This window comes from Bosea sp. PAMC 26642, assembly GCF_001562255.1.
Classification (GTDB): domain Bacteria; phylum Pseudomonadota; class Alphaproteobacteria; order Rhizobiales; family Beijerinckiaceae; genus Allobosea.
In genome coordinates this window covers 3,592,448-3,814,458 of record NZ_CP014301.1, presented here as the reverse complement: position 1 = coordinate 3,814,458, position 222,011 = coordinate 3,592,448, and the positions used below count along the sequence as shown (strand labels likewise).

Annotated in this window: 224 protein-coding genes, 3 tRNA genes and 2 pseudogenes (1 of these 229 cut by a window edge); 110 read left to right on the top strand and 119 right to left on the bottom strand. The window is 64.9% G+C overall.

Annotated features, from left to right (window positions below):
* Positions 1 to 632, top strand: the 3' portion of a protein-coding gene (locus AXW83_RS18380; RefSeq protein WP_066615752.1) for a hypothetical protein. The gene continues 547 nt to the left of window position 1, outside the view; only the last 632 of its 1,179 coding nucleotides appear in the window; its start codon lies beyond the left edge, outside the window; the stop codon is at positions 630 to 632.
* Complete coding sequence (locus tag AXW83_RS18375) at positions 629 to 1,321, top strand: hypothetical protein (RefSeq protein ID WP_066615749.1); 693 nt, start codon at positions 629 to 631, stop codon at positions 1,319 to 1,321. Before AXW83_RS18380 ends, AXW83_RS18375 begins: the two co-directional genes overlap by 4 nt.
* 483 nt (positions 1,322 to 1,804) lie before the next feature.
* Here the strand turns inward: AXW83_RS18375 and AXW83_RS18370 are convergent, their stop codons facing one another.
* Entirely contained in the window at positions 1,805 to 2,476 is a 672-nt protein-coding gene (locus AXW83_RS18370) for a TetR/AcrR family transcriptional regulator (RefSeq protein ID WP_210179613.1), read from the bottom strand.
* Between the two features lie 110 nt (positions 2,477 to 2,586).
* On the opposite strand from AXW83_RS18370, the gene AXW83_RS18365 reads away from it, so the two are divergent.
* Positions 2,587 to 3,630 (top strand): aldo/keto reductase, encoded by a 1,044-nt coding sequence (locus AXW83_RS18365; RefSeq protein WP_236841708.1) that lies wholly within the window; start codon positions 2,587 to 2,589, stop codon positions 3,628 to 3,630.
* A 52-nt stretch (positions 3,631 to 3,682) separates the two neighbouring features.
* Here AXW83_RS18365 and AXW83_RS18360 read toward each other — a convergent pair whose 3' ends face one another.
* Genes AXW83_RS18360 through AXW83_RS18350 form a run of 3 tightly spaced genes read right to left on the bottom strand, consistent with a single transcriptional unit; the run spans position 3,683 to position 8,744 of the window.
* Positions 3,683 to 6,844 (bottom strand): efflux RND transporter permease subunit, encoded by a 3,162-nt coding sequence (locus AXW83_RS18360; RefSeq protein ID WP_066615743.1) that lies wholly within the window; start codon positions 6,842 to 6,844, stop codon positions 3,683 to 3,685.
* Positions 6,845 to 6,858: 14 nt separating this feature from the next.
* Complete coding sequence (locus AXW83_RS18355; RefSeq protein WP_066615742.1) at positions 6,859 to 8,106, bottom strand: efflux RND transporter periplasmic adaptor subunit; 1,248 nt, start codon at positions 8,104 to 8,106, stop codon at positions 6,859 to 6,861.
* A complete protein-coding gene (locus AXW83_RS18350) occupies positions 8,103 to 8,744 on the bottom strand; it encodes a TetR/AcrR family transcriptional regulator (RefSeq protein ID WP_168166119.1) in 642 nt (213 codons plus the stop codon). The genes AXW83_RS18355 and AXW83_RS18350 overlap by 4 nt, the downstream gene beginning before the upstream one ends.
* 251 nt (positions 8,745 to 8,995) lie before the next feature.
* On the opposite strand from AXW83_RS18350, the gene AXW83_RS18345 reads away from it, so the two are divergent.
* A complete protein-coding gene (locus tag AXW83_RS18345; protein WP_066615740.1) occupies positions 8,996 to 9,817 on the top strand; it encodes a glutamine amidotransferase in 822 nt (273 codons plus the stop codon).
* Positions 9,814 to 11,052 (top strand): NAD(P)/FAD-dependent oxidoreductase, encoded by a 1,239-nt coding sequence (locus tag AXW83_RS18340; RefSeq protein ID WP_082767225.1) that lies wholly within the window; start codon positions 9,814 to 9,816, stop codon positions 11,050 to 11,052. The genes AXW83_RS18345 and AXW83_RS18340 overlap by 4 nt, the downstream gene beginning before the upstream one ends.
* A gap of 30 nt (positions 11,053 to 11,082) precedes the next feature.
* On the opposite strand, the gene AXW83_RS18335 is transcribed toward AXW83_RS18340, so the two are convergent.
* The 4 genes from AXW83_RS18335 to AXW83_RS18320 all read right to left on the bottom strand — a co-directional run bounded on the left by AXW83_RS18335 (position 11,083) and on the right by AXW83_RS18320 (position 14,866).
* The gene (locus tag AXW83_RS18335) at positions 11,083 to 12,474 is read right to left on the bottom strand and encodes an MFS transporter (protein ID WP_066620762.1); all 1,392 of its coding nucleotides are present in this window, start codon (positions 12,472 to 12,474) and stop codon (positions 11,083 to 11,085) included.
* Between the two features lie 193 nt (positions 12,475 to 12,667).
* Positions 12,668 to 13,339, bottom strand: coding sequence for an LON peptidase substrate-binding domain-containing protein (locus AXW83_RS18330; RefSeq protein WP_066615739.1), 672 nt, complete (start codon positions 13,337 to 13,339; stop codon positions 12,668 to 12,670).
* A 19-nt stretch (positions 13,340 to 13,358) separates the two neighbouring features.
* Complete coding sequence (gene trxA, locus AXW83_RS18325; RefSeq protein ID WP_066615737.1) at positions 13,359 to 14,258, bottom strand: thioredoxin; 900 nt, start codon at positions 14,256 to 14,258, stop codon at positions 13,359 to 13,361.
* 83 nt (positions 14,259 to 14,341) lie between these two features.
* Positions 14,342 to 14,866: a prolyl-tRNA synthetase associated domain-containing protein gene (locus tag AXW83_RS18320; protein WP_066615735.1), complete on the bottom strand. Its 525-nt coding sequence runs from the start codon at positions 14,864 to 14,866 to the stop codon at positions 14,342 to 14,344.
* 190 nt (positions 14,867 to 15,056) lie between these two features.
* Here AXW83_RS18320 and AXW83_RS18315 point away from each other — a divergent pair.
* Both AXW83_RS18315 and AXW83_RS18310 read left to right on the top strand, forming a co-directional pair.
* Positions 15,057 to 15,131 (top strand) — tRNA-Gly (locus AXW83_RS18315).
* Positions 15,132 to 15,489: 358 nt separating this feature from the next.
* A complete protein-coding gene (locus AXW83_RS18310) occupies positions 15,490 to 16,152 on the top strand; it encodes a hypothetical protein (protein ID WP_156640167.1) in 663 nt (220 codons plus the stop codon).
* A gap of 485 nt (positions 16,153 to 16,637) precedes the next feature.
* Here the strand turns inward: AXW83_RS18310 and AXW83_RS18305 are convergent, their stop codons facing one another.
* From AXW83_RS18305 to AXW83_RS18280, 6 genes are read right to left on the bottom strand one after another with little or no spacing between them, the layout of a single operon-like run.
* Positions 16,638 to 16,823 (bottom strand): hypothetical protein, encoded by a 186-nt coding sequence (locus tag AXW83_RS18305; RefSeq protein WP_066615731.1) that lies wholly within the window; start codon positions 16,821 to 16,823, stop codon positions 16,638 to 16,640.
* Positions 16,820 to 17,509 (bottom strand): hypothetical protein, encoded by a 690-nt coding sequence (locus AXW83_RS18300; protein WP_066615729.1) that lies wholly within the window; start codon positions 17,507 to 17,509, stop codon positions 16,820 to 16,822. The genes AXW83_RS18305 and AXW83_RS18300 overlap by 4 nt, the downstream gene beginning before the upstream one ends.
* 50 nt (positions 17,510 to 17,559) lie before the next feature.
* Positions 17,560 to 18,345 carry a hypothetical protein gene (locus tag AXW83_RS18295; protein WP_066615728.1) on the bottom strand — a complete coding sequence of 262 codons (786 nt, stop codon included), beginning with the start codon at positions 18,343 to 18,345 and terminating at the stop codon, positions 17,560 to 17,562.
* A gap of 37 nt (positions 18,346 to 18,382) precedes the next feature.
* Entirely contained in the window at positions 18,383 to 18,742 is a 360-nt protein-coding gene (locus AXW83_RS18290; protein ID WP_066615727.1) for a S24 family peptidase, read from the bottom strand.
* 14 nt (positions 18,743 to 18,756) lie between these two features.
* Complete coding sequence (locus AXW83_RS18285; RefSeq protein ID WP_066615726.1) at positions 18,757 to 19,005, bottom strand: hypothetical protein; 249 nt, start codon at positions 19,003 to 19,005, stop codon at positions 18,757 to 18,759.
* A gap of 3 nt (positions 19,006 to 19,008) precedes the next feature.
* Positions 19,009 to 19,401: a hypothetical protein gene (locus tag AXW83_RS18280; RefSeq protein WP_066615724.1), complete on the bottom strand. Its 393-nt coding sequence runs from the start codon at positions 19,399 to 19,401 to the stop codon at positions 19,009 to 19,011.
* A gap of 73 nt (positions 19,402 to 19,474) precedes the next feature.
* Between AXW83_RS18280 and AXW83_RS26670 the strand changes: the two genes are divergently transcribed.
* Together AXW83_RS26670 and AXW83_RS18275 are read left to right on the top strand one after the other, a co-directional pair.
* Positions 19,475 to 19,729, top strand: a complete 255-nt coding sequence (locus tag AXW83_RS26670) for a helix-turn-helix domain-containing protein (protein WP_335339324.1) — start codon at positions 19,475 to 19,477, stop codon at positions 19,727 to 19,729.
* A gap of 49 nt (positions 19,730 to 19,778) precedes the next feature.
* Entirely contained in the window at positions 19,779 to 20,120 is a 342-nt protein-coding gene (locus tag AXW83_RS18275; RefSeq protein ID WP_066615722.1) for a hypothetical protein, read from the top strand.
* A 49-nt stretch (positions 20,121 to 20,169) separates the two neighbouring features.
* On the opposite strand, the gene AXW83_RS18270 is transcribed toward AXW83_RS18275, so the two are convergent.
* Positions 20,170 to 20,814, bottom strand: a complete 645-nt coding sequence (locus tag AXW83_RS18270; RefSeq protein WP_156640165.1) for a hypothetical protein — start codon at positions 20,812 to 20,814, stop codon at positions 20,170 to 20,172.
* Between the two features lie 177 nt (positions 20,815 to 20,991).
* On the opposite strand from AXW83_RS18270, the gene AXW83_RS27200 reads away from it, so the two are divergent.
* The 10 genes from AXW83_RS27200 (at position 20,992) to AXW83_RS18225 (ending at position 28,189) form a co-directional block, all read left to right on the top strand.
* Complete coding sequence (locus AXW83_RS27200; protein ID WP_156640163.1) at positions 20,992 to 21,165, top strand: hypothetical protein; 174 nt, start codon at positions 20,992 to 20,994, stop codon at positions 21,163 to 21,165.
* Complete coding sequence (locus tag AXW83_RS18265) at positions 21,165 to 21,656, top strand: GNAT family N-acetyltransferase (protein WP_066615720.1); 492 nt, start codon at positions 21,165 to 21,167, stop codon at positions 21,654 to 21,656. The genes AXW83_RS27200 and AXW83_RS18265 overlap by 1 nt, the downstream gene beginning before the upstream one ends.
* A gap of 4 nt (positions 21,657 to 21,660) precedes the next feature.
* Entirely contained in the window at positions 21,661 to 24,246 is a 2,586-nt protein-coding gene (locus AXW83_RS18260; RefSeq protein WP_066615719.1) for a hypothetical protein, read from the top strand.
* A gap of 5 nt (positions 24,247 to 24,251) precedes the next feature.
* Complete coding sequence (locus AXW83_RS18255; protein WP_066615718.1) at positions 24,252 to 26,366, top strand: hypothetical protein; 2,115 nt, start codon at positions 24,252 to 24,254, stop codon at positions 26,364 to 26,366.
* A 244-nt stretch (positions 26,367 to 26,610) separates the two neighbouring features.
* Complete coding sequence (locus tag AXW83_RS18250) at positions 26,611 to 27,042, top strand: DUF5681 domain-containing protein (protein ID WP_066615717.1); 432 nt, start codon at positions 26,611 to 26,613, stop codon at positions 27,040 to 27,042.
* Positions 27,039 to 27,230 (top strand): hypothetical protein, encoded by a 192-nt coding sequence (locus tag AXW83_RS18245; protein WP_066615716.1) that lies wholly within the window; start codon positions 27,039 to 27,041, stop codon positions 27,228 to 27,230. The genes AXW83_RS18250 and AXW83_RS18245 overlap by 4 nt, the downstream gene beginning before the upstream one ends.
* Complete coding sequence (locus tag AXW83_RS18240; protein ID WP_156640161.1) at positions 27,227 to 27,589, top strand: hypothetical protein; 363 nt, start codon at positions 27,227 to 27,229, stop codon at positions 27,587 to 27,589. Before AXW83_RS18245 ends, AXW83_RS18240 begins: the two co-directional genes overlap by 4 nt.
* Positions 27,586 to 27,774, top strand: a complete 189-nt coding sequence (locus tag AXW83_RS18235; protein ID WP_066615712.1) for a hypothetical protein — start codon at positions 27,586 to 27,588, stop codon at positions 27,772 to 27,774. The genes AXW83_RS18240 and AXW83_RS18235 overlap by 4 nt, the downstream gene beginning before the upstream one ends.
* On the top strand, positions 27,771 to 27,974 hold the full coding sequence (locus tag AXW83_RS18230; protein WP_066615710.1) for a hypothetical protein: 204 nt from the start codon (positions 27,771 to 27,773) through the stop codon (positions 27,972 to 27,974). Before AXW83_RS18235 ends, AXW83_RS18230 begins: the two co-directional genes overlap by 4 nt.
* Positions 27,971 to 28,189: a hypothetical protein gene (locus AXW83_RS18225; RefSeq protein ID WP_066615709.1), complete on the top strand. Its 219-nt coding sequence runs from the start codon at positions 27,971 to 27,973 to the stop codon at positions 28,187 to 28,189. Before AXW83_RS18230 ends, AXW83_RS18225 begins: the two co-directional genes overlap by 4 nt.
* A gap of 6 nt (positions 28,190 to 28,195) precedes the next feature.
* Here the strand turns inward: AXW83_RS18225 and AXW83_RS18220 are convergent, their stop codons facing one another.
* The 12 genes from AXW83_RS18220 to AXW83_RS18165 all read right to left on the bottom strand — a co-directional run bounded on the left by AXW83_RS18220 (position 28,196) and on the right by AXW83_RS18165 (position 37,116).
* Positions 28,196 to 29,146, bottom strand: coding sequence for a hypothetical protein (locus AXW83_RS18220; protein WP_066615708.1), 951 nt, complete (start codon positions 29,144 to 29,146; stop codon positions 28,196 to 28,198).
* Positions 29,146 to 29,841 carry a DUF6932 family protein gene (locus AXW83_RS18215; RefSeq protein ID WP_442855197.1) on the bottom strand — a complete coding sequence of 232 codons (696 nt, stop codon included), beginning with the start codon at positions 29,839 to 29,841 and terminating at the stop codon, positions 29,146 to 29,148. The genes AXW83_RS18220 and AXW83_RS18215 overlap by 1 nt, the downstream gene beginning before the upstream one ends.
* A gap of 100 nt (positions 29,842 to 29,941) precedes the next feature.
* A complete protein-coding gene (locus tag AXW83_RS27565; RefSeq protein WP_066615706.1) occupies positions 29,942 to 32,185 on the bottom strand; it encodes a phage/plasmid primase, P4 family in 2,244 nt (747 codons plus the stop codon).
* A gap of 98 nt (positions 32,186 to 32,283) precedes the next feature.
* Positions 32,284 to 32,517: a hypothetical protein gene (locus AXW83_RS27560; protein WP_066615705.1), complete on the bottom strand. Its 234-nt coding sequence runs from the start codon at positions 32,515 to 32,517 to the stop codon at positions 32,284 to 32,286.
* On the bottom strand, positions 32,510 to 32,776 hold the full coding sequence (locus AXW83_RS18200) for a transcriptional coactivator p15/PC4 family protein (protein WP_066615704.1): 267 nt from the start codon (positions 32,774 to 32,776) through the stop codon (positions 32,510 to 32,512). Before AXW83_RS18200 ends, AXW83_RS27560 begins: the two co-directional genes overlap by 8 nt.
* Positions 32,773 to 33,096: a hypothetical protein gene (locus AXW83_RS18195; protein WP_066615703.1), complete on the bottom strand. Its 324-nt coding sequence runs from the start codon at positions 33,094 to 33,096 to the stop codon at positions 32,773 to 32,775. Before AXW83_RS18195 ends, AXW83_RS18200 begins: the two co-directional genes overlap by 4 nt.
* The gene (locus tag AXW83_RS18190; RefSeq protein WP_066615702.1) at positions 33,093 to 33,404 is read right to left on the bottom strand and encodes a winged helix domain-containing protein; all 312 of its coding nucleotides are present in this window, start codon (positions 33,402 to 33,404) and stop codon (positions 33,093 to 33,095) included. The genes AXW83_RS18195 and AXW83_RS18190 overlap by 4 nt, the downstream gene beginning before the upstream one ends.
* A complete protein-coding gene (locus AXW83_RS18185; protein WP_066615700.1) occupies positions 33,397 to 33,606 on the bottom strand; it encodes a hypothetical protein in 210 nt (69 codons plus the stop codon). Before AXW83_RS18185 ends, AXW83_RS18190 begins: the two co-directional genes overlap by 8 nt.
* Positions 33,607 to 33,610: 4 nt before the next feature.
* Positions 33,611 to 33,844, bottom strand: a complete 234-nt coding sequence (locus AXW83_RS18180) for a helix-turn-helix transcriptional regulator (protein ID WP_066615699.1) — start codon at positions 33,842 to 33,844, stop codon at positions 33,611 to 33,613.
* Between the two features lie 108 nt (positions 33,845 to 33,952).
* Positions 33,953 to 34,729, bottom strand: a complete 777-nt coding sequence (locus tag AXW83_RS18175; RefSeq protein ID WP_066615698.1) for a hypothetical protein — start codon at positions 34,727 to 34,729, stop codon at positions 33,953 to 33,955.
* Positions 34,726 to 36,024 (bottom strand): tyrosine-type recombinase/integrase, encoded by a 1,299-nt coding sequence (locus AXW83_RS18170; RefSeq protein ID WP_066615697.1) that lies wholly within the window; start codon positions 36,022 to 36,024, stop codon positions 34,726 to 34,728. Before AXW83_RS18170 ends, AXW83_RS18175 begins: the two co-directional genes overlap by 4 nt.
* Before the next feature lie 501 nt (positions 36,025 to 36,525).
* Positions 36,526 to 37,116: a TetR/AcrR family transcriptional regulator gene (locus AXW83_RS18165; RefSeq protein ID WP_066615696.1), complete on the bottom strand. Its 591-nt coding sequence runs from the start codon at positions 37,114 to 37,116 to the stop codon at positions 36,526 to 36,528.
* Positions 37,117 to 37,191: 75 nt separating this feature from the next.
* On the opposite strand from AXW83_RS18165, the gene bdcA reads away from it, so the two are divergent.
* Complete coding sequence (gene bdcA / locus AXW83_RS18160; protein WP_066615695.1) at positions 37,192 to 37,905, top strand: SDR family oxidoreductase; 714 nt, start codon at positions 37,192 to 37,194, stop codon at positions 37,903 to 37,905.
* Between the two features lie 117 nt (positions 37,906 to 38,022).
* Here the strand turns inward: bdcA and AXW83_RS18155 are convergent, their stop codons facing one another.
* Positions 38,023 to 38,871 (bottom strand): EAL domain-containing protein, encoded by an 849-nt coding sequence (locus AXW83_RS18155; RefSeq protein ID WP_082767223.1) that lies wholly within the window; start codon positions 38,869 to 38,871, stop codon positions 38,023 to 38,025.
* Positions 38,872 to 39,258: 387 nt separating this feature from the next.
* On the opposite strand from AXW83_RS18155, the gene AXW83_RS18150 reads away from it, so the two are divergent.
* The 3 genes and pseudogenes from AXW83_RS18150 to AXW83_RS27195 all read left to right on the top strand — a co-directional run.
* The gene (locus AXW83_RS18150; protein WP_066615693.1) at positions 39,259 to 42,027 is read left to right on the top strand and encodes an autotransporter outer membrane beta-barrel domain-containing protein; all 2,769 of its coding nucleotides are present in this window, start codon (positions 39,259 to 39,261) and stop codon (positions 42,025 to 42,027) included.
* Between the two features lie 340 nt (positions 42,028 to 42,367).
* Entirely contained in the window at positions 42,368 to 43,078 is a 711-nt protein-coding gene (locus AXW83_RS18145) for a L,D-transpeptidase (protein ID WP_066615692.1), read from the top strand.
* Positions 43,079 to 43,133: 55 nt separating this feature from the next.
* A pseudogene (locus AXW83_RS27195) lies at positions 43,134 to 43,339 on the top strand (transposase); the annotation flags it as partial.
* Between the two features lie 67 nt (positions 43,340 to 43,406).
* On the opposite strand, the pseudogene AXW83_RS28270 reads toward AXW83_RS27195, so the two are convergent.
* The 7 genes and pseudogenes from AXW83_RS28270 to AXW83_RS18110 all read right to left on the bottom strand — a co-directional run.
* Positions 43,407 to 43,523 (bottom strand): annotated as a pseudogene (locus tag AXW83_RS28270) (PaaI family thioesterase); the annotation flags it as partial.
* Between the two features lie 244 nt (positions 43,524 to 43,767).
* A complete protein-coding gene (locus tag AXW83_RS18135; RefSeq protein ID WP_066615690.1) occupies positions 43,768 to 44,478 on the bottom strand; it encodes a glutathione S-transferase N-terminal domain-containing protein in 711 nt (236 codons plus the stop codon).
* A 3-nt stretch (positions 44,479 to 44,481) separates the two neighbouring features.
* Positions 44,482 to 45,267, bottom strand: a complete 786-nt coding sequence (locus AXW83_RS18130) for an IclR family transcriptional regulator (RefSeq protein ID WP_168166117.1) — start codon at positions 45,265 to 45,267, stop codon at positions 44,482 to 44,484.
* 89 nt (positions 45,268 to 45,356) lie between these two features.
* Positions 45,357 to 46,424: an extracellular solute-binding protein gene (locus tag AXW83_RS18125; RefSeq protein ID WP_082767221.1), complete on the bottom strand. Its 1,068-nt coding sequence runs from the start codon at positions 46,422 to 46,424 to the stop codon at positions 45,357 to 45,359.
* A 24-nt stretch (positions 46,425 to 46,448) separates the two neighbouring features.
* The gene (locus AXW83_RS18120; RefSeq protein WP_066615686.1) at positions 46,449 to 48,212 is read right to left on the bottom strand and encodes an ABC transporter permease subunit; all 1,764 of its coding nucleotides are present in this window, start codon (positions 48,210 to 48,212) and stop codon (positions 46,449 to 46,451) included.
* Positions 48,213 to 48,219: 7 nt separating this feature from the next.
* Positions 48,220 to 49,320 carry an ABC transporter ATP-binding protein gene (locus tag AXW83_RS18115; protein WP_066615684.1) on the bottom strand — a complete coding sequence of 367 codons (1,101 nt, stop codon included), beginning with the start codon at positions 49,318 to 49,320 and terminating at the stop codon, positions 48,220 to 48,222.
* Between the two features lie 55 nt (positions 49,321 to 49,375).
* The gene (locus tag AXW83_RS18110) at positions 49,376 to 50,317 is read right to left on the bottom strand and encodes a hydroxymethylglutaryl-CoA lyase (RefSeq protein WP_066615682.1); all 942 of its coding nucleotides are present in this window, start codon (positions 50,315 to 50,317) and stop codon (positions 49,376 to 49,378) included.
* On the opposite strand from AXW83_RS18110, the gene AXW83_RS18105 reads away from it, so the two are divergent.
* Both AXW83_RS18105 and AXW83_RS18100 read left to right on the top strand, forming a co-directional pair.
* Positions 50,316 to 51,689 (top strand): CaiB/BaiF CoA transferase family protein, encoded by a 1,374-nt coding sequence (locus tag AXW83_RS18105; RefSeq protein WP_210179611.1) that lies wholly within the window; start codon positions 50,316 to 50,318, stop codon positions 51,687 to 51,689. The genes AXW83_RS18110 and AXW83_RS18105 overlap by 2 nt on opposite strands.
* 38 nt (positions 51,690 to 51,727) lie before the next feature.
* Positions 51,728 to 52,963, top strand: a complete 1,236-nt coding sequence (locus AXW83_RS18100; protein ID WP_066615681.1) for an aminotransferase-like domain-containing protein — start codon at positions 51,728 to 51,730, stop codon at positions 52,961 to 52,963.
* 217 nt (positions 52,964 to 53,180) lie between these two features.
* On the opposite strand, the gene AXW83_RS18095 is transcribed toward AXW83_RS18100, so the two are convergent.
* Positions 53,181 to 53,618 carry an Lrp/AsnC family transcriptional regulator gene (locus AXW83_RS18095; RefSeq protein WP_066615680.1) on the bottom strand — a complete coding sequence of 146 codons (438 nt, stop codon included), beginning with the start codon at positions 53,616 to 53,618 and terminating at the stop codon, positions 53,181 to 53,183.
* 125 nt (positions 53,619 to 53,743) lie between these two features.
* Here AXW83_RS18095 and rocF point away from each other — a divergent pair, with 125 nt between their 5' ends.
* The 4 genes from rocF to AXW83_RS18075 all read left to right on the top strand — a co-directional run bounded on the left by rocF (position 53,744) and on the right by AXW83_RS18075 (position 58,096).
* A complete protein-coding gene (gene rocF, locus AXW83_RS18090) occupies positions 53,744 to 54,670 on the top strand; it encodes an arginase (protein ID WP_066615679.1) in 927 nt (308 codons plus the stop codon).
* 2 nt (positions 54,671 to 54,672) lie between these two features.
* The gene (locus tag AXW83_RS18085) at positions 54,673 to 55,710 is read left to right on the top strand and encodes an ornithine cyclodeaminase (RefSeq protein ID WP_066615677.1); all 1,038 of its coding nucleotides are present in this window, start codon (positions 54,673 to 54,675) and stop codon (positions 55,708 to 55,710) included.
* Positions 55,711 to 56,002: 292 nt separating this feature from the next.
* Entirely contained in the window at positions 56,003 to 56,992 is a 990-nt protein-coding gene (locus AXW83_RS18080; RefSeq protein WP_066615673.1) for a beta-1,6-N-acetylglucosaminyltransferase, read from the top strand.
* 120 nt (positions 56,993 to 57,112) lie between these two features.
* Positions 57,113 to 58,096 (top strand): UDP-glucuronic acid decarboxylase family protein, encoded by a 984-nt coding sequence (locus tag AXW83_RS18075; RefSeq protein ID WP_236841707.1) that lies wholly within the window; start codon positions 57,113 to 57,115, stop codon positions 58,094 to 58,096.
* A gap of 92 nt (positions 58,097 to 58,188) precedes the next feature.
* Here the strand turns inward: AXW83_RS18075 and AXW83_RS18070 are convergent, their stop codons facing one another.
* From AXW83_RS18070 to AXW83_RS18060, 4 genes are all read right to left on the bottom strand, one after another.
* Positions 58,189 to 59,988 (bottom strand): putative bifunctional diguanylate cyclase/phosphodiesterase, encoded by a 1,800-nt coding sequence (locus tag AXW83_RS18070; protein ID WP_066620752.1) that lies wholly within the window; start codon positions 59,986 to 59,988, stop codon positions 58,189 to 58,191.
* Positions 59,989 to 60,252: 264 nt separating this feature from the next.
* Positions 60,253 to 60,435, bottom strand: coding sequence for a hypothetical protein (locus AXW83_RS18065; protein WP_066615670.1), 183 nt, complete (start codon positions 60,433 to 60,435; stop codon positions 60,253 to 60,255).
* Positions 60,436 to 60,652: 217 nt separating this feature from the next.
* Entirely contained in the window at positions 60,653 to 60,916 is a 264-nt protein-coding gene (locus AXW83_RS26665) for a DksA/TraR family C4-type zinc finger protein (protein WP_082767220.1), read from the bottom strand.
* Between the two features lie 104 nt (positions 60,917 to 61,020).
* The gene (locus AXW83_RS18060; protein ID WP_066620749.1) at positions 61,021 to 61,473 is read right to left on the bottom strand and encodes a DUF1810 domain-containing protein; all 453 of its coding nucleotides are present in this window, start codon (positions 61,471 to 61,473) and stop codon (positions 61,021 to 61,023) included.
* Positions 61,474 to 61,706: 233 nt separating this feature from the next.
* Here AXW83_RS18060 and AXW83_RS18055 point away from each other — a divergent pair, with 233 nt between their 5' ends.
* The 3 genes from AXW83_RS18055 to AXW83_RS18045 are packed head-to-tail and all read left to right on the top strand — an operon-like array spanning position 61,707 to position 62,752.
* The gene (locus AXW83_RS18055) at positions 61,707 to 61,973 is read left to right on the top strand and encodes a hypothetical protein (protein ID WP_066615666.1); all 267 of its coding nucleotides are present in this window, start codon (positions 61,707 to 61,709) and stop codon (positions 61,971 to 61,973) included.
* A gap of 2 nt (positions 61,974 to 61,975) precedes the next feature.
* The gene (locus tag AXW83_RS18050) at positions 61,976 to 62,398 is read left to right on the top strand and encodes a TspO/MBR family protein (protein ID WP_066615665.1); all 423 of its coding nucleotides are present in this window, start codon (positions 61,976 to 61,978) and stop codon (positions 62,396 to 62,398) included.
* Positions 62,399 to 62,443: 45 nt separating this feature from the next.
* The gene (locus AXW83_RS18045; protein WP_066615663.1) at positions 62,444 to 62,752 is read left to right on the top strand and encodes a hypothetical protein; all 309 of its coding nucleotides are present in this window, start codon (positions 62,444 to 62,446) and stop codon (positions 62,750 to 62,752) included.
* Positions 62,753 to 62,765: 13 nt separating this feature from the next.
* On the opposite strand, the gene AXW83_RS18040 is transcribed toward AXW83_RS18045, so the two are convergent.
* The 4 genes from AXW83_RS18040 to AXW83_RS18025 all read right to left on the bottom strand — a co-directional run bounded on the left by AXW83_RS18040 (position 62,766) and on the right by AXW83_RS18025 (position 67,257).
* Positions 62,766 to 63,644 (bottom strand): metallophosphoesterase family protein, encoded by an 879-nt coding sequence (locus tag AXW83_RS18040; protein WP_066615662.1) that lies wholly within the window; start codon positions 63,642 to 63,644, stop codon positions 62,766 to 62,768.
* A 142-nt stretch (positions 63,645 to 63,786) separates the two neighbouring features.
* Positions 63,787 to 65,355, bottom strand: a complete 1,569-nt coding sequence (locus AXW83_RS18035) for an ABC transporter substrate-binding protein (RefSeq protein ID WP_066615661.1) — start codon at positions 65,353 to 65,355, stop codon at positions 63,787 to 63,789.
* 56 nt (positions 65,356 to 65,411) lie between these two features.
* Positions 65,412 to 66,329, bottom strand: coding sequence for an ABC transporter permease (locus AXW83_RS18030; protein ID WP_066615660.1), 918 nt, complete (start codon positions 66,327 to 66,329; stop codon positions 65,412 to 65,414).
* Between the two features lie 4 nt (positions 66,330 to 66,333).
* Positions 66,334 to 67,257 carry an ABC transporter permease gene (locus AXW83_RS18025; protein ID WP_066615658.1) on the bottom strand — a complete coding sequence of 308 codons (924 nt, stop codon included), beginning with the start codon at positions 67,255 to 67,257 and terminating at the stop codon, positions 66,334 to 66,336.
* Positions 67,258 to 67,452: 195 nt separating this feature from the next.
* On the opposite strand from AXW83_RS18025, the gene AXW83_RS27865 reads away from it, so the two are divergent.
* From AXW83_RS27865 to AXW83_RS18010, 3 genes are all read left to right on the top strand, one after another.
* Positions 67,453 to 68,211 carry an HAD-IIA family hydrolase gene (locus AXW83_RS27865; protein ID WP_066615655.1) on the top strand — a complete coding sequence of 253 codons (759 nt, stop codon included), beginning with the start codon at positions 67,453 to 67,455 and terminating at the stop codon, positions 68,209 to 68,211.
* Positions 68,208 to 69,140: a MurR/RpiR family transcriptional regulator gene (locus AXW83_RS18015; protein WP_082767219.1), complete on the top strand. Its 933-nt coding sequence runs from the start codon at positions 68,208 to 68,210 to the stop codon at positions 69,138 to 69,140. The genes AXW83_RS27865 and AXW83_RS18015 overlap by 4 nt, the downstream gene beginning before the upstream one ends.
* Before the next feature lie 98 nt (positions 69,141 to 69,238).
* Complete coding sequence (locus AXW83_RS18010) at positions 69,239 to 69,757, top strand: response regulator (protein WP_335339356.1); 519 nt, start codon at positions 69,239 to 69,241, stop codon at positions 69,755 to 69,757.
* Here AXW83_RS18010 and AXW83_RS18005 read toward each other — a convergent pair.
* A complete protein-coding gene (locus AXW83_RS18005; protein ID WP_066615651.1) occupies positions 69,754 to 70,749 on the bottom strand; it encodes a sensor histidine kinase in 996 nt (331 codons plus the stop codon). The two genes, AXW83_RS18010 and AXW83_RS18005, sit on opposite strands and share 4 nt — an antisense overlap.
* Before the next feature lie 197 nt (positions 70,750 to 70,946).
* Positions 70,947 to 72,005: a class I SAM-dependent methyltransferase gene (locus AXW83_RS18000; RefSeq protein ID WP_066615649.1), complete on the bottom strand. Its 1,059-nt coding sequence runs from the start codon at positions 72,003 to 72,005 to the stop codon at positions 70,947 to 70,949.
* 126 nt (positions 72,006 to 72,131) lie between these two features.
* On the opposite strand from AXW83_RS18000, the gene AXW83_RS17995 reads away from it, so the two are divergent.
* Positions 72,132 to 73,160 (top strand): GlxA family transcriptional regulator, encoded by a 1,029-nt coding sequence (locus AXW83_RS17995; protein WP_066615647.1) that lies wholly within the window; start codon positions 72,132 to 72,134, stop codon positions 73,158 to 73,160.
* A gap of 65 nt (positions 73,161 to 73,225) precedes the next feature.
* On the opposite strand, the gene aroB is transcribed toward AXW83_RS17995, so the two are convergent.
* Positions 73,226 to 74,380, bottom strand: a complete 1,155-nt coding sequence (aroB, locus tag AXW83_RS17990) for a 3-dehydroquinate synthase (protein WP_236841706.1) — start codon at positions 74,378 to 74,380, stop codon at positions 73,226 to 73,228.
* Positions 74,377 to 74,982 (bottom strand): shikimate kinase, encoded by a 606-nt coding sequence (locus AXW83_RS17985; protein ID WP_066615645.1) that lies wholly within the window; start codon positions 74,980 to 74,982, stop codon positions 74,377 to 74,379. Before AXW83_RS17985 ends, aroB begins: the two co-directional genes overlap by 4 nt.
* A gap of 183 nt (positions 74,983 to 75,165) precedes the next feature.
* Here AXW83_RS17985 and AXW83_RS17980 point away from each other — a divergent pair, with 183 nt between their 5' ends.
* Entirely contained in the window at positions 75,166 to 75,312 is a 147-nt protein-coding gene (locus AXW83_RS17980; RefSeq protein ID WP_066615643.1) for a histidine kinase, read from the top strand.
* Positions 75,309 to 76,238, top strand: a complete 930-nt coding sequence (locus AXW83_RS17975) for a site-specific tyrosine recombinase XerD (protein WP_066615641.1) — start codon at positions 75,309 to 75,311, stop codon at positions 76,236 to 76,238. Before AXW83_RS17980 ends, AXW83_RS17975 begins: the two co-directional genes overlap by 4 nt.
* A gap of 53 nt (positions 76,239 to 76,291) precedes the next feature.
* On the opposite strand, the gene AXW83_RS17970 is transcribed toward AXW83_RS17975, so the two are convergent.
* Complete coding sequence (locus AXW83_RS17970; protein ID WP_066615640.1) at positions 76,292 to 76,612, bottom strand: polyhydroxyalkanoic acid system family protein; 321 nt, start codon at positions 76,610 to 76,612, stop codon at positions 76,292 to 76,294.
* A 101-nt stretch (positions 76,613 to 76,713) separates the two neighbouring features.
* The gene (locus AXW83_RS17965; protein WP_066615639.1) at positions 76,714 to 76,926 is read right to left on the bottom strand and encodes a hypothetical protein; all 213 of its coding nucleotides are present in this window, start codon (positions 76,924 to 76,926) and stop codon (positions 76,714 to 76,716) included.
* Between the two features lie 225 nt (positions 76,927 to 77,151).
* Here AXW83_RS17965 and AXW83_RS17960 point away from each other — a divergent pair, with 225 nt between their 5' ends.
* Complete coding sequence (locus tag AXW83_RS17960) at positions 77,152 to 77,763, top strand: hypothetical protein (protein ID WP_066615638.1); 612 nt, start codon at positions 77,152 to 77,154, stop codon at positions 77,761 to 77,763.
* Positions 77,764 to 77,859: 96 nt separating this feature from the next.
* Here the strand turns inward: AXW83_RS17960 and AXW83_RS17955 are convergent, their stop codons facing one another.
* Both AXW83_RS17955 and AXW83_RS17950 read right to left on the bottom strand, forming a co-directional pair.
* Positions 77,860 to 78,168, bottom strand: coding sequence for a hypothetical protein (locus tag AXW83_RS17955; protein WP_066615637.1), 309 nt, complete (start codon positions 78,166 to 78,168; stop codon positions 77,860 to 77,862).
* Between the two features lie 112 nt (positions 78,169 to 78,280).
* Positions 78,281 to 78,538 (bottom strand): hypothetical protein, encoded by a 258-nt coding sequence (locus tag AXW83_RS17950; protein WP_066615636.1) that lies wholly within the window; start codon positions 78,536 to 78,538, stop codon positions 78,281 to 78,283.
* A gap of 217 nt (positions 78,539 to 78,755) precedes the next feature.
* On the opposite strand from AXW83_RS17950, the gene AXW83_RS17945 reads away from it, so the two are divergent.
* The 8 genes from AXW83_RS17945 (at position 78,756) to AXW83_RS17910 (ending at position 88,056) form a co-directional block, all read left to right on the top strand.
* Positions 78,756 to 79,745, top strand: coding sequence for an NAD-dependent epimerase/dehydratase family protein (locus AXW83_RS17945; RefSeq protein WP_066620740.1), 990 nt, complete (start codon positions 78,756 to 78,758; stop codon positions 79,743 to 79,745).
* Positions 79,742 to 80,503: an SDR family oxidoreductase gene (locus AXW83_RS17940; RefSeq protein ID WP_066620738.1), complete on the top strand. Its 762-nt coding sequence runs from the start codon at positions 79,742 to 79,744 to the stop codon at positions 80,501 to 80,503. The genes AXW83_RS17945 and AXW83_RS17940 overlap by 4 nt, the downstream gene beginning before the upstream one ends.
* A gap of 34 nt (positions 80,504 to 80,537) precedes the next feature.
* On the top strand, positions 80,538 to 81,968 hold the full coding sequence (locus AXW83_RS17935; RefSeq protein WP_066615631.1) for an NAD(P)-binding domain-containing protein: 1,431 nt from the start codon (positions 80,538 to 80,540) through the stop codon (positions 81,966 to 81,968).
* An 80-nt stretch (positions 81,969 to 82,048) separates the two neighbouring features.
* Positions 82,049 to 83,656, top strand: a complete 1,608-nt coding sequence (locus AXW83_RS17930) for an ABC transporter substrate-binding protein (RefSeq protein WP_442855196.1) — start codon at positions 82,049 to 82,051, stop codon at positions 83,654 to 83,656.
* Positions 83,657 to 83,818: 162 nt separating this feature from the next.
* Entirely contained in the window at positions 83,819 to 84,850 is a 1,032-nt protein-coding gene (locus AXW83_RS17925) for an ABC transporter permease (protein WP_066615627.1), read from the top strand.
* Positions 84,851 to 85,004: 154 nt separating this feature from the next.
* Positions 85,005 to 85,853, top strand: coding sequence for an ABC transporter permease (locus AXW83_RS17920; RefSeq protein ID WP_066615625.1), 849 nt, complete (start codon positions 85,005 to 85,007; stop codon positions 85,851 to 85,853).
* 5 nt (positions 85,854 to 85,858) lie between these two features.
* Positions 85,859 to 87,643, top strand: a complete 1,785-nt coding sequence (nikE, locus tag AXW83_RS17915) for a nickel ABC transporter ATP-binding protein NikE (RefSeq protein ID WP_066615623.1) — start codon at positions 85,859 to 85,861, stop codon at positions 87,641 to 87,643.
* A gap of 83 nt (positions 87,644 to 87,726) precedes the next feature.
* Positions 87,727 to 88,056: a hypothetical protein gene (locus AXW83_RS17910; RefSeq protein WP_066615621.1), complete on the top strand. Its 330-nt coding sequence runs from the start codon at positions 87,727 to 87,729 to the stop codon at positions 88,054 to 88,056.
* 49 nt (positions 88,057 to 88,105) lie between these two features.
* Here the strand turns inward: AXW83_RS17910 and AXW83_RS17905 are convergent, their stop codons facing one another.
* The 5 genes from AXW83_RS17905 to AXW83_RS17885 form a co-directional block, all read right to left on the bottom strand.
* Positions 88,106 to 88,339, bottom strand: coding sequence for a PilZ domain-containing protein (locus tag AXW83_RS17905; RefSeq protein WP_168166116.1), 234 nt, complete (start codon positions 88,337 to 88,339; stop codon positions 88,106 to 88,108).
* 141 nt (positions 88,340 to 88,480) lie between these two features.
* Complete coding sequence (locus AXW83_RS17900) at positions 88,481 to 88,882, bottom strand: DUF4431 domain-containing protein (protein ID WP_066615617.1); 402 nt, start codon at positions 88,880 to 88,882, stop codon at positions 88,481 to 88,483.
* Between the two features lie 201 nt (positions 88,883 to 89,083).
* Positions 89,084 to 91,636, bottom strand: a complete 2,553-nt coding sequence (gene ligD / locus AXW83_RS17895) for a DNA ligase D (RefSeq protein ID WP_066615616.1) — start codon at positions 91,634 to 91,636, stop codon at positions 89,084 to 89,086.
* A gap of 15 nt (positions 91,637 to 91,651) precedes the next feature.
* Positions 91,652 to 92,560, bottom strand: a complete 909-nt coding sequence (gene ku, locus AXW83_RS17890; protein WP_066615614.1) for a non-homologous end joining protein Ku — start codon at positions 92,558 to 92,560, stop codon at positions 91,652 to 91,654.
* Positions 92,560 to 92,787: a hypothetical protein gene (locus AXW83_RS17885; protein WP_066615609.1), complete on the bottom strand. Its 228-nt coding sequence runs from the start codon at positions 92,785 to 92,787 to the stop codon at positions 92,560 to 92,562. The genes ku and AXW83_RS17885 overlap by 1 nt, the downstream gene beginning before the upstream one ends.
* Before the next feature lie 424 nt (positions 92,788 to 93,211).
* Here AXW83_RS17885 and AXW83_RS17880 point away from each other — a divergent pair, with 424 nt between their 5' ends.
* The 3 genes from AXW83_RS17880 to AXW83_RS17870 all read left to right on the top strand — a co-directional run bounded on the left by AXW83_RS17880 (position 93,212) and on the right by AXW83_RS17870 (position 95,082).
* Positions 93,212 to 93,904, top strand: coding sequence for a 50S ribosomal protein L21 (locus AXW83_RS17880; RefSeq protein WP_066615608.1), 693 nt, complete (start codon positions 93,212 to 93,214; stop codon positions 93,902 to 93,904).
* 100 nt (positions 93,905 to 94,004) lie between these two features.
* Positions 94,005 to 94,271, top strand: coding sequence for a 50S ribosomal protein L27 (rpmA, locus tag AXW83_RS17875; protein WP_066615606.1), 267 nt, complete (start codon positions 94,005 to 94,007; stop codon positions 94,269 to 94,271).
* Positions 94,272 to 94,431: 160 nt separating this feature from the next.
* A complete protein-coding gene (locus AXW83_RS17870; protein ID WP_082767217.1) occupies positions 94,432 to 95,082 on the top strand; it encodes a GNAT family N-acetyltransferase in 651 nt (216 codons plus the stop codon).
* A 163-nt stretch (positions 95,083 to 95,245) separates the two neighbouring features.
* Here AXW83_RS17870 and AXW83_RS17865 read toward each other — a convergent pair whose 3' ends face one another.
* Both AXW83_RS17865 and AXW83_RS17860 read right to left on the bottom strand, forming a co-directional pair.
* The gene (locus AXW83_RS17865) at positions 95,246 to 95,590 is read right to left on the bottom strand and encodes a DMT family transporter (protein WP_066615605.1); all 345 of its coding nucleotides are present in this window, start codon (positions 95,588 to 95,590) and stop codon (positions 95,246 to 95,248) included.
* Positions 95,587 to 96,771 (bottom strand): pyridoxal phosphate-dependent aminotransferase, encoded by a 1,185-nt coding sequence (locus AXW83_RS17860; protein ID WP_066615604.1) that lies wholly within the window; start codon positions 96,769 to 96,771, stop codon positions 95,587 to 95,589. Before AXW83_RS17860 ends, AXW83_RS17865 begins: the two co-directional genes overlap by 4 nt.
* A 281-nt stretch (positions 96,772 to 97,052) precedes the next feature.
* Here AXW83_RS17860 and AXW83_RS17855 point away from each other — a divergent pair, with 281 nt between their 5' ends.
* The 7 genes from AXW83_RS17855 to denD (AXW83_RS17825) all read left to right on the top strand — a co-directional run bounded on the left by AXW83_RS17855 (position 97,053) and on the right by denD (AXW83_RS17825) (position 104,350).
* Complete coding sequence (locus tag AXW83_RS17855) at positions 97,053 to 98,915, top strand: IlvD/Edd family dehydratase (RefSeq protein ID WP_082767216.1); 1,863 nt, start codon at positions 97,053 to 97,055, stop codon at positions 98,913 to 98,915.
* 257 nt (positions 98,916 to 99,172) lie between these two features.
* On the top strand, positions 99,173 to 100,012 hold the full coding sequence (locus AXW83_RS17850) for an isocitrate lyase/PEP mutase family protein (protein WP_066615603.1): 840 nt from the start codon (positions 99,173 to 99,175) through the stop codon (positions 100,010 to 100,012).
* Positions 100,009 to 100,335, top strand: coding sequence for a hypothetical protein (locus AXW83_RS17845; protein WP_066615598.1), 327 nt, complete (start codon positions 100,009 to 100,011; stop codon positions 100,333 to 100,335). Before AXW83_RS17850 ends, AXW83_RS17845 begins: the two co-directional genes overlap by 4 nt.
* 24 nt (positions 100,336 to 100,359) lie before the next feature.
* Entirely contained in the window at positions 100,360 to 101,496 is a 1,137-nt protein-coding gene (locus tag AXW83_RS26660) for a GNAT family N-acetyltransferase (RefSeq protein WP_082767215.1), read from the top strand.
* A 15-nt stretch (positions 101,497 to 101,511) separates the two neighbouring features.
* Entirely contained in the window at positions 101,512 to 102,258 is a 747-nt protein-coding gene (locus AXW83_RS17835) for an SDR family oxidoreductase (protein ID WP_066615597.1), read from the top strand.
* Positions 102,259 to 102,351: 93 nt separating this feature from the next.
* Positions 102,352 to 103,338 carry a D-erythronate dehydrogenase gene (gene denD / locus AXW83_RS17830; RefSeq protein ID WP_066615595.1) on the top strand — a complete coding sequence of 329 codons (987 nt, stop codon included), beginning with the start codon at positions 102,352 to 102,354 and terminating at the stop codon, positions 103,336 to 103,338.
* Between the two features lie 28 nt (positions 103,339 to 103,366).
* A complete protein-coding gene (denD, locus tag AXW83_RS17825) occupies positions 103,367 to 104,350 on the top strand; it encodes a D-erythronate dehydrogenase (RefSeq protein ID WP_066615593.1) in 984 nt (327 codons plus the stop codon).
* 18 nt (positions 104,351 to 104,368) lie between these two features.
* Here denD (AXW83_RS17825) and AXW83_RS17820 read toward each other — a convergent pair whose 3' ends face one another.
* On the bottom strand, positions 104,369 to 105,271 hold the full coding sequence (locus AXW83_RS17820; RefSeq protein WP_066615590.1) for a tellurite resistance TerB family protein: 903 nt from the start codon (positions 105,269 to 105,271) through the stop codon (positions 104,369 to 104,371).
* 230 nt (positions 105,272 to 105,501) lie between these two features.
* On the opposite strand from AXW83_RS17820, the gene AXW83_RS17815 reads away from it, so the two are divergent.
* The gene (locus tag AXW83_RS17815; protein ID WP_066615588.1) at positions 105,502 to 106,830 is read left to right on the top strand and encodes a dicarboxylate/amino acid:cation symporter; all 1,329 of its coding nucleotides are present in this window, start codon (positions 105,502 to 105,504) and stop codon (positions 106,828 to 106,830) included.
* Between the two features lie 52 nt (positions 106,831 to 106,882).
* On the opposite strand, the gene AXW83_RS17810 is transcribed toward AXW83_RS17815, so the two are convergent.
* The 3 genes from AXW83_RS17810 to AXW83_RS17800 form a co-directional block, all read right to left on the bottom strand.
* Positions 106,883 to 107,734 (bottom strand): AprI/Inh family metalloprotease inhibitor, encoded by an 852-nt coding sequence (locus tag AXW83_RS17810; protein ID WP_066615586.1) that lies wholly within the window; start codon positions 107,732 to 107,734, stop codon positions 106,883 to 106,885.
* Positions 107,731 to 108,702 carry a 2-hydroxyacid dehydrogenase gene (locus AXW83_RS17805; protein WP_066615585.1) on the bottom strand — a complete coding sequence of 324 codons (972 nt, stop codon included), beginning with the start codon at positions 108,700 to 108,702 and terminating at the stop codon, positions 107,731 to 107,733. The genes AXW83_RS17810 and AXW83_RS17805 overlap by 4 nt, the downstream gene beginning before the upstream one ends.
* A 185-nt stretch (positions 108,703 to 108,887) precedes the next feature.
* Positions 108,888 to 109,649, bottom strand: a complete 762-nt coding sequence (locus AXW83_RS17800) for a FadR/GntR family transcriptional regulator (RefSeq protein ID WP_066615584.1) — start codon at positions 109,647 to 109,649, stop codon at positions 108,888 to 108,890.
* Positions 109,650 to 109,902: 253 nt separating this feature from the next.
* Between AXW83_RS17800 and AXW83_RS17795 the strand changes: the two genes are divergently transcribed.
* From AXW83_RS17795 to AXW83_RS17775, 5 genes are all read left to right on the top strand, one after another.
* Positions 109,903 to 110,958 carry an ABC transporter ATP-binding protein gene (locus tag AXW83_RS17795; RefSeq protein WP_066615583.1) on the top strand — a complete coding sequence of 352 codons (1,056 nt, stop codon included), beginning with the start codon at positions 109,903 to 109,905 and terminating at the stop codon, positions 110,956 to 110,958.
* Between the two features lie 169 nt (positions 110,959 to 111,127).
* Positions 111,128 to 112,426 carry an ABC transporter substrate-binding protein gene (locus AXW83_RS17790; RefSeq protein ID WP_066615582.1) on the top strand — a complete coding sequence of 433 codons (1,299 nt, stop codon included), beginning with the start codon at positions 111,128 to 111,130 and terminating at the stop codon, positions 112,424 to 112,426.
* Between the two features lie 115 nt (positions 112,427 to 112,541).
* Positions 112,542 to 113,504 (top strand): carbohydrate ABC transporter permease, encoded by a 963-nt coding sequence (locus tag AXW83_RS17785; RefSeq protein WP_066615580.1) that lies wholly within the window; start codon positions 112,542 to 112,544, stop codon positions 113,502 to 113,504.
* Entirely contained in the window at positions 113,497 to 114,408 is a 912-nt protein-coding gene (locus AXW83_RS17780) for a carbohydrate ABC transporter permease (protein ID WP_066615578.1), read from the top strand. The genes AXW83_RS17785 and AXW83_RS17780 overlap by 8 nt, the downstream gene beginning before the upstream one ends.
* A 170-nt stretch (positions 114,409 to 114,578) precedes the next feature.
* Positions 114,579 to 115,472, top strand: coding sequence for an NAD(P)-dependent oxidoreductase (locus tag AXW83_RS17775; protein ID WP_156640159.1), 894 nt, complete (start codon positions 114,579 to 114,581; stop codon positions 115,470 to 115,472).
* A 140-nt stretch (positions 115,473 to 115,612) separates the two neighbouring features.
* Here AXW83_RS17775 and AXW83_RS17770 read toward each other — a convergent pair whose 3' ends face one another.
* A complete protein-coding gene (locus tag AXW83_RS17770) occupies positions 115,613 to 116,641 on the bottom strand; it encodes a LacI family DNA-binding transcriptional regulator (protein WP_236841705.1) in 1,029 nt (342 codons plus the stop codon).
* 161 nt (positions 116,642 to 116,802) lie between these two features.
* Between AXW83_RS17770 and AXW83_RS17765 the strand changes: the two genes are divergently transcribed.
* Positions 116,803 to 117,714, top strand: coding sequence for an NAD(P)-dependent oxidoreductase (locus tag AXW83_RS17765; protein ID WP_066615575.1), 912 nt, complete (start codon positions 116,803 to 116,805; stop codon positions 117,712 to 117,714).
* A 159-nt stretch (positions 117,715 to 117,873) separates the two neighbouring features.
* Here AXW83_RS17765 and AXW83_RS17760 read toward each other — a convergent pair whose 3' ends face one another.
* Positions 117,874 to 118,617 (bottom strand): aspartate/glutamate racemase family protein, encoded by a 744-nt coding sequence (locus tag AXW83_RS17760; RefSeq protein ID WP_066615574.1) that lies wholly within the window; start codon positions 118,615 to 118,617, stop codon positions 117,874 to 117,876.
* A gap of 27 nt (positions 118,618 to 118,644) precedes the next feature.
* A tRNA-Leu gene (locus AXW83_RS17755) sits at positions 118,645 to 118,729 on the bottom strand.
* Between the two features lie 135 nt (positions 118,730 to 118,864).
* Here AXW83_RS17755 and AXW83_RS17750 point away from each other — a divergent pair.
* Together AXW83_RS17750 and AXW83_RS17745 are read left to right on the top strand one after the other, a co-directional pair.
* Positions 118,865 to 119,482, top strand: a complete 618-nt coding sequence (locus AXW83_RS17750; protein ID WP_066620730.1) for a YqaA family protein — start codon at positions 118,865 to 118,867, stop codon at positions 119,480 to 119,482.
* Positions 119,483 to 119,491: 9 nt separating this feature from the next.
* Positions 119,492 to 120,019, top strand: coding sequence for a disulfide bond formation protein B (locus AXW83_RS17745; RefSeq protein ID WP_082767214.1), 528 nt, complete (start codon positions 119,492 to 119,494; stop codon positions 120,017 to 120,019).
* A 12-nt stretch (positions 120,020 to 120,031) separates the two neighbouring features.
* On the opposite strand, the gene AXW83_RS17740 is transcribed toward AXW83_RS17745, so the two are convergent.
* The 22 genes from AXW83_RS17740 to AXW83_RS17635 all read right to left on the bottom strand — a co-directional run bounded on the left by AXW83_RS17740 (position 120,032) and on the right by AXW83_RS17635 (position 143,335).
* Positions 120,032 to 121,243, bottom strand: a complete 1,212-nt coding sequence (locus AXW83_RS17740; RefSeq protein ID WP_066615573.1) for an amidohydrolase — start codon at positions 121,241 to 121,243, stop codon at positions 120,032 to 120,034.
* Positions 121,244 to 121,322: 79 nt separating this feature from the next.
* Positions 121,323 to 121,880 carry an HNH endonuclease gene (locus AXW83_RS17735; RefSeq protein ID WP_066620724.1) on the bottom strand — a complete coding sequence of 186 codons (558 nt, stop codon included), beginning with the start codon at positions 121,878 to 121,880 and terminating at the stop codon, positions 121,323 to 121,325.
* Positions 121,881 to 122,179: 299 nt separating this feature from the next.
* Complete coding sequence (locus tag AXW83_RS17730) at positions 122,180 to 123,064, bottom strand: 3-hydroxybutyryl-CoA dehydrogenase (RefSeq protein ID WP_066615572.1); 885 nt, start codon at positions 123,062 to 123,064, stop codon at positions 122,180 to 122,182.
* A 97-nt stretch (positions 123,065 to 123,161) separates the two neighbouring features.
* Positions 123,162 to 124,106 carry an electron transfer flavoprotein subunit alpha/FixB family protein gene (locus AXW83_RS17725; RefSeq protein ID WP_066615569.1) on the bottom strand — a complete coding sequence of 315 codons (945 nt, stop codon included), beginning with the start codon at positions 124,104 to 124,106 and terminating at the stop codon, positions 123,162 to 123,164.
* The gene (locus AXW83_RS17720; RefSeq protein ID WP_066615567.1) at positions 124,106 to 124,855 is read right to left on the bottom strand and encodes an electron transfer flavoprotein subunit beta/FixA family protein; all 750 of its coding nucleotides are present in this window, start codon (positions 124,853 to 124,855) and stop codon (positions 124,106 to 124,108) included. Before AXW83_RS17720 ends, AXW83_RS17725 begins: the two co-directional genes overlap by 1 nt.
* A gap of 164 nt (positions 124,856 to 125,019) precedes the next feature.
* Entirely contained in the window at positions 125,020 to 125,715 is a 696-nt protein-coding gene (locus AXW83_RS17715) for a rhomboid family intramembrane serine protease (RefSeq protein WP_066615565.1), read from the bottom strand.
* Between the two features lie 8 nt (positions 125,716 to 125,723).
* Positions 125,724 to 126,305, bottom strand: a complete 582-nt coding sequence (locus AXW83_RS17710; protein WP_066615563.1) for a cob(I)yrinic acid a,c-diamide adenosyltransferase — start codon at positions 126,303 to 126,305, stop codon at positions 125,724 to 125,726.
* 53 nt (positions 126,306 to 126,358) lie between these two features.
* Positions 126,359 to 126,949 carry an acyloxyacyl hydrolase gene (locus AXW83_RS17705; protein WP_066615562.1) on the bottom strand — a complete coding sequence of 197 codons (591 nt, stop codon included), beginning with the start codon at positions 126,947 to 126,949 and terminating at the stop codon, positions 126,359 to 126,361.
* A 162-nt stretch (positions 126,950 to 127,111) separates the two neighbouring features.
* On the bottom strand, positions 127,112 to 127,300 hold the full coding sequence (locus AXW83_RS17700) for a twin transmembrane helix small protein (RefSeq protein ID WP_066615561.1): 189 nt from the start codon (positions 127,298 to 127,300) through the stop codon (positions 127,112 to 127,114).
* 44 nt (positions 127,301 to 127,344) lie between these two features.
* Positions 127,345 to 128,217 carry an ABC transporter permease gene (locus AXW83_RS17695; protein WP_066615560.1) on the bottom strand — a complete coding sequence of 291 codons (873 nt, stop codon included), beginning with the start codon at positions 128,215 to 128,217 and terminating at the stop codon, positions 127,345 to 127,347.
* A gap of 150 nt (positions 128,218 to 128,367) precedes the next feature.
* Complete coding sequence (locus tag AXW83_RS17690; protein WP_066615559.1) at positions 128,368 to 129,414, bottom strand: ABC transporter substrate-binding protein; 1,047 nt, start codon at positions 129,412 to 129,414, stop codon at positions 128,368 to 128,370.
* Between the two features lie 35 nt (positions 129,415 to 129,449).
* Complete coding sequence (locus tag AXW83_RS17685; RefSeq protein ID WP_066615554.1) at positions 129,450 to 130,508, bottom strand: ABC transporter ATP-binding protein; 1,059 nt, start codon at positions 130,506 to 130,508, stop codon at positions 129,450 to 129,452.
* Positions 130,509 to 130,529: 21 nt separating this feature from the next.
* Positions 130,530 to 131,348: an ABC transporter permease gene (locus tag AXW83_RS17680; protein WP_210179610.1), complete on the bottom strand. Its 819-nt coding sequence runs from the start codon at positions 131,346 to 131,348 to the stop codon at positions 130,530 to 130,532.
* Between the two features lie 169 nt (positions 131,349 to 131,517).
* A complete protein-coding gene (locus tag AXW83_RS17675) occupies positions 131,518 to 132,756 on the bottom strand; it encodes a metal-dependent hydrolase family protein (RefSeq protein ID WP_210179609.1) in 1,239 nt (412 codons plus the stop codon).
* A gap of 114 nt (positions 132,757 to 132,870) precedes the next feature.
* Complete coding sequence (locus AXW83_RS17670; RefSeq protein ID WP_066615550.1) at positions 132,871 to 134,151, bottom strand: glycosyltransferase family protein; 1,281 nt, start codon at positions 134,149 to 134,151, stop codon at positions 132,871 to 132,873.
* A 136-nt stretch (positions 134,152 to 134,287) separates the two neighbouring features.
* On the bottom strand, positions 134,288 to 135,070 hold the full coding sequence (locus tag AXW83_RS17665; protein ID WP_066615548.1) for a polysaccharide deacetylase family protein: 783 nt from the start codon (positions 135,068 to 135,070) through the stop codon (positions 134,288 to 134,290).
* Positions 135,067 to 136,176 (bottom strand): glycosyltransferase family 4 protein, encoded by a 1,110-nt coding sequence (locus tag AXW83_RS17660; RefSeq protein WP_066615546.1) that lies wholly within the window; start codon positions 136,174 to 136,176, stop codon positions 135,067 to 135,069. Before AXW83_RS17660 ends, AXW83_RS17665 begins: the two co-directional genes overlap by 4 nt.
* A 31-nt stretch (positions 136,177 to 136,207) precedes the next feature.
* Entirely contained in the window at positions 136,208 to 137,395 is a 1,188-nt protein-coding gene (locus AXW83_RS17655; RefSeq protein ID WP_066615544.1) for an ABC transporter permease, read from the bottom strand.
* The gene (locus tag AXW83_RS17650) at positions 137,392 to 138,390 is read right to left on the bottom strand and encodes an ABC transporter permease (protein ID WP_066620718.1); all 999 of its coding nucleotides are present in this window, start codon (positions 138,388 to 138,390) and stop codon (positions 137,392 to 137,394) included. The genes AXW83_RS17655 and AXW83_RS17650 overlap by 4 nt, the downstream gene beginning before the upstream one ends.
* A 21-nt stretch (positions 138,391 to 138,411) precedes the next feature.
* Positions 138,412 to 140,379, bottom strand: coding sequence for an ABC transporter substrate-binding protein (locus AXW83_RS17645; protein ID WP_066615542.1), 1,968 nt, complete (start codon positions 140,377 to 140,379; stop codon positions 138,412 to 138,414).
* Complete coding sequence (locus AXW83_RS17640) at positions 140,379 to 142,253, bottom strand: ABC transporter ATP-binding protein (RefSeq protein WP_066615540.1); 1,875 nt, start codon at positions 142,251 to 142,253, stop codon at positions 140,379 to 140,381. Before AXW83_RS17640 ends, AXW83_RS17645 begins: the two co-directional genes overlap by 1 nt.
* 95 nt (positions 142,254 to 142,348) lie before the next feature.
* On the bottom strand, positions 142,349 to 143,335 hold the full coding sequence (locus tag AXW83_RS17635; RefSeq protein ID WP_066615538.1) for a polysaccharide lyase family 20 protein: 987 nt from the start codon (positions 143,333 to 143,335) through the stop codon (positions 142,349 to 142,351).
* Positions 143,336 to 143,528: 193 nt separating this feature from the next.
* Between AXW83_RS17635 and AXW83_RS17630 the strand changes: the two genes are divergently transcribed.
* The 11 genes from AXW83_RS17630 (at position 143,529) to AXW83_RS17580 (ending at position 157,275) form a co-directional block, all read left to right on the top strand.
* Positions 143,529 to 146,264, top strand: coding sequence for an ABC transporter transmembrane domain-containing protein (locus AXW83_RS17630; RefSeq protein ID WP_066615536.1), 2,736 nt, complete (start codon positions 143,529 to 143,531; stop codon positions 146,262 to 146,264).
* Positions 146,261 to 146,710: a cyclic nucleotide-binding domain-containing protein gene (locus AXW83_RS17625; RefSeq protein WP_066615533.1), complete on the top strand. Its 450-nt coding sequence runs from the start codon at positions 146,261 to 146,263 to the stop codon at positions 146,708 to 146,710. The genes AXW83_RS17630 and AXW83_RS17625 overlap by 4 nt, the downstream gene beginning before the upstream one ends.
* Before the next feature lie 73 nt (positions 146,711 to 146,783).
* Positions 146,784 to 148,604, top strand: coding sequence for an adenylate/guanylate cyclase domain-containing protein (locus AXW83_RS17620; protein WP_066615531.1), 1,821 nt, complete (start codon positions 146,784 to 146,786; stop codon positions 148,602 to 148,604).
* A gap of 73 nt (positions 148,605 to 148,677) precedes the next feature.
* Complete coding sequence (locus AXW83_RS17615; protein ID WP_066615529.1) at positions 148,678 to 149,340, top strand: hypothetical protein; 663 nt, start codon at positions 148,678 to 148,680, stop codon at positions 149,338 to 149,340.
* The gene (locus AXW83_RS17610) at positions 149,337 to 150,593 is read left to right on the top strand and encodes a glycosyltransferase (RefSeq protein ID WP_066615523.1); all 1,257 of its coding nucleotides are present in this window, start codon (positions 149,337 to 149,339) and stop codon (positions 150,591 to 150,593) included. The genes AXW83_RS17615 and AXW83_RS17610 overlap by 4 nt, the downstream gene beginning before the upstream one ends.
* The gene (locus AXW83_RS17605; protein ID WP_066615521.1) at positions 150,590 to 151,816 is read left to right on the top strand and encodes a glycosyltransferase family protein; all 1,227 of its coding nucleotides are present in this window, start codon (positions 150,590 to 150,592) and stop codon (positions 151,814 to 151,816) included. The genes AXW83_RS17610 and AXW83_RS17605 overlap by 4 nt, the downstream gene beginning before the upstream one ends.
* A 193-nt stretch (positions 151,817 to 152,009) precedes the next feature.
* Positions 152,010 to 152,993, top strand: coding sequence for a cobaltochelatase subunit CobS (gene cobS / locus AXW83_RS17600; RefSeq protein ID WP_066615520.1), 984 nt, complete (start codon positions 152,010 to 152,012; stop codon positions 152,991 to 152,993).
* A gap of 6 nt (positions 152,994 to 152,999) precedes the next feature.
* Positions 153,000 to 153,767 carry a hypothetical protein gene (locus AXW83_RS17595; protein WP_156640157.1) on the top strand — a complete coding sequence of 256 codons (768 nt, stop codon included), beginning with the start codon at positions 153,000 to 153,002 and terminating at the stop codon, positions 153,765 to 153,767.
* Entirely contained in the window at positions 153,764 to 154,186 is a 423-nt protein-coding gene (locus AXW83_RS17590; protein ID WP_066615517.1) for a GNAT family N-acetyltransferase, read from the top strand. Before AXW83_RS17595 ends, AXW83_RS17590 begins: the two co-directional genes overlap by 4 nt.
* Positions 154,183 to 156,081 carry a cobaltochelatase subunit CobT gene (gene cobT / locus AXW83_RS17585; protein WP_066615516.1) on the top strand — a complete coding sequence of 633 codons (1,899 nt, stop codon included), beginning with the start codon at positions 154,183 to 154,185 and terminating at the stop codon, positions 156,079 to 156,081. Before AXW83_RS17590 ends, cobT begins: the two co-directional genes overlap by 4 nt.
* Before the next feature lie 189 nt (positions 156,082 to 156,270).
* Positions 156,271 to 157,275, top strand: a complete 1,005-nt coding sequence (locus AXW83_RS17580; protein ID WP_066615515.1) for an esterase-like activity of phytase family protein — start codon at positions 156,271 to 156,273, stop codon at positions 157,273 to 157,275.
* Between the two features lie 218 nt (positions 157,276 to 157,493).
* Here AXW83_RS17580 and rpmB read toward each other — a convergent pair whose 3' ends face one another.
* The gene (gene rpmB / locus AXW83_RS17575; protein ID WP_066615509.1) at positions 157,494 to 157,781 is read right to left on the bottom strand and encodes a 50S ribosomal protein L28; all 288 of its coding nucleotides are present in this window, start codon (positions 157,779 to 157,781) and stop codon (positions 157,494 to 157,496) included.
* Between the two features lie 271 nt (positions 157,782 to 158,052).
* Between rpmB and AXW83_RS17570 the strand changes: the two genes are divergently transcribed.
* The 6 genes from AXW83_RS17570 (at position 158,053) to AXW83_RS17545 (ending at position 165,757) form a co-directional block, all read left to right on the top strand.
* Entirely contained in the window at positions 158,053 to 158,883 is an 831-nt protein-coding gene (locus tag AXW83_RS17570; protein ID WP_082767209.1) for a DUF3108 domain-containing protein, read from the top strand.
* A gap of 216 nt (positions 158,884 to 159,099) precedes the next feature.
* Complete coding sequence (locus AXW83_RS17565; protein WP_082767208.1) at positions 159,100 to 159,996, top strand: alpha/beta fold hydrolase; 897 nt, start codon at positions 159,100 to 159,102, stop codon at positions 159,994 to 159,996.
* 526 nt (positions 159,997 to 160,522) lie between these two features.
* On the top strand, positions 160,523 to 163,915 hold the full coding sequence (locus tag AXW83_RS17560; RefSeq protein WP_066620708.1) for a helicase-related protein: 3,393 nt from the start codon (positions 160,523 to 160,525) through the stop codon (positions 163,913 to 163,915).
* Positions 163,916 to 163,962: 47 nt separating this feature from the next.
* Complete coding sequence (locus AXW83_RS17555; RefSeq protein WP_066615505.1) at positions 163,963 to 164,277, top strand: RNA-binding S4 domain-containing protein; 315 nt, start codon at positions 163,963 to 163,965, stop codon at positions 164,275 to 164,277.
* A gap of 159 nt (positions 164,278 to 164,436) precedes the next feature.
* Positions 164,437 to 164,775: a ferredoxin FdxA gene (gene fdxA, locus AXW83_RS17550; protein WP_066615504.1), complete on the top strand. Its 339-nt coding sequence runs from the start codon at positions 164,437 to 164,439 to the stop codon at positions 164,773 to 164,775.
* A gap of 376 nt (positions 164,776 to 165,151) precedes the next feature.
* A complete protein-coding gene (locus tag AXW83_RS17545; protein ID WP_066615502.1) occupies positions 165,152 to 165,757 on the top strand; it encodes a CarD family transcriptional regulator in 606 nt (201 codons plus the stop codon).
* A gap of 146 nt (positions 165,758 to 165,903) precedes the next feature.
* Here the strand turns inward: AXW83_RS17545 and AXW83_RS17540 are convergent, their stop codons facing one another.
* Positions 165,904 to 166,773 (bottom strand): dienelactone hydrolase family protein, encoded by an 870-nt coding sequence (locus AXW83_RS17540; RefSeq protein ID WP_066615501.1) that lies wholly within the window; start codon positions 166,771 to 166,773, stop codon positions 165,904 to 165,906.
* Between the two features lie 147 nt (positions 166,774 to 166,920).
* Here AXW83_RS17540 and AXW83_RS17535 point away from each other — a divergent pair, with 147 nt between their 5' ends.
* Positions 166,921 to 167,784, top strand: coding sequence for an RNA polymerase factor sigma-32 (locus AXW83_RS17535; RefSeq protein ID WP_066615497.1), 864 nt, complete (start codon positions 166,921 to 166,923; stop codon positions 167,782 to 167,784).
* 13 nt (positions 167,785 to 167,797) lie between these two features.
* On the opposite strand, the gene AXW83_RS17530 is transcribed toward AXW83_RS17535, so the two are convergent.
* The gene (locus tag AXW83_RS17530; protein WP_066615495.1) at positions 167,798 to 169,282 is read right to left on the bottom strand and encodes a M48 family metalloprotease; all 1,485 of its coding nucleotides are present in this window, start codon (positions 169,280 to 169,282) and stop codon (positions 167,798 to 167,800) included.
* 5 nt (positions 169,283 to 169,287) lie between these two features.
* A complete protein-coding gene (locus AXW83_RS17525) occupies positions 169,288 to 170,055 on the bottom strand; it encodes a hypothetical protein (protein WP_066615494.1) in 768 nt (255 codons plus the stop codon).
* Between the two features lie 34 nt (positions 170,056 to 170,089).
* Between AXW83_RS17525 and AXW83_RS17520 the strand changes: the two genes are divergently transcribed.
* The 4 genes from AXW83_RS17520 (at position 170,090) to AXW83_RS17505 (ending at position 173,464) form a co-directional block, all read left to right on the top strand.
* Positions 170,090 to 170,166 (top strand) — tRNA-Arg (locus AXW83_RS17520).
* Between the two features lie 108 nt (positions 170,167 to 170,274).
* Entirely contained in the window at positions 170,275 to 170,643 is a 369-nt protein-coding gene (locus AXW83_RS17515) for a hypothetical protein (RefSeq protein WP_066615493.1), read from the top strand.
* Between the two features lie 620 nt (positions 170,644 to 171,263).
* Entirely contained in the window at positions 171,264 to 172,154 is an 891-nt protein-coding gene (locus AXW83_RS17510; protein WP_082767207.1) for a UbiA family prenyltransferase, read from the top strand.
* A gap of 2 nt (positions 172,155 to 172,156) precedes the next feature.
* Positions 172,157 to 173,464, top strand: coding sequence for an FAD-binding oxidoreductase (locus tag AXW83_RS17505; RefSeq protein ID WP_066615490.1), 1,308 nt, complete (start codon positions 172,157 to 172,159; stop codon positions 173,462 to 173,464).
* 8 nt (positions 173,465 to 173,472) lie between these two features.
* Here the strand turns inward: AXW83_RS17505 and AXW83_RS17500 are convergent, their stop codons facing one another.
* From AXW83_RS17500 to AXW83_RS17485, 4 genes are all read right to left on the bottom strand, one after another.
* Positions 173,473 to 175,602, bottom strand: a complete 2,130-nt coding sequence (locus tag AXW83_RS17500) for an alpha/beta hydrolase domain-containing protein (protein ID WP_066615488.1) — start codon at positions 175,600 to 175,602, stop codon at positions 173,473 to 173,475.
* A 196-nt stretch (positions 175,603 to 175,798) separates the two neighbouring features.
* Positions 175,799 to 177,238, bottom strand: coding sequence for an aspartate aminotransferase family protein (locus AXW83_RS17495; RefSeq protein WP_066615487.1), 1,440 nt, complete (start codon positions 177,236 to 177,238; stop codon positions 175,799 to 175,801).
* Positions 177,235 to 178,239, bottom strand: coding sequence for an NAD-dependent epimerase/dehydratase family protein (locus tag AXW83_RS17490; protein WP_066615485.1), 1,005 nt, complete (start codon positions 178,237 to 178,239; stop codon positions 177,235 to 177,237). The genes AXW83_RS17495 and AXW83_RS17490 overlap by 4 nt, the downstream gene beginning before the upstream one ends.
* A 161-nt stretch (positions 178,240 to 178,400) precedes the next feature.
* The gene (locus AXW83_RS17485) at positions 178,401 to 178,769 is read right to left on the bottom strand and encodes a DMT family transporter (protein ID WP_066615483.1); all 369 of its coding nucleotides are present in this window, start codon (positions 178,767 to 178,769) and stop codon (positions 178,401 to 178,403) included.
* A 290-nt stretch (positions 178,770 to 179,059) separates the two neighbouring features.
* On the opposite strand from AXW83_RS17485, the gene cynS reads away from it, so the two are divergent.
* The 5 genes from cynS (at position 179,060) to AXW83_RS17460 (ending at position 183,206) form a co-directional block, all read left to right on the top strand.
* Entirely contained in the window at positions 179,060 to 179,548 is a 489-nt protein-coding gene (gene cynS, locus AXW83_RS17480) for a cyanase (protein WP_066615481.1), read from the top strand.
* 159 nt (positions 179,549 to 179,707) lie between these two features.
* On the top strand, positions 179,708 to 180,559 hold the full coding sequence (locus tag AXW83_RS17475) for a hypothetical protein (protein WP_156640155.1): 852 nt from the start codon (positions 179,708 to 179,710) through the stop codon (positions 180,557 to 180,559).
* Between the two features lie 7 nt (positions 180,560 to 180,566).
* Entirely contained in the window at positions 180,567 to 181,223 is a 657-nt protein-coding gene (locus tag AXW83_RS17470) for a hypothetical protein (protein WP_066615476.1), read from the top strand.
* Between the two features lie 283 nt (positions 181,224 to 181,506).
* On the top strand, positions 181,507 to 182,433 hold the full coding sequence (locus AXW83_RS17465) for an ABC transporter ATP-binding protein (protein ID WP_066620704.1): 927 nt from the start codon (positions 181,507 to 181,509) through the stop codon (positions 182,431 to 182,433).
* Between the two features lie 11 nt (positions 182,434 to 182,444).
* Complete coding sequence (locus AXW83_RS17460; RefSeq protein WP_066620702.1) at positions 182,445 to 183,206, top strand: ABC transporter permease; 762 nt, start codon at positions 182,445 to 182,447, stop codon at positions 183,204 to 183,206.
* A 6-nt stretch (positions 183,207 to 183,212) separates the two neighbouring features.
* Here AXW83_RS17460 and AXW83_RS28115 read toward each other — a convergent pair whose 3' ends face one another.
* A complete protein-coding gene (locus AXW83_RS28115; protein ID WP_066615475.1) occupies positions 183,213 to 184,892 on the bottom strand; it encodes a methyl-accepting chemotaxis protein in 1,680 nt (559 codons plus the stop codon).
* Positions 184,893 to 185,047: 155 nt separating this feature from the next.
* On the opposite strand from AXW83_RS28115, the gene AXW83_RS17450 reads away from it, so the two are divergent.
* From AXW83_RS17450 to AXW83_RS17440, 3 genes are all read left to right on the top strand, one after another.
* Positions 185,048 to 186,670, top strand: a complete 1,623-nt coding sequence (locus AXW83_RS17450) for a peptide chain release factor 3 (protein ID WP_066615473.1) — start codon at positions 185,048 to 185,050, stop codon at positions 186,668 to 186,670.
* Positions 186,671 to 186,742: 72 nt separating this feature from the next.
* Positions 186,743 to 186,940, top strand: coding sequence for a type II toxin-antitoxin system VapB family antitoxin (locus AXW83_RS17445; RefSeq protein WP_066615471.1), 198 nt, complete (start codon positions 186,743 to 186,745; stop codon positions 186,938 to 186,940).
* The gene (locus AXW83_RS17440; RefSeq protein ID WP_066615469.1) at positions 186,937 to 187,311 is read left to right on the top strand and encodes a type II toxin-antitoxin system VapC family toxin; all 375 of its coding nucleotides are present in this window, start codon (positions 186,937 to 186,939) and stop codon (positions 187,309 to 187,311) included. Before AXW83_RS17445 ends, AXW83_RS17440 begins: the two co-directional genes overlap by 4 nt.
* A gap of 8 nt (positions 187,312 to 187,319) precedes the next feature.
* Here the strand turns inward: AXW83_RS17440 and AXW83_RS17435 are convergent, their stop codons facing one another.
* Positions 187,320 to 188,615 carry an aminotransferase class V-fold PLP-dependent enzyme gene (locus AXW83_RS17435; protein ID WP_066615467.1) on the bottom strand — a complete coding sequence of 432 codons (1,296 nt, stop codon included), beginning with the start codon at positions 188,613 to 188,615 and terminating at the stop codon, positions 187,320 to 187,322.
* Positions 188,616 to 188,712: 97 nt separating this feature from the next.
* The gene (locus AXW83_RS17430; protein WP_066620695.1) at positions 188,713 to 189,192 is read right to left on the bottom strand and encodes an Lrp/AsnC family transcriptional regulator; all 480 of its coding nucleotides are present in this window, start codon (positions 189,190 to 189,192) and stop codon (positions 188,713 to 188,715) included.
* Between the two features lie 184 nt (positions 189,193 to 189,376).
* Here AXW83_RS17430 and AXW83_RS17425 point away from each other — a divergent pair, with 184 nt between their 5' ends.
* Both AXW83_RS17425 and AXW83_RS17420 read left to right on the top strand, forming a co-directional pair.
* Positions 189,377 to 189,898 carry a cysteine dioxygenase gene (locus AXW83_RS17425; protein ID WP_066615465.1) on the top strand — a complete coding sequence of 174 codons (522 nt, stop codon included), beginning with the start codon at positions 189,377 to 189,379 and terminating at the stop codon, positions 189,896 to 189,898.
* Between the two features lie 92 nt (positions 189,899 to 189,990).
* Entirely contained in the window at positions 189,991 to 190,581 is a 591-nt protein-coding gene (locus AXW83_RS17420) for a glycoside hydrolase family 19 protein (protein WP_082767204.1), read from the top strand.
* Positions 190,582 to 190,688: 107 nt separating this feature from the next.
* Here the strand turns inward: AXW83_RS17420 and AXW83_RS17415 are convergent, their stop codons facing one another.
* Positions 190,689 to 191,843: a trans-sulfuration enzyme family protein gene (locus tag AXW83_RS17415; RefSeq protein WP_066615463.1), complete on the bottom strand. Its 1,155-nt coding sequence runs from the start codon at positions 191,841 to 191,843 to the stop codon at positions 190,689 to 190,691.
* A gap of 113 nt (positions 191,844 to 191,956) precedes the next feature.
* Here AXW83_RS17415 and AXW83_RS17410 point away from each other — a divergent pair, with 113 nt between their 5' ends.
* Positions 191,957 to 192,466 (top strand): TspO/MBR family protein, encoded by a 510-nt coding sequence (locus AXW83_RS17410; RefSeq protein WP_066615461.1) that lies wholly within the window; start codon positions 191,957 to 191,959, stop codon positions 192,464 to 192,466.
* Positions 192,467 to 192,620: 154 nt separating this feature from the next.
* Here the strand turns inward: AXW83_RS17410 and AXW83_RS17405 are convergent, their stop codons facing one another.
* The 4 genes from AXW83_RS17405 to AXW83_RS17390 all read right to left on the bottom strand — a co-directional run bounded on the left by AXW83_RS17405 (position 192,621) and on the right by AXW83_RS17390 (position 195,969).
* Positions 192,621 to 193,967, bottom strand: a complete 1,347-nt coding sequence (locus tag AXW83_RS17405; protein WP_066615460.1) for an Nramp family divalent metal transporter — start codon at positions 193,965 to 193,967, stop codon at positions 192,621 to 192,623.
* 153 nt (positions 193,968 to 194,120) lie between these two features.
* Positions 194,121 to 194,495 carry a response regulator gene (locus tag AXW83_RS17400; RefSeq protein ID WP_066615459.1) on the bottom strand — a complete coding sequence of 125 codons (375 nt, stop codon included), beginning with the start codon at positions 194,493 to 194,495 and terminating at the stop codon, positions 194,121 to 194,123.
* Positions 194,496 to 194,498: 3 nt separating this feature from the next.
* Positions 194,499 to 195,059: a hypoxanthine phosphoribosyltransferase gene (gene hpt, locus AXW83_RS17395; RefSeq protein WP_066615457.1), complete on the bottom strand. Its 561-nt coding sequence runs from the start codon at positions 195,057 to 195,059 to the stop codon at positions 194,499 to 194,501.
* A 124-nt stretch (positions 195,060 to 195,183) separates the two neighbouring features.
* Positions 195,184 to 195,969: a DUF3426 domain-containing protein gene (locus AXW83_RS17390; protein WP_066615455.1), complete on the bottom strand. Its 786-nt coding sequence runs from the start codon at positions 195,967 to 195,969 to the stop codon at positions 195,184 to 195,186.
* Between the two features lie 274 nt (positions 195,970 to 196,243).
* Here AXW83_RS17390 and AXW83_RS17385 point away from each other — a divergent pair, with 274 nt between their 5' ends.
* The 5 genes from AXW83_RS17385 (at position 196,244) to AXW83_RS17365 (ending at position 200,032) form a co-directional block, all read left to right on the top strand.
* A complete protein-coding gene (locus tag AXW83_RS17385; RefSeq protein ID WP_236841967.1) occupies positions 196,244 to 196,867 on the top strand; it encodes a cell division ATP-binding protein FtsE in 624 nt (207 codons plus the stop codon).
* Positions 196,854 to 197,828 (top strand): cell division protein FtsX, encoded by a 975-nt coding sequence (locus tag AXW83_RS17380; RefSeq protein WP_335339323.1) that lies wholly within the window; start codon positions 196,854 to 196,856, stop codon positions 197,826 to 197,828. Before AXW83_RS17385 ends, AXW83_RS17380 begins: the two co-directional genes overlap by 14 nt.
* Before the next feature lie 74 nt (positions 197,829 to 197,902).
* On the top strand, positions 197,903 to 198,706 hold the full coding sequence (locus tag AXW83_RS17375) for a YdcF family protein (protein WP_082767518.1): 804 nt from the start codon (positions 197,903 to 197,905) through the stop codon (positions 198,704 to 198,706).
* A 12-nt stretch (positions 198,707 to 198,718) separates the two neighbouring features.
* Positions 198,719 to 199,558, top strand: coding sequence for a lysophospholipid acyltransferase family protein (locus tag AXW83_RS17370; RefSeq protein ID WP_335339322.1), 840 nt, complete (start codon positions 198,719 to 198,721; stop codon positions 199,556 to 199,558).
* Between the two features lie 66 nt (positions 199,559 to 199,624).
* Entirely contained in the window at positions 199,625 to 200,032 is a 408-nt protein-coding gene (locus tag AXW83_RS17365; protein WP_082767202.1) for a hypothetical protein, read from the top strand.
* A gap of 174 nt (positions 200,033 to 200,206) precedes the next feature.
* Here AXW83_RS17365 and AXW83_RS17360 read toward each other — a convergent pair whose 3' ends face one another.
* Positions 200,207 to 200,770, bottom strand: coding sequence for a gamma-glutamylcyclotransferase (locus AXW83_RS17360; protein WP_066620676.1), 564 nt, complete (start codon positions 200,768 to 200,770; stop codon positions 200,207 to 200,209).
* A 116-nt stretch (positions 200,771 to 200,886) separates the two neighbouring features.
* Between AXW83_RS17360 and AXW83_RS17355 the strand changes: the two genes are divergently transcribed.
* Positions 200,887 to 201,939 carry a DUF2125 domain-containing protein gene (locus AXW83_RS17355; protein WP_066615451.1) on the top strand — a complete coding sequence of 351 codons (1,053 nt, stop codon included), beginning with the start codon at positions 200,887 to 200,889 and terminating at the stop codon, positions 201,937 to 201,939.
* 215 nt (positions 201,940 to 202,154) lie between these two features.
* Here AXW83_RS17355 and rpoH read toward each other — a convergent pair whose 3' ends face one another.
* From rpoH to hemC, 5 genes are all read right to left on the bottom strand, one after another.
* Positions 202,155 to 203,051, bottom strand: a complete 897-nt coding sequence (rpoH, locus tag AXW83_RS17350; protein ID WP_066615450.1) for an RNA polymerase sigma factor RpoH — start codon at positions 203,049 to 203,051, stop codon at positions 202,155 to 202,157.
* Positions 203,052 to 203,264: 213 nt separating this feature from the next.
* Positions 203,265 to 204,308, bottom strand: a complete 1,044-nt coding sequence (locus tag AXW83_RS17345) for an RluA family pseudouridine synthase (RefSeq protein ID WP_066615449.1) — start codon at positions 204,306 to 204,308, stop codon at positions 203,265 to 203,267.
* A gap of 66 nt (positions 204,309 to 204,374) precedes the next feature.
* Entirely contained in the window at positions 204,375 to 206,063 is a 1,689-nt protein-coding gene (locus AXW83_RS17340; protein WP_156640154.1) for a heme biosynthesis protein HemY, read from the bottom strand.
* Between the two features lie 17 nt (positions 206,064 to 206,080).
* Positions 206,081 to 208,075 carry a uroporphyrinogen-III synthase gene (locus AXW83_RS17335; protein ID WP_168166114.1) on the bottom strand — a complete coding sequence of 665 codons (1,995 nt, stop codon included), beginning with the start codon at positions 208,073 to 208,075 and terminating at the stop codon, positions 206,081 to 206,083.
* Between the two features lie 52 nt (positions 208,076 to 208,127).
* Positions 208,128 to 209,078, bottom strand: a complete 951-nt coding sequence (gene hemC, locus AXW83_RS17330) for a hydroxymethylbilane synthase (protein ID WP_066615445.1) — start codon at positions 209,076 to 209,078, stop codon at positions 208,128 to 208,130.
* Between the two features lie 172 nt (positions 209,079 to 209,250).
* On the opposite strand from hemC, the gene tsaD reads away from it, so the two are divergent.
* Genes tsaD through AXW83_RS17310 form a run of 4 tightly spaced genes read left to right on the top strand, consistent with a single transcriptional unit; the run spans position 209,251 to position 212,058 of the window.
* Positions 209,251 to 210,294 (top strand): tRNA (adenosine(37)-N6)-threonylcarbamoyltransferase complex transferase subunit TsaD, encoded by a 1,044-nt coding sequence (tsaD, locus tag AXW83_RS17325; protein WP_066615443.1) that lies wholly within the window; start codon positions 209,251 to 209,253, stop codon positions 210,292 to 210,294.
* Positions 210,291 to 211,289, top strand: coding sequence for an NAD(P)H-dependent glycerol-3-phosphate dehydrogenase (locus tag AXW83_RS17320; RefSeq protein WP_066615442.1), 999 nt, complete (start codon positions 210,291 to 210,293; stop codon positions 211,287 to 211,289). Before tsaD ends, AXW83_RS17320 begins: the two co-directional genes overlap by 4 nt.
* Before the next feature lie 12 nt (positions 211,290 to 211,301).
* The gene (locus AXW83_RS17315) at positions 211,302 to 211,640 is read left to right on the top strand and encodes a hypothetical protein (RefSeq protein WP_066615441.1); all 339 of its coding nucleotides are present in this window, start codon (positions 211,302 to 211,304) and stop codon (positions 211,638 to 211,640) included.
* Positions 211,641 to 211,650: 10 nt separating this feature from the next.
* Positions 211,651 to 212,058 carry an EVE domain-containing protein gene (locus AXW83_RS17310; protein WP_066615440.1) on the top strand — a complete coding sequence of 136 codons (408 nt, stop codon included), beginning with the start codon at positions 211,651 to 211,653 and terminating at the stop codon, positions 212,056 to 212,058.
* A 10-nt stretch (positions 212,059 to 212,068) separates the two neighbouring features.
* Here the strand turns inward: AXW83_RS17310 and AXW83_RS17305 are convergent, their stop codons facing one another.
* Positions 212,069 to 213,196: a DUF2235 domain-containing protein gene (locus AXW83_RS17305; protein WP_082767517.1), complete on the bottom strand. Its 1,128-nt coding sequence runs from the start codon at positions 213,194 to 213,196 to the stop codon at positions 212,069 to 212,071.
* Between the two features lie 252 nt (positions 213,197 to 213,448).
* On the opposite strand from AXW83_RS17305, the gene acs reads away from it, so the two are divergent.
* On the top strand, positions 213,449 to 215,401 hold the full coding sequence (gene acs / locus AXW83_RS17300; protein WP_066615436.1) for an acetate--CoA ligase: 1,953 nt from the start codon (positions 213,449 to 213,451) through the stop codon (positions 215,399 to 215,401).
* 42 nt (positions 215,402 to 215,443) lie between these two features.
* Here the strand turns inward: acs and AXW83_RS17295 are convergent, their stop codons facing one another.
* The 8 genes from AXW83_RS17295 to AXW83_RS17260 form a co-directional block, all read right to left on the bottom strand.
* Positions 215,444 to 215,740 carry a HigA family addiction module antitoxin gene (locus AXW83_RS17295; RefSeq protein WP_066615434.1) on the bottom strand — a complete coding sequence of 99 codons (297 nt, stop codon included), beginning with the start codon at positions 215,738 to 215,740 and terminating at the stop codon, positions 215,444 to 215,446.
* Between the two features lie 10 nt (positions 215,741 to 215,750).
* Positions 215,751 to 216,035, bottom strand: coding sequence for a type II toxin-antitoxin system RelE/ParE family toxin (locus AXW83_RS17290; protein ID WP_066615432.1), 285 nt, complete (start codon positions 216,033 to 216,035; stop codon positions 215,751 to 215,753).
* Between the two features lie 83 nt (positions 216,036 to 216,118).
* Positions 216,119 to 217,372, bottom strand: a complete 1,254-nt coding sequence (locus AXW83_RS17285; protein WP_066615430.1) for an MFS transporter — start codon at positions 217,370 to 217,372, stop codon at positions 216,119 to 216,121.
* Between the two features lie 32 nt (positions 217,373 to 217,404).
* Positions 217,405 to 218,652 (bottom strand): aminopeptidase, encoded by a 1,248-nt coding sequence (locus tag AXW83_RS17280; RefSeq protein ID WP_066615428.1) that lies wholly within the window; start codon positions 218,650 to 218,652, stop codon positions 217,405 to 217,407.
* Between the two features lie 78 nt (positions 218,653 to 218,730).
* Positions 218,731 to 219,180 (bottom strand): Fur family transcriptional regulator, encoded by a 450-nt coding sequence (locus AXW83_RS17275; protein ID WP_066615427.1) that lies wholly within the window; start codon positions 219,178 to 219,180, stop codon positions 218,731 to 218,733.
* A gap of 107 nt (positions 219,181 to 219,287) precedes the next feature.
* Complete coding sequence (locus tag AXW83_RS17270) at positions 219,288 to 220,091, bottom strand: transglutaminase-like domain-containing protein (protein WP_066620674.1); 804 nt, start codon at positions 220,089 to 220,091, stop codon at positions 219,288 to 219,290.
* 76 nt (positions 220,092 to 220,167) lie between these two features.
* Positions 220,168 to 221,175, bottom strand: a complete 1,008-nt coding sequence (locus AXW83_RS17265) for an LLM class flavin-dependent oxidoreductase (RefSeq protein ID WP_066615424.1) — start codon at positions 221,173 to 221,175, stop codon at positions 220,168 to 220,170.
* 112 nt (positions 221,176 to 221,287) lie between these two features.
* Positions 221,288 to 221,638, bottom strand: coding sequence for a hypothetical protein (locus tag AXW83_RS17260; protein ID WP_066615422.1), 351 nt, complete (start codon positions 221,636 to 221,638; stop codon positions 221,288 to 221,290).
* Positions 221,639 to 222,011 lie beyond the last annotated feature (373 nt).

The window sequence follows — 222,011 nt, the reverse complement described above, 5'->3', positions numbered from 1 at the left end:
ACGGGCCCGAAGCCGATGCGACGATCCAACCTGCCTTCGCCCCGATGGTCGTCGCCCCCGCCATCATCATCGGCGGCGCGATCCTGTTCAACTGGCAATCGCCCTCCAACGGGATCGACGGCCAGCAGGCCGTCATGGGCTTCAACGCGCGGGAGTACCAGCCGAGTGCGCCGGGAGCGCTCGACCTCAGCTTGAGCGGGCGGGTGACGGATGAGGAAGCGACGGCCGCCTGCAAATACTTGCCGGATATGCAAACGTTGCTGGACGAGGAAGTCGGGAAGGCAGGTTCGATCAAGGACTACCCCTCGGAGGCCGCCTATGGCACCTATATTCACAAGCAGCTGGAGCAGCGGATCAAGGAAAACAGATTTCATGACCTTTATCCCGAGAGATCCTTTCTCAAGCAAGTTGAGGAAGGGCGCCTTTCCGGTGCCGAGTATGGTCAATCGGGAACGGTCCGGATCGACGCGATCGAGTATCGGCTGGACGGAACGGTCTGCGTATACGACTTCAAGACGGGCGCTGCCGGTCTGGGGACGTCCCGCTCCTACATTCTCGGGCGGGCCGCCTATTTCAGCAGGTTTAGCCGTAGCCGAGCGATCGTAATGGAAGTGCGCCCGACCAAGCGATGACGACGAAGCGCCAGATCAAGCGATTGCTGCGCCCGCTCCTGGAACGGCATCCGGAGCTTTTTGCCATCGAGTCGAAGTTCGAGGGGGTCGATCTCATCCTGACCCCCATCACCCATATGGTTCGGGGCGTTGCGATCCGTCGATCCGGCATCGGCGATATTCCGGATTACCAGTGGTTCTTTTCCTATAGCTTCAGGGCGAGGGCCCCCCTGACGCAGTTCGGCGGAGTACCTTTCCTAACATCTGTGTTCGATGAGATGAGATGGTCCCATCCTCGCCAGCAGGATGCTTTCGTCGAGGTCATCGAGGAGACGATTCTTCCGCTGCTCCACTCGATCGACACCGTCGAGCGGATGTTGGCGCTCAAGCACCCGGCCTCCGTGCTCTGGGACCGCGGTCTTCAGGAGGTCATGAACCGGATTTACATCAACGCCGCGCTCGGACGCTTCGATCTGGTCGATGAGGCGGCACGCGAGCTTTTGGCGCTGGGCTATCGCGAGACCTATTTCTGGAGCGAAACGACCTACCAGGAGGCGATGGAGGAACTCTGGCCCCTGACGCAGGCCGGCGACAAGGCCGGCGTCGCTGCGCTGCTCCACGATTGGGAACGACAATTCGTCGAACTGCACGGCCTGCAGACGATCTACGAGAAGACGCCCTTTCCCTTCGAGCAGCGGCCCAGGACCTGATCCTGCTTCGACGTCTGGCGCTCCGGATCATGACGTTATCCCCGGTACCCGCGACACCGCCTAACATCCCCCCGTTCCGCCCGACCGAGGGGGCTGTCGCGAGGTGTCGTGCGGCCGGGTGGAATGCGGTGTTCATGGCATGGGCCGTCGCGGATTCGTGCCATGGAGGGGCTGCTCGTCGCCGGGGCCTTCAGCAATCCTGGTCATGCCCGACCTTAATGGGCGGCGAGCGCAATCATAGAGAACCGCGCGCGGAGTCCGGTGGCGGCCGTTTCAGGCCGCATCGACCTCGACATCGACACTCGACATCGGCACGCGGTCAGGCCCGCGCCGCCACCGGCTCCGCGCATCCCCTTCGGGTTGCAGACGATGCGAAACCCCGCGGTGCGAGCCGGTCGGGGGTTTGGGTGTGGGTGCTGCGCGAGGCCTCTCTTCGCCACCAGATAGGGAGGGTTCGCCCGAAACCAGACGCCCGTCACTGCCCTAGACTCTTTGAGCATGTGGATCAGGCGGCCAGGCCAACATGGCTGCCCGGGCCACGCCGGAAAGCTTGTCCCGTGAGGCTCCGTCCCGAGCCAGCGTCGACAGTCCCTGGATGACGGCCATAACAAGTCCAGCCAAGGCGTCTGGATCCGTCTGACGCGACATCTCACCGCTTTCAACCGCCCGCACGATCTTTCCGCGCAAGCTGTCTTCGATAGCCCCCCGCATCCGAGCCAATTCCAACTGGACATCTTGCGCGCCGGCCGAACACGTGATCGCGCCCGTCGCGAGCAGGCAGCCGGGCGGCGTCGTGTCGCCCGTAAACGCGATCGCTGACTGTTCCAGCAGAGTCCAGGCGGCGCCACGAGCCGTGTCGGCTGAATCGATCATCTCTTGTGCCGTCACAGGGCCGGCAAGGTATCGGCGGACCGATTCCAGAAAAAGCTGCTTCTTGTCGCCGAACGCCGCGTAGATGCTGGGAGGCGTCACGCCCATGGCCGCCGTCAAATCGGCGAGCGAGGTCGATTCATACCCATGCCGCCAGAAAAGCAGCATCGCCTGTTCGAGGGCTGCCTCCCGATCGAAGGACAGCGGACGCCCAGTCTTGCGGCGCGTTGATGGCGACAGGTCTTTCATAGCGACCAATATGAAACAATTGACACCGATCGGCAATCAGGCTATCAATTTCATAGTGATCCATACGAAAGAGCCTCATGCCCTTGACCGATTACCGCACCCTCGGCCGCTCAGGCCTTGCCGTCAGTCCTCTGACATTGGGAACCATGACATTTGGAACCGCTCGCTGGGGGCTTGACGAAGCCGGAAGCAGAGCCGTCTTCGACGCGTATGTCGAGGCTGGCGGCAATGCGGTCGACACCGCCGACGTCTATGCAAGCGGTCGCAGCGAGGAGATGCTCGGCGGCTTCATCAGGGAGCGTGGCCTGCGTGACCAAATCGTACTTGCGACGAAGTCGGGCTTTGCCGCCGGCCAGGGCCCCCACGCGGGAGGCAACGGGGCCAAGCATGTTCTTGCGGCGCTCGATCGCTCCTTGGCGCGGCTGCGCACCGACTATGTCGATCTTTACTGGCTCCATGTCTGGGACAGCGTGACGCCGGCCGAGGAGCTCCTGGAAACGATGGCGGGCCTCGTCCGGACCGGCAAGATCCGCTACTGGGGCATCTCGAATTCGCCTGCATGGTTCGTCTCGAAAATCGCGACGCTGGCTGCGCTGCGCGGGCTGCCGGGACCAATCGCGCTGCAGTATTTCTATTCGCTCGTGAACCGCGACATCGAGGACGAGCATGTTCCGCTCGCGGCTGAATTCGGTCTGGGCGTCGTGCCTTGGAGCCCGCTCGCCTATGGCCTGCTCACAGGCAAGTATCGGCGTGACGCGGTGGAGGCGTCGGGCCCTCGGGCAGCGGGACTGCCGAAGTATGCCGGGTCGCATGACGCCGAGCGCCCGGCCGACGACAAGCGTCTCGATGGAGCCAATCCGTTCGGCGACAGCCTCTTCACAGAACGCAACTGGGCGATCGTCGACGCCGTGCGCCTCGTGGCGAAGGACATCGGGCAATCCCCGGCCCGCGTCGCGCTCGCGTGGGTGATCGGACGACCGGGCGTGTCTTCGACACTGATGGGCGTCAGTCGACCTGATCAGATCGCAGATAATGCCGCAGCTCTCGATGTCGACTTGTCGCCGGAACACCGCGCGACGCTGGATGCCGCCAGCGCGTCAGCCGAGCCAAGGATGCTCTACAGCCTTTTCACGCCTGCGCTACGCCGGCAGGTCGTCTTCGGCGGCAGCTCGGTCCAGCGAACTGGCTGATGCCCGGCACTGGCTTTTGCAGTGCCGGCTAGGTCGCAGAAGCGATCCCCTCTCACTCCGCCGCCAACCGCGGCGGCGGCAGGGGCAGCTTCATCTGCATCGCCCCCGCCCCGGCCGGCCCGTGCCCATGCTCGTCGATCGGCTCCCACAGGCTCTCATCCTCCGGCTTGCTGAGGAAGCGCCCGAAGGCCCAGGCGACCAGCTTCTGGAGGTCGTCCATCACCGCGTAGAAGCTCGGCACGAAGACCAGCGAGAGCACGGTCGAGACGATCAGCCCGCCGATCACCGCGATCGCCATCGGCGCACGGAACTCGCCGCCGTCGCCGACGCCATAGGCAGACGGCATCATGCCCGCCGCCATCGCGATCGTGGTCATCACGATCGGGCGGGCGCGCTTGCGACCGGCTTCGAGCAGCGCGGTCAGGCGGTCCTTGCCGCGCGCGACCTCCTCGACCGCGAAATCGACCAGCATGATCGCGTTCTTGGTGACGATGCCCATCAGCATGAGCAGGCCGATATAGACCGGCATCGAGACGGGGTTTCCGGTCGCCAGCAAGGCGATCACGACGCCGCCGAAGGAGAGCGGCAGCGAGAGCAGGATCGTGATCGGCTGGAAGACCGAGCCGAACAGCAGGATCAGTACCGCCAGCACCAGCATCAGCCCGGTCGCCATGGCGGTGATGAAGCCCTGCACGACCTCGCCCTGGATCTCGGCGTCGCCGGTGGCGGCGATGGAAACGCCGTCGGGCAGCCCGACCTCCTTGACGATCTGGTTGAACGTGTCCTGCGCCGTGCCGAGTTCGAAGCCGCGCTTCAGGTCGGCGCCGATGGTGGCGCGGCGGACGCGGTCGTAGCGGTCGATCGAGCTCGGGCCCTCGCCGAAGCCGATATCGGCCACCGCCGTCAGCGGCACCGAGACGCCGCTCGTATTGGTGACGCGCAGCGCCGCGATGTTGCGGATGTCGGTGCGGGCCGCCTCGTCGAGCTGGACGCGGATCGGCACCAGCCGGTCGCCGGCATTGAACTTGGCGAGATTGGCGCCGACATCGCCGATGGTCGCGACGCGCACGGCCTCGGAGATCGCCTCGGGCGTGACGCCGAGATTGGCGGCCTGTTCGAGCTTCGGCGTGACGCGCAATTCCGGCCGCGACAGCGAGCCCGAGGACGCGACGTTGAGATAGCCTTCGACCTTGCGCATCCGGCTCTCGATCCGCGCCACCGCATCGTCGAGCGCAGCGCCGTCCTTCGACAGGATCGAGAACGCCATCTCGCGCTCGCCGCGCTCGTTGACATACCAGGCCCGGGTGTCTGGAACGCTGGCGAGCTTTTCCGCGATGACGACCTTGAGGTCCTTCTGGCGCGCGGTGCGCTCGGCCTTGGGCTTGAGCAGGATCGTCACGGCGGCGCGCCGGATCTCACGCTGGCCGGTCGGAGAGGCGCCGCCGAGCACGAAGACGTTGGTGACTTCCGGGATCTCGCGCAGGCGGTCGACGATCAGGTCGGTTGCGACGCGGGTGTCCTCCAGCGTCGAGCCCGGCGGCAATTCGACCGAGGCCACCACGCGCGAGGTGTCCTCGTCGGGGATGAAGCCGGTCGGCAGCAGCGCCGTCGCCTGGATCGAGCCCCAGAGGAAGGCGAAGCCGATGATCAGCGTGAGATAGCGCACCTTGAGCGTGCCGCGCAGGAGCCCGACATAGCCCCGCATGACGAGGCCGTCCTTGGCGTCGGCATGTTTGACCGGTCGCATCAGATAGGCCGCCATCATCGGCGTGATCAGCCGCGCGACGAGCAGCGAGAACAGCACCGCCACCGCGACCGTCAGGCCGAACTGGCGGAAATACTGGCCGGCGACACCGCCCATGAACGAGACCGGCGCGAAGATCGCCACGATCGTCAGCGTAATCGCGATGACCGCCAGACCGATCTCGTCGGCGGCCTCCATCGCGGCGCGATAGGGCGACTTGCCCATCTTCATGTGCCGGACGATGTTCTCGATCTCGACGATGGCGTCGTCGACCAGGATACCCGTGACGAGCGTGATGCCGAGCAGGCTGACGAGGTTGAGCGAGAAGCCCATCAGCTCCATCGCCCAGAAGGTCGGGATCGCCGAGAGCGGCAGCGCGATCGCGGTGATCAGCGTGGCCCGCCAGTTGCGCAGGAACAGGAAGACGACGAGCACGGCGAGCGCCGCGCCCTCCAGCAGCGTCTCCATCGCGGCCTTGTAGTTGCCGTGGGTATAGGCGACCGCGTCGTCGATCGGCTTGAGCGCAATGTCGGGGAAGCGTTTGTTGAGCTCGTCGATCCGGGCGGCGACGACATCCTTGACCGATAACTCGCTCGATCCCTTCGAGCGGAACACCGCGAAGGAGACGACCGGCAGCTTGTCGAGCCGGCCGAAGGCGCGCGGCTCGGAATTTGAATCCTCGACGCGGCCGAGTTCCTTCAGCCGGACCTCGCGCCCGCCGGTCAGGGTGATCTTGGTCTCGGCCAGTTCGGCGACGGTGCGGGCGCCGGCCAGCGTCCGGATCGCCTGTTCCTGTCCGCCGACCTCGCCACGCCCGCCGGCGAGATCGACATTGGTGGCGCGGATCTGGCGGTTGACTTCGCCCGCCGTGGTGCCGAGCGCAAGCAGGCGGTCGGGATCGAGCGAGATCCGGATCTCGCGATCGACGCCGCCATAGCGCTCGACCCGCCCGACGCCCTTCAGCCCCTGCAATTCGCGCGCGACGACATCGTCGACATGCCAGGAGAGCTGCTCCAGCGTCATCCCCTTGGAGGTCGCGCCATAGGACAGGATCGACTGGCCCTCGACATCGATGCGCTGGATGATCGGCTCGTCGATGGTGCGCGGCAGGTCGGCCCTGACCTTGGCGATCGCGTCCTTGACGTCGTTGACGGCGCGGTCGGTGTTGGTTTCGAGCCGGAATTCGATCACCGTCGCCGAGGAGCCGTCGGTCAGCGTCGACATCACATGCTTGACGCCGGTGATGTTGGCGACCGAATCCTCGACGCGCTTGGAGACCTGGCTTTCGAGTTCGGCCGGAGCCGCGCCCGACTGCGTGATCGTGACCGAGACCAGCGGCACGTCGATATTGGGGAAGCGTGTCACCGGCAGCTTCGAGAAAGACAGCAGGCCGAGCACGCACAGCACGACGAAGAGCAGGATCGCGGGAACCGGCTTCCTGATAGACCAGGCGGAGAAGTTGATGTTCATCGGATCGGATTCCGTCAGTTCGTCGCGACCGGCGTGATGACGTCGCCATCGCGCACGAAGGTGCCGGCCCGCGCCACCACGGTCTCGCCGTCGGCGATGCCCGAGGCGATCTCGGCGCGGCCGTCGCCGGCCAGTCCGATCTCGACCTTCTTGGAGGTGACCTTGCCGTCGCTGACGCTCTGCACCACCGGCCCGCTGCGCGCATAGGTGATCGCCGACAGCGGCAGGGTCACCGCCGTCTTGCGGCCGGTCTCGATGATGCCGCGCGCAAACGAGCCGATCGCGACCGGCGGATTGCCCTTCAGCGCCACCCGCACCTTGCCGAGCCGCGAGGCCTTGTCGACCTCCGGCGCGATCAGGCGGATAGTGCCGGCGAGCGGCACGGTCGCGCCGGCCGACAGCACGGCGACGGGCTGGCCGAGCTTCAGGCCCGGCAGCTCGACCTCGGCGACTTCGGCCTCGAGCTCGATCGCCCCGTCCTCGATCAACCGGAATAGCGGCTCGGTGCCGGCCATCGCCACGGTGGCGCCGATGCGCGCATTGCGGCGGTTGATGATGCCGGCGGTCGGCGCCTTGATCTCGGTGCGGCCGAGCCGGACCTCGATCTCGCGCCCCTGCGCTTTTGCGAGCGCGAGATCGGCGCTGGCGATCGCCAAGGCCTGCCGCGAGGAATTCAGCCTGGCATCGGCGGAGCGCGCCGCCGCATCGCGCTGGTCGAATGTCTCGATGCTGGCATTGCCGTTGTTGCGCAGCGCCTTGGTCCGGTCGAAGGCGTTGGTCGCCTGGACGAGATTGGCCTGCGCCTCGACGATCTGTGCGTTGGCCTGGGCGATCGCCGCCTCGGCGCGGCCGATCTGCGCATCGTTCTGGGCCTTCTGCACATCGAGCGTGATGCGCGACAGCCGCGCCAGCACTTGCCCGGCAGCGACCTTGTCGCCCTGCTCCGCCAGGATCTCGACGATGGCGAGACCGTCGATCTCAGGCGAGACCAGAACCTCGTCCCGCGCGATCATCGAGCCGGAGACGACGACGCTCTGGACGATCTCGCTGACCTTGGCGGTGGTGACGGTGACGGAGGGGCCGGCGACGGGCGCGGCCTGCGCCGACGCGGCGGCCGGCGTCTGCGCCTGGAGCGGCGAGACCAAGGCGCCGGCCAGTGCCAGCAGGGAAACGCCGGCGAGGCGCGAAACGGCCGGGAGACGGGACATCGAACGGACCTTCGTGACGGAAACGGGAAAGGCGGAGTCGAGGGGGAGGGTCATGGCGTGGCGGTCTCCGCGGCCGGCAGCCGCAGCACCTGCGCCAGGCCGCGCATGGCCATGAACAGCGTTTCCGCCGCCATGGCGGCGTCGAAGTCAGGATCGGTGGCGCGGCGGCAGAAGAAGCCGTCCGCCATCATGAAGACCGCCTGCAGGAAGCGCGCATCGTCGAGATCGGGCGGCAGTTCGCCGCTCGCCTTGGCGCCGGCGATGGCGAGCGCCAGTCCGCCGATCACGGTGCCGTCGATCTCGGCGCACATCTGCGCCATCTTTGGATTACGTGACGCCTCGGCCCATATCTGCATGCAAATGACGGCTTTCTCGCGCGGTTCCTCGACCAGATGTTTACGTCCGAGCGTTTCGAGCTGATCGAGCACGCTGCCCCGGCTGGGATCGAGCCCAGCGAAATCGGCCGCGATCATAGTCCGGTCGCGCTCGGTCATACCGGCGATGATCGCGTCCTTGGAGGCGAAGTAGCGGTAGAGGTTGCCCGGGCTCATGCCCGCTTCGGTGGCGACATCCTGCATCGTCGCCGCATGGAAGCCGGCGCGCGCGAAGACGCGCTCGGCAGCGTCGAGGATGCGCGTCTGGCGCTGCGAAGGCGCGCTGTCCTGCATGATGGCGACTTGATGTGGCGGCACGAGACGATCCAAAGATGAGAATGAACGTTCATTCTCATGGCGGAACCGCGCGGCCGAGTCAATTGAATCAACGTTTCCGGTTGTCTCCGCTCGCGCGGCCGTTGCGGGAACATGTAGCGCCACCATTGCGCCATCGGCATGGCCTACGACTTGCTTGCGCCGTTCCTGATGGAACTGCATTGTCGTATCGTGAGCCGGCAGCGTGTCCTCATGACGCGCCGCCGCTCCGGAGATCGGTCCTGACGTCTGCGATGAACGACCAGTCATTCCGCTTCCCTGCCGGCCGCCGGCCTTCGGCTGACATCAAGCCCCGCACCCCCCTTGCAAGCCGATGCCGGCAGCCGCCGCCCAAACCTGTCCTCATCGTCCTGCATCAGGAGCATTCGACGCCGGGACGCGTCGGCCGCCTGCTTCAGGCGCGCGGCCATGTCCTCGATATCCGCAAGCCCCGCTTCGGCGACCCGCTTCCCGCGACGATGCGCGATCATGCGGGCGCCGTGATCTTCGGCGGCCCGATGGGTGCCAATGATCCCGACGATTTCATCAAGGTCGAGACCGACTGGATCGGCACCTGCCTGAAGGAGGATGTGCCTTTCCTCGGCATCTGCCTCGGGGCGCAGATGATGGCGAAACATCTCGGCGCGCGGGTCTACACCCATGGCGAGGGGCGGGCGGAGGTCGGCTATTACCGGCTCGACCAGACCGAGGCGGGGCGCAGCCATGCCGCCGAGGCCGGCTTTATCTGGCCCTCGACCGTCTATCAATGGCATCGCGACGGCTTTGATTGCCCCAGCGGCGCGGAATGCCTGGCGACGGGCGGCGATTTCCCGGTCCAGGCCATCCGCGCCGGATCGCGTGTCTACGGCATCCAGTTCCATCCCGAAGTCACACCCGCGATGATGTGCCGCTGGTCGATCCGGGGCCATGAGCGCACGCTGATGCCGGGCGCGCAGCTGCGCCACATGCATCTCGATGGCTGGTATCAATACGACCCCGCGATCAGGCTCTGGCTCGATGGTTTTCTCGACCATTGGCTGAAAGTGCCGGCCGACAGCGAAATGGCTCAGGCGTGAGCCGCAGCGTCATCGTCCTCGGCGCCGGCATGGTCGGTGTCTGCTGCGCACTCGCGTTGCAGAAGCGCGGCTTCTCCGTCACGCTGATCGACCGCCGCGAGCCGGGTTCCGAAACCTCCTACGGCAATGCCGGAGTATTGGCGCGCTCGTCGATCGTGCCGCTCAACAATCCCGGCCTGTTCTCCAAGCTTGCAGGCTATCTCGGCAACCACCACCCGGCGCTAAACCTGAACTGGAAGCGCGCGCTGACCCGCCCGGGCTGGCTGCTGCGCTTCCTCTGGGAGGCGCGCCCATCGCAGGCCGCCGCGCGCACCGCCGCGCTCGACTCCCTGACGGCGAGCACGCTCGATCGCCACCGCGCCCTGATGGTGGAGGCGGGCGTGTCGCATCGCCTGCGCGAGAACGGGACGCTCAAGGTCTGGCGGACGGAGGCTGGACACGCAGCAGCGAAAGCAGAACGCGACTTCCTCGCGGCGCATGGCATCGCCTCCGAAATCCTCGACCGGCAGGGCATCTCGGCGGCGGAGCCCTCGCTTAAGCCGATCTTTCCTGCGGGACTTCTGACGCCGGCTAACGGTTCGGTCGATTCGCCGGGCGCCGTCACGGCCGCCTATGCGGCGCTGTTCGCCTCGCGGGGTGGGCAAATCGAACAGGCGGACATCGTAGCACTGTCGCCGACCGAATCCGGATGGCGGGCGCGATCGGCCAGCCGAACGTTCGAGGCCGATCTCGCCATCGTGGCGCTCGGACCGTGGAGCGGCGATCTCCTGAAGCCGCTCGGACTCGATCCCAAACTCGATGTCGAACGCGGCTATCATCGCCATCTCAGGCCGGAGCCCGGCGCCAGCCTGTCGCGCCCCGTTTACGACGTCGATGCGGCTTATTTCATGGCGCCGATGGAGCAGGGCTACCGCATCACCAGCGGCGTCGATCTGAGCCTGCGCGACGCGCCCGACGAGCATCGCCAGATCGATCAGGCGACGGCGAGCGCGCGCGAGGCCTTTCCGCTTTTGGAAACGGTCGGCGAGACCTGGCGCGGCGCACGTCCGACGCTGCCGGACTCCCTTCCGATGATCGGCGAAGCCCCGCAGAATCCCGGCCTCTGGCTCGCCTTCGGCAACCAGCATATCGGCTTCTCGACCGGGCCGATCACGGGCGAGATCCTCGCTGCGCTGATCTGTGGCGAGACGCCGCCCGCCGATCCCCAGCCCTTCGCACCAGAGCGGTATCTTTAACGCGCCCTGTTCTGCAACAATGCGGGGCGTTCAGGACCCGACCGGCCTAACCTTCACCCCGGCCAGCAGCGCCCCGCCGATCAGGAAGAACGCCACCAGCACGGCAAGACCGGCCCGCTGGCTGGCGAAGACAGTCGTCGCCAGCGCCACGAGCGTCGGCCCCAGAAATGAGGTCACCTTCCCCGACAGAGCGAACAAGCCGAAGAACTCGCCGACGCGGCCTTCGGGCGCAAGCCGCGCCATCAGGCTGCGCGACGAGGCCTGCAGCGGGCCGGCGACGAGGCCGATCAGCAGGCCGAGCCCCAGATAGACCCGCTCGGGCAACGAAGCGAAAAGCCCGTCGCCCGGCGTCGCGGGCGCGGCCTGGATGACGAAGAAGACGGTCTCGCGGCCGAGCGAGAGGATGCCGATACAGGCCAGAAGCAGGCAGGCGATCGCGCCGAGCACCACCCGCTTGCCGCCGATCGCATCGTCGAGCTTGCCGCCGAGCCAGGCGCCGAGCGTGCCGGTGATCGTCAGCATGATGCCGAAGATGCCGAGTTCGATCGTCTGCCAGCCGAAGACGCCGGCGGCATAGATGCCCCCGAATGCAAACAGCGCCACGAGCGCGTCCTGATAGATCATGTTGGCGAGAAGGAAACGCCCGAGCGAGGGCAGGCGGGGCAGCTCCGCTATCGTCGCCTTCAGGCGCCCGACGCCGCCCTTGGCCGCCTCGCCGAGCTTCATGCCGGTCTTCGCCGAGTCGGACGTCAGCAGGAACATCGGCGTGACGAAGATGACGAACCAGAGCGCGGTCAGCGGTCCCGAGAAGCGGTCGCCCTCGCGTGCGGCGGCTTCCAGTCCGAGGATGGGCACGAGGCCCGCCAGCGTCCGGCCGGTCTGCGGATCGGCGGCGAGCAGGGCAAGCGTGATGGCGAGCGACAGCAGGCCGCCGAGATAGCCGATCGCCCAGCCGGTGCCCGAGAGCCAGCCGAGCCGCTCGGGCGGCACCAGCCGCGTCATCATGGCATTGTTGAAGGTGGTGGCGAATTCCGCGCCGATAGTGGCGATGACGAAGCCGGCGAGCGCGATCGGCACGGCCCAGGGCGAACCCGGCACCGCGAACCAGAGCAGGCCGGAGCCCGCGACCAGCAAGGCGCCGAACACGGCGATCCACGGCTTTCGCGGCCCCGTGCGGTCGGCGATGCCGCCGAGCAGCGGCGACAGCAGAGCGATGCAGAGGCCCGCGAAGCCGGTGGCATAGCCCCAGAGCGCCTGGCCCGATGCCGGGTCGGAGGCCAGCGCCGAGGCGAAGAAGGGCGCGAAGACGAAGGTGGTGATCAGCGTGAAGAAGGGCTGCGCCGCCCAGTCGAAGAACAGCCAGGCGGTGACCGCGCGGCGCGGCGGATAGACGATCGACGGACTCCCTACGAAACCGCTCATCGAAATCGCCGGGACGTTGGTGATCCGAGTATCAGAATAAAACACGTTGTCATCCCGGGCGACCGGAGGGAGACCCGGGATCCATGCCTGAGCCTCTTCGAAGCTGCGTTCCGGCATGGATCCCGGATCTCCGCTTCGCTGCGTCCGGGATGACGGCGCGGATGCGAGCTATGAAAAGCGGACTGAACGACGCTCACTGCAGCGTCGTCTCGGGATCGCCGCCGCCGCGCGCCAGTTCGATCTCGGTGATCGCGACCAGGACCTCGGATCGGCTCCTGAGATCTGGAGCCTCCAGCAGCGCCTGTTTTTCGCGCGGACCGAAGGGGCACATCATCGAGAGCGCATTGACCAGCGCCTCGTTGGGGGCCTCGTTGACGCCCTTCCAGTCGATCTTGAGCTCGTTGGCCTTGGCGAAGGAGCGCAGCGCCTTGAGCAAGCCGGTGCGGTCGACCTCGTCCTCGCCGGCGCGGGCGGTGAAGTCGATGGCGAAATCGTCATAGGAGATCCGGGCCTGCCGGTAGGGGGTGGTGACTGAAAGCTCGTCAATGAGGCGGAAGCGGCTGATGCCGGTCAGCGTCAGTACGTAGCGGTCGTCGCCGGTCTCGGCGAACTGGGTGATCCGGCCGAGGCAGCCGACCTGCAGCAGGGCCGGCTCGCTCGCCTGCCGGCTGCTTTCGGCTTCGGGCTGGATCATGCCGATGACGCGGTGGGTCCGGATCGCGTCGTCGATCATGGCGAGATAGCGGGGCTCGAAGATGTTGAGCGGCATCTGCCCGCGCGGCAGGAGCAGCGCGCCGGCCAGCGGGAAGACCGGGACGACCAGCGGGCAGTCCTCGGCTCCGTTGTAGACGGCGTTCATGCCCATGGGAGCCTCGTCCTTCGCATCAGGAAAACAGCAGGGTGGAGAGCTTGCGGCGGCCCGCCATGCTGTGTTCGTCCATCGGTCCCCAGGCCTCGAAGAATTGGAGCAGCTGCTTCCGCGCGCCGTCGTCGTTCCATTTGCGGTCGGCCCTGATGATGGCGACGAGGTGATCGACCGCCTCCTCGCGCCGGTCCCGGCCATTCAGGGCGAGCGCTAGGTCGAAGCGCGCCTGATGGTCCTTGGGGTCGGCTGCGACTTTCGCCTCCAGCTCGGCGGTGTCGCCGAGCGCCGCAGCCTGCTCGGCCAGTTCGATCGCGGCGCGCATGGCCGCGATCGCCGGATCGGCGGCCTTGGCCTCGGGCGCCATCGTCAGGATGCCCTTGGCGCCGTCGAGATCGCCCATGTCGAGATGCAGGCGGGCCAGGCCCGCGATGGCGGCGAGGTTCTCCGGTTCCAGCTCAAGCACGCCGGCATAGAGTTCGCTCGCACCAGCCGCGTCGCCCGCCTCGGCGGCGGCCTGGGCTGCGGCGACGAGCTCCTCGGTCTCGCCGGGACCCATCGGGCCGACGAGCTTTTCGATGAAGGCCTTGATCTGGCTCTCGGGCTGCGCGCCCATGAAGCCGTCGATCGGCTGGCCCTGCTTGAAGGCGATGACGGCGGGAATCGACTGGATGCCGAGCTGCCCGGAAATCTGCGGGTGCTCGTCGATGTTCATCTTGACGAGCCGGACCTTGCCCTTGGCCTCCTTGACGACCTTCTCGATGATCGGGGTCAGCTGCTTGCACGGGCCGCACCAGGGCGCCCAGAAATCGACGAGCACGGGCTGGTTCATCGATTCCGCAATGACATCCTCCCGGAAGCTTTGCGTCGTCGTATCTTTGATCAAAGCGGGCTGTTCGGCCACCGGGTCGTTGAGCAGCATGGGTCGTCCTTCGTCGCGCTATCGTCGTTGGTCAATGTCGGTCGGTCGGGCTGCCCCCGCGACCCCGCCATAGATGGGGAGGCTCAGGCGTTCTGTCCATCGCGGGGCGCAGGCAAATCGACGACGAGCGGCTCATGGCCGGTGCTGCGCAGAAAGGCCAGCATGTCGTCGCGGCCGATCGCGAGGGTCGCGGTGTTGATCAGCGGGTGAAAATGCAGGGTCTCGCCGGTCATCAGGCCGGAATCGAGCACCAGCGTCACCTCGCCGGCGGGGTCGTTGATCACGGCAAAGGCGGTGACGGAGCCCGGCGTGACGCCGAGCTTCTCCAGCAGCAGCTCGGCCGAACCGAAGGAGAGCCGGCCGCTCGCGCCGACGACCTCGTGCAGGCGCTTGAGGTCGATGGCCGCGGTCTGGCGGGCGCTGACCAGGAAGAGCCGGCCCTTCTTGTCCTTCAGGAACAGGTTCCTGGAATGAAGGCCTGGCATCGTGGCGCGCAGGTCCTGCGATTCCGCCACGGTGAAGACGGCCTCGTGCTCGATCCGGCGGATGTTCAGTCCCATCTCCTCGATATGGCGACAGAGCTGATCGGGCGTGAACGGGCGGGACATGGCGGCTCTAGCGGCAGGACGAGACGAGGTGGCGGCGATGCCTAGCTGCGGCGCAGCCGGGCGACAAGCCTGCCGCGCTTCGGGCGCACGCCGATCGTGGCGAAACGCGCGCAACAAGGCGCTTGCACTGCGCGTCGGATTAAGGCAATAAGCCGGCCTCGTGCCCGCAACGGCGCGGCCATGTCCTGATGCGGGAGTAGCTCAGGGGTAGAGCACAACCTTGCCAAGGTTGGGGTCGAGGGTTCGAATCCCTTCTCCCGCTCCAGGACATCATAAGCAATATCAATGACTTGGCACCAAGCGCCGCCGCCCCTCTCCGGGCGGCGTTTTGCTTTGGGGTCCACATGGGGTCCACCGCAGCTTAAATTAGCATGCCCGCTATAGTGCGGCTGCTCTTGAAGCGCATAGCATGGTCCGACGCCCGAGGCAGTTACAACTACCGGCTCTTGTGAGAAGCGCGGCTTCATGTTTTGTTAACCGGACGTCAAGAGCGCACAAACGCGCCGGGCGTTTGGGGGGCTGCCATGTTGAGTAGAGTTGTTGTGGGCGCGCTTGCGCTCGCCCTGTCGGGCTGCATGGCAGCGGACCGCGTCCGTTTCACTGCGAGGACAGGACAGACGGCCTTGAACCGTGACGGCCGTCCGGCGGTATCGTCGATAGGCAAAGATTCCATCGTTTTGCTGAGCGCCGGTCGCGAAATCCGATCCGGTCAGCGGGTTGGCTTCGTGGTCGCTATCCAGAGCCGGTCCAAAGCGCCTGTGAACTTTAACGTCTCTGAGATTGAAGTCATGCAGTCCTTCGGCGAAGGCACGAACAGCCAGCCGCTCGAAGTCCTGACATACGAAAAGCTGCAGCAGGAAGAACGGACTCGCCAAGTTGTCAGCGCGCTGCTTGTCGGCGTCGCGGCTGGGGCGAACGCCGCCGCTGCATCACGGGCTGGGTACTATCAAAGCTCGACAACGATCCATACGCCGCGCGGCACCCTCCAGGCGACGACCTCGGGATATAGCCCAGGCCTAGCCGCCATCGCATCATCGAACGCTGCGGCTCAGAACGCACAGATGATTGATAGTGCAGTCGCCCAGGGTCAGGCCAACATGGCGCGTTTGGAAGCCGAGTATGTGAAGGACCACACCCTGCTGCCGAGCGAATGGTACGGCGGGTCAGTGGCAATCGCTCCGCCTGCAGGCGACGCCGCCGCAAAGCCGAAAAGCTATCAGATCCTGATCAAGGTCGGCACTGATGTTCACACGTTTGATGCGGTGCAAGAGCAAACGAAGACTTAGCACGTAAGCCAATCAGATGAGGCTAGCTTGCCTCGGGCGTACGCGCCTCTGTCTCGCTCTTTTCTCACATTGAGCTGCATGAGGTGCTTCGGAGGCAAGGCGAGAGCAAATATAGTTACTTGTGATGGAGACAGATTAGCAATGAACCTATGGGTAGCGCAGACAAATACAGGCGATGTAAGAACAGGCGGACGATTTTATGTTCACGAGAGGACACACGTGGCAGGATACCCGCGTCCCTCATATACGACCGGCGACGAAATTACAGTCATGGCGCGCCCGGCGCTTTCCGGGAAGATTGTTGGAGTGACCGAAACCACTTTTGATGTCGTTTTGGCGGGCGATATTAAACTTCGGTTTCGACCTACACCTTCTAGCGCTCCTCCCCCGTCTGTGACGATGGGTATGCCTTTCGATGATCGAACGGCCGAACCTATCGAATAGCAGATTGCTCAGAATCGCTCAGCGAACGCACTTGTGCGCCTCTACCGCAGGCGCATACGGCGCTCCAGCGGAATGACGCGCCGGCCGATGACCAACTCGCCATCGGCATAGACGACGGGCAGATGGCCGTAGAAGCCGAAGGTGGGGAGCGTCACCGGCTTGACGCGGTAGGTCGTGCGGGCTGGCCGACCCTTGCCCTGGCGAGCCGTGATGCGAACCGGGCTCATGACGTTGCACCGAGGACGCGTTCGGCGGAGGCGGCAAGCTTGGGGCCGAAGACGTGCGGAACCCAATTGCGGCCGTTCTCCATCGTGGCTGCGGTTGTGAATGCGCGGGCCTGAATCAGCAGCCCGGCCGGCGATGACGCCTCGATCGCGAAGATGGCTTTCGCGGCATCCTCGACCTCGCGCATGATCCAATGTCGGACCGTGCAAGCGTCGGTGTAGCCGCTGGCCTGCCTCGCGGCGTCCATCCCGGCAACGTAGGCCGCGCGGTCTGCCAGCAGCTTGCGCGTCGCCTCCTCGTTACGACGCGCGACCTTACCGACCAGGCCGGCATAGATCTCGGCTTCGTCCATCAGGTGGCGCTCGGTGAGAAGCCAACGGCAGTCCTGCATGACCTCGTGGTCAATGCCGCGCTCGCGTTCGGTGTGCCCCTGATACTGATAGCGGCTATCGACGATCAGGCCTTTGGGAACCTCGGGCGCCATCTGCTGGGCACGGGCCAGCGCGGATCGGTAGGCATCATCGGCTTCTACAAAGCTAGCCTCGGCACGCTCCATCTTTTTGCCAAGCGCGACGAGTTGAGCGTCATCGGGAATGACGGTGCAAGCAGCCGGCGGAAGGGTGACGGCAGCGGCGGCGGCCGTGGTCGCGCCGATGCGGTTGAGAAACAGACGGCGTGTCAGCGACATGAAAGAGCACTCCTCTATGAAGGGATGGGTCGGAGGGTCAGGGGTCGGGATCAGGCGGCGGCGCCGGCAATCCTCAAGAGGGAAGCCGCAAGGATCTGGCCCCAGTTCATGCCGTCCATATGCTGGCGCGCTGCCTGACTGAGCATCTCAAGATGGGCGGCGGCTTTGAGCGCCTCGGCCTGAACGAAGATGCCCGCCATCGTGATGGGCTCCTCCCCCATGATCAGAGCAATCTGATCGAGCAGGGCATCGCGAGCCGCATTCAAACGAGCGTCAGCGTGAGGGAAGCCAGACAGGTCGCGGATGCGCTCACACTCGGCCTCGTACGGCTCGGCTAGCGCGAGAGGGATGGCGTATTCATCCAGCCGCTCCTGGGCGTAGGCGCGGCTCTTCGGAGAGCGGTAGCGTCGTAGGGTCTTGCTCCACAATTCGGCGCCGGAACGGAGGGTGCTTGCCTTGCGGATGCAGCGGAAGTTGTCACCAGCACGGCCGCCAGGAGGCTTGACGTAGTTGAAGCCCGCGCCCGTGAGCGACCGCTCACAGTCTCCCGAGAAGGGGCCAGCCCAATAGACGATGCCCTCGGGCGCCCGGGGCCATTTTGGACCCCATGCGTCGATGATGGCGGCGCGGCACGCCTCGGCCTCCAGATACTCGCCCACGACGGCGGGCAGAGCGTCGCCGAGGCCCAACAGGGCCTCATTCTCGCCCCGGCTGGCGACCGCCGCTGACACAGGTGCGGCGGCGGCGGAGGAAGCAGCGGCTAGGCCAAGTAGCATTCGGCGGCGGTTGAGAGCGGGCAAGCCTTCGGCGGCTGCCGCAACGTGAACGTTGAGCATGATGGTCTCCACTGATGAGGGTTTGGTTTTGGAGGGGCTAAGCCGCGAGCGCGCGCAGCTCGTGGTCGTCGCGGACCTTCACATCGGCCAGCACCTTGGCCAGCACGCGAGCTTCGAACTTCGCTCGGCTGAAGGTGTGGCGGCTGTAGAGCTTGTTGTCGCTGAGCAGCCAGATATCGCCTTGGCCATTGCACTGACAGCGGTAGACTTGGCAGTCGCCCTCGGCGTGCTGGATCAGGTAGAGGCCTTCACCGGCATAGGTATGGACCGGAGCGACCAGCACATAATCCCAGCGGCTGCGCAGCGTCGGCTCCATGTTGTCGCTCTCGACGCGATGCAGTCGAACGCGGGCGGATTGGAAGGCGTCGGGGCGAAGCGGGGTCGGAAACAGATCCATGATAACGGCTCCTGTCAGGCTGCGAGGGCAATGGGGTTGCATCGGATCAGATCGGCGCGAAGCCAGTTCAGGATGCGCAGGCAGAGCGCCTTGCGGTCAGCGCAGGCCATGGCGTTGGCGGCGCGAAGCGCGAGCCGAACGAAGGACTGCGTCATCCTGAGGAAATCGGCCCGAACGACTGGCGCGCTGTAGAGCGCGGCGCGGGCGAGCTGATCGCGAGCGGCCTCGATCCAGTAGTTGAAGGTGAGCAGGCGGAGGTCCATCGGTCAGGCTCCCATGCTGGACAGGGCGGCTCGCAGGGCATCAGCGCGGGCCGGATTGAAATGCTGACGATAGTTCTCCCGCTCGATCTCCCAGCGGATGGCGTCAGGGTCGTTTCCGAACGACGCGGCGAGCGAGACGGCCTCGGCGGCTCGGGCAGCGAGATGGGCCCGAACGGCGATGTCCTGCTCGGCGCAGCGGCGCAGTTCTAAGGCCCCGCGCTTGGCCTCGGTCCATGCCTTCTTCAGGAAGTGGGACATGATGGCGTGGCGGGCGCTGGCAGGCTCGCGGCGGACGCGGCTCAGTTGGAGCGCGAAGCGGGCCTCGTTATGGGCGCGGCGCATGATGGCGGCGAAGTCGAAGGTGATGCGGCCGGTGATGGCAAGAGCTAGCGTCATATGATTGCTGCGCCTCATTTCGTTATGTGCTAGGCATAACTGATGATGCGGGGCGCGTCAAGCTTCAAACATAATGGATTATGTTTTAGACATGAAAACGGCTACGATGGTAAAAGCAGGACGCGAGCTTGCGGGATGGTCGCAGGCGGAACTGGCGAGCCGATCCGGGCTGTCGCTGCCTACGATCCAACGGATGGAAAACCCGCAATTTGGCCCACTCCGCAGTTCTGGGGCGAACCTCGAAAAGCTTAGGAGCGCCTTTGCATTAGGCGGGGTTTCGTTCGTTTCGTCAGACGGGAAGGACTGCGTCTGTATCGACCGCCCTTAATGGCGAGGTAGTCCGCGTGCAGCACGCAGCAATCGGAGATTTGTTCGACATGCGCCTCGCCGTCGTCGCGTTCGCACTTCTCGCCACCCCCATCGCGGCGGCGACCGCCGCAGTGCCAAACATGACCTGTAGAGCAGAGAGGGAGGTAGCAAGCCCCCAGGGAAGGCCGCAGCAGGCGACCGATATCTTCCGGGTGTCCGATGGCCGGCTTTTTCACCGGTGGGGCGACCGATCCGAGTATTTCTACAATCATATCGTAGAAGTCGATTTCAGGCGTTACGCGTCGGGCCATATGGTGTTCGTGATGGCCTATGACACGAGCCGTGGCTATGTCGTGATTGCCGCACCGACTGATTGGCGGGTCGTCTACATCGACTGCAAGCCTGCCTAGGCCCAGCGGCTTTCGTCCTCCGGTCCCGCATCGGTGTGATTTGCAACGCTCATCGAACAGACTTGAACAGATCCGAGATGCATCCAAACATCTCCTCGATCGGCTTATCCGACCTGACGCGATTTCCGCTATCCTGCGTTTCGACAACCCGCAAGTCGATCCGCAGAGGGGCATCGATACCGGACGCCGACTTGCCATATCGGATTGAAAGGGTGCCGGAGCCGAGTGCGTCGGCGTACATCTTTACCGTGGGCTCAAGCTGAAAAACTGAGAATAGCGCGCCAGGGGTATCCGAATTGTAGCTGGAGACCAGCTTGTCGAAATTGCTCCGATTTCCGGAAATCACATATGCTTTCTTGGGCGGGACGGGCTTCAGGGAGAAGTCGCCGCGGTCCAGTTCATGGACAACGACTTTTAGGACGGGCGCAATATTCTGGTTGGCAGTCATGATTCCGAAGGAGCCTGACACCTTGTCGTATTCACCTTTCCGGAAGGCCCAGTCCCTGACAACCGCATTGAATTCGATCCCGCACCCGATGATTTTGCCGTTCGAGAATGTCGGTGAATAGCTGACCGAGGTTGTTCCCTCCATTCGCGCTAGAGCGATATCGATGGGGTTGGGCTGCTGGGCTAGCGTCGCGCCTGACAATACGGCGCACGCGAGCGTAGTCGTCGTTGCAATCCCAATTTTCATCTCTGCCCCCGCTGCCCATTTGCTGGATCTAGCTGCGCCATCTTGCCGCATCAATTGTAGCCTGTCGATGGCCGGCGGTTGTCACTGATTGCACACGGTTGTCTACGGTTATCTACCTGATTTTGTTGCACATTTAGTATTTGCTGCCATACTGGCCTCATGAAATGGGAGCCAGCCATGAAGCAGCAAAAAACGGTCAAGGCCGCACGTGTTGCCGCCCGCGTCGAGCCTGATTTGCGCTCGGCGATCGAGGCCATTGCCTGCCGCCAGAAGAAGAGCACCGGTCATATCATCCGCGAACTTCTGCGTAGGCAGATCGCGGGCTCTTTCGTCACAGCGGAAGCGCGTTGATGGAAACCAGCCTGGATCACTACGCTGACGGCGGACCCGATATCGCCACCGTCAATGCCGGCCGCGTCATTCTCTCGCGGCAAGACCTGGTCAAACAGCGGCCCGACCTTCCGGCCTTCCTGCGGGAGATGACCGGGCTCCCCATCGCCTCAGCCGCATCCTGTCAGATCCTCGGCCTCGCCAACTGCAAGCGCATGGCCTGCTTTGCGCTTCACAACGTCACCCCGACCGGTGAAGCCGAGCTGGTCGCTGCGGTCGATCGCGGGCTGCTTCAGCGCTCGTCACTGCGCTTTCTGGCGCACTGGATCTTCGGCGAGTTCGGCGTGCGCCGTCTGGTCTGCCGCATCCCCGCCGACAACCAGCCGGCGCAGGACTACGCCCGTCGGCTGGGGTTCAAGTTTGAAGGCAAGGCGAAGAGCTATTTCGCCGACGATACCGACGCGAGCGTGTGGGTGATGTTCGCCCATACCTGCCCGTGGCTGAGGGGATGAACTGATGGCCGATGTGAGCGAACCCTTCGTCTGGGGCCGGGGCGGCCAGCGCCTGACGCCGCAGCAGATCGACCGCCAGCGCAAGGTCGCGGAAGCGATGATGGCGAAGGGTAGTGATTACAGCCCGATCGGCCATTGGACGCAGGGCCTGGCGCGGGTTTCCAGCTCGATCGTCGGCGCGCTTCAGCAGCGGGACCTCGATGCCCAAGAAAGGGCCGGGCTTTCGGAGCAGGCGGGTCGGAATGCCATTCTTGCCGGCGCCGAGCCTACCAGCTTCGGAGACGCTCCGGCCGCGATGGTCCCCTCAGCACCTTCCATGGCGGGCGATGGCGCTGCGCGCACCATGGCGATGCCCAACGTATCGCCTGAGATCAAGGACGGCTTGGCCGCGAGCGCAGACGCCTTAGGTGTAACTCCGGTCGATCTGGCGACCGCTGTGAGCTACGAGACGGCCGGCACGTTCGATCCGACGAAGGCCGGTCCCACGACCAAATGGGGGCAACATCGCGGTCTTATCCAGTTCGGCGAGCCCCAAGCCAAGCAGCACGGTGTAGACTGGAGCAACCCGGTCGGCTCGCAGCTTGGCGCGAACGGCGCAATCGTGTCCTATCTCAAAACTGCTGGCGTCAAGCCTGGGATGGGCTTGCTCGACATCTACAGCGCCATCAATGCCGGCGCTCCCGGTCTTTATGACCGTTCGGACGCCAAGGCCGGTGGCGCACCTGGCACCGTTCGCGACAAGGTCGAACAGCAGATGCAGGGTCACCGCGCCAAAGCGCAGGCGCTGTTCCGCGCGGCTGAGGCCGACATGCCGGCGCCAGGCGCCGTGCCGGCCGAACTTCCTGGAGACGCCGCCGGCTTTGCCCTCCCGCAGGGCGGCGGCGACACGCCAATGCCCATCATGCAAGAAGGTGGCGCGCTCCCGAACTTCGATCCGGCGTCAGGTCGCTGGCTCGGGCCTACGTCACAGGCGCCAACGTTCGCAGAACAAGGCGCGCCTCAGGGCGGGCCGGCGACGCCGTCTTATGTCGAGCAGGGTGGCCCCGGAGCCGCGCTTGCTGCTCAGGTCCAGCCGCCCGCCTTCGCAACGCAAGGCACTTCCCAGCCCTGGATGGGCAGCGCCATCGATCCGACTTCGCAGGCTTCGCCTCAGGTCGTCAGGATAGCAAAGGCGCTCGTGCCGCCATCGCGCCCCTATGACCTCGCGGCCGATCTTCCTGCATCAGGCGCCTCGCAGGCCATCGGCCAGTTGCCCGCTTCGCAGCCGCAGCCCGCGATGCTCCCCGACCTGTCGAATGCCAACGATGCCGGCGCACGTCAGCTTCAAGTTGTGAGCGAAGAGCAGCGGCGCGGTCAGGCTGCAGCACCGCAGGATGTTGCGTCGCCACTTGCCGGCGTCGTGCAGGCGCTCATGGGTCATCAGCAGCCACAGGCCGCCTACTCGTCGGCAAGCCCTGCCGTGAGCAAGGTCGCGCAGGCTATCGACCAACGCCCAATGTCTGCGTCCCCATCCTCGGCGGCGGCCCCGTCCTCGCCAACCGAACGTGTCGCCAGCGCCATGGTCAGCCCGGCCGGCCAGCAATCGACCCGCGTGCGCGCCGCCATCGCTACGTTGAATTCGCCCTACGCCCAGCCCGGCGACAAGGCCATTGCCCAGAGCGTTCTCCAGCAGTCGTTCAAGTCGGCGGAGTTCGAAACCATCACCCGTCCCGATGGCTCGGTCTTCCGCGTGCCCAAGGTCGGCGGCCAGCCCGTCCAGGTCTTCGGCCCTCAGTCGAAGCCGGAAGGTCCGACCGGCGACATGCGCGAATACGATTTGCATGTCGCGCAGGAGAAGGCAGCGGGCCGCCAGCCCGAGAGCTTCACGGATTGGGCTCGCGGCAACAAGGCTTCTGGTCGTACGGCGATCAACATCGACACGAAGGGTGCCGGAAAATTCGCGGAGAAGGCCAACGAGCTTCAGGCCAAGAGATATTCGGACATGGTGGATGGCTCGGATTCGGCCCGCCAGATGCAGGGCGACCTCGACATGCTGGAGGGCATGTCCAAGGGTCTCGCCACCGGGCGCGGTGCAGAAACCCGGCTTGCCATGGCGCAGTTCGCCAAGGCTTGGGGCTTCGACGATATCGCGAGCGGCCTGACCGGCGGCAAGCTTCCCGAGATGGAAGCGTTCACCTCGCTGATCGACAAGCTCACCCCGCAGATGCGTCAGGGCATGCCGGGCGCTGCGTCCGATCGTGATGTCTCGATCTTCCGCAATGCTCTGCCCTCGATGCTGAAGACGCCGGAGGGCAACCAGATCGTGATGCAGACCTTGCGGGCGATGAACGCCTACAAGATGCAGGCTGGCGACTTTGCCGGCCAGGCCCTTCGCGGGGAGATCAGCCAGGCCGATGCCGACAAGGGCATGAAGGGGCTGGAGAGACCGTTCGCCAAGTTCAAGGAGTATCGGACGGCGCAAGACAAGGCCGAGGCCCAGACGGGCGCCAAGGCGCCCCCATCAGCCTCGCCGCCACCAGCGCCGGAGGCCCGCAAATCGCTCGGCGGCAAGAGCTACGTCAAGCGTGGCGCCGAATGGTTTGAGGAGTGACGGGCATGGCTGGCAAGGTCACGGACCCCGCGCTCCTGCGGCTTCTGGAATCCAGCGATACGCCGCCGGCAGCGTCGGGCGGGCGAAAGGTCATGGACCCGGCTCTGCTCGCCCAGCTCGAAGCGCCGGAGCAGCCCGTTGCGATGACCATGGAATACGACGCCATGGGCAATCCGACCGGCAGCATGGTCGCGGCACCCCAGCAGCCGACGATGGGCTATGGCGAGCAAATGTCCAATGTCGGCCGCGTGGTCGATAACAGCGTGAGGGTACTAGCCAACGGCGCGACATTCGGCATCGCGGATCGCATTGCAGGCGGCATGGATGCTGTCACCGGGCAGGCGCCTGGCTATGGCGCCGGCGTGGACGCGCAGCACGCGCGGACGCAAGGCATCAAGGATGCGAACCCCATTCTGGCCGGCGTCGGCGAAGCTGCGGGCGGTCTTCTGACAGGCGCCGGGTTGATCAAGAATGGTGTCACGCTCGCCGGCCGCGTCGGCCCAGGCCTCTTGCCCCGAGTGCTGGGATACGGCGCGGAGGGTGCGGCCTATGGTGCTGCCCAGGGCGCCGGAAACACCTACACGGGCCAAGCCTCCGACTATTTGTCGGGCGCATTCGAAGGCGGTAAATTTGGCTTGGGCATAGGAGCAGGGATGCCCGTCATCGGCTCGCTTGCCGGGGGTGCATACCGCATAGCCGCCGCCATGGCTGCCCCCAAGGTAGAGGGCGTGAACCGCGCCGGCTCGGCGGCTCTCCGCGCTGCTGCGCAGGCTGACGAGGCCGGTCTTAGGGCGCTCCCCACCATGGGGCCGGAGGCAATGCTTCCTGACGCCGGGCCTTCCATGCTGGGCTTGGCTCAGGGAGCCGCGACAGGCAACGGAGCCGGCAAGACCGCGTTGGTCAACGCGCTGCGCGAGCGCGATGCAGGAACCGGCCAGCGCCTTGGCAATGTCGTGGACGACGCAATCGGCCCGGCGCCAATCCCCTCACAGGTGGAAGCCGGCCTCGCGACCAATCGAAAGGCCCTCGGGCCGGAATATGAATCGGCTCTTGATGGTGCCCGCAGCGTCGCGCCGACTCCCCCGAGCAACACGCCATATTGGGGCTTTGCATCGGAGACGCCGCGTGCGCCGGGACCAGCAGCGCAGGCCAGCACGGCGACCGTAGCCGACGCGATAGACACACGCATCGTTGATGCTCGCGGCCCGGTTCGCACGGCGCTGGAAAAAGCCCGCGAGATGCTGAACGTCTACGGGACACGGCAGCTCGACCCGTCGCCGCGTGCCCTTCTGGAAACCCGCCATGCCCTGGACGGCATGATCGGTGAGGCCGAGCGCGGCGGGAATTCCACCGTCGTCAGGGCGCTCTCCGATGTGCGCAAGCAGGTCGATGGCGTGCTGAAAGACGCGGTCCCCGGCATCAAAGCGACCGATGCAAAATATGCCGAACTCGCCAGGCAGTCCGAGGGACTGGAGCGCGGCCAGACCATCTTCGACACAAGCCGTGCATCGGTCATTCGCCCTGCCGAGCTTGCGGACGAGATTTCGGCTGGCGCCATTCCTCGCGGCGAGGCAGTCGGTCCATCGGCTGTCCCGGTTCGCATTCGCCAAGGCGCCCGCGCCGAGATCGACCGCGTCGTCGGCACGCAGGTCAATGATCTGAACGCTATGGAGCGCACCCTCGGCACCCCGCAGGACTGGAACCAGCAGAAGGCTGCCATCGTCTTCGGTCAGGACAAGATCGATCGCATCGTTGAGGCTCTGCGCACCAACCGCACCTTTCGCGACACCTTTCAGAAGGTTGCCCAGGGCTCACAGACCGCACCACGGGCCGAGGCTGCCAGGGCGCTCGATGCGGCAGACGGGCCAAAGGGCGACACCACCCTGACCGGGCTCGGCGTGACGGCGGTTCGATCGGTCGCGAAAGCACTGATGGGCGCCAACTCGCAGGCGACGAAGGATCAGGTCGCAACGCTCATGGCGAGCCCGAACATGGCGCGGATCGCGGCGGCTCTGCTGGAGACGGCAGGTAGGACACGTGAGACGGCGCGGTCGATCAGTCAGGCTGTGACGAATCCGGCCTATCTCGCCGGAGCCTCACCTGCCGCCGGTCGTAAATGAATGCGTATGCCAGACAAAGAGCGACCCAGAACGCAATCGCGGTGGTCGAACTATCGAAAATGCTCATCCAGTGGCGGAGCAGCCAGGCCGTGAATAGCCCCAGCGCCGTGACAGCGACGAATTGCAGAAAGGTGGTCATGCCCCCGTACGATGGGGCTGCATCCGTTCGCCGTCAATTCTCAACAGCGCTCATGCTGGCAAGCTTTGGTGTGCTTGCGTCGGTCGTACTCGGCAGAGTGGGACGATGACGGCTCCGCGTAAATACGCGGGCAATACGCGGGGGAAGCCCTTTGCACCGGGCAACACCGGCAAGCCGAAAGGCGCTCGGCACAAGACGACGCTCGCCATCGAGAAGCTGCTCGACGACGAGGCGGAGACCCTGACGCGCAAGGCGATCGAGTTGGCGAAGGCAGGCGACATGCAAGCGCTGCGGCTTTGCATGGACCGTCTGGCGCCTGCTCGGAAGGACCGGCCGGTGTCGTTCGAGCTGCCGCCCATCGATAGTGTCGACGACCTTCCGAAGGCCACGCAGGCGCTCATGACGGCTGTTGCGTGCGGCGACCTCACCCCATCGGAAGCGGCCGAACTCGGCAAGCTCGTGGATGCCCATGTGAAGGCGATCGAGGTGACGGACCTGTCCCGCCGGCTCGATGCCCTGGAAGGAGCTAAGGCATGACCAGTCAGATCCATCAGCGCATCGTGAGGTTGGAAACCCGCCGCCGGCCAGTCGTCGCCTATGTCGCCAAGCTGGCGCGCGATGCAGCGTACTGGGAGGCCAGCGCCACAGGCTGGGGCAACGCGCCTCTACCGACCGAGCCCAACCGTCTCGCTGCCGTCCTGGCCGGCATGAGGGCGGACACATGACCGCTGCCTTTCAGAAGCGGGTTGCGGCTCTCGAACGCACCTCATCACGGGGGAAGCGACCGATGACGGCCTTTATGATTTGGGAGCGGACGAAGTGCGACGCGGAAGCAGCTCTCGATCGTGCGCTTGCTACAGGGACGGTGAAGAGAGGCGACCCGGTCATTCTCGGCGTCGTGACCGGCCATGCGCCATTGCCCGCAGCGCGATGGACGGACGCGCTGAGCATGGCAGATGACGAGTTGGAAGCCCTCGCCGATCTACCGCCGACGACGACGGTGGTCATTGGCGACGTTCGCAGGATGAAGGATGCCGACCTGTCGTCTGCGCTCATAGCCAGCGTCGCGAGGCCAGTGGCATGAACCGGCTTTCCGACCGCGTCGCCAAGCTGGAGCAGCGCCGCTCAATCGGTCGCAGTCATGTCCTGTTCGGCAAAAGCCATGACGACGTTGAAATTCAGCGGCTCGCCATGATCCGCGCGGGGCAAGCGGGTGAGCACGACCACTTCATCAAGTTCGTCACGATCTACGAGGAGCGCCCGCAATGAGCATCGTCGGCATCAGGCAGCGCGTCTCCAAGCTCGAAACGTCTCAGGACAGCAAGGGTAGGCGCCAGCACGTCCTGGAGGCTTTCACTGAAGAGGAGGCCGACCGGAAACAGGCCGAGCTGATTGCCAGCGGCGTCGCACGACCGAACGACCTGTTCGTCATCATCAGGCGGTTTGCGCTGAAGGATCTAGCGGCATGAGCGCCGCCGTCTCCCTTGCCAAGCGCGTGTCGAAGCTGGAGGCATCCCGCCGCCCGACAAGGTGCGGTATCGTGCGCGTCCACACTCTCGATTGCGCTCCTGAAGAGAGGGAGGCGCGCTTGGCCGCGATCGATGAAGCAGAGCCCGACGCCGTCCATATCGTTCACGTCATCGTGGAGGCTGGGCGACTGCCCATGGCCCCTAAGCGTGGTTGAGCGCACCTAGTCGAGAGCTAGGTTGGCGTTGGCGCTGTTGACCGACAGGAGGGTAAAGCTCTTCTTGGAATCGAGCCCATGCTTCTGAATTTCGCGTGCACGTAGCCTTACAGTTCGGATAACGCCGAGAATGCCAGGCAGTATCTCACTGCCGCCCGCCGTCAGCGTATTTAGGCAGTCGGGCGCGATTGGCCCCTTTATCGCGTCGCCACCGCCGATCGGGTGAAGCTCGAACCTTCGACTCTGAGGCAAAACGTAGATAGTGCCGGTTTGCTCAATCTCTTTTTCATCGAGCGTGACACCTTCGGTTCTTTCCCGAGCAAGTTCGATTTCGCTGCGCTGAAGCGTGAATTCTCTCCGGTCCTCCACCAAGCGCATCGTTGCCCCGGCGTCGTCCAGCAGCCGAAAAAACGAGCTGAGCGACGCAAACACTCTAGCGTCAACGCTTTCAGCGACGTTCTCAAATGCTTCTTGGTCGGGTGACGCGATGCGGACGATCAGGTCGGACGCCCTGCTAAGAACGTCCTTCATCGGGCTGTCTACCAGCTGCGTTTCCTCTGCCTGCTGGAGGATGAAACCAAATGATCCACGAGCTACGTCGGTTAGCATGAGCTGGGTGCGGTCCCGTTGAGGCACCGGGCCACGCGCACCGAGCGTGCCCTCTGCCGCCGCAAACGTGCTCGACACCAGTGTCTGAAACTCGGCTATGACCTTCGCGCCGAATTCAGCCTGAATGCCATACGAACCGGCCACGGGCCGTCCGCCGAAGAACAAGCCCACCTCGCCAGAAGTCGCGGGCGAGCCCTCAAGTTCTTGTAGGCGCCTGTTTAGGTCTTCTGCCCGGCGTGCAAATTGAAGATGGCCTACAGGGTCCTCGTCGTGAGTGCGAGCATCGAGAAGCGCTTCGACCGCAGCCAAATCCGCTTTTGTCGCGTCGCGCTCCAGCCGGCGTAGCATCACTTCGTTCCCGCTATCATCTGGGCCGCCACAGCATCATCCGACTGCAGCTTGACGACCAGCATTCCCTTCCACTGAGCAGTGTCCCGCTGGTGTGAAAACAAGCTATTAAAATAGGCTGTATCCAGGACCGTAAGATGCGGGGCCTTGTTCAAGTCGATGTAGTAAGCATCACAACTTAGATCGGCCTTCGTCTTTACCGGGTTAAAAAGGTCATCGTTTGCTGCGACGAAAGTGGCCCAGTCCTGTGGCGCCGATACGGCGATAGGACGGTAGGCAAAGGTCACAATGTCGATATCTTTGGGGCCTCTTCCTCGGTGCGTCTCGCAATCCTCGATGAAGCTCCCGTCCAGCCACTGAAACCCCTGGACGATACCGGCATTGGCAAGCGCGGCTCGATACGCAACCAGCCCTCGCAATATCTGCAAGCGCTCCTTCGATGTCCCGAACCGGCTGACCAGCTCGGTCAATGTGACTTCGTAGGGCGATACCTTCGCACGATCGACCGGGCTAGGACCTATGAAAGGAGGCAGTATCCCTGATGGCCCGAACGCCGGTATCAACGCCTTTATCCCCCTGGCCGCCAGCGCAACCCTATTTGAACGCGGGCGCCTATCACAAGCATGAAATCTGAGGCCACCAGGCTCGCCGCCGGGAGTGAGGCAAGCCGCCTGCCATGACACATGACGCTTCATGACGGATATTGCGGTATACCCCTTACATGTACGCGCACGCGCACACGTGAACGGTATGGGGGAAAAGGCGTCATGAAGTGTCATGTGTCATATCTCGCGGTCACGCTGCCTCGCCATAAGCGCGCTTCGGTTTGATCTGGATCCCCCGGAAGCCCCGGCCGTTCATGTTGCGGAACGCCTCGATATCGCGCCGCAGAAGCATGTCGCGGAAGCTGCGCATGCCGCCGGCAGTTTCGCCCGCTGCCTTCGCGTAGTCGGCCCACGAAACGAACAGCTCGGTTGTCGTCGCCCACTTGTGCGGGTTGCCGGGCTCCAGGTCGCATTCCTCCTCCAGCCACTGCCCGAACATATCCTGGTCGGAGAAGTAGCTGTCGGTCGCTGCTCTTACGCTCTCGGGCCGGACGAGACCGTTCGCCTGCCAGTCGAGGCAACCTTCGATCAGCCAGCGGAAGATGCCCGGCCATTCAGCGCGAAGCTTCCCTTCCAGCTGCCGATCGGGCGTAGCCGGCCGGCGCGTGAAGGGTACGATGTTGAACCGGCGCCGGGCAGCTTCGTCTACATTGTGAAGCACCGGCTTGTGGTTGCCGACGATGAGCAGCTTAAAGGTCGGCATGAAGGTGAAAAAGTCCTGCCGCATAAAGCGGGCTGAGACGGCGTCGCCGCCCGTGATGGACTTGATCCTAGCCTCGGCCCACGACTTGCCCTCCTCGGTCTCGCTGGCGGTCGCAAGGCGGGCTCCACGCAGCATGGCAAGCTCGGTCGGGTGCTTGTCGCCGCGCGAGGCCGTGAACGTGTCCATCGCCGCCGTGACGGCGTAGTCCGCGAGGATGCCCGTGAAGACGTTCACGAGGACGCTCTTGCCGTTGCCGCCCGGCCCGTAGCCGAAGAACAGGGCGTGCTCCCTCGTATCGCCAGTGAGGCAATATCCGCCCCATTGCTGGAGGAAGCGGATCAGGCCCTGGTCCTTGCCGGTGGCCTCGTCGAGGAACTGGAGCCAGCGCGGGCAGTCAGCTTGGTCGGCCGGCGCCACGCTGGTGAGCTTCGTGATGCCGTCGCGCGGATCTGCCTGGCGCAGCTTTCCGGTGCGAAGATCAACCGTCCCGCCAGGCGTGCCGAGCAGGAAGGTGTCGCGGTCCCAATCGCCCATTGAGACAGCGAAGGCCTGATCGCCTTGGGCGAAACGCTCCACGCCTGCCGCGAACGTCACCTTGCGAACCTCGCGGATCTCACGCGGTGTGCTTCCTTCCGTCATCTCACGGCCGAGGCAGCGAACGAAGTTGAAGGCGCGGGCCTTGGTGTCTTGCTCCCAATGCGAGCCCGACCATTCGAACCATGAGCCACTTGAGTGGCAATATCGCAGACGATCGACATATCGGTTGGCGAAGATGCGAGCGAGCGCGTCCTGGGAGATGGTGCCCGTCTCGATCGTCTCGGCCTCGGCGATGACCTCCGCGATGGACGACCCCCCTTTTGGCTCGGTCTCGTACTCGACCACGTCGAGTACGTCCTCGCCATTGCTGCGCTTTTGCAGGGCATCGTTCACATCTTTGCCGAAGCCCGCTTTAGGCGTCGCGACCAAGACCTCGCGGCCCCCTTCCGACCATGCCATGCCAACCTGTCCGATAGCCTTTGCACTGGCGCCACCGTCGATCTCGCCGAGGATGGTGAGGCTGTCCACACCACGCAGAACCGGAAGCTTTGCGATGGCGTCGGCCGAACCCATCGCCCATGCCGGCGCGAAGCCCATAGCGAGGCCGGACAGGGCGCTCTCGATGCCCTCCCCAACTGTGAGGCATCCACGCTCTGCATCCAGCTCACCGAGCATGATGGCGGCGCCTGCGACCGGCCCCAGCATCTTACGGTCGAGCTTGCGCCCGTCCGCAGTCAGAGCGGTGCGATGGATCGCCACCACGGCGCCAGTCTCGATGGAACGGAAGGCCGCGACCATGCAGGGGTGGCGCATGCCAGGTCCGAATGGGCAGGATGGATGAAACCGGATCACAGACATTGCGACGCCGTCCGGCAGATCGAGCCGGCGGGACCGGAGGTAGGTTTCAACCAGTGTCCCGCGAGGGTCGATCGCTTCCGACCAGAGGCGGATTGCGAAAGCCTGCCGGTCGTCAACGGGCTGAGAGCCCGGCGCGTTGCCATTGGCATGACCGTTGACGCGGATGGCTCGCTTTTCCATCCGGTCGATGGCTTTGGCTGCGCCGTTCGCTTCCGCGGCGTCCGGCTGCCAGACGACGCCGAGCTTCTGCTCGACATAGGTCAGGCAGCGCATCGGATCGTCTCCCGCGAAGCTGCTGACGAGCAACTTGCCGGATTCGCCAACCTTGACCGCCATCGAGCGGTCGTGCGGCTTGTGCCCAGGTCCGGGACACAGAACCTGGCCCGAGCTGACGTTGCCGCCGAGCACGCGGGCGATGTGTTGGAGAGAGTGCGTCAAAGCGGCGCCCTCTCGATCTGGCCGCGAAGGCACAGCCCCTGTCGTGAAGCCATGTCCTTCATCAGTTCGACGGCAGCCTCGAACGCGTTCGGGCGCGCTGGGAACCGTTTGAGCAGCTGCGTCCCGGCGTAGGTCGCTGCGCTCCATCTTCCCCGGTAGTGGACGACGCAAACGCCGTCTGCCTTGGCGGTGCGAGCAGATGTTTTTGGGAATTGCAGAACGTCACCCATCAGCGCGCTCCTGCTCGACGATATCCCCGCGCTCGGTCGCCACGCCGAGAGCGCCATTGATTGCAGCCGCCAGCGCCGGAAGGTGCTGGACGGACATCGCGATACCGCTCTTGCCGGGGCGCAGATCGTCGCCGCCCTCGGGCCGATACCAGGTCCGGATGTTGACGATCGGCTTGCCGTTGAATTCCTCCAGCGCGACGCGGACGACCTCGCGCTGGTTTTTGGCCCACTGGCTCAGGATCAGGACGGGGGCGCTCATGCTTCGCCTCCCTCATGCCTGAGCACCCGATCGCCATGGACGAAACCGAGCAGCCAAGGGCCGAGCACCAGCTCCATGTTCGCCGAGTAGCGGATTTCTCCCGCCTCGCGGACAAAGCCGTTGGAAAGAAGGGTGTTCGCGAAAATCAGGCACGACGTGGCGTCCTTGATCTCCTCGCCAATCTCTTCCTCGGGCAGCTTGGTTGCGGCGAGCGCGCGCCGGAACACTGCATCATAGCTGACGGTCGCGGGCGTCTCAGCGACATGCTGCAAGATGCCGGCGATGATTTGAGCACGCAGCTCGGGAGTGGCGTTCGTCATGCCGCCTCTCCCGTTTTTGCGCCGTGATCGACCGCGATGATCTGGACCTCGGTGGTGAGGTGATATCGGCCATGGCTGCCAATTCCGTGGCTCTCGGATTCAGTCCGGATGCCGACGCCCATGCCGCGCAGATCGAAAATATATGCGCCCAGGCGATAGGCAGGACCGCCAGGGAAATCGAGCCCCGACACGCCCTTGCTGCCGCGCTCGACGAGCGTCAGGAGCGTCAGCGCCTCGCGGCCGGTGCAGTTGATGACCGTCTCGCCAGCGACGCGAGCGAGCACCTTGGGGAAGGAACGTTTAGCCATGGTGGCGGCCCTCCGGGAGAAAGCCGGCATGGGCGGCGATGACGAGCGCGACGCTCTGGGAGACGGTGACGCGGGCGAGAATGCGCTTGAGCGCGAGGACCGTCGTGATATTGTCCGAGTTGATCGCTGGTGAGCTGATCGATACCCCGGACCCCTTGGCCGCCCTGCACGGCGCCTTGGGGTTCAGCTTTTTGTGGGTCATGACTTCACGCGGCCTCTTTCGCAGAGGCGACGTCAGATGTGCTTGAGCGCTTTTTGCCCGCGCACCATGCGTCCAGATCGCGGGGGTCGTAGACTACCCGAGTTCCGATCGAGATGAACTTCGGGCCTCCGCCGAAGATTCGCAGCTTGTTCAGCGTCGAAGCGCCGATGCCAAGATAGGTTGCCGCCTCGCGGGTCGGAAGCTTCCGGGCATGCTGTGCCTGGTCAGAGAGATCCATTGTGTAACCTTGTGTTGGCCGCTCAGGAAGGCGGCGACAACACAAGGTAAACACGGGGAAGCATGGGGTTGCAGAAGCAGACCCTAAGAAAATTTAGAAGGGGGTCTACTACCCTTTAGGGTTAGTCGCGCGGTATGCGTCGGCGCCAAGCAAAAATCGGACGTTGAACCAACTCGGTGCCAACGGGTTCCCAGAGCCATCGTGTCGGACAACCCGACGCTTCCGCCTAATAAGCGTCGCTGTGGCGGAACTGAAATCTGGAACGTTGTCGCCGCCCTTCCAGTCTCGCCATGCTTCGCCAACGAAGCGCAGGAAAGGGTTCGAGTCTGGATCGTTGCTCTTCCCCGGCGCATGACCGGTCGCGAACCACCAAGCGTCGATCATGATCGAAACAAAGGCCTGCTTATCCTGGTCGCCCCAATTTTGAGGTTGCACGAATGTGTCCCGCCGCCGCCGACAGTCGGCCTCGATCTCGGCTATCAAAGTTGTGCAAGCGACCAGAGCTGCCCAGTCTCTCTCAGCGCCAGCGTGGTCCGCTGCTCTGATCATTCCGTCATCTCTGGGGCGCCCATAGCGAAACCAAACGAGCGCTTCAGAAGCCGGTCGAATTTTCTCCATCGCAGACACCAATTGCGCCAGCGCATTTTGCGCCAATCGCGCCTTGTCTCGAACATTCTCCATCAGCGTCAGATCTTCCGCAGGCATATCGCACGAAGCCGATTTGATCGCTGTTTCTAAGGTCCTTCCCGCCAACAATGGCAGGAACGTCTCCAATTCGGGCCTGACGCTCGGACGACGCGAGCCCAAGCGTGATTTCAGAAATTGGTAGCAAAGCGTCTCAGTGGGGTTGTCGATGATGCGTTCGATGAAATCCGGGTCGATCATGGCCGCGCCTTTCGTGAGGGCCTAGTCGATTTCCCAAGGAGTGCGTCGCCGATTGTGCGGCCAACACGATTAGCGACCCGAAGCGATGGGTCCGCCTGCAAATGCGCGTAGACCTGGGTCGAACGCATATTTGCGTGTCCTAGAAGCGCACCCGTCATTTCTAGGGTTTCGCCGGAAGACACGGATGTCGAGCCGAGGGTATGTCGCAACGTGTGGGGCGTAACCCCAGGGAGCGCTGCAAGTTTGATTGCCTCTGGCCAGACCCGCTTGGTCCCTTGGTAGAAGCCTTCGCCTCGCTCGGCCGGAAATACGTACGGGCAGCCGTCGTCGCGAGGCAGGGCGGCCAGCAAGGCCATAGCGGCCGAATTCAAAGGGCGCATTGAGAAGCCCGTCTTGCTATCGCCGAATATCAACGCAGCTCGCTCAAAGTCGATCTCTGACCATCGCAGGCCCGCTATCTCGTTTCGGCGACAGCCCGTGAGCGCCCAGAGCCTCGCAATGTTGGTGGCCTTCACGTTGACGCCTATCGTCTCAAGTTTTGCTAAGGCGGCGCCCAGCATTTTCACCTGATCGAGCGTCAGGAAGCCTTTCCGCTGGTTGTCCGTCTTGTTGACGGCGGCATGTTCGCAAGGATTGTCGCTGACGATTTCCGAACGCTGTGCGAATGTGAAAACCGCCGACAAGTCGCGGACAACCTTGCGCGCAGCGCCTTCTCCACCCCGGACGATGACGCGCGTACCATTCTCGTTCTTCCCGTCGCTTGCGGTCTTGCCGGCTGCCACGTCGGCAACGAAACGGACGATGTCGCTGGACCGCACATCGGAGATGCGGCGCTTGCCCAGCAGCGGAAGGACGTGATGGTTGAGCCGAGCCATCGTGTAGGCTTTCGTCAGCGGCTTCATGGCAATGCCCTGCCGCTTGCCGCGCTGGACGACGCAGCCGCGCTTGTCATAGTCCAACAGCAGTTCGGCGATGGTCATTTCCCGACGCTTCGCGGTTCGCCCTGCAGCGGGGTCATCGCCGTTCGCGACGCTGCCGAGCAATTGCCTGGCCTTCTTTCGGGCTTCTTCCGGCGTGAACTTGCCGTACTGCCCAACGACCATGCTGCGCCGCGTCGCCTTACGTCCTCCGCCGTCAGTCCGGTATCGGATCAGAAACGTCTTGCGCCCGCTCGTTTCAATCCTGAGACCAAAGCCCGATAGATCAGCATCCCACAATTCGTAGCGCGCGGCTCGCGGCTCGGCGGCGTCGATCGTTCGTTTGCTGAGTTTCGTCTTGGTGTCTATCGAAGCCATACTGCGCCCGTGAGGTCCACATGGGGTCCACCATCCGGCACGCTCAGGACAACCGGAGGAAAGCGCCGGATACGAAAGGTGCGCTAACGCAATGAGTTATGACACGGTAGGAAACGGCAGGAAAGCCGAGAATACGTTGTCCACAACCTTGCCAAGGTTGGGGTCGAGGGTTCGAATCCCTTCTCCCGCTCCAGGACATCACAAGGCCAGAGAGGCACGCAAGCGTCGGGTTTCCCGGCGCTTTTTGCGTTTTTGACTTGGCGCTTTTGGCGGCATTTCTAAGAAGCCCTGAAATGCCTCGGTTACCTGGTGGTTACAAGTTCGTTTCAGCGAGGCGGCCTTCTCTTGGCTCGCTCCCGTCATGCTCGACCTGTATTGCGGCTGAAGCTGCGCAGTAGGGCAGGGCGGCACATCGTGCTTTCGCGTCGCACAGATGCGGCGAAGGCCGAGCGGGTGACGCGCTCGATCGCGTCAAACAGCCAAGTATGACAGGCGCTGTCCTCAAGCAGGAAGAGCCTGCGTCAGGGCCAGACCTGCAAGGCGGGCAGTGGCGAGGAGCTGATCCAGGCCGTGCCCGTTCCGAGCCTTGGCGGAGAGCCCGGACATAGTCGTGCTGACGAAATCTGTCAGCCGATGCGCTTCCTCGGGATAGCGAGCAGCGATGTAATCGCGGATCACCCCTTCAGCGGCGAGGTTGAAAGCTCGGGCGGCTCCTCGCGCCTCCAGATCGTTGGAACGGGTGCCTTCCAGCACAAGACAGCCGGCAGCGTCAGGATCGGCGGCGTAGTATCGGGCGGCCTCCTCTAGCAAGACAGCGAGACAAGCGGCCACGGGCCGATCAGGGTTTAGCAGGCTGGCGAGAGGGATGGCATCGGCGCAGTTATAGCGGGCAAGGATGCGGGCGTAGAGACCGGCCTTGCTGCCGAAGGCAGCGTAAAAGCTCGGCGGGTTGATCCCGAGCGCCTGGGTAAGGTCGGCGACGCTGACAGCGTCGTAGCCACGGGCATGGAAGAGATGTTGGGCCGTGGCGACCGCCTCATCGGGGTCGAAGCGCCGGGGACGACCACGCGGGCGACCAATATTTGTAGTCACTGATACAAAACCCCTTGACGGTGATCTCCGGAGCTTTATGTAGCGCTTCCTACATTAAACCTCAAGGAGGGCCTGATGGCCGCGTTTCAAGGAAAATCCGTTTTGGTTCTCGGTGGCAGCCGGGGAATCGGGGCAGCGATCGTGCGGCGCTTCGCGGGCGACGGTGCGAAGGTCACCTTCACCTATGCCGGTTCGCGCGAGGCAGCGGAGCGGCTGGCGGCCGAGACCGGAAGCACGGCGGTTTTGACCGATAGTGCCGACCGCGACGCAGTGATTGCGCGGGTGCGCGACAGCGGACCGCTCGACGTACTGGTGGTCAATTCCGGCTTCGCCATCTTCGGCGATGCGCTGGAGCAGGACCCCGACGAAATCGACCGGCTGTTGCGGGTCAACGTCCATGCTCCCTATCACGCGTCGGTGGAAGCGGCGCGACATATGCCGGAAGGCGGGCGGATCATCGTGATCGGTTCCGTGAACGGAGATCGGATGCCCGTACCTGGCATGGCATCCTACGCGCTGAGCAAGTCAGCGCTGCAGGGAATGGCGCGCGGGCTCGCGCGGGACTTTGGGCCGCGGGGAATAACCATCAACATCGTGCAGCCTGGGCCGATCGATACCGATGCAAATCCGGAGGATGGGCCGATGAAAGATCTGATGCACAGCTTCATGGCCATCAAGCGCCACGGACGGCCCGAGGAGGTTGCGGGAATGGTGGCGTGGCTTGCGGGTTCGGAGGCGAGCTTCGTGACCGGAGCAATGCACACGATCGACGGCGCCTTCGGCGCGTGAGCCTCGTATAAAGATCACTGGGTCGGCATCATTGGCGCGGGCGAGATTGGCTACCAAATTGCCCGCGCCGCGACCGCGAGCGGCTAAACGGTCAGATCAACTCGTGCGTCCCAGATGTTATCGGGGCTCATAGGTTTCTTTAAATTGGGTAGCAAGGACGAAGCAGCATTTCGTCCGACATTGGTTTTGATTGCCGAAGGCATTGGTAGCAGCCAGTCGATATGTGAGTAAAACGCGAGGAAGCTTCGCTACCTCCGGCTTGGCGAAGAGGTAGCCTTGGAAAAGGTCAATGCCGGCTCCGCGCAATGCGAGTAGCTCATCGTCGGTTTCGACTCCCTCCGCGATCACCATCACCCCAAGCTGACGAGCCATCATCGCAACGCAGGCGATGATGGTCTGGCGTGCGGGTGAGTTTCCGATGCCCCGAATCAAGTTCATATCGAGCTTGATCAGATCCGGCTGAAAACTCGCGAGCAGGTTCAAGCCGGCATATCCGGCACCGAAATCGTCAAGTGCGGTTATGAAACCTTGTTTTCGATACTCGGCAATTATTTTCTGGAGGTGAGCAACGTCTTCTATTCGCTCGTTCTCAGTGAACTCGAACATGAGCTGGTTCTGAGCGAAGCCGACGCGACGGGCTGCCTCTAGTGTCGCACGGATGCAGGCGGAAGGCTCATAGACAGCGTTCGGCATAAAATTGATCGAGAGCTTCAATCCGCTTTCGGGAAAAAGCCGGCCGGCAAGTTCGATGGCCTTGACGCGGCAGGACTGGTCAAACTTGTAGCGGTTGGCCTCGTTGACCTGCGCTAAAATATGACCTGCTCCTTGGCCTTCTATGCCTCGAACCAACGCCTCGTATCCCCAGACGCGTTTGCGCTCGACATCCACAATTGGCTGGAACGCCATCGTGAAGTCGAATGGGAGCGGTTCTCCGTCTCGGCAGCCTTGGCACGCAATCTTGTTCATCAAGCTCTCATCCGATCTTTGACGATCGTTGGCTGGGAGAGCTGAATCAACCGTGAAGAGATCGGCGCGGCCCGATGTCATCGCACCTATAGGCGATATTCGCTGCCGGGATCCCTTGTTTCGTTCAGGGGACCTGGATCGGTTCGGCGCTCCGGAAACACGTTGATCGTGCCGCCATCGTGGCGGTCTCCTCCGTTGCGGACCCCCGAACCCCACCGGCCGTCACCGCTTTGTTGCATATCCGCGTCCTTCGTAATCTTCCGTTCTGTCTGTTGCCCATTCTCCATTGTCGCGACGCGACGAATCCCCGATTGTTGCAACCTGGAATGGCCTACTTCTCTCAAGGGGAATCTTTATGCGCGCGGCTATGGCGGGGATGTTGCGGGCATGAGATATACTGGAAAGGCAAGATTTCTGGCGGGCACCTCCTGCGCCGCGCTCGCCATCGCCTGCTGGCTGGCAGCGCCAGTCTCGGCTGCGACCTATCTCGTCAGCAACGAGACCGATTTACGCAACGCGATCGCCGCGGCGAATGCGAGCCCGGACGCCAGCTCGACGATTGTGCTGACGCAGAGTTTCACGGTCACCACCGCGCCCAACCTGACGACGCCAACCAAGACGCTGACGATCGACACGCAAGGGTTCACTCTTTCGGGAGCCGGAGCCAGCAGCATCACCGTCAACGGCAATTTTCCGAGCGGCTCGCTGACCCTTTCCGGGACCCTCGTCGGCGGGACCGGGGGGGTCGGCCTGGTCGTCAACAGCGGCATCACGACGGTCGGCGCCAGCACCGGACAAGTCGTCAACAATGGCTCGATCACAGGTGGTGCAGCCGCTTCCGGAGGTCTCGGCGTCTCGCTCATCAATGTCGTGACCTTCCTCAACAACGGCGCGATCAGTGGCGGAACCGGGACGGGCGCGGGCGTCGGCAACAACGGCGCCGGCGTCAATATCCTCAACAGCGGTGCGACGCTGATCAACAATGCCAGCGGCACCATCCAGGGCAGCAACAGCCAGGCGGCCGGACATGTCGGCGCGGGCGTTTATGTGTCCACGCTCGCAAAGGCCGCGACGATCACCAATTACGGCACGATCCGTGGCGGCCGGGATATCAGCGGCGTCGGCGCCGGCGAGGCCGCGATCCTTGGCCGCGGCAGCCAGCTTACGACGATCGTCAATGCCGGCACCCTGGAAGGCGGAAACGGCGCGGCGGCGATTGCCGCCGACGCTACCACGTGGAATGTCGCCGTCATCAACAGCGGCACGATCCGGGCCGGAATCGGCCAGAATGAAGCGATACGATTCGGCCAGACGACTGCGAGCAGATCCGCGCTGGAACTCCAGGCCGGCTCTGTGATCCAAGGCAACGTCATTGCGAACGCCTCGGTGGGCCTCTTCGACACGCTCCGTCTCGGCGGCACGGCCAACGCCAGCTTCGATGTCTCGGCCATCGGCCCGGCCGCGCAATACCAGAACTTCGATGTCTTCGAGAAGACTGGCACCAGCGCCTGGACGCTGACCGGCATCGGCGATTTCGCGGGCCCGACAAACATCGCCGGCGGCACGCTTCTCGTGAACGGCTCGCTCGCCGGCTCGGCGGTGACGGTCCAGTCCGGCGCGACGCTGGGCGGCAGCGGTACGGTGGGGGCGACCACGCTCCTGAGCGGAAGCCGGATTACGCCCGGCAACTCGAGCGGCACGCTGACCGTCAACGGCGCCTATGCGCAGGCAGCGGGATCCACCTATCAGGTCGAGCTGGACCCTGCGACGACGACCTCCGACCTCATCCGGGTGAACGGCACGGCCACATTGGCGAGCGGCGCCGGGCTCTCCGTCGTCAACTACACCGGCGTGCCCTACGTCGTCGGCCAGCGTTTCACCATCCTGACCTCGACCGGGCTGACCGGGACTTATGGCTTCGGCGACCAGGTTCTGACGCCCTTCCTCAGCCTGAGCGATGTCTACGACGCCAACAATGCCTACCTGACCGTGGTCCAGACCCGGACGGTAGGAGACATCGGCACCACGCCCAACGAAACAGAGGTGGCCCAGTGGGTCGATAGCCTGCCCACCAACAATCCCGTCCAGAGCGACGTGCTCAATCAGGAGAGCATCGATGCAGCGCGGCGAGCACTGAACCAGATCTCCGGTGAAATCCATGCTTCGGCCAAGACGGCCCTGATCGACGAGAGCTGGGTTCTGCGTGCCGCCGTCAACGACCGCCTTCGTACGGCGCTGGGCGGGGTCGGCGCCCAGCCGATGGCGACGCTGAACTACGGCTTCACCGCCGACCTCGCCCCGGCCGTCAGGGGGGCGATGCCGGCGCTGAAGTCGGATAGCTTCGCGGTCTGGGGCCAGGGCTATGGCTCCTGGGGTCGCACCGACAGTGACGGCAACGCCGCCAGGCTGACGCGCTCCACCGGCGGCTTCCTGTTGGGGGCTGACGCGGCCGTGTTCGACAATCTGCGTTTCGGCATCATCGCCGGCTACAGCCGCAGCGAATTCGACGTGAACAACCGGCTCTCCTCGGGCGAGAGCGACAACTACCATCTCGGCCTCTATGGCGGCGGGCAATGGGGCGCGCTGAGCCTGCGCGCCGGCGCGAGCTACACTTGGCACGACGTCGAGACCACCCGCTCCGTCACCTTCTCGGCTCTTGGCAGCAATCTGCGCTCCGATTACGACGCCGGCACGGCTCAGGTCTTCGGCGAACTCGGCTACCGGATCGACCTCGGCCGCGTCGCGCTCGAATCCTTCGCCGGCTTGGCCTATGTCAACCTGCGCACCGACGGGTTCAGCGAGACCGGCGGAGCAGCAGCACTGACCTCTCGCAGCGACGACACCAGCCTCGGCTACTCGACGCTGGGCCTGCGCGCCTCGACCTCCTTCGCGCTGCAGAGCGTGGATCTGACGCTGCGCGGCGGGCTGGCCTGGCGCCACGCCTTCGGCGATATCGATCCGACCGCGACGCTCGCCTTCTCCGGTTCCAGTGCCACGATCGCCGGCCTGCCGATCGCCCGCGATGCAGCCATGGTCGAAGCCGGGCTGGATGTCGCGGTCGGCCGGAGCACCACGCTGGGCGTGGCCTACACCGGACAGCTCGCCAAGGACACACAGGACCACGCCTTCAAGGGCGTGCTGGCGGTGAGGTTCTGAGGCGGGCTCAACGTGGCTGCCGGGCTGCCGCCGGGGCAGCGATGATCATATCGGGCAGGCCTGAGCCGGGCGTGGGCCATTTCCTCTGCGACTGCTCAATTTGCTCTTTCGACCGTCGCGCGCTGATGCTGCGACCTGCATGTTTTGCCGAAGCCAGCGCAAGTGGGATGGGAGACAGCGTGGACGTTGCCGGCTTTGGTGCACGGCCACCACCGCGCAGCGAAAGCCCGCGCTTGCCAGTCGAGCCGTGGGCCGGCTATCTCAGCTGAGCCAAGATGCTCAGCGGGTGTATGCCGGAGTCATATCTCGTCGGGCAGCAGGATATGGGAAGTGCAAAATCATGATCGTGGACGGTAGGAATGCCGATGCCGGCAAGATGGATGTGATGGCTCTACCCGGGCGTCGGGCGGAGCTTCTCAGCCGCCGGTCGTTTCTGGTCGGCTCGACTATGGGTCTCGGCGCGCTCGGGCTCGGCGGTTGCGCGACATCCGACGGCATGAGCCTCGCCGAGGCACAGAAGCTCTATGGGCCGGTGCCCGAGGAGAAATTCCCGATCCCGGCAGCCGATGTCAGCAAGGTCGATCCGAAATATTTCCGTCGGACCGTGCGATACGATACCAAGGAAGCGCCCGGTACGATCATCGTCGATCCCAGCAATTACTACGTCTACCGCATCGAGGGCGACGGGTCCGCCACCCGCTACGGTGCCAATGTCGGCCGAGACGGGTTCCGGTGGAACGGAGATGCCTATGTCGGGCGCAAGTCCGAATGGGCGACCTGGACACCGCCCAAGGAGATGATCAAGCGCCAGCCCGAGGCAGCCAAATACGCCCGCGGCATGCCTGGCGGTCTCGACAACCCGCTCGGCGCCCGCACGCTCCATCTCTATCAGAACGGCGCCTATACGCTCTACACGATCTACGCCTCTAGCGATCCCGAGACGATCGGCTCCGGCATCACCAGCGGCTGCGTCGGCCTGCTCAGCCAGGACATGATCCACCTGTACTCACAAACCCCGGTCAAGACGAAGGTGGTCGTCCTGCCGGCATAGCAATGGTCAGCACCCGATCCAAAGCGACCGGGGCGGCAGCCCAAGGCAGGGGCGGATGGCCGGGATCGCCCGAAAGACGAAGCGCCATCCGTCGGATCTGACGGATGGGGAATGGGAGCGGATCGCGGCTGGCGGATGCTGCCGTTTCCTTTTGGGGGCTGCGCACGGTCCATGGCTGGTTCCGCGCGTTGGCACGCCGCTTCCTGTTCCAGCCCGTTCACAGATCGGGAACTGACAGTATCTTCCAGACGCCTTGGGCGGAACCTACGATCCTGTCACCGATAAAGAACTCGCCATCAACGAATATAAGGGATTTGGTTCGCCTCAAGACCCTGCATCTAGCGGTCACGAACTCACCGATGCGTACACCATCGATAAATTGATAGCTGAGTTGGACCGTGGCTTGCGGCAGTTGATTTGTTGCAGAACGAGCCGTCGCGCCCATGGCTCGATCAGCAAACGTCATCAACATACCGCCTTGGGTCATCCCGCGACGGTTCTTATGCTTTGCCTGGCTCAGGAACGCGAAGTGAGCCTCGCCTTCGATGCTTTTCTCCCAAACGGGGCCGACTAAACCGATAAATCCGTTATCTTCCGTAGCGGTCCAACCGTCACCCCAGGATCGAAAGTTTCCGGCGTCATGCTATGCGAGGACATGGTATATGGATCCGTTCATGCGCCGCCCGGTGTCACCCGGCCGGCTTGCTTCCGAAGAGAATGGCGTGCGCCTTAGGATCCTTGAACGCACTGTCCTTACGGTTCTCGCGGGCCAAAGCCAGGCCGCGCTGCACCGCCGGCCGCGACAATAACTTATCGAGCCAACGCTTGACGTTCGGAAAATGCGTAATGTCCTGCTTCTGTCGCTCGTAGAGACTTGCCCAGCCCACACAAGCGATGTCTGCGACCGAGTAATCTCCAGCCAAATACTCCGATTGCGCCAAACGCTTGTCCATTACACCGTACAGGCGTGCAGCTTCTCTCGTAAATCTATCAATGGCATAGGGGACGCTCTCCTTGGCATAGACGAGGAAATGGTGCGTCTGGCCCAGCATGGGTCCAAATCCGCCAACCTGCCAGTACAACCACTCTTCCACGACGCCCCGGACAACAGGATCCTCCGGATAAAGCTTGCCCGTTTTTCGGCCGAGGTATTGGAGAATTGCACCTGACTCGAAAACCGACACCGTTCGACCTCCAGGGCCGTCCCTGTCGACGATCGCCGGAATTTTGTTGTTGGGCGAGATTTTCAAGAAGTCGTCCGAAAATTGCTCGCCTGCACCGATGTCGATCAGTTTGAGGTTGTAGGGCAGGCCGCATTCCTCAAGCATGATGGAAATCTTCCAGCCATTCGGAGTCGGCCAGTAATACAAATCCAGCGAGGCATCGGTATCCGACGGCATTACTCACTCCGCGCTTCTGTTGTCAGAAAAATGCGCCGATGCGCGGTTTAAAAACGATATGCAATCAGGGGTCGCGCCCAGTTGGAGGGACAGCTTCCTCACCATCGCGACAAGCTTGGCGGAGTATTCGTTGGCCGATTCATCATTGAATCTGTTGACGGGCCCCGAGACCGTCAATACGCCGACAAGCTTGTCCTCGAGGCCGAAAACGGGAGCCGCCACGGCTGCCAGGTCCGGATCGCGTTCGCCGTGAGAGCGTGACACAAGCGCTGCGACGGCCGCCGTTCGCCATCCCGCTTCAAAAGCAAGAAATGCCCGGCTGGCCGCGCCCCCCTGCTCGAGTGGCAGGAGCTGACCGATTTCCACCTGATGACGCACCTGGCGGTGAGAATTCGAGAATGCGATCCCCAAGCGGGCCGAGCCGGTGCGAACGAAGAAGCCTGAGCTCTCGCCTGTCGTTTCAGACATCTCAGCTACGGCAGTCTGGACTACCTCTCCGAAACCGAAGGCTTTACGAGCAACCGTGCCCAGGTAAATCGAGCTCGTCCCAAGCCTGTAACGCCCATCAGGTCTCCGCTCCAACATTTCGTTTCGTTCGAGTGACGAAATAATTCTAAGCAGAGTACTCTTGTACAAGCCCGTGATATCCGACAACTGCGCGAGCGACAGCACATTATTGTCCACGGTAAAAGCAAGCAAAATGGCCATCGCTCGCTCTACCGATGCGACGCCGTCTTTCGTTTCACTTTCATCCGTCACGTCCCGGCTTACTTTAAGATTGCTTTTCATCATAACCTCGCTGGCATGGCGCGTGCGTAAGCGCGCTATGCGTCGTTGTCGAGCCCGTCAGCGGCCGAGGAAGAATTTGCTCCTGACTATCAGGCCAACAGCCAGCTGTTGAATCTCTGTTGAGCTTTATCCTGGTTCACAGCCCAAAATTCGTCGGAAATTTTGGCCATTTTTTTGAAGTTCGGCTCATAAGTCGTCAAATTGACCCGGCGCGATTCTTCGATCAGGCCGACGGTTTCCGGGTTTGCAGGGCCGCTGCCCGAGGCTGCGCACGCTTCAGCCTGCCGCTTCGGTTCGAGAGCGAACTCGATAAACTTTCGAACGAGCTCGACTTTCGCGCTGCCTTTCGGAATGACCCAGCCATTGACGAGGTAGAAGCCCTCTTCCCAGGCGATCCTCACAGGGAGCTTGGCGTCGATCAGCTCCTGGGCACGGTTGGAGTACGTCGGCAGGATGTCTACCTCCCCAGTCTGCAGCAAGCGCGCGCTTTCGGCAGCTGCCGACCACCACGTGCGGATCCTAGGCTTGATCTGATCGAGCTTCGCAAAAGCCCGGTCCCAGCCGGCAGGTGAATTGAGGATTTTGTAGATATCGTCGCCGCCCTTGACGCCGTCGGCTCGCAGCGCGACCTCGATGGTATCGCGGGCGGTACGGCGCAGTGACCGGACTCCCTTGATCGAAGGGTCCCAGATATCCGCCATAGAGCTCAGCGGCTTCTTGATGGTGTCCGTGCGATAGCAGTTAACGAAGGCCGGGATGATCTCCGGCACATAGAATTTATTTTTCAGGTCCGCTGGAATGGCCGAGTAGTTCGCACCGGTTACCCCGTGCTCTTCGAGATAACCGTCGTCCATCAGCGCCACAACGACATCGCCCGAGATGCTTCCGCAGAAATCCCAGAGATTATTCTTCGTCTCGACCTGAAGTTTAATGTCGGACGCGGGGCTACCGCGGCGCGTAACGGGAACGACTTCAATTCCAGTCGCTTTCTGGAAGGGGTCGTAATAGAATTGCTTGTTTCGCTCGGTCACGGCACCGCCGGCATCGGCGATCGTAATCTTCTGACTGGCCCGAGCGGATGTCCATACCGCCGGCGCCACGATCAGCGCTGATGTCGTTCCAACGAGCAAATTACGCCGGTTCATTCGAATTGACATTGTAACCCCTCTTTGTTGATTTCATTATCCCTTCGCTTTTCCAAGCCATTTGGAAAGCAGAAGTGCGGCGCTGACAGCAACCAGAAGCAAGCTGGAGACAGCAGCAAGAGCTGGAGTCACCAGATACAGAGACTCGGCCCAGATTTGCTTGGGAAGCGTCGCGTAGGTACCACCAGTAATAAAGAGTGCAATGGTGAGCTCATCAAACGACTTCACAAAGGCGAACAGGAATGCCGTAACGATCCCCGGTAGGATCATCGGCGCTGTGACCAATCTGAATGTCGTGAAGCGACCGGCCCCCAGCGTCCACGCAGCCTGATCCAGCCTCGTGTCGTAGCTCTTGAAGACGGCCATGGTGGAGATCACGGCATATGGCAACGTGATGACCACGTGCCCGAGGATCACGCCCAGGGACGTGCCGACCAGCCCGATTTTCGCGTAGGCGTAGAACAGCGCCAGCGCGACGATGATGTTGGGGATCACCAGGGGCATGGTCAGGCAGAGCATGTAGAGCGGCTTCAGACGGCTTTCCGTCTTGACCAGGTAGATCGCCGCGGGAACGCCGAGCAGCACGGCCAGCGTCGCGCTGGCGAGGCCGATATACAGGGACCGCAAAGTCGCGGACTGCCAGAGCCCTGAATTCAGGACGGACTGGTACCAGCGCAGCGAGAACCCGCGGGGCGGCCATTCCAGGAAATTGCTTTCCGTGAACGAGATCGGGATCAGGAACAGGGTGGGGACGAAGAGGAAGGCAAGCAGCGCCACGACGACGAGCATCCTGCCGCTTCCGCCGAGCTTCGGCACGACGGCGCTGCCAAAGATCCGTTCCAGGGCGGCGGCCACCATCGCCAAGGCGGAACTCAGGACTTCGACGAGATACATGCCGAGCTTTCTGAGCGCCATCGCCTTTTTGCCGATGGGCTGGCCACCGCCGTGGCGCTGACCTGTCAGGGCCTGCATACCGATCAGCTGGTCGAACACCCAAAACAGCAGCCCGGTCACCAGGAGAAGCAGGACCGCCACCGCGGCTGCAAACGACCAGTTCAGCATCTCCTCCACCTCGAGGATGATCAGCTGCGCAATCATCATCTCGCTGCGACCGCCCATCAGCTGCGGCGTGATGAAGAAGCCGAGCGACGAGACGAAGACGAGCAGGCTGGCCGCCGCGACCCCCGGGAACGACAACGGGAAATAGATGCGCCAGAAGGAATGCACGCCCCTCGCGCCAAGCGTCGAGGCCGCGCGCGGGAGGTTCTCATTGATCCCGCGCATTGTCGCGTACATCGTGAGGACGGCCAGCGGCAATTTCGCGTGGAGAAGGCCGACGAGAACCGCGTTGAAATTGTACAGGAGCTCCAGGGGCTCCTCGGCCAATCCGGCATCGACGAGCACCCTGTTGATGAGGCCCCGACGCCCAAGCAGGACGAGCCATGCGAGCGTGCGGACAAGGAAGCTCGTCCAGAACGGCACGACGACGGCCAGGATCATCAGGTTGCGAACGTTATTGCCTGCGCGAGCGAGGGTGTAGGCAATGGGGTAGCCCAGGACCAGAGAGAGCAACGTCGTCCAGCCGGCGGTCGAGACGGTGTTCAGCAACACCCGGGAATACGTGCCGCCGGCGAATAGACGGTCGTAATGTTCGGTCGTCAGTCCGCCGGCTTTGTTGAAGATGCTGAGGCCCAACAGGCTGAAGACGGGCGTGAAGAACAGGATCAACAGCACGACGGCGGCGGGTAGGAAGAGCAGGCCCGCGTTATTGTGCCAGTTCCGAAGTGTGAAGCTCGACATGTCGGCCTCACTCGCTCTCGGCGGAAGCGGGCAGCAGCTGGGCGGTCGAGGGGTTCCACGACAGCCAGACGGATTGCCCTTGCTCCACCGAAGAGGCAATCGCCCCGTTGAGCGCCGCCGACACGAACGTGGTGCCGTTGGCAAGCTTGAAGAACTTCTTCTGGACCGCGCCCGTGCTGATTCCGCCCTCGACCACCGCCTGGACCTGGGGGCGGCCGTCTTGGCACTGAGGCGACACCGTGATGTGTTCGGGCCGCACCGACAACGCCGCCTCGTCCCCGACCGCGAACCTCTGGCCCGGGCGCGCCGTCGCCGCGACGGTCACTCCATGGCCGACAACCAACGAGATGTCCTCGCCGGCGGCCGCCGAGATCCTGCCGCGCAGGATGTTGGACGTCCCGATGAAGTCGGCTGCGAAGACGGTGCTCGGCCGATCGTAGATCTCGTCGGGCGTGCCGAGCTGTTCGATGGAGCCATTGTTCATGAGGCAGATACGATCGGACATGACCATGGCTTCCTCCTGGTCATGGGTCACGTAGACGATGGTGGTCTCGAGCTGCTTGTGAATACGAACGATTTCGATCTGCATCTGCTCGCGCAGCTTCTTGTCCAGCGCACCCAAGGGTTCATCCATCAGCACAACGGAGGGCCTGAAAACGGTCGCCCGCGAAAACGCAATCCGCTGCTGCTGGCCGCCAGACAGTTCGTGCGGAAATCGATCTGCCACCTGCGGCAAACTGACGACGCTCAGAATCTCTTCGACCCGCCGCGATATCTCGGCAGCAGGGACTTTTCGCATTTTAAGCGGGAACGCGATGTTGTCGGCCACCGTAAGATGGGGGAAGAGGGCGTAGTTCTGGAAAACCATGCCGATATCGCGCTGGTAGGGGGGCGCCGACGTAACGTCCCTGCCATCCACGAGAATCTGGCCCGCCGCGGGCGTAGTGAGGCCGGCCAGAATTTGCAGCAAGGTCGTCTTGCCCGACCCCGACGGCCCGAGCAGCGTGAGGAACTCGCCTTTGCGCACGCTGAGGGACGTGGGGTGAAGCGCGATGACGGGACCGTAAGCTTTACTAATCCCAACCAAATCCAGCTTGATCTCTTGCATGTATATCCCCTCGCCAAGCCTGACGGCCTGATCGTTATTTTGTCATTCCGACTGTTTATCCGCAGGCGACCTTGGTCTTCAGCAGGCCTCCATGCATGATGCCGCCAGGCAATGGGTGCCCGACAATCTCCTCAGCGAGCAACGCGGCTTCGATCAGCGCATCCAAATTCACGCCGGTCTCGTATCCGAGATCGCCGCACATGAACGCCAAATCTTCGGTGCAAACATTGCCGGCGGCACCCTGGTGCCCAGCGAACGGACAGCCCCCCAATCCAGCCACGCTGGAGTCGAACTTTCTGACTCCCATCTGAAGTCCGGCGAGAGCATTGGCGATGCCCATCCCGCGCGTATCGTGCAGATGCAGGGCGACCGGAATGTCCGGCCAACGATCCTGGACTGCGCCCACATATGTCTTGATCGTCGCAGGCGTGGCCCAAGCCATGGTGTCGTAAAGCATGATTTCGGAGTAGCGGACGCCTTCCTGCTCAGCGATGGCCATCAGGCGCTGCACGGAGGCGATCAGGTCATCAACCGTGATGGGTCCAGCGAAATTGCAGCCGAATGCAGCCATGACGCCCGCATGAAATTCGGTCACGCCGCATTGCCGATACAAGGCGATCTTGGTGACGAGATCCGCCTTGTTCTTTTCGAAATCCTGATTCTGATTGCGGATCAGGAACGGCTCGGAGGCTGAGGTCGTTACCCCGCCGTCGATGGTAATCCGGCCCGTGTCGAGAGCGCGTTGAACGCCGCGGGCGTTGAGGCAGGTCGCCGTGAACTCGACCCCGTCACGCTCTGCGATGCCCGCCACGACCGCTTCGGCATCCGCCCAGCCGGGAACGCGCTGCGGGTTCACGAACGCTGCGACTTGAATCCGCTTCAGACCGGAAGCGGAAAGCGCGTCGATAAGAGCGATCTTCCGGGACGTCTCGATGGCCCGCTTTTCGAACTGGAAGCCCTCGCGCGGCCCCTTCTCGTGAATTTCAACGTGGCCCATGTCGTCAATCCATTTTTTGAATTCAGAACGTCGTTCTCTTACTATCAAGGTGGCACATGCCGTTTTGGATGGGAAGCACAATTTTCGCCTTGCAATTATGGCGTTCAGTGAACAGAATATCGTTCTGTTTTATCCGGAGATCGATATGTCATTGCTCGCAGCTTCTGTCTCTCAAGCCCCGGCTCTACCGCTTGCGGGCATCAGAGTGATTGAGTTCACCCACACCATCATGGGGCCATATTGCGGGATGGTTCTGGCGGACCTGGGCGCCGACGTGATCAAGATCGAAGCCGTGGAAGGGGACCGCACGCGCAAGCTCGAAGGCTTTGCCCAGGGGTTCTTCCCGACATTCAACCGGAACAAGCGCGCGTTTGCCGTGAACCTGAAGTCTGAGCGCGGCCAGTCGATCGTAAAGGAACTCATTGCGACGGCCGACGTCGTCATCGAGAATTTCGCCCCCGGCACGATGGAGCGACTAGGCCTCGGCTTCGAGCAGCTTGCGGCGGATAATCCGGCGTTGATCTACTGCGCACTCAAGGGCTTCTTGACAGGCCCCTACGAGCATCGGCTGGCGCTGGATGAAGTCGTTCAGCATATGTCGGGTCTTGCGTACATGACCGGGTTGCCGGGCAAGCCCATGCGCACGGGGGCCTCAGTAGTCGATATATTCGGCGGCTTGCTCGGAGCCTTCGGCATCCTGACCGCATTGCGCGAGCGCGATAAGACTGGACAAGGTCAATTCGTTCGCAGCGCGCTGTTTGAGGCAGCCTGCTGTTTCATGGCTCAGCATCTGGCTGGCGAGGCAATCACCGGCATCAAGCGGGAACCGCTGGGCGCGAAGCGCGGCACCTGGGCCGTGTACCGGACATTTCAGACCAGCGACGACAAATCGATCTTTCTGGCGATCACAAGCGACCAGCATTGGCGCCGATTCTGCGCGGAGTTCCGCCTAGATGACTTGCTGACCGACCCATCGATCCAGACTAACGAGGATCGGGTCAACGAAAATGCGCGGCTTATGCCGATTATCGAAAAATTGTTTGCTTCCTACGACCTGGACACGATCTGCAAGCGCTTGGATGCCGCGACACTTCCATTTTCCGAAAGCTCTCGGCCTGGGGATCTTTTCGACAATCCGCAGCTCAATCATGAAGACCGCATGTTGTCCGTGCGGATGCCGAACGGAAAAATGGCTAAACTTCCGCGGATGCCGCTCGAAATCGGCAACCACGATTTCTCGCTCCGGAACCATCCGCCGGAGCTCGGCGAGCACACCGAGGAGATCATGCGAGAGCTCGGGCTGGGCGAGGAATTGTCCGAATTATCCGCTCTGAATGTGGTTCGCGCACCGTCGAAGGCGGCCGCAGCCTGAAGATCCGTCACTCGGGCACAATTGGAAGGACAACTACAATGCCGAATTTCGACCTGACTTCGCTCTTCGCAGAGGCGACTCCTCCAGCAGCGATCAAATTTGCCGGACTCCCGAAATACAATTTTATCGGGGGCCACAATGCTCCGGAAGCCATCCCCGTTGAAGCATTGATCGAAGCCGCCACGACCGCGTTGAAGAGGGATGGTTCCCTTCTCTCCATGTACAATATGTCTCATGGCCCCCAGGGATACAGGCCGCTCCGAAAGCTCGTCTGTGACAAGCTGGCACGTCACCGGGGCGTGAACTGTTCGGAGGACGACGTTCTTATCACGTCGGGATCGACGCAGGGCCTTGAGCTGATCTTCTCGCTATTCCTCAACCCCGGTGACGGCGTGATCGTTGAGGAGTTCACATATGCGAGCGTCCTGACCAAGCTGCGCAAGCTCGAGGCCGATATCGTCGGTGCCAAGCTCAATGACGATGGTCTCGACATCCGTGCCCTGCGAGAGCTTCTTGCGGAACGCAAGAAAGCCGGCAAGCCCATCCGCATGATCTATACGATCCCGACCATTCAAAATCCGACCGGGAGCATCATGCCGCTCGAGAAGCGCAAGCAGCTGATCGCTGTCGCCCGAGAGTTCGGATGCGTCATCTTCGAGGACGAATGCTACGCGGACCTGATCTGGCACGAGGGCACGGCGCCCGTTGCGATTTATGCGCTGGCTCCGGATATCACCGTTCATATCGGGTCGTTTTCAAAGACATTGGCGCCGGCGGTCCGTGTTGCTTACGCGGTCGCGGAATGGCCTGTGTTGAGCCGCCTCGTCGCGATGAAAGCCGATGGCGGAACGGGCGCGATCGACCAGATGGTGGTCTGCGAATATTTCACGAGCCATTTCGACCAGCACGTAAAGGGCCTGAATCAGTCGCTGAACCGACGGCTCCAGATCCTGACCGAAGCCGTCGATGCCGCCTTTGGAACCGGAGTAACCTATCATGCTCCTCCGGGAGGTATTTTCTTGTGGGTGAAGTTCCCGGATCATGTCGATGTGAGGAAGCTCGTGGCTCCGGCCGCCGAGCTTGGAATCTCCTTCAATCCGGGCCCCGAATGGGCGGCTGACGGCGACGCCGCATCGTCCTGGATGCGCCTGTGCTTTGCCCTGCCGTCGGAAGAGATCATGCGTACGGGCGTTGCAAAGCTGGCGGATGTTTGTTTTGCGGAAACCGGCTTCCCCACCCGATCGGCGAACACCGCCCGCGTCGCCTCCGCTTAACGAGAACCTACCGGGGGCCCGCGGACCGCGCGCCCCCGGTCGGGTCCGACATAATTTAGCTCGACAGTGCCCTTCGAATTCATCTGCAAATGCTGCAGATCAGAACCTGAACGATTCAGATTCGGCTTAATCCACCAATGCCAGGGCTGATACCTGGATCGCTGCATCCGGCCCGCGGCACCTCGTGCCAATGCCAGCTTCTGACCGGGTGCCATCCTCACAGCCTGGCCCTGGAACTGCGCGGCGTCGCAAGCAGGAGGTTGGTCTCCGATGCGGTGATGCCCGGCACCATCCTCAAGCGCCGCAGGATGGCGTCGAGGTCGGTCAAGCTCTGGGCCGCGACTTCAAGGATCAGGTCCCATTTGCCGTTCGTCGTGTGAACCGCTCCGATCTCCGGAAAGCCGACGAGCGCATCGACAACGCGGTCGAGCAGGCGTCCTTCCACCTCGATCATGGTCAGGCCACGTACCGGCATCGCGACGGCGTCGGCCCTGAGCACCACCGTGTAGCCGATGATGTCGCCGCGCGCTTCGAGCCGCTCGATGCGGGCGCGCACGGTCGCCCGCGAAAGACCCATCTCGCCCGCGATGTCCGAAATGGCGCGCCTGCCATCATGCCTCAGAATGGACAGCAGCTGCTGGTCGAGATGGTCCATATCTGCCGTTTTGCTCAGCCAAGCTGATCATAACGATAAGCCAGTATCACCAATCTGCCAATATGGTTCGTTCACTTCGCCGCAAGTGGCCGCTAGATTGCGGCATTGGAACAAACGGAGCTGGCATGACGACGGAACGCTGCATCCTGATCGGAGCGCCAACGCAAGAGGGCGCCGGGCGCCTGGGCTGCGACATGGGGCCGAGCGCCTATCGCACCGCGGGCATCCGGGAGGCGCTGGCCGATCTCGGCTTCGTCGTCGAAGATCGCGGCAATGTCGCGCCGGCTCCGTTGCGAGACCTCGCGCATACGAATGCGGCGATCCGCAACCTGGCGGCTTATGATGCATGGATCCGGACTCTGACGGAGGCGGCCGAGCAGGCGAGCCGCGAGGGTCTGCCGATCTTCCTGGGCGGAGATCACTCGCTGTCGGCCGGCACCATTGCGGGCGTGGCCCGCAATGCAAAAAGCAACGGTCGCGAACTCTTCGTCCTGTGGCTCGACGCTCATGCCGATTTCCACACCCTGGTGACGACTACAAGCGGCAACCTGCACGGCACGCCGCTGGCCTATGTCACGGGTCGCGCAGGCTTCGATGCGCTCTCGCCCGTCGAAGCCGCGGTCAAGCCGGGGAATGTCTGCCTGATCGGCCTGCGCAGCGTCGATCCCGCCGAACGTGCCGCGATGAGCGATGCTGGCGTCGTCGCCCACGACATGCGGGCCGTCGACGAGCATGGCCTCGCGCCACTCCTGCGGCGGTTCCTGGATCGGGTCGAGGCGGCCGACGGAATTCTCCACGTCTCGCTCGACGTCGACTTCCTCGACCCCGAGATCGCGCCCGCCGTCGGCACGACGGTGCCGGGCGGGGCGACCTTCCGCGAGGCGCATCTCGCCATGGAGATGCTGCATGACTGCGGCCGGGTCTGCTCGCTGGACCTCGTCGAGCTGAACCCCTTCCTCGACGAGCGCGGCCGCACCGCGCTTCTCATGGTCGATCTTGCCGCAAGCCTGATGGGCCGCACGATCCTCGACCGCCCGACACGGAGCTTCTGACCATGCCCCCCAGACTGAACATCGTGCCCTTCGTCAGCGTCGACAACATGATGAAGCTGGTCCTCTCGATCGGCGTCGAGCGGTTCCTGTCGGAGCTGGCGGGCTATATCGAGGATGATTTCCGCCGCTGGCACCTCTTCGACAAGACGCCGCGCATCGCGTCCCACTCGGCTGACGGCGTGATCGAGCTGATGCCGACCTCGGACGGCGCGATCTACGGCTTCAAATATGTCAACGGCCACCCCAAGAACACCCGGGACGGCCGCCAGACTGTCACCGCCTTCGGCGTGCTTGCCGATGTCGGCAACGGCTACCCGATGCTCCTGACGGAGATGACGATCCTGACCGCGCTGCGCACAGCCGCGACATCCGCGCTGGCTGCGAAGTATCTGGCGCCGGCCGGCGCGCGGACCATGGCGATCATCGGCAATGGGGCGCAAGCCGAGTTCCAGGCCCTCGCTTTCAAGGCGCTCCTCGGGATCGACCGGCTGCGGCTCTACGACATCGACGACGCAGCGACGCGGAAATGCCTGCGCAACCTCGCCCATCTCGGCTTCGAGATCGTGGAGTGCCCGAGCATCGAAAGGGCGGTCGAGGGGGCCGATATCATTACGACGGTCACGGCCGACAAGCAGAACGCGACGATCCTCACCGACAACCTCGTCGGCGGCGGCATCCATATCAACGGCGTCGGCGGCGACTGCCCCGGCAAGACCGAGCTCCATGTCGACATCCTGCGTCGGGCCGACATCTTCGTCGAATACGCGCCTCAAACCCGGATCGAGGGCGAGATCCAGCAGCTGCCGCACGATCACGCGGTGACGGAACTGTCCGAGGTGATTGCCGGGCGCGCCGCGGGACGCGTGAGCCCGACGCAAATCACCCTGTTCGACTCGGTCGGCTTCGCCGTGGAGGATTTTTCCGCTCTCCGCTATGTGCGCGCAAAGCTCGCAGACACGGCGTTCTTCGAAGAGCTCGATCTTCTCGCCGATCCCGACGAGCCGCGAGATCTCTTCGGGATGCTGCTCAGGGCCGCATGACGCTCAACCGACCGGATGACGCGCCTGCGCCGGATCGTGAACGAAGCGATCTCCTCCTCGCCGGGAACGGTGGCGGCATCCGAAGCGGAATCTGCCTGTTGGATCCATTTCGCCACGCGCCCATAGGCTAATTTCACTCCGTATGCCGCTTGCCGGCAAGTCGACGTTCGACACGGGCCGCCCCGCCGCTTGCGGCAATTTACTATCCGCGACGAAGGTCTCCATCTGGGCGTTGCGCTGGCAGCGGTAATCGCTAGCTTCGTGAACTAGACATTTCGAGGCGCGACCTGCAATGCGGATAGCCTTTTTTCTGCAGACCCATAAATGCCTCGACCAGATCGAGCGTCTCGTCCGAATTCTCCAGAGCACATCCAACGATCATATCATTGTCATTGCCCATGATGGCCCAGCGGCCGCGATCGAGAGATTATCGAAGATCGAAGGGGTTACTCGGGTTACCGCCGCCATTGGCGGGCGAGGACGGTTCGGATTGATCGATGACCTACTGGCCAATCTGGGCTGGATCCGCGGCAATGGGCTTGATTACGACTGGCTCGTCATGATGAGCGGCCAGGATTATCTCGTGCGGCCCCTGGCCGAACTCGAGCAAAAACTGGCGACGTCCAAATTCGACGGGTATTACCATCATTTCAGGGCCGACATTCCAGATGAAGCGACCTCTGGTGCAATGCAGTGGCCAGTCAGAGAAAGCCAAGACCGATACTACTACGCATACAAGGTCATCAGCTCCAATATCAGTCGTCTTGGACAAATTCTGCTTAAACTGCCCAAAGACGTGATCAATCTCTCCAGGACGTTCAGGCTGAGCAGCAGCTACGGGCTCATGCTCGGACGACGTGTCGCGCACGCCCCATTCAGCGAGCAGTTCAAGCTTGTCGGAGGCAGCAACTGGCTAACGATCAGGCGTTCATGTGCGGAATACCTGGTAGATTTTGCGTCGAAAAATCCCGATATCGAGCGTCATTATCGGCGCACGCTTGTCCCTGAAGAATCCTTCATGCAGTCGATATTATATAATAGCGGACAGTTTAACATCACTGGCGAAGAGCTGCGATACTACGATTTTTCCCATAGCAAGCACGGCCGACCTAAAATTATTCAGCCTGACGATATCCCCGATCTATTACGCTCGAAATATTTCATTGCCCGTAAGTTCGACATGGATCTGTGCCCTGACATTCTCGATCGGGTGGATCAGGCCATGGAGAACGGCCTGGCGCCTGATCCACCCGCCGGGGCGCGGGATTTCTCTCGCGTATGAGCCAACAAGCTAGTCGTTGCGTGCGACTATTGGCACACGCTCATCGAGGTCAAGCCATCTGCAAGCCTGGATCAAGATCTACCGAGTAGCGCACGTCCAAACATCGAGGAGTCCATTGAATTGTCGGCAAAAAAGGAAAGGCTGTTTGGTCGGCGCATTCTCGTGACCGGCGGGGCCGGTTTCGTTGGCTCACATCTTTGCGAAAGGCTTTTGAGCCACGGCGAGGAAATCCTTTGCGTCGACAATTTCTTCACAGGCCGTCGAGGCAATATCAATCATCTCTTTGGCAATGAAAATTTCGAGCTCGTCCGCCACGACGTAACCTTTCCCTTATATGTAGAAGTGGACCAGATCTACAATCTGGCCTGTCCGGCCTCTCCGGTTCACTACCAATTCGATCCTGTTCAGACGACAAAGACGAGCGTTGTCGGCGCGATCAACATGCTTGGTCTGGCCAAGCGTCTCAAAATTCCTATTCTTCAAGCCTCCACATCCGAGGTTTATGGTGACCCAAGCGTTCACCCTCAGCCGGAGAGCTATTGGGGCAACGTGAATCCTATCGGAATTCGCTCTTGTTATGACGAGGGCAAGCGATGTGCCGAAACGCTCTTTTTCGACTATCACAGGCAGCACAAGCTCAACATAAAAGTTGCCAGAATATTCAATACATACGGTCCTCGAATGCATCCGGCAGATGGCCGGGTTGTCTCGAATTTTATCATGCAGGCGCTGCGGGACGAGGACATCACCTTGTATGGCGATGGCGAGCAGACCCGGTCGTTCTGTTACGTCGACGACCTGGTCGATGGCTTGATCGCAATGATGGGTACCCCCAGTCGTATCGTGGGCCCGATAAATCTCGGAAACCCGGGTGAATTCACCATGCGCCAGTTGGCAGAAGTTATCAGGGAGCTGGCTGGCTCAAAGTCGCGACTTGTGCATCGCTCTTTGCCAGAGGATGATCCTAAACAGAGGCGCCCCGATATCGAACAGGCAAAGAGCACTCTGAATTGGGAGCCTAAGATAGACTTGAAAGAAGGGTTGACGCGAACGATTGCGTATTTCGATCAGCTTCTGAAAGCTGGAGCAGTTGATCACGGGTAATATCATGCGGCTGTGCAGTTCGCCTGGACGACCATCGAGCGGCGGCGGACCAGATACGCTCTCGATCGATGCTCGAGGCGTATCGGACAGACCTAACTTGCAACGCGAACGATCTTTCGATCCTGCTGGGGTAGTCGCTGGGAAAACCGCCTCAGCAGGCCCGTCGCGACATCGCGTGGTACGGCGGGCGAGAACAAATAACCCTGACCGAGCACGCAGCCGATATCCGTCAAAAGGGCGGCCTGATCTTCGTTCTCGATGCCCTCGGCAATGACGCGGATGTCGAGCTTGCGCGCGATATCGACGAGACCTTGGACGATCGCCAGGCTGGGATCGCCCTCGTCGAGACGATCGATAAAGGATTTGTCGATCTTGATGATGTCGATCGGTACCGTGAGCAGATGGGTGAGCGAAGCGAATCCAGTGCCGAAATCGTCGAGCGCGACGCGCAGTCCATGCGCGCGCAACGCCTTGATCTCGCGAGCTACGATCGGGTCGCGCTGACCGAGATAGACGGACTCCGTCACCTCCAGAATGATGTGCTTCAACGGCACGTTTTGTCGGCCGAAGGCAGCTTCGAGGCGAGAAAAAAGCGTTCCGCTATGAAAATCGGCGGAGGCGATGTTGATGCCCACATGCTGAAGTGGAATGCCCTGATCCAGCCAGAAGCGAATGTCTGCTGCAACGGCAGCCATCATGCGTTCGGTCAGATGCGAGGCGACGCTGACATCCAAAGTTGCCTGATGAAATGCGGCAGCCGAGACGATCTCGCCACTCGGCTTGCGAAGTCGGCAGAGAGCCTCCAGCCCGACGATCGCGCGCGTGTCGAGCCGCAAGATGGGCTGATAGAACGCGTCGATCCTGCCTTCGCGCAAGGCCGCATCAACGTCGCGGATCACCTCAATGCGGGTCGTGATCGCGTTGCCCATGCCCGGCCAATACAGCACAAACCCGCCGCGGCCCGTTTCCTTGGCATGGTATAATGCGAGGTCTGCGTGCTCGCGTACTGTTGTCGCATCGTCATCATCGGCCGACAGCAACGCGCCGCCGATGGTTGCGCGTGGCTGAATGACATGCCCGCCACACTGGGCGGACGGTGCTAGCGCCTGGAAAATTCGCCGCGTCGTGCCCTTGATGTCCGCAAGCGCATCTTCGCCCTGGAGGATCACGGCGAACTCGTCGCCGCCCATGCGGAACACCCGATCCGGCAAGACGCTCTCGCCGATCCTGCTCGCCACGGTCTGCAAGAGGGCATCGCCGGCAGCGTGCCCGAACGTATCGTTGATGGTCTTCAAGTTATCGAGATCGATGAGCAGTAGCGCCCAGGCGCCTGCTTCCGCGCAGGACAGGCGCTCCAGCGAAACGTCGAAACTCGCCCGGTTCGGTAGATTGGTCAGCGCATCGATGAAGGCGCGGCGCTCGCGGTCCGTTACACGCTGATCGCGCTCCATGGCGATGGCGCACAGAGAGCTACACGATGTAACAATTTTTTCCTCTCTCGCGGTTGGTCCGCGTTGTTCCTTGAAATAAAGGGCAAATGTGCCGAGCACGCTCCCGCTCGCATCCAGAATTGGTGTGGACCAACACGCCCGTAACCCCAAGGACAAGGCATGCTGCCTGTAGTCCGCCCAGCGCGGATCGGTCGCGATATCTGCAACCACGATTGCAGTTCGAAGATAGGCGGCGGTACCGCATGAACCTACCTGCGGCCCGATCATCAGACCTTCGAACCCGGCGGAATACTCATCAGGAAAGGTCGGCCCCGCCAGAGGGTGCAGCAATCCCCCGCGATCCACGCGCAAGACCGAACACCGGACGTTCGGCAGTAACAACTCGATTTCACGACAGAGGCGATCGGTCGTCGCTTCCAGGGTCTCCCCTTTTGCGATCATTTCCAGGATATTATTTTGCAGCTTCAGCACGGTTGCTCGACGATCTCAATCGTTGTCCCCGCCTCCGTTATGCACCCTCGCCGTAAACCAGCCGTGATGAGGTACGGGTTACGCCCCCCTAACAAAAAGGCGCCCTTTTTATGCATGGGCGATCTTCGCTGCGACGAGACGCGCGAGAGGCCTCTGGTTGGTCTCGGTCTCATGTGCTGCTTGAATTCGACGCCCATGAGTCACTGTCGCCGCAGGCGCAAGCGCGGTTCGGGTTCAGCGCCCGCGGCGGCCCGAAAGCGCTGCGATCAGCCCCCATAGTCCCATCAGCCTGCTTGCTCCGCCCATTCGGGTCGCGATGACCGCGAGCACGGCCGATACGAGGCGGGGATGGCGGCCGCTGGCGGCCACCTTGGTCAAGTATGCGCCGATGACCTGGCCCAAAATCAGTCGCAGCATGGTAATTCCTTCTCTCGTAGCCAGTGACCTGGCAGTCCCGAGCCCGTGTAGGCAAACTGGGAGAACACGCTTTGAGGCGGGTGCCACTGGCTGACCCAACCGCTAGAAGCGACCCAGGTTCCTTACGGCGCTGACGCGTAGCCCGTCCCCAAACGTCTGCGCCCAGATCAGCGCCAGCAGCGAGCGCTGCTCGCCCGCGATCTGTGAAACTTCCAGGTTATTTTAGCTGGCTATCTTTGCTGCCGCGGCGATTATAGCCGCTCGATTCCGGACGCCGATCGTGTGCGGACTGGCAGGCGACGCAGGTTCGCGCTCCTGGCATGGCCTGGCGTCGCGCTTCGGGGATCTCGTTACCGCAGTCCTGGCAATGGGTCTCACCGGGACCGTCCGGCAGGCGGGCTCTGGCCAGCCGTACTGCGTCGGTTATGTTGTCGTCGATCTGATCCTGAACGGCTCCGTCTGGAGCCCAGCCGCTTGCCATGATGGTCGCCCGCCACTTTGCTTCGGAATTTCGAGATGGGCATCGCCGACACGCATTCAATGAGTGCCAGATGACAATCGCGGCCGCCGAACGGTACCGGAAGGCTAAGGCGCGTCGGGCCGCGCCATGTGCCGCTGCTCCAGAAGCCTGATCGTGCGAGCGTCTGTCTTTCCGTCGCAATAGCGATCGATCGCCTGACGGAAGACGGTCGCGGGCTCCCCCGCCGCCGCGAACAGCGTCATGCTGGAGCCGAACTTCATATCGTCGGGCGATCCAAAAATCTGGTGAAGCGTTCTCTCCTGTGTACCAAGAACGGCCTCTGTGCACGTAATCAGCCGGCGACCGAGTAGCGGGTGAGCAAGGTAGGCCTTCGCTTCAGCTAGATTCGCGATTCCGAAGTGTTGTGCGGTCGGAGAGATGCCAAGCCCGCGAAGCTGGGGGAAGATGAACCACATCCAATGGCTGCGCTTTTGGCCGGCCTCCAACTCGGCGAGCGCACCAGCGAAGACGTCGTTCTGGGCGATGACGAAGCGATCAAGGTCGAACATGTCAGCCATCCACCGAATGCTCGCGGACAATACCAGGTCCTGCAAGATGGCGTTTGCCCGTTCGATAAATTGGGGGGTGAAGCTAGCTTCGGCGGCAGAGGCTGCCAAATCGATTGTTGCCATGTTCCCCAAGACGTCCGGAAGGGGTGCGCGGCGACCAAGTCACAGCCGGCAGGAACCCGATCAACGCTCGCAGGTTAGGCCCACATTCGCCTCGTATCGGTAGGCGCAGGAGGTCAGCCATGGAAAACGGCTTCAAGGCCATGTCTCAGACAGCTGACATGGACAACGGTGGCGGAGGCGAGAATGACGGTGGTCATGCTGGTGGCGGCAGCACAGCGGATTTGAAGTCCGTTGGCGTCGATGCCAACCACATCACCGAAGCGGCAAACGAGCGCGCCAGCGAACTGCAGCAGCTTATCGTCGAGGAAATCCGCGCTCGGCCGATGCGAGCGTTGGGGTGGGCCGCTGCAGCAGGTGTCGTTCTCGGCTTCTGGGCGGCAAAGTAGCTATGGGCGGCCTGCTGGCATATCTGGCGGCCCAGGCGATTGCCGCCATCAAGCGCAAGACGCTGGTCTATGGTCTCATGTCAGCAGGCGGACTGATCACGATCTTTGCCGCCGGCTATGCGCTGAATGCCGCCTATACGATGCTGATGTTTCGCTATGGAGCAACAGCATCCAGTCTGATTGTTACGGGAGCGCTTCTGACGGTGGCAATCGGCTGTATCGTGGCCGCGCGCATCATCGCCCGGCGACCTCATGTTCCGGCGGCGGCGCGGACCGCTCCCAATCGTGCTCCCTTTCCCAGGCCGTATTCCAGGCAGCGCTTGATTGCACTTGCCGCAGGGTTGGCGGGCGCCGCCAGCACGGGGGTCGCACTCGTTAAATTCCCCAGCTTGCGAACCTTGCTTCGAGGACGGAAACCCAGGTAGGGCCGCGGCGGCTTCCTCGCGTGCGTTTAAAACTGGAGCAGCAAATTGGCCGACGGCAAGCAGGCGTTGCGGCAGGCATTCCGGCGCTTCGAACAGGAAGTGCCGTTATGGCTGGGCTCGGCGCTGCGGTGGCTGCGGCACCCGGCTTCTCGCTGGCTCCGCATACCCGTCGGCGTACTGCTCATGGTGGGCGGGGTATTCGCGATCCTGCCGGGGCTGGGCATCTGGATGTTGCCGCTTGGGCTTCTGCTGCTTGCCGCCGACATTCCGTTTCTTCGAAAACCGATCGCGCGATTAACCTTGTCAGGCGCTGATCATTGGTCGCGCTTCCGAAAGTGGATTAGCGGAACATAGGCATAGGCGGGCTTCATTCGGCGGCCAGCGCCGGCAGCCGCTGGCGCAATCCCGGAAGCTCGCGGAAAGGCTGCAGCGGCGTCATCCAGCGCCGCAGTGTCTGCGCCGCATCGATCCGCGCCGAGAACGGATCCTTGCCATGCACCGTCCAGAAGATGGTCTCGTCGAGTTCGAGCAGGCCCCAGGCGCCCGCTGGTTCCGGCAATGTGGTGAAGCTCTCGGTCAGGGATTGCAGCGTCAGATGCGGAATGCCGTCGACCGTCGTCAGCGTGTTCCAGTGGACATGGCCCGACAGGCAGACGACCGGCACCTTGGCCTGGCGCAGAACGGCGCGCGCTCGCTCCGCGCCGGGATAGGTGGAGAGTTCGGGATTGCGCTCGAAATAGTAGTTTCCGGTCTGGGCATGCCCCGAAATCGGGACATGGCTCATGATCGCGAGAGGCCGGTCGGCTGCGTTGACGGTGGCGGCGAGCCAGAGCAGGTCTTCTTCCCTCAGCACGAAGCCGTCCGGCCGGTGGATCTTGGCATCCGCCGCCCAGAGCACGAGCCGCCAGTCGCCGAGATCGACGACGCGATGGCCAAGCGCCTGACCCAGGATCGCCTCGTTCTCGGCGACGCTCAGATGGTCGCGGTCATGATTGCCGCAGAGATGGAAGCGCGGTGCGGCGATGGCTGCGAAGGCCTCCGCGACCTCGTGCTCGAGGCGCAGATCCGTCGCATGATCGCGGTCGGAAATGCGGTCTCCGAGGTCGATCACGGCGTCGGGCTTCGCCTCCGCGACGAAGCGGCGGAACTCCGCCATCAGCGGCAGGGCGTGTTCGCCCATCTTGGTGAAGCTGTTCTGGCCGTGATGGATGTCGGCGACGAAGGCGAGGCGAAGGGCTTTGCTCATGGCAGGGCTCGGACGGGTTTGAAAGGACGGGGACAGGGGCGCCGTCATTGCGAGCGCGGCGAAGCAATCCAGGGTCGTGGGGCTCTATGCCCTCCTGGTTGCTTCGTCGGCTTTGCCTCCCCGCAATGACGGCGTGAGGCGGTCAGCGGGCGGCCAGCGTCACGCGGCCGGCACGGAAATCGAGCACATAGGGGATGTGCCCGGGCAGCGGCCGCCAGGCGAGCGTGCGCTTCATGCCGTAGGATTCGTAGGGCTGGTAGAGCGGCAGCACCGGCGGATCGTTCTTGATCATCTCCATCAGCCCGGCATAGGCCGTCTTGCGCTCGGCGATGTCCGTCGAGAAGCGGAACTTCTCCCACAGGGCGATATAGGCGGCGTCCGGCTTGAAGCGGCCTTCGCTGGCCGAGTTGCCGGTCGGAGCCCACATGATGCCGAACGCGCCGGCAGGATCGGGGAAATACATCGGGTTAGACCACCCGCGCGCCATCATCGTCGGGTCCGAGCCGGTCCATTGCTCGGTGACGTTGAGCTGCGTCTTGATGCCGACGGCGCCCCACATCTCCTGGATCGCCTGGGCGGCCAGCAGACCGTTGGTGTAGTAGGCGGCCTGGATGTCGTAGCGGATCGGCGAGCCGTCATAGCCGGCTTCCTTGAGCAGCGCCTTCGCCTTGGCCGGGTCGTACTCGAAGGTGTTCAGTTCCGGCATGTAGAGCGGGCCGAACTGGGCGAATGTATGCGAGGTCGGCACCTTCGCCTTGCCGTACCAGAGCGCCTCGTTCAGCGTCTTGCGGTCGATGGCGTAAGACAGGGCCTGGCGCAGCTTGGGATTGGCCATCTTCGGGTTCTGCGTGTTGAAGATGACGACGTGGAAGAGCGGCGTCTGCATGCCCTCGACCTTGAGCTTGGCGTCCGACGCAATCGGATCGAGCTGGTCGGGCGGTACATTGGTGATGAGATCGACTTCGGCATTCTTCAGCGCGGTCAGCCGGCCCGACAGTTCGGGGATGCGCTGGACCGTGACCTTCTGGAACGGTGCCTTCTCGCCCCAGAAGCCGTCATGGCGTTCGTAGACCAGACGCTGGTTCGGCACGAATTCGCTGATCTTGTAGGGGCCGGTGCCGACGGGCCTGAGCGCGAAGGCCTCGAAATCGGCGGGCTCGGCCACATTGGGATCGCCGGTCAGGGCCATGATGTACTTCTTCGGCACAATCATGCCCTGCTGGACATTGAGCAGGGTCTCGAACAGCGGTTCGGGTCTGGTCGCGGTGATCCGGATCGTCTCCGCGTCGACAGCCTCGACCTTGGCCATGTTCGGCAGCGTGTCGCGCTTGCGCACGGTGTAGGGTGGGAAGGTCGAATTGACGATGCGGTCGAAGGAGAAGACCACGTCCTCGGCGGTCATCGGGTCGCCGTTGTGGAAGCTCACCCCCTGGCGGATCTTCAGCTCGATCTCCGTCGGGGAGATCTGCTTCCAGCTCGTGGCAATGCCAGGCTGCCAGACGCTCTCGGCCCGGCTGGCATCCTTGCCGATCAGCGGATCGAAAGCATTGAAGTAAAACTGCGAGCCGACATTGGAAAAGTCGCGGCCGGGGTCAAGCCAGGGCGCCATGTTCTGCACGCCGACCTTGAGCTCCTGGGCGGAGGAGAGCCCGGTCATCGCGGTCGTGGCGAGCGCTGCGGCGAGCGCGGTCTTCAGCAAGGTCTTCAACATGGGTTCAGCCCTTTCGGTTTGAGCATTCAGGTCGGAAGGCTTCAGGCAAAGGCACGTCAGCGTTCGCGAAGGCGCACGTCGAGATGGTCGCGCAGGGCGTCGCCGAGCAGCATCGCGGCCAGGCTGACGAGGACGATCAGCAGCGCCGGCACGGCGACGATCCAGGGCGCCGAGGCCATGTAGTCGCGGCCCTGTCCGACCATGGAGCCCAGCGTCGCGGTCGGCGGCTGGACGCCGAGGCCGAGGAAGGAGAGAGCGGATTCGAGCAGGATCAGATTGGAGAAGTTCAGGCTCGCCATCACTACGACCGGCGAGACGATGTTGGGGATCATGTGCACGGTGGCGATGTGCCAGCGCGTGGCGCCGCAGGCGCGAGCCGCCTCGACGAAGGGCAGTTCGCGTAAGCCGAGAACCTGGGCGCGCACCAGCCGGGCGAAATGTGCCCAATAGGCGATGCCGAGCACGCAGATCAGCACGGCGACGTCGGTACCGGCCAAAGCGATGACGAGCAGCGCGACGAGCGTGAAGGGCAGCGACAGCTTGATGTCGACGAGCCCCATGATCAGCGCATCGGCCCAGCCGCCGAACAGGCCTGCGACGAGACCGAGCGAGACGCCGAGCGCCAGTCCGATCAGCGTGCCGAACAAGGCGAGCGCCAGCGTCAATCTCAGACCATGCAGACAGCGCGAGAGCAGGTCGCGGCCGAGCTGGTCGGTGCCAAACCAGTGCGCGGGATTGGCGCGCTCGAAACCGATGGGCGGCCGCAGCCGTGCCAGCAGTTTCTGCTGGTCGGGCTCGAAGGGCGCGATGGCGGGCGCGAAGATCGCCAGCAGGACGAGCATCAGAGCCAGCACAGCGGCGATCGCGACGAGCAGGGTCACGCCCTGAGGCCAGGCCAGAACGCGGCGCGGCCTGATTGCCGGCGCTGGGATGAACTTGGCGTCCAGAATCTTGGCGTCCAGGATGTCGGTCATCGGCTCACGCTCCCGCAAGACGCACGCGTGGATCGACCAGCGCATAGGCGAGATCGACCAGCAGGTTGACGATGATCACGGCCGAGGCGACGACGAGGACGCCGAACTGCAGCACGGGGTAGTCGCGCCGGATCGTGGCGCCGACGAGCAGATCTCCGATCCCGTTCCAGGCGAAGACGGTCTCGACGACGACCGCGCCCGAAACCAGCGTGGTGATCTGCAAGCCGAGCACGGTGATCACCGGGATCAGCGCGTTGCGCAGGCCGTGTTCAAGGATGATCGTATGCTCGGCCAGCCCCTTGGCGCGGGCGGTGCGCATATAGTCCTGCGACAGGACGTCGAGCATGGCGTTGCGGGTGTAGCGCACCAGCGACGCGACGAAATAGGCCGAGAGTGCCACCGTCGGCATGATGTAGTGCAACAAGGTGCCCGAGCCCGCGCTGGGCAGCCAGTGCAGCGTGTAGGAGAAGATCAGCAGCAGCAGGATGGCGAGCACGAAATTCGGGATGGCATAGCCGAGGAAGGCGGCGAACAGCACGCCGCCGCCGCGCGCCTGCCCGCGCCAGACGGCAGCGAGAATTCCGGCGGGAACGCCGACGCCGATCGTCAGCGCCAGTGTCGCCGCGAGAAGCGAGGCGCTCTGCCAGAGCCGCTCGCTGAAGATGGCCGCGACCGGCCGCCGCTCCATCAACCCGAGACCGAAATCGCCCGAGAGCAGCGAGCGCCAGAACAGCACGTATTGTTCGATGACCGGCCGATCGAGCCCCCAATAGGCGATCATCTCGCGGCGCGAGGCCGCATCCAGGCCTTCGGGCATGAGAAAGTCGATCGGGTTGCCGGTCAGGCGCGTGGCAAGGAACACCACGGAGACGATCGCCCAGAGCGTGATCGCCATGCGCAACAGGCGGCCGCCGAGGAATTCGAGCATGGTCTCTCCCTCCTGCCTCTGTTGCCACGGAGCCCTGTTCCGTCAGCCCCCGACGGATCGATGGCTGCGCAAAAGGGAGTTGAGCAGCGCTTCGTGACAGGACGATGAATTTAGATCAGCCGTATCTCATTTGACACTGAGATAATCTCAGTTCATGGCTTTGTGCTCTTCCCGGTACGATTTCGGATTCGCGCGATGGGCTGGCTTCAGGATGTTGGCGGTTGTCTTGTCGATCTCGACGGCACCCTGGTGCGCGGCCGGCAGGCGCTGCCGGGTGCGAGCGCTTTTCTCGAGATGCTGGAGGGCCGCTTCGTCGTCGTCTCCAACGACGCCGAGCATACGCCACTGGAATTGTCGCGCGGCCTCAAGCGGATGGGGCTGATCGTCGGTCCCCGCAAGATCGTGCTGGCGGGCACGACGGCGCTCGACGAGATCGCGCGCCGTCGGCCGCGCGCCCGCATCCTCATGCTGGCGGGCAAGAGCCTGATGGCCCATGCTCGTGACCTGGGGCTTCTTCCGGTCCAGGCGCGGGCCGACATCGTCTTCCTCGGTCGTGACCGGCATTTCTCCTATGAACGCCTGATGGTCGCGGCCAATGCGGTGCGGGACGGCGCCGAACTCGTCGCCGCCAATCCCGACCTCGTCCATCCCGGACCCGATGACACGGTGGTGCCGGAGACCGGCGCCTTGCTGGCAGCACTATTGGCCTGCACCGGCCCGGTGCCGCATCGCATCGTCGGCAAGCCGGAGCCTGCGCTGTTCGAGGCCGGGCTCAAGCTTCTCGGCCTGCCCAAGCGCGCCGTGATGATGGTCGGCGACAACCCGGCGACCGATGGCGAAGGCGCGCGCCGCTACGGCCTGCGCTATTTCCAGCTTCGTGACGGCGTGTTTCCAGGGACAACGGATCGGCAGCCGGTGCGCGAAGCCGCCGGTATGTTAGCCTCTCAGGCATGACCTCGCCGAATAGCAACTCTACGTCGATCCAGCCCAGCCCAGGCGAGAACGCGGCCGAGAAACGGAAAGGCACCGGGGCGCCTGGGCTCGGGAGTGCGCTCGACCGCCTGCAGGCGTTGCGTGGCAACCTGCCGCCGACCGCAGCGCGTATCGCAGATTTCATGATCGGGCACGCCGCCGATGTGGTGCACATGTCGGTTACCGAGGTGGCCGAGCGCGCCGGCGCCAGCGAAGGCAGCGTTATCTCGCTGTGCCAGCAGCTCGGTGCGAAGGGCTTCCAGCAGGTCAAGATCGCGCTTGCCCGCGATCTGGTGCAGCCGGTTCAGTTCATCCACGAAGATCTTGCGCGCACAGACGACACCGGGACGGTGATCGAGAAGATCTTCCGCAGCGATCTCCAGGCCCTCCACGATACCATGAAGGTGCTCGACACCGGTGCGATGGAAGCCGCGGTCGCCGCGATCCTGAAAGCGCGACGTGTCGAGCTCTACGGCATCGGCAGCGCCGCCCCGATCGCCGAAGACGCCCATTATCGACTGCTGCGCATCGGCGTCGAGGCAAAAGTGGTGGTCGATTCCCATATCCAGGCGATCAGCGCCTCGCTGACCGGGCCGGATGTCACCGTGATCACGATCTCCCATTCCGGCAGCACCCATGAGACGGTCTCGGCCACGAAGCTCGCCAAGGAAGCCGGCGCTACGACGATCTGCATCACCAATTTCGGCAAGTCGCCACTGCTCGCCTTTGCCGATATCGTGCTGCACACGATGGCGCGCGAGACCCATTTCCGCACCGAGGCGATGACGAGCCGCATTGCCCAGCTGGCGATCATCGATGCGCTGATCGCCTGCTTGTCGCTCGCAGATTACGACAAGGCGCTGGCGACGATCGGCAAGACCTTCGACGTTCTGTCCGCCAAGCGCTTCTAAAGCGACCGGCAACGAGTGAGTCAGCAGGACGTCGTCGGCCCCGGCCCGTGACCTGTTACTGCGTTTTTCCTCCACAGTCGGATAAGCATTTGTCCCGCGTGGGAAGCAGCTGCGGTGTCCGGCTTGCACGTCAGAAGCCAGCCGGGCGCATGGCAACCTGTCGGTCAATGGCGGTGGATAGGACGAGCCTGTTTCTTTACACGCGCGTGCAACTATCCTTTTCGGGCAACGTTGACCCATCTGTCAGCGAGTTTTTGTGCATGTCGAGCCTGGTCGTCCTAGTCGTCGAAGATGATGCCATGATCCGGATGGACGTCGTGTCCATGATCGAGGACGCCGGCATCGAGGTCGTCGAGGCGAGCAATGCGGACGAAGCGATCCTGCTGCTGGAGTCCCGCCCCGAGATCACCGTCGTCTTCACCGACATCGAGATGCCGGGTTCGATGAACGGACTGAAGCTCGCCTTCGCCGTGCGTGACCGCTGGCCGCCGGTGACCATCATCATCGCAAGTGGCCGGATCCGGCCCCAGCCGGACGAGATGCCCACGGATGTCACGTTCCTTCGGAAGCCGTATTCGGAGGCGTCCGTCATGGAAGCCGTGCGGCGCGCCGCCTAGTCGGCCAGTTTCGCGGCCTTGAGCCGCAGCGTCACGATGACCCCCTCGGGCGACCAGTTGTAGTCGATCGAACCGCCCAATTGGCCCGAAATACTGCGCACGACGAGGCGGCTGCCATAGCCGCCGGCGCCGTTGGGCGGTTCGACTGTGGGACCGCCCCGCTCCGTCCAGACGATCTTGATCTCGTCGTCTTCCGAGAACCCGGAGACGTCGAGGGAGCCTTCTTCCGCCGACAGCGCTCCGTATTTCAGCGAATTCGTCGCAAGCTCATGGATGACGAGCGCCAGCGTCGTCGCCGCGTTTTCGCCGACGCCCATGCGCGGGACGGCAACCCGGATGCGCCCGCTGAAGGCGCCCATGTCCTCATAGGGAGAGAGCAGAATCGACAGCAGGTCTCCAAGCAGAGCCGCCTGACCCTGATGGCCAGGGAGCGGTCGTACCAGGTCATGAGCGCGGCCGAGCGCTGCCAGCCGGCCTGTCAGTTCGGTCGCCATCTCCTTGGCCGTCGTGGTCGCTCGCGACGAGATCTGGGTCAGGCCCGAGGCGATGGCGAGGAGGTTCTTGACGCGGTGGCTCATCTCTCCGGCAAGCAACTCATGGCCTTCCTCAGCCTGCTTGCGTCCGGTCACGTCGAGAAAGACCCCGTATGCCAGCCCTTTGTGCAGATGGGAATCGTTGCCGATGCCGCGCGCTGAAATCCAGCGGATTTCCTCATCGATGATGATGCGGAAATCGATCTCATAGGCCCCGACGATGGCCCGCGTCGCCGTGAAAGCAGCCCGGACCCGATCCCGGTCGGCGGGGTGGATGCGGGCCGACAGATCCTCGAATTTGATCGGCTCTTCGTGCGGCACGGCCCACAAGGCGTATCCCCGTTCGTCCATTGCGAACCCGTCGGTCTCGACGTTCCACGACCACAGGGCGACCCCGGCGGCGCTGATCGCGCGGCGCAGGTTATCGGCGTTCCACGACTGTGGGTTGTCGGTCGGCATGATGACACTCGGTGAACAGTAACGGCGGAATTTCGGTATAGTAGCAGTAGAGGCCGGCGTTCCCTATGTCTTTAGATGATGCTGGAAAAGCAGATTATGGTCGTTTTTCGGCCCTCCGGATTGCGTAGTTGATGCCAGCTTCCGATCGTCCTTCGGATGTTCAGGGCGCCACGGCTCCCTGAACATCCGGAATCGCGTTACCGGCGCGCCTCGATGATCAGATTGAACGGTGTCTCGACCGCCCTGCGCACCGTGCCGAACCCGGCCGTGTTCAGGATTGCCTCGAGCTGACTCGGGCCCGCCTGGGCGCCGAGAACGTGAGTGCCGTTCTCCGATATCGCGTGGGCGCAGCACATGGTCGTCGATCCGGCATAATAGAGCCGTCCGACCGGGTTGATGTTGTCCTCGACGCGATCCCCGGCGAACGGCTCGATCAGCATGAGCGTGCCGTCCTCGGCCATGGCGGTCGCCGCATAGCGCACTGCTTCCACAGGCCGGCCCATGTCGTGCAGGCAGTCGAAGAAGCAGAGCAGATCGTAGCCACGCCTGGCATAGGTATCCGCCTTCTCGACCTCGAAACGGACGCGATCCTCGACACCGGCCGCACGGGCCACCTGGCGGGCGACGTCGATCGATTCCTCGTGCATGTCGAAGCCCCAGAACCGGCTCTCGGGAAAAGCCTTCGCCATCAGCACCGTGGAGTGACCATGTCCGCAGCCGATATCGGCGACCGTGGCGCCCTTCTCGAGCTTGGCCGTCACGCCGGAGAGCATGGGAAGCCACTCGTTGACGAGGTTCGCGCTGTAGGCGTTCCGGTAGAATGCGCCGATGCCGCAGAACAGCCGCTCGTCATGCTCGCCCCAACTCACGCCCTTGCCCGTTTTGAACGCGGCGAGCGTCTTCGGTTCGTCGGCCCACATCGACGAGACGATCTCCCAGGCATGGGGCAGAAAGACCGGGCTCAGCCCGTCGGCAAGGACCATGGCCTGCTCTGGCGTCAGCTCGTAGGTCCTGGATGTCGCGTGGTAGTCGATGTAGCCGCCGGCGACCTGGGAGTTGAGCCATTCGCGGACGTATCGCTCGGCGCAGCCGCTACGTCTTGCAACCTCCTGTGAGCTCAAGGGTCCGGCGCCCGCCATGGCCTTGTAGAGGCCGAGCTTATCGCCCAAACTCACCATGACGCCGCCATATCCGGCGGAGATTTCTCCGATCAATCGCTCGACGAGGCTGCCGAGCTTCTGCTGATTCACGGTCATTGTTCACTCCATTCTTGCGTCTCGCGCCCTCTGCGCCGAGGCTCGACAGCAGGATGGCGATCGGCCGTGTGGTGCGGGAGTGCGAGACGAGCCAACGGCGGTTCGTTGGTGCCAGGAGATCTTCGAATGTCAGCGACGACACGACCGCTGCATGTCAGCCTGGTTGCCATCCCGGATGCGGTCATATCGACCCTCAGCGGGATCTATGACGTGCTCGGCGCATTCCGGATGCTCGGACGTACCGAGCCGTCGCTGCCTGAGGAGCCGCCGTTCACGGTCGAGATCGTAGCGGCGGAACGCGGCAGCGTCGCGCTTGCGAGCGGTCTCGCTGTGGAGGCTCACATGGCGGTCTCGGAGGTTGCCGCGACGGATATCATCATCGTGCCGTCGGTCCTGCTGCGGCCCGGCGGCTGGGTGCCCGGCCGCTATCCCGAAATCGTCGAGTGGGCCCGGCACATGCATGGCAAGGGCGCACTGCTGTGCTCGGCCTGCTCAGGCGTGTTCCTGCTTGCCGAGACCGGCCTGTTCGATGGCCAGGAAACCACCGTGCACTGGGCTTATGCCGAGCCGTTTTCCCGTGCGTTCCCGCATGTGCCGCTGCGGCCCGATCGCGTGCTGGTGGTTTCGGGGGCGCGCGAGGAACTCGTCAGTTCCGGGGCCTCGATGACCTGGCACGACCTCGTGCTCTATTTGATCGCTCGCTATGTCGGCGCGACGGCAGCGCAGACCGTGGCACGTTCCTTTGCGCTGCAATGGCACCACGACGGGCTCGCCCCCTACATCGTCTTTCAGGGCCGGACGGATCATGGCGACGCAATTATCGCGGACACGCAATCCTGGCTTGCGGCGCACTTCTCCGTTGCGAGCCCGGTCGAGGAGATCGTGCGGCGTTCGGGGTTGGCCGAGCGCACATTCAAGCGGCGTTTCACCGAGGCGACGGGCTTCGCGCCGATCGACTACGTTCAGCGCCTCCGCATCGAAGACGCCAAACGTCGGCTCGAACGGACCGATGCGCCGGCCGACGAGATCAGCTGGAAGGTCGGCTACGAGGATGCCGCCTTCTTCCGCAGGTTGTTCAAGCGGGTTACCGGGATGACACCGGGGGCTTACCGCCGGCGCTTCCAGGTGCCGGCCTTCGCCCGCGCCACAACCTAAAGCTCCACAACCGCGCTCGTGCGTCGGCCGTCTCCACCAGAGCGGCCGTCACGAAGCGTCGTCGGTCAGTCCGCCGCCCCTTTCATCACAAGCTCGTCTTCCACGAAGGCCCTGACCTCGTCGGCCGCGACGCCCGGCGCGATGAAGCTCTTGCCGATGCCGCGGGCGAGGATGAAGGTCAGCGCGCCGCGCTTGACCTTCTTGTCCTGGCCCATGGCGGCGACGATCTCGTCGGCGCTGCCGGCTCCCCCGGGCACCTGCTGAAGAGTGCTCGGCAGGCCGACGGCATCGAGATGGCGGCCGACGCGCACGGCGTCCTGACCGGGACAGAGGCCCAGGCGCTGCGAAAAGCGGAAGGCGAGCGCCAGACCGATGGCGACCGCCTCGCCATGGACCAGCCGCGTGGAATCGTATTTCGTCAGACGTTCGAGCGCGTGCGCGAAGGTGTGGCCGAGGTTGAGCAAGGCGCGGTCGCCGTCCTCGCGCTCGTCGCGGGCGACGATCGCCGCCTTGGCGCGGCAGGAAACGGCGACGGCATGGTCGCGCTCCGGACCGCCGGCGATGATGCGGCTCCAGTTGGCCTCGCACCAGTCGAAGAAATCGGGATCGCCGATCAGGCCGTATTTGACCACCTCGGCATAGCCGGCCTTGAATTCGCGCTCGCTCAGCGTGTCGAGCAAAGCGGTGTCGGCGATGACCAGCGCCGGCTGGTGAAAGGCGCCGATCAGGTTCTTGCCGTGACTGGAATTGATGCCGGTCTTGCCGCCGACGGAGGAATCGACCTGGGCCAGCAAGGTCGTGGGAATCTGGACAAAGCGCACGCCGCGCCGGAGTACGGCCGCGGCAAAGCCGGTGAGATCGCCCACCACGCCGCCGCCAAAGGCGACGACGAGATCGTCGCGCTCGATCTTCGCCGCCAGCAGCGCGTCGCAAAGCGACACGAGTTGCGCATAGGACTTGGTGGCCTCGCCGGGCGGGACCACGATCCGCGTCACGGCGATGCCCTCCTGATGGAAGCAAGCCTCCAACGCTGGCGCATGAAGCGTTGCGACGGTCTCGTCGGTGACGAGCGCGACCTTTGCGCCCGGCGCCAGCGCGCCGATCAGGGCCGCAGCCTCGCAGAGCTGATGGCGGCCGATCTGGATATCGTAGGCGCGGCCTTCGAGTGCGACCGGCACGACGATGCGCCCGCCCGGCGTTTCCGTCCTGGTGATATTCACGAAACGGTCCGTTCCGGCTGCGGCGACCGAAGATACCGGTCGAGCGCGAGGATGGCATCCTCGACGACGACCTCATGGGGGACGTCGCGGGAGGTCAGGGTCAGGTCGGCCAGCGCGTAGACCGGCTCGCGCTCGAGCAGCATACGCCGCAAGGTGGCGTCGGGGTCGGCGGTCTGCAGCAAAGGCCGGTTCGAGCGCTTGCGCACGCGGCGCATCAGCACGTCGGGCTCGGCTCTGAGCCAGATCGAGATGCCGAGCTCAGCGATACGGCCGCGCGTCTCGGCGTTCATATAGGCACCGCCGCCGGTCGCGAGAACGAGCGGTGCGCGCGTCGTGAGGATGCGGCTGATGACGCGACGCTCGCCGTCGCGGAACTCGGTCTCGCCGCGCTGGGAAAAGATCTCCGGGATCGTCATGCCGGCGGCGGTCTCGATTTCGGTATCGGCATCGACGAAGGACAGGCCGAGTCGGGCGCCCAGCCGGCGACCGACCGAGCTCTTGCCCGAGCCCATCATGCCGACGAGCACGATGGCGCGCTGCCCGAGCGCGGCGCGCAATTCCGTCCGGTCGATCGTTTCGATCGTGTCTGCGTTCATGCTCATGACGGCGTTTCCCGAAGCCGCTTTAGCATGAGCAATCCGGCGGCGTCATGCCCCTGTCACGGGGAAACCGGCGTCGGTTTCGGGCTCGCGCGCGACCATGCCCTTGCGTCCCGCCATCCGCATCGGGAATAACCGTCAGGTCCCGACTCAAGGGGCTCGCATTTTGCCGAGGATCGTCGCGCCGTGCCGACGCTGTTCAGATTCGTCGCCTTCCTCGTCATCCTGGCCGGGCTCGTCTTCGGCGGCATGATCGCGCTGGTCACCTTCGTGACGCCGGAGCCGCGCGAGATGATCGAGGTGGTGCCGCCCGCAAAGCTGCAGCCGCGATGAGCCGGCAGGCGCGGGCGCGGCTCAAGGCCTTTCTCGACATGATGGCGGCCGAGCGCGGCGCGGCCCGCAATACGCTCGACGCCTATGAGCGCGATATCGAGGACTATCTCGAATTTTTGGGCGGGCGCGAGCTGACCGAGGTCGTCGCCGACGATATCCGGGGATGGCTCGGCGATCTGGCGGGGCGTGGGCTTAAGGCATCATCGAGCGCGCGGCGGCTGTCGGCGGTGCGGCAGTTCCACCGCTTCCTCTATACCGAGGGCCTGTCTCCCAAGGACCCCTCCGCCGCGATCGAGGGGCCGCGCCAGGGCCGGCCGCTGCCCAAGGTGGTCTCGGTCGGCGATGTCGACGCGCTGATCGAGGCCGCCAGGTGTGCGGCCGAGCGGGAGGGACTGACGCCCGCCGCACGGGTCAGGGCGCTGCGCATGCGCTGCCTGATCGAGATGCTCTATGCGACGGGCCTGCGCGTTTCGGAGCTGATCGCGCTGCCGCTCTCGGCCGCGACGACGCGCGAGCGCTTCCTGGTTGTGCGCGGCAAAGGCGACAAGGACAGGCTGGTGCCGCTGAACGAGGCGGCGCGGCTGTCCGCTCAAACCTATCTTGGGGCGGCGCGGGAGGCCGGGGCTGCGGAAGGGCGCTGGCTGTTTCCCTCCGATGGCGAGAGCGGGCACCTGACGCGGCAGGCCTTCGCGCGCGATCTCAAGAGTCTCGGCGCAGCGGCGGGGTTGTCACCCTCGGTCCTAAGCCCCCATGTGCTGCGGCACGCCTTTGCCAGCCATCTGCTGCAGAACGGCGCCGATCTCCGGGTGGTGCAGGAGCTGCTCGGCCATGCCGACATCGCGACGACGCAGATCTACACCCATGTCCTCGACGACCGGCTGAAGAGCATGGTGCGCGACCTCCACCCGCTGGCCGACGAGGGCTGATCGGTTCAGATGGTCGCGGCGGCCGAATGTTCCGTGCGAAGCGGGGCTATAGGTCAGGCCTTGGGTTTTTCGAGCAGAATCCGGCCCTGCCGTTCGACACCCAACTTCAGTTTTTCGGCGAATACGGCGAGGATCCAGGGCAACATGACCTCGACCCGCACCAGGGTTTCCTCGACCGCAAGCGAGCCCCGGACAGTTTGGCCCAGCGCCGCGACGCCGAACTGAAGCGTGTCGCCGGTCCAGGTCTCCTCGACGAGCTGCATCCTGACGAGGCCGAGCTTGTCGCGAACGCGGTCGATGCCGCCGCGCAGGCGCGCGACTGCGGCTTCGCGGCCGAGATCATGGGAAACGGTGATGCTGACGGGCTTGGCCATGGCGTCCTGCGATCGATGCCGGGGCCATTATCAATGGGGATCGTTCGGCAAGGTTTCCAGAGCCGGTGCGAACGGCGCGTGTCGGACCGGCTTCCGGCTCGTCAAGCTTTGCGGGTGCTCAGCGCGTCCCGCCCGTTGCGGGTGACACGCCAGCGATCGCCCAGCGGTTCGACGAGCCCCCGCTCGCTCAAGCCGAGAAGCATCTCATCGTCGAAGATGAAGTGGCTCGTCTCATCGCCAACACTTTCAAGCGCGATCCATTCGGGATCCGACAGGATATCCGAATGCGCGGTCTGGAGGTGCTGCAGATCCATGAGCGTCTCCTCTCGATTGAATCAAGTCGAAAGCCTCACATCCAATGGTGGCTGCGCGATGGCCGCAGCCGGGCCATAACAAGCCGCTGTCTTCAAGGAGCCGATGAGGGGAGCGGGGTGCCTGCGGAAAGCTTGAGAGCAGCGGCTGTTTTCTGACGGCTAACGGGAACTCTCGCGGCGATGCACCGTTCTGAGGGACACAGCTACCTGAAATGGAGGTCCGCGATGGCGACCATGAGCAAGTTCCCGCCCGATGTCCCGAAGGATTGGGACGAGGCCAGCGACGAGATCGAGAACGCCACCACCGGCCTGCGTGCCAAGGCTGCCGACATGGCCGACAAGGCGACCGAGACGGTGAAGGACGGCTACTCCCGCGCCAAGGATGCGATCGTGGAGATGGACCCGGTCGAGACTGCGCGCGAAGGCGGCGAGGCCGCGATGCGGGCGGTCGAGCGCCATCCGGTAATCGCCTTCGGGCTGGGCGCGCTGAGCGTCGGCCTGATCGCATGGTCGGCGCTAAGAACGCCGCCGGCAACGAGTTGGGAGCGTTACGAGCCCGAGTTCAACCGGCTGCGGCGCCTGTTCGGCGATTACGGCAACGAGGCCGCCAAGTCGAGCGACAGCGCCCTGAAGACCGGCCAGCAGTGGCTGAGTTCATATGGTGGTGATGCCCGCGACTATGCCGAACATGGCAGCCGCCTGATCGCGAACCGGGCCCAGAAAGAGCCGATCGCGGCGCTGCTGGGCGTGGGTATCGCGGTTTATGTGATCGGCTCGCTGCTGACGTCGTCGAGCGAAGCCGCGCCGGCCCGCAGGCGCGCCCCAGCCAAGCGCTGACACGACCCGGTCGTACGAAAAAGGCCCTGCGGCGCATTACGCGCCGCAGGGCCTTTTCATGACCGGCCTGCCGAAGATCGGCGCCGGTTGCGGCGATCAGTAGTAGTAGCCGCCGTAGTAGCCCCGGCCGTAGTAGCCGCGGCCGTAGTAGGGCCGCGAGGCTGCCCCGACGATCGCCCCGCCGACGACGCCGGCTGCGACACCGGCCGCGACCGCGTTGCTGGCGTCGGCATTGGCGCGGCGGTTCTCGGTGTAGTTTGCCGAGCGGCACTGCTGGTAGGCGCGGGTGCCGGGACGGAAGCCCTGGGACTCGCAGGTGATCTCGGCGTCGACGAGGGACTCCGTCCGGGTCTGGCAACCCGCCAGCACGGCTGCTACGGCCCCAACGATCAAAATTGTACGCATGTGACTTCCTCTTTTGCCTCCCAATCGCGGCCGCGACTAAAATCCACGCGTCAGGTCAGGTCAAGGACAAGTATGGTCTTAGGTTAAGCCTCGGCGATCCGATTTGCGCGGATCAGACGGCCTTTCGCGCGGGCTTCTCGGCGGCCTTGCCGGAGCGTTCGAGACTTTCGATCTCAAGCGGCGGCATGCCGGATTTCTCGGCGATGAGGCGATCCTGCTCCATGATGGCGTCGCGGGCCGGATCGTCGCCGTCGAGGCCGCCGAGCAGCGCGGTCGGGACGCGACGGTTGGAACGGCGCGAGCCATCGACATAGACGACGTCGAACATCACGAACTCCGCTTCGAGCGGTTTCGATTTCTTGCGGGCCATGGTCGATCCTCTTGCATGTTGGCAAGACCGGCTCGAGGCTGCGGTCTCGCGGGGGCCGGGCACTGTTCAGACACGAGGGCCGGCCCGGCACGTCGCGGGCACGCCTAGACCATGGATCGCGTCAACGCAATGCGGCGCGACGGCGCTTGTCGGGCGCGGCGCGAGCGGGCAGTTTCGTCTGATGCCGGCGCTTCTGCCGCCTTCGCGAGGTGGGTTTGTGAGAGTCCTGATTTTCGGCGGCGTCGGCTTCGTCGGTCTCAACATCGCCGAACGCTTCCTGCGCGCCGGGGACGAGGTCGTGCTGTTCGACCGCGCGCCGCTGCCCGAGACTGCGCGCGCCGCCTTCTCCGGTCTGTCCGGGGCCCTGACGGCGATCGTCGCCGACGTCACCGACGCCGCGGCTGTAACCGAGGCAATCGTGCCGGGCGTGGACGTCGTGGTGATGGGAGCGGCGATCACGGCGGGCTCGGCCCGCGACGCCGCCGATCCCGAGGCGATTCTGCGGGTCAACCTGCTGGCGCAGGTGCCGATCCTGCGTGCGGCCGCGGCATCCGGGGTTCGCCGCGTGATCAATCTGAGTTCGGCTGCCGCCTATGGCGCGGCCGGGGAGCGCGAGCCCGAGCTGACCGAAGAGACGCCGGGCGATCCCGCCGGGCTCTATGCGATCACGAAATGGGCGAGCGAACGGGTCGGCAATCGGCTCGGCGGGCTCTGGGGCCTCGATGTCGTGAGCCTGCGGCTCAGCGGCGTGTTCGGGCCGTGGGAGCGGGCGACCGGCGTGCGCGACACGCTGAGCCCGCATTGCCAGATCCTCGCCGCCGCGGTCGCCGGCGAAGCCGCGATCCTGCCCCGTCCCGGTTTGCGCGACTGGATCTACGCGCCCGATGTTGCAGATGCCGTACATGTCATCGCCGGCGCCCCGACGCTGCGCGAGCGGCTCTACAACATTTCGACCGGCCTACGCTTTTCGGCGCTCGACTGGGGGATCGCGCTGGCGAAAGAGTTTCCCGGCTTCCTCTGCCGGCTGGCGGAGGCCGGCGAGGAAGCGACGATCGACCTCCATGGGCCGGGCGACCGGGCGCCGCTCGCAGTGACGCGGATGGCGGACGAGTTCGGCTGGCAGGCGGCGACGAGTGGCGCGGAATCGGCGGCGCATCTGGCGGCGTGGTGGCGGGCGCATGGCGTTCGATCGGAGGCGTCGCGATGAGGTTGCCGGGCAAGGTCGCGCTGATCACGGGGGCAGGTTCGGGCATCGGCCGGGCGACCGCGCTGCTGTTTGCCATGGAGGGCGCGCGAGTCGCGCTCGTCGATCGCGATGCGGAGGGGGCAGCGGAGACCGTTGCCGCCGTCGCGGCGGCCGGCGGGGAGGCGATCTCCTGCGTCGGCGATGTCGGCGAGCCCGATTTTGCCGAGATGGCGGCGGAGGGCGCGCTGACGCGCTGGGGGCAAATCGACGTGCTGATGACGGCGGCCGGATTTTCTTGCGGCGGTACCGTCACCACGACGAAGCCCGAGGACTGGGACGCGGTGTTCCGTGCGAATGTCGGCGGCACCTGGCTGTTCGGCCGTGCGGCGATCCCGGCAATGCAGCGGCAGGGCGGCGGCTCGATCATCACGCTCGCCTCGCAACTGGCGCTGGCGGGCGGGCGCGGCAACAGCGCCTACATCGCCGCCAAGGGCGCGATCCTGAGCCTGACGCGGACGATGGCGCTGGACTATGCCGCCGACCGCATCCGCGTGAACGCGATCGCGCCCGGCGCCATCGACACGCCGATGCTGCGGCGAAGCTTCGCCCGCCATTCTGATCCGGAGCCGATCCGCGAGGCCTCGCGCAACCGCCATGCACTGAAGCGCTTCGGGACCGCCGAGGAGATTGCGCAGGGCGCGCTTTATCTCGCCAGCGACGAGGCCTCCTTCACCACCGGCACGACGCTCGTCGTCGATGGCGGCTGGCTTGCCGCTTGAGAAGCCGGCATGATCGCTGCATGGGCGCGCTGCCATGAAGCATGACGGATTATCTGTCTTGGAAAGCCGGATCGCGAGCGACCTCGCGCGGATCGCGCATCCGCGCACGCCGTGGCTCGAACCGGTGATCGGCCCCGACGGCAAGCCGGCCCATGACGTGATCGTCATCGGCGGCGGCCAGTCCGGGCTTGCGACGGCATTTGGCCTGCTGCGCTCGCAGGTCACCAATATCCTCGTCCTCGACAAGGCTCCGGCCGGTCGAGAGGGACCATGGCGTTCCTATGCGCGGATGCAGACGCTGCGCAGCCCGAAGGATTTTACCGGCCCCGACCTCGACGTACCCAGCCTGACCTACCAATCCTGGCACGAGGCGAAGTTCGGGGTCGAGAGCTGGGACGAACTCGCGCTGATCCCGACGGGCCATTGGGCCGACTACCTCGACTGGTTCCGGCATGTCGTCGGTATCCCCGCGCGCAACAATGCGGAGGTGGTCGATATCGCGCCCGCCGGTTCGCTGCTGGCGGTCACGGTGTCGAGCGACGGCGGAACGGAGGTGCTGCACGCCCGCAAGATCGTGCTCGCTACCGGGCAGGAGGGCATGGGCCACTGGTCGCTGCCGCAGGCGCTGGCAGCGCTGCCTTCGTCGCGACGGGCGCATTGCGCGGAGTCGATCGATTTCGCAGCGCTGGCCGGCAAGCGCGTGGCCGTGATCGGGGCCGGCGCCTCGGCCTTCGACAATGCCGCCACCGCGCTGGAGGTGGGCGCGGCGCAAGTGCATCTGCTGTGCCGGCGGCCGCAGGCGCAGGTGATCCAGCCCTATCGCTGGCTGACGTTCAGGGGGTTCCTGCGCCATCTCGGAGATCTCGACGATGCCTGGCGCTGGCGCTTCATGAGCACGGTGCTGGCGATGCGCGAAGGGTTTCCGCAGGCGACTTATGATCGCTGTGCCCGGCACAAGGCTTTCGCGCTGCATTTTGGCGCGCCGGTGCATAGCGTGATCGACGGTCCGCACGGCGTCGAGATCGCCACGCCGCAGGGGCCGGTCACTGTCGATTTCATCATCGCCGCGACGGGCATCGACATCGACGCGTCGGTCAGGCCGGAACTGGCGCGCTGCGCCGGGAACATCGCGTCATGGGGCGACCGTTACACGCCGCCCGAAAGCGAGCGCGACGAACGACTGGCACGCTTTCCCTATCTCGGGGACGATTATGCGCTGATCGAGCGCGAGCCCGGGCAGACGCCCTGGATTGCCGACATCCACCTCTTCACCATCGCTTCGACGATGAGCTTCGGCGCTTCGGGTTCCTCGATCAACGCGATGACGACGGCTGTGCCAAAACTGGTGTCCGGCATTACGCGCGGGCTGTTCCGCGCCGACGTCGAAAAGCACTGGGCATCGTTCCAGGCCTATGATGTGCCGCAGGCGATTCTGGCTGAATCGACAGCAAAACTCTTCACCTGAGGAAAGCCGGTGGCACCACGCTTGCATCCGGTCCCGTTCGGAACCAACCTGTCGATTGCGACGCGCTAGAGGACATGAGCATGACCATCGTGAAGACGACCTGGCTGGCTGCCGCGCTTCTTGCCTCCACTGCGCTGCCGGTGCTGGCACAGACCCGCGCGGAAACGTTGCGCCACGTCACGGGCGCGGCGATCAACACCCTCGACCCCAACATCCCCGGCTCGACGCGCGAGGCCTTCGGCCTTTCGCTGCTGACCTATGACCGGCTGCTCTCCTTCGGGAAGAAGCAGCTCGACGGGAAATGGGTGTTCGATCTCGACAGCTTCAAGCCCGAGCTCGCCGAGAGCTACACCGTCAGCCCCGACGGCTTGAAGATCACCTTCGCCTTGCGCAAAGACGCCAAGTTCCATGACGGGACGCCGGTGACTGCCGAGGATGTGAAGTGGTCGCTCGACCGCGCCGTGACCGCCAATGTACTCGGCAAGGGCCAGCTCCTGACGGGATCGCTGACCAGTGCCGACCAGTTCAAGATCGTCGATGCGCACACCTTCGAAGTGACACTGCCCAAACCCGACAAGCTGGCGCTCGCCAATCTCGCCGTGGTCTATCCGGTGATCTTCAACTCCAAGCTCGCCAAATCGAAGGCGACGGCCGAAGACCCCTGGGCGCTGGCCTGGCTGAAGGAAAACACCGCGGGCTCGGGCGCCTATATCATCGAGAGCTTCAAGCCGGGCGAGACCACGATCCTGCGCCGCAACCCGGACTGGAACCGCGGCTCGGCCGAAAAGCCGGCGAGCTTCAAGCGCATCATCACCCAGACCATCCCCGAGGCCGCGACGCGGGCCAACCTCGTCGAGAAGGGCGACGCCGACATCGCCATCGACCTGCAAGCGACCGACGCCGCCGATCTCGAGAAGAAGGGCAAGCTCAAGGTCATCTCGACGCCCCAGTACAATTCGATCACCTTCGTCTCGTTCAACAACCAGATGCCGCCCTTCGACAAACTCGAGGTGCGCAAGGCGATCGCAGCCGCGCTGCCCTATGACGACATGTTCAAGGCGGCGCTGTTCGGGCGCGGGGCGCCGCTCTATGGCGCGACCTGGGCGGACGGCAAGGCCCCGACGGGCGCGACCTTCCCGATCCCGCAGCCGCTGAAGACTGATCTGGCAGACGCCAAGAAGCTCCTGACCGCGGCGGGCTTTCCTGACGGCTTCTCGACGACGTTCTCGTTCAATGTCGGCCAGGCTGGCACGGCCGAGCCGATGGCGGCGCTGCTGAAGGAATCGCTCGCCAAGGTCGGCATCAAGGTCGAGATCCAGAAGCTGCCGGACGCGCAGATGTCGACGCTGATCAACGAGAAGAAGGTGCCGTTCTTCACCGAGGGCATCGTCGCCTGGCTGCCCTCGATGGATTACTTCTACCGGAATTTCTATATCGGCCCGATCCGCTGGAACTACGCCTCGCTCGACGATGCGAAGATCACCGAATGGGCGCAGGCGGCGCGCTTCGAGCCGGATGCGGCGAAGTATGCGGCGCTCGGCAAGGAACTGAACACGCGGCATTTCGAGCTGATGCCGCAAATCCCGCTCTGGCAGCCCTCGCAGGACGCGGTGATGGCGTCGTCCATCGACGGTTATGTCTACCAGTTCCACCGCCAGATCGATTTTCGCGATCTGAGCCGGAAGTGAGATCATTGGCCATCCGAACCTCCGCCGTCCTTCCGGACAAGCCGCGAAGCGGCGCCGATCCGGAATCCATCATCGAGCAAGAAGGTGCCTTGCGATGGATTCCGGGTCTCCGCTTCGCTGCGCCCGGAATGACGGCGGTGGGTCGATACGACGGCCGCTGACATGTCCCAACTCTCCATCACCGCCAAACGCGCGGGCTGGCGCTTCGCGTCGTCGCTTCCGGCGCTGTTTGGGGTGCTCGTCTTCACCTTCCTGCTGATGCGGGTGCTGCCGGGCGATCCGGCAGTTTTCTTCGCGTCGGGGCCGAGCGCCGGCAAGGAGGAAATCGAGATGATCCGCAAGCAGATGGGCCTCGACAAGCCCGTGCCGGAGCAACTCGTGCGCTATCTCGGCGATATCGGCTCGGGCAATCTCGGGCGTTCGCTGACGACCGGGCAGCCGGTATTGGCCGATCTGAAATCGCGGCTACCGGCTTCGCTGGAGCTGACCTTTTCGGCGCTGCTGATCGCGCTCGTCACGGCGATCCCGCTCGGCGTGGCTGCGGCGCTGCGGCAGGGGTCGGGGATCGACCATCTGGTGCGCTTCATCTGCGCGCTCGGCGTCTGCGTGCCGACCTTCGTCTCCGGGCTGCTGCTGATCTACGCCTTCTACTACCTGCTGGGCATTGCGCCGGACCCGACGGGGCGGGTGGACATCTTCACCTCGCAGCCTCCCTTGGTGACGGGCTTCCTCATGATCGATTTCGCGCTGGCCCGCGACTGGGAAGGCTGGCGGGCGGCGGCCTCGCAGCTCGTGCTGCCGGCCTTCACCATGGCGCTGTTCGTGGTCGCGCCGCTGGCGCGGATCACGCGGGCTGCGATGCTGGCCTCGCTCGGCAGCGATTTCGTGCGCACCGCGCGCTCGCTCGGCCTGCCGCCGCGAAAGGTCATCGTGACCTATGCGCTGCGCAACGCGATCCTGCCGGTGCTGACCATCGCAGGCATCGTGTTTTCGACCATGCTGGGTGCGAATGTGCTGGTCGAGAAGGTGTTCTCCTGGCCGGGCGTCGCCTCCTATGCGCTCGATGCGCTGCTGGCGTCGGATTATGCGCCGGTGCAGGGCTTCGTGCTGCTGATGGCCTCGATCTTCGTGATCGTGAACCTGACCGTGGACGTGCTCTACGGCATCGCTGATCCCAGGGTGTCGGTGGAATGAGCGCCTGTTCCCACGCCTGTCATTCCGGGGCATCGCGAAGCGATGAACCCGGAACCCACGACCGGGTGAATCATCGGGGTTGCGACCGCTCACCCAGCCGTGGGTTCCGGGTTCGAGCCGGCGGCTCGCCCCGGAATGACAAGGGGGGGTGCTCATGAGCTCCGCCACGCTGCGCCACACCGTCTGGATACTGCGCGGAAACCCGGTCACGGCTGTTGCCGCGGCAGGGGCGTTCATCCTGTGCCTGCTCGCGATCATCGGCCCCTCGATCGTGCCGTTCGATCCGATCGCCTCGGATGTGCCCAATGCGCTGCGGCCGCCGAGCGCGACCTATTGGGCGGGCACCGACCAGCTCGGCCGCGACGTGTTCAGCCGGCTCGTCGTCGCGGCGCGGCTCGATCTCGCGATCGCCGCGTCGGCCGTGACGCTGTCCTTCGTCGTGGGCGCGGTGATCGGTGCGCTCTGCGGTTACAACGGCGGCCGGCTCGACCGCTATGTCGGGCGCTTCATCGATGTGCTGATGGCGTTTCCGCTGTTCGTGCTGGCGATGGCGATGGTGGCGGCGCTGGGCAACCGGGTTGAGAACATCGTCATCGCCACCGCGATCATCAACCTGCCGTTCTATATCCGCTTCGCGCGGGCCGAGGTGAATGTCCGGCGCAATGCCGGCTGGGTGGAAGCCGCTCGCGCTTGCGGCGACAGCCATGTCTCGGTGGTGCTGCGCTTCCTCCTGCCGAACGTGCTGCCGGCGATGGCGGTGCAGGTCTCGCTCAATCTCGGCTGGGCGATCCTGAATGCAGCGGGCCTCTCCTTCATCGGGCTCGGAGTCTCGGCGCCGACGCCGGAATGGGGCATCATGGTCGCCGAGGGCGCCCGCTTCATCTCGACGGGGAAATGGTGGCTGGTCGCCTTTCCGGGGCTGGCGCTGATGCTGACGGTGCTGTGCTTCAACCTGCTCGGCGACGGATTGCGCGACATCCTCGACCCGCGCATGCGGACGTGAGCGCGATGGCGGCCGTTCCGGGCGAGCCCCTGCTCGCGATCGACGATCTGCATGTTTCGTTCTCGACGCGGCGCGGGCTGGTCGAGGCCGTGCGGGGCGTGTCGCTGAACGTCGCGACGGGCGAGACACTCGGCATCGTCGGCGAAAGCGGCTCGGGCAAGTCGGTGACGGCCTTCGTGGTGACGCGGCTGCTCGATGCGTCGGGCCGGATCGACCGGGGCAGCATCCGCTTCAAGGGCCAGGACATCACGAAGGCCTCGTCGAAGCAGCTGCGCTCCCTGCATGGCGCCGCCGTCTCGATGATCTTCCAGAACCCGCGCGGCGCGCTGAATCCGATCCGCAGCGTCGGCCGGCAGATCGCCGATGCGATCATGGCCCATGAGCGCATCTCGGCGGGCGAGGGCCGGGCGCGTGCGCTCGATCTCCTCAAGGCCGTGCTGATCCGCGATCCCGAGAAGCGGCTCGACGCCTATCCGCACGAGCTGTCGGGCGGGATGTGCCAGCGCGTCATGATCGCGATGGCGATCGCCTGCGAGCCGGCGCTGCTGATCGCAGACGAGCCGACCACCGGGCTCGACGTCACCACGCAGAAGACGGTGATGGACCTCGTCGCACGACTCACCGCCGAGCGTGGCATGGCGATGATCCTGATCACGCATGATCTCGGTCTAGCCTCGCGCTACTGCCAGCGCGTGGTGGTGATGGAACAGGGCAGGGTGGTCGAGGAGGCTCAGCCCCTCGACCTGTTCAGCGCGCCGCAGCACCCCTACACGAAGCGCCTCGTCGCGGCCTCGCCGACTGCGACCTCGACGATCGCTGATCTGGCGCCATCCCATAGCCCTCATCCTGAGGAGGCCGGCTTAGCGGCCGTCTCGAAGGATGCTCCAGCGCGCTCTGGAGCATCCTTCGAGACGAAGCCTGCGGCTTCTCCTCAGGATGAGGGCTGGGGAGGCGACAAAAGACAGCGCCCACCCGGCACGCCGCTGCTGCTCGAAGTCCAGAAGCTCGTGAAGCGCTATGATGGCGGGGTCGTTGCGGTCGATGACGTGTCGTTCTCGATCAGGGCCGGCGAGAGCCTTGGCCTTGTCGGCGAATCCGGCTCGGGGAAGAGCACGATTTCGCGCATGGTCTGCCGGCTGATCGATGCCAGCGAGGGCGAGATCCTGTTCGACGGGCGCGCCATCGGCTCGCTGCCGGCGCGCGACTTCCACCGGTCCGAATTCCGCAAGGATATCCAGATCGTCTTCCAGGACCCGACCGACAGCCTCAATCCGCGTTTCAACGCGTTCGACTGCATCGCCCATCCGCTGCGGCGGTTGCTCGGCATGAAGGATGGCGCTGCACTGACGGGCCGTGTGCGCGAATGTGCGCAGCGCGCCGGGCTGCCGAGCGACCTGCTGGAGCGCTTTCCACATCAGCTGTCGGGCGGGCAGAAGGCTCGCGTCGGCATTGCGCGCGCCATCGCCTGCCGGCCGCGCCTGCTGATCCTCGACGAGCCGACGGCGGCGCTCGACGTCTCGGTGCAGGCGGTGATCCTGCAACTGCTCGACCGCCTGCGCCGCGAGGACGATCTGGCGCTGCTCTTCGTCAGCCATGATCTCAACGTCGTGCGGATGATGTGCGAGCGCACGGTGGTGCTGCAGAACGGCCGTATCGTCGAGCAGGGGGAGAGTGCCCGGCTGTTCAGCGCGCCGCAGACGGCCTATGCACGCGAACTGCTGGATGCTGTGCTGCATCTGGGCGGGCCGACCGCAAGGCGCGACACGCGCGCTCCCGTCGAACAGGCGTGACCGCGCGGGGGGCTTGAAATCGCGGCATTGCGGCCGATCATGCGTCACGGCGCGGTTTGCGCCGCCGTTCGAGGACACGTCTTATGCTGCGACCGTTCCTGCTGATTCCGTTGTGCGCTTTGGCCGCCTGCGCCATTCCGACGTCGAAATCCAATGTCGTGGTGCTGACCGACAGCAAGATCGTGGTCGAGGACTGCAAGAAGCTCGGCGATATCGACGGTAGTTCGACGGTCGGCCAGGTGCTGCTGCTCGACAAGGCGCGCGACGCGGCGCTGGCGAGGCTGAAGATCCGCGGCGCGGAGCTCGGCGGGACGCATGTGCTCACCCCTGTGGCCGACATCAAATGGAAGGGGCCGGGAACCGAGGGGCAGGTCTATCTCTGCTCGCCTTCGCGGGCGCCGAAGCAAACCTGACAGGCAACCATACTCGATCGATAGCGCGATGAGGCGCGGCCTGGCCGCATCACTCGTCTGCGAAATGTACGCCGATCAAATTGTCGTGGTGCCAGACCACGCGCGCCGTCCGGTCGAGACGCAGGGCAGGCACGTTCAAGCGCAATTCCGCCGGCGGCTTGAAGTCGAGCGGAATGCGCAGGCGCGCTCCGGATGCCGAGACGTCGCGTACGGTACAAGCATAGCTTCGCCCGCTCTGAGTCCGGATATTGCCGGCCTCGACCACGCGCTGGCGCGGATGCATCCGCTTGCCCAAATCGCACCCCTTTTCGATCGGTTGTCGTGACAACCAGCGCATAGGTGCCAACCCTGAAGGATTCATCAATTCGATAGGCCGGATTTCGACGGTTCCTGTCCGATCACGACATGCGGCTCGAAATTGTCACTACCATCGCCGAGGCTTCGGCCCCGGCGGGATCTCGATGACCTCCATGACGATCGGAGCGTGATGATACGCCGTGTCGGCGGCAAAGAACCGCCCGCGAAGCTGCAGGCTCTTTCCGACCGACTGTTTCAGACGTTGCAGGAGCTCGTCGTCGGTCGCGTAGACCTGGATGGTCGTGGCGGCCTCGATGCTATCGGCGTCCAGCGTCGACAGGCAGACCGGCTTCTGCAAGGTCAGGATATAGGGCCGCTCGACCTGGCCTGCCTCGTCGTGGGTTCGGACGACCGATAACCGGCCCGAGATCGACTCCCGCACGCCCTGGTCGCTCAGACATTCCGCGGCCGCCTGTGCGGAGCCGCCGCAGACGAGGACACACAGGCCCACAAGAGATAGCGAACGCATCTGGCACCTCGTGGCTGCTGACTCGGAACACGCCCTGAGGCTCAGCCAGACTTCCTATCCCGAACATGAAGGCGAGATGAAGGCTACGCTCCGGACGATGCGCGAGCGGGGGCGCAGAGCTTGCCTGGGATGCCGTCGCAGATCACGCGTTTGGCGGTATCGGCTTTTCCGCGCATCGCAATCCGATTCTCGGATCCACATCTAGCCTGCGCCCGTGAGTGCCTTTGCCATCGCGAAGAAATCGTTCCAGACAGGCTCGGGCGCGCCTGCTTTGAGGAGATCCTGCGCCTTGAATGCGTCGGGGACCGCCTCGTCGAGATCGCTCCAGGGCAGCGGCATCGAGACGGCGCCACCCTTGCGGGCGCGGGTCGAGTAGGGCGCGATCGCGGTCGCCCCGCGGCCATTGCGGAGATAGTCGATGAAGATGCGGCCGCGCCGCGCTTTTTTCGACAGGGTCGCAGTGTAACGCTTCGGCTCGGCCTGCTCCATCGCCTTGGCGAAGGTGTTGGCGAAACCTTTGACCCGGGCCCAGTCGGCTTTGGGCTTCAAGGGCACGACAACGTGAAAACCCTTACCGCCCGACAGCTTGAGCAAGCTCTCGAAGCCGAGTTCGCGCAGGCGCTCGCGGATGCTGCGGGCTGCGTCGCGCACTGCCTCGACCGAGACGCCGGTGTCGGGATCGAGATCGAAGATGATCTGGTCGGGCGTCTCAATGGCGTCCATCGTCGCGCCCCAGACATGGACTTCCACCGTTCCGAGCTGGACCAGCGCGGCAAGACCGTCGAAATCACGGATGAAGAGCAGATCCTCGCCGTCACGGTCTTTTCGGGTGGAGATTGCCTTGTGCATCCCCGGCGAGCCATGCTTCTGGAAGAAGCTGTGGCCCTCGATGCCGTTGGGCGCACGCAGCAGGCTCAGCGGCCGGTCGACGACGAAGGGCTGCATCAGCGGCCAGACGGTGGCGTAGTAGTCGAGCAGGTCCTGCTTGCTGAGGCCGATATCGGGCCAGAGCGGTTTATCGGGGTTGGACAGGACCACCGTCGTCTCGGCGTGCAATGTCCGGCGTGGTTTCACAGCGGGCTTTTTCGGCTCGGGAGTTTCGCCTACAGGCTCGGCCGGTGTTTCCGGAACAACCTCATCTGCCGGCTTATCCTCTCTCAGGCCGATGAAGGAGGCGTGGCGCAAGGTCTTCGAGGCGGTCCAGGCGCCGAACTCGACCTCGGCCACGAGTTCCGGCTCGACCCAGACGATGCCCTTTTCCCGGCCGGCAGCGCCCTCGAAGGAAGAGCTCACCGTTTTCAGCGCGTCGAGCTTGCCCTTGAGCACAGCCGCGGATTTGCGGGTGAAGCCGGTGCCGACGCGGCCGGCGGGTCGCAGGATGCCGTCCTCATGGTAAGCGGCGAGGATTGAACCAAGTTCGCGGCCCGAGCCTTTCGAGGGGACGTAGCCGGCAATGACGAACTCCTGCCGCTGGCTGCATTTCGACTTGACCCAGTCGCGGCCGCGGCCGCTGCGATAGGGCGCATCGGCGCGCTTGGAGATGACGCCTTCCAGCCCCATACGGCAGGCATGGCGCAGCATGGTCTGACCGGGCTCGCGAAAATGTTCGCTGTAGCGCAGGGGGGCTTTGGCCGGAATAGCGCTCAGCAGCGCCTCAAGCCGTTCCTTGCGTGCGAGCAGAGGCTCGCCGCGAAGATCCTCGCCGTCGAGATGAAGCAGATCGAAGGCGAAGTAGACGAGGTATTCGGTGCGGGCTTCGGAGAGGGCATCCTGCAGCGCCGAAAAGGACGAAACGCTGTTTTCGCCGAGCGCCACGACCTCTCCGTCGATTATCGCGCTATCGCATGGCAGGCGGGACAGGGCCTGTTCGAGGGTGGCGCCGAAACGATCTGTCCAGTCGAGCCCGCTGCGCGTCAGCAGGCGGGTCTTGCCGTCAGAGACACGGGCCTGCATTCGATAGCCGTCGAACTTGACCTCGTGCAGCCAGGCTTCGCCCGCAGGCGCCTTCTCCTGAAGCGTCGCGAGGCAGGGCGGGACGAAGCTCGGCAAAAGCTCGCCTTCGGGGGCTTTATGGCTGGCCTTCCTGGAGTTCGCGGCCTTGACGGGCGGAGCGGGGTCGAGAGCCGGTCGCTTTTGGCCTGGGCGCTTCGTCTTCGCCCAGACCTTGGCATCGGGGGCCTCGCCGCGTCCGACGGCCTCGACGCTCGAACCGGATTTGACCGAGTCGGGGGCGGTTTCGAGGATGTCCTCGTCGCTGCGGGCTGCGGCGTCGTCGACCTTGATCAGCAGCCAGTTGTCGCGCTTCTCGCCGCGACGTGGCTTGAGCCGGACGAGGTGCCATTGGCCGGCAAGCTTGTGGCCCTGAAGGATGAAGGAGAGATGGCCCTTTTCGAGGCCGAAGGCGGGGTCGCCCTCCGGCACCCAGCGACCCTCGTCCCAGATGATTACGGAGCCCGCGCCATACTCGCCCTCGGGGATCGTGCCTTCGAAGGCGCCGTATTCCAGCGGGTGATCCTCGACATGGACGGCAAGACGCTTTTCGTCGGGGTCGAGGCTTGGGCCGCGCGTCACGGCCCAGGACCAGAGCACGCCGTCATGCTCCAGCCTGAGGTCGTAATGCAGGCGGCGCGCGGCGTGCTTATGAATGATGAAAACGCCGCCCGCCTCGGCAGCCGTCTTGCGGCCCTTGCCGCCCTTGGGTTCCTTCGTCCGTGAGAAGTCCCGCTTGGCGCGATAGAGATCGAGCGTCGCCATCGACTATCCCTGAGGTTAGGCGCGCTTGCGCGGGCCGGTGGTTCGCTTCGTTGCGGTCTTGGCCGCCGTTTCCTTGGCCGCCGTTTCCTTGGCCGTCGTCTCCTTGGCCATTGTGGCCTTCGCCTTCGTGGCGGGCTTGCCGCCGCCGTCTTCGGCCAGGCTCTTCTTCAGCGCATCGAACAGGTTGACGATATTTGCGGGCCGTTCGGCCGCCTGCACGACCGGCGGCTTGCGACCCTTACGCTTGGCCTCGATCAGATCGAGCAGGGCGGTCTCGTAGCGGTCCTCGAAGCCGCTTGGATCGAAGGCGGCCTGCTTCTTGTCGATGATGTGGGTAGCGAGATCGATCAATTCGGTGTCGAGCTTGACCTTGCGCAGCCCCTCGAAAATCTCGTCAGGCTTTCGCACAGTCTTGTCGTAACGCAGGGTCGTAAGCAGCAATCCCGACTCGAAGGGCTCGATCATGACGGGGCGTTCGCGCCGGTAGAGCACGATGCGGGCGATGCCGGCCTTCTTCTGCCGCGCCATCGCCTCGCGGATCACTGCGAAGGCTTCCTCCGAGACGTCGTCGGAGGGCGTTACATAGTAGGGCGTATCGAAATAGATCTGCGGGATGTCGGCCCGATCGACGAAATGCTCGATCGACAGCGTATGCGAGGACTCAATCTGGACTTTCTCGATCTCGTCCTCCTCGACGAGGAGGTATTCGTCGTCGCCGATCTCGTAGCCCTTGACCTCGTCGTCGTCATCGACGGGCTTGCCCGAGACACTGTCGATGTATTGGCGCCGGACCGTGTTGCCGGTCTTGCGGTTGATGACGCGGAACGAGACCTTCTCGCTGTGGTCTGTCGTGCCGGTCAGTTCGACGGCGCAGGAGACCAGCGAGAGCTTGAGATAGCCCTTCCATGCGGGGCGGGGCGCCATCAGGCGGCCCTCGCCTGATTGAAGTGGGCGACGGATGCAAGAGCGTCGGCGCGGTTCAGATCCTCCTGCGACAGAGCGGGGATCGGATCCTGCAACAAAGCAAGCAGGACGTCGCGGTCGAGCTGTCCATTGGTGATGACGTTCGCGAGCGCCGCGCGGGTCTCGCGTTCGGCTCCGAGCTGCGCGGCAAGCGCCCTGATGAGGCGGTCCCTGGGATCGATACGCATGACTGTTCTCCCTGTGCCGGGAAGCAACGGGGTAACGCCCGACTCGGTTCCACGACGGGCGTCCAAACAGAGAACCTGAATTTTGTGTTCAGGCGTTACCGTGTCAGCGAACGGCATGCCGTCCGGGCTGCCGCAGCATCGTTCACAGGTCGCCTTCGGGCGATCGGCGTCAGAGGCGCGCTGCCGGTCAATGCCGGGAGCCGTGTCGGGCGCCTCTGTTTCGCTTGACCTCGCGCCGCCTTGCGACTATCGAGGCGCATCCGGCGTGGGGAAACCCGCGCCCGATCTCTTTTGGCGTTCCGGTTCCGCGTTTGCGGCCGCCGCCGGAAAGAGCAACCAAACCACGCAACCGACTGCCAAAAAGCCGTCCCGCGTGTGCCCTTGCGGCGCAACGACAGGGCGGGGCTGAACATGGAGAACAAGGATGTTCGCAGTCATCAAAACCGGCGGCAAGCAGTTTCGCGTCGCCGCGAACGATGAAATCACCATCGCCAAGCTCGTTGGAGAGCCTGGCGACACCGTCGCCTTCGGCGAGGTGCTGATGCTGACCGATGGCGAGAAGTCGACCGTCGGCGCGCCCTTCCTCGGCGACATCACCGTTGCCGGCGAGATCGTCAAGCAGGCTCGCGGCGAGAAGGTTATCGCCTTCAAGAAGCGCCGTCGCCAGAATTCCAAGCGCAAGCGCGGCTTCCGTGCCGAGCTGACAATCGTGCGCATCACCGACATCCTCACCGGCGGCAAGAAGCCGGAGATGAAGAAGGGCGATGCCTCGTCGGTCGCGCTCACGGCCGCCTCGACGGAAACCAAGGGCAAGGCTGCTCCGAAGGCCGCCAAGGCCGATGCGGACAAGGCCGACGCGCTCGATGCTTCGAACCTCTCGCTGATCTCGGGCGTCGGCCCGACCATCGAGAAGAAGCTGCGCGCTGCCGGCATCACCTCCTGGAACGACATCGCCGCCTGGAGCGACGAGGACGTCGCCAAGTGGGACGAGGAACTGAAGCTGCGCGGCCGTGCCACCCGCGAGGAGTGGGTCGAGCAGGCCAAGGAGCTTCTGGCCGGCAAGCCCCCGCGGGCGAAGGCCGACCAGGCCGAACTGGCGTCGGGCGAGGATTACTGACACCTCCTGTCAGCCATTAAAGCAGTTTCATCCCCGGGTCGGCTGGCTTTCGCCGCCGATTCGGGTTACGCAGATGCAAGAGTTTTCGAGGTAGGGCGTTATGGCTCACAAAAAAGCAGGCGGCTCGTCCCGCAACGGTCGCGACTCCGCAGGGCGTCGTCTCGGCGTGAAGAAGTTCGGCGACCAGGCCGTGATTACCGGCAACATCATCATCCGCCAGCGTGGGACCAAGTGGCATCCCGGCGCGAATGTCGGCATGGGCAAAGATCACACGCTTTTCGCGCTGACGGACGGCCGCGTCCGATTCATCACGAAACTCGGCCGAGCTTTCGTAAACGTAGTCCCGGCCCAACAGGCCGCAGAATAAACGGCGGATAGGGAATTTCTCCTCGATCCGCCGGTTCCATCGAACCGGACGATCGAGAAGGGATCAAAACCCGACAAGGGTTTCCCGAAGGTCAGCAAACCGGGGGAGATGGGACCAGACCCAACTCCCCTTTCTCGTTTGCGCCGACGGAGAGACCAAGATGTTCCCTGAACTGACAAGAGACGATGTCTTCCGGCTCGAGACCCGGCGCCTGTGGCTGCGCTGGACCAGGATGGCCGATGCTTCGGCAATCCTGCGGCTGGCCGGCGAGAAGCCGGTGGCGGAAATGACGGCCTCGATCCCGCATCCCTATCCGGTGGATGCGGTCGAGCCTTTCATTTTCGCCATGCGCAAGGGCAATGCGCTGGGCGAGCACCTTGTGCTGACGATCACGCCGCGCTCCCGGCCGAACGAACTGATCGGCATGATCGGCGCGCACAAGCAGGCGACGGGCATTCCCTTCATCGGCTACTGGCTCGGCACCCCGCATTGGGGCAAGGGCTATGCGACCGAAGCCGTGCAGGCGCTGATCGACACGCTGTTCTCGCTCGTCGACGTGCCCGCGATCGACGCCGATACGCGGGTCATCAACCCGGCCTCGCGGCGCGTGCTGGAGAAGTCCGGCTTCCGGGCCGAGGGCTCGTTCCTGAAGTCGCTGCCGGCGCGCGGCGGGCTGTTCCCCTGCGAGCAGTACCGGCTCGACCGCTCGACCTGGGCCGCGCTCAAAAGCTGGGGCGCGAGCGGCTGGGCTCATGCGCCCGAACTCACCGGGGATGTGGCCGAGGCACCGGGCGAGCCCTGCCTGGCGTAATCAAGCAATACAGGCCCCGGAGCGATCCGGGGCCTGTTTCGTTTGGTCTGCTCCAGCTTTCCTGCAATGCGCCTGATTCCGGGCGCAGCGTTCCGGCATGGATCCCGGCTCGGCGCCGCCTGCGCGGCTTGTCCGGGATGACGCAGTCGTTCCGAGCCAGTTCTTAGTGCGGGCTCGACCGTGAGAACAGGTTGATCACGAGCACGCCGGCGACGATCATTCCCATGCCGATCAACGCAGGCGGGTCGAGCTTTTGGCCAAACAGCACCCGCGAAACCACGCTGATCAGGACGATGCCGACGCCCGACCAGATCGCATAGGCGACCCCGACGGGAATCGTCCGCAAGGTCAGAGTCAGGAAGTAGAAGGCGCTGAGGAAGGCCGTCAGCATGATCAACGTCGGGACGAGCCGGGTGAACTCGTTCGACGCCTTCAATGCGGATGTGCCGATGACCTCGCTGATGATCGCCGCCGTCAGGTAGAGATAACTCACATTGCTGAAGTTCATGCTGCTTTCGCGCTCGCCAAAAATGTGCCCATGCGCTCCAGCGCGCGCTCGATGTTCTCAAGAGAGTTCGCATAGGAGAGCCTGATATAGCCCTCGCCATGGACGCCGAAATCCGGCCCGCCGATCGTCGCGACGCCAGCATCCTCGAGCAGGGCCGAAGCCAGTTTCTTGGCCTGCCAGCCGGTCTGCGAGACGTTCGGGAAGGCGTAGAACGCGCCCTTGGGCACGATGCAGGAGATGCCGGGCAGGGCGTTCAGCCCCTCGACCACGGCCTTCCGGCGCCGATCGAACTCGGCCAGCATCATCGCGACGGCGTCCTGCGGGCCGGTGAGCGCGGCTAAGCCCGCCCATTGCGCCGGCGCGTTGACGCAGGAATGCGAGTTTACCGCGAGCTTGCGGGCGTTCTCGTAGAGGGCCTTGGGCCAGACCGAATAGCCGAGCCGCCAGCCGGTCATGGCGTAGGTCTTGGACCAACCGTTGAGCAGGATCAGCCGATCGCGAATCTCCGGGTAGGAGAGCAGGCAGACATGCTGCTCGCCATCATAGAGCATCTGGTCGTAGATCTCGTCGGACATGATCGCGACGTCGGGGAACTTCGCCAGGCCTTCGATAAGTTTGTCGACCTCGGCCTTGGGCGTGACGCCGCCGGTCGGGTTCGCCGGCGAGTTGATGACCAGCAGCCGCGTCTTCGGGGTGATCAGGGCCAGCGTCTCCTCCGCCGAGAAGGCGAAGCCATTCTCCTCGCGGATCGGAACCGGAACGGGCGTCGCTCCGGTGTATTCGATCATGGAGCGGTAGATCGGGAAGCCGGGATCGGGATAGAGGATCTCGGCGCCGGGCTCGCCGAACATCAGGATCGCCATGAACATGGTGACCTTGCCGCCGGGCACGATCATGACGCTTTCGGGCGAAATCTCGACATCGAAGCGCTTGTGCAAATCGGCGGAGACCGCCTCGCGCAGCGGCAGGATGCCGTTGGCCGGGGTATAGCCGTGATGGCCGTCGCGCAGGGCCTTCACCGCCGCCTCGACGATATGGTCGGGCGTCGGGAAATCGGGCTGGCCGATGCCGAGATTGATGACGTCCTTGCCCTGACGCTGCAGTTCGGTGGCGCGCGCCAGTACGGCGAAGGCATTTTCCTCGCCGATGCGGGCGAAGGACGGGACGACATGGAGCGTCATGGCGGCGTTTCCCTGAGGCGTTTTCGTGGACGAAGCGGTCGCGACGCGCCTGTTTCCGGCGCTGCCGCTGTCTTGGCCGCAAAGCCCGCTCCGATGCAAGAGTCGGGTTCGGGTCATCCGACGCGACCCGTGTCTCGTTGCCATGCGTTTTAATAGTATGACTATCTGCGAGAAGCCCCTTGCCGGCCTGACGACGATCGGCAAAGTTGGCGATCTCAAATCGGTTTAAAAGAGACCAAGGCGGCCCCTCAGAGCCGCTGACTGCGAGAGGAAACAGGACGATGGCGAAAGCCCCGGAAAGCAATGTGCCGCGCCAGGACCGGCCGGTGGCGATCACCCGGAAGAAGGCGCCGCGCCGGATCAAGCCGGAGCAGCTGCGCTCGAAGGCCTGGTTCGACAATCCCGCCAATGCCGACATGACCGCGCTCTATATCGAGCGCACGATGAATTTCGGCCTGTCGCGCGACGAACTGCAGTCGGGCCGGCCGATCATCGGCATCGCCCAGACCGGCTCCGACATCGCTCCCTGCAACCGCCACCATATCGAGTTGGCCCATCGCGTCCGCGACGGCATCCGCGAGCGCGGCGGCGTGCCCTTCGAATTCCCGATCCATCCGATCCAGGAAACCTGCAAGCGCCCAACCGCTTCGCTTGACCGCAACCTGCAATATCTCTCGCTCGTCGAGATCCTCTACGGCTATCCGCTCGACGGCGTCGTGCTGACGACCGGCTGCGACAAGACCACGCCGGCCCAGCTGATGGCGGCGGCCACCGTCGACATCCCGGCGATCGCGCTGCCGGGCGGGCCGATGCTGAACGGCAATTTCCGCGGCGAGCGCACCGGCTCGGGCACGATCGTCTGGAAGGCGCGCCAGATGATGGCGGCCGGCGAGATCGACTATCGCGGATTCGTCGATCTGGTGGCGTCCTCGGCGCCATCCGCAGGTCACTGCAACACGATGGGCACGGCGACGACGATGAACTCGATCGCCGAGGCGCTGGGCATGACGCTGCCGGGCGCTGCGGCAATCCCGGCGCCTTATCGCGACCGCTACGAGATGGCCTATCTGACGGGCCTGCGCATCGTCGACATGGTCTGGGAGAACCTGATCCCGTCGAAGATCATGACGCGCGAAGCCTTCGAGAACGCGATCGTGGTCAACTCGGCGATCGGCGGCTCGACCAATGCGCCGATCTCGGTCAACGCCATCGCCAAGCATATCGGCGTGCCGCTGGACAACGAGGACTGGACGGCGGTGGGCTATGACATCCCGCTCTTGGTCAATCTGCAGCCGGCCGGCGAGTATCTCGGCGAGGACTATTATCGCGCCGGCGGTGTGCCCGCCGTGGTCGCGGAACTCGTCGCCAAGGGCAAGATCAAGCCGGCGATCACCGCCAATGGCCGGACGCTGGCGGAAAACTGCGAGGGGCTATTCGCCGAGGACCGCAAGGTCATCAAGGCCTATGACGAGCCGATGAAGGCGCAGTCCGGCTTCCTCAACCTGCGCGGCAACCTGTTCGATTCCGCGATCATGAAGACCAGCGTGATCACACCGGAATTCCGGAAGCGCTATCTCGAGAACCCCAAGGACAAGAATGCCTTCGAGGGCAAGGCGATCGTCTTCGACGGTCCGGAGGATTATCACCATCGCATCGACGACCCGGCGCTCGCCATCGACGAGCACTCGATCCTGTTCATCCGCGGCGTCGGCCCGGTCGGGTATCCGGGCGCTGCCGAGGTCGTGAACATGCGGCCGCCGGATTACCTGATCAAGAAGGGCGTCACTGCGCTCGCCTGCATCGGCGACGGGCGGCAATCGGGTACCTCGGGCTCGCCCTCGATCCTGAACGCTTCGCCTGAAGCCGCGACGGGCGGCGGGCTGGCGCTGCTCAAGACCGGCGACAAGGTGCGCATCGATCTCAACAAGCGCAGCGCCGACATGCTGATCCCGGACGCGGAGCTGGAAGAGCGGCGCGCGGCGCTGAAGGCTGCCGGCGGCTACAAATACCCCAGGAGCCAGACGCCCTGGCAGGAAATCCAGCGCAAGATCGTCGGCGAATTGTCCGAGGGCATGGTGCTGAAGCCGGCGGTCAAGTATCAGAAGATCCACAAGAAGTTCGGCATTCCACGCGACAATCACTAGGGGCTGACTGATGTCTCAACCGCGCCCGTCATCCCGGGCTTGACCCGGGATCCATCATAGAGCTCGACGGTGCCCTCCGATGGATTCCGGATCTCCGCTTCGCTGCGTCCGGGATGACGGCGCGGGTGTGGTGAGTGGTTGCCATTCCACCCGCGCATTGGCGCCGATCCCGCTGCGCGCGCCTTCGGGGCTGACAAAGCGGCAGGAGGCGGACAGTATGGCGCCGCCCTTAACCGCTTCATTCGAAACGATTTAAGATGACGTATTCCCCTCAGGTGGAAGCCTTCCGCAAGTTGCATGAGACGGGTTGCTTCGTCATGCCGAACCCGTGGGATATCGGCTCGGCGCGCTGGCTGCGGGGGCAGGGTTTTCAGGCTCTGGCCTCGACCAGCGCGGGCTTTGCCTTCACGCAAGGCCGCGCTGACCAGGACGTGCCGCGCGACATGATGCTGGCCCATCTCGCGGAGTTGGTGAAGGCAGTGCCGGATTTGCCCGTCAACGCGGATTTCGAGAACGGCTATGCCGATACGCCCGACGGTGTCGGCGCCAATGTAAAGCTCTGCATCGCGACCGGCGTCGCCGGACTTTCCATCGAGGATGCGACGGGGCGCGCGGAAGATCCGCTCTACCCGTTCGAGCTTGCGGTCGAGCGCATCAGGGCAGCGCGCAAGGCGATCGACGAGACCGGGTCGGGCGTGATGCTGACGGCGCGGGCGGAGTGTTTCCTGACGAACCATCCCGACGCATTGAATGAGTCGGCACGGCGGATTGCAGCCTATGCCGAGGCGGGCGCCGATGTGCTTTATGCACCTGGCCCCAAGACGCCCGAGCAGATCGCCACCATCGTGACGGCGGCTGGCGGCAAGCCTGTGAACCAGCTCGTTTACGGCGATCTCGGCCTGAGCGTGGCTGACATTGCTGGGCTCGGCGCCCGTCGCATCTCGATCGGCGCAGCGCTCGCGCGCGCCGCTTGGGCGGCCTTCATCGAGGCGACGCGGCTGATCAAGGATGAGGGCAGCTTCAAGGGCTTTGCCGGCAACGGCGGCTCGGCGCCGCTGAACCCGTTCTTCACCGACGACCTCAAGGCACGCTCGTGAGCGGGACGCTGCTGATCGCACCGGCCTGGCTCGGCCTGAGCGGGCTCTGGACGCTCGACGCCAAGGGTAGGCGCAAGGCCGTCGATGCCGAGGATATCGGGCTCTCGGAGACGCTTGCCGACCGGCTGGAAGCCTGGATGGACGCCTTCGACGCGATCTATGAAGAGGACAACGAGGCCCGCTCCCGCTTTCCCGATGCGGTCGAGCAACTGGCATGGGAAGCGGAAGGCGCCGCGCTGGCCCATGCGATCGCGGACGAACTGGGCCCGGACTGGACGGTCACGACCGACCTGGCCGGCTGGCGGGAGATGACCAAGCCGTGAGAACAAAGCCATGAGAATCTGGCCATGACGACGTTGCTCGACTGGAAGGCCCCGCCGTTTCCGCCGGCCAAGGTGCTGGAGGGGCGCTATTGCCGGCTGGAGCCGGTCGACCCGGCGCGCCATCTCGACGATATCTGGGCGGTGAACCAGGGCCATGACGAGATCTGGGAATGGATGCCGGCCGAGCCGCCGCAGTCCAAGGAGGCCTATCGCGATCTGCTGGAGATTATGGCGGCCAAGGCCGGCATCGTGCCTTTCGCGATCCTCGACAAGGCCGACGGCAAGGCCAAGGGCCATCTCTGGCTGATGGAGATCAGGCCCGAGCAGGGCGTGTTCGAGGTCGGTTACATCACCTATTCGCCCGTCTTGCAGAAGACGCGCGTCGCCACCGAGGCGATCTATCTGTGCGGCGAATACGGTTTCTCACTCGGCTATCGGCGCTTCGAGTGGAAGTGCAACAACCTCAACGAACCCTCCAAGCGCGCGGCTCTGCGCTTCGGCTTCCAGTATGAGGGGCTGTTTCGCCAGCACATGGTGGTCAAGGGCAAAAACCGCGACACCGCCTGGTTCTCGATCCTCGACAGCGAATGGCCGGTGCGGGCGCAGGGCTTCCAGCGCTGGCTCGCGCCCGATAATTTCGATGCGCAGGGACGTCAGAAGCGCGCGCTCGGCGCCTTCAACCATCCTCTCGCCATGGCGGGCGCTGTGCCGCTGCGGCGCGCCTCGATGGCGGATATCCCGGAGATCCTGTCGCTGAAGAACGCGGCCTATACGCCCAATGAGAGCATCATCGGCGTGCCGTCGCTGCCGCGCATCGCCGATTATGCGCAGGTCGTCGCCGAGCATGAGGTCTGGCTGGCGGAGAGCGACGGGCGGCTCGATGCAGCGCTGGTCCTGGATATCGAGCCCGAGAGCTTCACAGTCTGGAGCATCGCGGTGGCGCCGGAATCGGCCGGCCGCAGGCTCGGCAGCGCCGTCATGGCCTTCGCCGAGACGCGCGCGGCCGAACTGGGCTATGACGCCGTCCTTCTCTACACCAGCGCGAAGCTGACCCAGCGCATCGGCTGGTACGAGCGGCTCGGCTACACGATCACCCATCATCAGGAGTTGGCCGACCGGCGGCTGGCTCACATGCGCAAAACACTCGAAAAAACCGGCTGAACAGGGACGAGCACCATGGCAGGACGTTTGAAGGGCAAGGTTGCGGTCGTCACCGCAGCAGGACAGGGCATCGGCCGGGCGATCGCGGAAGCCTTCGTCGCCGAAGGCGCGACGGTCTATGCGACCGACAAGGACGTGGCGCTTCTCGAGGGCATCCCGAAGGCCAAGAAGCGCAAGCTCGACGTGCTTTCAAACAAGGCGGTCGACAGCTTCGCGGAGAAGATCGGCGCCATCGACATCCTCGTCAACGCGGCGGGCTTCGTCCATCACGGTACGGTGCTGGAATGCGACGACAAGGCCTGGGATTTCTCCTTCGACCTCAACGTCAAGTCGATGCACCGCACGATCAAGGCCTTCCTTCCGGCCATGCTCGCCAAGGGCGGCGGCTCGATCGTCAATATCGCATCGGGCGCTGGCTCGGTGCGCGGCATCCCCAACCGTTATGTCTACGGCGCCTCGAAGGCGGCCGTGATCGGGCTGACCAAGGCGGTCGCCGCCGATTTCATCAAGAAGGGCGTGCGCGCCAACGCGATCTGCCCGGGCACGATCCAGTCGCCCTCGCTCGACCAGCGCATCAAGGATCTCGCGACCCTGTCCAAGACCTCGAATGAGGCCGCCCGTCAGGCCTTCATCGACCGCCAGCCCATGGGCCGGCTCGGCACCGCGGAAGAGATCGCCTGGCTCGCGGTCTATCTGGCCTCCGACGAGTCGAGCTACACGACGGGTCAGATCCATCTCGCCGATGGCGGTTTTGCGCTTTGAGTCCAGGAAGGCGAAGCGCGGGTACGCCGCGCTTCGCCTGATACGACCGCGCGCATAAGCGCGGCGCTGCAAACAAGCCCGGAGGAGCATCGCATGGAAGTCCTGGTCACAGGCGCCGCGGGCATGGTCGGCAGCAGGCTGGCCGCACGGCTCGCGCGAGAGGGGACGGTCGCCGGCAGTGTCATCTCGAAGCTTGTCCTCACCGATATCGTCGCGCCCGGGAAGCCGGCGGGTTTCTCCGGTGAGATCGAGAGCCGCGGGGAGGATTTTTCGGCCCCCGGCGTTGCCGAGACGCTCGTCGCTTCACGCCCCGACGTGATCTTCCACCTCGCAGCGATCATCTCCGGCGAGGCGGAGCGCGATTTCGACAAGGGCTATCGCGTCAATCTCGACGGGACCCGCAACCTGCTCGAGGCGATCCGCCACGAGGGCGGTGCCGACTATGCGCCCAAGCTTGTCTTCACGACGTCGAGCGGCGTGTTCGGCGCGCCGTTTCCGCCAGCGATCCATGACGAATTCCACGTCACGCCGCTGACCAGCTACGGCACGCAGAAGGCCATCGGCGAACTGCTCCTGGCCGATTATTCGCGCCGCGGGATCATCGACGGCGTCGGTATCCGCTTCCCGTCGATCGTGGTGCGGCCAGGCAAGCCAAATGCTTCGGCAGGCGGGTTCTTCTCGGGTATCATTCGCGAGCCGTTGCAAGGCCTGGAGGCGACGTTGCCGGTTTCCGACGACACCATCTTCACCCATGCCAGCCCGCGCGCCGCGGTCGGCTTCCTGATCCATGCCGCGGGATTGACGCGCGAGGCTCTGGGGCCGCGCGTCAATCTGTCCATGCCCGGCGTCTGCGTCACGGTCGGCGAGCAGATCGAAGCGTTGCGTCGGGTCGCGGGCGAGAGTGCGGTGAAGCTGATCCGCCGCGCGCCCGACAAGGCGGTGAGCGACATCGTCGCCGGCTGGCCGACGCGCTTCGACGCGCAGCGTGCGCTTGCGCTCGGCTTCCGCGCCGAATGCGACTTCGACGAGATCATCCGTGTCCATATCGAAGACGATCTCGGCGGCCGCCTTCCGAACTGAACAGCAAAAAAGCGACAGAGGAAACCCGATGCATATTCTCGTTCTCGGCGGCGCCGGCATGGTCGGCCGCAAATTCATCGAGCGTCTCGCCCATAGCGGCGAACTCGGCGGCAAGACGATCGACAAGGTCACGGCGCAGGACGTCGTCGCGGCGCATGCCCCGGCGGCCTGCCCCTTCACCTTCGACGCCGTCGTCTCGGACGTCTCGATCGAAGGCCAGGCCGAGGCGCTCGTCGCCTCGCGGCCCGATCTCATCGTCCATCTCGCCGCCATCGTCTCGGGCGAGGCAGAGGCCAATTTCGATCTGGGCTACCGGATCAATCTCGACGGTACGCGCTATCTCTTCGACGCGATCCGCAAGATCGGCGACGGCTACAAGCCGCGCGTCATCTTCACCTCGTCGATCGCGGTGTTCGGTGCGCCCTTCCACGAGAAGATCGAAGACGAGTTCTTCACCACGCCGTTGACGAGCTACGGCACCCAGAAGGCGATCGGTGAGCTGCTGCTATCCGACTATACCCGCCGGGGCTTCTTCGACGGCGTCGGCATCCGCCTGCCGACGATCTGCGTCAGGCCGGGCACGCCCAACAAGGCGGCTTCGGGCTTCTTCTCCAACATCATCCGCGAGCCGCTGAACGGCATCGACGCCGTGCTTCCGGTCTCCGACCAGGTGCGCCATTGGCACGCCTCGCCGCGTTCGGCCGTCGGCTTCCTCGTCCATGCCGCGACGATGGATACGAGCGCCATCGGCCCGCGCCGGGCGCTGACCATGCCGGGCTATTCCTGCACGGTCGCAGAGCAGATCGAGGCTTTGCGCAAGGTCGCAGGCGAAGGGGTGGTGGCGCGCATCAAGCGCGTGCCCGATCCGGTGATCGACGGGATCGTGGCCGGCTGGGCGCGCAATTTCGAGGCGAAGCGCGCGCCGTCCCTCGGCTTCAAGGCGGAATCGAGCTTCGAGGAGATCATACGCGTCCATATCGACGACGAGCTCGGCGGTAATTTCGTCCGCTGAGCCGTCTTCGGGGCGCGATCAGACCTTCGCCGCGCTCGCCGCCGCATCGATGTTGGCGGCGAGTTCGGTGTCGAGGCCGAGCGACGCCGACAGGCCGGCGAGGAAATCCTTCTCGGCCGGGGTGTCGGGATTGATGGCGATGCGCGCCGCCGTATAGATCTGCGCGGCGATCTCGGGTGTGGTCGCAGCTTCGACGAGCGTATCGACAGAGGCGGGCCTCGTCATCTCGCGGCCGAGCCATTCATTGGCTTCAGGATCGAACCCGGCTTCGCGCAGGCCGCCGAAGATGGCGCTGCGCTCCTCGTCGTCGATCGCGCCGTCGATGGCTGCGGCAGCGATCATGGCGCGTATGAAGATCAGGGCCGTCGCCTCGCTCGTCGCCTCCGGCTCGAAGCCGGTCCCGGCGGGCGCGGGCAAGAAATCCTGCTGCTGTATCTCAAGCAGCGGCTTGCCGGCCTGATGGTTCTGATAGGCCTTGTAGGCAAGCCCGCCGATCAGTGCGAGCCCGCCCATCTTCGCCGCCGAACCGACGATCGAGCGTCCCGACGAGGTTCCGAAAACCAGCGCACCCAGACCGCCAAGGACCGCGGTGGCCATAGCAGGGTTCTTGTCGAACATGCCGCGTGCCTGCGCCAGGACATCCTGCACGTCCCTGCCGCCGGTGACTTGCCCGAAGGCATCGCCGGCCTTCTGCTGCACGCCCGTCTGGCGCGCGGCATCGCCGACACCCTGCCCGGCCTGCCCGAGGATCTGGCCAGCCATGCCCGCCAATCCGCCGATTCCGCCAGATTTCTGGATCTGTTCCGCCAAGCCGCCGAGGACGCCGCCCATACCGCCTGCCTGGCCTGGACGCGCTCCCGCCTGACCCGCTTGGCTGCCGGCGCTGATCAGAGCATCGAGAAGTGATTTGGCGTTGAACATGGACGGATTTCCTTCCAGGCAGCTCCGGCGGCAGCCTGCACGTAAGTGCGCCCTCGCACAATCGTCAGGCTCACGGCAAATGCCTTGATGAGCGGCAATCCATTAGTTCCTCTTAAGCCTCAGACCGGAGGTGGAGCTGATCCTACCGGCATGGTTGCGTCTTGCCGCCCCGGTAAAATCGGCGTAGCGGCAGTTTATGCGCCGGCACAGGCGCGATCGGGAGAACGATCATGACGACGGCAACCGCAGACGCGCTCCGTGGACACCAAGGACCGTGGTGGACCCATCTTTATGTCCAGGTTCTGACTGCGATCGCCATCGGCATTCTGCTCGGCCATTTCTATCCGCAGACCGGCGAGGCGATGAAGCCGCTCGGCGACGCCTTCATCAAGGCGATCAAGATGCTGATCGCGCCGATCATCTTCCTGACCGTCGTCCATGGCGTCGCCTCGATGGACGACATGAAGAAGGTCGGTCGCGTCGGCTTCAAGGCGCTGCTTTATTTCGAGATCGTGACGACCCTGGCCTTGATCGTCGGCCTGCTCGTCGTCAACCTGTGGAAGCCGGGCGTCGGCATGAATGTCGATGTCAGCACGATCAATACGTCCGGCATCGCGGCCTTCACCGCCAAGGCGCATGACCAGAGTACCATCGCCTTCCTGATGGCCATCATCCCCGACACCGTGGTCGGCGCCTTCGCCAATGGCGAGATCCTTCAAGTGCTGTTCTTCGCACTGCTCTTCGCCTTCGGCCTGCAGATGATCGGCGAGCGCGGCAAGCCGGTGCTGCATTTCGTCGACGACATTGCGCAGGTCTTCTTCAAGATCGTCGGCATCGTCATGAAGGCGGCGCCGATCGGCGCCTTCGGAGCGATGGCCTTCACCATCGGCAAGTTCGGCGTCGGCACACTGTTCTCGCTCGCCTCGTTCATGGCGGCGTTCTACACCACCTGCCTGCTCTTCATCTTCCTCGTGCTCGGCACGATCGCGCGGCTGCACGGCTTCTCGATCCTGAAATTCATCGCCTATATCAAGGAAGAGCTCTTGATCGTGCTCGGTACCTCGTCGTCCGAGAGCGTGCTGCCGCGGATGATCGCCAAGATGAGCCACCTCGGCTGCAAGGAAAGCGTCGTCGGTCTCGTCATCCCGACCGGGTACTCCTTCAATCTGGACGGGACCTGCATCTATCTGACGATGGCGGCGATCTTCCTGGCTCAGGCGACAAATACCGACCTGACGCTGGCGCAGGAACTCGGCATCATCGCGGTGCTGCTCCTGACCTCGAAGGGCGCCGCTGGCGTCACCGGCTCGGGCTTCATCGTACTGGCGGCGACGCTGGCCTCGGTCGGGACCATTCCCGTCGCGTCGATCGCGCTGATCCTCGGCATCGACCGCTTCATGTCCGAGGCGCGGGCGCTGACCAATCTGATCGGCAACGGCGTCGCGACCATCGTCGTTTCCAAATGGGAAAATTCCCTCGACGAGAAGCGGATGCAGGCGATCCTGGCCAAGGAGACCGGCTTCGACGTAGAAGGCGAGCCTGCGAAGGTGACCGTCTGAGCGCAGCACCGGTTCTGGTTCCGCCGCGAGGCCTCGTGTCGATTTTCGGTGGTCAGTTGGCCAGCTTGCGCAGCATCAGGGTCGAGCCGATGGCGGGATCCTTGCGCCATTGGCCGTTCTCGAAGACGAGTTCGACGCTGTGGCCCTTGCGGGCCAACAGCGTCAGCCGGCCGGCTTCGTAGCGCCACGCCACAGGATCGAAGATCAGCAGGCCGGTATCCTGGCAGCCGCTCTCGATCGCTGCCGGTGCACGCCCGACCGGCCCCGCGTTCAAGGCAATGCGGCAGGCCTCGCGGTTCTGCTGGCGCATCACGGCATAGCGGCCCGGCAGGCTGTCCATGGCCGGTGCGCGCGACGGATCGACCGTCGTCGGACGCTGGGCGGCCGTCGCGGCAACCTCCGCTGCGCTCGGGCGCGGGCGGCGGGCGGCACGGGGATAGCTTTTCGGATCGAGCAGATACTGGTTGCCGTCGGTCCCCTTGCCCTGAAGGGCCGCATCGGTGCCCTTCTCCTCGAAGGTGATCAGGGCCTTGCCCTGTGCGTCATTGAGGATCGGCAGTCCTTTGGGGGTCGCGGTCCAGGTCATCGCCGTTTCGAGGACGGGCAAGGCGCGCCGACAGGTCGCGGGAAAGCGCAGCTGCCGGCCATGGGGCGCGTCCTCGACACCGAGCACGATCGTGCATTTGCGTGAAGCGCCGGCCTGCTCCAGATCCCAGGCGCCCAGCAGCGGCCGGATGATCTCGGGCGCCTTTTCCGCGCCGCGTGGCAGGGGTTGAGTCTGGGCCCTGGCGGCCGCATGCGCGAACAGGGTTCCCGCCATCGCGAGCGCAACAAGACATCCCAGCCGCAGGCCTGCCACGCGGGGTTGCCTCGCCGCGTTCGCGATGACGAACAGCGTGATCATCCTTTGGTCCAGGGCGTCTCGGGCACGGGGGTCAGCGGACCCTTGCCGTCGAACCACGAGAACAGATTGTCGACCAGAAGCTGGCCCATCTGTTCGCGCGTATGGACCGAGGCTGAGCCGACATGGGGCAGCAGCACGGCGTGCTCGATCGCGATCAACTCGGCCGGGACGCGCGGCTCGTCCTCGAAGACGTCGAGGCCGGCCGAGAGAATGGTCTTGTTCTGCAGCGCCTCAATCAGCGCCTTCTCGTCGATGACGGTGCCGCGGCCGACATTGACGACGATGCCGTTGGGGCCGAGCGCCTTCAGGACCTCGGCATTGATCATATGATGGGTCGCAGCGCCGCCCGGAGCGACCGAGACCAACGTATCGACGTCCGTCGCCATCTCGACCAGCGAGGGATAATAGCGATAGGGAACGTCGGCCTGGCGCGAGCGGCCGTGATAGGCGATCGGCACGCCGAAAGCCTCCAGGCGATGCGCCACCGCCTTGCCGATGCGACCCAGCCCGACGATACCGATGGAGCGCTTGCGCAGCGAGGTGGTGAGCGGGTAGGCGCCCTTCAGCCACTTGCCCTCGCGCAGATAGCGGTCAACCTGGGGCAATTGCCGGATGGTCGAGAGCAGCAGGCCGATGGTCAGGTCAGCGACCTCGTCGGAGAGCACGTCAGGCGTGTTGGAGACGACGATGCCGCGCTTGCCGGCCTCCGCCGCATCGACATTGTCGTAGCCGACGCCGAAATTGGCGACCATCTCGAGCTTGGGCAGCGCATCGAACAGGGCGCTGTCGATCCTGATGTGGCCGCCGCCGGCGACGCCGCGCACGCGGTCGGCGACCTCGCGCAGCAGGGCGGCGCGGTCCTCCGCCTTCCAGAGTTCATGCACGGTGAACCGGGCCTTCAACTGATCCGCCGCATAAGGCATCAGAGGGCCGGTCATGATGATCTCGGTGGCGTTGGGCCGGGTCATAGCGTGCGCTTCCATAGGCTGGGGGAACGATGAGAGGCGAGGTGTGGTCGGTCAGCTTGATTCCGCGAATCTGAATCGATTAAATGACGCTGAGCACCGCGTTGGTGCAACAGGCCGATACCACATCACTACACGCCTCGCCTCGCAGGAAAAGCTCCGAGGCGCGCATATGTAGTATGACTTAATCATGCGATTTTATGCGTTTGCGACGTCGTGAGCGGGCCGAGAGAGGCCAGCGTCGTGTTCAGGCTGTCGATCACCAGCGTCGTCATGCGGGCGGCGGCAAGGTCGCCGTCGCGCCTGATGATGGCATCGAGCACGCGCTCGTGATCGGTGAGGGACGCGACGAAATAATCCTTGTCGTCGGCCGATTTCAGCAGCAGCGACCACTGGATGGTGGCGGCGACGACACTCGCCAGGCAGTGCAACGTCGAATTCTGGGCCGCGGCGAAGACGGCCTCATGGAAGGCGAGGTCCGCCCGGATGGTAACCTCGGCATAGGGCGGGTTGTCGATCATGCCGCGATAGGCCGTCTCGATCCGGGCGAGATCGGCGGGGGTGCGCCGCAGCGCTGCGAGTCTGGCAGCACTGGGCTCGACGAAACGGCGCAACTCGAAGAGATCGCGAATGAATTTCTCGTTCGGGTCGGCCTCGAAATGCCATGAAAGCACGTCGGGGTCGAGCAGGTTCCAGCCGTCGCGCGGGGCGACGCGGGTCCCACTCTTGGGCCGCGCCTCGACCAGCCCCTTGGCGGTCAGCACCTTGACCGCCTCGCGATAGGCGGTGCGGGAGACCGAGATCTCGGCGCGCAGGTCGTCCTCGTTGGGCAGCAGTTCGCCGGCCCTGACCGTGCCGGAGATGATCGCGACTGCGAGCTTCTGGGCGACCTGCCCGAACAGGCGATCGGTGTTCAGGGTCGTCGGCCGCGAGAAATCGCGCACCCGCATCGCCAGCGCTCCTCCTCGGCCACGCTTGTCAAAAACCCGGGAAAACCGGGCCGTCAGCGGCCGTTCCGGCGCTTGACACGCCCGTTGATATCGTATGACTTTATCGCAGATACGATCGGACGCAACAGGTGCATCCTGTTTGCGCCCGTTTGCATCAATCGGTCACAAGAAGCCGATACGACGCGCGACGTGGAGCTCCCCAAAGGGCGCGACCCCGTCCTCGAGGAAACAGAAGACCAAAGGAAGGCTCACAATGGCCTCGGTTCAGATTGCGGATGTGCGGAAGGCCTATGGCTCGACGCAGGTCATCCATGGCGTCGACATCGACATCAACGACGGTGAGTTCGTCATTCTCGTCGGCCCGTCCGGCTGCGGGAAATCGACGCTGCTGCGGATGATCGCAGGGCTGGAGAACATCTCCGGTGGCGAGATCCGCATCGGGCCGCGCGTGGTCAACGACGTGCCGCCGAAAGAGCGCGATATCGCGATGGTGTTCCAGAACTATGCGCTCTATCCGCATATGACGGTGGCCGACAACATGGCCTTCTCGATGAAGCTCAGGAAGGCGCCCAAGGCCGAGATCGACGAGCGCGTCGGCAAGGCGGCGGGCATTCTGGGCCTCGACAAGCTGCTCGACCGGTTTCCGCGCCAGCTCTCGGGCGGTCAGCGCCAGCGCGTCGCGATGGGCCGCGCGATCGTGCGCGATCCGCAGGTGTTCCTGTTCGACGAGCCGCTCTCCAACCTCGACGCCAAGCTGCGCGTGCAGATGCGCACCGAGATCAAGGAGCTGCACCAGCGCCTGAAGACCACGACGGTCTATGTCACGCACGACCAGATCGAGGCCATGACCATGGCCGACAAGATCGTCGTGATGCATGACGGCATCGTCGAGCAGATGGGCGCGCCGCTCGATCTCTACGACCGGCCCAACAACCTGTTCGTGGCGGCCTTCATCGGCTCGCCCTCGATGAACCTGCTCAAGGGCACGATCACGGCCGGCGGCTTCGAGACCGAAGGCGGCGTGGTCTGGCCGATCGGCAGGCATCCGGCGGATTCGAACGGCAAGGCGGCCGTGTTCGGCATCCGTCCCGAGCACATCCAGCTCGACCCCAACGGCCTGAAGGCGGAGGTCGTGGTGATAGAGCCGATGGGCTCGGAAACCCAGGTGATCGTACGCTGCGGCGGCCAGAGCCTGACCTGCGTCTTCCGTGAGCGTATCACCGCCAAGCCCGGCGAGACGATCACGATCACGCCCGATACCGATGTGACCCATCTCTTCGATGCGGCCACCGGAAAACGGATCGACTGAGGCGGGCTTTCCCCGCCTCGTCCCACGGCACTTTCACGACCAGGAGAGACGATACGAAACGACGCCCGCCCTTTCGGACGATAAGGGCAGGCACATGGAAAAACCGGACAGTCCGGTTGAAGGCGGCCGACAAAAGAGCCGCCGAAACCACATCCCAGGGAGGATACAGATGGACTTGAATCGCAGATCGCTGATCAAGGGCGGTGCGGCGCTGGGCGTCGGCGCAACCAGCCTGCTCGACTACGCCAAGGCCTGGGCCCAGGCTTCGCCGTTCAAGCCCGAGCCCAACGCCAAGATCAACCTGATGCGCTGGAAGCGCTTCGTCGAAGCGGAAGACGTCGAGTTCATGAAGCTCGTCGCCGCCTTCGAGGCCGCCACGGGCGCCAAGATCACCGTCACCAACGAATCCTATGACGACCTGCAGCCGAAGGCTTCGGTGGTCGCCAACACCGGACAGGGTCTCGACCTGGTCTGGGGTCTCTACTCGTTGCCGCATCTGTTCCCGCAGAAGTGCCTCGATCTGTCGGACGTCGCCAAGCATCTCGGCGAGAAGCATGGCGGCTGGTTCCCGTCGGCCGAGGCCTACGGCAAGCTCGGACCCAAATGGATCGGTGTGCCGATCGCGGCCAGCGGTGGCCTCGTCAACTATCGCATCGGTGCGATGCAGAAAGCCGGCTTCAAGGAGTTCCCGAAGGATACGGCGGGCTTCCTCGAACTGTGCAAGGCGCTCAAGGCCAACAACACCCCCGCCGGCATGGCCTTCGGCCACGCCTCGGGCGACGCCAACACCTGGATGCACTGGCTGCTCTGGAGCCATGGCGGAAACCTCGTCGACAAGAGCGACAAGGTCGTCATCAACTCGCCGGAAACCGCCAAGGCGCTCGAATACGGCAAGGCCCTGTTCGACACCTTCATTCCCGGCACAGCCGCCTGGAACGATTCGTCGAACAACAAGGCCTTCCTGGCCGGGGAACTGCACTGCACCGTCAACGGCATCTCGGTCTACGTCACGGCCAAGCGCGAAAAGCCCGAGATCGCCGCCGACATGGACCACGCCTATATGCCGATCGGTCCGGTCGGGAAGCCGACCGAGCTGCATCTGCCGTTCACGATGCTGGCCTTCCAGTTCACCAAGGTGCCGAACGCCTGCAAGGCCTTCATCGCCTTCATGCTGGACGCCCCGCAGTACAATCCCTGGATCGGTGCGGCGGGGGGCTATCTCTCGCACTTCCTCGGGGAATACGACAAGAACCCGGTGTGGACGGCCGATCCCAAGACGACGCCCTATCGCGACGTTGCCAAGCGCACGCTGACTCCGGCGGGTCTGGGAACGCTGGGAGAGAAGGCGGCGTCGGCGATCGCCGACTTCATCGTCGTCGATATGTTCGCGAACTACGTGACTGGTCGCGAGGACGTAAAGGGCGCAATGGCAGGCGCCGAACGCCAGGCAAAGCGCATCTATCGCTGAGCTTCAGGAAAGACGAGGGCGGCCCGACAAGAGGGCCGCCCTCGTACCCTCAACGATCCGACATCACAATCCGGCTGCCCGCCGGATCGATCTCACGCCTGACACCGGACCCGCGATGGCCAATTCCGCAATCGAGATGCCGGCACGCCTAACGCAGCCTCGCAGCGAGCGCTCGGCCTGGCAGAAGCTCAGCACCAGCCGCAACTGGCTCGGCTTCTGGTACATGGTGCCGGCTGCAGGAATCCTGATCCTGTTCCTCGGCTATCCGCTGTTCCTGGGCGTCTGGCTTTCCTTCACCGACACCAAGATCGGCCGGGACGGCGTTTTCATCGGCCTGGAGAACTACGAGTGGCTGTCCGACGACAGCGTCTTCTGGATGTCGGTGTTCAACACGCTGCTCTATACGATCGTCGCCAGCGCCGCGAAATTCGTGATCGGGCTCTATCTCGCCCTGCTGCTCAACAAGCATCTGCCGTTCAAAGCGATGATCCGCGCCATGGTGCTGATCCCCTTCATCGTGCCGACGGTGTTGTCGGCGATCGCGTTCTGGTGGATCTACGATTCGCAGTTCTCGATCGTGTCCTGGTCGCTGCGCCAGCTCGGCTGGATTACCGGCAACATCAACTTCCTCGGCGATCCCTGGAATGCACGCTGGTCGACGATCTTCGCCAATGTCTGGCGCGGCGTGCCCTTCATCGCGATCACGCTGCTCGCCGGCCTGCAGACCGTTTCGCCCTCGCTCTACGAAGCCGCGACCTTGGACGGTGCGACGCCCTGGCAGCGTTTCCGCCATATCACCTACCCGCTGCTGACGCCGATCATCGCCGTGGTGATGACCTTCTCGGTGCTCTTCACCTTCACGGATTTCCAGCTGATCTGGGCGCTGACACGCGGCGGCCCGGTCAATGCGACGCATCTGATGGCGACCTTGTCCTATCAGCGCGCGATCATCGCGGGGCAGCTCGGCGAGGGCGCCGCGATCTCGACGGCGATGATCCCGTTCCTTCTCGCAGCGATCGGCATCGCCTGGTACGGCCTCCAGACACGCAAATGGCAGCAGGGTGGCAGCAATGACTAGCATCGATGCAGGCCAGGGCAGCTCGGACCGTGTTGCCACGCAGGACCACAGCGAGGGCATGGCCTATCTCGAGACGCTGCCGCGTCGCGTGGTCACGACCTATATCCCGCTGCTGCTGATCCTGATCGTGCTGCTGTTTCCGTTCTACTGGATGGCGCTGACGGCGATCAAACCCGACCATCAGCTCATCGAGATGGACAAGGTCAGCCCGTTCTGGACGTGGGAACCGACCTTCAAGCACATCCAGAAGCTGCTGTTCGAGAGCGACTATCCGCGCTGGCTGTGGAACACGATGTTTATCGCGACCTGCGCCACGTTCATCTCGCTGGTGGCGAGCGTGCTGGCGGCCTATGCGATCGTGCGCCTGCGCTACAAGGGCGCCCAGACGGTCGGGGCGCTGATCTTCCTGGCCTATCTCGTGCCGCCCTCGATCCTGTTCATCCCGCTCGCGACGGTGATCTACAAGGTCGGCCTGTTCGACTCGCCGTTCGCCCTGATCCTGGTCTATCCGACGATCCTGATCCCGTTCTCGACCTGGCTGCTGATGGGGTACTTCAAGACGATCCCATACGAGCTGGAGGAATGCGCCCTGATCGACGGGGCGACGCGCGGGCAGATCCTGATCAAGATCATCCTGCCGCTGGCGGTGCCCGGTCTGATCTCGGCCTTCATCTTCTCCTTCACCCTGTGCTGGAACGAGTTCATCTACGCGCTGACCTTCCTGTCCTCGACCCAGAACAAGACGGTGCCGGTCGCGATCGTGAACGAGTTCGTCGATGGCGACATCTATCGCTGGGGCTCGCTGATGGCGGGTGCGCTCGCCGGATCGCTGCCGCTGGTCATCCTCTATGCCTTCTTCGTCGAGCACTATGTGTCGGCGATGACGGGTGCGGTGAAGGAGTGACCGTTCGCTTGGCTCGCGGCTTATTCCACCTCCGACGTCATCCCGGACAAGCGGCGAAGCCGCGCCGATCCGGGATCCATTCCTGACCCGTTCCGGAATGGATCCCGGCTCAGCGCTTCGCTCCGGCCGGGATGACGGCGGAGGTTAGAAAACTCAACGAGATGCCGACCATGCCAAAGACCATCGCCTTCGTCGGGCTCGGCGCCATGGGCGCGCCGATGGCCGAGAACCTGGTGAAGCGGCAGTTCCGCGTCACCGGCTTCGATATGCGCGAAGCCGCGCGCGATGCGCTGGTCGCGGCGGGCGGTCATGCCGCCGGCAGCGCGGCGAATGCTGCGAGCGGAGCGCAGGCGCTGGTGCTGATGGTGGTGAATGCCGCGCAGGCACGCTCGGTGTTGTTCGAGGCTGGAGCTCTCGCGGCTCTGGCGCCCGGTGCCGTCGTGATGCTGATGGCGACCTGCCCGCCCGGCGAAGTCGAGGCGATCGCCGCCGAGGTGGTAAAGTCGGGTCGGCATTTCGTCGATTCGCCTGTCTCCGGCGGGGTCGCCGGGGCGCGCGGCGCGACGCTGACGATCATGGTCGGTGCGCCCTCCGACAGTTTCGCGCTGGCCAGGCCAATCCTCGACGCGCTCGGCGACAAGGTCTTCCATGTCGGCGAGAAGCCGGGGCAGGGCGCGACGGTCAAGACCGTGAATCAGCTGCTCTGCGGCGTGCATGTCGCGGTCGCGGCCGAGGCGCTGTCGCTGGCCGAGAAGGCCGGTATCGACGGGCGCGTGCTGTTCGAGATCATGGGCGGCTCGGCCGCCTCTTCCTGGATGCTCAGGGATCGCGGGCCGCGGATGCATGAGCCCGACCCGACTGTGGCGAGCGCGGTCGACATCTTCGTCAAGGATCTGAGCATCGTGCTCGATGCCGGGCGCGCGGCCCGGACGGCGCTGCCGCTGGCGGCGGCCGCGCACCAGATGTTCCTGGCGGCATCGGGGCTCGGCCATGGGGCGCGCGACGACTCGCAGGTGGTGCGGGCCTATCGCGCGCTCAATGCCAAGCCCGCGAATGATGCGTGAAACCCCGGCTCATGAAACGTGCCGGGGGGAAGGCCCAGCTGCCGTCATTGCGAGCGCAGCGAAGCAATCCAAAGCCGCGTGCTCTACCCTCCCTGGATTGCTTCGCTACGCTCGCAATGACGGCGGAGGGAGTGCGAATCTCATCGTATGCTCGGCGGCGCGGTCGTGCCGCGCACGACGAGTTCAGGTGTCAACAGGAGCCGCCGCGTCGGGGATTCCGGCTCGGCGATCCGCGCGATCAGGAACTCCGCCGATTTGCGGCCCATCTCCTCCTGAAAATTCTTGATCGTGGTCAGGGCAGGATACCATTGCGCGGCTTCCTGAACGTCGTCGCAGCCGACGATCGAGAAATCGGCGCCCGCCTCGCGGCCGCGATGGCGCAGACCGAGCATGGCACCGAAGGCGGTGAGGTCGTTGAAGCAAACGGCGGCCGTCGGCGGATCCTGTGCATCGAGCACCGTCTGGATGCCCTTGAGCCCGTTCTCGCGGGTGCCGTAGGCCGAATAGACGATCGCCGGATCGAGCGGCAGGCCGTGCTGCCCGAGTGTCTCGCAATAGCCGCGATAGCGATTGCGGCTGGTCGAGATGGCCTGGCTCTCGCCGAGGAAGGCGATGCGGCGATGGCCGAGCCCGATGAGATGTTCCATCGCCAGGATCGTGCCGTGCCGGTCGTCGGAGCCGACGAAATCGAGGTCGAGGCCCGGGATTTCGCGCGAGAGCTGGACGAGAGGCACGCCCGCCGAGATCAGATGAGCAAAGGTCCCGGCCACGCTGCCGCCGGCGGCGCAGATGATCATGCCGTCGGGCCGGTATTCCTTCAGCGTCGACAGCACCCGGTCCTGGCGCTCCAGATTCTCGGCATAGGTGCCGAGCAGGATCGAGCGTCCATGGACGGCCGACGTCTCCTCGATCGCCGCCAGCAATTCGGCGAAATAGGGGTTGGTGATATCGTGGAAGCCGACGCCGAGGATGTTGGTGCGGTCGGTCCGGAGGGAGGCTGCGCTGCGATTGTAGCTGTAGCCCATCTCGCGCGCGATCTGCTGCACTTTGATGCGCGTCGATTCTGCTACCAGCGGCGAGCCGCGCAGCGCCAGCGAAACGGTCGCGGTCGAGACGATGAGATGATCTGCTATGATCTGCAGCGTGACGCGCCCACGTCCGGTCCGCACTATTGGCCGCAGCGTCCGGGCAGCCCTGCTTGTCGCAGGAGGGGGACTGTTGGCGGCCATGGCAGGCGTCTCCGACGTGGAAGCGTGCCGCCGAGCTGTTCCGGGTCCGGCCGCTCCGTCACTTGCCTTTGTCATTCCCATATAAACCGGAGAAATTGAAGATGAGTGCAACCAAAGAGTCGGTCGGCTTTATCGGTGTCGGCCTGATGGGCCAGGGCATGGCCCAGAGCCTGCTGAACAAGGGCTTTGCGCTGACGGTGATGGGCCACCGCAACCGCAAGCCCGTGGAGGAACTGGTCGCGGCCGGAGCGACGGAGGCGAAGACGCCGAAGGAACTCGCGCAGCGCGCCAGCATCATCTTCCTGTGCGTGACCGGCTCGGCTCAGGTCGAGGCGGTCGTCAATGGACCGGACGGCATCGCGGCGGGCGCCAAGCCCGGCACCGTGATCGTCGATTGCTCGACCTCCGATCCCGGCTCGACGGTCAGGATCGCCGCCGAACTCGAAGCCAGGGGCCTGCACCTCGCCGACGCGCCGCTGGGCGGCACGCCGGCCCAGGCCGCGCTCGGGCAGCTTTCGGCGATGGTCGGGGCCACGCCCGAGGTCTTCGCGCGGATCAAGCCGGCCTGCGAGGCTTGGGCGCAAAAGGTGGTGCATCTCGGCCCGGTCGGCGACGGCCACAAGATGAAGCTGCTCAACAACTTCCTGTCGATGGGCTATGCTGCGATCTATGCCGAGGCGCTGACGCTGGCACAGAAGATCGGGATCACGCCGCAGACCTTCGACAGCGTGCTCCGCGGCAGCCGGATGGATTGCGGCTTCTACCAGACCTTCATGCAATACGTGCTGGAGCGCGATCGCAACGCCCATAAGTTCACGCTGGTCAACGCGCTGAAGGATGTCCGCTATCTGGAGAGCGTGGCGAATGCGGCGGGCGTGCCAAACCCCATCGGCAATGCGGTGAAGAACTCGTTTGCCTCGGCGGTGGCGGCCGGCAAGGGCGAGGACTACGTGCCGATGCTGTCGGATTTCGTGGCGGCGCAGAGCGGCGTGGCGCTGGGAAAGACCGGCTGAAAGTCTATTTTCGCCGAAAATCAAGGGCCGTCATCCCGGACGCAGCGAAGCGGAGATCCGGGATCCATCGTAAAATGCTGCGGTGTTCTATAATGGATCCCGGATCTGCGCGGCTTCGCTTGTCCGGGATGACGGCGGTGGTTCGGGTGCCGGATCGGTTTACGACTTCGCCAGCAGGGCCGCCAGACGCTCCGAGAGCCCAACGCTTCCGACCGGTGGCGGGAACGCCAGATCGCCCTGCGCCGGCTTGAGCGGAGGATTGCGCATCGCGGCCAGCACGGCGGCGATGCCGGTCTCGACCGAGCAGAGTACCGGAATATCGACAAGAGGCTGGACGCGCGCGGCGAGCCCGGCCAGCCCGGCGCCACCGAGAATGACGGCGCCGGCACCATCGCGTGCCGCCGTCTTGCGGCAGGCTTCCGCCAGCAGCGCGATCGCGCCGTCGGGATCGGCCGCGATGGCGGCGCCGTTCGGCGCGACCGTCTCCACAGCCGTGAGCCGATCGCCGAGACCCAGCATCGCGACGAATTCATGCAGGATCGGCCCCCAGCGTTCGCCGCCGGTGACGATCGAGAAGCGAGCCGCCCGGGCGGCAGCGGCATGGCAGCTCGCCTCGGCCATACCGATGACGGGGATCGCCGCCAGTTCCTTCAGCGCGAACAGCCCCGGATCGCCGAAGCAGGCGAGATAGACCGCGTCGCAATCCTGGCCATGCTCGGCATAGGCCTCGAGGGCGGCATGACCGGCGACCACACCCGCCGCACGGCTGGCGATGTAGTGCGCGCCGAAGCGGCCGGTGACGGGCTTGAGCGCGACACCCGCCGGCAGATGCGGCGAAACGACCCGGACGACCAGATCGGTCATGTCCGGCATGGTGTTCGGGTTGATCAGAAGAATGCGCAAGGCCGCTCCGGCTGCTCGATCCGGCTGTGGTGCCCCTGGCCGGAATCGAACCAGCACTCCTTGCGGAACTCGATTTTGAGTCGAGCGCGTCTACCAATTCCGCCACAGGGGCCCTTGCAGGCCGGCGGGACTATAGCGATCGATCGGGCGTGGTCAATTGCGCTGACCATGGCGTGGCTCATGAAAACTGCGCTTCGCCCATGCGAAACGCATGGACGCTGACGCTGCGGCGCACTACAGAACCGCCATGATCAAGCGCCTTTACGAATGGACCATGTCGCTGGCTGCAAGGCCGCGCGCCGAACTCTGGCTGGCGGTGGTCGCCTTCGTCGAGAGCTCGTTCTTCCTCATTCCCGCCGACGTACTGTTCGTGCCGATGGCTTTGGCGCGGCCGGCACGGGCCTATCGGCTGGCGCTGATCGCGACGATCTTCTCGATGCTGGGCGGCATCGCCGGCTATGCGCTGGGTTATTACGCGTTCGACCTGCTGGCGAAGCCGGTACTCGCCTTCTATGGCAAGCTCGGTGCCTTCGAGGCGCTTCAGGCTTGCGTCCATGGCGATCAGCAACTCCTCCTGATGCTGCTGACGACGTCCGGTCTGGCGCATCTGCCGCCGATCAAGGTCGTGACGATCCTGGCGGGCGCCGTCCATATCGGGCTGACGTTTTTCATCCTGTCCTGCATCATCGCGCGCGGCGCGCGCTTCTTCGCGCTCGCCTTCCTGCTGCGCCGCTATGGCGAGACGATCCGCCATTTCATCGAGAAGCGGCTGAAACTCATCGCCGTCGTCGCGGCCGCCCTGCTGATCCTGCTGTATTTCGGCCTCAAGCTGGTCGCAGGATCGGGTCAGCTTCTCTCCTGCTGAGCCATTGCCATGACCGTCTCGAGCCTCGATACGCGTAGTCCGCCGGTTCTCGTGACGCCGGCGCGGCTGATCCTGCTGGTTGGGCTCGGTTGCCTGGCTCTCATCGCCGGAGCCTGGTTCTTCGAGATCGTCATCGGCCTGCGGCCGTGCAAGCTCTGCCTGGAGCAGCGTCTGCCGCATTATGCCGCGATCGGGCTCTCAGTCGCCGGGCTTGTGCTGGCGCGCTCGCCCCTGCTGCAATGGCTGGTGCTGCTAGGGTTGGCTGGGTTGATGGCCTGGAGTTTTTGGCTCGGCGTCTACCATTCGGGTGTCGAATGGGGCTGGTTCGCCGGCCCCAATGACTGCGGCGGTGCTGCCGCGCCCGTCGCCGCCGGCGTGCAGGACTTCATGAAGCAGTTGCAGACGACGCGGGTCGTTGCCTGCTCGGAAGCGGCCTGGCGCTTCCTCGGGCTGTCGCTTGCCGGCTGGAACGCGCTGGCGTCGCTCGGGCTGCTGGTTCTGGCGCTTGCCGGACTCGTCCGGGCGCGGCGCGCCTGAACGCTTCCGGGTTCAGGCGGCTTGCGCCTGCCAGGCCTCGCCGAGTTCCTGCCTGACGAGATTGACCCAGTAGCGCACGCCGTCCGGAATGATCTCGTCGTTGAAATCGTAGAGCGGCGTGTGCAGGCCCTTGAAGGAGCCGTCGGCCTCGACGCCATTGCCGATGCGCATGAAGGCGCCCGGCACGACCTGCATCATCTCGGCGAAATCCTCGCCGCCGGTGCCGGGCCTGATCGCGCCGTTGACGCGGACCGCGCCGACCGACTGCGCAGCAGCGGCCACCGCGACCTTCACCTGTTCGGGCTGGTTCAGAAGCGCGCTCGGGCCGCGATGATATGAAGCTTCAGCCGTGCAGCCCCAGGCCTGCGCGGTCGCCTGTGCCAGCGCGGCGATGCGGTGCTCGATCAGCGCGCGCACATCGGGAGAATAGGTCCGCGCCGTGCCGCCGATCGTCAGTTCGGAGGGCACGACATTGGAGGCTTCGGTCGAGCCGGCATGGATATAGCCAACGCTGATCACCGCCGTGTCGAGCGGGGCGACGTTCCGGCCGACGATGCCTTGTAGGCCGAGAACGAAATGCGCCTGGGCATAGGTGATGTCGGTCGAGAGGTGCGGCTGCGAGCCGCCATGGCCACCGACGCCGCGAAACAGGACAGACCAGCTATCGGCCGCGGCCAGCATCGGGCCGTTGCAGGTACCGAAATCCGAGGCGGGCATCCCGGGCGAATTGTGCAGTCCGTAGATCGCGTCGCAGGGGAAGCGCTCGAACAGTCCGTCCTGCAGCATCGCGACCGCGCCGCCACGGCCTTCCTCGGCCGGCTGGAAGATCAGGTTCAGGGTGCCGCCGAAATCGGGGTTGGCGGCGAGATAGCCCGCTGCGCCGAGCAGCATGGTGGTGTGCCCGTCATGGCCGCAGGCGTGCATCCGGCCGGGATGGGTCGAGGCATGCGGCAGGCCGGTCTGCTCTTCAAGGGCAAGGCAATCCATGTCGGCACGCAGGCCGATGGCGCGCTGCCCGCCGGCGCGGCCGCGGATCACGCCGACGACGCCTGTCCCGCCGACGCCCTCCGTCACCTCGACGCCCCATTCGCGCAACTGGGCGGCGACGAGGGCGGCCGTGCGGTGCTCCTCAAGGCCCAGTTCCGGATGGGCATGGATATCGCGGCGGATATCGGTGAGCTCGGCGTGATGAAGGGCAAGCCATTGGTCGAGGGTGGTGGTCATCAAAGTCCGTTCGCCGGTAGGCGCCTGATCGAGTGCAGGACTCGATACAAGACGCCGCCGGCCATGCCGTCAAGCCGGCTCACGGCTCCAGCTCGGAATCCCAATAGAGGTAGTCGAGCCAGCTCTCGTGCAGATAGTTCGGCGGGAAGAGCTTTCCGTTGCGGTGCAGGTCGTTGACCGTCGGCGCGTAGGCTTTCTGCATCGGGAACATGTCGACCGCCGCCGGCATCTTGTCGCCCTTGCGCAGATTGCAGGGGGAGCAGGCCGCGACGACGTTCTCCCAGGTCGTCAGGCCGCCCTTGGAGCGCGGGACGACGTGGTCGAAGGTCAGGTCTTCGCGCGAGGTGCAGTACTGACAGGAGAAGCGGTCGCGCAGGAAGACGTTGAAGCGCGTGAAGGCCGGCGTGCGCGAGGGCTTGATATAGGTTTTCAGCGACACGACCGAGGGCAGCTTCATATTGAAGCTCGGGCTGCGGACGATCGTATCGTATTCGGAGACGATGTTGACGCGGTCCATGAAGACCGCCTTGATCGCGTCCTGCCAGCTCCAGAGCGACAGGGGATAGTAGCTCAAGGGCCGAAAATCGGCATTGAGCACCAAGGCCGGACAGCCGTCCGGCGACGCCATCGGATGCATCACATGCGCCGTCAAATCCGCCGCACCTCCGCTGATCTGGACGGGACTCAAGCCCGCCGTGAATCAATGTAAGCGCGAGACGACAGGAATGTGAAGGGGATGCGGCATCAGCGCTTGCCGAGCCTGCAGGGAATGTTTCAGCGCGGTGGTAGCCAATCCCGGCGGCGTCATTCCGGACAAGCGGCGAAGCCGCGCCGATCCGGGATCCATCATAAGGCTTGACGGCGCTCTACGATGATCCCGGGTCTGCGCTACGCTTGCCCGGGATGACGCCGCCTTAGATTGATGGCTACCTCGATCTACCGCGTCGGAACCGGCTTCTCGCCGCGATAGTCGTAGAAGCCGCGCTTGGTCTTGCGGCCAAGCCAGCCGGCCTCGACATATTTTACCAGCAGCGGGCAGGGGCGGTACTTTGAGTCCGCCAGCCCGTCATGCAGCACCTGCATCACCGAGAGGCAGGTATCGAGGCCGATGAAGTCGGCAAGCTGGAGCGGGCCCATCGGGTGGTTGGCGCCAAGCTTCATAGCGGTGTCGATCGCATCGACCGAGCCGACGCCCTCATAGAGCGTGTAGACCGCTTCATTGATCATCGGCAGCAGGATGCGGTTGACGATGAAGGCGGGAAAATCTTCGGAGACTGAGACGGTCTTGTGCAGCTTGCCGACGAATTCGCGGGCGAGCTCGAAGGTCTGGTCGTCGGTGGCGATGCCGCGGATCAGCTCGACGAGCTGCATCAGCGGCACGGGGTTCATGAAATGGATGCCGATGAAGCGCTCGGGCCGGTCGGTCGCGGCGGCAAGCCGGGTGATCGAGATCGAGGAGGTGTTGGAGGCCAGCATCGCCTCGGGCTTGATGTGCTGGCAGACGGCGGTGAAGATCTTGCGCTTGGTCTCCTCGCTTTCGGTCGCGGCCTCGATGACGAGGTCGCAATCGGCGAGGCCTTCGAGCTTGGGCGCGGCGACGATCTTGGCCATGGCGTCGCGGCGGATCTCGTCGCCGATGGCGCCCTTGGCGACCTGCCGGGCCATGTTGCCGTCGATGGTCGCGAGCGCGATCTTGATGCGCTCCTCGGCGACGTCGTGCAGCCTGACCTCGAAGCCGGCAACGGCGGCGACATGAGCAATGCCGTTGCCCATTTGGCCTGCGCCGATGATGCCGATCGTCCTGATCGCCTGGTCCGACATGTGTTGATCCATCTCTTGTGGCGCCGCCCCCGATCCGGAGCCGACGCGGGCCGCCTCATGCGGCGACCCGGATATTAGGCTCAGGCCTTGCCGCTTGTCAGCGACCGATCTTGGCGAGTTCGGCTTCGAGTTCGGGCATGATCGTGAAGAGGTCGCCGACGAGGCCGTAATCGGCGATCTGGAAGATCGGGGCTTCCTCATCCTTGTTGATCGCGACGATGACCTTCGAGTCCTTCATCCCGGCGAGATGCTGGATCGCGCCGGAGATGCCGACCGCGACGTAGAGGTCGGGCGCCACGACCTTGCCGGTCTGGCCGACCTGCCAGTCATTGGGGGCGTATCCGGCATCGACAGCCGCGCGCGAGGCGCCCATGGCGGCGCCCAGCTTGTCGGCGACGGGCTCGATTACCTTGGTGAAGTTCTCCGCCGAGGCCAGTGCGCGGCCCCCCGAGACGATGATCTTGGCCGAGGCGAGTTCCGGACGATCGGATTTCGCGACCTCCTCGCCCTTGAATGTGGAGAGGCCGGGATCTTCGCCTGTGGCGATGGATTCGACCGTGGCCGAGCCGCCTTCTCCTGTCGCCTGGAAGGAGGCGGTCCGGATCGTCATCAGTTTCTTGGCTTCCGACGACTGCACGGTCTGGATGGCGTTGCCAGCATAGACCGGGCGCTCGAAGGTGTCGGGCGAGACGACCTTGATCACGTCGGAGATCTGCATCACGTCGAGCAGGGCCGCGACGCGCGGCAGGACGTTCTTGCCGGTCGTGGTCGAGGGCGCGACGATCGCGTCATAGCCCTCGGCGAGCTTGGCAACGAGTGCAGCCAGCGGCTCGGCGAGGTTGTGGCCGTAGATCGCGGCATCGGCCAGCAGCACCTTCTCGACGCCGTCGAGCTTGGCTGCGGCATCGGCTGCGGCCTTGGCGCCTTCGCCGGCGACCAGAATGTGGATGGGCGCGCCCAGGGCCTTGGCCGCCGTCAGCGCCTTGTTGGTGGCGTCCTTGACGGTGGCGTTGTCGTGTTCTGCAATCAGCAGCGTGGCCATCACAGCACTCCCGCTTCGTTCTTGAGCTTGGAAACCAGTTCGGCAACCGAGGCAACCTTGACGCCGGCCGAGCGGCCGGGCGGCTCGGTCGTCTTCAGCACTTTCAGGCGCGGCGCGATATCGACGCCGAGCGCCTCGGCCGAGGTCTCGTCGAGCGGCTTCTTCTTGGCCTTCATGATGTTGGGCAGCGAGGCATAGCGCGGCTCGTTCAGGCGCAGATCGGTGGTGACGATCGCCGGCAGCTTCAGCGAGACGGTCTGCAGGCCGCCATCGACTTCGCGGGTGACGTCGACGCTGTCGCTCTCCAGCGAAACCTTGGAGGCGAAGGTGCCCTGCGGCCAGCCGAGCAAAGCAGCGAGCATCTGGCCGGTCTGGTTGCAGTCGTCGTCGATCGCCTGCTTGCCAAGGATGACAAGCTGCGGACTCTCCTGCTCGACCAGCTTCTTCAGGAGCTTGGCGACGGCGAGCGGCTCGACCGTGCCATCGACCTTCACCAGGATGCCGCGATCGGCGCCCATGGCGAGGCCGGTGCGGATCGTCTCGGCGGCCTGGGCCGGGCCGATCGAGACCACCACGACCTCGGTCGCCTTGCCGGCTTCGCGCAGGCGCAGCGCCTCTTCGACCGCGATCTCGTCGAAGGGATTCATCGACATCTTGACGTTGGCGAGCTCGACGCCCGAACCGTCCGCCTTGACGCGGATCTTCACATTGTAATCGACAACCCGCTTGACGGGCACCAGGATCTTCATCGTCGCTTCACCGTTGACGGAGAGGTGAGTTCGAAGCCGCGCCGCGTTGATGGCTGGAATACGGCATCGCGGCTCTCGGCTGGAATGCGGACGGACCGTAGCGACGCCCGTTTGCGCTTGTCAACGCCGCCAAAGTCGCGGGCACGCTGCTTTGGCCGTGCGATTCATCCCGGTCTCGGGCGCCCGAACAGCGCCACGCCGCGATGGATGAAGATCGGCGTCAGCGCAGCCCCTGCACCCAACCCGCCGAGATGGGCCCACCAGCCGACATGGCCCTGCGGATCGAGAAAGGCCGCGACAAGCTGGAACAGGATCCAGGCGCCGATGGCGTAAAGCGCGCTGATGTGGACGGGAATCCAGTTGAAGGCGAGCCCCCAGATCCGGACCTTCGGATAGAGCATCAAATAGGAGACGATCGCACCGGAGATCGCGCCCGAGGCGCCGATCAACGGCTGGTCGGAGGCGGGGTTCACCACGGCATGGAGCAGGGAGCCGGCGAGCCCGCAGAGCACGAAGAACAGCAGGAAACGTGCATGGCCCATGGCGTCCTCGACATTGTCGCCGAAGACCCAGAGAAAGAGCATGTTGCCGGCAAGATGCGCGAAACTCGCATGCAGGAAGATGTTGCTGAAAAGCGTGAGCCAGCTGGGCGCCTGAACCAGATCGAGCGGCAGCTGGGCTGCGCCGAACAAGACCGAGGGGATCAGGCCGAAGCCGGCAGCTACCGCGATCTGGCCTGCTTCGCTCTGCCGCAGCGTGATCGTGAGGTAGAGCGCGATGCAAAGGCTGATCAGCACATAGGTGACATAGGGCGCGCGCATGAAGCGCAGCGGCACGCCATCATGCAGCGGCACGAACATCGCCGACCTCAGCGGTTCTGACCGGGCACCCAGAGCACGTCGCCCCCGGCCCTGGCGTTGAGATAGCGGGAGGCGACGAAGAGAAAATCGGAGAGGCGGTTGATGTATTTCAGCGCCGGACCGCCGACCGTCTCGCCTTCGGTGTGGGACAGTTCGACCATCAGGCGCTCGGCACGGCGGCTGACGGTTCGTGCCAGATGGAGATAGGTGGCGGCCGGTGTTCCTCCGGGCAGCACGAAGGAGCGCAGCGGCGCGAGTTCGCCGTTGAGCCGGTCGATCTCGGCCTCGATGCGGTCGACCTGGGCCTGGACGATGCGCAGGGGCTCGAACGCCATCGCCTCGCCTGTGTCGGGCGTCGAGAGGTCGGCTCCGAGATCGAACAGGTCGTTGCTGATGCGGCCGAGCATGGCGTCGAGATCTGCGGCCTCGGTGGCGGCGTGGAGCCGGGCGAGGCCGATGCAGGAGTTGGTCTCATCGACCGTGCCGTAGGCTGCGACGCGCAAATCGAATTTCGGCCGGCGCGGCCCGGTGGTGAGGCCCGTGCTGCCATCGTCGCCGGTGCGGGTGTAGATGCGGTTGAGCTTGACCATGAGCGCGTTATAGCGCGGCGCGGTCGGAACGGAAGGGCCGGGCAGGCGCGTTCCTAGAAGGTGTAGCCGAGCTTCGCGCCGAGATTGGCGGGGCCGCGGAGCTTGTCGCGGTCGGAGCAGCCGGCGGCGCTGAAATGCTCCAGCGTGGCAACCAGGCTCCAGCGGTCGCTCAACCTGACGCCGAGCGCCGCGGCTTCGCGCGTTCCGGCATTGCAGCCGACATTCAGGCGGTTCTCGGGGATGACGGCGCCGGTCTTGCCGTCGTTGAGAGCCGCGCCGAGGCTGGCCTCGACGAAGACGACCTTCGACAGATCGGCCGTCCATGTCGCGCCGGCATAGGCGTAACGCGTGCCGTTGAAATTGGCGCTCGAGCCGAGATGGAAGCGTGGGACGAAGGCGTTGGCGAAGCGGTCGGTTAGGGTGATCGGACGCGGCGTCACGATCTCGCCGCTGAAATTCAGCAGCCCACTTTCGCGGCCGCCGGGATTTGCTACGGCGGCGCCAATCCGCGCCTCCCAGGACGGGACAGGGGTATTGGATGCAGGTGCGTAGCTGGATACCCCGGCCGGGAGCGGCTGAGACTGCGCCGCGACCGGCGAAGCAATCAGACTACCGGCAAGGAGCAGCAACGCGACGCGAAACATGGGCAAACTTGATCATCTTGTCGGCGGCGGGACTTAACCAAGACCTCAGACTCGTGTCGACAATGTGGCTGCATTACGGCCGAGATCGCCACAGGCGTTATTGTGGCGTCGAAAAGCGTTCCATTTCAATTATTTAGAAGAATGCCCGATTGCTCTGACAACTCAGCCGCCGCGCCACCAGAGCACGCCGACAATGACCAGGATCGCGACGAATTGCAGGACCACCCGCAGGCGCATCAGGTTCTGCGAGGTGCTGGCGCTGCCGCCGCGCAGCATGTTGAACAGCCCGAGCAGCAGCACAACGGCGACCGCGCCGACCGCGATGGGGACGATTGAACCGGAAAGCGTCATGGGAACGAGATAGTGCGGGGAGAGCGACTTGGCGAGTCCGCGTCTCAGCGATAGCGCCGCTGCACGATCAGATTGGCCGCGACCGTCAACAGGATGGTCGCCGTCATCAGGATGAAGGAGATCGCGCCGCCGAAGGGCCAGTTGTTCTGCTGGGCGAACTGGCCGTAGACGAGCGGACCCATCATCTGGAATTTAGGGCCGCCGAGCAGGACCGGCGTCGCATAGGCGTTCATCGCCAGGATGAAGGTCAGGATCGTGCCGGCGAGAATACCCGGCAAAGCCAGCGGCCAGAGCACGCGGCGAAACATCGCGGCGGGGCCGGCGCCGAGGCTGAACGCCGCCTCCTCGACATTGCGCGGGATGCCTTCGATGACGCTCTGCAGCGTCAGAACCATAAAGGGCAGGTTGACCGCGATGATGCCGATCAGCACCGCGTTCTCGGTGTACATGATCTCCAGCGGCTGATCGATCAGACCCAGCCCCATAAGCGAGGCGTTGAGCGCGCCCCTGCTGCCGAAGGCCGTCATCCAGCCCGCCGCACGTACCGCGTTGCCGACGAAGAGCGGCAGGACGACCAGCATGATCAGCAGGTTCTTGAAGCGGCTTTCCATGCGCGCCAGCACATAAGCGAGCGGGAAGCCCATGATCAGACAGACGACCGTGCAGATCACGGCGACCTTCACCGTGCGCGCCAGCACGTTGAGGTAATAGCTGTCGGTGAAGAACTTGACGTAGTTGTCGATCACCAGCCCGTCGACCATGAACTGGCCGGGGATGAACTGGTTCAGCGAGTAGCGGAACAGGATCGCGATCGGGCCCAGCAGTCCGATCGCGACGAAGAGCGTGGCGGGCACGACGAGCGCGCCGGCAAGCCCGGTGCGCGCGCCTGCGACGGGTTCGGGGACGGTGGTGGTCATGGCCGCACCCTTGTCATCCGGGGCATCGCGCAGCGATGAACCCGGAACCCACGACCGGGCGAGCGTGTCCGGACGCGGGTGGTCCAGGTCTCGCCCGGTCGTGGGTTCCGGGTTCGCTGCTGCGCAGCGCCCCGGAATGACAGATGTGCATCACGCCTTGAAGACCTTGTCCCACCACTCCTTCATCGCCGAGTCGTTCTTGGCGAGGAAGGCGTAGTCGAGGTCCTTCAGGGTCTTCTCTTCTTCGGGCGTGAAGCCGATGCGCTTCTGCAGGTCGGGGGCGACGTTGAGGCCGGTGACGGTGCCGTTATAGCCCATGTCGACCGCGAAGGCCTCCTGCGGCGCCTTCTCCAGCATCGCGTTCATGTAAGCGTAGGCATTGTCCTTGTTGGGCGCGTTCTTCTGGATGACGAAGCCCGAGACATAGGCCGGGATGCCCTCGACCGGAGAGACGGCCTCGCAGGGAATGCCGGCGTTCTGCCACTGGACGACGCGGGCCTTCCAGATCGCGCTGATGCCGATCTCCTCGTTCTTCATCGCGGCGGCGAAGGCTTCGTTGGTCGGGTAGACCCGGCCGCCGGCTTTCTTGACGGCCATCAGGACCTCCTTGGCCTTATCGAGATCGTTCATGTCCTTGCCGCCGGTCGCGGCCATGGAGGCTGCGATCATGATCGACTGGTACTGGATGTCGATGAAGCCGATCTTGTTGCCGTGCTTGGGGTCGAGCCAGTCCTTGAAGCCGGTCGGGGCCGGCGAGATCAGCTTGGGATTGTAGATGACGACGTTGCCGGAATAGATGTGCCCGACGCCGTAGGGGTACTTCATCGCCGGCAGCAGGTTCTTGGCGTTGGGGATCTTGCTGTAGTCGAGCGTCTCGATCACGCCCGCCTCGTTCATCTCGAACATGTTGGCGGCCGAGAGACCCTGGATATCGACCGTGCCGCGCGGCAGGCGGCGCTCGGCGACCATCTTGGCGCGGCGCGGAGCGTCGCCGGCCTGATCCTGAACGATCTCCAGACCCTTGGGCTTGAGGATCGGCTCGTCGATGTTCTTGTTCAGCAGCCGGGCGTAGTCGCCGCCCCAGGTGCCGACCACGACCTTGCCGGCCGCCTGTGCCGATGCGGCCCCACCGAGCGTCGGAAGCAGCGTCGCGGCGGCCGCGCCCTTGAGCAGATTGCGCCTGTGAATGGATGTCATGGTGGTTCTCCCCTGATTGGACGCCCGATCGAGCGTCATGCTTCGCGCGGATAGACGAGCCCGGCATCCTGGGCCCAGCCGATCGCGATGGTGTCGCCCGGCGCGGGCTCGGCGTAGCCGGCCCGGTTCGGGATCTGCAGCAGCATCCGGTCATGCTCGGACAGGCTGACATCGATGTCGAGCAGTGCGCCGAGATAGGAGGCGTGTTCGACTCTCGCGTCGTAGCGGTTGGGCAGGCCGTCCGCCTCGCCGCCGATCGCGATCCGCTCCGGCCGCAAAGCAAGCGTCGCCGGGCCGGTGCCGGTCGCTGCCGTGCAGGCGATGTCGAGACCGCCTTGGGTGCGGAAGCGGCCGGGCGTCGCAATCTCGCCGTCGAGGAAGGCGCTGCGGCCGATGAAGCCGGCGACGAAGCGATCGGCCGGCTTCTCGTAGAGTTCGCGCTGGGTGCCGATCTGGCGGACCTTGCCCTTTTCCATGACGACGAGACGGTCGGCCATGGTCAGGGCCTCCTCCTGGTCGTGGGTGACCATGATCGTGGTCAGGCCGAGCTTGCGCTGGAGATCGCGGATTTCGACGCGGACCTCCTGACGGAGCTTGGCGTCGAGGTTGGAGAGCGGTTCGTCGAGCAGGAGCACGTCGGGCTCCATGGCGAGCGCGCGCGCCAGCGCCACGCGCTGCTGCTGGCCGCCCGACAGTTGGCGCGGATAGCGCCCGTCGAGGCCGGTCAACTGCACCAGACGAAGCGCCTCGGCCACGCGGACGGCGCGTTCGGCCTGCGGCACCTTGCGCATCTCCAGCCCGAAGGCGACGTTCTCGGCGACGCTCATATGAGGAAAGAGCGCATAGCTCTGAAAGACGAGGCCGCAATCGCGCTTCCAGGGCGGCAGGCCGGTGACGTCGCGGGCGCCGATGGTGAGCTTGCCGGCGCTGGGCGGGATGAAGCCCGCAACCATGCGCAAGGTCGTGGTCTTGCCGCAGCCCGAGGGGCCGAGCAGCACGAGGAACTCGCCGTCTGCAATGTCGATGGTGACGTCGTCGACGACGGTGAGGTCGCCATAGCTCTTGCGGAGATGCTCGATCGAAAGCCTTGCCATGGTTAAAGCCTTGCCATCGTTTCAGACCACCCGGCTCAGCTTGACGTAACGATCCGTGACGACCATCGCCACGCCGATCAGGACGATCTGGATCAGGGAGGCCGCGGCCACCGTGGGATCGATCTTCCATTCGAGATATTGCAGGATCGCGATCGGCAAGGTGGTCCGGCCCGGTCCGACCAGGAACAGGCTCATCTCCAGATTGCCGAAGGAGGTGACGAAGCCGAACAGGCCGGCCGCGACCAGGCCCGGCCGGATGCTCGGCAGGGTCACGCGCCAAAAGGTGGTGAGGGGGCCGGCGCCGAGGTTCTGGGCGGCTTCCTCGATCGTGCGGTCGAAGCCGACGAGGCTCGCCGTGACGAGACGCACGACCCAGGGGATGACCACCAGGGTATGGGCGGCGATGAGCCCGCCGAGCGAGCCCATCACCGGCAGGCCGGTGGCGATCTCGGTCTCGATCTGGAAGACGTAGCTCGCCGTGCCGAGCACGATGCCCGGCATCACCAGCGGCAGCAGCAGCAGCGTGTTGACGGCCGGACCGAGCACGATGCGGTGGCGGACCAGGGCCAGGCTCGCCGGTACGCCGAGCGCAAGCCCGATCAGCGTCGCGATCACGCCAACCTGCAGGCTGAGGATGAAGCCGTCGATGAAGGGCTTGTTGTTGGCGGCAGCCGCGAACCATTTCAGCGAATAGCCTTCGGGTGGGAAGGACGGGATCTCCTGCCGGAAGAAGGCGAGCCAGGTGACGAAGATCAGCGGCAACAGGATGAACAGCAGCGACAACCCCGCCGCGCCGTTCAGCGCGATGCGTCCGAAGCTCGGGCGAGCGGCGGCGGTCATGCCGCTTCCCCATCCACGCTACACCAAACGCCGTCATCCCGGACGCAGAGAAGCGGAGATCCGGGATCCATCATCGCGCAATTCTGTGCTCCAGGATGGATCCCGGATCTGCGCGGCTGCACCGCTTGTCCGGGATGAGGGCGTGTTTCCATGGCAGAACTCGAATCCCTTAATGCAGCGTGTTCTTGTGGAACGCGCCGCCCTTCATGATCATCGCCAGATGCTTGCCCTGGCCCTGGAACAGGCCAAGGTCCGTCAGCGGATCGCCATCGATCAGGATCATGTCGGCGAAGGCCCCAGCACGGAGCGTGCCAAGCTTGCCTTCCATGCGGAGCAACTGGGCTCCGATCGTCGTGGCCGAGCGGATGATCTCGATCGGGGAGAGGACCTCGCGGCGCAGCAGGAACTCGCGCGACTGCTCGACCTGGAGCTGGCCGAGCAGGTCGGAGCCATAGGCGACGGGCACGCCGGCACGCTTGCAGATTTCCAGCGAGCGCAGGCCGCCGTCGATGACGAGGTCGTTCTTGGCGAGCATGTCGCCGGTCATGCCGAATTCGGAAGCGCGCTCCTTCATCGCGTAATAGGCGACGAGATTGGCGGTCAGGAACATGTTGTTCTCGGCCATCAGCTTGGCCGAGGCGTCGTCGATAAGGTTTCCATGCTCGATCGCGCGGACGCCGCATTGGGCAGCCCGCGTGATGGCCTCGGGCGTATAGGCATGGGCGCAGACATAGCGGCCGAAAGCCTTTGCCTCCTCGACGGCCGTCTGGACCTCGTCGACGCTGAACTGCATCGAGTCGAGCGGGTCGTAGGGCGAGGCGACGCCGCCCGACATCATGATCTTGATATGGTCGGCGCCGAGCCGCATCTGCTCGCGGACCGACTTCTTCACCGAGGAGACGCCGTCGGAGACGTTCATCGTATAGGCCATCGCGTTGCAGCAATGGCAGCGGGCGCCGAAATCGGTGCGGCGGCGCGGGTCGCTATGGCCGCCGGTCGGGCCGATCGCGGCACCGGCGATGAACAGGCGTGGCGCGGCGGCGACATCACCCTTGTCGACCGCCTCCTTAATGCCCCAGTCGGCGCCGCCGGTGTCGCGCACCGTTGTGAAGCCGCGGTCGATCATGCCCTTCATCAGCCCGATCGCACGCGCCGTCATCAGGGTCAGCGGCATGCTCTCCAGCGAGCGGATGTAGACCTCGGAGAGGAAGACATGGACGTGGCTGTCGATCAGCCCCGGCATCAGCGTGCGCCCGCCGCAATCGATCACGTCGGCCTTGCCGGCCTTGATCGGCGTCTCGGAGAGTTCTCGGATGGTCTGTCCTTCGACGAGAAGTTCGTAACCCATACGGCGCTCGCCATGGTCGGGCTCGAGCAGAGCAAAATTCTTGAAATGAAGGGCCGTCACGAAAATCTCCCGTCCGACAGGGCGCCTGCGACAGGGTCGCATCGTCTCCGTGATATATTGAGGAGATTATTCTTCGTTGTCCATGTGGCCGCGGTTGTGCCTGCGGCCGCGCCCTCAGCTTCCGAGCGCTGCGTTTTGCGCCAGGGCCCGGCTGCGCACGGGCATTGATAGGTCGTCGGCGAGCGCGCGGTTGATCGCGGGTAGGCCGTCGAGCAAGTTCGGCACGAAGGCCTGCGAGGGCGGTACGCGCTTCGGCAAGGTGTGCAGCGCCGCGGCCATGACATGGGGATCGCGCTCGCCTTCGTCATTCTGCGCCGGATCATGCAGCACGTCGATCAGGCGGAGCTCGTCGGCGCGCTCGGCGCGGATCGCCTGTTCGAGCCGCGGCTTGACGCGCGGCACGATCAGGGCCGGCTTGTCGAAGGAGAGGATCTCACAGAAGGTGTTGTAGCCGCCCATGGCGACGACGCAATGAGCCCGGTTCATCAGCAGTTCGAGACGGGGCTCGAAGCCGAGACTTTCCAGCTTCGGCTGCTTGGCGATGCGCTCGGCGAACTCCTTGCGGCGCTCGCGCGACATGAAGGGTCCGAAGACGATCAGCGCAGGCAAAGGGATGGTCGGGTCGGCCTCATAGGCGGAGATCACCCAGTCGATGACGCCCGCACCATCGCCGCCGCCGCCCGGCGTCACCAGGATGAACGGTCCCTTGGTGATGCGCGGATAGCGGTTGGGCGGCATCGGGCTCGGCACGGCGCGCTTGAGATAGCCGGTGTAGCGGACCTTGTCGGCGAAGAGATGCTGGTCTGGCAGGCCCGCCAGAGGCTGGTAGATGTTCTCCAGACCGTAGACGAAGATGTCGTCATAGATGCCGGTCAGGGCCTCGAGCGCACCGCTCTGGCGCCATTCCTCGTACAGCTTGGCGGGCTCGTCGAGCACGTCGCGCAGGCCGAGCACGATGCGGGCGCCGCGTCGCTTCAGGATCTCCAGCGACGGCACCAGTTCGCCGCGCAGGCCGACCGGCTCCTTGTCGACGATGACGATGTCGGGGTCGAAGGACAGCACGACCTGCTTGATGATGTCGGTGCGCAGTCGGATCGTGTCGTTGAGATCGAGGTTGAGATGGTGGGGGCCGTAGCGGCCGTCGCTCTGCTTCTCGACGCCGGGAATGCGGACATAATCGACGCCGTCACCGAACTGGAAACTCGAGATCACCGACGAGCCGGAGACGATGATCACTGATATATGTGGGTAACTCGCGACCAGCGAATTGGCGATCGCGCGGCAGCGCCGGATATGGCCGAGTCCGAAGGTATCGTGGCTGTAGATCAGGACGCGCGGCGCATGGGGGCTGCGCGGCGCGCGGTCGGCGCCGAGATCGACGACATTGAAGGGCATCTGGCGTCGACCTCCGCGGAAGGGCCAGCCGGCCTCTTGGAGGACGAGTGCACCTTGGAATACGCATGGTTACCATAGCGTGGCGTGCGGGCCGATCCAAGCCCATCGCGAGTGGTAACGGCTGCTTTTGCGGCCGCTACGAGCCAGTCGCCATAGTCTCGGCTGGTGGAAACAAATCTTGCGGATCGGTCAGCGCTATGGCCCGGTGATCTCGGATCACTCTCAGCACCCCGTCGAGGAAATTCCAGACAGTATCGTCGTGGTCGCGGTGATGCAGCAGGACACCGAGCCGGTCGTCGGTGCTATCCTGGCGTCTTGCTGCGAGTGTGGCGCAGATTTCCGTAATCACCTCCGGTGCCTGCCGCCCGATGCGCCCGCCTTGCCAGTCCATGACGTCGATATGGGTGTTGGCGAGGACGGGTCCGCCAGTCGCACCGAGCGTGAAATCGCGGAAGCAGGACAGGCCGGTGAAGCCCAGTGCCGGCAGCGCTGCGGCGACCGCCGGGTCGATCCGGTTCCAGGGCGGCACGAAGACGGGCAGCCGGGCTGGGCCGAAGAGGTCGTCCAGCCGCTGCCGGGCTGCTGCGATGTCAGCGCGAATGATGGTGTCCGGCCGGTCGCGGCCGAATTCCGATTTCTTGCCGCCGGGAGGGGCGTGGTTCTTGTGGCGGCAGCCATGCTGACAGGGAAGAAGGCGCGGCATCGCGCGCAGTTCGCGCGGCAGAGCGGGTTGGGCCAGCAGCGGGATTACGGCCAGCAGAATAGCGATGTCGAAGGTTTCGCTGAGGCGTGCCAGCCGCGTCAAAGCGGGGCTCGGTGCGATGGCGTCGTCGTCGCGCAGCCAGAGCCGGACGGTCCGGCCGGCCGCGCTCCAGCGGTCGAGTTCGGCAAACAGCGGCTGCCAGATCGCGTCCGTCATGCCTCGGTCCTTGCTTCGCAGGCCAGTGCGAGACCCTGCGCGACGATCTCCTGCGCCCGGCCGAAATCACGCTCGGTGCGGACGAAGTTGCTGGCCGCCGCGCCCATCCGCCGGCGCAGCGTCGCGTCGTCGAGGAGGCGGCGGAGTGATCCGGCGAAAGCGGCCTCGTCGCCGGACGGTTCGAGGAAGGCGGTGATGCCGCGCTTGACGGTGGCCGGGACACCACCGCTGTCGAAGGCGACGACGGGGAGGCCCGCAGCCTGGGCTTCGAGATAGACCAGTCCATAGGCCTCGCGCAGGCCGGGCCAGACGAAAACATCGCCGTCGGCGAGCATGGCCGCGATTGCAGCCGCGTCGAGGACGCCGCGGAAGGTCACGCGGCCCGGCGCGAACTGCGCGAAATCCGCCTCGATGTCTCTCCGCATCGCGCCGTCGCCGATCAGTGTCAGGCGCCAGGGGCGATCCGCCAGCGTCGCGAGGATGCGTGCAAGCGACTGGTAGCTCTCATGCTTGTTGCCCGGCCGCATCATCGCGACCGCGACGAGATGCGGCTCGTGGTGCTCAGCGCGGGTCGGCTGCGGGAGGCTCGTGATGTCGATGAAGGGCGGTAGCGCGATGAAGCGTGTCTTTGGCCCGCACCATGGTTCCACGCCCTTGCGGTCACGCTCGGTGAAATAGAAATGCACGGCGGCTTTTGGAAATCCCGTTCGGGCGAGGGCGACATGCTGCGCCCATTCGCCCTCCGCGCGTCGTGCGGAATCGCTGGCTTCCGCGACGACATAAGGAATGCCGAGACGCTGCGTGATCGCCGGTCCGAGCAGGTCGGGCGCTTTGTAATAGTGGTGATAGGTGAACCAGAGGTTCGGGGCCTGCGAACCGTCGTGCCAGCCCGCGAGCATCGCCTCGACTTGCAAGGTGGCTGCTTCCTGTTTCGCGGCTAGGTCGGTGGCGTCGGGCTCGTGCATATAAGTGCGTGCCGCTGCAAGCGGCGTGACCTCATGGCCAAGCCGTCGCAGCACCGCCACGAGCTGCCTCGCCATGCGCCGGTCGCCGGAAATGCGGCCGTCGTCGAAATCGTTCAGCGTGGTGTGAAAGGCAATGCGCACCGGTCAGCGTTCGTCGTGGTGGCGAGGGCGCTCAGCGATACGGGTCGGCCGCATCGCGCAGGCCGTCGCCGAGGAAGTTGAAGGCCAGGATGATCAGGATCACCGGAACGCATGGATAGAGCAGCCAGGGATAGAGCGCCACCACGTTGATGTTCTGCGCCTCGTTGAGCATCACGCCCCAGCTGGTGATCGGCGGGCGCAGGCCCAGTCCCAGGAAGCTTAGCGCCGTCTCGCCCAGGATCGTCTTGGGGATGGTGATCGTGGCTGAGGCAATGAGGTGGCTCATGAAGCCCGGGATCAGGTGCAGGCCGATGATGCGGGCGGGTTTTGCGCCCATCAGTTGCGCTGCGACGACATAATCCTCCTCGCGCAGCGACAGCAGCTTCGAGCGGACCGCGCGGGCGAGCCCGGTCCAGTCCATCAGGCCCAGAATCACCGTGATGCCGAAATAGACGACAATCGGGCTCCAGGAGGGCGGCATGATCGATGCCAGCGCCAACCAGAGCGGGATATGGGGCAAAGACTGCACGATCTCGATCAGGCGCTGGACGACGAGATCGACCTTGCCGCCATAATAGCCGGCAATGCCGCCGATGATGACCCCGAGCACGAAGGAGACGAAGACGCCGAGCAGGCCGATCGAGAGCGAGATGCGGCCGCCATAGAGAATGCGCGAGAGCATGTCGCGGCCGAGCCGGTCGGACCCAAGCAGGAAGGCAGTTCCTCCCTCAGGGGCGCAGAACAGGTGCAGATTCCCTGGGGTCAGGCCCCAGAACTCGTAGGAATCGCCCCGGCAGAAGAAGCGCAACTTCTGCGGCCGCGTGGTGTCGACTTCGTATTCCCGCTTCAGGTTCTCCATGTTGAGGCGCTGGACGTAAGGGTAGACGAACGGACCGACGAGGCTGCCCTCGTGGAAGAGGTGGACCGCCTGCCGGGGCGCGCGAATGAAGTCGGTGTTGCGCGTCGTGTAGTGATAGGGGGCCAGGAATTCGGCGAAGGCGGCCATCGCGTAGATCACGAGGATGACGATGCCGGAGATCACCGCGAGCCGGTGCTTGCGGAACTTCCACCACATTAGCTGCCATTGCGAGGCGAGATAGACCCGCTCCTGCTCGGGCGTCATCGCATCGACGGCATAGGGCTCGAACGGAGCCGTGGAGGCCGTATGCGGCAGCGGAGCGCCGTCCGGCGGCAGAGTGGTCGTCGCGGCGGTGGTCACTTGGTCGCCGCTCCCTGCAGCCGGATGCGCGGGTCGAGGATCGCCAGCGCGATGTCGGAGATCAGCACGCCGATCACCGTCAGGAATGACAGGAACATCAGGAAGGAGCCGGCGAGATACATGTCCTGGCTCTGCAGCGCGCGGATCAGCAGCGGCCCGGTCGTCTGGAGCGAGAGCACGATCGCGACGATCTCGGCGCCGGAGACGATCGAGGGCAGGATGTCGCCGATATCGGAGACGAAGAAGTTCAGCGACATGCGCAGCGGGTATTTGCGCAGCGCCTTGCCGGGCGGCAGACCCTTGGCGCGGGCAGTGACGTAGTACTGCTTCTGCAACTCGTCGAGCAGATTGGCGCGGACCGAACGGATCATGCCCGCCGTGCCGCCGGCGCCGATGATGATGACCGGGATCCAGAGATGTTCGAGCACGGATTTGAGCTTGGCCCAGCTCATCGGCTGGTTGAGATATTGCGGATCGACGAGCCCGCCGATCGAGGTGCCGAACCAGACATTGGCGGTGTAGAGAAAGACCAGCGCCAGCAGGAAATGCGGCACGGCGAGACCGATCAGGCCGAGGAAGGTCAGGCCGTAATCGCCCCAGCTGTACTGGTGCGTGGCCGAATAGATGCCGATCGGGAAGGCGACGAGCCAGGTGAAGATGATGGTGACGAAAGAGACCACCATGGTCAGGATCAGCCTGTCTCCGACGATCTCGCGCACCGGACGCTGATATTCGAAGGAATAGCCCATGTCGCCCTGGAGCAAGCCGGTGACCCACCAGAAATAACGCTCCACCGGCGGTCGGTCGAAGCCGTATTCCTTCTTCAGAAACTCGATACGGCTGAGATCGGCCTTTTCGCCCTGCGCCTGCATCTCGGCCGCGAGCGTCTCGAAATAGTCGCCCTCCGGCAGATTGATGACGGTGAAGATCAGGGCGCTGGTGATCAGTAGCGTCGGGATCATCACGAGGATGCGCTTGAGGATGTATTGCAGCAGCATGTCTCAGCTCTTCATCGCTCAGCTCTTGGCCTGTCCGCCATCGAACCAGAAGGTGTCGGGCATATAGCGGCCGAAGAAGGCGCCGGGCTCGAAGCTGTAGAGGCCCTTGTCGGGGACGTTGCGCAGATGGCGCGAGACGACGACCGGCTGCAGCGTGCCGTTGACGATGCCGATGGTGTAGAGTTGCTCCGCGTTTATGCGTAGCATCGTCTGCCAGATGGTCCGGCGCTGCTCGTTGGTCGAGCTGGTGCGCCAGTCGTTGTAGAGGCGGACCAGTTCCTTCACCTCCGGCAGGTCGGGTGCCTCGCCCTCGCGGCCGTTACTCTCCAGGAACTGCCCCCAGCGCGGCCAGTTGAACTGCGCCGAGGATGTCGGGGCGAGCGCATCGGGCTCCATGCCGGGCGAGACCAGCGCGTTGTCCATGCCCGACCAGGCCGACATCACGGTCTGGCCGGCCAGAATGCGGCGTCGGAAAACGTCGCGCTGCGTCGAGCGCGGGTAAATCTTGATGCCGACAGCGATCAGGTCCTGCTTGATCAGATCGAGGATGTCGGTCTCCTCGGTCCGTTCGCCGACGGTCTCGATGGTGAATTCGAGACGCCGTCCATCGGCAAGCAGGCGCACGCCCTCGGCGTCGCGCTTCGTCAGACCGATCTCGTCGAGCAGGCGGTTGGCAAGCGCCCGGTCGTCCTGCATCCACATCTTCGCCAGTGCCGGCTCGTAGAGCGGGCTTTCAGGCAAGGCCGTGTTGCCGCTTTCCTTGGCGAGGCCGAAGAAGATGACCTTGTTGATGTCCTTGCGGTTAATCGCGACCGAGAGCGCGCGGCGGTAGCGCACATCCCGGTTGAGATCGCGCCAGACAGGGTCGATCGCGTTCAGGTTCGGCATCAGGGCGAAATAGGCGCCCTCCGCCCTTTTCCAGAGCTTGACCTCGAAGTTCATCCGCTTCGAGGCGTCCTTCAGGAAGGTGTAGTTCTCGAAATTGAGGTAACGCGCCTGCAGGTCGGCCTCGCCGGCAGCGGCCTTGGCCGGCACCAGCGAATTCGTGCCGACCGTGAGCGAGACCTCGTCGACATAGGGGAGCTGGCGCCCATTGGTGTCGATGCGGTGGAAATAGGCGTTGCGCTGGAAGATGAACTGTTCGGCCGGCAGGGGCGTGATGCCGCGCCAGGGGTCGAGCGTCGGCAGGTCGGGGTTCTCGGGCCGGTACATGCGCGAGAGCCGCTCATGCAGCGAGCCCCAGTCGCGGACCCGGGCGATCTTGATGCGCAGGTTCAGGTCGGCCTTGTCGGCGTGCTTTTCGTGGAACTGCTTCAGATATTGCGACGGCATGTAGATATAGGCCGGCTGCGCGCTCGCCAGCGAAGGCAGGAAGACCGGATTCGGCGCACGCCAGCTGTAGCGAACCTCGGTCGGGCTCAACACCTCGAAGACGGGTTTTTCACCGGCTGCGAGGAGAGCCTGCGGCGGGCCTCCGGGGAAGAGGCGCTTGTTGTTGGCGACATCCTCCCACCAGTAGCGAAAATCCTCGGTCGTGAAGACGGAACCGTCCGACCAGCGATGGCCGGGCCGCAGACGCAGCGTGAAAATACGGTCGTCCTGGACGTCGATGCTTTCCAGCAGGTCGGGCACGACGTTCAGCGCCTCGTCATAGACGACGAGCCTAGTATAGCCGTAGAGCGTCATCATGCGCACGTCGCGCTGGTCGCCCATCAGCATACGCATGGTACCGCCATGGCGGCCGGGTTCGCGCCCCTCACCCGTGATTTCGATCACTCGCGGCTGGGCGGGGACGCGTTTTTCGATCGGCGGCAGGCCGCCGTCCTTGACCAACTGCTCGAAAAAGGGGCTGTCGATCAGCTTTTCGGGCTGCGATGCGGAGAAGGCCAGGCGCGGCAATCCCGCAACAATGGTAGCGCCGCCAGCCAGTGCCAGCGCCGAGCGGCGCGTCAAACCCAAGATGCCGGCGCGGTCCTGCGTACTCATCAGGCGATCTCCCTGACATCGGCATTGGGGCGTGCCAGCACGAAATGGCCGTCGCCGAGCGGCAGATGTGTCAGGGCCGCACCGTCCGGCTGCGGCTTGAAGGCCGCTGCCCAGTGGGTATGGTCGGAGGCCCCACCGGGCGCTGCGAGCTTGAAGTCGAGCTTGCGGTCGAGATCGGCAAAGGGCACCGATTTCAGCAGCGCCTTGGTGTAGGGGTGAGATGGCCGGGTGAAGAGGGCATGGCGCGGCGCGATCTCGACGATGCGGCCATTGGCCATCACGGCGATGCGGTCGGCCATGTAGTTCACCACCGCGAGATTGTGCGAGATGAACAGGAAGGTCAGGCCGCGCTCGGCCTGGAGGTCCTTGAGCAGGTTGAGGATCTGCGCCTGGACCGAGACGTCGAGCGCCGAGACCGGCTCGTCGCAGATGATCAGGTCGGGATCGAGCGCCAGCGCGCGCGCGATGCCGATGCGCTGGCGCTGCCCGCCCGAGAAGGAATGCGGATAGCGGTTGAGGAAGCGCGGATCGAGCCCGACATCCTCCATCAGGCTGCGCACGCGGGCGATCTGGTCCTGGCCCTCGCCGCGGCCGTGGATGATCAGCGGCTCGCGCAGGATGTTCATCACCATCATGCGCGGCGAAAGCGACGAGACGGGGTCCTGAAAGATCATCTGCACCCTGGGCCGGAAGTCGCGCAGCGCCTCCGTTCCCAAGGCCAGGATATCGGTGTGCTTGCGACCGTCGTCGAACACCACTTCGCCGGCGTCGGGCGTTACCGCGCGCATGATGATCTTGCTGACCGTGGTCTTGCCGCAGCCGCTCTCGCCGACCAGTCCAAGGCATTCGCCGCGCCGGATGTCGAAGCTGACGCCATCGACGGCGGTCACGGTGGCCTGTGTGCCCTTGCCGAAGAATTTTCGTGAGCCGGTGGTGTAGGTCTTGCGCAGGTCGCGGACGCTGAGGAGCGGAGCTGCCTGCTGCTCCGGTATCGACGCGCGCGGCGCCGCCGGGGGGCGGGCCCTCGCCTCGCGCAAAGCGACGAGCCGCTCGCCCTCGGCCATGTCGAAATGCGGAGAGGCCTTGAGCAGGGCCTTGAGATAGGGATGGCGCGGGCGGCGGAAGATGTCCTCGACCGGGCCGCTTTCCATGATCTCGCCATGGTAGATCACCACGACCTCGTCGGCCATGTTGGCGACGACGCCGAGATCATGGGTGATCAGCAGGATCGCCATGCCCATCTCGGCCTGGAGATCGCGCATCAGATCGAGCACCTGCGCCTGGATCGTCACGTCGAGCGCAGTCGTGGGCTCGTCGGCGATGAGCAGGGCCGGCTGGCAGATCAGCGCCATGGCGAGCATGGCACGCTGGCGCAGGCCACCCGACAGCTCGAAAGGGTAGTAGCCGAAGGCGCGATGGGAATCCTTGAAGCCGACGCGTTTCAGCATCGCCTCGATCAACTCGCGCGCCTGCGCCGTACCGGTCGGCCGGTGGAGCTGCAATGCCTCCTCGATCTGGTTGCCGATGGTGTGCACCGGCGAGAGCGAGGACATCGGCTCCTGGAAGATCATGCCGATGCGGCCGCCGCGCAGGGCCCTGATCTCCTTGCCCTCCGACTTCAGTCCCGCAATGTCGATCTCGACATCGGGCGCGAGCGGGTCGCGGAACAGGATCTCGCCGCCGGTCACGCCACCATTGCGCGGCAGCAGACCCATGATGGCCTGCGAGATCACCGATTTGCCGGAACCGGATTCGCCGACCAGCGCGACGGTCTTGCCGGCCGGAACGCGCAGCGAAACGCCCTTCACGACATCGCGGGCAAGCCCGTGAACCGAGAAGCCGATCCGCACATCACCGAGCCGCAAGATATCCATATGCCACTAACGCCGATCTAAGGGCTGTGTTTCATGCCGTATCGCAAAGGCACTAGATGGTGAAATCACGGTCTTGCCAATGGCTTTAGACATGTTCATTCCGCCGGACACTGACCCGACCGAATGACATCGGTGCAACGCGGCCCGCGGCGAAAATCGTCGAAGGTCAGGGTCCAGTCCTGAGAGTGAGGCGCGCGGTAGGGGCCGAACTTGAAATACTGGTTCCTGTCGAGCCCGGGTCCGGCATGGCCGATATGGCCCTTGACGGTTGCTATGTGGGTGCCGTCGGCCAGAATCTCGACATGACCGTCGCCTGCAGGTCCCGGTCTGGAGCGAAACACGAAATCGATCCAGCCGTTCTGGGCTGGCGGCAGGTCGGCGTGGCGCGTCACGATGATGCCAGGCGCGCAACTGTCGAAATAGCCTGGGTAGAGGTCGGCGGTCATGCCCGATTCGACCGCGACCAATGCGCGCGTCTGCCGCACCGTGGGGCGGTTGAGCACGCGCGCCTCGCCCGGCAGGCAACCGTTTGGCCGCTTTGGGCCGCCGATCGGGAAAGCCTCGACGAGGTCGGTCTCGATCGTGACGCCGAGACGGCCCTTGTAAAGCCTGAGCGCCATGAAAGGCGAATAGTCGCCCTCGATGCCGGGAACGATCTCGCGTTTCCACTGCGCCACAACATAGCGCCCATCATCTTGTGGCACCGGGTCGTTCACGAAAAGGGAGAAACCGTACCAAACGGTCTCGTCATAACCCACCAGCAGCTCGGGCCTTTCCCAGACCTCGGCCCGCTCGCTGCATTCGTTTGTCGCCGCCCGGCAGGACGGCGAGACCGACAGGGTCAGCGCGGTGCTGCCGGAACGGACGTTGCGGTTCTGGAAGATGACGCGCCCGGCACGCTGCTCGACGCCGTCCTTGTAGAACAGGCCACCGTCCGGCGCGAAATGGCCGGCCTCGAAATCGTCTGCCAGAATGCGGCTCTGCGCCTCGTTACCTTGGGCACGCGCTGCAGCGAAGGCCGCGACGAACAGAATTGCCGCCTGGCACCACCGTCTCAACCCGTCGAAACGCGAGCACCTCATCGTTCCTTCCTCGTGACGTCATGGCAACATGGGCGGCGCTGACGGACAACGCAACGAGCGTGCCGCCGGCCCTCATTGCGCTGCAGGCCAAGCTGACACACATAGGGGTGCTGCAAGATCAAGAGCTGCAGATCAAGAGCCGCAAGTCGAGGCGTGGGTGCCCACGTCGCTTGCGCCGCATCAGGATCGCCGGGTGGAGACCAACCTCTTCCGTTATGTCTGGCAGAAGAGCCGCGGCGAGCAGATCCTCGTCCTGCTGATCATCCTTGTCTCGATCCCCTTCAACTGGGCCTCCTTCGACGTGCCCAAGCGGATCGTCAACGACGCCATCCAGGGGGGCGCGTTCAAGGGCGGCAAGACCTCCGTCACGCTGATGGACCTGACGCTGCAACTGCCGGGATTTCTGGGCGGAGCGAGCTTCAAGATATTCGAGGGCTTTCAGGTCAACCAGCTCGGGCTTCTGTTCGGGCTGAGCGGCTATTTCCTGGTGCTCGTGCTGATCAACGGCGCCTTCAAATACGTCATCAATCTGCGCAAAGGCATTCTGGGCGAGCGTATGCTCAGGCGGATGCGCTACGATCTGTTCAGCCAGCTGATGCGCTTCCGGCCGGAGGAGATTCGCGCGGTCAAACCGGCCGAGGTCGCCAGCATGATCAAGGACGAGGTCGAGCCGATCGGTGGCTTCGTCGGCGATGCTTTCATCCAGCCGGTCTTCCTGCTGAGTCAGGCGCTGACGGCGCTGGTCTTCATCATGGCGCAGAGCGTCTGGCTGGGGTCGATCGCATTGCTGATCGTGCTGGCCCAGGCGATCATCATCCCGATCCTGCGCAAGGAGCAGCTCAGACTCGGCCGCGAGCGCCAGATCGCCTCGCGCTCGCTTGCCGGGCGCATCGGCGAGATCGTCGATGCCGGGCCGACGATCCAGGGTCATGGCGCTACGACCTATGTCCAGTCGGACATCGCCGGGCGGCTGGGGCAGCTCTTCGACATCCGCTACGCGCTCTACAAGCGCAAATTCGCGGTCAAGTTCCTCAACAACCTGCTGGCGCAGATCACGCCGTTCTTCTTCTACGCGATCGGCGGCTTCTTCGCGCTGCAGGGCCGGCTGGACATCGGCCAGCTCGTCGCCGTCATCGCCGCCTATCGCGACCTGCCGCCGCCGATCAAGGAGCTGATCGATTGGGACCAGCAGCGCAACGACGTGACGATCAAATACGAGCAGGTTATCGCGCAGTTCAACACCGAGGAATCGGTGGTGCTCGACGAGGCGGACGGGGTCAGGCGGCTGCCGGAGCGCGGCGCCATCCGACTGGACAGCTTGCAGATGCTGGACAATCGCGGCCAGCCCCTGCTTTCGCCACTGTCCTTGCGCTTGTCACGGCCGAGCATCGTTGCCGTAATCGGTCCAAATGGCGGGGCCCGCGAGGTGCTGGGTCGCATTCTCGGGCGACAGGCCATGGCCTATACCGGCAGGGTCATGATCGATGGGTTCAATCTTTCCCGGATGTCCGTCGAGCAGGCGAGCCATTTGATCGGCTATGCCGGCAGCGAGGCCGAGATCATCGCCGGGACACTGCGCGACAACATCTTGCTGCCACTGAAGCGGCGCCGGCCGAACGCCAAATCGACGGACAAGGTTTCCCACGAAGAGCATCGGCGATTCGTCGAGGCGATCCGTTCGGGCAATACGCCGTTCGTATTTTCGGACGACTGGACCGATTACGAGGGTGCGGGCCTGACCGACGCGGCCTCGCTCGAGGTTCATATCAAGGCCGTGCTCGAGGTTCTGGGTTGCGCGGAGGACATCTATGAACTCGGTCTCGACGGCAAGGTCCTGGCCACCCTGAACCAGGAAGCCAAGGAGAAGATCGTCGCGGCGCGGGAGGCCGTGGCTGCGGAGTTGCGCCGCAGCAAGCTCGCGGGCCTGATCGAGACCTTCGATCCCGAGCGCTACAACGCCAACGCCCCGATCTCGGAGAACCTGATCTTCGGCGCCATGATGGGGCCGCGCTTCGTCAACGAGACCCTGCTGTTCGAGTCCTATGCCCATGCCATCCTCTCGGCGGAGGCGCTTATCGAGCCGCTCGTCGATGTCGGGTCGCGCATCGTCGCAACCGTCGTCGAAATCTTCGCCGGCCTGCCGCAGGGCCATGTCTTGTTCGAGCGCTATTCCTTCGGCGCCAATCTCGATTTCGAACGGCTGTCAGAACTCGCTTCCGTCCTCGACAAGCACGACATGCGAAGCCCGCTCGATCCCGAAACGGAGCGCGACCTCGTCGCGCTGGCGCTAGGCTATGTCGAGCCCAAGCACAGGCTGAACCTGCTCGACGACCGGCTGCGGCAGCGCATCCTGCGGGCGCGGGCCAGCTTCAAGGCACATCTGCCCGCCGATGCGCGCGACGATGTCGCCTTCTACGATCCCGCCATGGTGATGCCTGGCGCGAGCCTGCGGGACAATCTGATGTTCGGCCGCATCGGTTATGGCATCGCCGATGCCCGCAGGAAGGTCGCGGCGATCGTGCGCGCGGCTCTGGCGCGCGCCGGCCTCGAAGGCGAACTCTACCGGATCGGGCTCAACACGGATGCCGGCACGCGGGGACGCTATCTCCCCGTCAGACTGAAGCTTGCGGTGCCGCTGGCGCAAGCTCTGATCAAGCGGCCCCAGATCGCGGTCCTCGACATCGCGGGTCTGCTCGCCAGCTCCAGCGCACCGGAGGAGATCATCGCGCGTTTGCGGGACCATTGTGCCGGGATGACGCTGTTTCTTCTTCTCGGCGATGCTACCCTGGCGAAAGGCATTTCCGAGCGGATCGTCTTCAACGGGTCTGCCGGCGTGTTCGAGGATGGCGACAGCGAAGGGGACGAGGAGGAGCCGGGCGAGCCGTCGCCGGCCGCCTTCGTCGGCGAACGGATGGAGGCGCGATCATGACGCTCGAAACGGATATCGGCTGCCTGAAGCAGTTTCCGCTGTTTCGTTCCCTGCCGGGCCCGCGGCTCAAGCTCGTCGCCCTGATGGGAGAGAAGCTCCATTTCGACGCCGGCACGATGATCATCGCGGAGGGGGAGCGGCCCGACGGGGTGTATGTCGTCCTGCAGGGCGAGGTCGAGCTTTCGCACGAAGCTCCAGACGGACGAAGCAAGCGCTTCCGCCTCGCCACGGGCAGCATCATCGGAGACGTGCCGATCCTGTGCGGCCAGCCCTATGTCGGGGAGGTCACCGCCAAGACCGACGTGACGACCCTGCGGCTGCCGAAGGATCTGTTCTTCGAGCTTCTCGAAACCATCCCCGACTTCAGCCTCGCACTCTCGCGCGATCTGGCGGCGCGGCTCTACCGTCTGGCGGATTTCGTGCTGCACAACGAGGACGTCCATTGATGATGCAGGTGGCCGAATGAGCCTGCCGGGGACTGCCGGAGTCAATCGATCCGGATCGGGCTTCGGCGCGGGTATGAACCAGGTCTCCTCATGGAGCCGCGATATCCGCTTTGCGTCGGGCATGGTCCTGCTGGTCTTCGCGACCACGCATTTCGTCAATCATGCCGTCGGCATCGCCGGTGTCGAGGCGATGGCGGCCGTCCAGCAATGGCGTTACTGGCTTTGGCACTCATGGCTCGGAACCGTGGCGCTCTACGGAGCGATGGTCGTGCATCCGCTGTTCGCCATGCTGCGGGTCGCCCAGCGGCGGACATTCCGGATGCCGGCGCGCGAGATGGTGCAGATCGCGCTCGGTCTAGCGATTCCGATCCTGCTCGTCGACCATGTGGTCGGCACGCGTGTGATGGGGTCCCTGTTTGAGCTCGACGAGAGCTATCCAGCCGTGCTGCGCCGGCTCTGGCCGAATCTCGCCGCGGCGCAGAGCCTGCTGCTGTTGCTGGTCTGGACGCACGGGATCATCGGGCTGCATTTCTCGTTGCGCTCCCGGGACGGCTATGCGCGCTGGCGCGACCCGTTCCTGCTTGCCGCGATCCTGATCCCCGTGCTGGCGCTGATCGGCTTTGCCGTGGCCGGCCGCGAGGCTGCCCTCATGGTGATGCCGCCCGAAACCTATACCGATTCTGCGGTCGCGATGTTCAACCAGAACGTAATCTGGGCGAAGACGGGGTTCTACGGCATCGTCGCCGGCTTCGTCGGCTTCGTCGCGATCCGTGAGATCCGGGTCCGGACGACGCGGCATATCACGGTGCGCTTCGTCGGCCACGGCGTGCGCAAGCTGACGCCGGGCCTGACCGTGCTGGAGATGTTCCGGCGCTTCGGCATTCCCCATGCCGCCTTGTGTGGCGGCCGCGCGCGCTGCGCCACCTGCCGCGTGCTGGTGCTGGACGGCAGCGACAAGCTGCCGCCGCCCGCCCCCAACGAAGCCAAGCTGCTGCGCCGGATTTCGGCGCCCGACCGGGTCAGGCTGGCTTGCCAGATCCGGCCGCGCGACGATCTGCAGGTCCAGATCCTGCTGGCCTCGCGGCTGACGGCCGGATCGACGCGTGAGATCGCGCCCGATGCCAATGTAGGCAAGCGCAGCCTGACCGTCGTCGTCGCCGACCTGCGGGCCTTCTCGGCACTGTCCGAGCGGCAGTTGCCGCAGGAGCTGCTGGGGTTGCTGAACCGGTTCTTCGACGAGATGGCGCAGGCGATCGCCGCACATGGCGGCCGGATCGATTCCTTCTACGGCGACGGTTTCATGGCCGTGTTCGGCCTGGAGGGCAGCCCCGCCCGCACCGCCCAGGCGGCGATCAGCGCGACCGGCGACATCGTGCGCGCGGTCGAAGCGCTCAATCGCGAATTCGGTGCGGCGCTGCCGCTGCCGCTACGCATCGGCATCGGCGTTCATACCGGGCAGGCGATCATCGGCGCGATCGAGAGCGACAGCCTGGGCCGGCGCGAAATCACGGTCGGCGAGACCGTGATGGTCGCAAGCCAGCTCGAATCGGCGACGCGGCGCGTGTTGGCCGATGTCGTCGTGTCCGAAGAAACCATCCGCACGACGGGACGCAGCTATCGCGGCACGACGCCCTTGAAGGTGATCATCAAGGGGCGAGAGAAGCCGCTGACCGCATATGGCTTTGCCAGCGCGCCCGAACTGGCCAAGAAAGACGACGAGCTGGATGTCGCCGACGAGCCGGCCATGACGGTGACGATCCCTGCCGCCGAGGCCCCAGCCGCGCTGGAGGCCGTTCTGGTCGAGGAGGCTGGCGAGCCGGCGCCCGTCGATCCACCAGTTGTTGTTGCGCGGGCGGCGAAACCCCGCAAGAAGCGGGATGATCCCAAGGCCTGAGCGGTGCCGCACTGGCTTTTGCCGGCCGGCTTGCCCTATGGTCCGCCGCCTTCTCCGCATTCCATGACATAAGATGACACAAGAACAGCCTTTCGAGGCCTTTTTCGACATCCTGCGCGGGGTCGCGGCGCTGACCCGCGATCCGGTCGCCGCCGATATCGCGCGACTGTACGGCAAGGGCGCGCCGCCCGATCTCTCGATTGCGGTCAACCACAAGCAGATCGCCTCGAAGCAGTGGCTGGTCGAGGCGCTGGCTGACGTGCTGCCGCGGCCGCAGGGGCCGGTCTGGGTCCTGGGTGCTTGGTATGGCGTGCTCGGCGCGCTGCTGCTGGCCGACAGCAGGCTCTCGATCGCCGAGGTCGTCAGCCTCGACATCGATCCCGGCTGTGCTCCCGTCGCCGAGATGCTGAACCACCGCCATGTCGCCTCGGGACGCTTTCGCGCCGTCACGGGCGACATGATGGCGCTGGATTTCGCGGAGCAGCAGCCGGCGCCCGGCCTCGTCATCAATACGAGCTGCGAACATCTCGACGACGTACCGGGCTGGCTCGCGAGCCTGCCGCCAGGCCTGCCGGTCCTGCTCCAGTCGAACGATTATGTCCGCGAGCCGGACCATCGCAGCTGCGTGCCGTCGCTGGAGGCCTTTCAAGCCCAGGCGCGGCTGAGCGAAACCTGGTTCGCCGGCGCGCTGCCGACGAAGAACTATACCCGCTTCATGCTGATCGGGCGGCGATGAGCGTCAGCCCTGAGCCGACCGTCGCGATCGCGATGAAGGGCTATCCGCGCCTGTCGGAGACTTTCATCGCGCAGGAATTGCTCGGCCTGCAGCAACGCGGCCTGCTTTTCGCGATCTGGTCGCTGCGCCGGCCGACCGATGTCGACCGCCATCTGATGCACAGGCAGATCACGGCGCCGGTGAACTATCTGCCGGAATATCTGCATGAGGAGCCCGGCCGGGTGTTGCGCGGCGTTCTGCAGGCGCTGCTGCGGCCGGGTTTCGTGCGGTTGCTGCCGGTTTTCCTGCGCGACCTTGCCCGCGACCCGACGCGCAACCGTTTGCGCCGTTTCGGCCAGGCCTGCGTGATGGCGTGCGAGCTGCCGGCCGAGATCACGCATCTGCATGTGCATTACCTGCACACGCCGGCCTCGGTGATCCGCTATGCGGCGTTGCTGCGCGGCCTGAGCTGGTCGTTCTCGGCCCATGCCAAGGATATCTGGACGACGCCTGACTGGGAGAAGCGTGAGAAGATTGCCGCTAGCAGCTGGGGCGTGACCTGTACGCAGGACGGGCATCGCGAGCTGTCGCGGCTGGCCGATGCGGGCGAGAAGGTCGAGCTGGTCTATCACGGGCTCGATCTCGGCCGCTTTCCGGTGCCGCCGTCGCGGCCGCCGCGCGACGGCTCGGATTCAGTAGATCCGGTGCGCTTCGTCACCATCGGCCGCGCCGTCGAGAAGAAGGGATTCGACGATCTTCTCGGCGCGCTCGCTGCGCTGCCGGCCGGGCTGCACTGGCGGCTGGTCCATATCGGTGGCGGCGAGAAGCTGAAGACGCTGAAGACACAGGCCAAGGCACTCGGCCTGGCGTCGCGCATCCTCTGGGCGGGACCGAAGCCTCAGGCCGATGTGATCGCGGCGCTGCGCGAGGCGGATCTCTTCGTGCTGCCCTCGAAGCAGGCGGGCGACGGCGACCGCGACGGCCTGCCCAATGTGGTGATGGAGGCGGCGAGCCAGGCCCTGCCGATCGTCGCGACCGATTTCGCCGGCATCCCCGAATTCGTGCGCGACGGTGTGGAGGGCCTGCTGGTCGCGCCGGGAGACGTCGCCGCACTGGCGCGGGCTTTGGCGGCGCTTGCTGCCTCTCCCGATCGCCGGCTCGCGCTGGGTACCGCGGCTCATGAGCGGCTGACGCGGAATTTCTCCGCCGAGGCCGGTTTCGACCGACTCCATCAGCGTCTCTCCGAATCAGCCTCCGGTGGCGTTGGGCGATGAGGCGCTGGGTTCTGATCGCGGTCACGCATCTGCTCGGCAGCGGCCATTTGGTGCGGGCGATGCATCTGGCGCGGGCGCTCTCGGCCGCTGGGTTCGAGGTGACGCTGGCGAGCGGGGGTATGCCTTTTCGCGATATGGCCGGGGAGCCCTTCGCCTTCGTCCAGTTGCCGCCGGTCAAAGTCGAAGGCGTGGATTTTCGCAACCTGCTCGACGAGCAGGGGGAGCCGATCGATCCGGGCCGGCGGGTGACGCGCGAGACCATGCTGGCGGCGCTGGCGGGTGAGTTCCGCCCCGATGTCGTCGTCACCGAGCATTTCCCGTTCGGGCGGCGGCAGCTGGCGGACGAGTTTCTGGAACTGATCGCAGCGGCAAGAGCCGCCAATCCGAACGTGCTGGTTCTCTCGTCGATCCGCGACGTGCTGGTGACGCCGCGTGCCGACCGCGTCGCCGAAGCGCATCGGCGCGTGGTGGAGCATTTCGACGGCGTTCTCGTGCATGGCGAAGAGCGATTCCTGCCGCTGGAGGCATCGTGGCCGGTCTCGGGCGAACTGAGGGGGCGGCTGCACTACACAGGGTATCTCGAAGGCACACGACCGCCTGTCGCTCAAAGCCCTCATCCTGAGGAGGTCGCGTCAGAGACGCGGACTTTGTCCGCTCCTCAGGATGAGGGCTTTGGGGGAAGAGGCGACATCCTCGTTTCGGGCGGCGGGTCGGGTGCTGCCATGCCCTTGTTCTCACTTTGTATAGAAGCCGCTCGTTTGATGGGGTCTGCCAGGTCATGGCGGCTGTTGGCGGGGAGGGGGCTTGGACAAGACGCGTTCGATCGCCTTTGCGATTTTGCACCCGGCCATGTCTCGGTCGAGTGGTCGCGGCCGGATTTTCCCGCTTTGCTTTCGACCTGCGGGCTGTCGATCAGCCAGGCCGGCTACAACACCGTGCTCGATCTCGTGGCCGCGGGCCGTCCGGCGATCGTCGTGCCGTTCGATGCGGGGGGCGAGACCGAACAGGCGATAAGGGCGCAGGCGATGGCGGATGCCGGGCTGGCGAAATGCATGCTCCTGTCGGGCGAGGAGGCTCTGACGCCGGGGCGGCTTGCCGCAGCCATCGACGGCATGATCGGGCGGATTGCGCCTGCCGCCGTCGCAATCGATCGCGAGGGCGCCGCCAAATCCGCGCGGATAATCGCCGGTCTGCTCGATGCGCGAATTAACCGACCATCGTGACGGCGCGGGTGCCCGGACTTGGCACACCCATTGCTCCGCCCGACATGTCCGGTGCGAATTGCCGCCCCGGCGGTTTGCGAATTGCCGCTGCCGGTCTTTCGCTCTAGTTAGGATCGATACGCCTCCCTTTCGGTCGGCTTCTGGGACAACCGGTCCTTCTCCCGGACCTGTCCCATGCCCGGAGACAAGCCAGATGACGACGACGACCGCCCCGGCCCTGCCCGACATGAAGCTGTCGGTGCGCCAGACCTTCGGGATCGATTCCGACCTCGAAGTGCCGGCCTATTCGACGACCGAAGCGCATGTGCCCGATTTCGATCCCGACTACCGCTTCGACCGCGACACCACGATCGCGATCCTGGCCGGCTTCGCGCATAACCGCCGCGTGATGATCTCAGGCTATCACGGCACCGGCAAGTCGACCCATATCGAGCAGGTCGCGGCGCGGCTCAACTGGCCCTGCGTGCGCGTCAACCTCGACAGCCACGTTTCGCGGCTCGATCTCGTCGGCAAGGACGCGATCGTGCTCAAGGACGGCAAGCAGATCACCGAGTTCCAGGACGGCATCCTGCCCTGGGCGCTGCAGAACAACATCGCGCTGGTCTTCGACGAGTACGATGCCGGCCGCCCTGACGTGATGTTCGTGATTCAGCGCGTGCTCGAGCAGTCGGGCAAGCTGACGCTGCTCGACCAGAAGCGCGTCATCCGCCCCCATCCCTGCTTCCGGCTGTTCGCCACGGCCAACACGGTCGGCCTCGGCGACACCTCGGGCCTCTATCACGGCACGCAGCAGATCAATCAGGGCCAGATGGACCGCTGGTCGATCGTGACCACGCTGAACTACCTGCCGCATGACAACGAGGTCGCGATCGTGCTCGCCAAGTCGAAGCACTACCAGGCGACGCCGGAGGGCAAGGACATCGTCAACAAGATGGTCCGCGTCGCCGATCTCACCCGCAACGCCTTCATGAACGGCGATCTCTCGACCGTGATGAGCCCGCGCACCGTGATCACCTGGGCCGAGAACGCCGAGATCTTCACCGATATCGGCTTCGCCTTCCGGGTGACGTTCCTGAACAAATGCGACGAGATGGAGCGCACGCTGGTGGCCGAATTCTATCAGCGCTCCTTCGGCAAGGAACTGCCCGAGAGCGCGGTCAACGTCGTGCTGAGCTGAGCTTCAATGATCGAAAATTGGCGCGCGCTTTGGTTCACTTTGTTGGGGGCTTTGCTCGCGTGGCTCGTGCCTTACGGGTTTGAATCCTATCGCGAAAACAGCGTTTATGGCGAGAGATCGAATATAGAAACGTCTTTAGGTAATTCGAAGAACTCTATTTTTCAAAGAGTATCGGAGGGATTGAAGTCAGAACCATTCGGGTCTTTAGGGGTTATGCCGTACATAGGTGCTGTTAAAATAACGAGATTTGATGCGATCAACAAGTCAAACGTGCGGGTGACAAACGCGGAACTTTTGATCGAGAAGGACGTCATTGCCATCCGCCATGATCACGAGCCTATTAGATGGTATGGTTCGTCGCCGCTGTCTGGTGCGGTGATCGAGCAACTTAAAGACGGCAGGATGGTACTGCCTCCTATTGATCCGTCAAGTTTTATTCCTGTGACGTTGATAAAGTTTGATGCAACGTCTTCAGACTCAGTGCGCGCTTTGCTCGTTGATGGTCGTATTAGAAATATCAACGAGCGCGTTGACGGCCTTGATACGCTTGGTATTCGTTCTTTCTCGAACGGGTATCCATTTATTGTTTTTATGTCTTTGATTTTTAGTGTCGCTTTAGCAAGCATACTTATAATATCGGTTTATATTCAGTTTTTGAAGGTCAAAAATTTTGAAAAATACTACCGCAGGTATGGCAAGGCTCAGATCGCCGATGCTCGAAAGCTAATTGAGTTCCACGATGGTCTCGAAGTGCGCCAAGGCGAGCAGAAATGACGATGGTCGCGATCGTGGTTGAGCCCAGTCAGGACGAGACGCGCGCTGCGGTTCTACGCGGCCTGACGGCGCATAACCATGCGAAGGTCGGCTCGCGCAATACCAAGCCGCTCGCGATCAGTCTGCGTGACGCAGACGGCGTCATCGTCGGCGGGCTCGTCGGCGAACTGAAATGGGAGTGGCTGTATGTCGATCTGCTCTGGATCGACGAGGCGCATCGCGGCGGTGGTTTTGGCGAGGCGCTGATGGCGCAGGCCGAGCATGAGGCGCGGGAGCACGGCGCGAAGGGCGTCTTCCTGGGGACGATGAGCATCCAGGCCCCGGAGTTCTACCCGCACCTGGGTTATCGCGAATGCGGCCGGATGGAGGGCTATCCGGTAGCCGGACAAACACTGCATCATTTCACGAAGGCGCTATGACCCTCTCCAACCGCAAGCCTGGACAGACCAAGGAAGCGCCGGCTGAGCCGCTGAAGCGCGCCATTTCGTCGGCGATGAAGGCGATCGCGCGCAAGCCGGAGATGGAGATCGTCTTCGCCGCCGACAAACCTTCGCTCGTCGGCGAGCGCGCTCGCCTGCCTGAGCCGCCGCGCAAGCTGACCGTGCAGGACGTCGCTATCCTGCGCGGCCATTCCGATTCGATGGCGCTCCGGCTCGCCTGCCACGATGCCAGCGTGCATCGCCGCGCCGCGCCCGAGGGCGATGCGGCGCGCGCGGTATACGACGCGGTCGAGCAGGCGCGGGTCGAATGCGTTGGTGCGCGGCGGATGAGCGGCATGGCCGGCAACATCACTGCGATGCTTGAGGACCGCTATCATCGCGGCGGGCGCTATGAGGAGATCACCGACCGGGCGGATGCGCCGCTGGAGGATGCGCTGGCGCTGATGGTGCGCGAGCGGCTTACTGGGCTGAAGCCGCCGAAGGCAGCCGAAAAGCTGGTCGAGCTCTGGCGCGACATGATCGAGAGCAAGGCCGGCGGCGATCTGGACCGGCTGGCCAAATCGGTCGAGGACCAGCGCGCCTTTTCGCGGACCGTGCGCGACATGCTGGCCTCGCTCGACATGGCCGAGCAGACCTCGCAGGGCCAGGACGACGAGCAGGACGAGGACAATCAGGACCAGTCCTCAGACGAGCAACAGCAGCAGGACGGCGAGGCCGAACAGGAATCGCAAGGCGAGCGCTCCGAGGTCGAGGTCAGCGACGACGCGACCGAGGAGCTGCAGGAGGGTGCGTCCGAGGCGTCCGATGCACCGGCCGGCGACTGGGAGGAGGAAGACGATTCCTCCGATTCCGAGGAGGCGGGCGAGGCGCCGCGTCCGCGCGACGGCAAGGCGAACGATCGCCCGGTCACCGACTACAAGGCTTACACCCAGAAATTCGACGAGATCGTCACGGCCGAGGAGCTCTGCGACGCCGAGGAGCTGACGCGGCTGCGGGCCTATCTCGACAAGCAGCTCGCGCATCTGCAGGGCGTGGTGGCGCGCCTGGCCAACCGCTTGCAGCGGCGCCTGATGGCGCAGCAGAACCGCTCCTGGCAGTTCGACCTGGAGGAGGGCGCGCTCGATCCGGCCCGCCTGCCGCGCATCATCATCGATCCCTATCAGCCGCTCTCGTTCCGGCAGGAATCGGACGTCAATTTCCGCGATACCGTGGTGACGCTGCTGATCGACAATTCCGGCTCGATGCGCGGCCGGCCGATCACGGTCGCTGCCACCTGCGCCGACATTCTGGCGCGGACGCTGGAGCGCTGCGGCGTCAAGGTCGAGCTTCTGGGCTTCACCACGCGGGCCTGGAAGGGCGGGCTTTCGCGCGAGAGCTGGCTGCAATCGGGCAAGCCGGTGGCGCCGGGGCGGCTCAACGATCTTCGCCACATCATCTACAAGGCGGCGGATGCGCCGTGGCGCCGGGCACGCAAGAATCTCGGGCTGATGATGCGCGAGGGGCTGCTCAAGGAGAACATCGACGGCGAGGCGCTGGACTGGGCTCATAAGCGCATCCTGGCGCGGCCCGAGCAGCGCAAGATCCTGATGGTGATCTCGGACGGCGCGCCGGTCGACGATTCGACGCTGTCGGTCAATGCCGGCAACTATCTGGAGCGGCATCTGCGCCACATCATCGCGGAGATCGAAACGCGCTCGCCGGTCGAGCTGATCGCCATCGGCATCGGCCACGACGTGACGCGCTACTATCGCCGCGCCGTCACCATCGTCGATGCGGAAGAACTCGGCGGCGTGATGACCGAGAAGCTCGCCGAGCTGTTCGAGGAGGATGCCGGGCTGGCGACGAAGTCGCGCGGATCGCGGCGGCGGCAGTAGGAAGATGCGCAGCACTACGCGGGCTCCCTCTCCCCTTGCGGGAGAGGGCTGGGGTGAGGGGTCGCGCTGCGTTCCCCGTCGCTGGGTCTTGGTTGCATTGTCCGGAGAGGTTGGCACTACCCCTCATCCGGCCACTGCGCGGCCACCTTCTCCCGCAAGGGGAGAAGGGAAGCACGCCATGGTTCGTCCATGCGCCTGACCCGTCGTGCGGCGTTGACTGGCCTCGGCGCTTTAACCCTCGCTCCCGGTGCTCATGCACAAGCGCTGGAGCCTGCGCGCATTCCGATCACGATCTCGGCGCGCCCGCTGAAATCCTTCGAGCCTCGCAATCCAGACAAGACGCGTTTCGGCCTGATGCGCTTTCGCGGCGGACTCGTGTTGACCGGGAGCCATCCGCGCTTCGGCGGATTGTCGGGCCTGTGGCGCTCAGGTGACGGGACCGATCTCGTCGCCATTACCGATAACGGCTTCTGGCTCACGGCGAAGGCGCGGTCGCAGGACGGGCGGATCGTCGGCCTCGACGGGGCGGAACTTGCGCCTATCCTGGGCAGCTCCGGCCGGCCGCTGCATCGCTCGCGCTATTACGACACAGAAAGCCTGACGATCGCCGACGGCGTCGCCTATATCGGCGTCGAGCGCACGCATGACATCCTGCGCTTCGACTGGGCGGCCCACGGCGTCGAGGCGCGGGCGCGGATCGTGCCGGCGCCGCGCGAGGTCAAGCGCCTGCCCGACAATCGCGGGCTGGAGGCGATCGGTGTCGTGCCGGCCGGGCATGCGCTGGCGGGTGCGGTCGTGGCGATTGCGGAACGGTCGGGTTCCGATACCGAGCCGACGCTCGGCGTCATCATCGGGGGGCGACAGCCGGGCCTGTTCCAGGTCGCGCGTCGTGACGGTTTCGACATCACCGATCTCGCCTTCTTAGCCAGCGGCGACATCCTGCTGCTGGAACGCTGGTACCGGACGCTGCGCGGCGTCGCAATGCGCATCCGCCGGATCGCGGGGGCAAGCCTCAGGCCCGGTGCGCTGCTCGACGGGCCGGTGCTGATCGAGGCCGATCTTGGCCAGGAGATCGACAACATGGAGGGGATCTGCGTCCACCGCGATGGCGGCAAGACCATCGTCACGCTCGTGTCGGACGACAATTTCTCGTTCCTGCAGCGGACTTTGCTACTGGAGTTCGAGCTGGCGTAAAGGGCCGGTTGCCTTCTCCCCTTGCGGGAGAAGGTGGCGCGCAGCGCCGGATGAGGGGTCGCTGTGCCCTTGGAAACAGAAGGATTGTGGAGATCGCGGCGCGACCCCTCATCCGTCTCGGCTTCGCCGAGCCACCTTCTCCCGCAAGGGGAGAAGGGAAAACAAACGAAAAAAGCGGCCCAGAGGCCGCTTCAATCAGACGAGACACAGAAGTCCGCTCAGACGGCGGCGAGCTTCTTCTCGATGTCGCGCTTCAGCGTCAGCGCGCCGGTCGAGAGGTCAGCGGCCGGAGCCTTGACCAGGAAGGCGTCGAGCCCGCCGCGGTGATCCACCGTGCGCAGGGCGTTGGCCGAGACGCGCAGGCGGATCGAGCGGCCGAGCGCGTCGGACTGCAGCGTGACATTGACCAGATTCGGCCGGAAGACGGTCTTCGTCTTGCGGTTCGAGTGGCTGACGAGGTGGCCGGTCTGGGTGGCCTTCCCGGTCAGTTCGCAACGGCGAGCCATGATATCATTCCCTTGGGTCCGAGCCGCTCAAACGAAAACGCCGACACGCGACGTGCCGGACATGAGCACCGGAAGTCAAATTGAGTGGCGATCCCATAGCCAAGCCCGGCCGGCACGTCAAGGAGAAGTCGTCCGTGGCGCTTCAAGCCACGGGATGGCGAGATTGAGCCGGACCCATGCTTATTGTCTCGCCAAGCGCCTCGAAAGCCGTCACGATTCAGACCGATTCGCAGTGCATGTCGGTTGTGCTCGTCGCAAGCTGGAGGAACGGATGAAACCGGCCATCATGTCGTCCCTGGCAGGATTGGCCGCATCCATTGCTCTTCAGGCGCTTTCGGCGCCTCCAGCGGCAGCCGCGTCGCTTGACGCCAAATACGAGGTTTCGCTGCTGGGGCTGACACTGGGCACAGCCAATCTCAGCGGCGGCATAGACGGCAGCCGCTACAAGATCGACATCGTCGCCAAGCTGACCGGGCTGGTCGGCGGCTTCACCGGCGGGCGCGGTTCGGGCGCAGCGACAGGCGAGGTCACGCGCGGCAAGCTGACGCCGACGACTTTCGCGGTCAATTCGGCGAGTTCGAGCGAGAGTCGCACCGTGCGCATGGCGCTCGACGGCGGCAGCGTCGCCGCAGTGGACATCGCACCGCCGATCGACGTCAGAGCCGACCGGGTGCCCCTGAACGACGAACACAAGCGCAATGTCGTCGATCCGATCAGTGCTTTCCTCATGCCGGTCGAGGGCAAGATGGGCGGTGCGAATGCCTGCAACCGCACCTTGCCGATTTTCGACGGTGCCGCGCGCTACGACATCAAGCTGAGCTATTCGGGTTCGCGCGACGTCAAGATGGACGGCTATAGCGGTCCGGTCGTGATCTGCCAGGCGCGCTACGTCCCGATCGCCGGGCATCGCGCGCTGCGGCCGAGCACCAAATTCATGGCCGAGAACAAGGACATCAGCGCCTGGCTCGCGCCGGTGGCCGGGACCAGCATGATGGTGCCGATCCGCATCTCGGTGAAGACGATGATCGGGACGGCCGTGATCGAGGCGTCGAGCTTCAAGGTCGATCCGGGCGTGACGGCGAGCGCCGTCAAGGGCAACTGAGGCGTTCAGCTGCGCGCGCCTGTAACAATACGTCTGGCGTATGCGGCCCCGGTTTCCACCGGTCTGGTCTCCAAAGATGTGACGTCTTGCCGAGAACGAACGGCCGGCAAGCGCTTGTGGAGAACCTGGTTGCAGCAGGGCGGTCGGGAGCACTTGCGATTGCGGCTGCGGCGCGTCCGGCGCTAGCCTTCGCGTCCTGAGTCTCGAGGAGCCGACATGTCCAGCGATTTCGCCACGCCGCCTGGTCTGCGCCATCGGCAGATCGCGGTGCGCGACACCACGCTGCATGTGGCCGAGATCGGCTCCGGCGGCACGCCGGTGCTTCTGCTTCATGGCTGGCCGGAATTCTGGGCGACCTGGCTGCCGCTGATGAACCGGCTCCATGACCAATTCCATTTGATCGCGCCCGATCTGCGCGGTTTCGGCGACAGCGAGAAATCGGCAGTCCCGCGTTCCGATGTCGGCGCCAACAGCCATGCCGACGACATGGCGGCGCTGCTTGGCGCACTCGGGCTCGAATCCGTCGGTGTCGTCGGGCATGATGTCGGAGCCTATGCAGCCCAGGCGCTGGCGCGGCGGCACCCCCAACTCGTCGACCGGCTGCTTTTCTTCAATTGCCCGACCGCGAGCGTCGGCGGGGCTTGGGTCCATCACGGCCATGTCAACGAGGTCTGGTACCAGTCCTTCCAGCAGCTCGGACTGGCCGAGGCGCTGGTCGGGACGAGCCGTGAGACCTGCGCGCTCTATTTCAGGCATTTCCTGGAGCATTGGTCCCATCGCAAGGATGCCTTCGAACCGGCCTTCGAACTCTGGATCGACAATTTCATGAAGCCCGGCAATCTGCGCGGCGGATTCGATTGGTATCGCAGCCAGAATGCGCTCCGGCTGGCGGCGATCGATGGCCACCCGACGCCGTCGGTCCGGATTCACCAGCCGACGCGCGTCCACTGGGGACGGCACGACCCGATCCTGAAATCGGAATGGTCGGCTTTCGTCCCCGAGCATTTCGACGATGCCAGGATCAGCTTCTGCGAAAGCGCCGGCCACTTCGTCCATGTCGAAGCGCCAGACGAGGCGGCCGATGTGCTCGCGGAATTTTTCGGCGGGCGTTGAGGCTATTTCTTCCTCGGGCGACAGCCAGCTTGCCCCGGAACGAGACAATCGGGCGATCCGGGCCGATCGGCCGCACACCGGATCAGGAACGTGATATCTGCGATTCTGCCGCTTTCGGCAGCATTTCGGGCTAGAATACGGCTTGCGAGGCCTTTTTCGGTGACCCGTGCCTGCTTCGTTCGCAAAGGTTTCGTTTCGTTAAGGCCGTAGCCATGTCTTCCTCGTTTCGCCGCAGGAAAGGCTTAGGTTGTGCAGTGCGGGAAGAGGCAACGGGCCATTTGATCGTACGCGCGAGAGGCTGGTCGATGCGAGTTCTGCGGTTCCAGATGTGGTGGCCTTCGCGGCTGACGCTGCGACATCTGGTTGAGAACGAATCCCGATTCCGGCCAGGTCCGCGATTCGGGCTTGCTTCGTTCGGGACTCGTTCCATCTCCTAGTGTCACGAGTCGACCCTGCGCCAGAGCAGGACGCCGGTGCGGCGGACTGATTGTGCGGGCGTCTGGCGGTTACGATTGGTCGCGTCTTGATTTCATCTCGCTCCCTGCCTCGCTCTGCCCGCGCCAACGGCGTCACGGCGGTTCTCGGCCCCACCAATACGGGCAAGACGCATCTGGCGATCGAGCGGATGGTGGCTCATCCCACCGGCATGATCGGCTTGCCGCTAAGGCTGCTGGCGCGCGAGGTCTATCAGCGCGTGGTCGAGAAGGCCGGTGTCGATGCGGTGGCGCTCGTCACCGGCGAGGAGAAGATCAAGCCGGAGCGGCCGCGCTTCTGGGTCTGCACCGTCGAGGCGATGCCACGCGACCTCGCGGTGGATTTTGTTGCGATCGACGAGATCCAGCTCGCGGCCGATCTCGACCGCGGCCATGTCTTCACCGACCGGTTGCTGAACCGGCGCGGCCGTGCCGAGACGATGCTGATCGGCGCCGGCACGATGAAGCCGCTGATCGAGCAGCTGATGCCCGGCGTCCATGTCGTGACGCGACCGCGGCTGTCGCAGTTGCTGTTTGCCGGCGACCGCAAGATCACGCGCCTGCCGCCGCGCTCGGCCATCGTCGCCTTCTCGGTCGAGGAGGTCTATGCCATCGCCGAACTGATCCGCCGGCAGAAAGGCGGGGCCGCGGTGGTGCTGGGCGCGCTTTCGCCCCGCACGCGAAATGCGCAGGTCGAGATCTACCAGTCCGGCGATGTCGATTACCTCGTCGCGACCGATGCGATCGGGATGGGGCTCAACCTCGACGTCGACCATATCGCCTTCGCTGCCGACAAGAAGTTCGACGGCCATCATTTCCGCAAGCTGAACCCGGCCGAGTTCGGCCAGATCGCCGGGCGGGCCGGCCGGCATCTGCGCGACGGCACCTTCGGGACGAGCGGGCGCTGCCCACCCTTCGAAGCCGATCTTGTCGATGCCATCGAAAACCATCGCTTCGAGCCGGTCAGGCAGTTGCAATGGCGCAATACCGATCTCGACCAACGCTCTGTCGAAGGGCTGCTCGACAGCCTTAACCAGCAGCCGACCGAGCAGGGTCTGACGCGGGCTCTGATCGCCGAGGACATGACGACGCTAGAGATCCTGGCGCGCGACCCGGATGTGAAGGCACTGGCGAAGGGGCGGGCGGGTGTCGAGCGGCTGTGGGAGGTGTGCGGGCTGCCCGACTACCGCAAGATCGCGCCGATGCAGCACGCCGATCTTGCGACCACGCTCTATCTGCGCCTGATGCGCTATGGCCGGCTCGATGCCGACTGGTATGCGACGCAGCTGGCGGCACTCGACCGCACCGATGGCGAGATCGACACGCTCTCGGCCCGCATCAGCCAGGTGCGGACCTGGACCTTCGTCGCGAACCGTCCGGACTGGTTACCTGATCCGGAGCATTGGCAGGGGGTGGCGCGTCTTGTAGAGGACAAGCTGTCGGACGCTTTGCACGAACGGCTCGCCAGCCGTTTCGTGGATCGGCGCACGAGTGTGCTGATGCGTCGTTTGCGGGAGAATGCAATGTTGGAGGCTGAGGTCACCACGGCGGGCGATGTGCTCGTCGAGGGCCAGCACGTCGGGATGCTGCAGGGATTCCGCTTCACCGCGGACCCGAAAGCCGGCGGGCCGGAGGCGAAAGCCCTGAACATGGCTGCGATGAAGGCGCTCGCCAGCGAGATCGAGGCGCGCGCCGCGCGCGTCGTGCTCGCGGGCGACGAGGCTTTCGTGCTGTCGCATGACGGGCTGTTGCGCTGGATCGGCGAGCCGGTGGCGCGTCTCACAGCCGGCGAGAAGGCGATCGAGCCGCGCTTGCGCCTGCTGGTCGAGGAGCACCTGGCGGGGGCGGCGCGCGAGCAGGTCGAGGCTAGGCTGACGCTCTGGCTGAAGAACCACGTCACCCGCCTGCTCGGGCCGCTGCAGTTGCTGGAGGACGCCGCGACGGCGACCGGCATCGCGCGCGGCATTGCCTATCAGACAGCCGAATCGCTCGGCGTACTGGAGCGCACCAAGGTCGGCGAGGAGATGAAGGCGCTCGATCAGGAGGGCCGCGCCGCGCTGCGCAATCTCGGCATCCGCTTCGGGGCGTTCCACCTTTATGTGCCCGCGCTTCTCAAGCCGGCGCCGCGTGCGCTGGCCGCCCAGCTCTGGGCTCTGAAGCATGGCGGGCCCGAGCTGAGCGGTCTGGACGACATTGCCCATCTGGCGGCGTCGGGCCGGACCTCGTTCCCGGTCGACAAGGCGATCCCCAAGGGGCTCTATCGCGCCGCCGGCTACCGCGTCTGCGGCGAGCGGGCGGTGCGCGTCGATATTCTCGAACGGCTTGCCGATCTGATCAGGCCGGCGATCGCCTATCGTCCGGGCCTGACTCAAGGGACGCCCCCGACCGGAGCCGCCGATCAGGACGGGTTCGTGGCGACAGGCGCGATGACGTCGCTCGTCGGCTGCGCCGGGGAGGATTTCGCCTCGATCCTGCGTTCGCTCGGCTATGTCTCGGTCAAGCGGCCGGGCCCGGCCATCACGGTGCCGCTTGCGCTGCCGCCGGAGCCCAAGGTCGAGCCGGCCAAGGTCGATGAGGCTGCTGCCGGTACACCGGAGACGGCGGAGGCCCCGGGTGCGGGCGCGGAAGCGACCGAGGTCGTCACAGAAGGGCCGGCCAGCTCCGAGACGGTTGCAGAGACGCCGGCATCTACCGAGGCTGAGGGTGTCGAAAGCGAGGCCGTCATCGCCGAGCCGGTCGAGGCCGCGGCGACGGAAACGCCGGATGCGCCGATCCTGACGCAGGCGGAACTGGCCGCCGAACCGGAGGCAGAGCCTGTTCGCGAACCTGTGCCCGCCGACATGATGTCGGTGCTGCCGGCTGCCGAGGCCGTCACTGCCGACGAGGTGCCTGCAACCGAGGAGGCTCCTGCCGGGCCTGTCGTCGAGGCCAAGGCGCCGGCCGAGCCGGAGTTGCTCGAGGTCTGGAGGCCGCATCGCCATCAGGGTGGACGCAGGCCGGAACAGACCGGGCGTGGCCCCCGCGACGGCGCGCCGGCCGGGGAGCGCCAGCCTGGTGGTCGCCGTGGCGAGCGTCCGAATCGCGAGGGCCGTCCGGACGACCGCCGCCGCGATGGCGGCCAGAACCGTCCTGCAGCAGCAACACCGGCGGGAACCCCCGACGCAGGTCCTGCCGTGGCACGGCCCGACAGGCCTCCACGCCGCGACGACCAGCCGCGCCAGGGCCAGCCGCCGCGCGGCGGGCGGCCCGAGCAGGGACGGGGCCCGAAACCGGATTTCAAACGCGATGGGCGACCAGGCGGAGGCCAGCGTCGCGACGAGCGTGGCTCCGGCGAGCGCTTCCAGCAGCCGCCAAGGCCCCGGCCCGTCGAGCGCGAACCCGACCCGGATTCGCCTTTCGCCAAGCTCGCCGCCCTCAAGGCGCAGCTCGAAGGTCGCAAGACCTGACGGAGCTGCGCGAGCCGGTCGGGATGCGTTGAACGGAAAGGCGGCTCTTGCGGCAGGATCGTCAGCGCCTCGACAAATGGCTCTGGTTCGCGCGCTTCGCAAAGACGCGCGCGACGGCGGCCCGGCTGATCGAAGCCGGTCACGTCCGGGTCGATGGGCGCCGGATCGTCGGCGCGGGGCACGGGCTGAAGCTTGGCGACGTGCTGACGCTGGCCCTGCCGCACGCCACCATCGTCGTTCGCCTGCTGTCGCTCGGCGAGCGGCGCGGCCCCTATGAGCAGGCCCGCCTGCTCTACGAGCGGCTCGAAGCAGAGGCGCGCGGCGATGCGCCGCTTGCCGTCATCGCGCCGGACGGTTATTGATTATTGTTTGTATGCAAATGAATTCGCCGTGACGGATTCTTCTCCTGACCAATGGCTCCGGAGAAATTCCTGCTGATATCACTCCCGAATTCAGTCTTGAAACCCGAGCGCGCCGGCGCTTTATGGCGTTGACGAACGGATGAGGAAGGACCTGGCCAGATGACCTATGTGGTCACCGATAACTGCATCAAGTGCAAGTACATGGACTGCGTCGAGGTCTGCCCGGTCGACTGCTTCTATGAAGGCGAGAACATGCTCGTCATCCATCCTGACGAGTGCATCGATTGTGGCGTCTGCGAGCCCGAATGCCCGGCCGAGGCGATCAAGCCGGACACCGAGCCGGGGCTGGAAAGCTGGCTGCAGCTCAACTCCAAATATGCATCGAGCTGGCCCAACATCACGCAGAAGAAAGATGCTCCGGCCGATGCCAAGTCCTTCGACGGCGTGGCCGGCAAACTCGAAGCGCATTTTTCGCCGGAGCCCGGCGAGGGCGACTGAATTTCGCCCAGGCGCTGAATCCCGTTAACCAGAGAGGCGCTGTCTCGGCGCCGCCAGAAGCCGGTCTGGGTTTACCTTTGATTCGGCGTGTTTTTTGTGCTATTACCTTCACTTAGTCGAATTGGTTCCGCTTGCCCCTGCGAGGTTTTTCAAACGGGGCGCTCCCTGAGACGAAGCGATGATCAAGAGCAGCGGGTGCAAAGCCCGGAGCTGATCGTTTCTTCGTCACTATGGCAGGCATCGAACCATCCGGCTAAGGCGGCCTGAGGCGACGGGTGGAACCCGACCCGCGTCAGGCGCCGAGTCTTCGGCCATCCGGCGGGAGACGGACAATCGCGAGCCCGCGTCAAGCGGTCCGGTCAGGAGTCGTAACGGCATGTCCACGGTGATTAAGAAAGCTGTTGTGCGCCAGGGTTTCAAGACGGGCGAATTCGTCGTCTACCCGTCGCATGGCGTCGGCCAGATCACGGCGATCGAAGAGCAGGAAGTCGCGGGCTTCAAGCTCGAACTCTTCGTCGTCAGCTTCGCCAAGGACAAGATGACGCTGCGCGTTCCGACCGCCAAGGCCGCCAGCGTCGGCCTGCGCAAGCTTGCCGATGCCGAGAGCGTCACCAAGGCCCTGACGACGCTGACCGGCCGCGCCCGCGTCAAGCGCACCATGTGGTCGCGCCGCGCCCAGGAATACGAGGCCAAGATCAATTCGGGCGATCTCGTCGCCATCGCCGAGGTGGTGCGCGATCTCTACCGCTCCGAGGCGCAGCCCGAGCAGTCCTATTCCGAGCGTCAACTCTATGAGGCGGCTGTCGATCGCATGACCCGCGAGATCGCGGTCGTCGACGACGTCACCGAGACTGAAGCGCTGAAGAAGATCGAGGGACAGCTCGCCAAGTCGCCGCGCCGCCTGCCGAAGGGCGCCGAGGCCGAAGCGGCCGAGGGCGATGCGGAAGGCGACAACGATGACATCCAGGAAGAAGCTGCCTGAGCGGACTTTCCTTCTATGAGATAAAAAACCCGGCGGGCAACCGCCGGGTTTTTTGTTTGCCGTCATCGCGAGCGAAGCGAAGCAATCCGCGTGCTCTACGCCCTCCCGGATTGCTTCGCTTCGCTCGCAATGACGGGATTAACGCCTCAGGCCGCGCCCGTTTCCGCCGCCAGAAACGCCACGGATCGTTCCCAGGCCTGTTTGGCGACCGTCGCATTGTAGCGCTCGGCGCTGGTGTCGTTGTGGAAGGCGTGATCGACGTCGGGATAGACGACCGCCTCGTAGCGGATGCCGGCGGCCTTCAGCGCGGCTTCGTATTCCGGCAGGGCCTGCACCAGCCGCGTGTCGCGTGCGGCCTGCTGGATCAGTAGGCGGGCCTTGATCTGCGGAACCTTGGCGAGTTCGGGCGAGCGGCCATAGAAGACGACGCCGGCGGCCAGTTCCGGAACGGCGACCGCGAGATCGTTGACCGCGCCGCCGCCCCAGCAGAAGCCGAGCGCCCCGGTCTTGCCGGTGGAATCTGGCCTCGCCGCCAGCAGCTTCAGCGCGGCGCGGCCCTGGGCGACGACCGTGTCGACCGTGAGCTGCGGGAACAAAGCCCGGGCGGCGTCGGGATCGTCCAGGGTGCCGCCGAGGGGGTTGAGAAAATCGAGACCGAGCGCGGTGAAGCCGGCCAGCGCCATGCGCCGCGTCACGTCCTCGATATGCGGGTTGAGCCCGCGATTCTCGTGGATGACGAGGACGCCGCCGCGCCGTCCTTCAGCCTTGGGCGCGACGAGGTAACCTTTCAGCGCGACGCCATCGACGGTCTGGTCGAGCCGGGAGGTCGTCAGGCGCGCATCGTCGGGCGCGATCTGCTGGGCCTGGGCGTAGTTCGGCTCCAGCAGCGCCAGCGCAGCCTGGGCCGCCGTGGCGGAGCCTGCCAGCAGCACGAGCCGGTTCATGAAGATGCGCCGGTCGAGCGGCTTGTGGGTATATTCGTCGTAGAGTTCGACGATGCGACGATCGAGTGCCATCCCGGTCTCCTTTCACTGTTTCCTGCCCTGACGGTCCAGCGCGGCGTGACGGCCGGCAGCCCGGCGAAAGCTCATACTCATTCCGAACGGGTGATCCAGCGTCCCTTCACTGCCGTAGAACGCTCACTGTACCCAGCGGAGGCGGCCATGAGCGAAATCTCCGGAGCAGATCGCAGCTTCGTGAAGGCGGCGATGGCGGCGCCTTTTCTCGAACGCGAGGAAGAACAGCATTTAGCCCGGCGCTGGCGCGACGATGGCGATCAGGCCGCCATGCACAGGCTGACATCGGCCCATATGCGGCTGGTCATCGCGATGGCCTCACGTTTTCGGCATTATGGGCTGCCCTTGGCGGATATGATCCAGGAGGGCCATGTCGGGCTGCTGGAAGCTGCCGCGCGTTTCGAGCCTGCCCGCGAAGTCCGGTTCTCGACCTATGCGACCTGGTGGATCCGTGCGTCGATCCAGGACTACATCCTGCGCAACTGGTCGATCGTGCGCGGCGGCACGTCGTCGTCGCAGAAGGCCCTGTTTTTCAATTTGCGGCGTCTGCGCGCCAAGTTGACGCGCGGCGGCGAGGAGCGGATCGGTGAGGCGGTCTACAGCGCGATCGCGACCCGGATCGGCGTCAGCCGGGCCGATGTCGCCTCGATGGATGCGCGCCTTTCGGGCCCCGACATCTCCTTGAACGCGCCCCTCGGCGAGGATGACGGTTCGGGCGGTGAGCGCATGGACCTGTTGCCCGATCACGGGTTGCTGCAGGACGAGGTCGTCGGCGACAGCATCGATGCCGACCGCCGGCTCGGCTGGCTGCAGGCCGCGCTCGCCGTTCTGTCCGAGCGCGAACTGAAGATCGTGCGCGAGCGCCGGCTGGTGGAGGAGACCTGTACGCTCGACGCGCTCGGACATCGGCTCGGCATCTCGAAGGAGCGCGTTCGCCAGATCGAGAACCGGGCTCTGGAGAAGCTGCGCTGCGCGCTGCTCCAGAGCCACCCGCAGGCCTCCATGCGCTGACCTGAACCCCAGTCTATTCGGCGACGATCTTGTAGCGCTGACCCAGCGCGAGCCGGCTGTTCCGCTCCAGACCATTCAGGACCAGAAACAGTTCTATCGCGCGCTCCTGCCCCGCCATGCGCGCGGCCATACTTGCGGGAGTGTCGCCATCGCCTGCCGCGACGAGGCGGATCTGCATCGGCCTGGCGGCCTGCGCCTCTGCCGGCGACAGGCTCCGAAAACTGTCGATCACGCTGCGCATCGGGCGCTCCGGGTCTGCGCTGCCCTTGGCTGCCAGGATGAAGCGATAGACGCGCGAGCCGGACTGGATCGCTGCCAGCCGGAAGCTCCAGTCGGTGCCCTTGCCGGTGGCGATCACCGCCGGCTGACCTGCGACATCGAGCGTCTCGACGACGCGTGTCTCGACTCCGTCGATCCAGCCCGAGGCGACATAAGCCTCCAGCGTCTGGTCGGACTTCAGCGTCACCGAGTCGAAGCGCAACGCCTGGGCGCCGTTGGCGCTGACGCCGATGACCATGTCGCGCGCCGATTCGAGGCTGAAACTGTCCGGTGCGGCGAAGGCGATGCGCAGCGCGCTGTTTATATAGCGGCGCCCCCGGACCACGCCGTCGCGAGGATCCTCGCCAAAGGCGATGCCGTCGATCGCGGCCAGCCAGCGGCTTGCCTCGCGCTCGCCGATGCCGGGCGCACCGATCTGGCGGGCGGAGGCCGTCACCGCCGCGACCCGTTCCGGCGTCGAAGGGTGGCTTGAGAGAATGTCGAGCCGCTTGTCGTCGGCGCTCTGGTTCTGGCCGCTGTTGCGGAAAGCGGTGTTGCGGCCGAGCGCCGCAAGAAAGCGGCCCGCGCCATAGGGATCGTAGCCGGCGCGCGAAATATTGCGCACGCTGATCTGGTCGGCGATCAGTTCCTGCTGGCGCGAGAAGCGCGCCAGCGAAAGCTTCGAGCCGGCCTGGACGGCGGCTCCCGCGGCCGGATCGTTCAGCACCTGTGACACGACCTGGCTGACGAGGACGGATTCGCGTTCGCGCTCGGCTCGCTCCACGGCGTGCTGCGCGGTGACATGGGCGATCTCATGGGCCAGCACCGAGGCAATCTCGGCCGTATCGCTCGCGAGCGCCAGCAGGCCGCGCGTGACATAGAGCCGACCGTTTGGAAGGGCGAAGGCATTGACGGCCGGCGAGTTCAGGATCGTGATCTCATAGATCCCGATCTGGCCCTCGCCGGCCTTGGCCAGCCGCGCCACGACCTCGTCGAGCACCGCTCGAGCCGTGGGGGCGCGGTATTCGCCGCCGAAGGCGCTCAGCAGGCGCAGATGCTCGCTATCCGAGGCACGTATGGTGCGTTCGAGCTTCGGCGCCAATTCGCCGTCGGCCGGGCGTTGCGGCGGCAGCAGCACGCTTTGCTCGCCGGCGCAGGCGACGAGCAGCAGCGCCGGAAGCAGCAGCGCCGACAGGGTTCGGGCCGGATGAGGGAGGGCGTATCGCCAGAGCGCCAGCATCAGGGTCAGTCGATCAGATCCAGGGCGGTTCGCGAGGTTACGTCCAACAGAAGACCATCCTGCCCCGCCAGAACCCCGCGCGCCCGGATGCGTTTACCGCCGAGCCCGGCCGCGGTCCAGCCGGCATCCTGCATCTCGCGCCAAAGACCACGGGACATGACAATCGATGCAGCCTCTCCCCGCCGTCGCGAGAAATTGAGATAAGTCCGTTGCGCGCGCTCGCCGACAGAGGCGATACGGCCCTCCAATACGACGATCCGTCCCGCCTGCACCTTCAACGCGGCGATATCGTGACCATCGACGATACTCTCGGACGTCGCGGCAGGGTAAGGCGAGGCGACTCCGGCCGGACCCGGACGTTTCTTTTCCGCATTGCAAGGCGGATAGGCGGGGTCCGGCAACCGCCGGGCGGCCTTGGCCTGAAGGACCGCCTCGGCAAGGTCCAGTGGGTCGGAGGCGTCGGATAGCGTATAGAGCCGCGCCGGCAGGCGACCCCAGCGATCGCGGCCGGCAAGGACGAGCAGTCTGAGCTCGCGCCCGCTCCAGGCCGCGATCTCCGATGCGAACCGCGCGGCTTCCTCTGCATCCTGCCTAGGCGCGAGACCGACGAGGCGCAGGGTCCTGCCGTCGCCGAGAACCGGGTCGCCGTCCCGGTCGATGCCGGAGAGCCGGACGACCGGCGCCGCGAGGACGGCATCGCGGCAGGGTTCCTGCGCCGTCACAGCCAGCGGCAGCGCGGCCAGACCGGCAAAACCGAAAAGAAGTGGCTTCATCCCCATGCGCTTTATGCTAAACGCAATTTCGTGCGTCCCGGTAGCTCAGCAGGATAGAGCAACGGTTTCCTAAACCGTAGGTCAGGGGTTCGAATCCCTTCCGGGACGCCAAAATCTTTACTTAAGTATCTGATATTAAATAGAATTAAGCGGCCTGTTTGGAGTTGCCCCAACAGGCCGCGATGTGGTTCGGCGTGACCCGGTAAAACAAGCGATGGAATGCTGTTCCACAGGCTCGACAGCCGGGCCATCATCGCCTCGCTAGTTTCGTTGACCGTCGCTCACGGTAATCTATCGTTTCGTCTGGAATTAGAGGTGGCCATGCGGCTTTTCGCGATTGCAGCGGCGATAGCAGTTCTGCTTTTGTCAGATATGGCGGTCGCCCAGTCCGAGCGTCATCTTCCTCCCGAAGATCGCTCCCCGGCATACAAGGCCGGGTTGCGGGTTGCCAAACGAAAGGGTGTCGTCAGGCTGCACTGTTATGCGCGCGTCTTCAAACAACGGGCGCATCAAAACTCCAGGGGACGGTGGGTGACGTCTGGCAGGTCATTCGCGATCGAAATGTTTTCCGAATGTGGCGTCAGCTAGGGACACCAGATCACATGATGCGATCGGAACGATGCGGCGGGCTTCCGCGTCGACGGACATAGCTTCGGCTTACTGTAAGGAAGGCGCGATCCATGATGCATGTCGGCCAAATCCGTGCCGGAATGGAAATTGTCGGCTCCGACCGGCCGCCGGTCGGGAGTTAGAAAGCCTGTCGGGCCAGTTGCTCAAGATCAGAGGCGCCGGACCACAGACTCGGGCTCCGACCATTTTCTCGATCTGGCGCTGGTCGGGTCGCCTCTTATCCGCAAACTGGCTGCCGGGGACTTCGACCAGGCTTATCTGCATCTCCACGCCGTACCGGATTTCCGCCATCCGACCGAGCATCGTTAGGCGCGGGACATCGCGGGCCGTCGAGCCGCTTGCTTGACGGCAGTCTTTGATATTCATCATTGGCGGCCGGTCGATCGTTACCCGTGCCGGCGGGCACCAAACGTTAATCATGCGCCCCAAATCATGATCTCCGTTCCGGCCTTTCCACCTTGATTTAGGACTTTTCGACGAGAACGGTGCTGCAGTGATCACCACCGTTCGATCGTCGTGCAGTCACGACGGCAATTCGGCCTGCTCCCTGCCAGATATCAAGGGAAGCAGACGCCGCGATGTCCTATAGCGCTATGATCAGGGCGATGCGGCCGCATCACTGGCTCAAGAACGGGCTCGTTTTCGTTCCGATCCTGCTCAATCATGACGTCTTCGATCTGAACGCACTCTCCCACGGCGTCGTTGCCTTCATTGCTTTCAGCCTGATGGCGTCGTCGATCTATCTGCTGAACGACATCGTCGACGTCGAGGCCGACCGGCGCCATCCGACCAAATGCAAACGTCCGCTCGCGGCCGGCGAGATCACGGCCGGCCAAGCCTATGCGGCCGTACCGCTGCTGCTGCTGACGGCGTTCAGCCTCGCGACATTTGTGCCGAAACCGGCGCTGTTCCTGCTGGCGCTTGGCGCCTATCTCACGCTGGCGCTGCTCTATCTGTTTTTCCTGAAGCGCAAGCTTCTGGTCGATGTGCTGGCGCTCGCCGCGCTGCACACGCTGCGCATCCTCGCCGGCAATGCGGCGGCTGCGATTCCGCTGTCGTCCTGGCTGCTCGCCTTCTCGATGTTCCTGTTCCTGAGTCTTGCGTTGGTGAAGCGCTATGCCGAACTGCGCATCACGCAGGACCAGTCCGGCCTGAAAAAGGCCGGGCGGGGCTATCAGGCCGAGGACATCGAGGCCTTGTCGCAACTGGGCATGGCCTCGGGCTGCACCTGCGCGCTGATCATGGCGCTCTATGTCGACAGCGCCGCCGTCAAGGAGCTCTATCGCCATCCCGAGATCATCTGGCTGGTCTGTCCGATCATCCTGTATCAGATGGCGCGGATCTGGTTCATGGCGCGTCGCGGCCAGATGCCGGACGATCCGCTCGTCTTCATGATCCGCGACTGGCGCAGCCAGGTGATCGGCGCCTTCGTGGTCGCGATCATGGTCGCAGCGACGCTGGTGCCGTGACCATGCGCGAATCCGGGCATCGATCCTGGGGCGGGCTTGCGGCGCGGAACACCGCGATCGTGTCGCCGGGCTCCTGGATCGCGGGGCCCGGCCGCTCGCAGGCTCCCGTCCTGGCCTATGGCAACGGCCGCTCCTATAGCGATTCCTGCCTCAACGACGGCGGCACGCTGATCGAGGCGCGCGCGCTCGACGCGATCCTGGCCTTCGACCGCGAGACCGGCGTATTCAGCTGCGAGGCGGGCGTGCTCCTCGACACGGTGCTCGACCATGTCGTGCCGCAGGGCTGGTTCTTGCCGGTGACGCCGGGAACGGCTTTCGTCACGGTCGGCGGCGCGCTCGCCAACGATGTCCACGGCAAGAACCATCATCGTGCCGGGACTTTCGGGCGGCATGTGTTGGCCTTCGAGCTCGTGCGCTCCGACGCTACGAGGCTGACCTGCGGACCGGACATGAACGGCGAGCTGTTCGCGGCGACGATCGGCGGCATGGGCCTGACCGGACTGGTGACGCAGGTGACGCTGCAACTGATCCCGATCGCGTCCGCAGAGATGAAGCAGGAGGCGATCCATTTCGCAAATCTCGACCATTTCTTCGCGATCGCGGCCGAATCCGACGGCAGCCATGACTATACCGTCGCCTGGATCGATTCGCTGGCGAGCGGGGGCGCATTCGGACGCGGCGTGTTCTTCCGGGCCAATCACGCCTCGGCGTCCGATCTGCCCCCCGCCCGGCCGCCAAGGCGCCTGCCGTTTCCGATCATGGCGCCCGTCCCGCTGATCAACGGCGTGACGCTCAAGGTCTTCAATGCGCTTTACCGCGCGGCCCAGCCGAGAACGCCGGAGGCACGGCGCATTCCTTACCGGCCGTTCTTCTACCCGCTCGACCGGGTTTCGAACTGGAACCGCGCCTATGGCCCCAAAGGCCTGCGCCAGTTCCAGTGCGCGATCCCGATGGCGCAGGCGCGGGGAGCGGTGGACGAGATGCTGCGGCTGACGCAGGCTTCAGGCGAGGCCTCGTTCCTGACCGTGCTGAAGCTCTTCGGCGACGTACCGTCGCCAGGGATGATGTCGTTCCCGATCGCCGGCGCGACGCTGACGCTCGATTTCTCAAACCGGGGGGCGCGCACTGAGGCCCTGCTTGCTGCATTGGATCGTGTCACGCTCGCGGCCGGCGGGCGGGTCAATCCCTACAAGGACGCGCGCATGTCGCCCGCGACCTTCGAAGCCTCCTTCCCGCATTGGCGGGAGTTTGCCCGCCATGTCGATCCGGGCTTCTCCTCGAATTTCTGGCGGCGCGTGACGGCTGGCTGAGTGGCGTCTCAAGGCGCCAGCCGGATGCCCTCGCTGCGCGCTTGCTCCGTCAGCAGAGCGGCGTCCTCCGGCAGCAGGTAGCGCCTGGCAACCAGCCGCTCGGCTGCTGCCTTGACCGCGTCGGAATAGGCCTGCGGCGTTGGGTAGCGCTCCTCGATCGAGGGGCGAGGGTCGCCGGCGTCGAGCCGCTCCTGCCTGGTGCGGGCGAAGGGAACGAAGCTGCCCTGGAAATTGCAGAACCCGTCCTCGAACCGGTCCTTCCGGAACAAGTTCCAACCAGTATAGGTGCCGATCGGCACGGCGGTGACGACATTGTTGATGCCGGCTAGGTCGATGCCGTCTGCGTCCACTTGCGGAACGAGAACGCCATAGCTGCCGGGCCTGACCCTGGGCGGCTCGGTCGTAATCACGCCGGTACCGTCGGCAGCGTTGTAGCCCTTGCCGAAATCGAGCGGGTGCAGGGGGTTGTAGGCGCCGATGAAGCGCAGCGCCGGGCGCTGGACATTGCCATAGCTGTTGGCCGGCACGCCGGGGAAACGGACCTGATCAGGCGCGACGAGCGTGCCGTCGGCAATGCGTGGAACCGCAGCGGGCGGAGGCGCGACGCCGTCGCGGACCCAGGCCGTCAGGTTGGAGAGCAAGGCGCGCATCGTCCAGTTGTGCGGGTTCGGGTTGGCCTGCTGCTGGCATTGATTGAATGGCGCGGCCGTGGGCAGCGGCAAGGACGTCGCGGCGTGCTGGGTCGAGGCCATGATGTAGGTGCGGACATTCGTGGGGTCGCGAATGTCGCGCGTGCCGAGCGGGTCCGTCAGGCCGAGCGACTGGCGGCCTTCCCAGAGTTCGAGCGCGGTTGCTGCGTGGAAGACCAGCGGGCAGGAGCCGTCCGCGCGGCAGCGGTCGAGGATGCCCTGGCGGCGGCCGGTCAGCGGATCTTGGACACGGGCGTAGTTGAACGGAAAATCATAGGCCGGGTAGAGCCTGTCGATCTGCTCGCCCCAGGCACGGCCAGGCTGGGCGAAGCGCAGGGAGAGCGGCAGCAGGCCACCGCCGATATGCGGAAAAGCGCCGTCATAGACCTTCTTTCCGGCCTCGTCCCGGTTGAAGCCGAGCTGAAGGAAGGAGCGGATGAAGCGGCCCGACTGGGACGTGCCCATCACGATCGTTTTCTGGCCCCGGCGGGTGACGGGATTGGGCTTGCCGGTCTCGTCTGCCTTCGCGTCGCGCAGGAAGACGGCGAGGTCGCGCGCCGCGGCATAGCCGAGGCCGAGGACCTTGGGCTCCTTGGCCCGGTAGAGCAGCTCATAGAGCCGGCCCGGCTGGAAGCCACCGTTCAGGCAGATCGCCTTGTCATCGGGCGCATTGCTGCCGTCATCGGCGCAGCGCGCAAAACTCCATTCCGTGTTGGGCACGGGCGTGCGCGGCGCGTTTTCGCGCGTGCGGACGGTCAGCGTCGGCAGAAAGCCGTCTGGCAGGGCCGTCCTGTTGTCGGTGCTCACGGTCGGGTAGGAGTCGTGCGTGGTGGTGGTGAACCAGCCGCTCGAGAGGTTTTGCGTTTTGGCGGCCTGGGTGACGGCCAACTCGGCGCGAACGACACCGGTGATGGCCGAGCCGTCCGAATTCCTGGCCACCGGGACCTGCATGGTCATGCGGCTGCTGCCCGGCAGCACATCGGCCTGCCAGCCGAACCAGACCAGCGTGTAGCCCTGGCGCTGGAGGAGCCCGTCGCCGGCCTTGGCGAGGGCGTTCGCCTCCGCCACCGTACCGGTGTCGAGGTTGAAGGGCTGCATCAGCCCCTTGTTGCCGCGATTGAGGATGTTGAAAAGCAGGACGTTGTTGCCCTTGGCTTCGTCCTTCGGCTTCAGAATATCGATATCGGTCGTGTATTCGACCATGCCGCGCGCGTTGCGCGGTGCGAGCTTGATGTCCTGGATGCGGATATTGGCCGGATTGTCGGGATCGACCTCGCCGAAAGCCTTGCCGGTGATGCGTTCATAGACGCCGACCGTGCCGAAGGACTGGCCGCCGAAGGCAGGCTCGCTGCGAACGATCTCGATGCGTGTGATCCTGGCCTGAGCGGTTTGCAGGGGGGCGAGGAGGCAGGCGGCCGAAATCGCTCCGGCCATGGCGCGGTATCTCATGGGCAACTCCTCCTGAACGTCGCTCCTTGTTTGGTCGGAGCGATCATGATCGAGAGGTTAGGCGGGAGCGGACGCTACGGCAAATGCCGGAATGACTGGCTGCCATGCCTTGAGGCTTAAATGTCGAAGCATCGTTGCCGCGTAAACGAAGAAGGCCGGCGAAGCCGGCCTTCTCTTACGATATGTCGGACAGATATCAGGCCTTCGCGACCGCCACCTTTCGCAGATAATCCGTGACGATCCGGGTGATGCCGCGCCCGAGAAGGTCGTCGAAGGCGTCGATGAAGGTGTCGCAGTCCTCGCGTGTCGCGATCAGCGGCGGCTCGAGACGGATGACGTTGCGATTGTATTCGGTGAAGGCGACGAGCACGTCGTAGTCCTTCAGCAGCAGTGCGCCGATGAAGCCGCAGAGCGAGCCCTTGAGCTTGTCGTCGAGCAGGGCGACCATATGCCTGACGCCGAAGGGCATGGTTTCGCTGATGTCGTTGAACTCGACGCCGATCATCAGGCCCCGACCGCGAATCTCCTTCAGCAGGCTCGGATACTTGACGCGCAGTTCGTTCAGTCGCGCGATCAGATAGTCGCCCTGGCGCTGGGCATTGCCCATGAGGTCTTCGTCATAGAGGACGTTCAACGCCTCGATCGCCGAGACGCAGGCTTCGCCCATGCCGCCGAACGTCGCCTGGGCATGGATCAGCGCGGTCTTGGGCTTGCCATAGGCCTTCATGTAGATTTCGCGGCGGGCGATCATCGCGCCCATCGCAGCTTTGGAGCCGCCGAGCGCCTTGGCGAGCGCGGTCACGTCTGGCACCACACCGTCGCGCTCGAAGGCGAAGAACTGACCGGTGCGACCGAGACCGCACTGCACCTCGTCGGCGACCCAGAGTACGTCGTGCTTGTCGCAGAGCGCGCGCAATTCGCGCCAGAAGCCGAGCGGCGCCTCGACGATGCCGCCGCCGCCCTGGATCGTCTCCATCACGACGATGCCGATCGACCTGTCGCTTTCGAGCGCCTGCCGGACGGCCTCGATGTCGCCGAAAGGCACCTTGACCCGGTTCTCGACCAGTTTGAAATGAGACTGGTAGAGGGTGGAATCGGTGACCGAGAGCACGCCCTTGGTCTTGCCGTGGAAGGAGTTCGCGGCGTGCAGGATTTTCGAGCGCGCCGGCCCTTGCGCCTGCTCGGCGACCTTCAGCGCCGCCTCCATCGCTTCCGAGCCGGTCGAGCCGAGGAAGACCATGTCGAGATCGCCCGGCGAGATCGCGGCAAGATTCGCCGCCAGCGCCGAGGCGTATTGCGACATGAAGGCCATGCAGATTTCATGGCGGTTCTCGTCCTGGAATTGCTTGCGCACTGCTACGATGCGCGGATGGTTGTGGCCGAAGGCGACCGAGCAGAAGCCGCCGAAGAAATCGAGGATCTTGCGGCCGTCCCGGGTGATGTAGTGCATCCCCTCGGCGCGATCGATGAGGATCTTGTCGAAACCGAGCAGCTTGAGAAAATGTACCTGGCCCGGATTGATGTGGGCGGTGAAGAGATCCTTCACAGTGTTCACGTCGAGCTGCTTCGCCTGCTCGACGCTGTAGAGCGTCGGGCGCACCGGCACGTCCTCGTTTCTGAAGGCGGGCATAGTCATGCGGCGAGACTCCTCTGGGCCTGGTTCTGGGCATCGAGGCCCTTGCGGTATTCGTTGTAGGCGGCGAGCAGCATATCCTCGTCGCGGTGCTTCGGGCTCCAGCCGAGCTCGCGCTTGGCGCGCGAAGTGTCGAGGATGCAGATCTCGTCGGCAATCATGTACTGTTCGGGGTCCATGATCGGCAGATTGATGGCGTCGAGCGCGTTCAGGGTCAGCTTGACCAGCGCGGCCGGCGTCGGCAGCAGGAGCGACTTCGAGCCGGCATGCCTGATCAGGTCTCCGAGGAGTTTCTTCACTGGCGGCGGATCGTCGGAGCCGAGGTTGTAGGCGCTGTTGGGGAAGTCCGCCTTCCAGGCCGCCACGCAGGCGCTGGCGCAGTCGAAGACGGAGATGAACTGGTAGGGGTTCTTGCCGGATCCGATCATCGGTACCGGCAGATTCAGGTCTATCAGCTTGAACAGCTTCACCAGGATGCCGAGACGGCCCGGCCCGATGATCAGGCGCGGCCGGAAGATCGGGATCTGGAAGCCTTTTTCGCGGTAGGTCTGTGCCAGCGTCTCGGTGGCGAGCTTGCTCTCGCCATATTCGCCCAGCGGCTTGGCCGGGTGGGTCTCGTCCTGCGGCACGGTGACGGAGTGGCCGTAGATCATGTCCGTGGTGAAATGGACGAGCTTGTTGGCACCCGCTTTCTCCATCCAGCTCAGGATGTTCTGCGTGCCGTGGTAGTTCACCGGCCAGAAGAAATCGTGACGCTCCTTCCGCGTCACGATCGGGCTCAGCATCTTGGCCGAGAGATTGTAGACGAGGTCGTCCTGCGCCAGCGGGATCGCGGCGACGCTGTCTGCGCTGGTGACGTCGATGCGCTGGAACGGCACCCTGGCGTAGTGCGCGTGGTTGCTCTTGGCGATGTCGGCGACCAGCACCTCCTCGCCCATGGCGGAGAGATCGGCCGCGAGATGCGAGCCGACGAAGCCGTCGCCGCCGATGATGATGTGCTTCATGCTCTGAATGCCGTTTCGTTCAAGACAATCGTCAGCGCGGAGCGCCGGGCTGCCGGGGATGTGTGTCGCGCACCGGAACGGGAATGGGACGCAAGCGCGGCTGCTCCAGCAGGACGCCGAGGCGCAGGAAAAGGCGTGCGATCAGGTCCATGATGTTTCCCTCAGCTTTGCGCGATGAAAATGGTGCCCAGCATGATCAGCCCGATGCCCGCGATGCGGGCAGGGCCGAGATCCTCCTGGAAGACGAAATAGGCGTAGGCCGCGACCACGACATAAGCGAGGCTCAGAAACGGATAGGCGTAGCTGATCTGGACCTTCGACAGCACGATCAGATGCGAGGCCATGCTGATCACGAAGGTGCATAGGCCAGCGAAGACGAAGGGGTTGAAGACGACCCGGAAGACCGTCGAGATCAGTCCATCGCCGCCAACGTCGAGAGTGCCGACCCCTGTCATGCCGCGCTTCAGCATCAGTTGTGCCGCTGCGTTGGTGAGCACCGTGAACAGAATCAGGGGAATATAGGCATTCATCAGTCGCGGCGCCCATCTTTCGTCGTCGTGAGCCCTGAATGACGCGCAGACTACTTCAAATGCCTTACTTGCCGGGCCTTACCTCGCCGTAACGTTAAGGGGATGCTGACGGGGTCCGGGAAAATCCGGAGCGACCGCGTGACTTGAGGATATTCCGCATTTGCGGGGTTGGCCAAGCCGGCCAGCGCCTTGCTGATCCGGGGCCCGTCGTCGCCCGGCTTGAGTGCCGCGGACCGTTTTTTGCGTCTGAGCCGTGGTGCCAGCAACTCAAACTTTCCAGGGAGCATGACGTGAAGCGCGAAGAACTCACCGAGAAGATTCTGGACATCAAGCGCGAGAAGGATTGGAGCTGGAAATACATCACCGATAACATCGGCGGCATGTCCGAGGTGCTGATCGTCGGCGCTCTGCTTGGCCAGATGAAGCTGGTCAAGCCGCTGGCGGAAAGGGCTGCGACCTTGTTCGGCCTGAGCGAAACCGAGAAGCGGATGCTCAACGAGGTGCCTTATCGCGGCACCGGCACGCCGATGCCACCGACCGATCCGCTGATCTACCGCTTCTACGAGATGGTGATGGTCAACGGACCGGCCTGGAAAGCACTGATCGAGGAGGAATTCGGCGACGGCATCATGTCCGCGATCGACTTCAACATCGAGTTCGAGCGCGAGCCGAACCCGAAGGGCGACCGAGTCAAGATCGCCATGTCCGGCAAGTTTCTGCCGTACAAATATTACGGCAACGAGCAGGGAATCCCGGATTACGGCTTCAAGGAGGTTTGAGCCCGCCTGGGAACCAGCTCCACAACCAATCCGTTGAACTGGCGTTAACCATAATGCTTGAGGCGATCAATCTCATGACGTATGGGGAGCGCCAGAAGAACGGAGGTGGCGATGAAGTCTTGCCACAGGACAACGCGCCGCCTCATGCGCATGGCGTTGATGATTCTGACGTTTCTCGCGCTCGGCGCGAGTTCAGGGCCGGCGCTGGCACAGATTCTGAATGGCCCCGCCAAGCGATCGATTGAGAGTTATCTTGGCGCCTCTGCCGTGCAAAATCTCCTGCCGTCGCCTGTCTTCTACGGGGATTTCGACGGCGATGGGCGGGATGACGCCGTTGCCTTCGTCTACGCTGAGGACGGTGATGGCGACAGCGTCAGGCTCGATATCCTGATGTTCACGGGGACGGAGCGCGACTTCCGGTTTCTGCGCAAGGCCGCGGATGTCGGCGGCGAAAATCCGCGCAATGTCCGCATCCGGCCCGGCTCCATCAGCTTCGTCCTGACGACGCCCGATCCCGACCAGCCGGATGCCACGAGGTCCAAGACATATGCGATCCGGACCACGAGGGTGCGCCCCCAGGAGGTAGTGCGTCCTTCTGAACAGGCGCGCCAGCAGGAACAGCCGCCGCAGGGCGAGCGCCCGCAGGAACGGCGGCCACAGGCGGCGCGACCGCGTGATGTCACGATCGACGTGCAGGAGACGGGCAGCCTGGCTGGGGGAAGGCCCGGCGGTATGCTCGGGCGCCGCCTGTGTAGCGCGACCGGCAAAATCCAGTTCAACCAAGGACAACTCGTCATCGAGTATCTGACGGAGCCCTATATCCTGACCGATGTCGCTTTCGGTGGTTGCCAGGGCGAGACCTGTACCTATCGGCAGCCGCAGCACGGGCGCGTCTGGGTTACGACGCGCCAGGGTGCCGCAATCATCGTTCGCGGACCGGTCCAGATTGCGAGCGCGAACGGCAGGATGCGGCTGGTCGACGACGTCGCCATCTTCGGCCCCTGTCAATAATCCCGCTATGACCCTGCCCAACCGCGTCCGTCCGGACGGCACGCTGGCGGCGTACGCCGCGCGCGGCCTGTTGTTCGGCAATCGCGGCGGACGGTTTCACGACCCGGCGACGCGGGCCTTACCGTCACGGATTCATGCCGGCCGGCAATGGCTTTGCTGTGTGCTCGCTTTCAAGGGCCGGCGGCGCCAGTCGATCTGGGGCAGCGGCTATACGGAGCTGTTCTTTTGCGACGAGGTCACCGCACTGGCGGCAGGGCACAGGCCCTGCATGGAGTGCCGTCGCACCGACGCGCTCGCCTATCGCGCGGCCCTCGTGGCGGGGCTAGGCCGGCGCGAAACACCGCTCTTTCCGGAGATCGACCGGATACTCGACGGCGAGCGCCGCAACGGACGGGTCAAACGCCTGCATCGCCTGGCTGCGCGCGATCTGCCGGATGGGGCGATGATCGAGTCCGCGCCGGACACCTGGCTGGCTCTCAGAGGAGACGCGGCGTTCGTCTGGTCGCCTGCGGGCTATGTTTCGCGTCAGCCTCGGCCCGACGGCGTCGTTTCTGTTCTGACCCCGCCCACGAGCCTCGCAGCATTGCGAAGCGGCTACAATCCGCTTTGGCACCCGAGCGTCGAGGAGGCTGCGGGGGCTCCGCAGGGCGCCGGAACTTTTTAAGGCGACACGGCGTTGCCCCCGCATCATCGTCCAAATCGGGGTTTTTCCAATGCGTTCAATTGCTTTGTGGCTGCTCGGCGTGCCGATCCCGCTCATCATCCTGCTCTGGTTCTTCATGCGCTGAGCACGTCGATATCGGAACGTCGATCATGGCCGGGTCCTCCCGGCCATTTTCATGTCTGATTGCTGACGTTCGCTGACGGGCGCCTGCGCTTGTTCCGACACGCGCCCCGCGCATGGATGCGTCATCGCATCGTCGAGCCAACAGTCCTATATGGCGCCCATGTCCCCGATCATCTCCGTTTCAAATCTCTCGAAGACCTACGCCTCCGGCTTCCAGGCGCTGAAGACCGTCGACCTGGAAATCAGGCGTGGCGAAATCTTCGCACTGCTAGGGCCCAACGGCGCCGGCAAGACGACGCTGATCAGCATCATCTGCGGGCTGGTGAATCCGAGTACCGGCACCGTGCTGGCGGATGGCCACGACATCGTCACCGACTACCGGGCGGCGCGTGCCAAGATCGGGCTCGTGCCGCAGGAACTGACCACCGACGCGTTCGAGACGGTCTGGAGCACCGTCAGCTTCAGCCGCGGCCTGTTCGGCAAGCCCAGGAATCCCGCGGTGATCGAGCAGGTGCTCAAGGATCTTTCGCTCCTCGACAAGCGCGACACGCAGATCCGCATGCTGTCTGGCGGCATGAAGCGGCGTGTCCTGATCGCCAAGGCCTTGTCGCACGAGCCGCAGATCCTGTTCCTCGACGAGCCGACGGCGGGCGTCGATGTCGAGCTGCGCAAGGACATGTGGCAAATGGTTCGCCGGCTCAGGGAGAGCGGTGTCACGATCATCCTGACGACGCACTACATCGAGGAGGCCGAGGAGATGGCCGATCGGATCGGCGTCATCAGCAAGGGTGAGATCATCCTGGTCGAGGACAAGGCCGAGTTGATGCGCAAGCTCGGCCGCAAGCAGCTGACGCTTTCGCTGCAGCAGTCGCTGGAGGCGGTTCCGGAGGCGCTGCGTGGCTACGACCTGGCGCTCGCCGAGGAGCGCGCCGAACTCGTCTACACCTACGACACCAAAGCAGAGCGCACCGGCATCACAGCGCTGCTGCAGGATCTGGCCGGGGCCGGCATCCGCTTCAGCGATCTGCGCACCAGCCAGAGTTCGCTCGAGGATATCTTCGTCAGCCTGGTGAAGGACCGCCGATGAGTGTCCCGACCATGAACTGGCACGCGATCCGCGCGATCTACCTTTTCGAGATGGCACGGACCTGGCGGACGCCGATGCAGAGCATCCTTTCGCCGGTGATCTCGACTTCGCTCTACTTCGTCGTCTTCGGCGCGGCGATCGGGTCGCGCATGCAGGCGATCGACGGTGTCGCCTATGGCGCCTTCATCGTGCCGGGGCTGATCATGCTCTCGCTGTTGACGCAGAGCATCGCCAACGCCTCCTTCGCGATCTATTTCCCGAAGTTTACCGGGACGATCTACGAACTGCTTTCCGCGCCGGTGGCGTGGTGGGAGGCGGTGATAGCCTATGTCGGGGCGGCGGCGTCGAAATCGGTCCTGCTCGGGCTGATCATTCTGGCGACGGCGATGCTGTTCGTGCCGCTGCGGATCGAGCATCCGTTCTGGATGCTGCTGTTCCTGGTGCTGACGGCAGCGACCTTCAGCCTGTTCGGGTTCATCATCGGCATCTGGGCGGACGGTTTCGAGAAGCTGCAGGTGGTGCCGCTGCTGATCGTGACGCCACTCGCCTTCCTTGGCGGGTCGTTCTATTCGATCGCCATGCTACCGCCGTTCTGGCAGAAGGTCGCGCTGTTCAATCCGGTGGTCTACCTGATCAGCGGCTTTCGCTGGAGCTTCTATGGCATCGCCGATGTCGGCGTCGCGGTCAGCCTGGGCATGACGCTATTCTTCCTGTTCGCCTGCATCGCGGCAGTCGGCTGGATTTTCCGGACGGGCTACCGGTTGAAGAACTGAGGGCGTTCAGGCCGCCTTCACGTCGGCGAAGAAGGCCTCGACGCCGCTGCGCAGCGTCCGGGCTTCGCGGGCAAGCGTGCCGGCTGTCGACAGGACATGGTCAATCGAGGTCATCGTCGTATCCGTTGCGGCCTCCATGTCCTCCATCTGCTCGGCGACGCCGGAGGTACCTGTCGCCGTCGCCTGAGCGCTCTGCGCGATTTCGGACGTTGCGACCATCTGCTGTGCCGTCGCTCCGGCGATCGCGACCGTATGGCGCGAGACGTCCGCCATGACGCCTGCGACGGTGGTGATCGCGAGAACCGCCTGCTGCGTCTCGCCTTCGAAGGCGGCGATCTGGGCGGTGATCTCGTCGGTCGCTTGCGCGGTCCGGTGGGCAAGCAGCTTCACTTCGCCGGCGACGACGCTGAACCCGCGCCCGGCCTCGCCAGCGCGCGCCGCTTCGATAGTGGCGTTGAGTGCCAGCAGGTTGGTCTGGGCCGCGATATCGCGGATGAGCTGGACGACCTGACTGATCCGGCCGGCCGCATCCGAGAGGTTGCCGATGTTGCGGCTTGCCGCCTGCGCATCCTCTGCTGCCTTGCCGACGACGGCGTTGCTGTCGCCGACCCTTTCCGCGATCTCCGCGATCGAGCGCGACAGCTCGTCGCAGGCGGCCGCGACCGAGCGCACATTGCTCGATGCATCCAGCGCCGCGCCGCGCACGACGCGCGTGCGCCCCGTGGTCTGCGCAGCGATGTCGGCCAGCCTGTGAGCGGTGGTTTCCATGTCTCCAGCGCTGATGCGTACCGTTTCCAGTGTGCTGTCCACCTGCGCATCGAAATCTGCGATGAGCTGTTCGAGCCGGGCGTGGCGCCTGGCGCTGGCGGCCTGCCTGTCGCGCGCCTCTCCCTCCATCGTCTCGCGCAGCTTCGCATTCTCGCGGAAGACGAGCACGGCGCGCGCCATATCCCCGATCTCGTCCTTCCGCATGGCCCAGGGCACATCATCGACCGGCTGGGCCCGTGCGAGGCGTCGCATCGCTCCCGACAACTGGCGCAGAGGCCGCAGGACGCCCCGATGAACTACGAGCAGCGACATTGCGAGGCCCAGCGACATCAGCACGACCACGCCCAGCGCCTGCTGCCAACCGCTCTCGGCTTGCAGTTCCAGGCGCTCGCGGTCGATCGCCATGCTGTCCTTGTCGGCGACGTCGGCGACGCCCACCAACGCATGGTTCAGCGCCTGTCTGTTGGCGCGGGGGCCATCATCGTCGCCGCGCGCACGCGCCGCCATCGGGCCTGCCCGCAGGGCGAGCTGGATCAGTTCCTCCCGAAAGCCGATGAAGGCCTCGATCTGCTTCGCCACCACGGCAAAGTTGGCGGAGTTGCCCCAACTGTGCGCGCGCCATTCGGCGAGCAGCACGCGCATCTCTTCCAGCCGCCCCTGAAGCGGTTCGATGAACTGCTCGGCCGCCTTGATGTCCGCGCTCATATAGATGCCGCGCGACTCCATCACGGCGGCATTGACGAGTCCGTTCATGCGCTCGGCCGCGAGCACCCTTCGCGAGGCGAAGGCCATCTCGTCCGTCGTCCGCGCGTAGCGCTCAAGCGTGTAGACGCCCAGACCGATCGTCAGGATCATGCAGGCGGTCAGCAGAGCGAAGGCGCCGAATATCTGGCTGGAAATCTTGCGGAGGCCAAACATTCGCAAACGCATCTTTCGCCGAAGGTCCAGTTTCGAGCACGTATATTGACCGGAACCGGTTAATTCGCGGTTTCGCGGGAATTGGCCGATCCGGTCCCTGGTGTCAGGGCGGCGGCGATTGACTTCGTGCGTGCCATCCTGTCTTCACACCGGCCATGACCGACCATCCGACTTCAGACGACGCGGCCCCGACCGGCGCTCCGCACGCGCGCCGGCGCACCTTCGCCATCATCTCGCACCCCGACGCCGGCAAGACCACGCTGACCGAAAAGCTGCTCTATTTCGGCGGTGCGATCCAGCTCGCAGGCGAGGTCCGCGCCAAGGCAGGCCGGCGCCAGACCTCGTCCGACTGGATGAAGATCGAGCGCCAGCGCGGCATCTCGGTCGTGACCTCGGTGATGACCTTCGAGTATGGCGGGCACGTCTTCAACCTGTTGGATACGCCGGGCCACGAGGACTTCTCGGAAGACACCTATCGCACCCTGACGGCGGTCGACTCGGCCGTGATGGTCATCGACGCGGCCAAGGGTATCGAGGCGCGCACCAAGAAGCTGTTCGAGGTCTGCCGCCTGCGCGATATTCCGATCGTCACTTTCATCAACAAGGTCGATCGCGAGACGCGCGACCTGTTCGACCTCGTCAACGAGATCGAGACCACCCTGGCGCTCGACGTCGCGCCGATGACCTGGCCGGTCGGGCGCGGACGCGAATTCGTCGGCACCTACGACCTCAAGGCCAACACCTTCCGGCGCAACCAGAAGGGCGACGAGAGCGCGCAGGATCTCGCCGTCTCCGGTCCGGACGACAAGCTCTTCGACGAATTGCTGCCCCATGGCGCGGCCGAAACTTGGCGCGAGGAGGTCTTCCTTGCCAGCGAGGGGTTGAAGCCCTTCGATCTGGAATCCTTTCGCGAGGGCCACCTGACGCCGCTCTATTTCGGCGCTGCGCTGCGCGATTACGGCGTGCGCGACCTGATCGACGCGCTGGGGGCACTCGCGCCCAGCCCGCGCGCGCAGGTCGCCGACAAGCGCACGATCGAGTCCGGCGAACCGAAAATGACCGGCTTCGTCTTCAAGATCCAGGCGAACATGGACCCCAATCACCGCGACCGCATCGCCTTCATGCGCGTCTGTTCAGGCAAGCTCTCGCGCGGCATGAAGGCGAAACTGGTGCGCACCGGCAAGCCGATGCCGCTGAACGCGCCGCAGTTCTTCTTCGCCCGTGATCGCTCGATCGCCGAGGAGGCCTATGCCGGCGATATCGTCGGCCTGCCCAACCACGGAACCTTACGCATCGGCGACACGCTGACCGAGGGCGAGGACATCGTCTTCAAGGGCGTGCCGAGCTTCGCGCCGGAGATCCTGCGCCGCGTCAAACTGAAGGACGCGATGAAGGCCAAGAAGCTGCGCGAGGCCCTGCAGCAGATGGCCGAGGAGGGCGTCGTCCAAATCTTCCTGCCCCATGACGGCGCGCCGGCGATCGTCGGCGTCGTCGGCGCGCTGCAGCTCGATGTGCTCAAGGAGCGGATGGAGGCGGAGTATTCGCTGCCCGTCGATTTCGAGCCCTGCCAGTTCGCGATCGCGCGCTGGGTTTCCAGCGACGACAAGCTCGCTCTGCAGAAGTTCGTCGGGCTGAAGCCGTCTTCGATGGCCGACGATCTCGACGGCGACCCGGTCTTCATGGCGTCCAGCCAGTTCACGCTGAAATACGACGCGGAACGGTCACCGGAGGTCACCTTCTCCGACATCAAGGACTACCAGAAAGTCGCGAAGGCGTAAGGCCAAGACACAAGGTCATGGATATCTGCATCATGTGATGCTATATCTGGTGCTTCAAGAGGAGGCATCCGGATGCGCACGACCGTGACACTGGACGACAAGCTCGTCGAACAGGCGCAGTTCTACACGGGGATCACTGAGCGCTCGGCATTGCTGCGCGAAGCGCTGACAGCCCTGGTCCAGCGCGAAGCGATGAAGCGCGCTATCAAACTCGGCGGCACCGATCCCGACGCGACAGCCGCACCGCGCAGGCGTCTGCCCGCAGCGTGATCCTGCTTGATGCCTCGGTCTGGATCGACCACCTGCGCCGTCGCGAGCCACGCCTTGAGCAACTTCTGTCCGATCGGCGAGTGCTCATGCACCCGTTTGTCGTCGCGGAAGTGGCGCTCGGCTCGATAGCCCGCCGCGCTGCCATGATCGGGCTGCTGGAGAGTTTCCCACAGGCGGCAGTCGCCACGCATGAGGAAGTCTTGGCGCTGATCGAGGGCAAAAAACTCTATGGTCTCGGCATCGGCTACGTCGATGTGCATCTTCTGGCGTCGGCTCGACTTGCCGACGCTCGGCTCTGGACGCGCGATCGGCGACTGCGCGCCGCCGCCGATCTTTTGAGGTTGTCAGCCCCCTTCGATCTCGGCGGCTGACGTCCGCCTCACCCCGCGCGGTTGCCCGAGACCACCGCCAGCGCCGCGATGAAGCGATCGAAATCGGCTTCCGTCAGATAGGGCGCCGGCGAGATGCGGATCGTGTTGCCTTTGGCGACGCCGCCGCGGCGCACGGTCATGACCTTGTGCTGGTCGCGTAAGCTCGCGACGATCGCGTTGGTGTCGGCGGCCGAGCGCTTGCCGGTGAGCGCGAAGGAGGTGATGCCGGCGACCATCGACGGATCGTCGGGGGTCTGGATCTCGACGCCCTTTAGTTCGCGCGCCTTGGCGACCCAGTAATTGCGCAGATGGCGGTAGCGCGCCTCCTTGGCCTGCGGGCCGATCTCCTGATGCAGCGCGAGCGCGGCGGGCACCGCGAGTTGGGCGGCGAAGTTCGGCGTACCGGTATGCAGGCGCGAGCGGATGTCGTCGGCCTTGAAATCCTCGTCGGCCATATAGGGATCGATGTCGCTGAGGCGGTCTTTGGCGATGTAGATCATGCCGACGCCGAGCGGCGCGCCGATCCATTTGTGCAGGTTGAAGCCGATGAAATCGACGCCCAGATTCTTGGCCTGGAAATCGACCTGGCCCCAGCTATGGGCGGCATCGAGGATGACATCGGCGCCGCGAGCCCTGGCCATGGCAGCGATCTCCTTCACCGGCATCATCAGCCCGGTGCGGTGGCTGATATGGGTGAGCAGGAGGAGCTTCGTCTTCGGGTTCGCCTTCAGCGCCGCGTCATAGGCATCCAGCACGTTCTGGCGCGTCGCGGGCTCGGGGATGTCGAACTTCACGACATCGACGCCGCGCCGATCCTTGAGCCAGTTCATGGCGTACTGCATCGAGTCGTAGTCGAGATCGGCGTAGAGTACGCTGTCGCCGGCTTTCAGCTTGTTGTAGCCGGAGATCAGCGCCTGAAGCGCTTCCGTCGCCCCGCGCGACAGCGCGATCTCCTCCCTGGCCACGCCGAGGAAGGCGGCGAGCGGGGTGCGCACGGCATCGAGATCGGCGCCGATCCTGGTGCGGGCATAAACCGTGTTCTCGAAGTTCACGACATCGGTCAGCCGCTTGTATTCGGCCTTCACCGGCTCGGCCATGATGCCCCAATAGCCGTTCTCGAGGTTCACCATGTCGGGCGTGACGCTGTAGAGGCCGCGCACGGCGTTCCAGTAGCTCGCATCGGTTCCGGCGTTCGAGGCCGGCAATACCGGCAGGGAGCGCGCGAGAGCCGGTGCCGCCAGCGCGACGGTTCCGAGTCCGAGCAAGAGGGCGCGGCGGCTGGTTTGCTGGAATGGGCTGGCCATGTTCGTTACTCCTGCGACGTGGCGCGCAGCGGTAGCCCTGGGCTGTCTCAGTGTTGTGACGGCTCCCAAAGAGGCTGCCGACCGGCCGGGCTGGGCGTCAGGTTCCCTGCTCTGCGAACCCCAGCGGGATCGCGGTGGTGGACTTCAATTCCTCCATCGCAAACATCGAGGTCACGTCATTGAGATCGATCCGCGAGATCAGCTTCTTGTAGAGCGCGTCATAGGCCGCGATGTCGGAGACGCAGGCCTTCAGCAGGTAGTCGATCTCGCCGCTCATCCGGTAGAAATCGACGATTTCCGGAAGGTCGTGCACGGCGGCGTGGAAGCGCTCCAGCCATTCCATCGAATGCCGCGCCGTCTTGACGGCGATGAAGACGGTGACGCCGGCCTGGAGCTTGGCACGGTCGAGCAGCGCGACCCGCTTGCGGATATAGCCCGCCGCTTCCAGCTTCTGCACGCGCCGCCAGCACGGCGTCGCCGATAGCCCGACCGCTTCCGCGAGTTGGGCCAGAGGCAGGCTCGCATCCTCCTGGAGCCGCGCCAGGATGCGAAGGTCGAAGGCGTCTAATCCAGCCATGGCACCTCCAGCGAGATTCGGAACAAGATGATCGCCCACAAGCATAGGAGCGCGAGAATTTTCTAACTTCTTCCTGCAACTTGGCAATGGATTTCGCCTGGCGCGGATATCTTCGCAAGATCGCAAACCTGTTTCCTGCCGGTTTGCTATGCTTGGCGCAGATCGGATCGCGCGGGAGAGCGGTATGCACGGGGTTTTGAACGAAGAGCGGCGCGGGGCGGTGCTGCGCAGCCTGCGGACGGATGAAGGCACGCTCTCGCGCGATTATCTCGCTGCCGCACGCAATGTCCTGCGCGAGCTCGTCGCCCTGCCGGACCTCGTCGAGCGCCTGCCCCTCGAACGCAAGCCGGGCGGCTATACACGCAACCTTCTCGCCGGCAACGATGCGGTCAGCGTCTGGGCAATCGTCTGGGCGGAAGGCGCGACCACCTGCATCCATGATCATCATTGTTCGTGCTGCTTCGGCGTCGTCGCGGGCACCGTTACCGAGACCTGGTACCGGGCCATCGATGCGACCCGCGCCATAGCGACCGAGGAGCAGGAGCGCCAGGCCGGCTATGTCGCCTGCATGTCGCCCTCGGGCCCCAACATCCATCGTATGCGCAATCTCGGCTCGATTGAGGCCATCTCGATTCATATCTACGGCTTCGACCACGAGGCCCATGCCTCCTCGATCGAGACGCAGTACACAGCCGTCGAGGGCTGAGCCCTCTCCGTTCGCGAGGGACGAACTCGAGCGCTTATCCCCGGTACTCCCGCCCGCTGCGATGATGGCTTCCTTTTACAGGGAGGCCGTTCATGTCGCTGCGAGGAGCCGGATCAGCCGCAGTCCCAGCGACAACGCCACCGGCCGCCCTCGCGGTCACGGCGGAGCGATTGCTGCGGCTCGCCCCCATGGGCAGGCCGGCGATCGTCAGCGGCATTGCCGCCGATTTCGACAGACTGGCGGGCGAGCACGGCGTCTCCACCTGGCTGCGCCTCTGCCATTTCCTGGCCCAGGCCGCCCATGAGACCGACCGTTTCCGCACGATGGTGGAATATGGCGGCACGGCCTATTTCGCCCGCTACGAGGGTCGGCGCGATCTCGGCAATACCCAGGCCGGCGATGGCGTGCGCTTCCATGGCCGTGGCATCTTCCAGCTCACCGGCCGGTTCAACTATCGCCGCTACGGCGCCCTGATCGGCGTCGATCTGGAAGCCGAGCCGGAGCGAGCGAAGGAGCCGGCGATTTCGCTTGCCGTAGCCTTTGCCTATTGGCGCGAGCGCGGGTGCGATACGGCAGCCGATGCAGACGATATCGCTGCCGTGACGAAGCTGATCAATGGCGGGCGCAACGGGCTGGCCGAGCGCACGCGGTTGCTGGCGACGGCGAAGACGATCTGGGTGTGAGGCTACCCAGATGTCATTGCGAGCGCAGCGAAGCAATCCAGGGGTCTCGCGCAACCCTCTGGATTGCTTCGCTGCGCTCGCAATGACGGGATTGCGCTGCCGGATGCTCAGCCGTGTCCCGCCTTCAGCGCCTGGTCGAGATCGTCGTAGAGGTCGTCGACCGCCTCGATGCCGGTCGAGAGCCGCAGCAGGTCTGGTGGGCAGGGCGAGCCGGCGCCCTCGATCGAGGCGCGGTGCTCGATCAGGCTCTCGACACCGCCGAGCGAGGTCGCGCGCTTGTAGAGTTCGACATGGGCGGCGGCCTTTACTGCCGCCACTTCGCCGCCGGTGACCTGGACCGAGAGCATGAAGCCGAAGCCGCCTTCCATCTGGCGGGCGGCGATGTCGTGGCCGGGATGCTGCGGCAGGCCGGGATAGAGCACGCGCGCCACCAGCGGATGCGCCGATAGTTTTTGGGCCAGCGTCATCGCAGAGGCGCTCTGGCGCTCCTGCCTGAGATGGAGCGTGCGCATCCCGCGCATCAGCAGATAGGCCTCGAACGGGCCGAGAATTCCGCCCTGCATCTTCCGGACGGTCTTGATGCGGTTCCAGAACTCGTCGTCCTCGCGGGCACAGAGCGCGCCGGCGACGACGTCGGAATGGCCGTTCAGGATCTTGGTGGCGGCATGCATGACGATGTCGGCGCCCAGCGTCAGCGGACGGGTGTGGACCGGCGAGGCGCAGGTCGAATCGACCGCCAGCTTGGCGCCGGCGGCGTGGGCGATTTCGGCAGCGCCCGCGATGTCGGTGATCGTCCAGAGCGGGTTCGAGGGCGTCTCGACCCAGACCAGTTTGGTCACGCCAGGCTTCACGGCGGCCTTGAGCGCGGTCAGGTCATCGGTCTCGACGAAGTCGATGACCAGGCCCCAGCGCGTCGCCTCGGTGAGAAGCCAGGAGCGCAGCGCCCAGTACATCACCTTGGACGCGACGACGTGGTCGCCCGGCGACAGCGCCTGGAAGACGGCTGTGGCCGCCGCCATGCCGGAGCCGAACAGCAGCGAGCCGGCCTTGGCCTGCTCCAGCATGGTCAGCACGCTTTCGGCCTCGCGCACGGTCTCGTTGTCGGGGCGCCCATAGACGAACCCCGAGGAATAGCCGTTGTCCTCGTCGCGGATATAGGTCGTGGCGATATGAATCGGCGTGACCACGCCCCTGGTCAGCGGATCGATCTTGCCCATGGCCTGCGCGGCGAGAGAGCGGGGGTGAAACGGGCGCTGGGGCATGGTTTGTCCGAACTGGTTCCATGAGGGACTGGAATGGCCATCTGGCGCAGACATGTGCGGATAGGCAAGGGTGCTGCCTTGCCTGAAACGCAGACACGCCCCATCTGGCCGGCATGAACACGCCACAAGTCCCTGCAGGTCCCGCGCCAAGGCCGTTCTGGGTCGATGCCCTGATCGCCGTGGTCCCGGTCGTCGCGGCCTCGCTGATCGGAAGTGCGGTCACGGTCCCGCAGATTCCGACCTGGTATCCGACGCTGGTCAAGCCGTTCTTCAACCCGCCGAACTGGTTGTTCGCGCCGGTCTGGACGACGCTGTTCGCGCTGATGGTCTATGGTGCCTTTCGCATCCTGCGGCTGCCGGCTGCGACTCCCGGGAAGGGCCGGGCGCTCGTCATCTATCATGCGCAGCTCGTACTGAACGTCGCATGGTCATGCGTCTTCTTCGGGCTCAACAGCCCCCTTGGCGGGGTCGCCGTGATCGTGCCCTTGTTGGCGATGATCCTGCTGATGATCGTCGTATTCCGACCGCTCGACCGGCTGGCCGGGGACCTGCAATGGCCTTATGTCGCCTGGGTCAGCTTCGCGACGCTGCTGAACATCTCGATCTGGTGGCTCAACCGCTGAAATCATTTGCGAACCCGCCGGAGCGGCCGTCTGACGCGGCTTTCTGTGCTTCCGGTGCTCACGGACGATAAGTCCGCTCCGCTCCGGTTCTCGAAAACCACGCCAGCCTGCTCACTCCAGCGGCTTCTCAAACGATTTCAGGCGCCGCTCCGCCTCAGCCGAAGGCGGTGTCGTAGAGCAGCTTGGCGTTCAGCGCGATGATGATCGCGGCGATGATTGCGGCCGATATGGTGAGCCAGCGCGGGGCGACGAGCGCTCCCATCTTGCCGCGCGAGGCAGTGAACATCACCAGCGGGACGATCGCGAAGGGCAGCTGGAAGCTGAGGATCACCTGCGACAGGATCAGCAGCTTGCCGGTCTGGCTCTCGCCATAGATCAGCGTGACCACGATGGCGGGGATGATCGCGACGAGCCGCGTCACCAGCCGGCGCAGCCAGGCCGCCAGCTTCAGGTCGATGAAGCCTTCCATGACGATCTGCCCGGCCATGGTCGCGGTGACCGTCGAGTTCAGGCCGCAGCAGAGCAGGGCGATGGCGAAGAGCGACGGGGCGATCGAGGCGCCGAGCAGCGGCGCGAGCAGTTCGTGGGCGCGGCCAAGTTCGGCGACGTCGGTCTGGCCGGTCTTGTGGAACGTGGCGGCCGCCAGGATCAGGATCGCGGCATTGATCGTCAGCGCGAACATCAGCGCGACGGTCGAGTCGATCGTGGCGTATTTCAGCGCCTCGCGCTTCTCGGGAACGCTCTCTCCATAAGCCCTCGTCTGGACGATGCCGGAGTGCAGATAGAGGTTATGCGGCATCACGGTCGCGCCGATGATGCCGAGCGCGATGAACAGCATGTTGGGATTGGTGACGATGTCGGTCGTCGGGGCGAAGCCGCGGATGACCTGGCCCCAATCCGGGCTGGCGAGCGCAATCTGGATGGCGAAGCATAGCGCGATCACGCCGGTCAGCGTGATGATGAAGGCCTCGATCTTGCGGAAGCCCTTGGTCTGCAGCCACAGGATGACGAAAACGTCGAGCGCCGTGATCATCACGCCGATTTCCAGCGGAATACCGAAGAGCAGGTTCAGGCCGATGGCGGTGCCGATGACCTCGGCGAGGTCGGTCGCGCAGATGGCGAGTTCGGCCAGGAGCCAGAGCGGCCATGACGCCCAGCGCGGATAGGCATCGCGGCAGGCCTGAGCGAGGTCGCGCCCGGTGGCGATCGCAAGCCGCGCACAGAGCGACTGCAGGATGATCGCCATGATGTTGGAGACGAGCGCGACGACGAGCAGCGTGTAGCCGAACTGCGCACCGCCAGCGAGCGAGGTCGCCCAGTTGCCCGGATCCATATAGCCGACCGCGACGAGATAGCCCGGTCCGACGAAGGTGAGGAACTTGCGCCAGGGCGTGTTGCTCGCCGCGACCGGGATCGAGCGGAAGACGTCGAGCAGCGACGGCTCGCCGCGCTGACGGGTCCAGCTCGCCTGCTTGGGTTCCGTTGCCACCTCGGTCGTCATATCCGGTCCTTACTGCAATTCGTTCGCAAGAGCAGGATTGCAGGTCGGGCGGTTGGCGTCAATGCTTTTGCAAATCGATTGCAATAAAAACGGATGGTCGCTCTGCTGCGGTCGCGATGACGGATGCGGCGCGACCGAAGCAGACCCCGGACTTCAGCCGATGGAGCGCTCGATCACATCGAGCACCGTCGCGCGCAGATCGGCGATGGTGAAGGGCTTGGTCATCACCTCGGAGACGATCGCTTCGAGGCTCCGGGCCCTCTCGCGCTGCTCGGCGTAGCCGGTCATCAGGATGATCGGCAGATCGGGGAAGGCCTGCTTGGCAGCGAGTGCCAGCGCGATACCGTCCATCAGCGGCATCCGGATATCGGTCAGCAGCAGATCGAAGCGGCCGTTCTCCGTGACCAAGATATCCAGCGCCTCGGCGCCGTCGGCTGCGGTGAGGCAGGTGTGGCCGTCCATGCCGAGCCCGCGCGCAACGAGCGTGCGCAGCGGCTCCTCATCATCGACCACGAGAATCCGCGACATGGCTCAGATCCCCGGCAGGCCGGCCTGGTCGGCTGTCTCGATGACGCCGACGAAAGGCAATTGCCGATAGGCATGGGCGACGTCCATGCCGTAGCCGACGACGAAGTAATCCGGGCAGGCGAAGCCGACATGATTGGCCTGGACGTTGACGGCCCGTTTGCCGGGCTTTTCCAGCAGCACCGCGGTCTTGACGCTAGCTGCGCCGCGCGCCGCGAGCAGATCCTTGGCGAAGGCGAGCGTGCGGCCGGATTCGAGGATGTCGTCGACGAGCAGCACCTGCCGACCGCGCACATCGCTCTGGACGTCGCGCAGGATCTCGACCTGGCCTGACGAGATCGTGGCACTGCGGTAGCTCGACAGGTGCACGAACTCGACCTGCGGTTCCATGCCGGCGCGGTGCATGGCACGGATCAGGTCGGCGACGAACATGAAGCTGCCCTTCAGCACCGCGACGACGAGCAGATCGCCGGGCGAGTCGAGCGCAATGGCGCGAGCCATCTCCTCGTTGCGCCTCGCGATGGTGGCTTCGTCGTAAAGCACCCTGATGCGCCGGGGCTCGGACATGGTCTCGGGTTTCCTTTCGGGCTTGGCCGGTCAGCCACGTTGTTTCGGTCTCGAATCGATCCGAGCCGGCTTCGCGCGATCATGTCGTCCGTCGGACGACGGGGCAAGGCGAAGCGCTCAGCGATCAGTGGCTGCCGGCTATACCGGTCGGCTTGGCCGAGGTGAAGCGGACCTGGACCGATTGCCCGTTCTCCGGCGGCGAGGCAAGGCGGGCGCGGAAGCGGACGAGTTCCGAAGGGTCGAGGCTCGGTCGCGGCGGATCGGTCGTCCAGGTGTAAAGCGTCTGGCCGCCGGCATCCTTCACCGCGACCTCGATCGGCGGCATCGCCGTGGGATTCCTGGCGATGTTGGTGACATCGCCTTCGACGACGAGGAAGCGGCCCTGGGCATCCTGGACGAGCCCGCTTTCGATCGCGGTCAGGCTCAGTCCGCGGACATTGACGGACAGTCCCAGGCGCTGGAACACGGATGCGAGCTGCGGGGCCGCCCGCACGGCCAGGTCGCGCTGCCAGACGAGGCCGCCAAAGACCGCCAGGCCCAGCGCCGTCACGGCCGCGGGAGCGGCGATCCCGCGGCCGCTCATCCCCCGCGGTTTGGCTGTGCCGGAGCGATCCTTCTTTCCCGCAGAACGTTTGCGGATGGGGAGCGGCGCTTGGTCAGGTTCGGGAGCCTCGATGCCCTGCATCTCGCTGGCGACCGCCGAAACCTCATCGTTGATGGACGCGGCCTGCTGCAGTTCCTCGCTCAGGAGCGCCTGTGTCTCCTCGGCGCTCGGAGGTGGCGGGAACTCCAGCGGCTCGACATGCCAGCGCGTGTCGCATTTGGCGCAGCGGACCGTACGCCCGGCCTGCCCCAGTTTGGACGCCTCGAGCTCGTATCGGCTGGCGCAGGATGGACAGACGATCAGCATGGCGGGGAGGGCTGGCTCCTTTGCGCATCCAGGCGGCAAGCCTGTCGGGCGCGCGGCTGCGGATCAAGCTTTCGCGCGGCCTGTCCCGGCCGCACGCGCCACTTGGCGGCAGTCATGGTTAACGTCTCGTGAAGACACTGTGCCTCATGGTCGCGATGACGTCGCCGGCTTTCCGCAACGGCCGGCGTAAGGTGTAGCATCGACGCGGCTTCGTGGGTTCGGTTTGAAGGGACGGGGAGTGGTTCGGTTCGAGAATGTCGGTCTGCGATATGGCATGGGTCCGGAGGTGCTGAAGGACATCAACTTCAGCATCGAGCCGCGCTCGTTCCAGTATCTCACCGGCCCGTCCGGCGCCGGCAAGACGACCCTGATCCGGCTTGTGCTGATGGCGCTCAAGCCGACACGCGGCCTCGTCAATCTGTTCGGACAGGACGTCGCGCGGCTCGACGCCGATACGCTGACCGCTTTTCGCCGCCGCATGGGGGTGGTCTTCCAGGATTTCCGGTTGCTCGACCACCTCACCCTTTACGAGAACGTCGCGCTGCCGCTGCGCGTCCTCGGCAAGGAGGAGGCGAGCTATCGCGCCGAGGTCGTCGAGCTGCTGCGCTGGGTCGGGCTGGGCGAGCGCATGCACGCCGTGCCGCCCGTGCTCTCTGGCGGTGAGAAGCAGCGGGCGGCGATCGCGCGGGCACTGATCGGCCGGCCGGAGCTGCTGCTCGCCGACGAGCCGACGGGCAATGTCGATCCCGGCCTCGGCAGGCGTTTGCTGCGGCTGTTTATGGAACTGCAGTCGCTGGGGACCGCGGTGGTGATCGCGACCCATGACCTGGCGCTGATGGAACTCTACGACGCGCCGCGCCTGGTTCTCGTCGACGGGCATCTGCATGTCGATGCATGACGGCGAAACCGACGAGCCGGAGCTCGAATTCGACAACGAGGAGCGCGGCCTGCCGGCCCATCTCAGCCGCGACCAGCCGCTGGTGCCGATCGATTCGGTGGCCGGGCGGGCGCTGATGGCGGTGATCGCGATCTTGACCTTCCTCGCGGCCCTGAGCGCGGGTGCCGCCGTGCTGGCGGCTCGGGCCTCGGAGCAATGGCGCGGCGCCGTCGCCAACGAGATGACGATCCAGATCCGCCCCGATACCCGCCGCAACATCGAGGCGGATGTCGCGCGGGCCGTTGCGATGGCGCAGGGCATCGACAGCATCGCTGAGGCCCGCGCCGTCCTCAAGGCCGAGTCGGATCGTCTGCTGGAGCCTTGGCTGGGGGCCGGCCTCGATCTCGTCGAGCTGCCGATCCCGCGGCTGATCGTACTCAAGCTGAAATCCGGTGTCGCTCCCGATCTCGCAGCCTTCAGCGCGGCGCTGCGGCGGGAGCTCCCCGGCGCCAGCCTCGACGATCACCGGCTCTGGGTCCGGCGGCTCTCGACCATGGCGCGCACGATCATCACGGCCGGCGTCGCGATCGTGCTGCTCGTATTGACGGCCGCTGCGCTGGCGGTCGCCTTCGCGACGCGCGGGGCGATGGCCGGCAGCCGCGACAGCGTCGAGGTGCTGCACCTCGTCGGCGCCGACGATGCCTTCATCGCGCGCGAATTCCAGAGCCGCTTCGTACGTCTTGGACTCAGGGGCGGGGCGGCGGGTGGCATGGCGGCGATCGTCGTCATCGCGCTCGTCGGATGGATCGCCTCGAGTTGGGGCGCGGCGCCGGAGGCAGAACAATTGCAGGCGCTGTTCGGGGCCTTCGAGATCGGCTGGGCCGGCTATGCCGCTGTCATTCTCGTGGCGTTGGTCGTCGCTGCGATCGCGGGACTCGTGTCGCGGTTTACCGTGCGGCACTATCTGAGGATGCTGGCTTGAGATTTCGGACGCGAAACGGCCGGTTTTGCCGCCATTGCGCCCGATTGCTCAGGTAATCTAGACAAGTCATGGTCATGATCGGCGCAGGAAACGAACATCTGGCGATCGCGAGAGCCGGGACTCCGGCCCGGGACGGAGGCGTGCGGCCGCTCTCGTCCTGGCTGCGATGGGGCAGGCGGATCGCACTCGCCCTGACGCTGGTGACGGGCACTGTGGTCCTGCTCGGCTATGTGCGCTTCGCCGGAGGGCTCGTCCTGCGCGAGCCTGTGGCGGTGCCGCGCACCGATGCGATCGTCGTCGTGACCGGTGGGTCACAGCGGGTCGGCGATGCGATCAGCCTGCTCGGTGCCGATCGCGGCTCGCGCCTGCTGATCAGCGGCGTCAACGAGAAGACCGGGCGCGATGAACTGGCCAAACTCAACCCCTCGGCGCGCGAACTGATGGCCTGCTGCGTCGATCTCGACTATCGGGCTCGCAATACCATCGGCAACGCGATCGAGGCGCGCCGCTGGGCGCGCAAGCACAAGTTCGGATCGCTGCTGCTGGTGACCTCGAACTATCACATGCCGCGAACCGCCGCCGAATTCGCCCATGCGATGCCCGGCGTCCGCATCGTGCCGCATCCGGTCGTGAGCGATCAGATCGATACCGCCGTCTGGTGGAACGAATGGCGCACCATCAAGGTCCTTGTTCCCGAATACCTGAAATATGCCGCGGCCCGCCTGCGCGGCCTGGTCGAAAGCGACCCTGAGACGTCGCGGCTGTCGATCATCATCGGGGGGCGCAAGCCGGTCTCGCCGAAGCCCGCCGAGACCATGGGTCCCGACAATGCCAAGCGCTCGCGGGCGCCCGCCGCCGGCAGCCCGAACGACGCCTGAAGCGGATTTTGGGTGCGGCTCGCGCTTGACGGCGCGGGCGCGGCGCGCTCTTTGCCCGCCATGCTGATCCTGCGCTCGCTCCTCTTCAACATCCTGTTCTATCTGAACCTCGCTCTATGGCTGGTGTTTGCCGCGTTTCCGGCGCTGCTGCTGCCGCGGCGATACCTGCTGGTGGTGACGCGCGGCTGGTCGCGCAGCACGCTTTGGCTGATGCGGGTGGTGGCCGGGATCAGTTGTGAGATCAAGGGCAGGGAACACGTCCCGACCGGTGGCGTGATGATCGCTTCCAAGCACCAGTCCTCCTGGGAAACCTTCGTTCTGGTGGCGCTGTTTCCCGAGCCGGTCTTCATCCTGAAGCGCGAACTGACCTGGGTTCCGTTCTTCGGCTGGTGCCTGATCAAGCTGGGGATGATCCCGGTCGATCGCGGCGGCCGCGCGCGGGCGCTGTCCCAGGTCACGCGCCGGGCCAAGGTCGAGGTCGGCCAGAAGGGCCGCCAGCTCCTGATCTTTCCGGAGGGGACACGCACGGCGCCCGGTGCGCCGCGGTCCTACAAGTTCGGCGTCGCCCATATCTATGGCGAACTCGGTGTGCCCTGCGTGCCGGTGGCGTTGAACTCCGGCCTGTACTGGCCGCGCCGGAAGTTCCTGCGCCGTCCGGGCACGATCCGCCTTGAGTTCCTGCCGGCGATCGCGCCGGGTCTGGGCAAGGCTGCTTTCCAGAAAATACTGGAGGAGCAGATCGAGACGGCCAGCGACCGCCTTTTGACACAGGGGCGGGTGGAACTTGCGCTGCTCGGGCTCGATCCGCTGGCAGAACCTGCTGACACGACGCGGCAGGAGCCCCGACCGTAAAGGCCTGAATCGGCTTGACAGGGGTCATGTTCGTTCTCATTTTGTTCTGAACAAAGGAGGAACGACATGGCTGCTCTCGCCTATCAGGATCGTGCCGACCAAAGCGAACTCGTCTTCGATGAACCCACCGTTCCGATGGCGCGCGAGATGCCGCTGCGCAGCACGGCGGGCTTGTTGTCCGAGCGACGCTTCACCGCCTGGCGCGGGCGCTCGGGCCGGCGCTACGTCGCCTCCATCTTCGCGGCGGGAGACGACCACGCGCTCGGCTTCACGGACGCGGTGCTGCTGGCGGTGGCGCCCGACCGGACGATCATCGCCGCGCGCGACAGCGGCCCCTTCGGCGTCGAGGCGGCGCTGACGCGCTGGCGCGGTGCGGTCAGGCAGGCCGGCGCCTGCGAAATCCATGTGCATCTATTGGCCGAGGACGGCATCAGCCGGCGGGCCGCGCTGCTGGACCTGATGCCGGAGGTCTGAGCGTTTGTGGCAATCGCGCTGATTCCATTCAAGCGCCCTCATTCCGGGCGCGGCGAGGCGGCGATCCGGACTTCATCGTAAGACGCAACGGTGCTCTATGATGGATTCCGGATCGGCTCCGCTGCGCGGCTCGTCCGGAATGACGGCGCGTTTGTGTGAAACGAAATGTGGCTCTCACAGATGCGGGTGCGGTTCGCCCAAGCCTGGCGCCAGCTTTTGTGCCAGTTCGGCCAGGACGGGATCGAAAATACCCATCTTGCGCAGATGCTCCTGCGTGCGCAGCACATAGTCCGGGTTCTCGCCTGAACTGCCGCGCCCGTGGCGGACGAGGTCGAGCACGGTTTCGGGCGGCAGACGTCCGGCATATTGCAGATGGCGCCGGTCGGCGACGTAGACCAGCGCCGCGACCTGCCTTCCGTCTTCGAGACGGACCTGCAGGTTGCGTTCGAGATAGACCGAGGTCGCCTGCTCGCGGGCGCGCAGATAGGCGATCGTTTCGTCGGCGTTGACGGCCGCGACGCGGAAGGCGAGGCCGCGGCAGATGCCGCCACGGTCGAGGCCGAGCACGAGGCCGGGCCGTTCTGGCGTGCCGCGATGGACATGCGAGAAGACGCAGAGCGCACGATGATAGCCGTGCAGCCTGGCTCCGACGCTCTCCTCGAAGGGAAATCCCGGCCGCCAGATCAGCGAGCCGTAGCCGAAGACCCAGAGATCGGGCGCGTCCGAGCCTGACGTCATCATCATCCCATAATTTGGCCGCGCTGGCCTGTTTGACAGCGCAGGCCGGCGCGCTGGCGCAATCTGCGAGCGGGAGCTAACAATCCGCCCGCCTTTCCGCAATGGATTCCCGCTGCATGACCGATATCGCCCCAACGCGCCGCCGCAGCCGCTTCTGGCTCTATGCGCCCTTTGTACTGCTGGCGCTGGGTGCCGCGGCCTGGGCGGGCTTCTGGTTCGTCGTTCAGGGTCGCGTCTCGACCGCGGTCGATGCAGGTCTGGCGCGCGAGGCGCAGCAGGGCCGGAACTGGACCTGCGGCGACCGCCGGATCGGAGGTTTTCCGTTTCGGATCGAGGTGCGTTGCGCCGCGCTTGCGCTGACCTCGACGCGCTGGGGCGAGGCAGTACGCGTGCAGACGGGGCCTGCCGTCGTCGTCGGGCAGATCTATACGCCGGGCCTGGTCATTGCCGAGATCACCGGCCCGTTGCAGGCGACCCTGCCGGAAGGCCGGACGCTCGATCTCGGCTGGCGCGGGCTCCAGGCCAGCCTTGTCCACGATGTCGGCGAACCCAACCGGCTCTCGATCGTCGCAACCGAGCCGACCGCGACGCTGACGGCGCCGGGGCAGGCCGGCGAGGGCTGGCGCGCGGCGCGGCTCGAAATGCATCTGCGCCGCAACCCGACGCTGCCGGCTGCCGACCAGGCCGTCGATCTGGCGATCGGCCTGAAGGGCTCGGCCCTGCCCGCTCTGGACAGCCTGCTCGGCATCGCGGAACCCGGGGATGTCGATATCGAGGCGACCGCCACTCAAACCGAGGCATTCAAGCTCGGCTTCAATCCCGATGCGCTCGAAAGCTGGCGCAATGGCGGCGGGCAACTGCAGCTGACCAAACTGGTCTCCGTCAAGGGTGCATCCCGCGTCGAGGCGACCGGCCAGTTCCTGCTCGACCAGACGCACCGCGTCTCAGGGCAGATCCAGGCCTCGCTTGCCGGCATCAAGCAGATCGCCGGCATTCCGGTCGGCGGCATCATGGGCAGCTTGGGAGGCCTGCTGGGCGGCCGGCTCAGCGCGCAGCCGCAGGGGTCCACACCCGGCCTGACGCCGCTGCCACCGATCGTGCTGCGCGAGGGGCGCGTCTATCTCGGGCCGATCCGGCTACCGCTGCAGCCGCTGGCGCCATTGTATTGAGCGCTTTTCGAGACATTCCGAAACCTTCCCGTCATCCCGGACAAGCCGCAAGGCGGCGCCGATCCGGGATCCATCATAGAGCGCCATCGTGCCTTACGATAGATCCCGGATCTCCGCTTCGCTGCGTCCTGGATGACGGGAAGCCATAAGGCACAAGCCAATATAAAAAGGAGCCTTGCGGCTCCTTTTCGGGATCAACTGGCGACAAACCAACGTCACGCCGCCGGCAAGGCCGCACGCGGGGCCTCGATCCGGGTCAGGGCCTTCTTGACGGCGTCCTGCACCTTCTCGAAGGCGCGGACCTCGATCTGGCGGACGCGTTCGCGGGAGACGCTGAACTCCTCGGAGAGCTGCTCGAGCGTGATCGGGTCCTCGGCCAGGCGGCGTGCCTCGAAGATCCGGCGCTCGCGCGGATTCAGCACGCTCAGCGCCTCGCGCAGGGCCGAATGCCGGTTGTCGCTCTCCTGCGAATCGGCGAAGCGCCGCTCCTGGCTCTCGCTGTCGTCGACCAGCCAATCCTGCCATTCGCCATCGCCATCCTCGCGCAGCGGCGTATTCAGCGAGGCGTCGCCGCTGAGGCGGCGGTTCATGTCGATGACGTCCTGCTCGTTGACGCCGAGCTTGGTCGCGATGGTCTTGACCTGCTCGGGGCGTAGATCGCCCTCGCCCAGCGCCGAGATCTTGCTCTTGGCCTTGCGCAGGTTGAAGAACAGCTTCTTCTGGTTGGCAGTCGTGCCCATCTTCACCAGCGACCAGGAGCGCAGGATATATTCCTGGATCGAGGCCTTGATCCACCACATCGCATAGGTCGCGAGGCGGAAGCCCTTGTCGGGCTCGAAGCGCTTGACCGCCTGCATCAGGCCGACATTGCCTTCCGACACGACCTCGCCGATCGGCAGGCCGTAACCGCGATAGCCCATGGCGATCTTGGCGACGAGGCGCAGATGCGACGTCACGAGCCGATGCGCCGCGTCGCGGTCGCCATGCTCGCGCCAGCTCTTGGCCAGCATGAATTCCTCGTTCGGTTCCAGCATCGGGAACTTACGAATCTCATCCAGATAGCGTGAAAGTCCGCCTTCGGCAGACATGACGGGCAGCGACGCAATCGCCATGCTCGTTCTCCTTCCGGGCCCCCGCATCGCGGCAAACCCACCGCGCGATCAACCATCGCGCAGGTTTCGGATCTCATGACCTAACCCAACGCCGCAACCATACTTAGGGTTCGGGTGGTCGATCACTTGCGGCGCCCCCTTGGCCATCCGCATCCGACACGCATTATATCCCAAGAGAGCTTGGCGGAAAGTGGGCAGAAAGGCCAGATCGGCTCACAGCCTCGCGAGCGCGACTTGCAGATTTGCAAATTCGACGGGCGGCTCGGATTCAAACAGCATTTCCTCGCCTGTGACGGGATGCTCGAAACCGAGCACAGCCGCATGCAGCGCCTGCCGCCCGAGCGCGGTCAGCGCGTCGCGCGCTGCCTCGGGCAGACGGCTGGCCTTGGTCGCGAAGCCTGAGCCGTAGAGTTGGTCGCCGAGCAGCGGATGGCCGAGATGGCTCATATGCACGCGAATCTGGTGGGTGCGGCCGGTCTCCAGCCGGCATTCGATCAGGCTGGCCAGGGCTTCCGTCTCCTCGCCTCCCTTGAGCAGGGGCGGATAACGCTCGATCACGGTGAAATGCGTGATCGCCTCGCGCCCGCGATCTTCGCCGACGACCATCATTTTTTCGCGGTTCTTGTTCGAGCGCTCGATCTGGGTCGTGATCGTGCCGTGCGGACGGCGCGGAAAGCTCCAGACGATCGCGAGATAGGCGCGCTGCAGCGGCCCGGTCCGGCCATGGTCGGCAAACTGCTTGGCGAGCTTCTGGTGCGCGCGATCGTTCTTGGCGACCACGAGCAGCCCGCTGGTGTCCTTGTCGAGCCGGTGGACGATGCCGGGCCGGCGGACGCCGCCGATCCCCGAGAGACTGTCGCCGCAATGGGCGATCAGGGCGTTGACCAGCGTGCCGTCCTCGTGGCCGCCGGCGGGGTGGACGACGAGGCCGGCCGGCTTGTCGATGACGATCAGGTGTTCGTCCTCGTAGACCACTGTCAGCGGGATGTCCTGCCCGACCGGGTCCGCAGGCTTGGCAGCGGGCATGATCAGAGCAAGCTCGTCGCCCTCGACGACCTTGCGGCTGCCATCGGTGAAGACGGCGCCGTTGAGGCTGACGCCGCCGTCCTTGACGACCTGCTGGAGGCGGGCGCGGGAAATGTCGGTGGCGAGCAAGGCCAGCGCCTTGTCGAGCCGCTGACCGGCCTCTTCCGCCGTCACCAGCAAGGTCACGCCCGCCAAAGGCGTGGTGTCGGGTTCGCTCGATGTGATCGTCATGAGCGACGCTATAAGGGGCGCGGCCGTGGCCCGCACGCCTTTTCGCAGAGCGGGCCTGCCGGAGCCTCAGCCGAAGATACGGAACTTCGCCTTTTTCTCCTGGTCGGCCGCAGCCGAATCGTCGGGGCCGGGGTCGTCGGGCGCATGGGCGACGGGGAAGATCACCGGGATGGGCCGATGGTCGCGCGGCGGCTGGGCCGGCTGTGAGGACACGGGCACGGGCTCAGTGGGAGCAGCCACGATCTTGGTCTCGGGCGGTTTGGCTGCAGGCGTTTCCACCATAGCGGGGTTCGGTTGCGGCTCGGCCTTGGCTTCGATGATCGCCGGCGGCGGGGCTGGCGGCGTGACGGCAACCTGGCTTTCCGGCTGTGCAGGCTCAGGCGTCGTCATCGGCTCGGCGCGGCCTTCGAGCAGAGGCGTCGAATCGTCGAGATCGGCTAGGACGTCGTCCATGGCAGGACCCTGGCTGCGCAGGGTCGCGGGCGGCACGGTCCAGACGAAGGCGTCGAGGCGGCCCGAAATCGGCGAGACCGGCATCCATGTGTCCGACACCAGCCCGTCGGCGACCCAGGCGGCGTCGCGCGGAGCGCGGGTGGCGCGGGCGAGCCATTCGCGGACGCGGCCGGCGGCGCCGTGCTCGGCCTCTTCCAGTTCGGCCATCAGCAGGCAGGCGCGCACCGAGGCGCCGCCCGCCAGCAGGGGCTTCAGGGCGGCGCGGGCCTTGGCGAAATCGCGGGCGTGGGTCGCCGCGCTCGCCAGTGCCAGCACGCCTTCGGGATCGGAGGGACGCAGCTTCGCCAGCGTCGTGGCGCGGGCCAGCCGATCCTGGGCGCTGTCGCCGGGGCGGACGTCGAGATAGGCGGCGGCGATGTCTGGATGCGAGACCTCCTTCCAGGCGGCCTCGAGAATCTTGACGGCCTTGCGGATATCGCCGCGCTCGGCCAGCATCCGGCCGGCGAGTGCGGCGGCAGGCGTCAGGCCGGGCGCCAGCTTGGCCGCTTCGAGTGCGGCTGCGAGCGCCTTTTCGGGCTCGCGCCCATGGGCTTCGAGGGCTTCCGCCGTCAGCAGGACCGCGCGCTGGCGCTTGGCCTCCGCCTTTTCTGCCAGCCGCAACGCGGCGCGGCGCTCGACGGCGGTGCGGGCCGCCTGCCAGTCGCCGGCGCCGGTGTGGAAATCGAGCAGGGCATCATTGGCCCAGGCGAGCGAGGGCGAGCGGCGCACGGCGTCGTCGGCAAAGGCGCGCGCGGCGACCATATCGCCACGGCGCCTAGCCTCGACGAACAGGCCGCGCAGACCGAGCACGCGGGTTTCGGGCTTGTCGAGCATCTGCTTGAAGGCGGCTTCGGCCCGGCCGCGATCGCCCGAGAGCTGGGCAGCCTGCGCCTCCAGCAGCAGGGTCAGCGGCTCGTTGCCGGCGAATTTGCGGGCGTCATGGGCGTGACGGCCGGCCGCGACGGGATCACCCGCGCCGATCGCGACCATGCCGCGCGAGACCGCCTCGAAGCCGCGCGCCCGGCGCCTGGCACGCGACGCGAAGCTGAAGGCGTTGGGCAGGCCGAAGACGAAGCGGATCGCAGCCCAGGCCAGCATCGCCAGCATGGCCAGCAGGACGACGCCGATGGCGGCGATCGCGACGCTGGTCTCGATGCGATAGCCCTGCCACAGCACCGCGACCTCGCCCGGCCGGTCGGCGAGCCAGACCGCGCCGGCCGCCAGGGCCGCCATGATGACGAGGTAGATCAGTACGCGAACCATGGATCCCAATCCCTTCGTCAGCCGGCCGCGCCGAGCGCAGCCACTGCATCCTGCGCGATTTTCGCAATAGCGGCTTCGGCCGCTGCGCGCTTCTGCAAGGCGGTTCCGAAATCGGCGCTGTTGCGGCGCGCCGGCTCGGGCAACTGGCCCCAGAGCCCCGCAGCCGCGACGATGTTGCCGTTGGCGACGGCGTTTTCGAGCCGGATCAGCAGGGTGCCGGGATCGTTGTCGGCGCTCTCTCCGACCGGCCTGATCGTGACGATGCGGCTGGCGAGCCCGAGAACACGGTCCTGCCAGCTGCTCGCGACCGGAGTCATCTCGCGGGCGAACATCGGGCGGTGGCCGCGGAATTGGGCGAGCAGAGCGTCACGTGTTGCGGCTCCGCTGCCGGCGACCGCGTTCAGGGCCGCGATCTGCTCGGCCGCGCCGCCGCCTTTGGCGAGCGCGGCGACATCGGCCGCGAAGGGCTGGCCCGAGGCGATGGCCGTCTGGACGCGCTCCGCCAGTACGATGCGAGCCGCGGCGAGCGCCTGCGGGCTGGGCGCTGCGGCGGTCCTGGCGAGCGTTTCGATGCTGCCGATCCGCGCCGTGGTCTGGTCGAGTCGCTCGCCGAGCGCGGTCGCGGCGGCCTCGGTGCGGCTCGCCTGCTCGCTGAGGCCGGTGATCGCGCCGGCATCGGGCGTCTGAGCCTGCCGGGTGGCGGCGATCTGGTTGATGCGTCCCGTCGCGGCCTGTGCATCGGCCGCGGCCTTGGTGGCGGCATCCGAGGCGGCGCCGGCCTTGCGGTCGAGCGTCGCAGCCGTGCTCTGCAGGCTGTCGATGCGGCTGCGCAAATCCGCGATCTGTGCGGGGCTGACGCCGGGCGTGCCGCTCATCGACAGCATCATGAGGCCGGCGCCGATGATGCCGCCGCCGAGCCCCGACAGCGCCAGAGCGGTCAAGGGCAAGGGGCGGCGCTCCTCGGGGGGAGGCGGCGTCGCAACGTCGTCGTCGCGATCGCCGTGGCTGGCGGCCTCAGGTGTCATGCTGTCGCCCGACGGGTATTCCCGCGGCAGCGCCTCGGTTGGAAGGACCGATTCCGGCGTTGCGCCGGTGGCCGGATCGGGCCGCTCGATCGGCTCCGACGGTGCCGGCTCCGTGGCTGCCGGCTCCTGCGCCGTGGTGTCCTGCGCCACCGCCTCGATGGTCGGGGGTGTGCGGCGCGAGCGTGTGCGCGGGATGGGCTTGTCGTCCGGCTCGCTCATCAGGTCTTTGTCCATGTCGCGGTTCGCAGGTGCGATGGCCTTCTCTCTACCATCCCCACTGCTGCGATTGCGAGCGGACACTTGGTCCAGCGCGGCAAACATCGCCGCCTCCTCGGGATGCTCGGCGACGAGCACGGTTTTCGCACCCGCCCTGATCAGCGGAGCGGCGGCCTCGGCGGAGATCGCGACATGCGTCAGCTCGAGAGCTTCGTCAGCAAGGTGGACCGCCTGCGTCAGCGACAGAAAGGTCTCGGCCCCGCGAGTCGAGTAGTGCAGCACGGCATCGACCTCGCCTTCGACCATCGCGACGGCGGCTGCCTTGGGCAGAATGCTCACGGCCTCGGCGGCATAGCTCGTCCAGAGCGCGACGTCGTAGCCTGCTTCCGCGAGGTGGTGCCGGACGTCATCGTGGCTGTCGCGTCCGGCGATCAGCAGCAGCCGTGCGGGTGTCGGCATATTGCCGCCGATCAGGTCGACCAACGCATGGCGGTCGCCATCGGCGCTGCGGGCGTCGCCGAAGCCGGTCTCCCGCACCTTCGCCGCCGTGCGGGCGCCGACCGTGAAGACCGGCAGTTCGCGCCAGCTAGCCGGTGCCTCGGCCAGAGCGGCGACGGCGTTGCCGCTCGTCAGGACCAGAGCCGCGAAAGGTCCGTCCGGCGACGTTTCCGGCACCCGCACGATCTCGAAGAGCGGTGCGATCACCGGCTCGTGGCCACGCGCGAGGATCGTCCCGGCGCTGCGCTCGGCATCGGCCTGGGGTCGGAGCACCAGGATTCGCATGCGATGTCCTTTCGTCTCGGCAGATGCCAAATCTTGCGGGCTAGGTGTAGATACCCCGGGGAGCCCGAACGCGCAGCGACCGCCCGAGTTCGGCACCCAACGCCGCCGCGTCGGCCACGGGGCCGCTGCAGGCATCCTCGGCTATGGCGGTGCCGTCGGGCGAGAGCAGCAGGCCGCGCAGATGGAAGCGCTCGCCGGAGACGGTGGCGTGGCCGGCGATCGGCGTGCGGCAGGAGCCGTCGAGCTCAGTCAGGAAGGCCCGCTCGGCGGCGAGCGCGATGCCGGTGTCACGGCACAGGATCGGCGCCAGCGCTTCGCTCGATCCTTCGTCGCCTTCGCGGATGACGATCGCGATCGCACCCTGGCCGACGGCCGGCAGGCATTCGTCCAGCGGCAGCAGGGCGCTGATGCGGTCGGCGAGGCCTAGTCGCTTCAGGCCGGCAAAAGCGAGCAGGGTCGCGTCGATCTCGCCGCGCGCCACCTTGTCGAGCCTGGTGCCGACATTGCCGCGCAGCAGGACGATCTCGATATCGGGTCTCGCCCGCCGCAGGATCGCCTGGCGGCGCAGCGAGGCCGAGCCGACGATCGCGCCCCGGCGCAGCCCGGCGATGGAGGTCGCATCGCGCGCGATCAGCGCGTCGCGGACATCCTCGCGCGGCATATAGCCGGCGATGACGAGGCCGGCCGGCAGCGCGGTCGGCAGGTCCTTGGCCGAATGAATGGCGAAGTCGATACGGCCTTCAAGCTGCGCTGCATCGATCTCCTTGGTGAACAAACCCTTGCCGCCGGCCTCCGACAGGGGCCGGTCCTGGATGGAATCGCCCGTCGTCCTGATGACATCCACCGCGAGCTCATCGCTAGCCCAGCCATGGGCCTCGCTCATGCGGCCGGCAAATTCATGGGCCTGGGCGAGCGCCAGCGGACTGCCGCGCGTCCCGATGACGAAGCTGCCGGCAGGCCGGAGCGGAGGCGAATCGGCTGTCTGGGTCATGTAGGACTGTGTCTTCCTCCGATTCGGCCGGTTTTCCCGGCCGCGTGGCGGCCAAGGGGTTCTTGGCCCAACGCTCTTGGCCTTCTGCTTCGCCGCGCACTATACGAGGGATCTGCCGGCTGCAAACCGCCGACCCTTCCGCCTGACCACGTCCCGGAGCCTCACACCGATCATGCGCGTTCTGGGGATAGAGACGACTTGTGACGAGACCGCGGCTGCCATCGTCGGCATCGAGCGCTCGGGCGAGACGACGATCCTGTCCAACGAGGTGCTGAGCCAGATCGCCGCCCACGCGGCCTATGGCGGGGTCGTTCCCGAGATCGCGGCGCGCGCCCATGTCGAGGCGATCGACCGGATCGTCGTGCGGGCCTTCGAGCGGGCAGGCATGAAGCCGTCCGATGTCGATGCGATCGCCGCCGCCGCCGGGCCGGGCCTCGTGGGCGGGGTCATGGTAGGGCTGACCACGGGCAAGGCGATCGCGCTGGTGACGGGCAAACCTTTCATCGCGATCAACCATCTCGAAGCCCATGCGCTGACCGCGCGGCTGACCGACAACCTGTCCTTCCCCTATCTGCTGCTGCTGGTATCGGGCGGCCATACGCAACTGCTCGCCGTGCGCGGTGTCGGCGATTATCTCAAGCTCGGCGGCACGATCGACGATGCAGTCGGCGAGGCCTTCGACAAGATCGCGAAGATGCTTGGCCTGCCCTATCCCGGCGGGCCTTCGGTCGAGCGCGAGGCCGAGAAGGGCGATTCCGAGCGCTTCGATTTCCCGCGCCCGATGAGCGGGCGGCCCAATCCGGACTTCTCGCTGTCGGGTCTCAAGACGGCGGTGCGGCTTGTCGCGGAGAGGATAGCGCCGCTGTCGGATCGCGATGTCGCAGATCTTTGCGCCTCGTTCCAGGCTGCGGTCGTGGATGTCCTGGTCGATCGGACGCGGGCGGGGCTGCGGGCCTGCCGGACAGCCGGCATCATGCCGACGGCGCTGGTCGTGGCCGGCGGCGTCGCCGCCAACCAGCCTATCCGGCGGGGCCTGCAACGGCTCGCGACCGAGGCCGGGCTGCCGCTGGCAGCGCCTCCGCTGGCGCTGTGCGGCGACAATGGCGCGATGATCGCCTGGGCCGGAATCGAGCGGCTGCGGCTCGGCATGATCGACGATATGAGCGCGATTGCCCGGCCGCGCTGGCCGCTGGATGAGCTCAGGCCGAAGGAATGAGCGCCACGATGGATTTCGGCACGATAGGCGTCCTCGGCGGCGGGGCCTATGGCACTGCGCTCGCTGTGGCCGCTGCGCGGGCCGGACGAAAGGTGCTGTTCTGGGCGCGCGACGCGGAGATCGTGGCCGCGATCGACGCGACGCGTCGGACGCCGCATCTGCCCGGCATCGCGCTGCCGGAGGCGATCGCGGCGACGACATCGCTCAATGCGCTGGGCGAGGCGGATGCGCTGCTCGTCGCCGTGCCGACGCAGAGCCTGCGGCAGGTCTGCGAGCTATCGGCGCAGGCGCTGCCTGCCGGGCGCCCGGTGGTTTCGGCCGCCAAGGGCATCGAGCGGGCGACGGGGCTTTTCTCCACGCAGGTCATCGCGCAGGCATGGCCCGGTTCGCCGCCCGCGATCCTGTCGGGCCCGAGTTTCGCCGACGACATCGGCCGCGGCCTGCCGACGGCGGTGACGCTGGCGGCACAAGATGGCAATCTCGCCCGGGCGCTCGCCGAGGCGCTGAGTTCGCCGGCCTTCCGCATCTATCACAGCGGCGATCCGCGCGGCGTCGAGATCGGCGGGGCAGCCAAGAACGTGCTCGCCATCGCAGCGGGCATCGCGATCGGCCTCGGCTATGGCGAAAGCGCGCGGGCGGCGCTGGTGGCGCGGGGTTTTTCCGAGCTGCGACGCTTCGGCGCGGCTTTCGGGGCCAGTTCCGAGACGCTGATGGGGCTTTCGGGGCTGGGCGATGTCGTGCTCAGCTGCGCCTCGCCGCAATCGCGCAACTTCTCGTTCGGGCTGGCGCTCGGGCAGGGCCGCCCCGTTGCGGAGGCGTCCGGCGGCAAGCTGGCGGAGGGCGCGTTCACCGCATCCGTGCTGGCGGAGATGGCGCAGGCGCAAGGGATCGAGATGCCGATTGCCGAGGCGGTGGCGGCGATCATCGCCGGGCGCAGCGGCGTGCGGGAGGCGGTGACCGGCTTGCTGGCGCGGCCGATCCGCGCCGAGATGTGAAGGAGGCGAGCGATGGCTGGCGACTGGTCCGACCTGACGAAGCGCGTGGCGCGCGGCATTGCCGAGGTCAAGAAGACGACGGGCTCCGAACTCGTGGCCGAGAGCCTGCCCGTGGCGCTGGCGGGGCGGGTGCCGGCGGGGCCGGTGATCCAGCTGCGCCGACGCCGGAGCGAGGATACGCATCGCTTCGTGCTGATCCTGCCCTTCGGCGAGGGCGAGGTCCGGGTCGAGCTCGATCCGCAGGACTATGCCGCGCTGACCCGCGAGATGGTGCGGTTCTGGAACGAGCAGGGGCAGGCGGCGTCGCGGCCTCCCCAGCCGCTTCCGGCTGATGACGAGACGAAGGAATAGGGGGACGACCATGGCTCACTGGCTGATCAAATCCGAACCGTCCAAATGGTCCTGGGACCAGCAGGTCGAGGCCGGCCCCAAGGGCACGCATTGGGACGGCGTGAAGAACCACACCGCCAAGCTCAACCTGATGGCTATGAAGCAGGGCGAGCAGGTCTTCTTCTACCATTCCAACGAGGGGCTCGAGGTCGTCGGCATCGTCGAGGTGATCAAGGAAGCCTATAACTGGATTCCGGGCGAGCCCTGGGTGCTGGTCGATTTCAAGGCGGTGAAGCCGCTGCCCAAGCCGGTCACGCTGGCGCAGGTCAAGGCCGAGCCGAAGCTGGCGAAGATGGCGCTGGTGACGTCGTTTCGGTTGTCGGTGCAGCCGGTGACGGACGCGGAATGGGCGCTCGTCTGCGAGATGGGCGGGCTCTGAGCGAGACCGGTCAGTAGTAATGCTGGAAGTCGGGGTGCTGCCTCATGGCGACGGGCCGATAGGGCCGTTCTTCGTCGAGGATCGGCACTTTGGGCTCGCGAAAGCGCGGATCGACTTCGACGGATGGCTTTCCGGGGCTGCCGAAATAGGCATTCGTGACGAAGTTCTCCCGCGTGCCGGGCATCCACGGCAGGACGCCGCTCTGCAATTCGTCATGCTGAATGCCGCGATGGTCCGGGCGCAATTCGGCTACGAGCAGCGGATCGACGAGCAGAGGCGGGTCGATCATCGTGGCCGCGTCGAGCATCCATGTCAGGGTGATGTCCGACAGCCCCATGGCGAGGCCGTAGCCGCCGCCGATATCGGTGTGGACGCCTGAGAACCAGCGCTGCTCGATCTGTCTGGGCGGCGCCCCGCGCTCGTCCCAGATCTCCGGCTTGAAGGTCTTGCGGTTCTCGTCGATCGACAGCGCCTGGCGGCCATGGGCGACCTTGGGATTGAGCAGGTCGTTGTTGAAGCTGTGGCGGCCCGGCAGGAGGTCGCTGATGCCCTTGATGCCGAGCGCCTTCACGGTGTCCCATACGCCGATGAAATGGGGCGGAAGCTCCTGCGAGCCGTATTTCGTCCGGAAGGCTGCGGCTGCGGCCGCTCTCATCCCGGCATCCCGCTCCTGATAGACCTTGGTGACTGCCTCCTTAGCGATATCGCGGACGTCGCCGTGGATCTGTGCCTCGAATTCGTCCCAACGCTCAAGCTTGGGCAGCCCCGGCGGGATGCCGCAGAGCCCGAGCGCGCCGCCGAGACTGCGCACCGTGTAGGCGCCGCGGCTGAAGCCGAAAAGGTACACGGTATCGCCGGGCCGGTAGCTCAGCAGCAGCGCGGTGTAGCAGTCGACGATGTTGTCGGTGATGCCGTAGCCGGTGGCCTGGGCGAGCGCATCCTTCACCCGCCTGAACAGGCCGCGCGTTTCGCCGGCGTCGGGACTGGAGCCGAGACCGGGATCGTAGAAGCAGATCTGGCGTGGCGGATCGATCTCGCGCGTCGCCTTGAACAGCCGGTAGACATGGGTCCAGTTGATCGGATTGGCGCCGCCGGCCTGCCCGGTGCCGTCGGAGAAGATGCAGATGTTGCGAGCCATGGCCGCCTCCATGACCTGAAGCTCTAGCATGGACGGCCCGCAACCGGGGATTGAATGAGTTCGACTGCCGAGACAGGCCGGCGTCAGGGTCTAGCCCGAAAGTGCGAGGCGGAACGGCTTGTCGCGGCGCCCGCTCACCCTATGATGCGCGCAATTCGAAAGACGTGAGTCACGCGTTCCAGCCCGGTACCCTGCCGGAGCTTGCGCCCATGGCCTGCGACAAGACGGCCCAAGTCTGGGGAGACGCCTGCGATGTCCGACACCATTTACGACGTGCCTGCCGCATGGGCGAAGAAGGCCTGGCTGAACGACGCCAAATACAAGAAGATGTATGCGGCCTCGATCAAGGACCCGGACAAGTTCTGGGGCGAGCACGGCAAGCGGATCGACTGGTTCAAGCCCTACACCAAGGTGCGCAACGCCAGCTACAAGCCGGGCAAGGTCTCGATCAAATGGTTCGAGGACGGCACCACCAACGTCGCCTACAACTGCATCGACCGGCATCTCGCGACCCGCGCCAGGCAGACCGCTATCATCTGGGAGGGCGACGACCCCTCCGAGTCGAAGAAGATCAGCTACGGCCAGCTCTATACCGAGGTCTGCAAGTTCGCCAACGTGCTCAAGGCCCACGGCGTCAAGAAGGGCGACCGGGTCACGATCTACATGCCGATGATCCCGGAGGCGGCTTATGCGATGCTGGCCTGCGCCCGCATCGGCGCGATCCATTCTGTGGTGTTCGGCGGCTTCTCGCCGGATTCGCTGGCGAGCCGCATCGAGGATTCCGATTCCAAGATCGTCATCACGGCCGACGAGGGCCTGCGAGGCGGCCGCGCAGTCCCGCTGAAGAAGAACGTCGATGCCGCCGACGACAAGGTCAAGGGCGGCATCGGCACGGTCATCGTGGTGAAACGCACCGGTGGCCATGTCACCATGAAGGAGGGGCGCGACGTCTGGTATCACAACGAGGCGGCCAAGGCTTCGGGCCACTGCCCACCGGCCGAGCTGAAGGCGGAGGAGCCGCTTTTCCTGCTCTACACCTCAGGCTCTACGGGCAAGCCCAAGGGCGTGCTGCACACCACGGCCGGCTATCTCGTCTACACCGCGATCACCCACCAATACGTCTTCGACTACCATGACGGCGAGGTCTACTGGTGCACGGCCGATGTCGGCTGGGTGACCGGCCACAGCTACATCCTGTACGGGCCGCTCGCCAATGGTGCGACGACGCTGATGTTCGAGGGCATCCCGACCTATCCGACGATCTCGCGCTTCTGGGAGGTCATCGACAAGCACAAGGTCAACACCTTCTACACTGCGCCGACCGCGATCCGCTCGCTGATGGGGGCCGGCGAGGAGCCGGTGACGAAGACGAAGCGCAAATCGCTGCGCCTGCTCGGCTCGGTCGGGGAACCGATCAACCCGGAAGCCTGGGAGTGGTATCACCGCGTCGTCGGCGACCATCGCTGCCCGATCGTCGATACCTGGTGGCAGACCGAGACCGGCGGCATTCTGATCACGCCGCTGCCGGGCGCCACGAAGCTCAAGCCAGGCTCGGCGACGCGTCCGTTCTTCGGCGTGCGCCCTGAGATCGTCGATGCCGAAGGCAAGGTGCTTCAGGGCGCCTGCGAGGGCAATCTCGTCATCGCCGAGAGCTGGCCCGGCCAGATGCGGACGGTCTATGGCGACCACAAGCGCTTCGAGGAAACCTATTTCGCGACCTATCCGAACAAGTACTTCACCGGTGACGGCTGCCGCCGCGACGCCGACGGCTATTACTGGATCACCGGCCGGGTCGACGACGTCATCAACGTCTCCGGTCACCGCATGGGCACGGCGGAGGTCGAATCGGCGCTCGTCGCTCATCCGTCCGTCTCGGAGGCGGCGGTCGTCGGCTATCCCCACGACATCAAGGGGCAGGGCATCTACGCCTATGTCACGCTGATGAGCGGCGAGCAGCCGAGCGAGGCCTTGCGCAAGGACCTCGTCGCCTATGTCCGCAAGGAGATCGGCCCGATCGCCTCGCCTGACCTGATCCAGTTCTCGCCCGGCCTGCCCAAGACGCGCTCCGGCAAGATCATGCGCCGCATCCTGCGCAAGATCGCCGAGGACGAGTTCGGGGCGCTGGGCGATACCTCGACGCTGGCCGATCCGGCCGTGGTCGACGACCTGATCGAGAACCGACAGAACAAGCGAAAGGCGGGGTGAGGGGGCGAAGAGGCTGCCTTTCGCGGCAGTTCCTCCGAAATCTCAACTCGCCTGCCTCATCGGTTCGATCTGCAACAGGTTGTCGCCGAGACGATCTGTGGCTCGTTCCAGGGCGTAGCGACTCTGGATCGCCATCCAGAACTCGGCGCTGGTTCCGAAGAACCGCGCCAGACGAATGGCCGTATCCGGGCTCAAGTCGACCTGCTCCTGCGCGAGCCGTTCGATCCGCGTGCGAGGGACCCCGATCGCGCGCGCAACCGATCCGGAGGACAAATCGAGAGGTGCGAGGAATTCCTCGCGCAGGATTTCTCCGGGGTGGACGGGGGAGAGCTTCGTCATCTTCGATGCCTCAATGATAATCGACGAATTCGATGTCGGCCGGCCCATGGACGCTCCAGCGGAAGCAGATGCGGAACTGGTCGTTCACGCGGATCGAATGTTGCCCGGCCCGATCGGATTTGAGGGCTTCGAGACGATTGGCCGGCGGCAACCTGAGGTCAGCGAGTGTCAGAGCGCTGTCCAGCATAATGAGCTTTCGCCGCGTCACAGACATGAGGTCAGCCGGGAATCCTTTTGGAACCCGGCGTTCGAGGATTGCCTCGAGTCTCGTGTCCTTGAAACTCTGGATCGTCATGCAATGTAGCCAGTCTTGCCATAGAATGTATCGCGACGTGATACATTTTGCAACAATGGTTTGCCGAGGCGCTGTTGAAGTCTCTACCGCTTGCCCAGTTCGATGTCCGGCATGGTCGGCGGCGTGGCGCCGCCTTCGCCTTCGATGATGGCGGGCGAGGGCTTGCGCGAGATACGCAGCGCCAGATAGGCCGCGACCGCCAGCGACAGCAGCATGATGTAGGCGAGCAGCCCCTGTGGTCCGAGCGCCTGCATGAACAGGGTCGCGGCCACCGGGCCGATCGCCGAGCCGACGCCCCACAGAAACAAAAGCCGCGCCGACAGTCCGACCGCATGGTCGCGTCCAAGGCGGAGGAAGGCGTGGGTGACCGCCACCGTGTAGAGCGAGATGCTGCAGCCGCCGATCAAAGCGAACAGGGCGAAAAGCACGAAGCGGTTGTTGCTCTGGCCCAGATTCAGCAGAGCCCCCAGCGAACCGGCCGTGATCGTGACGATACTGATCGATGCCAGCATGACGATGCGGCTGGCGATCCTGTCCGCGAGCAGGCCCATCGGCCATTGCGTCACGAGCGCCCCGATCTGGACGCTCGCCGTCAGCAGGATCGCCGAGCGCTGGTCGAGCCCGATCAGGATGCCGTAGGCCGGGGCGACATTGGTCAGCGTTCCGCCCATGAGGCCGACATAGAGGCAGCCGACCACCGCCGCCGGCGCCTGATTCCAGACCTTGGCGAGCCCGACCGAGACCACCGCGCTCGATTCAGGGCCGCGTGCCCGCGTCAGGCCGACGGGGATCAGGGCGATCGAGAAGGCCATGCTGGCAAACAGGAAGATGTCCTGCGCCTGGATCGCGGCATAGCCCATGCCGATCTGCGATCCGATCAGCGCGCCTCGGTTGAGGATCTGGTAGAGGCCGAAGATGCGGCCGCGATTCTTGCCGGTCGCCTGGCCGCTGATCCAGCTCTCGATGCAGATGGCGTGGCCCGCAGCCGACAGACCCATCAGGATTCGGGCAAATCCCCACCAGGCTTCCGGAAGCATCGGGAAACTCAGCGTCGTGGCAGCCTGCAAGGCGGCGAAGACGGCGAAGCCACGGATATGGCCGATGCGGCGGACGAGGGTCGGCACCCAGAAGCAGCCGCCGAGAAAGCCGATCGAATAGGCCGAGCCGACGAGGCCGATCAGGATCGGCGGCTGCCCCGCCAGCGCCATACGCAACGGTACGACCGTATTCACGATCGTACCGGCGACCTGAAGGATCAGCGCGCCGACGACAATGGCGCCGAGCGCCGCGACCGAACTGGTCGGCGCCGGCTTGGGCTCGTCTTCCCGATCGGGCAATTCGGTCTCCCCTGCGCAGGTTGATCCTGCTTTTAAGCCCACTCGCCCTTGCGGAAGACGGGGATCTTGCTGCCATCCTCGCGGATGCCGTCGATGTCGATCTCGTTGGAGCCGATCATCCAGTCGATATGGATCAAGCTGCTGTTGCCGCCCTGGGCCGCGATCTGTTCGGGGCTGAGATCGGCGCCGCCGAGGAAGCATTTCGCATAGCACTGGCCGAGCGCGATGTGGCAGGCGGCATTCTCGTCGAACAGCGTGTTAAAGAACAGCAGGCCGCTCTGCGAGATCGGCGAGGAGTGCGGCACGAGCGCGACCTCGCCGAGACGGCGGGAACCCTCGTCGGTGTCGAGAACCTTGCCCAGTACCTCGGCCCCGCGCGAGGCGTTGGCCTCGACGATCCGGCCGGCCTCGAAGCGCACCGCGATGTCGGAGATCAGCGTGCCCTGATAGGAGAGCGGCTTGGTGCTGCGGACATGGCCGTCGACACGCAAAGCGTGCGGCGTTGTGAAGACTTCTTCGGTCGGGATGTTGGCGTTGCAGGTCACGCCGTTCTTCGCGGTCGAGGCGCCGCCCTGCCATTCATGGCCGTCGGCGAGGCCGATCGTCAGGTCGGTGCCGGGCCCGGTGTAGCGAAGGGCCGCAAAGCGCTGTCCGTTGAGCCATTGCGTCCGAATGCGCAGCGTCGCGTTATGGGCGGCCCAGGCGGCAACGGGATCGTCGCGATCGACGCGGGAGGCGGCGAAGATAGCGTCGGCCAGCCGCGCCACCGCAATGTCCTCCGGCTCGCCGGGAAAGACCTGCCTCGCCCAGGACGGCGTCGGATAGGCCAGGATGTTCCAGTTGATGTCGAAGCCGGCAATCTTCTCCAGCGCCGGCTTGTAGGCCAGGGAGTTGGCCTTGCTGGCGCGACCGACCTTCTGCGGGTCCTGGCCCGAGAGCAGCATCGGGTCGTCGCCGACGATGGCGAGACGCGCGGTGTTGGCGGCGAAGGCTTTCGCGACGCCGTCATAGAGCCAGCCGGGGGCGCGGTCGAAGCTCGCATCAGACGCATATTTGTAGCGCGCCAGCGTCGTCTCCTCGTCCGAAAGCATCGGGATCACCAGTCCCGCGCCTGCCTTGTAGGCATGTTCGGCGATACGGCGGACGAGCGGCATGGCCGCCAACGGCGCCGTCAGGAACAGGTCCTGCCCCTCCTGGAGATTGAGGCCGACCTTTACGGCGACCTGGGCCAGGCGGTCGAGTTTGGCTGAATCGATGGGCGAGGTCTGGTGAAGGGTCATGACGTGCTGTGCCGTTCCGGGTTCGTCGGGGCGCGCATTGCTCGCCGAAAACGGCTTCGGGTCAACCCGGTCGCCTGATCAGCCCGGGCTGCGTCGCTTGCCGGTCTCGATCCTGCGCCCATAGAGTTCGAGCCGGTGGCGGACCAGCTCATAGCCGAGCTCGGCGGCGATGCGGCGCTGCAGGTCTTCGATCTCCGGCGAGGAGAATTCGACGACCTGCCCGCTTTCGACATCGATCAGATGGTCGTGATGCTGCTGGTCGGCATGTTCATAGCGCGAGACGCCGTCCTCGAAGGCATGGCGCTCGATCGCGCCCTGCGTCTCCAGCAGCTTCATCGTGCGGTAGACTGTCGAGAGCGACAGCGTCGGATCGTGGGCGAAGGCGCGGGTGAAGATGCCTTTGGCGTCGGGATGGTCGTCGGCCTGGGCGAGCACGCTCAGGATCAGCCGGCGTTGCTGCGTCATGCGCAGGCCCGCCTTCTTGAGCCGGGTCTCGAAAATGGTCTGGCGCTGCTCGATTCCCGTCATGGCGTTAAAATAGCGATGATGAGACGCATTTGCAAAACGGCGCGTGGCACTGGCTGGCGCGCATTCGCGCGCCGTCCCTCCTGCCGGATGTCAGCTCCGCTGCCTGTCTACGCCGCCTGCTGATCGACTTCCTGCGCGCGCGAAACCAGGATCGTCTGGTTCAGGCACTGGCAGTTGAAGTCGCTGCTGAGGAAGGCGATGTCGGCGGCGTCGCGGCCGCTGCCGATCCGGACCATGCCCTCGACCGGTGCCAGCCCCGTCGGATCGACGAGCCACCAGCGCCCGTCGAGATAGACCTCGAAAACGGCATGGAAGTCCGGCGGGTCGAGATCGAGCGCATAGGCGCTCACCGCGCGCGCCGGAATGTTCAGCGCCCGCGTCAGCGTGATGCCGAGATGGCTGAAGTCGCGGCAGACGCCGGCCCGGTCGATGAAGGTCTGCTCCGCCGTGGTCAGGGCGTGGCTGACGCCATGAACATAGTCGAGATGGCTGCCGAGCCAGTCGAGCACCGACAGCACGCGCGCGCCGCCGCCCTGGATGCCACGAAATTCGCGCTGGGCGAAGCGCATGAACTCGTCGGACGGGCAAAAACGGCTCGGCAGCAGATAGGGCAGCACGTCCTGCGGCAGCTCGGACCATTCCAGCTGGCGGGCATCGGCAGAAAGCTGCGCGCGCTCGCCGTTGTCGACCTCGGCGGTATAGCGGATCTCGACCTGGCCTTCGAGCTGGGCCCGAAAGCGTCGCTCACCGGTCCGCGTGTCCTCGTCGCGTATCAGCGCGGTGGCAGGGTTTATGGTCAGCGTCTCCGAAAGGATGGTCTGGTCGGGCGATCGCGCCGCCTCGATCGCGGCGATGATCTGCGTCGGGCCCCCGAAGCCATAGGTCAACGTCGCGTCGATATTCAGTTTCATCGTCAGCCCCCCCAATGCTGCGCCGCAGCAGCGCGACGGCGTAACGCCATCGGGCAGCCGAAGTTCCCGTGTGATGTCAGGCGGCTCTCCGGGCCACGGAAAGCTGGGGCGCGAGGCCCGCGAGGATCTCATAGGAGCGCTTGCGCGCGTCGTGATCATGGATCGGCGCGGTCACCATGATCTCGTCGGCGCGCGTCGCGGCAAGGAAGGCGTCGAGCTTACGCGCGATCGTGTCGGGCGACCCGACAAAGGCATAGCGCAGCATCTGCGAGACGTGCGCCTTTTCGGCCTGCGACCAGTAGGTCTCGATGTCGTCGATCGGCGGCTTGAGCTTGCCACGCGCACCACGGACCATGTCGGTGAAGCGCTGCTGCACCGATGTAAACAGGTAGGCGGCCTCGGCGTCGGTTTCGGCTGCGACGACGTTGATGCCGGGCATGGCATGGGGCGTCGCCTGCTGCTGCGACGGCTTGAAGCGCTCGCGATAGACCGAGAGCGCCTGCATCAGGGCGTCGGGGGCGAAATGCGAGGCGAAGGCGTAGGGCAGGCCGAGTTCGGCGGCGAGCTGCGCGCCGAACAGGCTCGAGCCCAGAATCCAGAGCGGCACGCGAAGTCCCGCGCCCGGCACGGCCTGGATCGACTGGTTCGGCTCGGCCGGCTCGAAATAGGCCTGCACCTCCAGCACATCCTGCGGGAAGTCGTTGGCATCCATCGGGTTGCGCCGGAGCGCCCGCATGGTCAGCTGGTCGGTGCCGGGCGCACGGCCGAGCCCGAGATCGATCCGGCCGGGAAAGAGGGCTTCCAGCGTGCCGAACTGTTCGGCGATGACGAGGGGGGCGTGGTTGGGCAGCATGACGCCGCCGGCGCCGACCCTGATGGTCGAGGTCGCGGCGGCGAGGCGGCCGATGACCACGGCGGTCGCGGCGCTGGCGATGCCCGTCATGTTGTGATGCTCGGCGACCCAGTAGCGGCGATAGCCGAGCGCCTCGGCATGGGCGACGAGGTCTATGGCGTTGCGCAAGGCTGCGCCGACCTCCTGCCCTTCGGATACCGGAACGAGATCGAGGACGGAGATCGCGACCATGACAGGCCTCCTGCATTGCGCATTGCGCCTGTCAGGTGGGGACGGGCATGGCCGGGGTCCAGAGCGCCTTGCCGATATCCGGGATCATGGCGCGTTTGCGCTGGGGTTCTGGCTAGCGAGAGGCCGTCGCGCCGCAGGACTTCTGCTGCGCCGACCGGCAGATCGTATTGGCCGCCGACAGGAACTCTCCCCTGACCGGGCTGATGCGCTTCTCGACCGTCGTCAGCCGCACCAGCGGCGGCGGCTCCATCCGGCCGATGCCTGAAAGACTGGCTCCGGCAAGCGAACCGAGCACGAGTGCAAGCAAAATCACGATGAAGCTGACCGTCTTGGGCTGGCGCAGGACGAGGCGGCCGGCTGACTCCAGCGCAAGGCCGACATGGACCTTGCGCGTGTGCTGGCCGGTGGACGCCGGAGAGTCGGGCGCTTGCGAGCCGAAGCTATCGAGGGTGATTGTTGACATCAGAGTTTCCGCCGGTCTGTTGCTGAACGGCGTCCGACGAGCAGTTCGTCATCGTCCGTTTCCGGATACGGCCTTGCAGGGGTCTGAAAGCAATTCGCCCGGCAGGTCGGGAGAATCTCCACGGGGAGAACGGCGGGTCGTCGGCGCGCTGCCGCCGAAGCGGCGCGGCAGGTCTCTGGAGCAATGTCCCGATACGTCGTGCGCGCGGGCGCCAAGCGGCCGGACACAGGATCGCGATAGGCTGAGAGCAGGCAGCCATCGCTCCGAACCGTGAGCCCATCTCGCGCCAGCAGGCCGGGAAGCGCCGCGAGCCATAGCGCTATCGCTGCGATGAGGACGATACCGGTGCAGACGCGACGCCATTTCCGGCGAG

Coding starts and splice junctions, on each gene's coding strand:
- AXW83_RS18375 (WP_066615749.1), top strand. CDS start 629: ATGACGACGAAGCGCCAGATCAAGCGATTGCTGCGCCCGCTCCTGGAA.
- AXW83_RS17700 (WP_066615561.1), bottom strand. CDS start 127,300: ATGACGCTTTCCGGTTCAATCGTCCCCATCGCGGTCGGCGCGGTCGCC.
- AXW83_RS18365 (WP_236841708.1), top strand. CDS start 2,587: ATGACATTTGGAACCGCTCGCTGGGGGCTTGACGAAGCCGGAAGCAGA.
- AXW83_RS18295 (WP_066615728.1), bottom strand. CDS start 18,345: ATGCTCAACGTTCACGTTGCGGCAGCCGCCGAAGGCTTGCCCGCTCTC.
- AXW83_RS17515 (WP_066615493.1), top strand. CDS start 170,275: ATGCTGTTCCACAGGCTCGACAGCCGGGCCATCATCGCCTCGCTAGTT.
- AXW83_RS18005 (WP_066615651.1), bottom strand. CDS start 70,749: ATGCCGACCGACAACCCACAGTCGTGGAACGCCGATAACCTGCGCCGC.
- AXW83_RS18035 (WP_066615661.1), bottom strand. CDS start 65,355: ATGTTGAAGACCTTGCTGAAGACCGCGCTCGCCGCAGCGCTCGCCACG.
- AXW83_RS18115 (WP_066615684.1), bottom strand. CDS start 49,320: ATGCAAGAGATCAAGCTGGATTTGGTTGGGATTAGTAAAGCTTACGGT.
- AXW83_RS17765 (WP_066615575.1), top strand. CDS start 116,803: ATGAGTGCAACCAAAGAGTCGGTCGGCTTTATCGGTGTCGGCCTGATG.
- AXW83_RS17540 (WP_066615501.1), bottom strand. CDS start 166,773: ATGGCACTCGATCGTCGCATCGTCGAACTCTACGACGAATATACCCAC.
- AXW83_RS17920 (WP_066615625.1), top strand. CDS start 85,005: ATGAGCTCCGCCACGCTGCGCCACACCGTCTGGATACTGCGCGGAAAC.
- AXW83_RS17405 (WP_066615460.1), bottom strand. CDS start 193,967: ATGACGACCGAGGTGGCAACGGAACCCAAGCAGGCGAGCTGGACCCGT.
- AXW83_RS18235 (WP_066615712.1), top strand. CDS start 27,586: ATGAACCGGCTTTCCGACCGCGTCGCCAAGCTGGAGCAGCGCCGCTCA.
- cobT (WP_066615516.1), top strand. CDS start 154,183: ATGACCCTCTCCAACCGCAAGCCTGGACAGACCAAGGAAGCGCCGGCT.
- AXW83_RS18050 (WP_066615665.1), top strand. CDS start 61,976: ATGGGCGGCCTGCTGGCATATCTGGCGGCCCAGGCGATTGCCGCCATC.
- AXW83_RS17880 (WP_066615608.1), top strand. CDS start 93,212: ATGTTCGCAGTCATCAAAACCGGCGGCAAGCAGTTTCGCGTCGCCGCG.
- AXW83_RS17975 (WP_066615641.1), top strand. CDS start 75,309: ATGAGCCGGCAGGCGCGGGCGCGGCTCAAGGCCTTTCTCGACATGATG.
- AXW83_RS18065 (WP_066615670.1), bottom strand. CDS start 60,435: ATGCTGCGACTGATTTTGGGCCAGGTCATCGGCGCATACTTGACCAAG.
- AXW83_RS18305 (WP_066615731.1), bottom strand. CDS start 16,823: ATGAGCCCGGTTCGCATCACGGCTCGCCAGGGCAAGGGTCGGCCAGCC.
- AXW83_RS18145 (WP_066615692.1), top strand. CDS start 42,368: ATGATCGTGGACGGTAGGAATGCCGATGCCGGCAAGATGGATGTGATG.
- AXW83_RS17310 (WP_066615440.1), top strand. CDS start 211,651: ATGGCTCACTGGCTGATCAAATCCGAACCGTCCAAATGGTCCTGGGAC.
- AXW83_RS17425 (WP_066615465.1), top strand. CDS start 189,377: ATGCACGGGGTTTTGAACGAAGAGCGGCGCGGGGCGGTGCTGCGCAGC.
- AXW83_RS17805 (WP_066615585.1), bottom strand. CDS start 108,702: ATGACCCGGCCCAACGCCACCGAGATCATCATGACCGGCCCTCTGATG.
- AXW83_RS17625 (WP_066615533.1), top strand. CDS start 146,261: ATGACGCTCGAAACGGATATCGGCTGCCTGAAGCAGTTTCCGCTGTTT.
- AXW83_RS17790 (WP_066615582.1), top strand. CDS start 111,128: ATGGACTTGAATCGCAGATCGCTGATCAAGGGCGGTGCGGCGCTGGGC.
- AXW83_RS17290 (WP_066615432.1), bottom strand. CDS start 216,035: ATGACGATCCAGAGTTTCAAGGACACGAGACTCGAGGCAATCCTCGAA.
- AXW83_RS17340 (WP_156640154.1), bottom strand. CDS start 206,063: ATGGTTCGCGTACTGATCTACCTCGTCATCATGGCGGCCCTGGCGGCC.
- hpt (WP_066615457.1), bottom strand. CDS start 195,059: ATGTCCGAGCCCCGGCGCATCAGGGTGCTTTACGACGAAGCCACCATC.
- AXW83_RS18335 (WP_066620762.1), bottom strand. CDS start 12,474: ATGAGCGGTTTCGTAGGGAGTCCGTCGATCGTCTATCCGCCGCGCCGC.
- AXW83_RS18080 (WP_066615673.1), top strand. CDS start 56,003: ATGCGGATAGCCTTTTTTCTGCAGACCCATAAATGCCTCGACCAGATC.
- AXW83_RS28115 (WP_066615475.1), bottom strand. CDS start 184,892: ATGTTTGGCCTCCGCAAGATTTCCAGCCAGATATTCGGCGCCTTCGCT.
- AXW83_RS17940 (WP_066620738.1), top strand. CDS start 79,742: ATGAGGTTGCCGGGCAAGGTCGCGCTGATCACGGGGGCAGGTTCGGGC.
- AXW83_RS17955 (WP_066615637.1), bottom strand. CDS start 78,168: ATGCGTACAATTTTGATCGTTGGGGCCGTAGCAGCCGTGCTGGCGGGT.
- AXW83_RS17485 (WP_066615483.1), bottom strand. CDS start 178,769: ATGAATGCCTATATTCCCCTGATTCTGTTCACGGTGCTCACCAACGCA.
- denD (WP_066615593.1), top strand. CDS start 103,367: ATGCATATTCTCGTTCTCGGCGGCGCCGGCATGGTCGGCCGCAAATTC.
- AXW83_RS17925 (WP_066615627.1), top strand. CDS start 83,819: ATGTCCCAACTCTCCATCACCGCCAAACGCGCGGGCTGGCGCTTCGCG.
- AXW83_RS18225 (WP_066615709.1), top strand. CDS start 27,971: ATGAGCGCCGCCGTCTCCCTTGCCAAGCGCGTGTCGAAGCTGGAGGCA.
- AXW83_RS17365 (WP_082767202.1), top strand. CDS start 199,625: ATGGCTGCTCTCGCCTATCAGGATCGTGCCGACCAAAGCGAACTCGTC.
- AXW83_RS18110 (WP_066615682.1), bottom strand. CDS start 50,317: ATGGGCCACGTTGAAATTCACGAGAAGGGGCCGCGCGAGGGCTTCCAG.
- AXW83_RS17905 (WP_168166116.1), bottom strand. CDS start 88,339: ATGCATCCGCGCCAGCGCGTGGTCGAGGCCGGCAATATCCGGACTCAG.
- AXW83_RS18190 (WP_066615702.1), bottom strand. CDS start 33,404: ATGGCTAAACGTTCCTTCCCCAAGGTGCTCGCTCGCGTCGCTGGCGAG.
- denD (WP_066615595.1), top strand. CDS start 102,352: ATGGAAGTCCTGGTCACAGGCGCCGCGGGCATGGTCGGCAGCAGGCTG.
- AXW83_RS17415 (WP_066615463.1), bottom strand. CDS start 191,843: ATGCCCCAGCGCCCGTTTCACCCCCGCTCTCTCGCCGCGCAGGCCATG.
- AXW83_RS18360 (WP_066615743.1), bottom strand. CDS start 6,844: ATGAACATCAACTTCTCCGCCTGGTCTATCAGGAAGCCGGTTCCCGCG.
- AXW83_RS17500 (WP_066615488.1), bottom strand. CDS start 175,602: ATGAGATACCGCGCCATGGCCGGAGCGATTTCGGCCGCCTGCCTCCTC.
- AXW83_RS17640 (WP_066615540.1), bottom strand. CDS start 142,253: ATGGATATCTTGCGGCTCGGTGATGTGCGGATCGGCTTCTCGGTTCAC.
- nikE (WP_066615623.1), top strand. CDS start 85,859: ATGGCGGCCGTTCCGGGCGAGCCCCTGCTCGCGATCGACGATCTGCAT.
- AXW83_RS17710 (WP_066615563.1), bottom strand. CDS start 126,305: ATGGTCAAGCTCAACCGCATCTACACCCGCACCGGCGACGATGGCAGC.
- AXW83_RS17595 (WP_156640157.1), top strand. CDS start 153,000: ATGATCGAAAATTGGCGCGCGCTTTGGTTCACTTTGTTGGGGGCTTTG.
- AXW83_RS17390 (WP_066615455.1), bottom strand. CDS start 195,969: ATGCTGATCGTCTGTCCATCCTGCGCCAGCCGATACGAGCTCGAGGCG.
- AXW83_RS17470 (WP_066615476.1), top strand. CDS start 180,567: ATGACCCTGCCCAACCGCGTCCGTCCGGACGGCACGCTGGCGGCGTAC.
- AXW83_RS17450 (WP_066615473.1), top strand. CDS start 185,048: ATGACCGACCATCCGACTTCAGACGACGCGGCCCCGACCGGCGCTCCG.
- AXW83_RS17885 (WP_066615609.1), bottom strand. CDS start 92,787: ATGCGTATCGATCCCAGGGACCGCCTCATCAGGGCGCTTGCCGCGCAG.
- AXW83_RS17380 (WP_335339323.1), top strand. CDS start 196,854: ATGTCGATGCATGACGGCGAAACCGACGAGCCGGAGCTCGAATTCGAC.
- AXW83_RS17420 (WP_082767204.1), top strand. CDS start 189,991: ATGTCGCTGCGAGGAGCCGGATCAGCCGCAGTCCCAGCGACAACGCCA.
- AXW83_RS17960 (WP_066615638.1), top strand. CDS start 77,152: ATGGCGACCATGAGCAAGTTCCCGCCCGATGTCCCGAAGGATTGGGAC.
- AXW83_RS27200 (WP_156640163.1), top strand. CDS start 20,992: ATGAAGCAGCAAAAAACGGTCAAGGCCGCACGTGTTGCCGCCCGCGTC.
- AXW83_RS17360 (WP_066620676.1), bottom strand. CDS start 200,770: ATGACGTCAGGCTCGGACGCGCCCGATCTCTGGGTCTTCGGCTACGGC.
- AXW83_RS17785 (WP_066615580.1), top strand. CDS start 112,542: ATGGCCAATTCCGCAATCGAGATGCCGGCACGCCTAACGCAGCCTCGC.
- AXW83_RS17745 (WP_082767214.1), top strand. CDS start 119,492: ATGACCGTCTCGAGCCTCGATACGCGTAGTCCGCCGGTTCTCGTGACG.
- acs (WP_066615436.1), top strand. CDS start 213,449: ATGTCCGACACCATTTACGACGTGCCTGCCGCATGGGCGAAGAAGGCC.
- AXW83_RS18240 (WP_156640161.1), top strand. CDS start 27,227: ATGACCGCTGCCTTTCAGAAGCGGGTTGCGGCTCTCGAACGCACCTCA.
- AXW83_RS17690 (WP_066615559.1), bottom strand. CDS start 129,414: ATGACATCCATTCACAGGCGCAATCTGCTCAAGGGCGCGGCCGCCGCG.
- AXW83_RS17705 (WP_066615562.1), bottom strand. CDS start 126,949: ATGTTTCGCGTCGCGTTGCTGCTCCTTGCCGGTAGTCTGATTGCTTCG.
- rpmB (WP_066615509.1), bottom strand. CDS start 157,781: ATGGCTCGCCGTTGCGAACTGACCGGGAAGGCCACCCAGACCGGCCAC.
- AXW83_RS17410 (WP_066615461.1), top strand. CDS start 191,957: ATGAACACGCCACAAGTCCCTGCAGGTCCCGCGCCAAGGCCGTTCTGG.
- AXW83_RS17855 (WP_082767216.1), top strand. CDS start 97,053: ATGGCGAAAGCCCCGGAAAGCAATGTGCCGCGCCAGGACCGGCCGGTG.
- cobS (WP_066615520.1), top strand. CDS start 152,010: ATGACGACGACGACCGCCCCGGCCCTGCCCGACATGAAGCTGTCGGTG.
- AXW83_RS17740 (WP_066615573.1), bottom strand. CDS start 121,243: ATGACCACCACCCTCGACCAATGGCTTGCCCTTCATCACGCCGAGCTC.
- AXW83_RS18120 (WP_066615686.1), bottom strand. CDS start 48,212: ATGTCGAGCTTCACACTTCGGAACTGGCACAATAACGCGGGCCTGCTC.
- AXW83_RS18215 (WP_442855197.1), bottom strand. CDS start 29,841: ATGAAGCGTCATGTGTCATGGCAGGCGGCTTGCCTCACTCCCGGCGGC.
- AXW83_RS18040 (WP_066615662.1), bottom strand. CDS start 63,644: ATGAGCAAAGCCCTTCGCCTCGCCTTCGTCGCCGACATCCATCACGGC.
- AXW83_RS18245 (WP_066615716.1), top strand. CDS start 27,039: ATGACCAGTCAGATCCATCAGCGCATCGTGAGGTTGGAAACCCGCCGC.
- AXW83_RS17965 (WP_066615639.1), bottom strand. CDS start 76,926: ATGGATCTGCAGCACCTCCAGACCGCGCATTCGGATATCCTGTCGGAT.
- AXW83_RS17375 (WP_082767518.1), top strand. CDS start 197,903: ATGATCGGCGCAGGAAACGAACATCTGGCGATCGCGAGAGCCGGGACT.
- AXW83_RS17570 (WP_082767209.1), top strand. CDS start 158,053: ATGAAACCGGCCATCATGTCGTCCCTGGCAGGATTGGCCGCATCCATT.
- rpoH (WP_066615450.1), bottom strand. CDS start 203,051: ATGGCGATTGCGTCGCTGCCCGTCATGTCTGCCGAAGGCGGACTTTCA.
- AXW83_RS18255 (WP_066615718.1), top strand. CDS start 24,252: ATGGCTGGCAAGGTCACGGACCCCGCGCTCCTGCGGCTTCTGGAATCC.
- AXW83_RS18095 (WP_066615680.1), bottom strand. CDS start 53,618: ATGGACCATCTCGACCAGCAGCTGCTGTCCATTCTGAGGCATGATGGC.
- AXW83_RS17260 (WP_066615422.1), bottom strand. CDS start 221,638: ATGTCAACAATCACCCTCGATAGCTTCGGCTCGCAAGCGCCCGACTCT.
- AXW83_RS17750 (WP_066620730.1), top strand. CDS start 118,865: ATGATCAAGCGCCTTTACGAATGGACCATGTCGCTGGCTGCAAGGCCG.
- AXW83_RS17505 (WP_066615490.1), top strand. CDS start 172,157: ATGCGCGAATCCGGGCATCGATCCTGGGGCGGGCTTGCGGCGCGGAAC.
- AXW83_RS17780 (WP_066615578.1), top strand. CDS start 113,497: ATGACTAGCATCGATGCAGGCCAGGGCAGCTCGGACCGTGTTGCCACG.
- AXW83_RS17730 (WP_066615572.1), bottom strand. CDS start 123,064: ATGTCGGACCAGGCGATCAGGACGATCGGCATCATCGGCGCAGGCCAA.
- AXW83_RS17385 (WP_236841967.1), top strand. CDS start 196,244: ATGGGTCCGGAGGTGCTGAAGGACATCAACTTCAGCATCGAGCCGCGC.
- AXW83_RS17460 (WP_066620702.1), top strand. CDS start 182,445: ATGAACTGGCACGCGATCCGCGCGATCTACCTTTTCGAGATGGCACGG.
- AXW83_RS17725 (WP_066615569.1), bottom strand. CDS start 124,106: ATGGCCACGCTGCTGATTGCAGAACACGACAACGCCACCGTCAAGGAC.
- AXW83_RS17320 (WP_066615442.1), top strand. CDS start 210,291: ATGAGCGCCACGATGGATTTCGGCACGATAGGCGTCCTCGGCGGCGGG.
- AXW83_RS17355 (WP_066615451.1), top strand. CDS start 200,887: ATGACCGATATCGCCCCAACGCGCCGCCGCAGCCGCTTCTGGCTCTAT.
- AXW83_RS17680 (WP_210179610.1), bottom strand. CDS start 131,348: ATGACCGCCGCCGCTCGCCCGAGCTTCGGACGCATCGCGCTGAACGGC.
- AXW83_RS17695 (WP_066615560.1), bottom strand. CDS start 128,217: ATGACCACCACCGTCCCCGAACCCGTCGCAGGCGCGCGCACCGGGCTT.
- AXW83_RS17970 (WP_066615640.1), bottom strand. CDS start 76,612: ATGGCCAAGCCCGTCAGCATCACCGTTTCCCATGATCTCGGCCGCGAA.
- AXW83_RS17280 (WP_066615428.1), bottom strand. CDS start 218,652: ATGACCCTTCACCAGACCTCGCCCATCGATTCAGCCAAACTCGACCGC.
- AXW83_RS18260 (WP_066615719.1), top strand. CDS start 21,661: ATGGCCGATGTGAGCGAACCCTTCGTCTGGGGCCGGGGCGGCCAGCGC.
- AXW83_RS18000 (WP_066615649.1), bottom strand. CDS start 72,005: ATGACCGTGAATCAGCAGAAGCTCGGCAGCCTCGTCGAGCGATTGATC.
- AXW83_RS17315 (WP_066615441.1), top strand. CDS start 211,302: ATGGCTGGCGACTGGTCCGACCTGACGAAGCGCGTGGCGCGCGGCATT.
- AXW83_RS17870 (WP_082767217.1), top strand. CDS start 94,432: ATGTTCCCTGAACTGACAAGAGACGATGTCTTCCGGCTCGAGACCCGG.
- hemC (WP_066615445.1), bottom strand. CDS start 209,078: ATGACCCAGACAGCCGATTCGCCTCCGCTCCGGCCTGCCGGCAGCTTC.
- AXW83_RS18055 (WP_066615666.1), top strand. CDS start 61,707: ATGGAAAACGGCTTCAAGGCCATGTCTCAGACAGCTGACATGGACAAC.
- AXW83_RS18100 (WP_066615681.1), top strand. CDS start 51,728: ATGCCGAATTTCGACCTGACTTCGCTCTTCGCAGAGGCGACTCCTCCA.
- AXW83_RS17435 (WP_066615467.1), bottom strand. CDS start 188,615: ATGGCCAGCCCATTCCAGCAAACCAGCCGCCGCGCCCTCTTGCTCGGA.
- AXW83_RS18105 (WP_210179611.1), top strand. CDS start 50,316: ATGTCGTCAATCCATTTTTTGAATTCAGAACGTCGTTCTCTTACTATC.
- AXW83_RS17715 (WP_066615565.1), bottom strand. CDS start 125,715: ATGTTCGTGCCGCTGCATGATGGCGTGCCGCTGCGCTTCATGCGCGCG.
- AXW83_RS18175 (WP_066615698.1), bottom strand. CDS start 34,729: ATGATCGACCCGGATTTCATCGAACGCATCATCGACAACCCCACTGAG.
- AXW83_RS17615 (WP_066615529.1), top strand. CDS start 148,678: ATGACACAAGAACAGCCTTTCGAGGCCTTTTTCGACATCCTGCGCGGG.
- AXW83_RS17490 (WP_066615485.1), bottom strand. CDS start 178,239: ATGAAGCACATCATCATCGGCGGCGACGGCTTCGTCGGCTCGCATCTC.
- AXW83_RS18125 (WP_082767221.1), bottom strand. CDS start 46,424: ATGTCAATTCGAATGAACCGGCGTAATTTGCTCGTTGGAACGACATCA.
- AXW83_RS17820 (WP_066615590.1), bottom strand. CDS start 105,271: ATGTTCAACGCCAAATCACTTCTCGATGCTCTGATCAGCGCCGGCAGC.
- AXW83_RS18070 (WP_066620752.1), bottom strand. CDS start 59,988: ATGATCGCAAAAGGGGAGACCCTGGAAGCGACGACCGATCGCCTCTGT.
- AXW83_RS17565 (WP_082767208.1), top strand. CDS start 159,100: ATGTCCAGCGATTTCGCCACGCCGCCTGGTCTGCGCCATCGGCAGATC.
- AXW83_RS26660 (WP_082767215.1), top strand. CDS start 100,360: ATGACGACGTTGCTCGACTGGAAGGCCCCGCCGTTTCCGCCGGCCAAG.
- AXW83_RS17850 (WP_066615603.1), top strand. CDS start 99,173: ATGACGTATTCCCCTCAGGTGGAAGCCTTCCGCAAGTTGCATGAGACG.
- AXW83_RS17685 (WP_066615554.1), bottom strand. CDS start 130,508: ATGGCAAGGCTTTCGATCGAGCATCTCCGCAAGAGCTATGGCGACCTC.
- AXW83_RS18265 (WP_066615720.1), top strand. CDS start 21,165: ATGGAAACCAGCCTGGATCACTACGCTGACGGCGGACCCGATATCGCC.
- AXW83_RS18150 (WP_066615693.1), top strand. CDS start 39,259: ATGAGATATACTGGAAAGGCAAGATTTCTGGCGGGCACCTCCTGCGCC.
- rpmA (WP_066615606.1), top strand. CDS start 94,005: ATGGCTCACAAAAAAGCAGGCGGCTCGTCCCGCAACGGTCGCGACTCC.
- AXW83_RS17295 (WP_066615434.1), bottom strand. CDS start 215,740: ATGACGAAGCTCTCCCCCGTCCACCCCGGAGAAATCCTGCGCGAGGAA.
- bdcA (WP_066615695.1), top strand. CDS start 37,192: ATGGCCGCGTTTCAAGGAAAATCCGTTTTGGTTCTCGGTGGCAGCCGG.
- AXW83_RS18155 (WP_082767223.1), bottom strand. CDS start 38,871: ATGAACAAGATTGCGTGCCAAGGCTGCCGAGACGGAGAACCGCTCCCA.
- AXW83_RS27865 (WP_066615655.1), top strand. CDS start 67,453: ATGGGCTGGCTTCAGGATGTTGGCGGTTGTCTTGTCGATCTCGACGGC.
- AXW83_RS17475 (WP_156640155.1), top strand. CDS start 179,708: ATGATTCTGACGTTTCTCGCGCTCGGCGCGAGTTCAGGGCCGGCGCTG.
- AXW83_RS17495 (WP_066615487.1), bottom strand. CDS start 177,238: ATGACTATGCCCGCCTTCAGAAACGAGGACGTGCCGGTGCGCCCGACG.
- AXW83_RS17445 (WP_066615471.1), top strand. CDS start 186,743: ATGCGCACGACCGTGACACTGGACGACAAGCTCGTCGAACAGGCGCAG.
- AXW83_RS18130 (WP_168166117.1), bottom strand. CDS start 45,267: ATGAAAAGCAATCTTAAAGTAAGCCGGGACGTGACGGATGAAAGTGAA.
- AXW83_RS18320 (WP_066615735.1), bottom strand. CDS start 14,866: ATGTCCCGCCCGTTCACGCCCGATCAGCTCTGTCGCCATATCGAGGAG.
- ligD (WP_066615616.1), bottom strand. CDS start 91,636: ATGGCGACGCTCGATCTCTATCGCGCCAAGCGGGACTTCTCACGGACG.
- AXW83_RS18185 (WP_066615700.1), bottom strand. CDS start 33,606: ATGACCCACAAAAAGCTGAACCCCAAGGCGCCGTGCAGGGCGGCCAAG.
- AXW83_RS18025 (WP_066615658.1), bottom strand. CDS start 67,257: ATGCTCGAATTCCTCGGCGGCCGCCTGTTGCGCATGGCGATCACGCTC.
- AXW83_RS18290 (WP_066615727.1), bottom strand. CDS start 18,742: ATGGATCTGTTTCCGACCCCGCTTCGCCCCGACGCCTTCCAATCCGCC.
- AXW83_RS17995 (WP_066615647.1), top strand. CDS start 72,132: ATGTCAGCGACGACACGACCGCTGCATGTCAGCCTGGTTGCCATCCCG.
- AXW83_RS17345 (WP_066615449.1), bottom strand. CDS start 204,308: ATGACGATCACATCGAGCGAACCCGACACCACGCCTTTGGCGGGCGTG.
- AXW83_RS18015 (WP_082767219.1), top strand. CDS start 68,208: ATGACCTCGCCGAATAGCAACTCTACGTCGATCCAGCCCAGCCCAGGC.
- AXW83_RS17590 (WP_066615517.1), top strand. CDS start 153,764: ATGACGATGGTCGCGATCGTGGTTGAGCCCAGTCAGGACGAGACGCGC.
- AXW83_RS27565 (WP_066615706.1), bottom strand. CDS start 32,185: ATGGCGGTCAAGGTTGGCGAATCCGGCAAGTTGCTCGTCAGCAGCTTC.
- trxA (WP_066615737.1), bottom strand. CDS start 14,258: ATGCTGCTCAACGACCCGGTGGCCGAACAGCCCGCTTTGATCAAAGAT.
- AXW83_RS17525 (WP_066615494.1), bottom strand. CDS start 170,055: ATGAAGCCACTTCTTTTCGGTTTTGCCGGTCTGGCCGCGCTGCCGCTG.
- AXW83_RS17620 (WP_066615531.1), top strand. CDS start 146,784: ATGAACCAGGTCTCCTCATGGAGCCGCGATATCCGCTTTGCGTCGGGC.
- AXW83_RS18085 (WP_066615677.1), top strand. CDS start 54,673: ATGCCCCCCAGACTGAACATCGTGCCCTTCGTCAGCGTCGACAACATG.
- AXW83_RS26665 (WP_082767220.1), bottom strand. CDS start 60,916: ATGGCAAGCGGCTGGGCTCCAGACGGAGCCGTTCAGGATCAGATCGAC.
- AXW83_RS18135 (WP_066615690.1), bottom strand. CDS start 44,478: ATGCCGTCGGATACCGATGCCTCGCTGGATTTGTATTACTGGCCGACT.
- AXW83_RS17275 (WP_066615427.1), bottom strand. CDS start 219,180: ATGACGGGAATCGAGCAGCGCCAGACCATTTTCGAGACCCGGCTCAAG.
- AXW83_RS17910 (WP_066615621.1), top strand. CDS start 87,727: ATGCTGCGACCGTTCCTGCTGATTCCGTTGTGCGCTTTGGCCGCCTGC.
- AXW83_RS17530 (WP_066615495.1), bottom strand. CDS start 169,282: ATGCTGGCGCTCTGGCGATACGCCCTCCCTCATCCGGCCCGAACCCTG.
- AXW83_RS17305 (WP_082767517.1), bottom strand. CDS start 213,196: ATGGCTCGCAACATCTGCATCTTCTCCGACGGCACCGGGCAGGCCGGC.
- AXW83_RS17510 (WP_082767207.1), top strand. CDS start 171,264: ATGTCCTATAGCGCTATGATCAGGGCGATGCGGCCGCATCACTGGCTC.
- AXW83_RS18220 (WP_066615708.1), bottom strand. CDS start 29,146: ATGCTACGCCGGCTGGAGCGCGACGCGACAAAAGCGGATTTGGCTGCG.
- AXW83_RS17835 (WP_066615597.1), top strand. CDS start 101,512: ATGGCAGGACGTTTGAAGGGCAAGGTTGCGGTCGTCACCGCAGCAGGA.
- AXW83_RS18270 (WP_156640165.1), bottom strand. CDS start 20,814: ATGAAAATTGGGATTGCAACGACGACTACGCTCGCGTGCGCCGTATTG.
- AXW83_RS17985 (WP_066615645.1), bottom strand. CDS start 74,982: ATGAGCATGAACGCAGACACGATCGAAACGATCGACCGGACGGAATTG.
- AXW83_RS17860 (WP_066615604.1), bottom strand. CDS start 96,771: ATGACGCTCCATGTCGTCCCGTCCTTCGCCCGCATCGGCGAGGAAAAT.
- AXW83_RS18275 (WP_066615722.1), top strand. CDS start 19,779: ATGCGCCTCGCCGTCGTCGCGTTCGCACTTCTCGCCACCCCCATCGCG.
- AXW83_RS17665 (WP_066615548.1), bottom strand. CDS start 135,070: ATGACGGACGCGATCTGGCAGCCGCTGTTTGCCGAACTCGACCGCTGG.
- AXW83_RS18345 (WP_066615740.1), top strand. CDS start 8,996: ATGAACGACCAGTCATTCCGCTTCCCTGCCGGCCGCCGGCCTTCGGCT.
- AXW83_RS17935 (WP_066615631.1), top strand. CDS start 80,538: ATGAAGCATGACGGATTATCTGTCTTGGAAAGCCGGATCGCGAGCGAC.
- AXW83_RS17735 (WP_066620724.1), bottom strand. CDS start 121,880: ATGCATCCGATGGCGTCGCCGGACGGCTGTCCGGCCTTGGTGCTCAAT.
- AXW83_RS17950 (WP_066615636.1), bottom strand. CDS start 78,538: ATGGCCCGCAAGAAATCGAAACCGCTCGAAGCGGAGTTCGTGATGTTC.
- AXW83_RS18300 (WP_066615729.1), bottom strand. CDS start 17,509: ATGTCGCTGACACGCCGTCTGTTTCTCAACCGCATCGGCGCGACCACG.
- AXW83_RS17865 (WP_066615605.1), bottom strand. CDS start 95,590: ATGAACTTCAGCAATGTGAGTTATCTCTACCTGACGGCGGCGATCATC.
- AXW83_RS17795 (WP_066615583.1), top strand. CDS start 109,903: ATGGCCTCGGTTCAGATTGCGGATGTGCGGAAGGCCTATGGCTCGACG.
- rocF (WP_066615679.1), top strand. CDS start 53,744: ATGACGACGGAACGCTGCATCCTGATCGGAGCGCCAACGCAAGAGGGC.
- AXW83_RS18180 (WP_066615699.1), bottom strand. CDS start 33,844: ATGGATCTCTCTGACCAGGCACAGCATGCCCGGAAGCTTCCGACCCGC.
- AXW83_RS17400 (WP_066615459.1), bottom strand. CDS start 194,495: ATGTCGCGGATTCTCGTGGTCGATGATGAGGAGCCGCTGCGCACGCTC.
- AXW83_RS18060 (WP_066620749.1), bottom strand. CDS start 61,473: ATGGCTGACATGTTCGACCTTGATCGCTTCGTCATCGCCCAGAACGAC.
- AXW83_RS18195 (WP_066615703.1), bottom strand. CDS start 33,096: ATGACGAACGCCACTCCCGAGCTGCGTGCTCAAATCATCGCCGGCATC.
- AXW83_RS18355 (WP_066615742.1), bottom strand. CDS start 8,106: ATGACCCTCCCCCTCGACTCCGCCTTTCCCGTTTCCGTCACGAAGGTC.
- AXW83_RS17265 (WP_066615424.1), bottom strand. CDS start 221,175: ATGGTCGCGATCTCCGTCCTCGATCTCGTTCCGGTATCCGAAGGGCAG.
- AXW83_RS18280 (WP_066615724.1), bottom strand. CDS start 19,401: ATGACGCTAGCTCTTGCCATCACCGGCCGCATCACCTTCGACTTCGCC.
- AXW83_RS18030 (WP_066615660.1), bottom strand. CDS start 66,329: ATGACCGACATCCTGGACGCCAAGATTCTGGACGCCAAGTTCATCCCA.
- AXW83_RS17670 (WP_066615550.1), bottom strand. CDS start 134,151: ATGCCCTTCAATGTCGTCGATCTCGGCGCCGACCGCGCGCCGCGCAGC.
- AXW83_RS17635 (WP_066615538.1), bottom strand. CDS start 143,335: ATGAGGTGCTCGCGTTTCGACGGGTTGAGACGGTGGTGCCAGGCGGCA.
- AXW83_RS17810 (WP_066615586.1), bottom strand. CDS start 107,734: ATGATCACGCTGTTCGTCATCGCGAACGCGGCGAGGCAACCCCGCGTG.
- AXW83_RS18250 (WP_066615717.1), top strand. CDS start 26,611: ATGACGGCTCCGCGTAAATACGCGGGCAATACGCGGGGGAAGCCCTTT.
- AXW83_RS26670 (WP_335339324.1), top strand. CDS start 19,475: ATGGATTATGTTTTAGACATGAAAACGGCTACGATGGTAAAAGCAGGA.
- AXW83_RS17465 (WP_066620704.1), top strand. CDS start 181,507: ATGTCCCCGATCATCTCCGTTTCAAATCTCTCGAAGACCTACGCCTCC.
- AXW83_RS17605 (WP_066615521.1), top strand. CDS start 150,590: ATGAGGCGCTGGGTTCTGATCGCGGTCACGCATCTGCTCGGCAGCGGC.
- AXW83_RS17535 (WP_066615497.1), top strand. CDS start 166,921: ATGAGCGAAATCTCCGGAGCAGATCGCAGCTTCGTGAAGGCGGCGATG.
- tsaD (WP_066615443.1), top strand. CDS start 209,251: ATGCGCGTTCTGGGGATAGAGACGACTTGTGACGAGACCGCGGCTGCC.
- AXW83_RS18230 (WP_066615710.1), top strand. CDS start 27,771: ATGAGCATCGTCGGCATCAGGCAGCGCGTCTCCAAGCTCGAAACGTCT.
- AXW83_RS27560 (WP_066615705.1), bottom strand. CDS start 32,517: ATGGGTGACGTTCTGCAATTCCCAAAAACATCTGCTCGCACCGCCAAG.
- AXW83_RS17930 (WP_442855196.1), top strand. CDS start 82,049: ATGACCATCGTGAAGACGACCTGGCTGGCTGCCGCGCTTCTTGCCTCC.
- AXW83_RS17580 (WP_066615515.1), top strand. CDS start 156,271: ATGCGCCTGACCCGTCGTGCGGCGTTGACTGGCCTCGGCGCTTTAACC.
- AXW83_RS17720 (WP_066615567.1), bottom strand. CDS start 124,855: ATGAAGATCCTGGTGCCCGTCAAGCGGGTTGTCGATTACAATGTGAAG.
- AXW83_RS18170 (WP_066615697.1), bottom strand. CDS start 36,024: ATGGCTTCGATAGACACCAAGACGAAACTCAGCAAACGAACGATCGAC.
- AXW83_RS17815 (WP_066615588.1), top strand. CDS start 105,502: ATGACGACGGCAACCGCAGACGCGCTCCGTGGACACCAAGGACCGTGG.
- AXW83_RS18285 (WP_066615726.1), bottom strand. CDS start 19,005: ATGGACCTCCGCCTGCTCACCTTCAACTACTGGATCGAGGCCGCTCGC.
- AXW83_RS17430 (WP_066620695.1), bottom strand. CDS start 189,192: ATGGCTGGATTAGACGCCTTCGACCTTCGCATCCTGGCGCGGCTCCAG.
- AXW83_RS18330 (WP_066615739.1), bottom strand. CDS start 13,339: ATGGGCATGAACGCCGTCTACAACGGAGCCGAGGACTGCCCGCTGGTC.
- AXW83_RS17775 (WP_156640159.1), top strand. CDS start 114,579: ATGCCAAAGACCATCGCCTTCGTCGGGCTCGGCGCCATGGGCGCGCCG.
- fdxA (WP_066615504.1), top strand. CDS start 164,437: ATGACCTATGTGGTCACCGATAACTGCATCAAGTGCAAGTACATGGAC.
- AXW83_RS17545 (WP_066615502.1), top strand. CDS start 165,152: ATGTCCACGGTGATTAAGAAAGCTGTTGTGCGCCAGGGTTTCAAGACG.
- ku (WP_066615614.1), bottom strand. CDS start 92,560: ATGGCGCCCCGCCCCGCATGGAAGGGCTATCTCAAGCTCTCGCTGGTC.
- AXW83_RS17800 (WP_066615584.1), bottom strand. CDS start 109,649: ATGCGGGTGCGCGATTTCTCGCGGCCGACGACCCTGAACACCGATCGC.
- AXW83_RS18200 (WP_066615704.1), bottom strand. CDS start 32,776: ATGAGCGCCCCCGTCCTGATCCTGAGCCAGTGGGCCAAAAACCAGCGC.
- AXW83_RS17610 (WP_066615523.1), top strand. CDS start 149,337: ATGAGCGTCAGCCCTGAGCCGACCGTCGCGATCGCGATGAAGGGCTAT.
- AXW83_RS17270 (WP_066620674.1), bottom strand. CDS start 220,091: ATGAAACTGAATATCGACGCGACGTTGACCTATGGCTTCGGGGGCCCG.
- AXW83_RS17900 (WP_066615617.1), bottom strand. CDS start 88,882: ATGCGTTCGCTATCTCTTGTGGGCCTGTGTGTCCTCGTCTGCGGCGGC.
- AXW83_RS17645 (WP_066615542.1), bottom strand. CDS start 140,379: ATGAGTACGCAGGACCGCGCCGGCATCTTGGGTTTGACGCGCCGCTCG.